Below are 230686 nucleotides of genomic sequence, written 5' to 3'. Positions count from 1 at the left end.
CTGCGGAGGGGTTTTTCTTGCTTTCCCCCTGGTAACGGCGGCTGTCGCTTATACGGATTCCGATTGAATCTGAAACGACCAGATTCAATCCGAGCGGATGCGAGTAGGAAAAAATACGGATTCTGCGATATGGATGCACAGGCGGCGCTTTCCCGACTGTGCAGGAATTAAGCGGAATCCGTATTATGCTCGGGCCATGCTGCAACCCGTGACGCCGGACCCCCTGCACAACGCCTTCAAGCACGCGCTGGCCGAGGGGCGGCCCCAGATCGGCCTGTGGCTGGGGCTGGCCGACCCCTACAGCGCCGAAATCTGCGCGGGCGCGGGCTTCGACTGGCTGCTGATCGACGGGGAGCACGCGCCCAACGACGTGCGCCGCACCCTGGCGCAGCTCCAGGCGCTGGCGGCCTACCCAGTCACGCCCGTCGTGCGGCCCCCAGTGGGCGACACGCACCTCATCAAGCAGTACCTCGACCTCGGCGTGCAGACGCTGCTGGTGCCGATGGTGGAGACGGCGGAACAGGCGCGGCAGCTGGTGCAGGCCACCCGCTACCCGCCGCAGGGGATTCGCGGGGTGGGCAGTGCGCTGGCCCGCGCCTCGCGCTGGAACGCGCTGCCCGACTACCTGACGCGGGCCAACGACGAGGTGTGCCTGCTGGTGCAGGTCGAGTCGCGCACCGGCCTCGAGAACCTGGACGACATCGCGGCGGTGGACGGTGTGGACGGCGTGTTCATCGGCCCCGCCGACCTCAGCGCCAGTCTGGGACATCTGGGCCAGCCCGGTCATCCGGACGTGGTGCAGGCCATCGAAGGCGCCCTGACCCGGATTGTCGGCGCGGGCAAAGCAGCGGGGATTCTGAGTGCCGACGAGCGGCTGGCGCGGCGTTCCCTGGCCCTCGGCGCGACCTTCGTGGCCGTGGGGGTGGACACCACCCTGCTCGCCCGCGCCGCCCGGTCCCTGGCCGCCGCATTCCGGGACGGAGCGCCGGAGCAGACGCCGGGGGGCGTGTACTGACGGGGCCGACCAGCAGCTCACCGTCCGGGGCGGGCAGCAGGAGCAGTCCTGCACCGATTGTTCAAACCTCTATCAGCCCTTCCCACCTTCCTCCGCCCAGGTCCAGACCCGGTTGCTCATCGCCGCAGCGGGGCCGCCGCAGGTGATGAGCTGCACTTCGCGCCGCCGTCGCAGCCAGTAGGCCACTGCTCCCGGCTGACAGCTCAGGCACACGCCGCTGCCGGGGTCCACGTTTCCGGCCTCGCCCCGGTGCAGTGCCCGCGCCGCCGTTTCAATCTGGGCAGCGTCCAGACCAGGCAGCGACGCAGCGAGCAGGTCAGCGAGTTCGCCTTCGGTGGGCAGTGGGCCGCACCTCTGCGGCGCAGAGCGCAGAGACGCGGTCAGGTGCAGCACCTGGTCCTGACCAGGACGCGGCAGCCCCCCATGCAGCGGCCAGAGGACGGCCCACAGCGCGGCGACGGCCAGCGGTTCAGGCCGGGTCAGTGCGGCGCCGTGCTCCCCCAGCAGCTCGGCCTGCAAGAGCGCGGCGGCGTGGGGGCGGTGACGCCCGCTCAGGCCCACACAGGCCGACAGCACGCCCCAGTGTCCCAGCAGGGCCTGGGCCGCCTGCGCTGCGCTGCGTTCGGCCAGCAGCTCGGCCCAGGTGGGAGCCTGCGCCATCTGCGGCACCTGCCCGGCGGCCCGGCGGCGCTGCGAGGCAGGCATCACCAGACGCGCCCCGGCCAGATGCGCCGCGAGCCAGGCACCCGCAGCAGGCGGCAGCGCGGGCGGGTCACTCAGCGCCAGCAGCGACCAGCCGGGGTGCTCTCCCTCGGTGAGCAGGGTCCAGGGCAGCGCCGGGCGCGGCGGCAGGTCGGCCCGCTGCTCCAGCAGGGTTCGCAGCGCCTCGCCCACGCCGTCCGAGAGCGCGGCGAGCTGCGAGGCGAGGGCGCCCCCCGGTCCGACCAGTTGCGCCTCGGCGTCGGGGGTCAGAAAGGCGGCGCGGCCCAGCGGCATGGCGAGGGCGTCGGCAAGCTTCATCGGGGACAGGGTAGGGCAACCCACAGAACAGGAATCTTTCAGGAGCCGCGGGAACGTCGCGCCAGCAGCGGCCCGCAGCATTTCTCTGCCTCCTCTCTGTGCCTCCTCACAGTTGACAAGAATCGTCGTTTTTCCTAGAGTCTGTCCCTGACTTCTGCTTCCTGCAGGGTCACCTTTATCCAGAGTCGGCGCAGGGACCTGGCCCCATGACCGCCGCAGCAACCGGCCCTCATCACGGCAGCGGTGCTTTCCAGACCCGAGCGAGCAGGCCCGACGATGGGCAGCGCGGCGGGAACGATAAAGGAAGGGTGTTCCCCCGCCGCCACAGGGCAGTGGGCAGGTTCCAACGGATGACTGCTTCAGGCGTCCCCTTCCAGACTTCTTTTCGTCCAGGAAGGGGACGCCCGTTTCGTGTGTTCCTGTCCGCCTGCCCCCGGAGGCCCGCCCCGTGACCCCACTTTCCCCCGCTGCCCTTCAATTCGAAAGCGTCGGCAAAACCTATCCCGGCCAGAGTGTTCCGGCCCTGAGTGACCTCACCCTGACCGTCGCGCGTGGCAGCCGCACCGGCATCATCGGGCGCAGCGGCGCGGGCAAAAGCACGCTCGTCCGGCTGATTTCCGGCCTGGAAACGCCCGATTCGGGGCGTCTGCTGGTGCAGGGCCAGGACGTGACGCGGCTGGACCGCGCCGGGCAGCGCCAGCGTCAGGCGCGCACCGGGCTGGTGTTTCAGCACTTCAACCTGCTCGCGCAGCGCACGGTGCTGGGCAACGTCACCCTGCCGCTCGAACTGGCCGGGCAGCCCCGGCAGCAGCGGGAACAGCGGGCGCTGGAACTGCTGGAGCAGGTCGGGCTGGCCGATTTCGCCCGCCGTTACCCCGCGCAGCTTTCCGGCGGGCAAAAGCAGCGGGTGGGCATTGCCCGCGCCCTGGTGACCGGCCCCGACCTGCTGCTGGCCGACGAAGCGACCAGTGCCCTCGACCCCGAGACGAGCGCCGGGATTCTGGACCTGCTCACCCGCTTGCAGAGCGAGCGCGACCTGACCCTCGTCATCGTCACGCACCAGATGGAAGTCGTGCGGGCGGCGACCACGCACGTCGCCGTGCTGGACCGGGGGCGACTGGTGGAGGAAGGCCCGACCCGCACGCTGCTCGCCCAGCCGCAGCACGACGTGACCCGCGCCCTGCTGGACGCGCACCGCCCCCAGGTGCAGCTCGGGGCCGGAGAGGTGCTGAGGCACGTCAACCTGCCCGACCTCGGCGCCCCGACCCTGGCGGCACTGGCGCGGCTGGGAGCGCGGCTGGTGCAGGCCGAGGCGCACCCGCAGGGCGTGGACGCCTGGCTGGTGGTCCGTGAGGACGCGGGCGACCTGTCCACGCTGCTGCGGCCTTCGGGCATCTGGACCCCCACGCAGGTGAGCGCATGAACGGCATGACCTGGGCCGAACTGGGGCCGCTGCTGTGGCAGGGCACGCTGGAAACCCTGTGGATGGTGCTGCCCGCTGCCCTGATCGCAGAGGTGCTGGGCGTGGCGCTGGGCGTGCTGCTCACGCTGACGCGGCCCGGCGGCCTGAAAGCGAACGGCGCAGTGTTCGGCGTGCTCGACGCCCTGGTCAATGTCGGGCGCAGCCTGCCGTTCATCATCCTGCTGGTGCTGCTGATTCCGCTGACCCGGCTGATCACCGGCACGTCCATCGGGTCCACCGCCGCCATCGTGCCGCTCACCATCGCCGCGATTCCCTTCGTCGCCCGGCTGGTGGACGGCGCCCTGCAAGGCGTGCCACACGGCGTGACCGAGGCGGCGCGGGCAATGGGCGCGACCACCGGGCAGGTGGTGAGCAAGGTGCTGCTGCCCGAAGCGCGGCCCGCCCTCATCCACTCGTTTACCGTCATGCTCGTGAGCCTGATCGGGTACTCGGCCATGGCCGGGGCCATCGGCGGCGGCGGGCTGGGCGACCTGGCGATTCGCTACGGCTACCAGCGCTTCGAGACCGGCGTGATGATCGCCACCGTCCTCGTCCTGCTGCTGCTGGTGCAGGGAGCGCAGTGGCTGGGCGACCGCGCCGCCGCCCGCGCCGACCACCGCTGAACTGCCAATAAATCCGGCCAAACCGCCACCTTCTTTCCGACACACGCCGGGAGAGGCCGACCTCCCCCACGCTTTCCAAGGAGCCGACCATGCGCCATATCCTTTCCCTGACCGCCCTCGCCCTGACTTCCCTCGCCAGTGCAGGCACCCTGCGCGTCGCCGCGACGCCGGTTCCGGCGGGTGAACTGCTGGAATTCGTCAAGCCCATCCTCGCCAGGCAGGGCGTCAAACTCGAAATCCGCGAATTTTCCGACTACGTGCAGCCCAACGTGGCGCTCGGGGAAGGCAGCGTGGACGCCAACCTCTTTCAGCATGCGCCGTACCTGAACGCCTTTCAGCAAAACCGGCCCCTGGGCATCGTGCCGGTCAAAAAGATCTACCTGCCGCCGCTGGGCCTGTACAGCAAGCGCGTGGGCAAGGTCACCGAGCTGAAAAAGGGCGCCACCATCGCCATTCCCAACGACCCGAGCAACGAGGCCCGCGCCCTGCTGCTGCTGGAAAAAGCGGGCCTGATTCGCCTGCGGGCCGGGGCGGGGGCGAACGCCACGCCGAAAGACATCGTGAGCAACGTCCGGGGCCTGAAGTTCCGCGAACTCGAAGCCGCGCAGCTTCCGCGCTCCTTGCAGGACGTGGACGCCGCCATCGTCAACGCCAACTACGCGCTCGACATCGGCCTGAACCCGACGAAGGACGCCCTGTTCCACGAGGGCAAAAGCAGCCCCTACGTCAACATTCTGGCGACCACCAAGGCCAACCTGAACAATCCCGACCTCAAGAAGCTCGCGGCGGCGCTCACCAGCCCGGAAGCCAAAGCCTGGCTGCTGAAAAAGTACGGCGGCAGCGTCATTCCGGCGTTTTAGAGCAGTTCTCCGAATTACGTGATGCGCGGAACGGCACCCCGCATCACTCCATTCTCTGCTTCGCAGCTTTGCAAGTCCGCCCTGCTCAGTGTTTTGCACTCGCTCTCTGCGAGCTGTCCCAGTCCGCTCGCCAAAAAGACGTTGCGTCTTTTTGTCAAATGCTCTAAGAATCCCATCCCTCTTTTCACAAAGGAATCCACCATGCGTCAATCCCTGATTCTGGCCGCCCTCCTCCTTTCCTCCACCTTCTCCACCGCTGCGGCGGGCACCCTGCGCGTCGGGGCCAGTCCGGTGCCGCACGCCGAGCTGCTGGAATTCGTCAAGCCCCTGCTTGCCAAGCAAGGCGTCAAGCTGGAAATCCGCGAATTCACCGACTACGTGCAGCCCAACGTGGCCCTTGCCGATGGCAGCATCGACGTGAACTTTTTTCAGCATGTGCCCTACCTCAGCAGCTTTCAGAAAAACCGCCCGCTGGGTATCGTGGCCGGAGCGAAGGTCCATGTGGAGCCGATGGGCGTCTACAGCCGCCGCGTGAAGAAACTGAGCGAGCTGAAAACCGGCGCCACCATCGCCCTGCCCAACGACCCCAGCAACAGTGGCCGCGCCCTGAAGCTGCTGGAGCGGGCCGGGCTGATTCGCCTGAGGCCCTCGGCGGGCATCAGCGCGACCGTGCGCGACATCACCACCAACCTCAAGCGCCTGAAGTTCCGCGAACTGGAAGCCGCGCAGCTTCCCCGCGCCCTGGGTGACGTGGACGCCGCCGTCATCAACACCAACTACGCGCTCGAAGCGGGCCTCAATCCCCTCAAAGACGCCCTGAAACTGGAAGACAAGAACAGCCCCTACGCCAACGTGCTCGCCGCCAAGCCCGCCACGCTGAAGAACCCCGATTACCTCAAGCTGGTGAAGGCCCTTCAGAGCAAGGAAACGAGGGCCTTCATCAACAAGAAGTACGGCGGGGCCATCGTTCCGGCGTTCTGACGCTGGGCCGAAGTCGCTCAGAAAGACCTCCCCGGGTGCACGCCGCGCCGGAGAGGTCTTTCCTTGTCAGGGGGACGGCTGGCGTCCTTCCCAATCTTTCAGACGCCCTGCTTCTCTCCCTTGAGCGTCACGGTCAGGCCGCTCACCAGCACAAATGCCTCGTCGCTCGCGGCGGCGCAGCGCTGGTTGACCCGTCCCAGCACGTCGCGGTAGCGCCGGGCCAGCGCATTGTCGGGCACGATGCCCAGGCCGACCTCGTTGGTGACGAGAATGGCAGTGGGCACGCGGGCGCAGGCCGCCAGAAGCTGCTCCGTGGCTGCCAGCATCTCATCCTCGGTCCAGTCGGCCAGGAGCATGTTGCTCACCCACAGGCTCAGGCAGTCGAGCAGCAGCACGTCGGTCTGCATCTGTGCCACCTGCCCGGGCACGTCCAGCGGTTCTTCCACGGTGCGCCACCCGGCGGGGCGGTCGGTGCGGTGCCGGGCGATGCGCTCGCGCATCTCGTCGTCGAAGGCCTGGGCAGTGGCGAGATAGGTGACTGCCCCTCCACTCGCGGCGGCGCGGCGCTCGGCATACGAGCTTTTGCCGCTGCGGGCGCCGCCGGTCACGAAAATCAGGCGACTCACCCCTGCCCCCCGAGCTGCCACTCCAGCGTCTGCGCCCAGGGCTGGAAGCCGAGCTGCACGTTGATGGCGAGCATGGCGGCGTTTTCCTCGGCGTTGTTGGTGCGGACCCAGAGGGCGCCCGGACATTCGGCCCGCACCGCGTCCAGCATGGCGGCCTTGAGCCACTTGCCGAGCTTCTGCCCCCGCGCCGCCGGGCGCACGGCGGTGGCCCCCTGATAGACGAGGGCGGCGCGTTCGGGACTCCAGAAGATTTCGGTATACGCGGCGAGTTCGCCCGTGCGGGTGTCCTCGGCGGCCAGCAGCAGCCGGCGCTCGCCCGCAGCGGCGACCTCGGCCTCCCAGCCGCGCACCATCTCGGGTGTCACAATCCAGTCCTCCTCCCCGGCGTCGGCACGCGGGGCGGTGTTCATCACCATCATCAGGTCGGCGGCGCGGGGCAGGTACTCGTCGGGCACGGTGTCCCACAGGTGCAGGCGGTACGGGTCTTCCGCAGGGCGGCGCTGCCAGTCGCGCAGCAGCTCCGGCGAGACGGCCCCCAGGTCGAGGCGGCTGGTCCGGTTTTCCAGCACCACCCGCGCCCCCAACGAGCGGGCGAACGGCTCTCCGGCAGGCGCGAAATTGATGGTGAAAAAGGTGACCGCCGTCTTTCCCTGGGTCCGGGCGTGTGCCCCCAGTACCCCGGCCAGCGCCCGCCCGAGGCCGCGCCGCCGCCAGTCGGGGTGAACGAGAAGTTGCGCCCGCGCCTTGTGCAGATTCTGCGACCGGCTGGAACGCAGCGAAGCGTAGGCCAGGGCCGTGTCCCCGTCCCAGACGACGAAATGGTCGGTTGCCTCGTCGGGGGCGGGTTGCAGCAGTCCCTCGGCTTCCCGCTCCGGCAGCAGCGGCGGGTCCTGCGGATAAGCGAGGGCGTAGCAGGCGGCGAGCAGTTGCCCCACGGCGAGGCGCTGGCCTGGAGACGCGGCGGCGGGGTCAAACGGAACAGGTGGGGAAAAAGCAGCCATGCCCGCAGTGTGAAGGCAGCCCCGGCGCGGGCGCATGGGCCAGATGGCGCATCTCCGACACCGGGGCCACTGACCGGCACCTGATAAGAAGCCTTAAACTTGACGCGATGAAAAAATCCTTTCTGCTTCTGACGGCCCTGCTCGGCTCCGCTGCCTTTGGGAACGCGGCCGCCGCGCCCCTGACGGTGACCCTGCTGCACACCGACGACCTGCACGGCCACCTCGAACCCAGCAAGGTGGGCGAGAACACCTACGGCGGCTACTCGCGTCAGACCACGCTGGTCCGGCAGTTCACCGCCAGCGACCCCAACCCGCTGGTGCTCTCGGGTGGCGACACCTTCCAGGGCACGCTGTTCTACACGCTCTACCAGGGCCTGGCCGACGTGCTGTTCATGAATTATCAGGGCTATCAGGCGATGGCGGTGGGCAACCACGAGTTCGACAACGGCCCGGCGGCCCTCGCCCGCTTCGCCCAGAAGGCCAAGTTCCCGGTGCTGGCCGCCAACATCGACGTGAGCGCCGAGCCGCTGCTGAAAGACCTCGTCAAGCCCTACGTGGTGCTGAGCATCGGCGGCGACAAGGTGGGCGTGATCGGCGCCGTGACCCCCGACCTGCCCGAACTCAGCAGCCCCGGCCCCAACGTCAAGATGCTCGAACTGATGACCGCGCTGAAAAACAGTGCCGAGCAGCTCCGTGACCAGGGGGTCAACAAGGTGGTGCTCGTCTCGCACCTCGGGTACACGGTGGAGCAGCAGGTGGCCGCCGCCGTTCCGGGCATCGACGTGATCGTGGGCGGTCACAGCCACACCCTGCTGGGCACCTTCGACAACAAGGACTTCCCCAAGTCCGAGGGACCTTACCCCACCATCGTCCAGAACCCCGACGGCAACAAGACGCTGCTGGTCGCCGCCTGGGAATGGGGCAAGGTGCTCGGTCGCCTCAAGGTGACCTTCGACGACGCCGGGGCCGTGACCGCCTGGGAAGGCAACCCGATTCCCGTCAGCCAGGACATCCCCGAGGACGACACGACCCGCCGCATGATTCAGACGCTCGCGGTGCCCATCGCCAACCTTCGCCAGCAGGTCGTGGCGACGGCGGCCAGCCCGCTGAACGGTGCGCGTGAAGTCGTGCGCCGCCGCGAAAGCACCATGGCGAACGTGCTGGCCGACGCCGCGCTGCTCGCCGGGCAAAACGCCGGGGCCGAGCTGGCCCTCGTCAACGGCGGTGGGGTTCGCGCCAGCATCGACCAGGGGCCGGTGACCTTCGAGGAAGCGATTACCGTGCAGCCCTTCGGCAACACCCTGACCATCATCAACCTGACCGGGGCGCAACTGAAAGCCGCACTCGAACACGGCGTGGCGACCTGGGACCAGAACAAGGGCCAGTTCCTGCACGTCTCGCGCGGCATGAGCTACACCTTCGACCTCGCCCGGCCCGCCGGCAGCCGCGTGACCGCCGTCACCCTCAACGGCCAGCCGCTTGACGACGCCCGCACCTACAAGGTCGCCACCAACAACTTCACGGCGGCGGGCGGCGACGGCTTCAGCATGTTCAAGGACGCGCCCAAGCTCGAAACCGGCACCCTCGACGTGGACGTGCTGGTGAGCTACCTCAAGGCCAACCCCACGCTGAATGCCCAGCCCGAAGGCCGCATCGTGATCGTGAACGAGCCGCAGAAGTAAGTACTTCGAAGTTAATCTTGAGATTAACCGAGCGGAGCGAGTACCGAAAAAACCGCTGAGCGCCCGAAAAAGGGGGCCTCAGCGGTTTTTTCGGTTCCGGGTCAGTGCCGGGGCGGACGCATGATCAGGCACGTCGTGGTCGCGTGGGCGTAGATGCGCCCCTGATCGTCCACGATGCGCCCCTCGGCCACGCCGGTCTGCCGCGTCACGTGGACGACCTGCCCGATGGCCTGCACCTCGGGTCCCCCGGCTATCAGCGGGCGGATGTAGTTCACCTTGAGTTCGAGTGTGGTGTAGGTCGCCCCGGCGGGCAGAGTCGTGTGAATGGCACAGGCCACCGCCGAGTCGAGCAGCGTGGCATACACGCCGCCATGCACGCTGCCGATGGGGTTGTACTGAAAGTTCTGCGGCTTCAAGCGAAACACCACGCGCCCTTCCTGCACGTCCTCGGGCCGGGGCCGCTCCATCCCCAGCGTGGCCCCGATGGGCGCCGCCGGAAGCTCACCCCGCGCGATGGCCTGCAGATATTCCAGACCGCTGAGGTGCCTAATCTTTTCGGGGTCGAACTCGGGGTCGGCCCAGCTGTAGGTGCGGGTGTGGGAAGTCATAGGTCTGAATCATGCGCCTCGCCCCACCCGAAAAAAAGGAGGCGTTCCCCGCCGGGTTGCGAACACGGACCCGCGTGCGAGTTCAGAGCCGGGCCGGTGGCGGCAGGTGGGCCAGGGCGACACCGGAGCAGCCATGTGGCCATGTCCCCTTGTGAGACTTCACACACAGTGACACAGTGACCCATTGAATCGGCGGTCAGCGCCTCTACTTCCTTGCATGACGAACTGGAACAGGGAGCAGCCTGCTGACCGTGCGGGCGCGACAGGTCCGAATTCCTCGCCGGGTGCGACCATGCAACCGCTGGAACGCTCCATCACCGGCGCGGTGGGCGCGGCCCTCGCCGCCGCCGGACTGCGCAGCCGTTCGGGACTGGAAAAACTGGTCCTGGGCGGGCTGGGGGCCGGGTTGATCGCGGTGGCCGCGCGGGGACAGAACCCGCTGGCGACGGCCCTCAAGATCGAGCAGAACGACGATGGTGAAACCGTGGTCCGCGACGCCGTCACCATCGGTCAACCTGCCGGGCAGCTCTACGCCATCTGGCGCGACCTGGCCGGACTCCCGCAGCTGATGACCCACCTGAGGAGTGTGGAAGTGCTGGACGACAAGCGCTCGCGCTGGACTGTTCAGGCCCCCGCGCCGCTGGGGACCGTGAGCTGGGAGGCCGAGCTGACGGCCGACGAGCCAGGCAAACGTATCGCGTGGCGCTCACTGCCGGGTGCCCAGATCGAGAACAGCGGCGAGGTGCTGTTCCGCCCGGCGCCCGGCGACCGGGGCACCGAGGTCGTGGTTCGCCTGACCTACCGGCCTCCGGGCGGCAGCGCCGGCGCCGTGATTGCCCGCATGTTCAATGAGGAGCCTTCACAGCAACTGCGCGACGACCTCATGCGCTTCAAGCGTGAGCAGGAACTCGGCCACGCCCCCACGGCCAAGGGCCAGAGCAGTGGCCGCGCCGCCCTCACCCCCCCCAACAAACGCGGAGACCTGGTATGAAAGCAATAGTCTGGCAAGGCGTCAACAAAGTCGGTGTCGAAACGGTTCCGGATCCCCAGCTGCTGCTGCCCACCGACGCCATCGTCAAAATCACTTCCACTGCCATCTGCGGCTCGGACCTGCACCTGCTCGACGGGTACATCCCCAGCATGGAGACCGGCGACATTCTCGGCCACGAGTTCATGGGCGAAGTGGTCGAGGTCGGCCGTGAGGTCAAGAAGCTCAAGGTGGGCGACCGGGTGGTCGTGCCCTTCAACATCGCCTGCGGGGTCTGTGACCCCTGCCAACGCGGCTTTTTCAGCGCCTGCGACAACTCCAACCCGAACCACCGCATGGCCGAGGCCCTCTACGGCGCCACCAGCGGCGGGGCGCTGTTCGGCTACTCGCACATGTACGGCGGCTACGCGGGCGGGCAGGCCCAGTACGTGCGCGTGCCGTTCGCCGACGTGGGGCCGTTCAAGATCGAGTCGGGGATGAAAGACGAGCAGGTGCTGTTCCTGACCGACATCTTCCCCACCGGCTATCAGGCCGCCGAGCAGTGCAACATCGTGCCGGGCCGCGACGTGGTGGCCGTATTCGGTGCCGGGCCGGTCGGTCAGTTCGCCGCCCGCAGCGCCCAGATGCTCGGGGCCGCGCACGTCATCGTGATCGACCGCGTGCCCGAGCGCCTGGCAATGGCCGAAGCCGCCGGCTGCCAGACCATCAACTATGAGCAGGAGGACGTGCTGCTCGCCCTGCGCGAAGCCACTGGCGGACGTGGGCCCGACCATGTGATCGACGCGGTCGGTATGGAAGCCCACGGCCATGGCCCCGGCTCCACCATGGACAAGGTGCAGCAAAACCTCAAACTGACCTTCGACCGGATCACGGCGCTGCGCTGGGCGATCATGAGTTGTGCCAAGGGCGGCACCGTCAGTATGCCGGGCGTGTACGGCGGTCTGGTGGACAAGATGCCCATCGGCGCGGCCTTTGCCAAGGGCCTGATTTTCCGCATGGGCCAGACCCACACTCACCGTTATATTCCCGGTCTGCTGGGCCGCATCGAAGCCGGTCAGATCGACCCCAGTTTCGTCATTACCCACCGTGCCTCGCTCGATCAGGCGCCCGAGCTGTACAAGACCTTCCGCGACAAGCAGGACTGCTGCATCAAGGTCGTCCTCAACCCCTGGGCCTGATTCCTCAGCCTGACAACCGGGTGCCTGCTGCGGTGGGCGCCCGGTTTTTTATGGCCGTACCTGCCACTCCCGGCCTCCTGCCCGAACAAGCACTGTGCCGCTTCCAGGCTTCGGGGATGTCGGCCCCAGTCCGGCGCCCTCCGGGTTCACCATGTCCGGGGGACAGAAAGCGCAGACTGACTTTTATCCCACCCCTCCCCGGTCTGTCTGCCGGGACAGAAAGCGAGGTTTCCATGACCAGTACTCCCACCCCCTCCAGCAAACCCACCCACGCCTCCGTGACCCGCAGCCAGGCCTATTTCGACGGTGAGTGGCGCCGCACACAGCGCACGTTCGAGGTGCGTCACCCCGGCAACGGTGAAGTGATCGGCGAGGTGGCCGACTGCGACCCCGACGATGCCCGCCGCGCCATAGACGCTGCCGAAGCGGCCCTGAAGGAATGGCGGCAGGTCAACCCCTACGAGCGGGGTCAGGTGCTGCGGCGCTGGCACGACCTGATGTTCAAGCACAAGGAAGAACTCGCCCACCTAATGACCCTGGAAATGGGCAAACCGATCAGCGAAACGCGGGGAGAAGTCCACTACGCCGCGAGCTTTATCGAGTGGTGCGCCGAGGAAGCCGGACGCATCGCGGGCAAGCGGATCAACCTGCGCTTTGCCCACAAACGTGGACTGACCGTCAGTGAACCGGTGGGCATCGTCTACGCCGTGACCCCCTGGAACTTCCCGGCAGGCATGATCACCCGCAAGGCCGCCCCTGCCCTCGCCGCTGGCTGCGTCATAATTCTCAAACCCGCCGAGCTTTCTCCCATGACCGCGCTGTATCTGGCTGAACTGTGGCTTCAGGCAGGGGGGCCGGCGAACACCTTCCAGGTCCTGCCCACCAACGATGCCCCCGCCCTGACCCAGCCCTTTATGGACGACAGCCGGGTTCGCAAGCTGACGTTTACCGGCAGCACCGAGGTGGGGCGCCTGCTTTACCGCCAGGCGGCGGGCACCATCAAGCGCGTCAGTCTGGAACTCGGTGGACACGCCCCTTTCCTGATTTTCGACGACGCGGACCTTGACCGGGCCGCAGCCGAGGTGGTTGCCAGCAAGTTCCGCAACTCGGGCCAGACCTGCGTATGTACCAACCGGATCTATGTGCAGCGCAGCGCCGCCGAAACCTTCACCCGCCTCCTGACCGAGAAGACGGCCGCCCTGCGCCTGGGAGACCCGTTCGACGATGCCACCCAGGTCGGTCCCGTGGTGGAGCAGGCGGGCCTCGACAAGGTGCAGCGGCAGGTCAAGGACGCCCTGGACAGAGGAGCGCGGGCCACCACGGGCGGGCAGAGCGAGGGTGGCCTCTATTTCCAGCCCACGGTACTGGTGAACGTGGCCCCCGATTCGCTGATTCTGCGCGAGGAGACGTTTGGACCCGTGGCTCCAGTCGTCGTGTTCGACACCGAGGAGGAAGGCCTGCGCCTTGCCAACGACAGCGAGTACGGTCTGGCGGCCTATGCCTATACCCGCGACCTGGGCCGCGCCTTCCGGGTGGCGGAAGGACTCGAATACGGCATTGTCGGCATCAACGATGGTCTGCCGAGTTCGGCAGCGCCTCACGTTCCATTCGGCGGCATGAAAAACAGCGGGGTCGGCCGCGAGGGCGGGCACTGGGGCCTGGAGGAATACCTCGAAACCAAGTTCATTTCGCTTGGCCTTGTGTAAACCCACGAACAAGCCGTCTAATCGGGGCGCTGCGGTGATGAGGATTCAGAGGACGCCCGACCACTTACCACAGTCCTCTGAAGAGCGGAGAAAAACATAATTCCAAAGGTTCAGGGCGGCGCAAATTGGTTGGTTGCGCCGCCCTTCGAATTGTTCTTACCGGTAAGAACAGCTCAGCTCTGCTCGTCGATCGCCTGTCGGAGTTGCTCCGGCATCCGTGCCAGCCAGCGGTCCAGAGTTTCTCTGGTCGGTGCGTCCAGGCTGGAAAGAAAACGCTTGCTTCCCAGAACTTTGGCAAGTTGCTCGGGGGCCAGCGGACTGATTTTCGGCTTGGACTGCAGGGCACGCATCAGGCGGGAACGGGAAGCGCCATTCTGCGCCAGTTCGAGCAACTCGGCCTGCCGGTCTTCCGGTGCCCCGGCCACCACCGAGCCGAGGGTCAGGGGCAAGCCCGCACGCAAAGCTTCTAGTACCGGCTGAGGCCAGTTGAGAATCCTCAGTTTGTTTTTGGCAAAGGTGCGCCAGGTTTCACCCATCGAACGGAACACCTGGTCCAGCCGCTCATGCTCGTCGCCGGGCACTGTCCGCAGCAGCTGCATCAGGCGCTTGCGGGCTTGTTCGCGTTCCAGACCCAGCGTCAGGGCCACCAGTTCAAGTTTGCCATCCACCTCGTCAATGACGTTCAGGTTGTCACGCTGCAGGTTCTCGATCAGGGCCGCGGCCCTGGCCTGCTCGTCGCTGAGTTGCCGAACCACCACCGGAATCTCACTCAGGCCCGCCAGCTGCGCCGCCCGCCAGCGACGTTCGCCAGCGACGATCTCGTAGTGCCCGTCCACCGAGCGCACCAGCAGGGGCTGCAACACGCCGTGTTCCCGGATGCTCTCTGCCAGTTCACTCAGACGTTCCAGGTCAAACGAACGCCGGGGCTGCGTGCTTCCGACCCGCAGTTCGCTTACAGGCAGCGCCCGAATATCGTTGGCCTGACTCAGGTCCACAGGCGCCTCCCCCAGCAGACCGATCAGGTCACGGCGGCGTTCAGGTCGGCGCCGGGTCATTCGCTTTCCTCCGGATAGGGCAAGCCGAGGGCAGCCGCCACATCGGCAGCCAGCCGACGCACGTCCGCATGCACCGGCGTTCCGGGGGCGTACTCGCTGACGGGTTCCCCCTGTGCCGTCGAATCGAGCCAGACCGCTTCCCGCTGCGGCACCGGACGAGCCAGTGGCGTCAGATGCGCCTTCAAATCGGCCAGAACCTCCTGATCGTGGCGGCGCCGGGCATCGTAAAAAGTCGGAACATAAAGGGCCACCGTCAGGTCAGGACGAACCTCACGGTATTCGGTCAGGGCACCCTGGAGACCGGGCAAAGCGTCAAGCCCCTTTTGCCGGGTCGGCACCGGCACGATCATCTGGTCAGCGGCCAGTGCAGCCAGAATGGCGAGCTGCCCCAGGCTGGGGGGACTATCAATGAGGGCCACGTCGTACCGTCCAGCCACTTCTGCCAGAGCGCGGCGCAACCGGCCCTGCGCCCCCACCCGGCCCATCATTTGCCCCTCGGCCACTGCGAGGCTGACATGCGAAGGCACCACGTCCAGGCCAAAAGCCTTGACCGGGTTCGGAAGGGACCGGCCATCCACTGCCACCGGATACACGGTCATGTCACGTGTCACCCCGGTGATCCCCAGCCAGCCGGTCAAATTGGCCTGTGGGTCGAGATCGAGCAGGAGCACCCGGAGGCCGCCGCGCGCCAGTTCATAGCCGACATTGAGGGTCAGGCTGGTCTTGCCTGCGCCCCCGGCATGGTTGAACACTGTGAGTGTTTTCACGGCTTTCACCATACCTGAAAGCGGCTGTTCTTACCGGTAAGAACAATTTGAAGTTTGGAACGAGGCGGGCAACTGGTCAACTCCAAAGCCTTGTCATATCTGCCAAAACTTGGCCTTCTTAATCATCAGTTATTTGTCTATACGAATACCTGTGGCACTTTGTGGAAAGAATGATCCCTCGCCTGTGGCACTTTGTGGAATTGCCTGTGGCACTTTGTGGAATTGATGCTGTTCGCCTGTGGCACTTTGTGGAGAAAATGATCCCTCGCCTGTGGCACTTTGTGGAATTTGACGTAAGCCACCCGTGGCACTTTGTGGAATTACCTGTGGCACTTTGTGGAATTTCCAGAGTTCACCTGTGGCACTTTGTGGAGAAAATGATCCCTCGCCTGTGGCACTTTGTGGAATTGAGGCCGTTTGCCTGTGGCACTTTGTGGAGAAAAATCCAAAAATGCCGTCCCAGACACAGCTCTGATCCGCTCTATGATGATGATCATCAATCTTTTTCTTTTCTTCTTTAAAAGATTTGATCATTCATCAGGCGGCAAAAAGGGAGGCCAAATGAGGAGTAGAGAGCCTCTGGCAGCTTGCAAAACAGCGTGTAGACTCTGGATATGGCGAGCAAAGAGCTGGCACTCAGGCACGACGAGCCGAATCTGGCGCGGCTGAACCTGGTGCTCGCTCCGAACCGTACTGAGCTGTACGAATGGGCCCGCCACATTGCCTTCGATGCCATCGGGGGAGTGAGCGTCCGGTGTACGGCGCCTCGAAACGCTCTGGTACCTCATGGTGTGGACAACGACATATTGCTCGGACTGGTCAATGCCGTGGTGCTGCAGGGGATGCCAGAAGACGACACCGTTCGCCTGACCACCCGGGAGCTGCTGCAACTCAGTGGAATTACACCCAGTGCCCGTGCGTACCGGAACCTGCAGGCGTCTCTCCGGCGCTTGCAGCACACGGCTTACGACGTGACCGACAGCTGGTATGACGGCAGCCGCCATCGGTGGCGCAGCGTCAGCTTCAGCCTGATCGTTCGGCTCGGTGCTGAGGACAACACGGCGGACGTGACCAATGCCGGACAGTGGCGTGCTCAGACTCTTCTCGCTATTCGTCTCGATGACAGCCTGATCAGCAACATCCGCGCCGGTCATATCTTGCCTCTGGATTTCGAGATGCTTGCGCGGCTGAGCCAGCCGCTGACTCGCAATCTTTTCCGTACGCTTTCGTTTCAGCGCGATCAGGTGGGACAAGAGCCTGTTCTGGCCTTTGCAGTTCCGCTGAACACCTGGGCAACCCATCTGGGAATGCATGAGATGCGCCTGGACACGGTGATGCGTTCTCTCAAACCAGCACACGAGGAACTGATTGCCATCGGGTTCCTGCGTGAAGTCGAGTACCGGGGACGGGGCCGCGCCCGCACGGTCCATTACACCTTCGCCAGTGCCAAAAGTGCGGCCGTCGATCCGGAAGCGATTGCTGTCCTGGCCCGTTACGGGGTCAGCGGGGGCCGTGCCCTCACTCTGGCCCAGGCTTATGGTTCGGAGGCCGTCCAGAGGGCTGTGAGCGTCTTGGAGGCCCTGTTGCAGACCGATTACCGCTCCAAGATTCGTAACCGTGCGGGCATGCTGAGCGACATTCTGGAATCGCCCGAGAAATACGACACCCTTCTGAGAGCCTCCGAGAAGACCACCGACGAAGCCCGGGTCGCCAAGTCCGCACCCGCAGCAGACAAAAGTGAGCAGGCCGACCCCGATACCGCGACCGTACCGCGCAAGGCCCGCTCGGCGCATGTGATTCTGCTCGGCCAGTACGACGATACGGCTGAGCGCCGGGACCTGCGTGACCGTGCCACTGCGCTGTATGTCGAGGGCCACGTCAGCAGCCTGGACCTGATCGGGTTACTTCATCAGGAAACGGCGGTGGCCCAGGCACAGATCGAAATGTGGGAGCAAAACGCCCGGAAGTAAGCCCACCTCGCCTGCGGCACTTTGTGGAATTCACGGTTAAGTAAGGAGGGCAGCGCAGCCGTACCCACTCTGCTCGTGTGGCTTCTGCCAGTGCTGTTTGTATTCGTCCCCCTGTCTGCTGTGGCTGTGCGGCAGAACGGAAGTCGCTTTTTGCCTGTGGCACTTTGTGGAAAATGGGTGGTTTTCAACACCGGCCTGGATGCTCAAGATGCATGAAAGCATTGTCATAACGGGCGAGGCAGGGAAGAGGAGAACGTTTTCGCTGCCTGTGGCACTTTGTGGAATTTCGGCAACAGGGACTTCCGTGTAAAGGACATCTGCCAGTGCCGCCTATCTTTCCCATTCTGCAAGCCAAGTGCTTCATTTTTGCTCGTGCTGCACGACATTTTTCAGTGGTCCCTGAAACCCCCAAAGTACAGCTAGGCGCTATTCGGGGGCATTCGTCCCCAAGTTTTTCCCCATAATCTTGACCAATCCACTCGGTTTAGTGAGGTTAGGTATGAAGAAAGCTTTTCTGTCTGTGTTGTTGCTCCTGTCCTCCGCTTCTGCTGCTCAGATCAAGGGTGCAGACGGCGTCACCGTCAACATTTCCAATCCCAAGCGTGTCGTCGCGCTCAACGCCACCACCGTGGAAATGATCTACCGCCTGGGCAAGCAGAAGACCATCGTCGGCACCGATGTCACTGGCGTCTATCCCCCCAACAAGATTCCCAGTGTGGGACACTGGGCACAGCTTCCCGTTGAGGGCATCATCAGTCTGAAACCTGATCTGGTGATCGGCACCGCCGACAACTTTGCTGCTGGAAAGAACGGCACGGTCGTACAGCAACTGCGCGCTGCGGGTGTCAAGGTACTGGTGCTGCCCGCGTCCGATACGGGCGGCCTGAGTGGCGTCAAGACGCGCCTGAACATGCTGGGTCATGTTTACAACGTCCCTAACGCTGCCGCCAGCTTGACCAAAAGCTTCGACACCACCATGAAAGTGGTGGCGGCCAACAAGCCCAAGAAGACTCCCAAAGTCATTTTCCTGTACGCTCACAGCGCCAGCGACGCCAGCATCTACGGCACGGAAGGCGGCGCGAACGAACTCATCACCCTGGCAGGCGGCAAGAACGCAGCCCCCTTCAAGGACACCAAAGCTCTGACCGCCGAGGCTCTGGTTGCCATCAATCCCGACGCCATTGTCATGCTGGAGCGCGGCCTGGAAGGTGTCGGGGGGATCGAAGGACTGCTGAAAATGCCCGGCATCGCCCAGACGAACGCGGGCAGAAACAAGCGTGTGTACACCGTGGACAACTCCATTCGCTGGATTGGCCCGCGTCTGCCCGAATTCGCGCTGAAGCTGGCACGGCAGTTCAAGGCAGATTTCCGGTGACGGCGGTTGCGCCCTCTGCCATTCCTGTAAGTCGGCAGCATGCGCGGGCGGCGCTCTCCCTGATGCTGTTGCCGCTGCTGTTGCTGCTGACGGTCATCGTGGCCGTGGGCACAGGAGCCGTCCACATTGCGCCGCTGCAAGTGGTGAGCATTCTCCTGGCACCGCTGGGTATTGCGCCGCTGCAAGGCTATGAGGAGCAGCAGGCCGCCGTGCTGTGGGCCATTCGGCTGCCGCGCGTGGTGCTGGGGATGCTGGTAGGCGCGGGGCTGGCGGTGGCCGGCACAGCGATGCAGGGCCTTTTCCGCAACCCACTGGCCGACCCGGGACTCCTGGGGATTTCGTCGGGAGCCAGCCTCGCCGCTGCGATGAGCGTGGTGCTGGGGTTCCACGCTTTCGGCAACTATTCGCTGCCTGTCGCCGCTTTTACAGGTTCGTTGCTGGCCACAGTGCTGATCTATACGCTGTCGCAGGAACGTGGCCGGGTCAACGTGACGACCATGCTGCTCTCGGGCATCGCCATCAATGCGCTGTGCGGCGCAGGCACGGGCCTGATGACGTTCCTGGCAACGGACGAGCAACTCCGAACCCTCACCTTCTGGAGTCTGGGATCACTCGGCGGCGCAACATGGCCCACCGTGCTGAGCGCCATGCCACTGATTCTGGCGGGCACCCTGATTTTGCCCTTTATGGCCCGCGCCCTCAACGCGCTGATGCTGGGCGAAAGCGGTGCCGCGCATCTGGGTGTGAACGTGCAGGCCGTCAAATGGATCGTGGTCGGTCTGGTGGCTCTGAGTGTCGGGGCAGGGGTGGCCGTGGCAGGAACCATCGGTTTCGTGGGGCTGGTGGTTCCGCACCTGCTGCGGCTGCTGACTGGCCCGAACCACCGGACACTCCTGCCTGCTTCGGCCCTCCTGGGCGCGGCGCTGCTCGTGCTGGCCGACCTCGTTTCGCGCACCATCGCCATGCCTGCCGAAGTCCCGATTGGCATTCTCACCGCGTTGCTGGGCGCACCGTTTTTCCTGTACCTGCTGCGGGCGGGTAAAAAGGAGGTGGGCGCATGACGGCGTCTGCTCCTTCTCTTCGCGTGACCGACTTGAACTACTCGGTGGCAGGGCGCGAACTGCTCTCCGGACTCAGATTTCACCTGCAAAGCGGCGAGATGCTGGCGGTGCTCGGCCGGAACGGAGCCGGGAAAAGCACGTTGCTCAAGCATCTGACAGGCGAACTCGGCAAGAACGGAGTGGAACTGTTCGGGCAGCCGCTCAGGGATATGAGGCCTGCCGAAGCCGCCAAGCGCCGCGCCGTGCTGCCGCAGCAGACGCCGCTTTCGTTCGCCTATGAGGTGCTGGACGTGGTGCTTCTGGGCCGCATTCCGCACGGGCAGCGCGAGACGGCGCAGGACCGGGCTATTGCCGCTGCATGTCTGGAACGAGTCGGCCTGAGCGGATACGAAACCCGCAATGTGTTGACCCTGTCGGGTGGCGAGCAGCAACGTGTTCACTTTGCCCGCACGCTGGCGCAGTTGCACGGCGTCGCTGGTGAACGGGTGCTGCTGCTCGACGAACCTACCGCCAGTCTGGATTTGGCCCATCAGCACGCGACGTTGCGCCTCGCCCGCGAACTGTGTCAGGAAGGCGTGGGGGTGCTGGCCGTTCTCCACGACCTCAACCTCGCTGCCCAGTACGCCGACAGGGTGCTGATGCTCTCGGAAGGCCACATCATCGCCTGTGACCATCCTGCCGCCGCTCTGACCTGCGACAGCATCCGGACCGCCTACGGTCATGAGGTTCTGGTCACCGAGCATCCTTGCCTGAACTGTCCCCTGATCGTGAGTGCCACCTAATATGGATTCCGATTGAATCCAGCAGATTTCTGGATTCAATCCGACTGAAAGGAGTAGGAAAAGATACGGATTTCGCGATATAGATGCACAGGCGGTGCAGTTCCGACTGTGCAGGAATTTAGCGGAATCCGTATAAGTACCTCGAAGTTAATCTAAAGATCAACCGAGCGAAGCGAGTATCGAAAAAAGTACGTCGAACCGGGAATGAAGCGTTTTCGGTTCTTTCCCGAAAATGCGAAATGTTAGGTTCGACGTACTTAGAGCCGTTCTCCGAATGACGTGATGCGCGGAACAGCACCCCGCATCACTCCATTCTCTCCTGCGGAGCTGTACCAGTCTGCTGCGGACTCGCAGAGCTGCCCCGCAGAGCTTTGCAAGTCCGCCCTGCTCCGTGTTTTGCACTCGCTCTCTGCGAGCTGTCCCAGTCCGCTCGCCAAAAAGACGTTGCGTCTTTTGGTCAAATGCTCTAGGAGACCCATGTCTGACCTCATCACCCGTGTTTCTCTGCCACTTAAGCGCCGCCAGCTGACAGTCAAAGCCGTGACTGACCTGACGCCGTCCCTGCGCCGCATCACCCTGACGGGCGACGACCTCACCGATTTCCACAGTCCTGGTGCGGACGATCACATCAAGGTCTTTTTCGCGTCTGCGGATGGCGACGACCTGACCGGACGCGATTACACGCCCCGCGCTTTTCGCCCTGACGTGCTCGAACTGGATCTGGACTTCGTCCTGCATGAACATGGAATGGCGACCACCTGGGCCAGAAACGCCGATATCGGCGACGAGCTGCTGATCGGCGGGCCACGTGGTTCCACACTGGTGAAGTACGAATTTGATGAGTACCTCCTGGTGGCTGACGACGCGGCATTGCCCGCGCTTGCACGCCGCCTGGAAGAACTGCCCGCTGGGGCAAAAGTGACCGCGTTGGTCGAAGTTCAGAGCGCGGCCCATCAACTGCTCCTGTCATCCGATGCCGCCGTGCAGCTGCGCTGGCTGCACAGAGGAGAAGCAGCGGCAGGCACGACCACGCTGCTGCGGGATGCGGTGCGCGAATGGCAAATACCCTCGGGGACGGTCTTCGTCTGGGTTGGCGCGGAGCGCAAGGCTGCGCTTGGCATCAAGAAGGAGCTGCTGGCACGTGGCTTGGACGCCGAGACCATGCGCGTGACGGCTTACTGGACGGATGACCGAGTGGTGCTGTCGCCCAGTTGAGGAGCAGCTCCTGCTCCGGTTCTGCTCCTACGCCATTTGACAGAAAAAGCGGAGCGTTTCTGTCCGACTTGCAAAGCTGCGAAGCAGACTGGGACAGCTCCGCAGGAGAGAATGGAGCGGGTGGCGGTGCCGTCAGGGCGCACGTGTCATTCGGAGCTCAGTAGGTGACAACTTCAGTTCGATGTCGTCCCAGACGGGAAAAATCAACAGTCGGCCCCATCAAGCTTGATGGGGCCGACTGTTCGCGGTCTCCTGGGAGTGTGAAATCGACAGAATCCACTGCTCAACAAGCTACCGTACTCACACAGCACTTCAAAGCGCACGCCAGTCATCTCCGCATCGACACGCTCCAGCGGCTCATTGACGTCCTCCTGGCGATGATTGCCGCGAGAAGCGTCAATCATCACGATCTGAGTGCCCATATGCCAGGGATGAGTACCCCGCAGGGCAAGAAGAGACGAGCAGACCGGACCTTCCGGGATGAGCAGCTGGACATGGGCTTTTTCATCGCCCTGCTCGTCGCCCACCTGCCACCAGGAAAGGTTTTGCTGAGTCTGGACCGCACCAACTGGGAACACGGGGAGACGCCCATCAACTTTCTGGTGCTTGGAGCCGTGGTCCACGGCTTCACCCTGCCCCTGATCTGGGTGCCCCTCGACGAGTCCGGGAACAGTCACACGTACGCCCGGATGTGGCTGGTGTTGAAGCTGCTTCGGGCCTTGCCAGCGAAACGCTGGCTGGGCCTAGTGGCTGATCGTGAGTTCATCGGTGCGGAATGGTTCCGTTTTCTCCGTCGTCAGGGCATCAAGCGGGCCATCCGCATTCGGCACAGCGACATGCTGGACGATATGAGCGGGAAAGAGTGGTTTGAGCATGTCCAGCACGGTCATTTTCACGAGATCAGCGAAAAGGTGTTTGTGTTCGGGGAGTTGATGCGGGTGGTGGCGACGAGGTCACCTGTGGGTGACCTCATCATCATCGCTACCGATTTCAATGCTCGGAAGACCTGGAAGCTTTACAAGCAGCGCTGGTCAATTGAGTGCACCTTCAGCAGCTTCAAAACGCGAGGCTTCGACCTGGAGCGAACGGGGATTACAGAAAAAAGCCGTCTACAACGGCTCTTTGGTCTGGTGACGCTGGCCTGGATGTTCTGTTTGCAGCTGGGGGTCTGGCTCGGCCAGACCCATCCCATTCCCGTCCTGAAACATGGTCGCAGAGCGGTCAGCCTGGTGCGTCACGGTGCTCAGCATCTCGTGGATGCCCTGCGTTGGAAACCCGAACGATGCAGGGCTTTCCTGGAACTGCTCACCCGTCCTTTCTGCCCGCCAGGCGCGGCTGGAGACGAAGTTGTCACCTACTGAGCATTCGGAGAACTGCTCTAATCAATGGTTCGTGCAGTTTTAGGCGGCTTTGAGGCCGAAATTTAGCGGACTGGACTGCAGATGTTCTAATTCTTCAAAGCGGGCCGAGAGATCCAACTTGGACAAAATCACTTGGGCCAGCAGGGCGTTATACGCCCTGCGTTTCATGTCTTCGAGACTGAACACCAGATTCTGTCCGCCCTCTGCTGCTCGCAGGGCCTCAAGGCGACAGAGGTTCAGGGTCAGCAAGACCACGTTCCAATGCGCCTCAATGCCTGGCTGTGACCGCAATTGCACATCCTGGCTTCCCAGGAACTGCTTGGCATCCCGGAAGATCAGTTCAATCTCGAAACGGCTCCGGTACAGCGCAATGACCTCATGAGCGGGCATCGTCACAGCGGTGCTGAACAGCACCGCGTAACCCGTCACTTGACCCTTTTTACCGACCTGCTGGATGACGACTGCACGCACTTCTCGCGCCCACTGCACGCTCCAGACCACCTGAGTCCACACCCGCTCGGTCGACGTTTCAGAAACGAGGTCAAAGCGCTGCAAGTCGCTGAAATCCACCTTGCCGTCGAACTTTTTTGGCCGTCCGCGTCGTCTGGGATGCTCGCCGGTATAGAGATACTTGAGGTTGGCGTTGCGAGGAAATCTGGAGATGAATGGGAGACCGTGACCGGTCACGGTCTCCACCATGGATTCTTTCGCATAGTTCCCATCCGCAACCACAGCGGCCAGATCAAGCCGTGGAACAGTCTGGAGATCAAGCAACACGTCATCCAGCTGGTCAGCGGCCTGTTCCAGACGACTCGGGGCCTCAGACCCGGTCCGGGTCTGACGGACATCGACCGTAAATGCCTGTCGGTGCTGGACGTCAATCAGGGCACAGCAGGATTGCTCGATCCCACGTTCGGTCCGTGCGGCACAGCCATTCCAGAACGAGCCGAGGTGTGCGGTGTGCTGACCAGATTTGCGGTGAAAAGAGGCGTCGATGGCCAGAACGCACAGTGGGCTGATCAGCCCACTCTCAATCGCCGTGCTCACAGTCGCCCGGTGTACTGCGCCCCAGGGAATGGCCCCGGGGTCACTTCGGTGCAGCCAACGACGGATCGTACTCTCTGAGCAGGCCGCATATCGGGAGAGGTTCAGGACGTTCAGCCGTCCAGGAACAGCGAGAAATACGCTAAGCAGCACGGTCAGAAAATTCCGCTGCGTCTTGCGCAGCGGGACCGCGCTGAGAACGTACTGTAGGATAGCCATTAGACCCATTGGAAGCGGTGTGTTCACAGCCCCATTTTCGGTGGGTCTTTCTTTGTGACCTCAAAACTGCACGAACCATTGTCTAATACGGATTCCGCTTAATTCCTGCACAGTCGGAAAAGCGCCGCCTGTGCATCCATATCGCGGAATCCGTATTTTTTCCTACTCGCATCCGCTCTGCTGCGCAGCCTTGCAAGTCGGATTGAATCTGAAACTACCAGATTCAATCGGAATCCGTATCAGTCGCCCCCAGCCCGCTGCCGGGTGGGGGCTTTTTCCGGCTACTTGCGGATCATGCGAAAGCGCCGTGAAAGCCGGTCTTCACGGGTGGCGAGTTCTTGCAGGTGGGCGGTGGTGACTTCTTCGATGGTGACGAAGGCCTTGGGGTAATGCTGCTCCAGCACACTGAGCGCGGCCCCGGTGCGGCGGCGTTTCATGACGCTGAACAGCACCCGCACCTCACCGTCGCGGCCCGAGGCGTTGACGGTGGTCACGAAGAACCCGGCCTCGCGCAGGGGGTGCTGAAGGTCGGGGGCGTTCGCCGGGGAGATGATCCGCATCACCACCTGTCCCACCGCCAGCCACTTCTCGATATATGAGCCGAGCATGGTGCCGCTGGCGTATCCCCCGGCATAGGCGACGAATTGCAGCGGGCTTTCGAGGTTGCCAAGCACCCGGGCCGCCGCGATCAGCCAGATCAGCGACTCGAAAAAGCTCAGCAGCCCCGCCCAGCCGCGCTTGCCGCGCACCAGCATTCCGATGCGTAGGGTGCCGAGCGACACGTCCACGATGCGCATGACAAAGATCATCAGGGCACCAAGCAGGGCTTCCGGGGTCAGGAGGTCGAGCATGCGGGGTCAGGGTAAAGGGGAAGACATGAGAATGAGAAGTCGGCTCGATACCGTTTCTTGTCTGCGTACTCGGGGAACATCATGGGCTTAAGTCCCTGGCGACGGCGTCGGCGCCTTCATGTGCCAGTTGTTCCAGGGTCGGCGTGATGTCCTCGCCCCAGAGCAGCACCAGTTCGGCCAGTGCGTCGTCACTGACCAGGCGCCGGGCATTGAGCTTGAGCACCCGCTTGCCCCAGCTGAAGTTGCTTTCCTGCATAAAGCCAGTCATGGGTTCGCCCCCGACGCAGGGCGTAGTGGAAAATCGCGAACACCTGTTTCTGGAGTTCCAGGCTGAAGTAATACGGATTCCGATTGAATCTGGTCGTTTCAGGTTCAATCCGACTTGCAAAGCTGCGCAGCAGAGCGGATGCGAGTAGGAAAAAATACGGATTCCGCGATATGGATGCACAGGCGGCGCCTTCCCAACTGTATAGGCCCGACTGTGCAGGAATGAAGCGGAATCCGTATGGGTGCGCCCGCAGGCCCGCCAACCTGTTTCTCTCGACTTCTTCTGGTTCTGGAGCAGTTCTCCGAATGACGTGATGCGGAGTGCTGTTCCGCGCAGCACTCCATTCTCTCCTGCGGACTCGCAGAGCTTTGCAACTCGGACAAACTCACTGTATTCTTTCGTGTTCTTTTGTCAAATGCTCTCTACGTCCTGCGTTGCGGTCCCAACGCTGCAGGGGCTGCAACCGATGCCTTACGACATCAAGGAGGCCCACCATGCCTGCAACGTCTCTCACTCCACCTCCCGCCCTGCTGGTTCTGTCACACCTGCGTTGGAATTTCGTGTTTCAGCGGCCTCAGCACCTGATGGTGCGGGCCGCCTGTGAGCGGGCGGTGTACTACATCGAAGAACCGCTGTTCGGCGAGTGGCCGGACCGCCTGGAGTGTCAGCGCGACCCCAGCGGCGTGATGGTCTGTACACCTCACATTGAAATCGGCCGCAGCCCCGCCGAGTCGCAGGCCCGCACCGCACGGCTGCTGGCCGACCTGGTGAAGCGTGAAGGGCTGACCGAATACGACCTGTGGGTCTACACCCCGATGGAACTGCCAGTCGCCGCGAGGCTCTCCCCACGCGTGACCATCTACGACTGCATGGACGAACTGGCGAACTTCAAGGGTGCGCCTCCTGAACTGCGCGAACGTGAGCGGCAACTGTTCGCGCAGGCGGATGTGGTCTTTACGGGCGGGCACCGGCTCTACGAAGCCAAGTGCCTGCAGCACCCCAACGTGCACCCGTTTCCCTCCAGCGTGGAAGTCTCGCACTTCGCGCAGGCCCGGCAGGGGTTGTCCGACCCGGCAGACCAGCGCGAGTTGCCGCGTCCCCGCCTCGGTTTTTATGGCGTGATCGACGAGCGCTTCGATACGGCCCTGATCGGTGAGCTTGCCCGCCGCCGCCCGGAGTGGCAGATCGTGCTGCTGGGGCCGGTGGTCAAGATCGACCCGCAGGAACTGCCCCAGGCCCCCAACCTGCATTACCTCGGGCAAAAGACCTATGCCGAGTTGCCGCAGTACCTCGCGCACTGGGACGTGGCGCTGCTGCCGTTCGCACTGAATCCGTCCACCGAATTCATCAGTCCGACCAAGACACCGGAATACCTCGCGGCTGGGGTGCCGGTCGTGTCCACCGGCATTCGGGACGTGATTCGGCCTTATGGGGAAGAGGAGATGGTGCGGATTGCCGATGGTGTAGACGCTTTTGAAGCGGCCTGCGCAGCGGCGCTCACCGAGGCGGGGACGGCGCAGGCGGCTGAGCGGCAAGCGCGGGCCGACAGGTATCTGGCTGGGCTGTCGTGGGACCGGACCTGGCAAGACATGCAGTTTCAAATAGAGGCCACCCAGAACGCCAACTTACCGGAGAGTGCCGATGACTGATTTCCAGGAGCAGCGCCCTTCCGACGCTTTCGATTACCTGATCGTGGGGGCGGGCTTTGCGGGCAGCGTGCTCGCCGAGCGCCTTGCCAGCACCGGCCAGCGTGTGCTGATCGTGGACCGCCGCCCCCACATCGGCGGCAACGCCTTCGACTGCTACGACGATGCGGGCGTGCTGATTCATCCCTACGGCCCGCATATCTTCCACACCAACTCCCGCGACGTGTTCGAGTACCTCTCCCGCTTCACCGGGTGGCGGCCCTACCAGCACCGCGTCCTGGCGAGCGTGGACGGACAACTGCTGCCCATTCCCATCAACCTCGACACGGTGAACCGGCTCTACGGCCTGAGCCTGACCTCGTTTCAGGTCGAGGAGTTCTTCGCGTCGGTGGCGGAGAAGGTGGAACAGGTGCGCACCAGTGAGGACGTGGTGGTCGGCAAAGTGGGCCGTGACCTGTACAACAAGTTTTTCCGGGGCTACACCCGCAAGCAGTGGGGCCTGGACCCCAGCGAACTCGACGCCAGCGTGACGGCCCGGGTGCCCACCCGAACCAACCGGGACGACCGCTATTTCGCCGACACCTATCAGGCGATGCCGCTGCACGGCTACACCCGTATGTTCCAGAACATGCTGGCCCACCCGAACATCAAGGTCATGCTGAACACCGATTACCGGGAGATCCGGCACCTGATTCCGCACGGCCACCTGATCTACACCGGGCCGGTGGACGCCTTTTTCGACCACCGCTACGGCAAGCTGCCCTACCGCAGCCTGGAATTCCGGCACGAGACGCACGACGCCGAGCAACTGTTCCCGGTCGGCACGGTGAACTACCCCAACGATTACGCCTACACCCGCGTGAGCGAGTTCAAGCACATCACGGGGCAGCGTCACCACCAGACCTCGGTGGTGTACGAGTACCCACGCGCCGAGGGGGACCCCTACTACCCGGTGCCGCGCCCCGAAAACGCGGAGCTGTACAAGAAATACGAGGCGCTGGCCGACGCCGAGCCGAACGTGACCTTCGTGGGCCGCCTCGCCACCTACCGCTACTACAACATGGACCAGGTCGTCGCCCAGGCCCTGACGACTTTTCGCAAGCTGCGGGGCGAGGTGGCGCCGGGAAACGTGGAGTAGGGCCGGTGGAGGACATCCGGGTCACGAGCTGGCTGGAACTGCTGGAGGTGCTGCACCAGAACTCCTGGAATGCGGAGCTGCGGCGCTTCCGCTCTCCCTACGTCTTCCGGGGACAGGGCCGCGCCGCGCGGCTGACCACCTCGCTTCAGCGGCTGTCCGGAGAAACGCGGGACCTGGAACGCTATCTCGTGCGGGCCTTTCGCAAGTACGCGCAGGCGAACGTGCAGACCGAGAACGTGCTGTGGTACTGGCTGGCGCTCGGGCAGCACCACGGCGTGCCCACCCGCCTGCTCGACTGGAGCTATTCGCCGCTGGTCGCGCTGCACTTCGCCACCGCCGAGGAGCGCGACTACGACAAGGACGGCGTGATCTGGATGCTCGACATGGCGACCACCAACGCCGCGCTGCCGGGGCCGCTCTCTCATCTGCTTCAGCACGAGGGCAGCAGCGTCTTTACCACCGACATGCTGGCGACCTTCAGCCCCCGGGAGAGGTCGCAGGGCCTGAGTTTCGATGCCGATATCCAGTGGCTCGAACGCATGGAGCGCGAGAGTGGCCACCCTTTTCTGATGTTCCTGGAACCGCCGTCGCTCGATCAGCGGATCGTGCAGCAGTCGGCGCTGTTTTCGCTGCTGTCTAACCCGGTCGACGACCTCGAAACCTGGCTCGGTCAGTACGATGGGGCCGCCCGCCGCGTTCACCTGCCCGCCGAACTGAAGTGGGAAGTGCGTGACCGGCTCGACCAGGCCAATGTGACCGAGCGAACGCTGTTTCCCGACCTCGGCGGGCTGGGGCAGTGGCTGCGGCGCTATTACCGCCGGCGCGGTGACGAGATGCCCGAGCAGGAGCAAGACCGCACGCCGGAAGACGAGCGCAACCGGCACCGCTGAAGGCCAGCAGCAAGAAGGTCAAGGTCATACGGATTCCGCTTAATTCCTGCACAGTCGGGAAAGCGCCGCCTGTGCATCCATATCGCGGAATCCGTATTTTTTCCTACTCGCATCCGCTCGGATTGAATCTGAAACGACCAGATTCAATCGGAATCCGTATCAGCAATGGTGCGGACAGTTTTAGGCGGCTTTGACGCCGAGATCAAGCGGTCTGGACGGATGTTTCTCTAATTCGTGGAATCGCGCCTCAAGACCGAGATTGCGAAGAATTCGGCGGGCGAAGAGTTGGTTATAGGCCCGTCGTTTGATGTCTTCGTAGGAGAACGCCATCCGGGCGGCAGGACGCTGGGAGCGTCCTGCCGCTTCAAGTAACGCTTCTGCTCGTCCCATGCTCAGGGCAAAGAAAGCCGCATTCCAGTGGTTTTCCAACGCGACGGTGCTGCGAAGCTGGCAGGTGTTCAACCCCGCGAACTGCTTGGCATCCCGGAAAACGAATTCCAGTCTGAACCGGGCGCTGTAGAGCGCCCGGATCTGCGTTGCCGGTAGGGTTGGGTCAGTGCTGCACAGCACCACGTGCCCCTTCACCTTACCGCGCCCTCCCAGATTCTGGATGACCACGACCCGGAGAAAACGCCCGTAGTGGGGTGCCCACACGACACGTGTCCACACCCGTTCCCGGTCCTCACCAGGCACACTGGCCCACCCATCAAAGTTGATGAAATCGACCTTCCCAGCCCACCTTTGCCGTCCTCCTCGCCGCTTGTGGTGCGGGCCAGTAAAGGGATAAAGCAGGTTGGCGTTGCACTGCATTTTGGTCACGAAGGCATAGCCTTCGCGACTGACGGCGTCCATAAACATCGTCTTGGCATACTGACCATCCGCGACCACCACACGGAGATGTCGGGTTAACCAGGTCCGGCGCTGCTCCAGGAAGGAGACCAGTTGATCCAAGTACTGTTCGAGGCGATCGGCCTTCTGTCCACGCGGCTGAGTTTGCTGCACGTGGACAGGAAACGCGTGATGGCCTGACCAGCTCAGCAGGGCCAGACACGACAGTTCCAACCCAGTTTCGGAACGGTGCGTCGCACCGTTCCAGAATGCCCCCACCCCCGCAGTGTTCTTGCCCGACTTGGGAATGAAGCTGGCATCCAGGGCCAGGATGAAGCGCCCCTCCAACACCCCCAAACACAGGAGGAATTGCAGCAGGCCCCAATGCAGCTCCGCCCAGGGGAGGGCCTTCTGAAACCAGCGACGGAGCGTTCGTTCGTTCCAGCCGCTGTAGCGGCTGAAATTCATGGCATTGACCCGACCGGGAATGGCTTGCCAGAGCGGGATGAGTTTGGCGAAGAAACGGTGTTGGTGGGCGGGCAGGGCGAGAAGGGTCAGCAGAATCGGTAACATTGAAGTAGGTCTCCTGTGCGTGAAGTCGTTTCAACCTCACCGTACCGGAGATCTCTTCTTTACCCCCTCGAAACTGTCCGCACCATTGATCAGTAGGATTTTTCCTCCTGGCTTTTTCTTCTGCCGTCATCCGGGGGGAAGTGGAGCGGCCTGCCCAGCCGCGCGGCCCGGCCCGGCGGCAAATCTGGTAGGATTTCGCCCGAACGGCTGCCACGCTGGCAGCGCCCGCAGGAACAGAGGGAAGTCCGGTCATGCCCCCAGGGGTTCAGTCCGGCACGGTCGCGCCACGGTTTCAGTCCGAACGCTCGCCTTGCGGGAGATACGCCTTCTTGTGCATGCCTCCGCGTCAGGGGCGTCAGGTGGAATCCTTGTGAAACGCTAAGTTCTGCGGTGGGTCGTCGGGTCGCCAGTGGCCCGGATGCGGCCCCTTCATGCCTGCTCCTTCATATTCGTGCCCTCAGGGCGCCCGCGACAGGCCGGTGCCCGGGTTTCTGGCGAACGCTGCGGCCTGTGCGCCGGGGCGTTGGCCGCTGCCCCCATTGCTGGAGAACCCATGCCCCAGACCCAGGACCTTGCCCCGCTTTCTGCGCGGTCCTTGCCTCAGTCTTCCGAAACCCGCGTCACCCACGTCGTTTTTCCCGGCGACACCAACCACCACGGCACCCTGTTCGGCGGCGAAGCCCTGAGCATGATGGACTCGGCGGCGTTTATCTGCGCCACCCGCCACTGCCGCCGCAAGGTGGTGACCCGGCACCTGGACGCGATGGAATTTAGCCGCCCCATTCCGCAGGGCACGCTGGTCGAACTCGTCGCCCGCGTGGTCAGGACGGGCCGCTCCTCCATGACCGTGCTGGTGGAACTGTTTGTCGAGGACATGTACAGCGAGCGGCGCGAACTGGGCTGCACCGGCACTTTTACGCTGGTGGCGCTGGGAGACGACGGGCAGCCCACCCCCGTTCCGCCTGTGAAGGTCGTCGGCGATGTCCGCTGAGTTGCCTGCGCTGCTGCTGACCGGCATCGCCAGGGGGCAGGGAAGTGCCGGGATGTTGCTGGAACTGCTCTCGGTCCTCACCGAGAAGGGGATTTTGACCGACGCCGACATCGCCCGAATCGTTGCGGCCCTGGCCGACCACATGCGCGATTTCGATGCCCAGGTGCGGGGAAGCGTCGCTCCCGGCGAGCACCTGAGGAGCTAGGAATGCTCTGCCTCGTGTACGACTCGCTGACCGGCAACGTGCGCCGCTTTGCCGAAGGGGTGGGGGCCGAGCTGGGGCTGCCGCTCGGGCGCGTGCAGGGCAGCCCCCCCGCCGCCCCGTACCTGCTGCTGACCTACACCTTCGGCACGGGGGAGGTGCCGGAAAGCACCCGCCGTTTTCTGCGGGCACACTCCGCCGGGCTGCGGGGCGTGGTCGCCAGCGGGTCTTACCACTGGGGGCCGAACTTTGCCCGCGCCGCCGACCTGATTGCCGCCGAATACGGCGTGCCTGTCGTCGCCAAGCTCAACAAGGGTGGCACCGCCGCCGACCGCCAGGAGGTGCTGCGCTGGCTGCGCGAAGACGCCGTGGCCCGCCTCACCGCCCGCACTGGAGAACCCCGATGGAACGCTGGATCGAACTGAACAACAAAGTCCTCGCCGGAACCGTGGTGGACACCCGCCATGACAAAGGCGCCCTGCAAGCCTACTTTCAGGAAAAGGTCAACCCCAACACCGTCTTTTTCCACGACCTCGACGAGAAGATTCGTTATCTGACCGAGCAGGGCGTCTGGGACAGGAGCGTGTTCGAGCGGTATACGCCAGACGAAGTCCGCGCCGTGTTCGAGCGGGCCTACAGCGCCAAGTTCCGGTTCAAGGCGTTCATGGGCGCGTACAAGTTCTATTCCGAGTACGCGACCATGACCCCGGACCGCTCGCGCTGGCTGGAGCGCTACGAGGACCGCCTCAGCATCACGGCGCTCGCCCGCGCGGACAGCGCCGAGGAAGCCCTCGAACTCGTGCATCACCTCGTCCACCAGACCTTTACGCCCGCCACGCCCACGCTGATGAATTCCGGCAAGGCGAACACGGGGCGGCTGGTGTCGTGCTTTTTGCTGCAGGACTGCACCGACAACCTCGACTCGATTACCAAAACGCTGTCGTTTGTGGCCGAACTCAGTAAGGGCGGCGGCGGCATCGGCGTGGAGGTCAGCAACCTGCGGGCGCGGGGCGAGTCGCTGCGCGGCATCCAGAACGTGACCAAGGGCGTGATGGGCGTCGCCAAGATGCTCGACAACATGCTTCGCTACGCCGACCAGGCGGGGCAAAGGCCGGGGGCGGGCGCCGCGTACCTCAGCGTGATGCACGCCGACTTTTCCGACCTGCTGAACGCCAAGAAAATCGCCACCGACGAGGACGCCCGGCTCAAGACCCTCAGCATCGGCGCGACCATCCCCGACATCTTCATGGAAAAGGTGCGCTCTGGCGAGGACATCTACCAGTTCTATCCGCACTCGCTGTTTCAGGAAACGGGGCGCGAATTCACCTCTATCGACTGGACGCGGGAGTACCAGGCGCTGGCGGACAACCCCAACATCCGCAAAAAGCGCGTCTCGGCGCGGCGGGTGCTCGAAGACATCGCCGTGACGCAGGGCGAGAGCGGCTACCCGTACCTGCTGTTCGAGGGCGCCGCCAACCGCGCCAACCCGATTCCGAACGTGGGCACCATCAAGATGAGCAACCTGTGCAGTGAGATTTTGCAGCCCACCACGCCGAGTTACTTCCACGCCTACGGGCAGGAACACAGGGACCGCATCGGCCTGGACGTGTCGTGCAACCTCGCCAGCCTTGTCATCGAACAGACCATGCACAGCGGCGACCTCGGGCGGGTGGTCGGCGCGGCGATTCGGATGCTGGACAACGTGGCCCGCTCCACCAGCGTGCATGAGGTTCCGGCGGTCAAGCGGGCCAACGACGAAATGCGTTCTATCGGCCTCGGCGCGATGGGCCTGCATTCCTTCCTGGCAGGCAAGGAGCTGATTTACGGTTCGCCCGAGGCGCTGGAGTTCGTGGACGTGTTTTTCGCCGCCGTGCACTACCACGCCCGCAAAGCGAGTATGGAAATCGCGCGGGACACCGGCTTCGTGTTCGGGGGTTTTCAGGGCAGCCGCTACCAGTCGGGCGAGTACTTCGCGCAGTATCTGGAGCGCGACTTTGTGCCCCAGACGCCGGAAGTCACCGCACTCTTTGAAGGCCACCAGCTTCCCACCCGCGCCGACTGGGAAAAGCTGGTGCAGGACATTCGGGAGCACGGCCTCGCCCACTCGTTCGTGATGGCGATTGCGCCCACCGGCTCGATTTCCTACGTGTCGCACGCCTCGGCGAGCATCATGCCGATTACGGAAAAGGTGGAAACGCGCACCAGCAACAAGGCCCGGACCATCTACCCCATGCCGCACCTCTCGGAAGACACCGAGTGGTACTACGAGGAAGCCTACGACATGGATATGCGCCGGGTCATCGACACCGTGGCCGCCGCGCAAAAGCATGTGGACCAGGGCATTTCCTGCACGCTGTTTCTGCCCGCGTCGGCCACCACGCGCACCCTGCAGAGCTACTACCTCTACGCCTACCGCGCAGGCCTGAAAACGCTGTACTACACGCGCCTGCGCAAAACGAACGTGGAGGACTGCCTGAGCTGCGTGGTGTAAGGCGGTGATGGTCGATTGTTGATGGTTGATGGAAAGACCGTCTCCGTCGCTGCCCGCTTGCCCCTCTCCATCATCCATCAGGCCGACAGGCCGAACCCATCATCCATCAACGAGGTCCCCATGTCCCCCTTTTCCGCCACCAACTGGTCCGAACCCGAAGACGGCTTTTCCGCCACCTTCTACGCCAAATACACCTCGCAACTGTGGTTTCCCGAGGAAATCCCGCTCACCAACGACGCGCTGGTCTGGAAGACGCTGGGCGACGAGGAGCGCTGGACCTACATCCACGCTTCGGCGGGGCTGAACGCGCTCGACACGCTGCAAGGCGAAGTCGGCATGCCGAAGCTGCGTGACCTCGTGGACGGCCACATCCGCAAGGCGACGCTTCAGTTTCAGGGCATGATGGAAGACATTCACGCCCGCAGCTACTCGCTGATGAACAAGACCTTCCTGACGGCGAGCGAGGAGCGCGAGGTGTTCGAGTGGGTCCGCACCCAGCCGCAGCTTCAGCACAAGATTGCCGTGATTCAGGGCGTCTACCGCGACCCGGACGTGTCCAGCCTCGGCCTGTGGAAAAAGCTGGTGGTGTCGTGCATGCTGGAAACGGCGCTGTTCTACTCGGGGTTTTTCTACCCGCTCTACCTCGCCGGGCAGGGCCGCATGGTGTCGGCAGGCGAGATTTTCAACCTGATCATCCTGGACGAGGCGCTGCACGGCGTGTACGTCGCGCTGCTGGCCCAGGAGAAATTCGCGGCGCTGACCGACGCCGAGCAGACTTATGCGCGGGCCTGGTTCGACGAAACGTTGCAGGCCCTCTACAGAAACGAACTCGCCTACACCGACCTGCTGTACGCGGGCGTGGGGCTGACCGCTGAGGTCAAGAAGTTCATCCGCTTCAATTTCAACGTGCTGGCCGACAATCTGGCGCTGCCCCGGCCTTTTGCCGACGAGGACATCAACCCCATCGTGCAAAACGGCATCCGGGCGCGGGGCACCACCCACGACTTCTTCTCGGCCAAGGGCAGCAGCTACAGCAAATTGGCCGTCGAGCCGCTCACCGACGCCGATGTCGAGGCGCTGTGGCCGGGCGGGGCGCGGGCGGTGGCCCATGACTGAACGTTCCTCTACGGCCCGTCCCTTCCTGCTGCTGACCCAGGACGCCTGCCCCGGCTGCGAGCGCCTGAAGAAGATGCTGGCCGGGCCGCTCAAGGGAGATTTCGACGCGCAGATCGAGGTCGTTCACCGCCAGAGTGCGCCCGAGCACTTCGGGGCGCTGACCGAGCAGTTCGGCGTGCGGAGCGTGCCCGCGCTGATTCGCCGCGCGGATGGCGAGCAGGTCCGGGACGCCGGGAGCCTCGGGGACGTGCGGGCTTTTCTGCGAAGCTGACTCCGGGCTGACGCGCAGCGCATGGCGGGCTGACGGACGGCCTCCAGAGTGCGTAACCGTGAAACGCACCCTTTTCGGTTGGTCGGTGGCCCTCACCCTCTCGCTGGGCCTGTCTTCGCTCGGTGCTTCGGCGCTGGGCGGCGGCGCGGCGCCGGTGACGCCTGCCCCCGTGCCCAGTGCTCCCATCTCCACGGCGCCCATCTCCACGGCGCCCGTGTCCACCGCTCCCATTTCCACTGGTCCCGTGACCCGGCCCACCCTGGTCGGCTACGCGGAGATGAAGGCCGACACCTTCGCCCAGGGTCCGGCGAGCGGCGCGTGGAACGGCGGCCTGCGCGGGGAAGCGCGGTTTTCGGGCCAGCCGGTGCAGGGCTTTTCCGGCGTGCAGCGCGACCCGCAGGGCCAGGGCTTCGTGTTCCTGAGCGACAACGGCTTCGGGGCGAAGAACAACTCCGCCGACTACCTGCTGCGGCTCTACCGCGTGGCCCTGACCCCCGGCACCCCGGCGGCGCAGGCGGGCCGCGTGCAGGTCGGCAGCTTCATTGGGCTGCGTGACCCCGACCGCAAGGTGCCCTGGCAGATCGTGAACGAGGCCAGCCCCGAGCGCCTGCTCACCGGGGCCGACTTCGACGTGGAGGGCTTCGCCTTCGCCCCCGACGGCACCCTGTGGGTGGGCGACGAGTTCGGGCCGTTCCTGCTGCATTTCTCGGCGGACGGGCGACTGCTCGAAGCGCCTATCAGCACGCCCAACCTCGCCGGGCTGCCCACCCTGCGCGGTCAGGCGCCCATCGTCATCGGACACCGGGGCAGCTCGGGCACCCGCCCCGAACACACCCTGGAAGCCTACCGGGTCGCCATCGAAGCGGGCGCCGACTTTATCGAACCCGACCTGGTGGTGACCAAGGACGGCGTGCTCGTCGCCCGGCACGAGCCGGTGATCGCGGTGGTGGACAAGGACGGCAAGGTGCTGGAAGCCACCGCCGATGTCGCTGCCCGCCCCGAATTTGGGGACCGCCTGACCACCAAGACCCTCGACGGCGTGACCGTGCGCGGCTACTTCGTGGAAGACTTCACGCTCGCCGAACTCAAGACCCTCCGGGCCGTCGAGCGTCTCCCCGCGCTGCGCGGCAAGGCCTACGACGGCCAGTTCGAGATTCCCACCCTGTCCGAAGTGATTGCGCTGGTCCGGGACATGGAAGCGAAAACCGGGCGCAAGGTCGGCATCTACCCCGAGACCAAGCACCCCGTCTACATGAACGAGGTGGCGAAGTTCAACACCTCGCAGCTGCTGATCGACACGCTGGTGAAGGAGAAGTTCACCGACCCCGCCCGCGTGTTTATCCAGTCGTTCGAGGTGGGCAACCTCAAGGACCTCAAGCAGAACATCATGCCGGGGGCGGGCGTGAACCTGCCGCTGGTGCAGCTGGTGTCCAGCCCCGACGAAGCCCCCTACGACTGGACGGCAGCCGGAGACAAACGCAAATACGACGCCCTGACCACCGACGCCGCCCTGCGCGAAATCGCCACCTACGCCAGCGGGGTCGGCCCCTATAAGCGCTGGATTATTGACGCCGAGGGCCGGACCACCGATTTCGTCGCGCGGGCGCACGCCGCCGGGCTGCTCGTCCACCCCTGGACCTTCCGCAACGAGGCGACCTACCTGCTGCCCGGTTACAGGAACGACCCCGAGGCCGAGATGCGTCAGGCGTTCCAGGCGGGGGTGGACGGCCTGTTCACCGATTTCCCCGCGACCGGCGCGAAGGTGGCCGGGCAGTACGCGGCCCCCGAGGTCCGCAGCCCGCAGCACCCGGCCTTCGCCCAGGGCGTGAGCAGCGCGGTGGCCAACCTGCCCGGAAGCGGCGGCTTCGAGGGCTTTACTATCGCCCCCGGCGGCAAGGTCGCTTACGGCCTGCTGGAAAAGGCGGTGGCGGGCGACCCGGCGGGGCAACTGCGGCTGATGCGCTACGACCTCGGCACGCGGCAGTGGACCCTGGCAGGCCGCTACGCGCTGGAGCAGGGCGGCGAGGCCATCGGCGACCTGACCCCGGTGAGCGACTCGCAACTGCTGGTGATCGAGCGCGATGGCGGCCAGGGCCAGACGGCCAGGCTCAAGCGGCTGTACCTGATCGACCTCGGGGCCAAGAATGCCGACGGCACCTTCAAAAAGACCCTGGTGGCCGACCTGATGGCGCTGGCCGACCCACGTGGCCTGGCGCCCAGCACCCGGAACGGCGTCTTTTCCTTCCCCTACGTCACCATCGAAAACGTGCTGGTGCTCAGCCCCGACACGCTGCTCGTCGTCAACGACAACAACTACCCGGCCACCGGCGGGCGCGGCGCGGACGTGAAAGACCAGACCGAATTCCTGTGGATCAAGCTGCCGACGGCGCTCAAGCTGGCGCCCGGCGTGGCCCGCAACTGATACGGATTCCGATTGAATCTGGTAGTTTCAGATTCAATCCGAGCGGATGCGAGTAGGAAAAAATACGGGTTGCGCGATATGGATGCACAGGCGGTGCTTTCCCGACTGTGCAGGAATTAAGCGGAATCCGTATGAGGCGAAGCAGGCTGGGGGAGAGGCCCCCTCCCAGTTTCTTGACCCCCTTCCGCCCACCAGCCGAGGAGAACACCGAAGATGCGAACACTGCTGCTCACCGCCGCCCTGACCCTGCTGACCACCGCCGCCGCCGCGCCGTTCAAGTTCGTGGCGCTGGGGGACATGCCCTACAAACTGCCCGACGACTACGCCCGCTTCGAGGCGCTGATCGGCGAGGTCAACCGCTTGCAGCCCGCCTTTACCCTCCATGTGGGCGACATCAAAAGCGGTTCCACGCCGTGCAGCGACGAGAACTTCCAGAAGGTGAAGGCCGAGTTCGGGATGTTTCAGGCCCCGCTGGTCTACACCCCCGGCGACAACGAATGGACCGACTGCCACCGCGAGAAGGCGGGCAAGTACGACCCGCTGGAGCGGCTGGCGAAGGTCCGTGAACTGTTTTTCACGGGAATGGGTAACCGCTCCTTCGGTCAGACGCCCCTGACGCTTACGCGCCAACCGGAACTGCCGGAAAACAGCCGCTGGACGTATCAGAACGTCGTGTTCGGCACGGTTCACGTCGTGGGCAGCAACAACGGCATGGAGCGCACGAACGCCAGCGTCGCCGAGTACTTCACCCGCAACGCCGCCAACGTGGCGTGGATCAAGGCGACCTTTGCCGAAGCGAAGGCGAACAATGCGCCCGCCGTCGTGCTGGGGTTCCAGGCCGACCTGTTCTACGGCGCTCCCTTCCTGCTCACCGACCCCGGTCTGCGCGACACGCTGACTACGCTGGCCGCCGAAGCCAAGGCCTACGGCAAGCCGGTGCTGCTCATTCAGGGTGACTCGCACGTGCTCGTCATCGACCGCCCGCTGACCGAGGCCGGGGCCAACACCTCGGCGGGGCAGACCCTCGCCAGCCCGGTTCTGCGCCACGTGACCCGATTGCAGGTCATGGGCGAGGCCGAGGTGGGCGCAGTGGAGGTTACGGTGGACACCGACACGCCCGGCGTCTTCGGCTTCCGCCCGGTGTACAGCCGCTGAACCCCTCTTGATGCGGATTCCGATTGAATCTGGTCGTTTCAGATTCAATCCGAGCGGATGCGAGTAGGAAAAAATACGGATTCACCTCGGGTGCGGCGGCAAATGAGTGTTCAACCGAGGCGCAAACCATGTTGTGGGGGACCTTTTGCTCGGCGCTGTGGAAAGCGATCGGAAGTGAAATCCATCCGGCGAGGGGGGAAATCCACGCGATGACGAGGGCAGGACTGGAAGGCGGAGACCGCTCCCGCGCTCTGCACGGCATTTTTACCTTCCCACTACCGCGAATCTCGCCGCACCCGAGGTGATTCCGCGATATGGATGCACAGGCGGCGCTTTCCCGACTGTGCAGGAATGAAGCGGAATCCGTATGAGCAGCGGGCGGTGAATCGGAGCGGGAGGTGCAGGGGAAACGCCCCCTGACCTTCCGCTTTCCGTTTGCCTGGGAGCAGCTGACACCTCGCTGATAAGCCCCGCTGAAAGTGAACAGGATGAAAAAAGCTTTTGTCCTGAGCCTCGGCCTGCTCGCGCTGACCGCCTGCCAGCAGCCCGCTACCCCTGACACGCCCGACACGCCGCTGGTGCGCACGGTGGATTTTACCGGCCTGGACGGCAAATTGTCGCTGCGCCCCGGCAAGAGCGGCAAGCTGTCGCTGGACGCCGAACCCGAGTACATCGCCGTGTCGGGGGACAGCCGCACTGCCTACGTGACCCTTCAGGAAAGCAACGCCCTGGCGACGGTGGAGATTGCCAGCGGCAAGGTCAAGCAGGTGGCGGGCCTGGGCCTCAAGGACCACAGCAAGCCCGGAAACGGTCTGGACGCCAGCGACAAGGACGGCAAGAATATCCGCACCTGGCCGGTGTTCGGCACCTACATGCCCGACGCGGTGGCCGCTTTCGAGGTGGGCGGGCAGACCTACCTCATCACCGCCAACGAGGGCGACACCCGCGACTATGACGGCTTCAGCGACGAAGTGCGCGTGAACAAGCTCAAGCTGGACGCGGCGGCCTTTCCGAACGCCGCCGAACTGCAAAAGGACGCCGCCCTGGGCCGCCTGACGGTGAGCCGCGTGGACGCCGACACCGACGGCGACGGCGACGCCGACCGGCTGGTGGCCTTCGGCGCCCGCAGCGCGAGCATCTGGCGGGCGTCGGACCTGTCGCTGCTGAGCGACACGGGCGACCTGTTCGAGCGCAAGGTGGCCGAACTCGCCCCCGCGAGCTTCAATTCCGACGGCACCGCCGCGAGCTTCGACACCCGCAGCGACAACAAAGGCCCCGAACCCGAGGGCGTCACGGTGGGCATGGTCGGCGGCAAGACCTTCGCCTTCGTGGGTCTGGAACGCGCGGGCGGCCTGATGGTGCTGGACGTGAGCAACCCCGCCGCGCCCGCCTACGCCGATTACGTCAACTTCCTGGGAAGCAGCACCGACCCCAAGAGCGGCGAAGCCGGGGACCTCGCGCCCGAAGGGGTGCTGTTTATTCCCGCCGCCGACAGCCCCAATGGTGAGCCGCTGCTGGTCGCCAGCCACGAAGTCAGCGGCAGCGTGACCGTCTATGCCGTCGGCGCCGGGGGCAAGCTGACGCGCACCGGGCGCTATCAGGCCGCGCCCTTCCTCTTCGACGAGGGCGTGGCCGAAATCAGCGCCTACGACAAGGCGAGCAAGCAGCTCTTCGTGGTCAACGGGCACACCGGCGGCGTGGACCTGCTCAGCCTCGCGGACCCGGCCCGGCCCGCGCTTGTGAAGTCGGTGGACCTGAGCGTCTACGGAGCGGGGGCCAACAGCGTGGCGGTCAGCGGCGGCGTCATCGCCGTGGCGGTGGAAGCGAAAACCAAGACCGACGCCGGGCGGGTCGTGTTCCTGAACGCCGACGGCACCGTACGCGGCCAGCCCGTCCCAGTGGGGGCGCTGCCCGACATGCTGACCTTTACCCCCGACGGCCAGCACCTGCTCGTCGCGGGTGAGGGCGAACCGAGCGACGACTACAGCGTGGACCCCGCAGGTACGGTCAGCATCATCAACGTGAGCAAGGCCCTCGCGCCGCGCTGATCCAGGGCGAGATTCTTCTTCGGAGATGGCGGCACTTTTCCGTCATCTCCTTCGCTCTAGAGCATTTGACAAAAAGACGCAACGTCTTTTTGGCGAGCGGAGCGAGTGCAAAACACTGAGCAGGGCGGAGAATGGAGTGATGCGGGGCGCTGTTCCGCGCATCACGTAATTCGGAGAACTGCTCTATTGCGGGGAAGGGAAACCCCCCCGCCTATTGTCAGGCGGCTCTCGGCATGGCGGTCCTGATACGGATTCCGATTGAATCTGGTCGTTTCAGATTCAATCCGACTTGCAAAGCTGCGCAGCAGAGCGGATACGAGTAGGAAAAATACGGATTCTGCGATATGGATGCACAGGCGGCGCTTTCCCGACTGTATAGGCCCGACTGTGCAGGAATTAAGCGGAATCCGTATGAGGCAATTCAGGCGGCGGCGCGGCAGATGTACTCCTGGGGCGACCTCGCGGAACTCCTGCTGGGTGTCCTGCTGTTCTGGGGCTGGCTGCGGGAACGTGACCGGGCCAGGGCGAGGGAACGGGCCAGAGGGGGAGCCGGGGCTGGTGTGGGGGAAGGGGCCGGAGTGGGGACCGGGGCGCCCGCCCACGCTCGGGCGCTCACTGCCGAAGGACGGACCGCCTGATGCCGCGCCCTGTGCTTTTGCTGCTGGCGGCGGCCCTGCTGGGGGGCTGCGCGGCCCATCCCGGCAGCACGTCGCGCGAGGCGGCGCGGGTGCTGGAACAGGCGGGACTGGCGCAGCACCCGCGCCCCTTCACCTTTACCGAATACGGCTCCGCGCCCCGCGTGGGCGACGGCGTGCAGTTCACTGTGCCGGGGGTGGGGGCTGCCGGGCACGTCATCCACGTCACCAACGTGCATGAACGCCGCGCCCTGAACGACCACTACGCCCGCTCGCCCGGCAGCCGCAGCGCCATGCTCGGGCCGCTGGTGCTGCATGTAAGCGGCGACCCGTCCGGCGAGGTGTACAGGTGGGCGCGGGACACCCTGCGCGACTGGCAGGCCGGGCAGAAGGAGTGATACGGATTCCGCTAAATTCCTGCACAGTCGGAACTACACCGCCTGTGCATCCATATCGCGAAATCCGTATCTTTTCCTACTCCTTTCAGTCGGATTGAATCCAGAAATCTGCTGGATTCAATCGGAATCCGTATGAGGGACGATCAGCGCAGGGCGAACTCGTCCGCCAGGGCCGTCCGGGCCGCGTTGACCCCGCACATCCCGTGAATGCCGCCGCCGGGGGGCGTGGAACTGGAGCACAGATACACCCCGCGCACCGGCGTGCGGTAGGGCGTGACCGACAGCACCGGGCGGGCCACGAGCTGCGGCAGGGTAGCCGCGCCCCCGGCCACGTCGCCCCCCACGAACACCGGGCTGAAGCGTTCGAGCTGCGTCGCCGTCGTGACGTGACAGGCCAGCACCCGCTCGCGGAAGCCGGGGGCGAAGCATTCGAGCTGGGCCTCGACAAGGGGCCGGATGTCGGTGTCCGAGCCGTTCGGGACGTGGGCATAGACCCACAAGGTATGCTGCCCCGCCGGAGCGCGGGAGGGGTCGAACAGGGTGTGCTGCGCGGCGAGCAGGTAAGGCCGCCGGGAACTCAGCGAGGCTTCGGACGCCGTGATTTCGGCGGCGCTGCCCGCGACGTGGACGGTGGCGGCCCGGCGCAGCCGCGTGTCCTGCCAGGGCACCGGGCCGCTGAGCGCGTAGTCGAACTTCTGCATCCCCGCGCCGTAGCGGTAGCGCGAGAGTGCGGCGCGGTAGCCCGCCGGGGCGCGGTCCCCCAGCAGGCCGAGCAGCACCCGGGGGCTGGAATCCACCAGCGTCACGCGGGCGTCTGGCAGGTCGCGGGGATGGGTGACCGCTGCACCCGTGACCACTTCGCCCCCGAGGTGTTCCAGATACCCCCGCAGCGCGTCGGCCAGCGCCTGAGCGCCGCCTGCTGGAAAGGGCCAGCCCACCGCGTGCGCGGTCAGCCCCAGCACCAGCGTCATGGCCGAGGTGCCGGGTGTGGACAGCGGCAGGCCGGTGTGCGCGGCGATGCCGTTCCACAGGGCGCGGGCCTCCGGTGTGCGAAACAGTGCCCGGCCCAGCACTTCGGCGGGGGGCAGCGCCCGCAGCCCGAAGCGGGCGAGCGTCAGGGGGTGGCGCGGCAGGCGGGGCAGGGGCCGCAGAATGTCGTCCAGCAGTCCTTCCCAGCCCTGCAGCAGCGGGGCGAACAGCCGGGTCCAGGCCGGGCCGTCGGCACCCAGACCGGCGGCGGTGTGCTCCAGGTCGCGCTCCAGCATGACGCTGCCGCCTGTCAGCGTTTGTCCCAGCGGCGCGGGCGGGTGAATCCAGCGCAGCCCGAACGCGTGCAGCGGCCACTGCCGGAAGGCGGGCGAGGCGGCGGCGAGCGGGTGAATGGCCGACCCCACGTCGTGCGTAAAGCCGGGCAAGGTCAGTGCGGCGCTGCTCAGGCCGCCGCCCACGCGCTCATGGGCTTCGAGCACCTGCACCCGCAGCCCGGCCCGCGCCAGGGTGACCGCCGCCGCGAGGCCGTTGGGACCGGCGCCGACCACCACGGCGTCGAGCATGGAGGAAGTGGACATGCCCCGCAGCATAGGGAGTCTGACGCGGCGCTGCCGTGCGCTCCCGCGATAGAGGCCCTGCCCGCTGAGCTTGTCGTCAGTCGAGCTTGTCGGCGAGGTACGCCTTGAGCGCCGCCACGTCGTTGGGAAGCACGTCGCAGAAGCGTTCACGAGTTTCGATTCCGGCAAAGCGCCCCGGACGCTCGGGCGCGCGGCCCACCGCCTCGCGCACCGTTTCCTCGAATTTGACCGGCAGCGCGGTTTCCAGACACACCATCGGCACGCCGGGGCGCTGGAACCCCTGACCGACCAGCACGCCGTCGGCGGTGTGGGGGTCGATCAGGCGGCCAAACTGCTCGTCCACGCGCCGGATGGTTGCCAGGCGGTCGGCGTGCGTGCTGCGGCCCGCGCGAAAGCCGCTGTCCTCGATTGCCGCCCAGTGCGGGGTGCCTTGCAGGTCCACCGGGCGCCCGGCGCCGACCTCCTCCCACCAGCCTGCCGTCTGCACCGCGTCCGAACCGGCGACCAGATACAGGTAACGCTCAAAGTTGCTCGCCTTGCCGATGTCCATGCTGGGGCTGGACGTGACCGCCACCCGCGCCGCTGGGCGCACGTGGTAAGTGCCGGTGGTGAAAAATTCGTGCAGCACGTCGTTTTCGTTGCTGGCGACGACCAGCTGGCCGACCGGCAGGCCCATCTGTTTGGCGAGGTATCCGGCGAACACGTTGCCGAAGTTGCCGCTGGGCACGCAGAAATCGGCCTCGCTCCCGTCCGGCAGTCCCAGCGCGAAATAGGCCCGGAAGTAGTACACCGCCTGCGCGAGCACCCGCCCCCAGTTGATGGAGTTGACGGCGCCGATGTGGTACCGCGCCTTGAACCCGGCGTCGGCGTTGACCTCCTTGACGAGGTCCTGGCAGTCGTCGAATACGCCCTCGACGGCGATATTGAAGATGTTCGGCTCGTTCAGGCTGTACATCTGCGCCTGCTGAAAGGCACTCATGCGCCCGTGCGGGGAAAGCATGAACACGTTGACCCGCGCCTTGCCGAGCATGGCGTACTCGGCGGCGCTGCCGGTGTCCCCCGAAGTCGCCCCCAGGATGTTGACGTGCTGGTCACGCTTTTCCAGCACGTACTCGAAGGCGTGCCCCAGAAACTGCATCGCCATGTCCTTGAACGCGAGGCTGGGGCCGTTGGAGAGTTCGAGCAGGTAGAGGCCCGACTCTTTCAGGGGCGTGAGCGGCGTGATGTCCTCGCTGCCGAACACCTCGGCGCGGTAGGTCGCGTGCAGCAGCGCCCGCAGGTCGGCTTCGGGAATATCGGAAATGAAGGGCCGCATCACCGCGTAGGCGAGGTCGGGATAACTCAGGCCGCGCAGGGCCGCGAGCTGCGCCGAGCTGAAGACCGGGATGGAAGTGGGCATCGCCAGCCCCCCGTCGGGCGCGAGGCCGGAAAGCAGCACGTCACAGAAGGTGCCGAGGTCGGTCTGGCTGCGGGTGGAGACGTACTTCATGCGGTCAATCTAGCGGTGCGGGGGGCGGGAGAGTGGAAAGGGACTAGAGCGGAAGGGACCGCTATCTTGCCACGCGTGATCCGCCGAGTCGCCTGTACGCCGACCCTCACCGCCCTCGCGCTGCTCTCTGCGCCTGCCAGTGCCGCGCAGCTCACGGTGCTGGAGCACCCGCAGCCGGGCCGGGTGGAGGTGCGCGTGGCGGAAGACGACCCCTGGACCGCGCGTCCGGCCCACCCCCAGGACAGCGCGGCAGTGAACGTGCTGCGCACCCTCTCGTCCCTGCTGCCCAACCCGCTGGCCGGGGTGCCGGTGCGCTGCACGCCGGACAGGGGAGAGGCGGTCGGCACCTGGACCGACGACCGGGGCCGCGCCACCTGCACCGTGCCGCCGGGGGCCGGGGCGGTGCGGGTGGAGGTGCCGGGGGCCACCGCGCAGACGGCGCCCGACTGGCATCTGGACACGGCCCGGCACCTGACCGTGACCGACCTCGACGACACGGTCATCGTGACCGGCGTCCGGCAGGGCGGCGCGGCGCGGGTCCTGCGGCAAAACGCGTTGACCCGCCCGGTGTTTCCCGGCGCCCCCGAGTTGCTCCGGGCGCAGGCGGCGCGGGGGCCGGTGGTGTACCTCAGCAACAGTCCAGAGGGGCTGGCCGCGCCCCTGCGTGAGCTGCTCGGCAAGCACGGGCTTCCCGCCGGGCCGCTGCTGCTGCGCGACTTTCCCGGCGTGCCCGGCCCCCGGCACAAGCGGCAGGCGCTCGATGCCCTCGCCCGGCAGACCGGCGCGGCCTTCACCCTCATCGGGGACAGCGGCGAGCACGACCCGGAACTCTATGCGGCGTTCGTTCAGGCGTGGCCGGGCCGGGTCGAGCGGGTGCTCATCCGCGACGTGGTGGGCGGCGAGCGCCGCGCCGAGGTCGAGCGGCTTTCGGGCCTGCTCGGGAAGCAGGGCGTGGCGTGGGGCTGGTTGCCGGGCGAGGGACGCTGACCGCCGCGCAGGTTCACGCCTGAAGCCCGGGCCTCGCCTCACCCATCAGGACCACCACGAAATGTTCGGGCAGGTTGTGAATCACCATCTCGTGCCCGCCGTAGCGGATGGTCACGTCCTGAATGTCCTCACCGAGCATCTGCTGACCGAGCACGCCCGCCGTGTTGGTGAAAAAACGGGCGAACATCTGAATGTTCTCGGGCAGCACGTTGCCGGTCTGACGCAGCGGCTGGCCCTGGCGGTCGAGCATCACCACGTCGCGCACGCGGGGGTGGTCCTCGTAGGTCTGGAGCAGGTCCGAAAGTGCGGTGAGGGCTTCTTTGCCCAGTTTGCCTTCTTCTTCGGGGGGCGCCGCGCGCTGTCGGCCTGCCCGGGCGCCTGTCAGCGTGGCCTGCACCAGCGGAATCAGTTCCTCGGAGCGGAAGGGCTTTTTGAGCAGGCCCTCGGCGCCGACCTGCTGGGCCTGCGCCTTGACCTCGTCGTCCACGTTGCCGGTCATCAGAATCACCGGCAGCGCGGCGTAACGCGGGTCGGCCCTGAGCTGCTCGCACAGTTCCACGCCGCTTTTGTCCGGCATGATCACGTCGATCATCAGCAGGTCGTAGGCGCCGGGGTCCTGCGCGAGCTGTTCCAGGGCGTGTTCGGCGCTCACGGCGCTGGCGCTGGAAATACTGTGGTTGCGAAGGGTGATTTCCAGCGCTTTGCGCACGCTGATGCTGTCGTCGACGATAAGGATATCAGGCATGAAAAAGGCTCCAGTGGGCAGAAGAATGCAGGAAGAGAAGCGGGTCGCGGCTCAGTGAAGTCAGTGAGGGCTGTGTCCGGCGGCCTGATGATCGAGTTCCACCGCGAGTTCGATCAGCAGCCGGGACGTGGTGCTGTGCAGGTCCGCCGAGCGCACGTCGCCGGGCGCGTCGGTGCGGTAGAAGTGAAAAATCGCGTCGTGGTATTCCTCGATGGCGCTCAGCAGGGCAAAGACCGCCGCCTTGCCGGTGTGCCCGCCGCACTCGGCGTAGACGAGGTCGCCCTCACGCATCACCAGGTGCCCGGTCAGCGGGTGGGACGCGCCCTGACGACTGCTGACCGTGACCAGCCAGTGCCCGGAAAAGCGCATCTCGGCCACCCAGTTCAGGAATTCGGGGAGGCTGAACTGCGACAGGTCGCCGTGCAGGTGTGGCTGCGCCCCCGCCCGCAGCGGCACCGGCAGTCGGCCAGGGGGCAGGCCCAGTTCGGTCAGCACCTCGCTGAGCAGTTGCGGCCCGGTGGGCAAGGCCGCCGCACTCCGGGCCGGGGTGCCGGACCCGGGCACCGGCGAGAGCACGTACACCGGCACGCCGCGCGAGTGTTCCTCGGCGCTCACCACTTCGCGGAAGTCCTCACCACTCATGTCTTCCATCTCGGCGTCACAGATGATGGCGGCCACCGGCGTGCGCTCGAGCTGCGTCAGGGCGTGCAGGGCGCCCTCGGCCTCGACAGTGGGCACCCCCGCTTCGGCGGCGAGGTGACGGTACATCGCCGCCCGGCCCGGGTCGTTCAGGATGGTCAGAATCGGCAGCGCCGACACCAGTTCGGGACGTGGAGTGGCGGTCACGCGCTCACCTCTGGCTGGGAACGTCGCAGGGTACTCAGGCGGCGCAGCAGCAGCGCCTCGTTGACCGGCTTGGTGAAGTAGTCGTCGGCACCGAGCTGAAACGCCAGCCGCTGGTGCTTTTCCCCGGCGCGGGTGGTCATGACCAGCAGGGGCAGGCCGGCGGTTTCCGGGCGGGCGCGGACCGCGGCGAGCAGTTCGTAGCCGTTGACGCGGGGCATTTCCAGGTCGGTGACCACCGCGCCGAAGTCGGCGTCCTGTTGCAGCAGGTCGAGCGCTTCCTGGCCGTCGCTCGCCGTGACCACCTGGTAGCCGCCGCGTTCGAGCATCCGCCCCACCAGTCGGCGCACACTCAGCGAGTCGTCGACCAGCAGCAGGCGCCGCTTGGCACTCGCCTGGGCCGGGGCGTGGGTCTGGCCCAGCCAGGCTTCGGGGCGGCGGCTCAGGCGCAGCACGCCGGCGGGGTCGAGAATCGCCAGCACCTGCCCACTGCCCGACACCGCCATGCCCGCGAGGTGGTCGAGCGGCGCCAGCAGGCCGCCGGGCGCGGTCACGGCGACTTCCTCGATCTCGCCGAAGTCGTGGACCCGCACCGCGATCAGGGTGGAAATGCTCGATGCCACCACCAGCCGCGCTTCGGGGTCGGCGGGGTCCGGCGTTTGCCCCCACAGGGGCCGGGCGTCCACCACCGGCACCGACTCGCCGCCGAAATCGAGCCATGACCCACCGGCGTCGCGGCGCAGTTCACTGACCGGCACGTCGCGCAGAGAGCGGATGCTGCCCACCGGCAGCGCGGCGCGGTGGCCTCCCCCCAGGTCGATGTGCAGCACGTCCATGATGCGCTGCGTGGTGGGCAGGCGCAGGGTAAAGGCCGTGCCCACGCCGCGCTCCGAGCTGATGAGCAGTTCGCCGCCGAGCTGACGGACCGCCGTGGCGACCACGTCCAGCCCCACCCCGCGCCCGGCCACGTGGCCGACCTCGCGGGCGGTGGAAAAGCCGGGCAGCAGCACCAGGCGGCCCAGTTGCTCCTGACTCAGGGCGTCGAGTTCCTGTGCCGAGCGCAGCCCGCGCTCCAGCGCCCGCTCACGAATCCGGGCGTAGTCCAGGCCCTGTCCGTCGTCGGCCACCGTGACTTCCAGAAAGTTGCCCTGTTCGGCGGCGCGAATCCAGACGGTGCCTTGCGGGGGCTTCCCGGCGGCGCGGCGGCCATCTTCACTTTCGCCCGACAGACCGTGGTGGGCGGCGTTGGTCAACAGGTGCAGCAGCGGGTCGCTGATGCGCTGCAGAATGCCGCTCTCGATCTGCACGTCTTCGCCCTCCACCTGCAGGGTCAGCTCGGCCTGCTGCTCCCGCACCCAGCGCCGCAGTCGGGCGGTGGCCTGCGAAAAGGCCACGCGGCTGGTCTGGTTCACGTCGAGGCGCAGGCGGCGCACCAGTTTGCCGAGCTGCTCGTTTTCCTCGGACAGCTCGGTCGCAGTGTCGCTCAGGCGGCGGCGAACCTCGGCGAAGTCGGCCGACAGCTCGGTGATGGAGCGCGAGAGGATGTTCAGGTCGTTGTAGGTGTCGAATTCCAGTTCGGCGAACTGCTGCGAGAAGTCCAGGCCCCCCATCGGAGAACTGCTGAGAGCAGCACCCTCGGTGCGCACCATGTCGGGGTTGAGGTAACGCTCCTCGAAGTCGCGCACGGTGCGCTGAAACCGCTCCTGGCTGGCGGTCATGCTGCCCTGCAACTCGTCGAGGCGGGTCAGAAGCCGCGTCATGCGGGCGCGGGCGGTCACGAGTTCGCCGAGCTGCTCCATCAGCCCTTCGAGGCGTGCGGCGGGCACACGGATGCTGGTCGCGGCGGCCTGGGGCTGGTTTCCTGACGCCTGATTTCCTGACGCCTGGCCCACCATGTCCTGAGCCGTCGCGCTCCGGTTCGGGGCAGCAAGCGGTGCGGGCGCCGGCTCGCCGCTGTGGGCCAAGCGCAGCCGCGCCGCAACGCTGGCAAGCTGTGCGGGCAGGGCCGCGCCCGGTGCGCCGCCGCCCACGGTCAGCAGGTCGCCGATGGTGTCGGTGGCCTCGGCGAGCAGGTGGCGCACGTCGCTGCTCAGGCCCACCGCTCCCTCGCGGGCGGCGCCGAGCAGGTCTTCGAGGCTGTGGGCAAAGTCGCCCAGTGGCGGCAGGCCCACCATGTACGCGCTGCCCTTGATGGTGTGGGCGGCGCGGAACATCACCTGCAGGTCGGCATCTTCACCGCGCCCGAGCTGCTCGCGCAGGCTGGCGAGGTGCTCGTGCACTTCGGGCGCGAAGTACTCCCAGACCTCGGCGTTCTCGCGCGCGAACACCTGAACCTGCCGGTCCACCGCGGGTTCGGCCCCGGAAAGCCCTGCGGCCTGTTCGGGGTCGTCCTCGCCCGGCGGCGTGGCGTGGTGCAGGCGCGAGGCCCGCATCTGAAAGGCGTCGGGACGCTGCTGCAGGAGGCGTTGCAGCGTGGTGGCCCCACCCGAGCGGGCAAAGAGCAGGCCCAGGTCGTGGTCGTTGCCCCCGGCCTGCAGGCGGCTCAGGCCCTGGCGCAGCGTCACGTTGACCTGTTCGAGCAGGCTCAGGAACTCCTGGTGCTGCTCGCCGCTGAGCTGCGGGCGGGTGCCGAGCAGCCGCTCCTGCAACGAAGCCAGGGTGGAAAGCTGCACGTAGCCGTACAGGGCGGCGCTGCCGCGCAGACGGTGGGCCAGGATGCTCAGGTCGTTCAGGCGCTCGGCTGTTGTGGATATGTGGGTGTTCGGTGCGTGGGTGCTCGGTGTGGGGGAAGCCTCCAGGGACGGCCCGCTCAGCAGCCGCAGTCCGGCGACCCCGTGTTCCAGGCCGCTCAGGACCTCGGCGGCCTCCTCTATGAAGCTCTCAAGCAGTTCCCTGTGGGGCATGTTCATTACGTTACCTTGTCGTTCGTTTCATGCTTCTTACGGCCGGGACTCAGGGACGCTGCACTGGAGGTGGCGAGATTCCGGAAAAGGACCGGAACCTCTTTCCTCAGCCCGGCAGACGGAAGCGGGCGAGGGAAGCGTTGAGCTGCTGGGCGAGGTCCTCGAGGCGCTGCGCGGCACTCCGGCCCTGTTCCACTGCACTCTCCGAACGCTGCGCGACTTCGGCAATCTGCTGCACCGCCGCGTTCACCTGTTCCACGCTGCTCACCTGCGCCTGGGTGGAGGCGGCGATCTGCTCGGCGAGCTGCGCCGAGCGCTCGGTGAGCTGGCCGATGTCCTGAAGGCGCTGCCCGGCGCTGCCCGCGATGCGGTAGCCCTGCTCCACTTCGCGCGTGCCTTCCTCGGCCCCCACGATCACGTCCTGCACCTCCGCCTGCACGCTCCGGATCAGCCCCGCAATGCGCGTCGTCGCCTGCGCGGACGTGGCGGCGAGCTGACGGATTTCATCGGCCACCGCCCCGAAGCGTCCGCCCACGTCGCCGGCCCCCGCCGCTTCTACCGAGGCGTTGAGCGCCAGCAGGTTGGTGCGCCGGGCGATCTGGGAGATGGTATCGACGATTTCCTGAATTTCGAGGGAGCGGTCCCCCAGGGTCTTGATGCGCCGCGACACCTGCTGCACTTCCCGCCGGATGTTCTGCATTCCCCCCAGCGTCTCCTGCAGCGCTTCCTGGCCCTGCTGCGACGCCAGCAGCGCTTCACGCGCCGTCTGCGCCGAGGTCTGCGCGTTGTGCGCCATCTCCCGAATCGTCGCCGTGATCAGCCTCACCTGCTCGGCCACCCGCTGCGCCTCGCTCGCCGTCAGCTGCGCGCCCTGCTGAATCGCTTCGGTGGTGCCCAGCATCTGCCGGGAGCCTCCGGACACGGAGGCGGAGGCGTCCTGAACCTGGCGCAGGGTGGCGGCGAGTTCCTCGGTCATGAGGTTGATGGAGTCGACGACGTTGCCGAGGACGTCCTCGGTGACCTTGCCGCGCTTGGTGAGGTCACCTTCGGCGATGTCCATGGTGACGTCGAGAAACTGGCCGATGTTGTTCTGGAGCTGCTGGGCTTCGTGGCGTTCCTGCTCCACCCGCGCCGCGTTCGCCCGCAATTCCGACGCCGCCGCGTTGAAGCTCGTCGCCAGGGTGCCGAACTCGTCGTTGCTGTTCACGGGGAGGTGGACGGCGAGGTTGCCACGCGCCAGCTGCTCGGACGCCGAGGTGAGCTGCCGCAGCGGGTGCAGGATGGAGCGCCGCAGGGAGCGGTTGACGAGTGCGACCAGAACGAGCAGCGCCGCCAGGCCCCCGAGCAGCAGGTTCAGGCGCCGGGTGGCGGCCCGCTGACTTTCACCGAAGTGCTCGGCCATGTGTTCGGTCATGGCCTGAAAAGCGCCGTACTGCGGCCTGAGCGCCGTTTCCTCGGCGCCGCGCAGGGAGGCCACATCGGTCAGGCGGGGTCTTTCCAGCTGCTGCGCGTAGGTGGTGAACAGGGCCTGGGTCTGCGACAGCGCCCGCTCAAGGAGGGGAGCGAGTTCGGCCTGGGCCTCGGGCAGGTCGGCCAGCCGCTCCTCGACATCGTGCCCCAGCTCTTCCAGGGCGCTGCGCCCCTGGGTCAGGTACTGCTCGGCCTCTTCACGCTGGGCGCTGCTCAGCACGCCGCCCTGCGTCGCCTGTACCCGCGAAAACAGTTGCGACAGGTTGTGGGCGTTGCCCTGCAGAGCGGCGTACCTGCCCGGCAGCACGTCCGAGGTCAGCGTCGCGAGGCTGTGCGCCTCGTAGGAGGACGTGGTGAGCAGGCCGCCGTCACGGGCAGGCTTGTGAAACAGCTCGGCGAGGTCGCCGTCCAGCAGCTCGGTGGTGCGGCGGCTGAGCTGGTTGCGGGTCAGGCTGCCGCTTTTGAGCGCAGCGCTCAGGGCGCGCACCTGGGTTTGCACGGCCTCCGCGAGTGTTCTGCTCTCGTCGCCGAAGTGTTCGTCGGTGTCCAGGCCCCGCGCGGCCTGCTCCAGGGCCTCCAGGCGCGACGCGCTCAGGGTCGTGGCCCCCGAGGCCCGCAGCGCCGCCAGCTCACTCTGCATCTTTTGCAACCGGGTGTAGTACTCGGTCATCTCGGCGGCGCGCACGGCCCGCTGCTGGTCCTGCCGGGCGCCCTGCGTCAGCAAAAGCCCCGTGCCGAGCAGCGGAAGCCCCAGCACCAGACTGCTGAGCAGCACTTTCTGTCCCACGCCCAGACGCCGCAGCAGTCCGGTGGGAGAGGGGCCGGTGGGAGCGGGGCCAGTGGAAGAGGGTTCGGTGGGGGAAGGAGAAGTGGGCTGTCCTCGCGGCGCGGAGGCCGCCGGGCGAACGGGGGTCACGGAATCGGGAGCGTAGGTCATGGGCAGACTCCTGGCAAGGTCGGCAAGAGGGAAGGTGACGGGAGGAACGGAGGGGGGAGGCTCATACGGCCTCCTCAGCCCGGCAGACGGAAGCGGGCGAGGGAAGCGTTGAGCTGCTGGGCGAGGTCCTCGAGGCGCTGCGCGGCACTCCGGCCCTGTTCCACTGCACTCTCCGAGCGCTGCGCGACCTCGGCGATCTGCTGCACTGCTGCGTTCACCTGTTCCACGCTGCTCACCTGCGCCTGGGTGGAGGCGGCGATCTGCTCGGCGAGCTGCGCCGAGCGCTCGGTGAGCTGGCCGATGTCCTGAAGGCGCTGTCCGGCGCTGCCCGCGATGCGGTAGCCCTGCTCCACTTCGCGCGTGCCTTCTTCGGCGCCCACGATGACGTCCTGCACCTCCGCCTGCACGCTCCGGATCAGTCCCGCAATGCGCGTCGTCGCCTGCGCCGAGGTGTTTGCCAGTTTGCGCACCGAGTCCGCGACGATGCTGAACCGGCTCCCGGCTTCCCCAGCGCCCGCCGCCTCGATAGAAGCGTTCACGGCGAGCAGGTGGGTCTGTTCGGCGATCTGGGAGATGGTGTCGACGATTTCCTGAATTTCGAGGGAGCGGTCCCCCAGGGTCTTGATGCGCCGCGACACCTGCTGCACTTCCCGCCGGATGTTCTGCATTCCCCCCAGCGTCTCCTGCAGCGCTTCCTGGCCCTGCTGCGACGCCAGCAGCGCTTCACGCGCCGTCTGCGCCGAGGTCTGCGCGTTGTGCGCCATCTCCCGAATCGTCGCCGTGATCAGCCTCACCTGCTCGGCCACCCGCTGCGCCTCGCTCGCCGTCAGCTGCGCGCCCTGCTGAATCGCTTCGGTGGTGCCCAGCATCTGCCGGGAGCCTCCGGACACGGAGGCGGAGGCGGCCTGAACCTGGCGCAGGGTGGCGGCGAGTTCCTCGGTCATGAGGTTGATGGAGTCGACGACGTTGCCGAGGACGTCTTCGGTCACGGTGCCGCGCTTGGTGAGGTCACCTTCGGCGATGTCCATGGTGACGTCGAGAAACTGGCCGATGTGGTCTTGCAGGCGCTGGGATTCGAGACGTTCCTGCTCCACGCGCTCGGCGTTGGTCCGCAGCTGCGCCGCCGCCGCGTTGAACGAGTGGGTCAGCACCCCGAGTTCGTCCGAGGTGGTCACGGGCAGGTGCACATTCAGGTTCCCGTCGGTGAGCGCCTGCGCGTTGTCGGTCAGCTGCCGCAGCTGGCGCACGATGCGGCGCAGGATGTAGACCAGCAACCAGGTCGCCAGAGCAGTGATGAGCAAAGTGATCAGGCCGTTGACGATCCCGTTGCGGACGTATTCGTCCTGGAAGTTTTTCCCTTCTTGCGACAGGGCCGCGCTCGTCTGGGCGTAGAGCCGGTCGATCTGCTGCAGGTTGCGGTCGATCAGGGCCTGTGAGGTGCTGCCCCCGGCGCCGGACGCCGCGGCGCGCAGGCTGCCCAGGACCAGCGACATCATGTTGCTCAGCTGCTGCATCTCGCTGCTCAGTGCCCGGGCCTGTTCGGGGCGCTCCCGCACGGCGTCGTTCAGCGCCTCCTGGGTCTGCCCCACCTCCGTGCTCATCTGGGTCACGAGCGCCGAAAGCCGGGTGCGGTCGGCGCTGGCGTTGGGAGCGCCGCGGCGCAGGCGGTCGTTGAGCAGCTCGGCCTGCACGAGGTTGCTGCGCAGCCCCATCAGGCCGTCACCCAGCGCGGCGCGCTGCAACAGGTACATGGTGTGCTGGCCCCCGCCGAGGTCGAGCGAACTCGCCTGCGTGATGTTTTTGAGCACATTTTGCACGGCGCTGTTCACAGTGCCGTAGCTGCTCACCCGGTCCCCGCTGGGGGGCAGGGCGAGGTAACGCTCCACCTGCGCCCTGAAGTTGGCGAACTGCAGCGTTTGGCGCAGTTCCCGCCGGATCTCGGGCAGGGGACTGATGGGGTTGGTCGAGGCCTCGGAGTCGAGCAGAGCGCCGAGCTGCGTCAGGGCCTGCTCGGCCCGTTGCCGGGCCGCGGCGGGGCTCGTCTGGGCGCTCGCTGCGAGCGTCAGGTCGTCGAGGGCGCGCTGCAAGTCGGTGGTCGCGTTGACGAACGGCATGATCTGCTCGGCCCCGGCGACCGGCTGCACGATGCGCATCAGGGTGGAGGCGGCGGCGGTCACGTTGACCACCAACGGCACGAAAAACAGAGCGCCGGCCAGCCCCAGTTTCTGGGCCACACTCAGGCGGTCGATCCAGCGGGGCGCGCGGGGAAGAGTAAAAGACGGGTTGGGCGCGTCCTGCTCGGCGGCTGACCGCACGGCACGTTCGGGAGTGGGGACATTCTGTAGCATTTCGGCTCCTGCAAAAGTCGGAGAAGGAGAAGGGGGCGGGAGGACCAGGGCAGCGCGTCAGCCCAGGCGGAAGCGGCTGAGGCTCTGCTCGAGCTGCGTCGCCAGGGAGCGCAGTTGCTCGGCGGCGCCGCGTCCCTGCTGCACCGACTGCTGGGCGTTCTGGGCGAGCGCGGCGATGTCCTGCACGCCCTGCCCGAGCTGCGCGATGTCCCGCGCCTGGGTGCCCGACACGTCCGACATCTGCCCGGCAAGTCGGGCCGAGCGCTGCGCGATGTGCCCGAGTTCCTGCAACCTCGCCCCGGCTTCCTCGGCCACGCGGTAGCCCCGCTCGACCTGCGCGGCGCTGCTGTGCACCCCTGCCTGCGCCCGCGCGATTTCGCTTTGCAGCCCGGTAATCAGGGCGGCCACGCGCCCGGCGGCCTCGTTGGTCTGCTCGGCGAGCTGGCGCACCTCGTCGGCCACGACCGCAAAGCGGCTGCCCGCTTCACCCGCGCCCGCCGCCTCGATGGAGGCGTGCAGCGACAGCAGGTTGGTCTGGCTGGCAATCTGGGTGATGGTGTCCACGATGCCCTGAATCTGCTCGGAGCGTTCGCTCAGCGCCTGCATCGTCTGCGCCACGTCCTGGGTGCCGCTGCGAATGGCGCTCATCCCTTGCAGGGTGCCCTGCACCGCCTGCTGCCCCTGTTCGGAGGTCTCGAGGGCCTGCCGGGCGGCCTCGGCGCTGGCCTGGGCGCTGCGGGTCAGGTCCTGAATCTGGCGGTCGATCTGCCGCGCACGCTCGGCCAGGTGCCCAGCCTGTTGCGCGGTGGTCAGCGACCCCTGCTCGATCTGGGCGGTGGTCGTCAGCAGTTGCTGCGAGCCTTGCCCCACCGCCTGCGAGGTCTGCTGCACCTGTTTCAGCGTGCCGGCGAGTTCCTCGGTCATCAGGTTGACGGAGTCCACCACGTTGCCCAGCACGTCCTGCGTCACCACGCCGCGCCGCGTGAGGTCGCCCCCGGCGATGTCCACGGTGACGTTCAGGAACGCCCCGATGTTGCTCTGGAGTTGCTGGGCTTCCAGGCGCTCTTTCTCGCTGCGCCGCTGCTGCTCGCGCAGTTCGGCGGTGGCGGCGTTGAACGAGTGTCCCAGCAGTGCGAACTCGTCGGCGGTGGTGACGGGCACACTCGCGCTCAGGTCGCCTTCGGACAGCTGGCGTGAGGCGCGGGTCAGGTCGCCCAGCGGCTGGGTGATGGCCCGCGACACGGCCCGCAGCAGCAGCGCGAGCAGCGCCGCCACCAGCGCGAGCAGCAGCAGCAGCGCCAGCAGCCGTCGCTGCGCCTGTGCCCGCTGCTGCTCGAAGATGCCGCGCAGGGCCGCCGTCGTGAGGTCGAAGGCCCGGTACTGCGCGGGCAGCGTGGGGTTGGCGACATTCAGCAGTTGCTGGAAGGTCGTGGTGACCTTGCGCGGTTCCAGGGTCCGCTGCTCGACGAAATCGAACAGTTTGCGGGTCTGCTCGTTGGCCTCGGCATACGGCTGGGCGAGCTGCGCCCGGAGGTCCGGGCGGGCGGCCAGCACCTCGTTGCCCCCGCGCTCGACAGCGTCCGTCAGTTCCCGCGCCCGCTGCACGGCGTTTTTGATGTCTGAGCGCTGCTCGCCGGTCAGCACGCCGCCCTGCCGGGTCAGGGCCTGGTCCAGAATCGGCAGGATGGTCGTGAACTGCCGCCCGACTTCCGGCAGGTGCTCGGCCATCGTTTCGGAAGTCAGCCGCACCAGCGCGGCTCCGCCGGGCACACGCACCGAGCCGAGCTGCCCCTCGGTGGCGAGCGTGGTAAAGAGCTGCGCGAGTTCGCCGCCGAGTACCCCGTTGATGAGCTGCGCGAGTTCGGCGGCGCTCACGCTCTCCGTGCGGATGGCCTGCACGATGGCGCCCAGCTTGGCGCTCAGGGCCTGGCTGAGCTGCTGACTGCGCGCCGCCTCGCTGGAGCGCAGAATGTCCTGAAGCTGCCGGTCGACCTGCTGAAGTTGCTGGAGCTGCTGCGCCGAGACCTGTTGCGGCGCCGACCCGCGAATCTCGCGCAGTTGCAACTGCAGACGCTCGAGCGTGCCGTAGTGGCCCGCAATCTGAAGCTGCTGGCTGGCCGCGCGGTACTGCTGAACGTCCTGCGCCCCGACCAGGACGCTCAGCCCGGCCAGCGGCAACCCGAGCAGCAGGCCCAGCGTCGTCAGTTTCTGGGCGATGGTCAGGCGCCTGAGCAGCGGCAGGTGCGGCGCGTCGCCGTCGCCGGGGGTCTGGGAAGCGTGCGGCCGGGTGGGCAGGGGAGCAGTCTTGAGATGGGTCATGGCAGGGGGTCCTCGAAAGGGGTGAAGCGGCCCGGCAGCGTCCACTGCGGGCCGCTCAGGTGTGCAGTGGCGCCGTCAGGGCGGAAGCCGGAGGAGAGCGGAGCGCGAACGAAAGCCGGTGCCGGGCGGCGTTCGCGTCAGACGGTTTCCGTGTCATACGGATTCCGATTGAATCTGGTAGTTTCAGATTCAATCCGACTTGCAAAGCTGCGCAGCAGAGCGGATGCGAGTAGGAAAAAATACGGATTCCGCGATATGGATGCACAGGCGGCGCTTTCCCGACTGTGCAGGAATTAAGCGGAATCCGTATCATACGGTTTCCAGGCGGCGCCTGAGGGTGCCGAGCAGCACCTCGGGATTGACGATGTGACCGCGCTGGCCTTCCTGAAAGCTGCCCAGCAAGGTTTCGGGCGACAGCAGGTCCTCTCCCGGGGTCTGGGGGTCTTCGATAAACCCGATCACCTCCTCTACCGGCAGTCCCAGGGCCTGACCCTGGCCGTGAAGCAGCAGCAGCAGCGGCGCGCGCCGGTCGTCGGCAGGGGGGGTGGGCAGGTCCAGCAGGGCGTGCAGGTCGGCCACCGGCACCACGCGGCCCGCAGCGGCGCTCAGGCCCAGCAGGGCGCCGCCGCTGCCGGGCAGCGGGGTCAGGGTGTCCAGCGGGCGCACCTGCCGGGCGACTTCGGCAGGCAGCGCCAGCACGCGCCCGGCGGCCCGGAACAGCAGCAGCGAGTCGCTCACGGCCCTCAGACGTGGCGCGAGAGCAGGGCGGCGACCTGCTCGGGGGTGTAGGGCTTGGTCAGGTAGTCGGCGGCGCCCTGACGCAGGCCCCACTTCACGTCGGTTTCGGCGCTTTTGCTCGACACGATGACGATTTTCAGGCCCGCCGCCGCAGGCAGCTTCTTGAGTGCCCGCAACGTCTCGTACCCGTTGCGCTGCGGCATCACCACGTCGAGCAGCGCCAGATCAGGACGCTCGCGCTCGACCACCGCTTCGGCTTCCAGCGCATCACTGATGCTCACCACCGTATGTCCGGTCGGCCTGAGCGCTTCGGTCATGAAACGGATGTCGGCGGGGGAGTCGTCGATGATCAGAATCTTTGCCATACTTCGGGTTCTCCTTGCAGCGCGGAAGCGTGACCCCAGGTGGTCCAGACCTACATGCCATGTCCGCTGTCTCAAGGAAAGCTAATGAGGACGCTCAGACAAAAGTCTTACACCTTCCGGCGCTGTTCTCAGGAAAATTTGCCGTCCTGCAAGGAATTTTTCCGTACGGGATTTCACATCTTCGGCCAGACGAGATGTGTGGTTCATGGGATTTGCTGAGAAGAGGGCGGGGCCAGAGAACCGCGTCCCTGGCCCCGCTCCTTGGCTTCTGATACGGATTCCGCTTAATTCCTGCACAGTCGGGAAAGCGCCGCCTGTGCATCCATATCGCGGAATCCGTATTTTTTCCTACTCGCATCCGCTCGGATTGAATCTGAAACGACCAGATTCAATCGGAATCCGTATGAGTGTGTTCAGCCCACGTCGCTCAGAAAAAGCCCATCTTGTTGGGGCTGTAGCTCACCAGCAGGTTCTTCGTCTGCTGGTAGTGGTCGAGCATCATGCGGTGGTTTTCGCGCCCGATGCCGCTCTGCTTGTAGCCGCCGAAGGCCGCGTGCGCGGGGTAGACGTGGTAGCAGTTGGTCCAGACTCGCCCCGCCTGAATGCCCCGGCCCATGCGGTAGGCGCGGCTGATGTCGCGGGTCCACAGGCCGGCGCCGAGGCCGTAGAGCGTGTCGTTCGCCAGTTCCAGGGCCTCGGCCTCGTCCTTGAAGGTGGCGGCGGCAAGCACCGGCCCGAAGATTTCTTCCTGGAAAATCCGCATCTTGTTGTGGCCCTTGAAGATGGTCGGCTTGACGTAGAAGCCTTCTTCCAGGCCGCCGCGCACCCCGCGCTCGCCGCCGGTCAGCACCTCGGCGCCCTCGGCGCGGCCTATGTCGAGGTACGACAGAATCTTGTCGAGTTGCTCGGTGCTCGCCTGCGCCCCGATCATGGTCGCCGGGTCGAGCGGGTGGCCCATCGTGATGGCCTCCACGCGTTTCACTGCCCGCTCCATGAAGCGGTCGTAGATGCTTTCCTGAATCAGCGCGCGGCTGGGGCAGGTGCAGACCTCACCCTGGTTGAGCGCGAACATCACCATGCCCTCGATCGCCTTGTCGAGAAAGGCGTCGTCTTCCATCATCACGTCGTCGAAGAAGATGTTGGGCGACTTGCCGCCGAGTTCCAGCGTGACCGGAATCAGGTTGTCCGCGGCGTAGCCCATAATCAGCCGCCCGGTGTTCGTCTCGCCGGTAAAGGCGATCTTGGCGATGCGCGGACTGCTCGCCAGCGGCTTGCCCGCCTCCAGTCCGAAGCCGTTCACCACGTTCACCACGCCGTCGGGCAGCAGGTCGGCGATGAGTTCCATCAGCACCAGGATGCTCGTGGGCGTCTGCTCGGCAGGCTTGAGCACCACCGCGTTGCCCGCCGCCAGGGCCGGGGCGAGCTTCCACACGCCCATCAGAATCGGGAAGTTCCAGGGGATAATCTGCCCCACCACGCCGAGCGGCTCATGAAAGTGGTAGGCGACGGTGCTGTCGTCGATCTGGCTGAGGCCGCCCTCCTGCGCCCGGATGCACCCGGCGAAATAGCGGAAGTGGTCGATGGCGAGCGGCAGGTCGGCGGCCAGCGTTTCGCGCACCGGCTTGCCGTTGTCCCACGTCTCGGCCACGGCCAGCATTTCGAGGTTCTGCTCCATGCGGTCGGCAATCCTGAGCAGGAGGTTGCTGCGCTCGGTCACGCTGGTCCGGCCCCAAGCGGGCGCGGCCCGGTGCGCGGCGTCCAGGGCGAGTTCGATGTCCTCGGCGGTCGAGCGGGCGGCCTGGGTAAACACCTTGCCGTCCACCGGCGAGGCGTTGTCGAAGTACTGCCCCTTCACAGGCGGCACCCACTGCCCGCCGATGAAATTGTCGTAGCGCTTCTTGAACGTGATGACGCTGCCCGGCGTGCCGGGGGTGGCGTACCCCTGGTGCTGCTGGGGCTTTTGTTCGGCGATGGTCATGGGAAAACCTCCTGCGGGGCGAGAAGACGGGAGCGGTAGGTCCTCACGGAAGCAGGCCAGGAACGCGCCGCCGCGTGAGGAGAGCCATCAGGTTGTTTGAACGGTGGCAGTTTAACAGGATTCGGGGCGCAGCAACCGAAAAAGACCCGGCGTGTGACCGGGTCCGGAAGGAGAGGGAGAGAAGGGCAAGGGAGGCGGGACTGGACTGCGTGTAAGGGTTACGTCCGCGCCACGCGTTTTGCGCGTTGGCGCAGGAGGGGCGGCACGGTGATGGCGAGCAGCACCGCCAGCAGAAGGAAGGCCGTGAGCGGCTGCCGGTAGAAGATGCCGAAGTCTCCGTTGCTCTGTTGCAGGGCGGTCCGGAAAAACGACTCTGCCGTCGGCCCCAGGACCACGCCGATGATGGAGGGGGTCACGGGAAAGTCGAAGCGGCGCATGCCGTAGCCGATGACGCCGAAAACGGCGAGCAGGAACAGGTCGAACACCGAGTTGTTCAGGCTGTACACGCCCACCGTACTGAACACCAGAATGGCGGCGTAGAGGTAAGGCCGGGGAATCAGAAGCAGCCGCGCCCACACCGGCGCGAGCGGCAGGTTGAGCAGCAGCAGCATCACGTTGCCGATGTACAGCGAGGCAACCAGGCCCCACACCAGTTCGGGACTGGTCACGAAGAGCAGCGGACCGGGTTGCAGCCCGTACTGCTGAAATGCCGCGAGCAAAATCGCTGCCGTGGCGCTGGTCGGCAGCCCCAGCGTCAGCAGCGGCACCAGCACGCCCGCCGCCGCCGAGTTGTTGGCGGCTTCCGGCCCGGCGACGCCCTCGATGGCGCCTTTGCCGAATTCTTCGGGGTGGTGGCTGAGCTTTTTTTCCAGCGAGTAGCTCAGGAACGTGGGAATCTCGGCCCCGCCCGCCGGCAGCGCCCCGAAAGGAAAGCCCAGGGCCGTGCCGCGCAGCCAGGGCTTCCAGCTGCGGCGCCAGTCCTCGGCCTTGAGGCTGGCGCCGCCTTCGAGCCGGATCACGTCCTGCGTCTTGCGGTAGCGCGAGGCGACATACAGCGTCTCCCCGACCGCGAACAGCCCGATGACGACAGTGACGAACTCGATGCCGTCGAGCAACTCGGGAAAACCCATCGTGTAGCGTGCCTGTCCACTCTGCAAATCGGTGCCGATCAGCCCGATGGCGAGACCGAACATCAGGCTCAGCAGCCCGCGCAGCGGCGAACCGCTGAAGGTCGCGCTGATGGTGACGAAGGCCAGCAGAATCATGGCGAACTTGGCGCCCGGCGGAATCTGCACCGCGACCTCGGCAATGGCCGGGGCGAAAAAGGTCAGCAGAACCGTGCCCAGGGTCCCGGCGATGAAGCTGCCGATGGCGGCTGTGGCGAGTGCCGCCGCTGCCCGCCCGCGCCGCGCCATCTTGTTGCCTTCCAGCGCCGTGATGATGCTGCTCGATTCACCGGGCGTATTGAGCAGGATGGACGTGGTGGAGCCGCCGAACATGCCGCCGTAATAGATGCCCGCAAACATGATGAAGGCGCTGACCGGCTCCAGCGAGGCAGTGACCGGAAGCAGCAGGGCCACCGTCAGCGCCGGGCCGATTCCCGGCAACACCCCGACCAGCGTGCCGAGGGTCACTCCGGCCAGCGCGTACAGGAGGTTGAGGGGACTCAGCGCCGTGCCGAACCCCCCGAGCAAGGCTTGCCACGCGTCCATCTACAGCACCCCTTTCAGCAGGCCAGCGGGCAGGCTCAGTCCCAGCCCACGTGTGAAGAGCACATAGGCGAGCAGCGCCACCAGCAGCGAGACGGCCAGCATGCGCCCGTAACGCCGCTCTCCGAAGGCGTAGGTCACGCTGAAATACATCAGCGCCGTGCCGAAGACGAAGCCCAGCGGCTCAAGCAGCAGCGTGCCCAGCAGCAGCCCGGCCAGGACCACCGCCGGAGCGCCGAGATTGACCGCAGCCTCGGGGTCGGTGTCTTCCTCGGCGCCGGGTTCGGCCCGCTCGCCGCGCAGGGCGCCCACGGTCAGCCAGCCGCCGAGCAGCAGCGTGACGACACTGACCAGCAAAGGAAAAAGACGTGGCCCGACCACGGCATTGATGCCGAAGGGAATACGGAAGGCGCCGAGCAGCAGCGCCAGACCCGTCAGTACGGTGCCCAGGGCCACCAGCAGGTCCGGCACACTGACGCCGCGCACCGGGGGCGCAGGTGAAGTCGAGGAAGGGGGGGGATTCGTCATTGGAAAGTCTCCGGCAGCGCCTGGGGGCGTGAACACAGGGGGAGCGTGGTTTGCGGTAAAAGCTGTGGATTGACTGTGCTGCGGTGGGTCAATTGCGCTGACAAAGCGCTGCGGGACCGGTATGGCGCCAGCGAAAGCCGCGTCCAGTCCACAAGAAGGCAAGGCGTGGGCGAGTGGCCGCACACCTTGTCCTGAGCACTCGGCCTTACTTCACCAGGCCGATATCTTTGAGGACGCCTTTGACACGGGCCGCCTCGGTCTTGAGGAACACGTCGTAGCGGCTGCCGCTCATGTACAGGTCCGTCCAGCCGCGTGACTTGAGCAGGTCCTTCCAGGCTTTGCTGGCGTGCATCTTGTCCATCGCACTGACCAGCGCGGCTTTTTCGGCAGCGCTCAGGCCGGGAGGTGCCACCACGCCGCGCCAGTTGGCCAGCTCCACGTTCAGGCCCTGCTCCTTGAAGGTCGGAGCGCTGATACCCGCCTGACGCTTGCCGGAACTGATGCCCAGCACACGCAGCTTGCCCGCCTTGACCTGGGCCTCGAACTCGCCGTAGCCCGCGACGCCCCCCGCCACCTGGTTGCCCAGCACCGCCGCGAGGGTTTCCCCGCCGCCACTGAAGGGAACATAGTTGATCTTGCGGGGGTTGATGCCGGCGGCCTTGGCGAGCAGGCCGACCAGCATGTGGTCGGTGCCGCCCGCGCTTCCGCCGGCGATGGCGAGGCCGTTGTTGGCTTTCCAGGCCGCCGCGAAGTCGTTCATGGACTTGTAGGGGCTGCTGGCGGGAACGACCAGCACCTCGTATTCCCCGGTGAGGCGGGCAATCGGGGTGACGCGGCTGAGGTCCACTTTGGACCCGTTGGTCAGCACCGCGCCGACCATGACCAGCCCCATCGTCATCAACTGGTTGCCGTCGCCCTTGGCGTTGTAAAGCTGCGCCAGGCCGATGGTGCCGCCCGCGCCGGGAACGTTGAACACCTGCACGGGCCGCGCGATGCGCTCACCCTGCAACACCGTCTGCATGGCGCGGCTGGTCTGGTCCCAGCCTCCCCCCGGGCTGGCGGGCGCCATGATGCGCAGGTTCATGGACTGCGCCCCGGCGACGGGAAGAAGGGCGATGAGCGAAAGGGCGAGAGCCTTGGAGCTGTGCTTCATAGGATTCTCCTGGGGCGCAACGAGGGCGCAGACGGAATTGTGGGTGTCAGCTTTATACAGCAGGGCCTGACCCCAGGGTGCGTCGCCTGTGGTCTAGAGCAGTTGAGGGGCCTGTGAAGCTGCGCTCTACTGGCCGGAAGGAACGCTGGACACTCGCCGGTACGTCCACCGCTCGCCGTCCTGGGTTTCATGCAGCTCGCCGCGCTCCGTCAGGTACTCCACGAGCGCCGCCGTCTGGTCGAGCAGCAGCAGCGCCTGGGCCGGGCGCAGCCGGGGATGGAGGGCGCAGGTCAGCTCGTAGATGGTCTGCGGCTCGCTGACGGCGCCGAGCACCCCACGCAGCTTGTCATCGTAGCGGCGGCGCAGAAAGTCCACGCGTCCGCGCCAGTCGGGCATCGGCTCGTCGTGGCTGCCGAGCGCGAGGTCGACGCCCTCCAGCGTTTCGATGCGGTCCAGCGACGCGAGGTATGGCCCCAGCCCGCTGCCCGGCAGCATCCACCCCGGCATCAGCGGCGGCGAGTTGCGCGGCAGCAGGTGGTCGGCGCTCAGCAGCACCTCGCCGAGCCGCAGGCAAATCTGTGCGCCGTCGTGCCCCGGCGTGTGCAGCACCGTAAAAAGCCCGTCGAGCGTGTCGCCGTCTTGCAGCGCCGTCTCCACCTTCACCCCGGACGGACTCATCAGGCTGCCCGCCCGCCGCCGCAGCCGCGCCGCGTACTCGCCCTCGGGCACACCGAGCCGCGCGAGCATGGCGTCCGCCCCCAGCTTGAACGCCTCGGCGCGGCGCCCCGGCTCCTCGATGACCGCCGCTGCCAGCGCATGTGCTGCCACCGGAGCCGCCGTCAGCCCGCGTACGAAGGGCAGCCCGCCCACATGGTCCGGGTGCGGGTGGGTGATGACGATGCGCGAAAGGGTGGCCCACTGCCACGCCTCCCCGAAGTTTTCGCGCACCTGCCTCAGCCCGTCCAGCAAGCCCTGCTGGCTGACCCCGGAGCTGCTGCCGGTGTCGATCAGCGCCGTGTAGGTCGGCTGCTCCGGCGCTCCGACCAGCACCAGAAAGACATTGACCCGGAGGTGCTCGAACGCCTGAATCCCGACGGTGTAGAGTCTGGCGCCGCTGGCGGTGACGTGGCGGGTGACGGTGGGAACGGCGGAAACGGCGGGCACGGCCCCACTCTAGTCCCGGCGCCGGGACGCGGGCACGGGCGCGGCAGACAGGCGAACGCGCCCGCGATGTGGCACCCTGAGACACGGCGTTTTTCACACCCATTCCTGCCCCATCCCCCGGTTTGGGGGACGAAATCCGTATCATGCGGATTCCGATTGAATCCAGCAGATTTCTGGATTCAATCCGACTGAAAGGAGTAGGAAAAGATACGGATTTCGCGATATGGATGCACAGGCGGTGTAGTTCCGACTGTGCAGGAATTTAGCGGAATCCGTATCAGGCGCTACGCGAGCACCTTACCCCTGGCCTTTTCAATCTGTTCAGGGCATAATGTGGGGAAGATGGCAAGGGCTAAAGCGAAAGACCAGACGGGCGGGAACTACGCCGCCTTCGACACCTTGATGAGCACGGCGGGCGTGGACAGCCAGATTGCCGCGCTCGCCGCGAGCGAGGCCGACGCGAGTACGCTCGACGCGGCGCTGACGCAGTCCCTGCAAGAAGCGCAGGGGCGGTGGGGCCTGGGGCTGCACCACCTGCGTCACGAGGCGCGGCTGACCGACGACGGCGACATCGAAATCCTGACCGATGGCCGCCCCAGTGCCCGCGTGAGCGAGGGCTTCGGCACGCTGGCGCAGGCCTACGCGCCCATGCAGGCGCTCGACGAACGCGGCCTGAGCCAGTGGGCGGCGCTCGGCGAAGGCTACCGCGCCCCCGGCGACCTGCCGCTGAACCAGCTCAAGGTCCTCATCGAGCACGCCCGCGACTTCGAAACCGACTGGTCGGCGGGGCGCGGCGAAACCTTCCACCGCGTCTGGCGCAAGGGCGACACCCTGTTTGTCGAGGTGGCCCGGCCCGCTTCCGCCGAGGCCGCGCTCTCCGACGCCGCCTGGGACGTGATCGCCAGCATCAAGGACCGGGCCTTTCAGCGTGAGTTGATGCGCCGCAGCGAGAAGGACGGGATGCTCGGCGCCCTGCTCGGTGCCCGGCACGCCGGAGCCAAAGCCAACCTCGCGCAGCTTCCCGAGGCGCACTTCACGGTGCAGGCGTTCGTGCAGACCCTGAGCGGGGCCGCCGCCCGCAACGCCGAGGAATACCGCTCGGCCCTGAAAACCGCCGCCGCCGCGCTGGAGGAATACCAGGGCGCGACCACCCGCCAGCTGTCCGAGGTGCTGCGGCACGGCCTGCGCGAAAGCTGAAGCGGAACGGTGGGGGGCGGGGTCCGGAAGCGTCTTCCGGGCGCCGCCTGCCTGTCTCTTGACCCGTGACAAGAAGTGCGGCAGACTACACCGACCATGCCGCCTGAACTCACGCCCACCCGCCGCTCCATTCTGCAAGTCACCCTGCGTCTGGGCGCGGGCGCCACGGCGGGACAGGTGGCGCACGAGGTGGGCATCACCAAGCAGGCGATCAGCCAGCAGGTGAACATCCTGCGCAAGCTGGGCTACCTGCACCCCGCCGAAACCCGGTACGGTCCCCTTCAGGCCACCGACAAGGCGCGGGCGGCGCTGGGCGAGGGGCTGCCCATCTACGGCCAGATTGCCGCCGGGGTGCCGGCCCTGGCCGAGCAGTCGCCGGAAGATTTTACCCCCAGCATCGAGGCGCTGCTGGGCCTGAAAGCGGGCGACTTCCTGCTCAAGGTGCGCGGCGAGAGCATGACCGGCATCGGCGTGATGGACGGCGATTACGTGGTCGTGCGCCCCACCCCCGAGGTCCATGACGGCGAGGTGGCGGTGGTGCTCGTGCCCGGTGAGAACGCCGCGACCCTCAAGCGGCTGTACCACTTCGGGCAGGACATCATCCTGATGAGCGAGAACCCCGCCATGCCGCGCATGTCCTTTCCCGCCGAACAGGTGCAGGTGCAGGGCCGGATGGTGGGCCGCGTCGGGGTGGGGGCGCCGCGTGTCAGCCACCGCGTGACCGAGTAGGGGCGGGCCACACGTAGAGAAGGGGGAGAGGGGAGGCTTCGGCTCCTGCTGCGCCGGGGTTCCAGGTCGGGGCCGCTTGCCGGAACGGGCAGGGGTCAGGTCAACACTCCTGATACAGATTCCGCTTAATTCCTGCACAGTCGGGAAAGCGCCGCCTGTGCATCCATATCGCAGAATCCGTATTTTTTCCTACTCGCATCCGCTCTGCTGCGCAGCTTTGCAAGTCGGATTGAATCTGAAACTACCAGATTCAATCGGAATCCGTATGATCCCTCTAGCGGTCGAATTGCCCAGTCTGAGCGATGAACCCCGAGTGGAGCGTCTTGCAAAGCTGCGAAGCAGAGACGGACTAAAAATCAGTGCCTTTCTGAAGTTCCCCCGACACCTATACTTGCCCACAGATTTGCCCCCAAGGAGCGCTGAAGATGCTAGAGGCCAAACTGAAACCCCACCGTGAATACCTGCTCGCCCAGTCGGCGGGGCAAAAACTCTTTCTGACGCTGACCGTCAAGCCCACCGCCGAGGCGCGGCAGGCCCGCCCCGACCTGAGCGTGGTGTTCGTGGTGGACACGTCCGGTTCCATGCGCGAGGTCGTGACCGAACCCACCGAGCGCACCGGGCGCACCACCCAGGTGGACGGCCAGATGTACGAGGTCGTCCGGGGCGGCAAGAACAAGATGCAGATCGTGATCGAGGCGCTGCGCGGCATCGTGACCTCCAACCTCGTGAGGCCGGGCGACCGCCTCGCGCTGGTGAAGTTCGACGACACCGCCGAGGTGCTGGTGCCGTTCATCGCCGCCAGCAACCAGGCGCAGCTCGCCGCCGCCGTGGAAAAGCTCGACTGGTACTCGGGCGGCACCCACATGGGCGCGGGAATGCGGGCCGGGGCCTCGCTGCTCACGAGCGAGAGCGGCAGCCGCCGCATGGTGCTGCTCAGCGACGGGCAGACCTTCGACGCGCCGCTGGTCGAGGAGCAGGTGGGCGCCCTGGCCGGGATGCAGGTGCCGGTGACGGTGGTCGGCGTGGGCGACGAGGTCAACGCCGACCTGCTGACCTCCATCGCCGACCGCACGCAGGGCCAGCCGCTCGACATCGTCCCCGACACGCAAAACCCGCAGCCCCCCGCCATTCGCGCTTCCGAGCTGCCCGCCGCGCTGCTGGGCGACCTGCAAAAAGCCGCCGCCGAGGTGGTTACGGGCGTTTCTCTCTCGGTGCGCACCGTCAAGGACGTGGTGCTGGAGCGCGTCACCCGCGTGCAGCCCACCCAGACCGAGGTGGCGCTGCGGACCGACGGGCCACTGCCGCTGGGCAACGTGGACGCGAGCAGCGGGGCGACCTTCGTGCTGGAATTCACCCTGCCGGGGCGCCCGGCGACGAAAATGCGTCTCGCGCAGCTGGGCCTGACCTACGAGGTGCCCGGCGCGAACTACCGGGGCGAGATTCCCCCGCTGGACGTGGTGGTGGAATTCACCGGCGAGGAAGCCCTGGCCGCCCGCATCGACCCCGAGGTGATGGGCTGGGTGCAGCAGCGCAACATCGAAGGGCTGGTCGCGCAGGCCACCCGCGAGGCCGGCCAGAACCCCGAACAGGCCGCCAAGACGCTGGAACAGGCCCGCGCCATGACCCAGCGCCTCGGCAACGGCGCCATGACCCAGGCCCTGGACCGCGCCATCGGCGAACTCGGCAGCTCCAAGACCATCAGCCTCGGGACCGCCAAGACCCTCAAGATCGGCGCCAAGACCCAGACCCTGAGCAGCGACGCCGCCCTGCCGTCCGACGAGGACATTCGGCGCATGACCGGAGCCTGAGGGCCGGGTGACCGCGCCTGCCAGCTGCCCCTTTTGTGGCTCGCCCGCCGCGCCCGGCGACAGCGTGTGCCGGGTCTGCGGAGCGGCCCTGGGCCAGGGCGGGGCCACCGCGCTGCTGACCCTGCCGCCCGGCACCAGTTTGCAGGGCGGGCAGTACGTGCTCGACCGGGTGCTCGGGCAGGGCGGCTTCGGCATCACCTACGATGCCCGCGACACCCGGCTGGGCATGCGGGTGGCCGTCAAGGAGCTGTTCGTGGACGGCTCGACCCGGCGCGGCCTGAACGTCGTGCCCCCGCTCAGCCAGGGGGCCGAGGTGTTCGCGGCCACCCGGCGCGGCTTTCTGGAAGAGGCGCAGGTGCTCGCCCGCTTTGGCGACCCCAGCATCGTGCGGGTGCTGAACTATTTCGAGGAACACGGCACCGCCTACCTCGTCATGGAGTTTCTGGAAGGCGAGACGCTGGGCGAGGCGATTGTCAAGCGGGGGCCGCTGCCGCCGCTCGTCGCCGCGCAGGTGGCCGACTCGGTGGCGCACGCGCTGGAAGTCGTTCACGCCGCCGGGCTGCTGCACCGCGACATCAAGCCCGACAACATTTTTCTGCACCGCACGGGCCGCATCGTCCTGATCGATTTCGGCTCGGTGCGGGCCTTCGACAGTGGCAAGACGGTGTCGCACACCCGGCTGGTCACGCCCGGGTACGCGCCGCTGGAGCAGTACAGCAGCGCGGCCAAGTTCGGGCCGTACACCGACCTGTACGCGCTGGGGGCCACGCTGTTTCACGCGCTGACCGGGCAGATGCCGCCCGCCGCCACCGACCTCTCGCTCGGCACGCCGCTGCCGCCGCTGCCTGCCGCGACCCCGTCCAACCTGCGCGAAGCCGTGCTGAGCTGCATGGCCCCGCGCATCGAGCAGCGCCCCCAGAGTGCCCAGGCCCTGCGGCGCATCCTGCGCGGCGAGGGCGGCGCGAAGGTGGCCCCCGCGCCTGCGCCGCCGCCCAGGGTTCAGCCTCAGCCCGTGCGCCCGGTTCCCGTGCCGCCTGCTCCCGTACCGTCCCCCCAGTCGGGCGGCAAAGCGTCGGGCGGCAAGGCGGACCGCGAGATGCAAAAGCGGCTGCGTGAACTGGCGAAGCAGGCCCAGCGCGAAGCGAAGCGGCAGACCCGGCGCCCGCCGCCCCCGGCTCCGGTGCCCCTGCCCCCTCCCTTGCCGCTGCCCCCTTCGCCTGTTCCCCAGCGGGACGGCACGCTGGGGCGGCGGATGGTCGTGCTCGCTGCCACGCTGCTCGGCGCTCTGGCGGGCGGGGCGCTGGTGTTCCAGACCCCGGAGTGGCAGGTGCTTCCCTCGCCCGAAGTCAGTGTGCTGGCAGGCGCCGGGGCCGGAGCGGTGGCCGGGCTGGTGCTCGGGCTGCTGCTGTGGTGGGCGCTGCCGGTGGTGCTGCCGGTCTTCGCGGCGGGGGTCGTCTACGGCGTATCTCAAAACCTTGGCTATAGGCCACCCACTGTGATTGCCGCGAGCGTCGCCGCTATCGTGGCTTCGCTCATCCTGATGCGGCTGATTCGGCGCATCTGAACGCACGTTTCGTCTTTTCCTCGCTCCCCCCCCACTCAGCCCCAGGAGGCCCCCCATGAGCATCACCTGCGAAGTTTGCGGCACCGTCAACCCCACCGGCACCCAGTTCTGTGAAGGCTGCGGCGTGGAACTCAAAGCGAGCACCGCCGCCGAAACCGCGACCCCGGCCGCCGCGACCCCGGCCGCCATGAGCACGGACGCCATGAGCACGGACGCCATGAGTACGGGCACCGTCAGCCAGCCCGACCTCGGGTCGCCCACCCTGCCCCCGGCGCCCAGCATCCCCGACGCCCCGGTGATGCCCACGCCCACGCTGGACTCGCAGGCGAGCGTGCCGAGCGGCCTGGAAGCGCCCCTGACCGACAGCGGGATGGGCACTCAGGACGGCATGACGACAGGAACGGGCACGACCGACGAAACCGTTCCGGCAGCGCCCACCGCGACCCCGGTGATGGACGAGTCGGTGCCCGCCGACACTGGCGCCAACGAGGTGGAGTCCGCGCCCAGCGGCACCGAAACTGAAGCCGCCCCCACCGTCAACCCCGACCTGACGAGCACCGCCGACGCCCCGCTGACCGACGCCGCCGTGAGCGCCAACGCGCCCGCGATGGCCAACCCCGAGGGGGCGGCGATGGAAACGGCGAGCACCGAGACTCCCGCTGCGGCCGCCGCTCCTGCCGAGTCGGGCACCCTGCGCACGGGTGAGGCCAAACTGGGCATCAAGAAGTTCGGCAACGCGACGGGCGACTTTATTCCGCTTCAGGGCGAGCGGCTGATGGTGGGCCGTTTCGACGCTTCCAGCGGCCCGGTGGACATCGACCTGTCGTCCCTACCGGGGGCCGAGCACATCTCGCGCCACCACGCCGAGCTGTACCGCGAGGGCGGGCAGTGGTTCGTGCGTGACCTCGGCTCCACCAACGGCGTGTTCGTGCGTAAGGGCAGCCAGAGCGCCTTCTCGCCCCGCCTGCAGGAACCGACCGCCCTGACGGACGGCGACGAACTCGCCTTCGGCAACCTGATGCTGACCTTCCACCAGGACTGATGTGAACGAAAACAACCCGCGCATTGACATCCATTTCGGCGAGGGCGCGAGCGAGACGGCCCCCGAGTCTGCCCCGGCCCCGGAAAGCGCCCCGCCCGCCGAGCTGCCGCAAACGCTGGTGGTGAGCGCTGACCCGGACGCCGTGACCGACAGCCCGGTGTCGGGGGCCGCCACGACAGAGCCGGACGCGGCCTTCACCCCCGAGGACAAGGCCATCAACCGCTTCGAGAGCGAGAGTCCGGCGCCCGACCCCGAGGAGTGGGAGGCGCAGGTGCCGGCCACGGACGCCGCCGAAGCCCCCGCAGAGGAAGCGGCAGACGTGGCCCTGCCGACTGAACCTGTCGCCGCTGCGCCTGTGGAAGACGCGGTGCCGAGTGGGGCGCCCGCTCCGCAGGCCGGCGTCACCGACGACCTGGAAGAACAGGTCTACGAACCCAGCGTGCCGGTGCAGGGGCCGCAGCCGGGGGACGTGCTGGGCGACTGGACGCTGCAGAGCGACCTCGGGCGCGGCTGGTTCACGGCGCAGGCGGCGGGCGAGACGCAGGCCCACACGGTCTACGTTCGCCCCGACCCGCAGTGGGCGGCCCTGCGCCCCCACGTGCTGCTGCCCCACACCCGGCCCAGCGGCGCCGTGCAGGTGGTGGACCCGGTGGCCGGTGAAGCGCTGCCCGCCACGTTGCCGCCCGCGCAGGCGCTGGGGTACGTCGCCGACCTCGCCCGCCTGCTGTTCGCAGTGGAAAAGCAGGGCTACGCGCTCACCGACCTCGACCCGCAGCACCTTTTGGACGGGGAGGATGGCCTGAAACTGCGTCTGCCCCCCCGCGTGGTGCGGCTGGGAGAAGCGGACCCCGGCGCCCTGCGCGACGGGCTGACGGCACCCGAGGTGCTCGCCGGGCAACCGGCCGACGGGTCGGCGGGCGTCTACCTGCTCGGCGCGGTGCTCTACCGCTGGCTGACCGGACAGACGCCGCCCCCCGGTGGCCCCTCGCTGCTCGAACTCGGCAGCCTGAAGGAACCGGGCGTGCCGCAACTGCTCGCGGGCATGCTGGCGCCCGCGCCGGTGCGGACCCGCCCCCAGGAACTGCTCACGGCCCTCGCTCGCCTCAACGCCGCGCCGCTGCCCGCCTACCGGGTGGCCGCCCGCACCACGGTGGGCCTCAACCCCGACCGCCCCGCCAACGAGGACGCCTACGGCTTCCGGCAGTACCAGCTCGAATCCGACGCCGAGGAAACGCTCGTGTTGCGGGCCTGTGTCTCCGACGGCATGGGCGGCATGGCGGCGGGCGAGGTGGCGAGCCGGGCGGCGGTGCAGGCCTTCCTGAACTCGACCCAGCCCGACCTGCCCGGACAGGTCTGGGACGCGAACGCGGCGGTGCTGGCGGCCATGGACGGCAGAGACGGCGGCTGCACCATCAGCGGCGTCGAGATTCGCGGCCATGAGCTGCAGCTCGGGCACGTGGGCGACACCCGCGCTTACCTGAGAGACGGTGGCGAGGTGCGGCAGCTCAGCCAGGACCACTCCTTTGTCGCGGCGATGGTCGCCAGCGGCCAGATGACCCCCGAGGAAGCCCAGGTCAGCCCCGAACGCAACAAGGTGCTGCGCTCGCTGGGCAGCCTGCGCCAGCCGCAGCCCGACTACGTGCAGACGCTCGCCGCGCCGCTGGCGTTGCCGGTGGGCAGCCGCGTGCTGCTCGTCAGCGACGGGGTGTGGGGCGAAGTGCAGCCCGCCACCCTGACCGAACTGCTGCTCAGCGAAGCCGACCCGCAGGCGCTGGTGGACCGCCTGATTCAACTTTCGCTGGACGCGGGGGCGCCCGACAACGCCACCGCGCTGGTCATCGAGAGAACGGCGTGAGGGAGCGCCCCTTATGACCTGTCCCACCTGCGGCTCGGCGGTTCCGGCGGGCGCCGTCACCTGTCCCATCTGCGGCTCGCCGCTGGGCGGCCACAGCCAGACGCTGCCGCCCGGCACCACCCTCGCGGGCGGCAAGTACCGGCTGGACAAGGTGCTGGGGCAGGGCGGCTTCGGCATCACTTATCTCGCGTCCCAGACGCAGCTCGGCGCCCGAATCGCCATCAAGGAGCTGTTTCCGAGCGGGTCCACCCGGCAGAGCGGCAAGTACGTGCTGCCGCCTGCGGGCACCGACCCGGCGGGCTGGGCGCAGACCAAGCAGGACTTCACGGCGGAGGGCCGCACGGTCGCCCGCTTCAACCACCCCGACATCGTGCGGGTCATGGACCTGTTCGAGGAAAACGGCACGGCCTACCTCGTCATGGAGTTTCTGGAGGGGCAGACCCTCGGCAGCGCCATCGAAAAGCGCGGGCCGCTGCCTCCCGACGAGGTGGTCAACATCGCCCGGCGCATCCTCGGCGCCCTGAGCGTGGTGCACGGCGCGGGGATGCTGCACCGAGACATCAAGCCCGACAACGTCTATCTGGACAAGGCGGGGCGCACGGTCCTGATCGACTTCGGCTCGGCCCGCGACTTCGCGGCGGGGCAGACGATGAGCCACACCCGGCTGGTCACGCCCGGCTACGCGCCGCTGGAGCAGTACAGCAGCTCGGCCAAGTTCGGGCCGTACACCGACATCTACGCGCTGGGCGCCACCCTTTACCACGCCCTGACCGGCCACGCGCCGACCCCGGCCACCGACCGGACGATGGGCACGCCGCTCGCGCCGCTGCCGCCCGGCACGCCCCCGGCGCTGCGCGAAGCCATCGAACGCAGTCTGGCCGTCAAGATCGACGAGCGCCCGCAAAGCACCCAGGAGGTCATGGCGCTGCTCAGTCAGGTGTCGGTGGCGCCGCAGGCCGCGCCCGCGCCTCCGGTTTCCCGGCCCACGCCGCAGACCCCCACACCTCCCAGGGCGCCGCAGCCGGTCCCGCAGCGGCAACCTCAGCCACCTTCTCCCTTTCCGCAGCGCCAGCCACAGCCGCAGGCCCAGCGGCGCCGGGGGCCGGGGTGCGGGTGCCTGTTTCCGCTGCTGCTGCTCGGCGGCCTCGCGCTCTACGGCATGAACGCCCTGGGGCCGATTCTGTCGGAGATCACCCCGGAACAGACCCGGACAGAAACGACCACCACGACCGAGCAGACCCGCACCGAGACGCCGACCCCCGCGCCCAGCGAGGACTCCGGCAACGACTCCTCTTCGGAAGGCTGGGAAGGCGGCGCCCCGATTGACCTGGGCCTGCCGGGAACCAGCGGCGAATCGGAGACTGGTGAATCGGAGGCTGGCCAATCGGAGGCTGGCGCAACCGAGACCGAATCTGGGGACGGGAGTGGAGAAGCGGCGCAGGGTACGGCCACCCCCGAAACTGTCCCGACTCCGACCCCGGCCCCGACTCCAACTCCGGCCCCCGACACCGTCAGCACCCCCCCGGCCAGCGGCGAAGTCGTCGTCACGGCGCCGAATGTCGACCTGCGCTCGGCGGCGGACGCAGCTTCGGCCAGCCTGGGCACGCTGGCGGCAGGCAGTACGGTGCAGCTCCTCCAGACCCAGGACGGCTGGTACGAGGTCCAGACGGCGAGCGGGCAGCGCGGCTGGGTCAGTGCTCAGGTGGCCCTGCCCGTCGTGGGCGCCGAGGCCCTGCAAGCGTTGCAGGCGGCGGCCACCCAGGGCGGCGACGTGCAGCTCGCCCCCGGTGTCTACCGCCTTGAGGGGCCGCTGGTGCTGGCGCAAACTGTCCGCCTGACCGGAGCCGGGCGTGACCGCACCTGGATCACCTCGGCGGCGGGCGGCGCGGTGCTGACCACCCGGGGCGACGTGACCCTGAGGGGCGTCACGGTGCAGTGGGCCGGGCAGACCCCGGGGCAGGTGCTGCTCGCCGAGGGCGGCGCCGTCACCCTGCGGGAATCCCGACTGACCGGCGGCGTCCGTGACGAGGCGGGCGTGGGGCTGGGCAGCGGCCTGTCGCTGACCCAGGGCGCGCAGGGCGACGTGCAGGACAGCGAACTGTCCGGCAACGCCTACGGCGCCTCGGTCAGCGATACGGCGCGGCTCAAGGTGGCCGGAAGCAACCTGAGCGACAATGCCCTCGGCGGGGCCGTCTTTCAGGACAGTTCGGGCGGCGAGGTGCGCGGCAGTTCGCTGGACCGCAACGGCGAACACGGCCTGACGGTGCGCCACACGGCGGCCCCGGTGGTCGTGGACTCGCTGCTGCGGGACAACGGCGGGCGCGGCCTGAGCGTGGAAGGACAGGCCCGCCCCACCGTCAAGCGCACGACCGCCAGCGGCAACAAGGGGCAGGGCGTCGGCGTGCAGGACGAGGCGCAGCCACAACTGAGCGGCAACAAATTCAGCGACAACGGCCAGGGCGTCGCTTACTTCGGCAGCGCCGGGGGCCGCGCCAGCGAGAACGAGCTGAGCGGCAACGGGGTGGGCATAGCGGTGGAAGGCCGCGCCGCACCCGACCTGCGCACCAACGTGATTCGGGGCAGCCGCGACGCGGGCCTGACCTACTCCGGGCAGGCGGGCGGCACGGCGAGCGGCAACACGGTCACCGGCAGCGCCAAACCCGGCATCTCGCTGTGGGGAGAAGCGCGCCCCACCCTGACGGGCAACGTCGTGCAGGGCGGCGCCCAGAGCGGCCTCGTCTTTGCCGAGCAGTCGGGCGGCACCGTAACCGACAACGAGGTGCTCGGCAACGCCCTGAACGGTCTGGTCGTCAGTGACCGGGCGGCGCCCGAAGTTCGCGACAACACCTTTCAGGACAACGGCGAGGCGGCCCTCGTCTACAAAGGTGAAGCGGGAGGCCGGGTCAGCGGCAACACCTGCCAGGGCAACGGCAGCGACGCCATCGAGTTGCAGCTGACCAACGTGCTGGCCGGGCCGGACCTGACGGCGGCGACCTGCTCGGTCAAGACGCAGGTCAACTGGTAATACCGCTTTGAAAAATAGTTTGGGTATCCAAACTGTTTTTCCGAGCGGAGCGAGTAAAAGACAGTACGGAAATGAACGGCGCGGAAGAGATGGCGGCGCTTTTCCGACATCTCTGAAGAAGAGTTCATTTCCGTATAAGTCCTGTTCGTCCGGTCAACAGCGTTACAGGGCAGGCCCTCATCCTCAGCGGTGGGGGCCTGCCTGCTGCCTGTGATTCGAGCCTCCTGGGGCGCCCCGTCTCGGCCCGGCGAAGCACCGAACGTATCGCAGCCTATAAAAGCGGTTGGACATCCGGCAGCCGCTCTCCTACAGTGGGGGCCGTTTCACGCCCAGTTCGCTCGCTGTCTGTCCTGGCCCCCGCCCACGCGGTCGCCGTCGCCTTTTCCCAGGAGAATGCCCCGATGTTCGATTACTTCAGGATGCTCGACCTCGTCACCCCCGACGAGCGCGATATTCACGCCGCCACCCGCAAATTCGTGGACGCCGAAATCACGCCGCACATCGGGGAGTGGTGGGAACACGAATCGGCCCCCACCCGCGAGCTGATGCGCAAGATGGGGTCGCTGGGGCTGCTCGGCCCGACCACGCCCGAGCAGTACGGCGGCGCGGGCACGTCCCACACGGCCTACGGCCTGATCTGTTACGAACTCGAACGCGCCGACAGCGGCCTGCGCAGCGCGGCGAGCGTGCAGGGCAGTCTGGTCATGCATCCCATCAACGCCTACGGCAGCGAGGAACAGAAAAAGCAGTGGCTTCCGGGGCTGGCCTCGGGCGAACTGATCGGCTGCTTCGGCCTGACCGAACCCGACGGCGGCTCCGACCCCGGTGCCATGCGCACCCGCGCCCGCAAAGACGGCGGCGACTACGTGCTGAGCGGCAGCAAGATGTGGATTACCAACAGCCCGCTGGCCGACGTGGCGGTGGTGTGGGCCAAGGACGATGAGGACGTGATTCGCGGCTTTATCGTTCCGCGTGACGCCAAGGGGTTTTCCACCCCCAAGATCGGCCACAAGATGAGCCTGCGGGCGTCCACCACCGGGGAAATCGTGCTGGACGACTGCCGCATTCCGGCGCAGAACCTGCTGCCGGGCAGCCGGGGCCTCAAGTCGCCGCTCGGCTGCCTCACCTCGGCCCGTTCGGGCATCGCCTGGGGCGCGATGGGGGCGCTCGAAAGCGTGCTGAGCGCCAGCCTGGACTACGCGGGCAGCCGCACCACCTTCGGTCGGCCCATCGCCGCCCGGCAACTCGTGCAGGAAAAACTGACCTGGATGGCGACGCAGCACTCGCTCGGCAGCCTGCTCGCCTGGCGCCTGGGGAACCTCAAGGACGCCGGCCAGATGAACTACGCGCAGGTCAGCGTCGCCAAACGCAACAACGTGCGCGTGGCCCTCGAAGGTGCCCGCATGGCCCGCGAAATTCACGGCGGCAACGGCATCACCACCGAGTACCCGGTGATTCGCCACATGCTCAACCTCGAAACGGTGGACACCTACGAGGGCACCCACGACATCCACACCCTCATCGTGGGACGCGACCTGACCGGGCAAAACGCGCTGGAGTGACCGGGCAGGCCGGACACAGGCGGATATATTCACGGCATGTCTACGTGCGCGTTCGCTCCCGCTCGCCGGGCGGCCAACGCCATCGTGCGGGCGGTCCGGTCATGGTGGTGCAGCGCTCTGGGACAGGTGTGGCGAGGGGCGGCGCTCCCGCCTGTCCCCCCCCGTTTCCCTCTTTTTCTCAGGAGCCTGCCATGACCCGACTGCCTCCCCTCAGCGACCTTTCCCTTTCCGGCCCGTCTCTGGCCGCGCTCGACGCCCGTGACCCACTCGCGCACAAGCGGGCCGAGTTCGACCTGCCCGCCGACGTGGTCTATCTCGACGGCAACAGCCTCGGCGCCTTGCCCCGGCATGTTCCGGCGCGGCTGGCGCAGGTGGCGACCCAGGAGTGGGGCCAGCACCTGATCGGCTCGTGGACCCGGGGCGCGCAGGCCGCCCAGGACTGGATGGCCCTGCCCGACCGGGTGGCCGCCAAACTCGCGCCACTGATCGGCGCCCAGCCTCAGGAGGTGGCGGTGGGCGACTCCACCAGCGTCAACACCTTCAAGGCGCTCGCGGCGGCGCTGCGGCTTTCCGGGCGCCGGGTGATTCTCAGCGACGCCGACAACTTTCCCACCGACCTGTACGTGGCGCAGGGCCTTGCCCGGCTGCTGGGCGACGTGGAGGTGCGGACCGCGCCCGCCCACGCCATCACCGACCACCTCACGGACGACGTGGGCGCCCTCCTGCTGACCGAGGTGGACTACCGCACCGGACGCAGGCTCGACATGCGTGCGGTCACCGCCGCCGCCCACGCCCACGGCATCGTGACGGTGTGGGACCTCGCGCACTCGGCGGGGGCCTTTGCGGTGGACCTCGGCGGGGCGGGCGCGGACTTCGCCATCGGCTGCGGGTACAAGTTTCTCAACGGGGGACCCGGCGCCCCGGCTTTTCTGTACGTGGCCGGGCGGCACCTGGACCGGGCCGAGGTGGTGCTGAGCGGCTGGATGGGCCACGCCGACCCCTTCGAGATGGCCCGGCAGTACGCCCCGGCCCCCGGCGCCCGGCGCTTCGTCGTGGGCACGCCGCAGGTGCTGAGCCTGAGCGCCCTCGACGCCGCGCTCGACGTGTTCGGGGACGTGGACCTCGCCGCCCTGCGCGAGAAGTCGCTGTCGCTGACCGACACCTTTATCCGGCTGATGGAGCCGCTGACGCGCCAGCACCCGCTGGAACTCGTCACCCCCCTTGCCCATGCCGAGCGCGGCAGTCAGGTCAGCTACCGCCACCCCGACGCCCGGCGGGTCATGGCGCGGCTGACCGGGCGCGGCGTCATCGGAGATTTCCGCACGCCGGACATCCTGCGCTTCGGGTTCACGCCGCTGTACCTCTCGCACGAGGATGTGGGCCGGGCGGTGGCCGGCATAGAGGCCGTTTTGAACGAGCAGACTGGGGAGCGGGCGTGAGCGGCGGGTCCGGTTGCCCCTTCGGGCCGGGTGAGGGTGTCCCGGCCGAACACTCGGCGGAGCAGGCGCACCGCGACTTCAGCCGCTCGCTGAGTTACGGCGATTACCTGCACCTCGACGAGCTGCGTTCGGCGCACCAGCCGGTCACGGAGGCCCACGACGAACATCTGTTCATCGCCATTCACCACGTCTCCGAGGTCTGGCTGTCGCTCATCGTGCGCGAGTTGCAGGCGGCGATGGCCCTGCTGGAAGGCGGCATCACCGACGCGCCGCTGAAGATGCTCACCCGCGTCGTCCGCGCCCAGGAGCAGCTCACCGCCGCCTGGGACGTGCTGAGGACGATGACGCCCGCCGATTACCTCCAGTTTCGCAGCGCCTTCGGGCAGGCGTCGGGGTTTCAGTCGCAGAACTACCGGATGGTCGAGTTTCTGCTCGGCAACCGTAACCCCACGCTGCTCGGGCCGCACGCCCACCGTCCCGACCTGCACGGGCCACTTCTGGCGGCCCTGCACGCCCCCAGCGTCTACGACCTCGCCCTGCGCCTGCTCGCCGCGCGGGGGCTGAACGTGCCCGCAGAGGTGCTGGGGCGCGACGTGTCCCGTCCTTACGTGGCCGACCCCGCCGTGCTGGACGCCTGGCTGACGGTCTACCGCGACCCCGAGCGGCACTGGGACCTGTACGAGCTGGCCGAGAAACTGGTGGATGTGGAGGACAATTTCCGGCGCTGGCGCTTCAACCACCTGACCACCGTGGAGCGCACCATCGGCTTCCGGCGCGGTTCGGGCGGCACCAGCGGCGTGGGCTACCTGCGCGAGGCACTGGACACCGTGCTGTTTCCCGAACTGTGGGACGTGAGAACCCACCTATGAGCGGCCCGCACCTGTTCGGCCCAGACCCGTTTGACCCAGACCCGTTTGACCCAGCCCTGTTCGACCCTGCCGTCAACGCCGAGTACATGCCCAGCCAGCGGGTGCCTGACGCCCGGGCCTATTTCACGGCCTGGGCGGAGCGGAGCGCTCAGGTCCGGCGTGAGCACCCGCCCCGGCTGCTGCGCTACGGCCCCGGCGAGCACGAGACGATGGACCTGTTCGGGCCTTCCGGGGCTGCGGCGGGCACCCTGCTGTTCATTCACGGCGGGTACTGGCTGGCGTTTTACAAGGACGACTTTTCGTATGTCGCGCCTGCGCTGCTCGCGCGGGGGTGGCGGGTGGCCGTCATGAGCTACGACCTCGCCCCGGCGGTTGCGCTGCGCCACATCGTGCGGCAGGCGCGGGTGGCGGCGTCGGCGCTGGCGCAGGCCTGTCCGGGACCGCTGGTGGTGGCGGGGCACTCGGCGGGCGGGCACCTGACGGCCATGATTCACAGCACCGACTGGGCCGCCGAGGGCCTCCGCGCGCCCCGGCTGACCGCCAGCATCGGCATCAGCGGCCTGTACGACCTCGCGCCGCTGCGCCGCACCGAGTTGCAGCCCGACCTGCGCCTGACCGAGCAGGAGGCCTTCGCCCTCAGCCCGCTGCACGCTTCTCCCACCACCCACGCGCCGTTTCTGGCGGCGGTGGGCGACCTGGAAAGCGCGTCGTTTCTGGCACAGTCGCGCCGCCTGGCCGAACACTGGCCCCGCACCCGGCTCTGGCAACAACCCGGACGCCACCATTTCGACGCGCCGGACGACCTCCCGGCCCTTCTGGAGGACGTGCTGGCGGGGGAGGGGGAGTAATACGGATTCCGATTGAATCTGGTCGTTTCAGATTCAATCCGACTTGCAAAGCTGCGCAGCAGAGCGGATGCGAGTAGGAAAAAATACGGATTCCGCGATATGGATGCACAGGCGGCGCCTTCCCAACTGTATAGGCCCGACTGTGCAGGAATTAAGCGGAATCCGTATAAGAACGGGGCGCTGCCGGGGCCGGGCGCAGGCGTAGACTGCCCGGCATCCGAACCGAGCTGTCACCGAGCTGTCTCTGAGGGGTCCCCATATGACTGAGCCTTCTTCCGCGCCTTGTTCCGCTGGCCTTCCGCTCTCCGGCGTCCGGGTGGCCGACTTTACCCGGGTGCTGACCGGACCGTACTGCACCATGCTGCTGGGCGACCTCGGCGCCGACGTCATCAAGGTGGAGCCGCCCCAGGGCGACGACACCCGCGCCTGGGGGCCGCCGTACCAGGGGCGGGGCGAGGCCCGCGAAAGCACCTACTTCCTGAGTGTCAACCGCAACAAGCGCAGCGTGCTGCTCGACCTGCGCCGCGAGGCGGACCTGGAAGCGGCGTGGGCTTTGCTCGGCACGGCGGACATCGTGGTGGAAAATTTCCGGCCCGGCGCCTTCGACCGCCTGGGCTTCGGATGGGAGGCACTCCGCGCCCGCTTTCCCCGGCTGATTCTGGCGAGCATCTCGGGCTTCGGGCTGGACGGCCCTTACCGGGACCGTGCCGGATACGACGTGATTGCCCAGGGCCTGGGCGGCCTCATGAGTTACAACGGCGAGCCGGGCCGCCCCCCGCAGCGGGTCGGGGTCGCGGTGGCCGACGTGTTCGCCGGGGCGCTCGTGACCCAGGCGATTCTGGCGGCGCTCTATCAGCGCGAGCGCACCGGGCAGGGTGCCCGGGTGGACGTGAACCTGCTCGAAGGGGTCATTTCCCTCGGCACCAGCCAGGTCAGCCGCTACCTGACGGGCGGGCAGATTCCGGGGCCGCAGGGCAACGACCACCCCAGCATCGTTCCCTACGGCACCTTCGATTGCGCGGATGGCCGAATCAACCTCGCGGTGGGCAACGACAGCCTGTGGGCGCGGTTTTGCGCCGCGCTGGGCTTTACGGCGCTGGCCGCCAATCCGCTCTACGCCACCAACGAGGGCCGCGTCCGCTGCCGCGAGGCCCTGAATGCCGAGCTGTTTCCTGCCCTGCTGGGGCTGACCCGCGCCGAACTGAGCGAGCGGCTGAACGCGGCGGGCGTGCCCTGCGGCCCGGTCAACGACATGCACGAGGTCTTTGAAGACCCCCACGTCCAGGCGCGGGGGGTGGCGGTCCGGGTACCTCACGCCTCCCTCGGGGAAACCACCGTCACCTCACCCCCCTGGCGGTTCGGCGGCGAGAGTCTCCCGGTGCGGCGAGGCCCGCCCACGCCCGGGCAGCACACGGCGGAGGTGCTGGCGGAGCTGGGCATCGAGCCGGGGAACTGATACGAACGCCGCTGGCAAGGCCCACTTGTCACCCCGACCATCCGGGCCGACTTGCAAAGCTCCGAAGCCGCCCTCTTAAGCTGGGCTTTACAAACGATAGGAGGCTGCCTTACACTTGCCAGGAATTCACAACGCTTCTCCCTGCGAGTCAGGCCGGGATCGCCCCCTTCGCTGCCCCGGCCCGGAGGTTTCCTATGCCCGATGCCCGCCCGCTTCACCCCCAGTCCACCGTCCGCGCCCAGCAGATGCTGCCGCGTGGTCACCGCGCCGAGAAATGGAAGGACGTACCCGACGAGCAGTGGTACGACTGGAAATGGCAACTCAAAAACCGCATCAACTCTGTGGCGGAGTTGCAGGAAGTCCTGAACCTCACCGAGTCCGAGTTCCGGGGCGCGTCCGCCGAGGGCATCTTCCGGCTGGACATCACGCCCTACTTCGCCAGCCTGATGGACAGGGACGACCCCACCTGCCCCGTGCGGCGTCAGGTCATCCCGACAGAAGAGGAGTTGCAGCCCTTCACCTCCATGATGGAGGACTCCCTGGCGGAGGATAAGCACTCGCCGGTGCCGGGGCTGGTTCACCGCTACCCCGACCGCGTGCTGATGCTGGTGACCACCCAGTGCGCGAGCTACTGCCGCTACTGCACCCGCTCGCGCATCGTGGGCGACCCTGCCGAGACCTTCAACCCCGCCGAGTACGAGGCGCAACTCAATTACCTGCGAAACACCCCGCAGGTGCGCGACGTGCTGCTCTCCGGCGGCGACCCGCTCACGCTCGCGCCCAAGGTGCTGGGCCGCCTGCTGAGCGAACTGCGCAAGATTGAGCACATCGAAATCATCCGCATCGGCACGCGCGTGCCCGTGTTCATGCCCATGCGTGTGACCCAGGAACTGTGCGACACCCTCGCCGAGCATCATCCCCTCTGGATGAACATCCACGTCAACCACCCCAAGGAAATCACCCCCGAAGTGGCCGACGCCTGCGACCGCCTGACCCGCGCGGGTGTGCCGCTGGGCAACCAGAGCGTGCTGCTCCGGGGCGTGAACGACCACCCCGTCATCATGCAAAAGCTGGTGCGCGAACTCGTCAAAATCCGCGTGCGGCCCTACTACATCTACCAGTGCGATCTCGTGCACGGGGCGGGCCACCTGCGCACCACCGTCTCCAAGGGCCTGGAAATCATGGAAAGCCTGCGCGGGCACACCTCCGGCTATTCCGTGCCGACCTACGTCGTGGACGCCCCCGGCGGCGGCGGCAAGATTCCCGTCGCGCCCAACTACGTGCTCTCGCACAGCCCCGAAAAACTGATTCTGCGCAACTTCGAGGGCTATATCGCCGCCTACTCCGAACCCGCCGATTACACCGGCCCCGACATGGCGATTCCCGAGGACTGGATTCGCAAGGAACCCGGTCAGAGCGGCATCTACGGCCTGATGGAAGGCGAACGCATCTCCATCGAGCCGAAGGAATTCAGCGAGAGCCGCCAGCGCGAAGGCGCGATTCAGCACCGCCTGAACAGCCGCGAGGACAAGTGGGCCGCGCACGGCATCGGCGCGGGGAACAGGGGCGACATAACCAGCGGCGTCAGCGACACCGCGCCCGACGGGATGGTGCAGGTGGCGCAGCCTGTGAGCGGGGACTGAGGAGAAACGGCGGAGATGCGTTCCAGGGACGTGAAGCTTGACCGCACCCGCGTGCGCGTGTGGGAGATGGGCCGGACCGGAAACCCGCCTGTCGTCCTGCTGCACGGTGGGGGCGTAGACCACGCGCGGCTTTCCTGGGAACCGACCCTGCACCAGCTGGCCGCGCTGGGTTTTCACGTCATCGCCCCCGATTTCCCCGGTTACGGTGAGAGTCCCTTCCCGCAGGAGTCGGTCACGCTGGATGTTCTGGCGGCCACCGTCACCGAACTGCTGGAGGCTCTCCGCCTTGAAAAAGTCATCCTGGGCGGGATTTCACTGGGGGGTGGCGCAGCGCTCGCCGTGGCCCTGAGCCACCCGGAGAAAGTGGAGCGGCTGGCGCTGGTGGGGGCTTACGGCCTGTCCTCCTTCATCCCCGGCGGGCGTCTGGCGACAGCCTGGGTGCACTTGCCGCAACCGCAGTGGCTGAATCTGGCCCTCAGCTCTTCGCCGCTCCTGCTCGACCTGACGCTCCGGGGCATCCTCAAAAATCCTGCCGCCCGCACGCCCGAACTGCGGGGCATGGTGGCCCAGGCCATGCGCCGCAGCACCCCGGCCTGGAACGATTTTCAACGCTCCGAGATGGTTCCCGGCTCAAAGGGGCTGAAAACGGTGTTCGCTCCACACCTGCGCCGCCTGACCATGCCGATTGTCGTCGTGCATGGCCTCGAAGACTTCACCATTCCGTACCGCGACGTTGCGCAGGCTTTCGCCGACATGCCCAACGCGGAACTGCACCCCATTCCCCACGCCGGACACTGGACGCAGCGGGACGCCGCTGCCGAATTTCATTCCATCCTCGCTCGTTTCCTGTTCAAGGAGGTTTTCCTATGACCACCGCCACCAAACCCCGTCAACCCGTCCTCAAGACTCCCCTCCCCGGCCCCAAATCCGCCGACATCATCGCCCGCGACAAGCAGCACCTCTCCACGTCCTACATGCGCCCCTACCCCTTCGTGCCCGACCATGGCGAAGGCGTGTGGCTGACCGATGTGGATGGCAACACCATGCTGGACTTCTTCGCGGGCATCGCTGTGAGCACCACCGGGCACGCCCACCCGCATGTCGTTCAGGCGGTGCAAAAGCAAATCGAGAAGTTTACCCACGTCTGCCTGACCGACTACCCGCAGGAAATCACCACCAGTCTGGCCGAGCGTCTGGTCAAGCATGTGGAGAAGCCCGGCGAGAAATGGCGCGTGTTCTTCTCCAACTCCGGCGCGGAAGCGGTGGAAGCCGCCGTCAAGCTCGCCCGCAACCACACGGGCCGCCAGCACATCATCTCCACGATGGGCAGCTTTCACGGGCGCACGTATGGCGCGATTACGCTGACGGGCAGCAAAACCAAGTACAAGCGCGGCTTCGGCCCGCTGCTGCCCGCCGTGAGCCACGTTCCCTATCCCAACCCCTTCCGCCCGCCGCTGGGCAGCACCCCCGAAACCTGCGGTCAGGCGGTGCTGGAGCACATCGAAAGCCTGTTCGTGGGCATTCTGCCCGCCGACGAGGTGGCGGCAATTATCGTGGAACCCATGCAGGGTGAGGGCGGGTACATCGTGCCGCCCGCCGACTTTCTGCCCGGCCTGCGCAAGCTGTGCGACAAGCACGGCATCCTGCTCATTTTCGACGAGGTGCAAGCCGGAATGGGCCGCACGGGGAAAATGTTCTCCTTCCAGCACTTTGACGTGCAGCCCGACATCATCACCAGTGCCAAAGGCATCGCGTCGGGGATGCCGCTGGGTGCGCTGCTGGCGAAAGAAAGCGTGATGACGTGGCCCGTCGGCTCGCACGGCAGTACCTACGGCGGCAACCCGGTGGCGGCGGCGGCCTCGCACGCCACGCTGGATTTGCTGGAAGGCAAAGTCAAGCACGACGGCTGCGGCGAAAGCCTGATGCACAACGCCGCCGAGGTGGGCGAGTACATCATGGCCGAACTGAAAAAGATGGGGCAGGACTTCCCCTTCATCGGGGACGTGCGCGGCAAGGGGCTGTTTATCGGCATTGAATTCGTGAAACCCGACGGCAGCCCTGACGGTGCGCTGCGTGACCGCGCCAGCATGGACATGTTCGAAAAGGGTCTGCTGAACCTCGACTGCGGCGAGGCCGTCATCCGCATCAGCCCGCCCCTGATTCTGACGAAAGAGGAAGCGGCGACAGGGCTGGAGATGATGCGCCGGACGTTCGAAGCCATGAAGTGAGGGAAATGGATGATGGGTGATAGATGATGGAGAAAAACACCGTCCCTGTCACCCATTGTTCGATTTCCTGCCTTCCATCATCCATCAGGCCGTCAGGCCGAACCCATCACCCATCAACACCGAGCAAAGCGAGGCACCCATGACCCCATCCACCCTCCTCCACGGCCTGCTCCCCTTCGAGCACGAACCCTATTTCAACTTCGCTGACCCCGCCGTCGCTGCCGCGCAGAAGGCCGCCTACGCCAAAGCCCGCGCCGACTATGCGGGCAAGACGTTTCCGCTCCTGATGGACGGCAAGAAAGTGCAGGGCGACGGGACGTTTACCGTCACCAACCCCGCGACGGGCGAAAAGCTGTGGTCGTTTCAGAACGCCACCGCTGCCCAGCTGAACGAAGCTGTGGCCGCCGCGAACAAGGCGTTCGAGGGCTGGCGTTTTTCCGACCCACTGCAACGCGCCGCCATTTTCCTGCGGGCCGCGCAACTCGTCCGCGCGCGCCGCATGGAACTCAACGCCGTGATGAGCCTGGAAAACGGCAAGAACTGGGCCGAAGCCGACGGCGAAATTGCCGAGTGCGTGGACCATTTCGAGGTCTTTGCCCGCGAGACGCTGAAGTGGGCGGAGGGCAAACCCGTCTATCCCATGTCCGACGAGCACGTCACCACCGTGTACGAACCGCTGGGCGTGGTGGCGGTCATCAGCCCCTGGAACTATCCGTCGGCCATTCCGCTGGGCATGAGCCTGGGCGCACTGGCGGCGGGCAACACGGTGGTCTGGAAGCCCGCCAGCGAAACGCCGCTGTCGTCCTGGCTGCTGATTCGGCTGCTGTTCGAGGCCGGACTGCCGCGAGACACCATCCAGTTCCTGACCGGCGCGGACGACGTGCTGGGCGACCCGCTGGTAGACCATAAGGACGTTCGCATGGTGGCCTTCACGGGCAGCCGCGAAATCGGGTGCCGCATCTACGAACGGGCGGCGAAGGTGCAGCCGGGCCAGAAGTTCCTCAAGCGCGTGATTGCCGAAATGGGCGGCAAAGACCCCACGGTGGTGTGCGCCGACGCCGACCTGGACGCCGCCGCTGCGGGCATCGTCGCCGCCACCTACGGCTACAGCGGTCAGAAATGCAGCGCGTGCAGCCGCGTCGTGGCCGAGGAAAGCATCTATGACGCGCTGCTCGAAAAGGTCAAGACCTTGACCGAGGCGCTGAAGCTGGGCCTCCCCGAAGACAACGCCGCCGTCGGCCCCGTGATTCACGCGGGCAGCGCGGATCGCATTCGCCAGTACATCGAAAACGGCAAAAAGACCGCCCGGCTGGTCACGGGTGGCACCGAAGCGCAGGTGCAAGGCAGCGGCGAGGCGCAAGCCAACTACATTCCGCCGACCATCTTTGCCGATGTGGACGCGAAAGACCCGCTCTTTCAGGAAGAAATCTTCGGCCCCGTGCTGGCGTTCGCCAAGGCCAAAGACTGGCGGCACGCGATTGACCTCGCCAACGACTCGGACTACGGCCTGACCGCCGCTTTCTACTCCCGCGACCCGCACAAACTGGCCGAAGCCCGCCGCCTGATGCATGTGGGCAACCTCTACCTCAACCGCAAATGCACCGGGGCGCTGTCCGGCACCCACGCCTTCGGCGGCTACGGCATGAGCGGCACGAATGCCAAAGTCGGCGGCCCCGACTACCTGTTCTGGTTCCTTCAGACCAAGACCGTGGCGCAGAAGTACTGATATGGGTTCGGGTGTGTAGGGAGCAGATGGACTCCGTATGATACGGATTCCGATTGAATCTGGTCGTTTCAGATTCAATCCGACTTGCAAAGCTGCGCAGCAGAGCGGATGCGAGTAGGAAAAAATACGGATTCCGCGATATGGATGCACAGGCGGCGCTTTCCCGACTGTGCAGGAATTAAGCGGAATCCGTATGACTCATGAGTTGCATTGAGTGAATAGTCCCAATAAGCACGTCTGGGACGTGCTTTTCTGTCTTGCGTGACCAAAAAGAAAAACTCGCTCCCAGACGTACAGGAATTCTACCGCGCCCTGGAGGCCGAATTGACCCCGACGAAATGGCGCACGTTCGAGGGCACCTTGAGCATGTTTCTCGAAGGGGGAAGTCGCAAGCAACTCCGTCAGGTCAAGACCTGCTCACCCAGCACTGTCAGCCGACTGCTCAATACAATGAACACCCAACCACTGGAAAAAGCGCGTCTGCGCTTCCAAGTGAAGGCTCTCCGTGCTGCTTATGACCGTCTGCGTGGTCAAAAACCCTGGTTGGTGATTCGGGTGGACCTGACCAGCATCGAGAAAACGGGAAAGAGCCTCCCGTACACGCGAACCTACAACGGTGTGTTCGGTCTCCATCTCGTCGTCATCCACGTCAGCATCGGAAAGCTCAGCTTTCCGATGGGCCACGCCATCTATGACCCAGCACAGGAAGAAACACCGATCCAGTTGGCCCTGAAGCTCATCCGGCGCTTTCACCCCTATCTCTGGGGAGATCTCCCTCAGTTCCTGGTGATGGATTCGGGCTTCTACAGCGCAGATGCACTGGATTTGCTGCGTTGGTGGGGGTTTGAGCACATCAGTATCGGTGGCCGGTCTAACCTCCTCTTGGCTGATGGTCGTCAACTCAAGGAGGCAGGGCGCGGCGAATGTGTTGAACTGGCCGGTTTACCGGGGGTGCCCCTCTATGTGTCCTGGGTGGACTTGCCGCGCAACGACAAGATGAAGCGTTTCTACGTGCTTGACACGCAACCGGGAACGGCGCGAACACTGACCAGACGCCACAAAAGACGGTGGCTCATCGAGTCTTTCTTCAAATCGGCCAAGCATGACTTTGGACTAAAGGAAACCCGTCTCCGAACGGAGACGGGCATCGACAATTGGATCTTTCTCGTGTGGCTTAGCATTTCTCTGGCCCTCTACCAGCAATTCAGGGCAGGGATGACAGGGGGGCAGCGCCCAGCCTGGTGCCTGACCCTGAGGGAAGCAGGGGAGGAAGTCCGCCTCGTCCTCATGCCGCACGTCGTCCGCCGCACGCTCCTTGCGGCCCTTTACCGCCTGGATGCTGCTGAAATGGCGTTGCTGTCAGCAAAAACTGGGCAGGCTGCATAAATGCAACTCATGAGTATGAGGTCCTGCAGGAACAGACTGAGCGCCCGGACCTCTGCCAGTGAACGTGCTCAAGCTCTCATTGAGATGTTCTAAACATAACTTGCCGACTTGAGGTCAGGCTCTAAAATTAGCGTTGATGAAAGCTCTTATTCCGGCGGCTGGCCTGGGCACCCGTCTGCGCCCACTGACTTTTACCCGCCCCAAGCCAGTCCTCAGGGTGGCGGGGCAACCCATCATCCGGCACGCGATTCGGACTCTGGCGGCTGCTGGAATCACCGAGATCGGCATCGTGGTCTCCGACATCACCCGTGATGAAATCCAGCACGCCGTGCGTGAAATGCAGGACGTGCAGCTGACACTGATCAACCAGCACGAGCAGCTGGGTCTGGGGCACGCGGTCCTCACCGCCCGGGAGTGGGTGGGGCAGGACGATTTCTGCGTTTACCTGGGAGACAACCTGTTCGAATTCGGCGCCCGGCCCTTTGTCGAAAGCTTCCGGCACAAGCGTCCGGCGGCGCTGATCGCCCTGGTCGAGGTGCCTGATCCGACGGCCTTTGGGGTGGCTGAGCTGGAAGGCGAGGTCATTACCCGTCTGGTGGAAAAGCCCAAGGACCCGCCCAGCAACCTCGCCGTCGCGGGCCTGTACTGCTTTACGCCCCAGATCTTCGAGGTGCTCGACGGCATGCCCCCCTCGGCGCGGGGCGAGTACGAGATCACCGACGGGATTCAGGGCCTGATCGACCGTGGGGGAACGGTCCTGGGGCAACGGGTGAAGGGCTGGTGGAAAGACACGGGGCGCCCGGCGGACCTGCTGGATGCCAACCGGTTGCTGCTCGAGCAGATCGAGACGGACATTCAGGGCGATACGGAGGGTTCCCGAATCACGGGGCGCGTGATCGTCCCCGCCTCGTCGAGGGTGGTGCGCAGCAAAATCGTAGGCCCCGTGATTCTCGGTGAGGACGTGCTGATCGAGGACGCTTACATCGGTCCGTTTACCAGCATCGGCCGCGGCACCGTCATCCGCAACGCCGAAATCGAACACAGTTCGGTGGATTCGGGGGTCGTCATCGAAAACGTCCAGACCCGCATGCAGGACTGCCTGATCGGAGTCAAAGCCCAGGTGCGCGGGGGCCGCACGCTCCCCAAGACCCATAAACTCACTATCAGTGACGCCAGCCTGGTGGAACTCGCGTGATTAATCAGTCGCACGAACGAAACTGACTCATCTATGAGAGCTTGTTGTTGATAGCTCAAGTGTTTCATGGATTAGACTTAGCTGATGCAATGTAGCCGTCCTGCCCAGGGGAGCCGTTTAGGTGAGTAACTTCATTCCAGTCATTCTGGCAGGGGGGAGCGGTGAACGCTTCTGGCCACTGTCACGTCGGCACCGGCCTAAACAGTTTCTGACCCTGGATGAGTCGGGGCGTAGTCTGTTACAGGCCACCAGTGACCGCCTCGCAAGGCTCAGTGGAGGCGGAGACCGGGTGGTCGTTGTGACTGGCAACGATTACCGCTCTCAGGTGCTGGAGCAGTTGCCCGAGATGCCGATCGAGAACCTGCTGGTCGAGCCCATGGCGCGGGATACTGCCGCCGCTATCCTGTATGCCGCGCTCTGGGTTGCCCGCGACAATCCCCAGGCTGTAATGGGGGTTTTTCCGGCAGACCACCGGATCACAGACGCTGTGGCCTTCGAGCGTGTGATCGGGCGGGCGATCGAGGTGGCGCAGGCATCTGAACGACTGGTGACGGTGGGCATCACTCCCACTTTTCCATCTACCGGCTACGGCTATATTCAGCAGGGTGAAGTCTTGCACCCGGGTGAGTTGCCCGCGTTCTCTGTCACGCGCTTTACTGAAAAGCCGGATGCAGCGACTGCGCAGGCATTTTTGAACACTGGGCGCTACACCTGGAACGGCGGCATGTTCATCTGGTGCGTGCGGAGCATCCTGGACGCGTTCGAGCAGCACCAGCCGCAGCTTTATGCACAGTTGCGTCAGGCCATGTCGGTCGAGGCCAGCTCTGCGCGGCGTGCGTGCATTGGTGAGATTTTTCCCCAGCTGGAAAAAATCAGTATCGACTATGCCATTCTGGAAAAGTCCGACCGGGTGGTCGTCATTCCTGCCGAGTTCGGCTGGGACGATCTGGGTGACTGGAACGCCCTGGAAAGGTTGCTCAAGGGGGAGGTAGACAATGTGGCTGTGGGCCGCCATGTCGGACTCGATACCGGCGGTGCCATCCTGTACACCACCAACGGCGATGACCTGATCGCCACCAGCGGCCTCGACGATGTGGTGGTGGTGCGGGCCGAGGATGTGACGCTGGTGGTGCGCAAGGACCGCACCCAGGACATCAAGAAAGTCGTTCAGCAACTCAAAGCCCACCCCGAACTGGAGCGTTTCGCGTGACCGCCTCTCAAAAAGTCAACCCTTCACCTTCGAACAGTGACCTGCCCATTGAGAATGCTGAGCAGGAAATCGAACTCAGCGCCCTATGGGAGGGTATTCGGCGTCGCCTGCCCTGGATTCTGCTGACAACGGCCCTTGTGACCCCAGCGGTCTATTTCTGGTCCAAGTCGCAGCCAGACGTGTACGAGAGCTCGTCGAGTCTGGTCACGGCCGGGACCAGTGGCATTCCGGGTGCCGGCGAGTCGTTGGTCCGGGCGTCTACGCTGCCAGAAGGCACCCTGCAAGAAGCCCTACAAGGCCCCGTGGTTATGCGAGACATCATCCGCCGCGTGGCAAAGACCACGGCGCTGCCTCAGGCGGTCCGCCAGGAAATCAGCGCGGATCTGCAAAAGGAACTGCAGGAACGTGAGCTGCGGACCATCGAACTCTCGTCGCGACTGGACCTGTCGGCCAATGGGATCTATACGGTGACGGCCAAGGGTCCCAGTGCCGCTGCGGCAACTGTCCTGGCCGACGCTGCGGCGCAGTCGCTGCTCAACTGGGACCGTGGCCGTGCCCTGAGCAGTCTGAAGCGTGCCGAACGCAGCCTGCGTGCCCAGCTGGCCGAGGTGGACCGCCAGCTCGCTACCGAGGATCTCGACGAGGTGGACCGCCAGACCCTGATTGCGGCGCGGGCAAATACCCAGCGCAACCTGGCACAGACTTCGATTCAGACCGAGGGCGTGGCAGGCTCCTTGGAACTGGTCGCTCCTGCCGTCGAGCCACTGCGGCCTGTTGCGCCGCGTCCGACCCGCAACGCCGTTCTGGCGGGCTTGTTGACTCTCTTGCTGGGCACCGGACTGGCGGCTTTGCGGACCGTCACTGACCGTACCGTGCGGGGTGAGGATGACCTCTTGCAACTGGGCTTCCCAGTGCTGGGCAATATCCCGCGTCTACGTCAGCGCGACATCGTCATGAGTGGTATCGTGCGGGCTGCGCGGGCTGCCGGACTGTACGAGGCTGTGGGTTTTCTGCGGGTCAATCTGCTTTCGCAACTTTCGGAGCGGCAGGGACAGCGCGTCATGGTCACTTCGACGGCGCCCGGCGAGGGCAAGAGCAGCCTGACGGCCACCCTGGCCGACGGCCTGGCCAGCAGCGGTCAGCGGGTGCTGATCATTGACGCTGACCTCCGGCGCGGCGCCCAGCAGGAAGTCTGGGACAAGTACGAGCGTGAACATCGCTGGGTACAGCTCTGCGGTGAGGGTGGTGTTCGGACCTTTCAGGAAGCCTTGCGGCAGCCTGAACACGTGCAGGTGATGGAAGCGGAAGCCAACGTTCACGTCCTGCCTGCCGGTCCGGGTCTGCACGACAGCCTCGCCCTGCTCAACCGCGCCGACCTGGGCACCCTGCTCTCGCGCTGGAGCGCGGGCTACGACCTGGTGCTGATCGACAGCCCCCCGCTGCTGGCGATTGCCGATGGCCTGGTGCTCGGCAAGCATGTCGATGGCGTCCTCCTGATCGCCGAAGAAGGGCGGACCAGTGTGCAGATGGTGCGTCAGGCCATCCGCCGCGCTCAGGGCTCAGGCTTGCCCATGCTGGGCTTTATTCTCAATAAGGTGTCGGCGTCCAGTAGAGACTCTTACAGCTACGGCTACGGCTACAGCCCGCGCAAACAGGGCGCTCAGTAACGGCATGGGCCTGCGCTCGTCCTCTTCGCCCGGTCTGGGAGTCTCCGTTGACCGCAGTACCCGTGCCCTGCGCCTGTCCGAACTGCCACAGTCGCTGTCGCTGGTGCTGGGTGACTTGCTGAGTGCCGCCCTGGCGTTGCAGCTCACTTCGCTCTTTCTGGGGGCCACCGGCAGACCGGCCCTGAACTGGAGCGACAGCCTGATCTGGGTGGGTTTCTGGATTCTGTGGCGGGCCTACCAGGGACTCTACCCCGGCTACGGCCGTTCGCCCCAGACCGAGCTGCGACTGCATACGGTCGGAACCGTGCAGCTGCTGGGCGCTCAGTTGGCGGCGGCTTTTGCGGTGCACCAGCTGGCGCCCAGTGCGCTTGGTCTGGTGCTCCAGTGGGGTTTGATTCTGGTCCTCGCGCTGCTGATCCGCTATGGCCTGCGCTCCCTGCTGATCCGGGGTGGGCAGTACGGGCGCTCTATCAGTGTCATCGGGGCTGGGCAAACTGCCGCCTTGACCATCGCCCACCTCAGGAGCAAGCCGGCGTATAGGCTTAATCCGGTGGTCGCCTACGACGATAACCCCGCGCTGCATGGAACCCTGCTCGAAGGTGTGCCTATCGTCGGCACTCTGGACGACGCCCTGAACGCGCCGCGCACTGCCTAGGCCCTGATCTCCATTCCCGGCGCCCGTGCCGAGGTGCTACAGCGGGTGATCAATAGCATTTACGCTGTTTACCCCTTCACTTGGGTAGTGCCTGACCTGAACTGCTGGCGGAAACACTCGGTCTGGAACTGCTGGAAACGCCCGTCGGCTTCAAATACATCACCGACGCCTTTCTGGAAGGGCAGCAAGACGAGAGTAAGGCCGTACTGATGGGAGGCGAGGAATCCGGCGGGCTGTCCTCACGGGGGCACATTCCCGAACGCGACGGCCTGCTCAACAGCCTGCTGATGATCGAGGCGGTTGTGGCGAGTGGGCAGAGTCTCGATGAGCTGTTTGCTGACATTGAGCGGGAAGTGGGTTTTCGACATGTCTATGACCGCGCCGATTTGCACCTAAGTCCTGCGTTTGATAAGGCGGCCCTGATGACAGCCGCGCAGACATATGGCGAGATGGCCGGTTACGTGGTGTCTGGAGTCAAGGCCACTGACGGAGTCAAGCTGGCCCTCGAAGGCGACGCCTCGGTGATGTTCCGGGCGTCGGGAACCGAACCGGTCGTGCGCGTCTACGTGGAGGCGCAGTCTCCCGAAGCGGTGGCGGCCATCCTTGGTGAGGCCGTGCGGCGCGTACGCAGTTTCGACTCCGTCTCCTGAGATTGTAGGGCTTCCTGAAGCTGCGGGGCGCTTAAGGCAGGCGGCTGCTGAGCGCCTCAAAGTCGCCGTTCAGGGTGTAGCAGCCCAGTCCGGCAGGCAGCAGGACCGATTCGTAAGGTTTCAGTGTCCAGGAAGCGCCATGCACGTGGAGCGTGGCCTTGCCACGAATGACGGTCAGGGCATGGAAGCTTTGGGCGGCGGTGTCACGCTCCAGCGGCGTGTGGTCCGAGGCCAAGCGTTCCAGCACGAAGTAGGCGCAGCGCAGCAGTTCCTGCACACCGGGTGCAGGCGAGAGGGGCTGCGGCTCGGCGGTCACGGGCCGTGACACCTCGGCGCTCTGCGACGGGTGCAAGGCGCGGCCCGCAGAGGCCGGGCGGTCCCAGTCGTAGATACGGTAGGTGAGGCCGCTGCTCTGCTGCACCTCATAGAGCAAGATGCCCGGCCCCAGGGCGTGCACGGTACCTGCCGGAATCATCAGCGAGTCGCCGGCGCTGACCTCCCGGTACACAGCGCGGTTGATCACCTGCCCTGCCAGGATGTCGCGGCGCAGGTCCTCGGCTGGGGTGCCTGGCACAATGCCGGCAATCAGGCGGGCGCCGGGCGCGGCGTCAAGGATGTGCCACGCCTCGGTTTTGCCGAGCATACCTGGACCTTCCAGTCGCGCAGCCTGCTCGTCGTCGGGGTGCACTTACAAGCTCAGCCAGTCGGCACAGTCAAGCAGCTTGATCAGCAGCGGAAAACGGTCGTCCCTGGCCGCCCTGCCCAGCACATCGGCCGGGAAATCGGCGGCGAGCTGCGCGACCGTGCGGCCCTGAAATGGCCCGGCCATGATCATGTTGTCTTCGCCGATGGCCCACAGCTCACCAACTGGCTCCGACGTTTCGGCCAGGCGCTGTCCGCCCCAGACGCGCTCGACTGGCTTGACCTGAAGGTGTAAGGGTTCCCAGTTCATGCCCTGAGTCTAGAGAGCGGCTTGCCTTTCCGTGTTCCGCCGTCTGCTGGCAGCATCGGTTCGGTCCAGGCGGCTGCTCCGTTCGCCGCTCTGCGGGGCCTATCCTACAATGCCCCCCATGTCCACAATTTCAGACCGTGACGTGGTGATCGTCGCTGCCGTCCGCACGCCCATCGGCGCCATTCGGGGGTCGCTGTCCAGCGTCCGCCCCGACGACCTCGCCGCCCTGGTGATCCGGGAAGCGGTGGCCCGCAGTGGGGTGCCTGCCGGGGAAATCGAGGAAGTGATCTTCGGCTGCGCCAACCAGGCCGGGGAGGACAACCGCAACGTCGCCCGCATGGCCGCGCTGCTCGCCGGGCTGCCCGATACGGCAGCGGGCGTGACCGTCAACCGGCTGTGCGCCTCGGGGCTGGCGGCGGTGAACATGGCCGCCCGTGCCATCCGGAACGGCGACGGCGACGTGTACGTGGTGGGGGGCGCCGAGAGCATGACCCGCGCCCCGCTGGTGATGCCCAAGGGGGCGCAGGCCTTCGCCAACGGCAACGTGACCGCCTACGACACCACGCTCGGCTGGCGCTTTCCCAATCCGGCCATGCAGGAAATGTTCCCGCTGGAAGCGATGGGGGAGACGGCGGAAAACATCGTGGAGCGCAGCCGCGAAGGGGCCTACAAGGGCGGCGAAATCACCCGTGAAGACCAGGACGCCTTCGCGCTCGAATCTCAGAAGCGGGCGCTGGCGGCCATCAACACCGGGAAATTCAGGGACGAAATCGTGCCGGTGGAAATCAAGGGGCGCAAAGGAGTGACGGTGTTCGACACCGACGAGCATCCCCGCATCCGGAAAAATGGCGAGGGGTACGAACTCGCCACCGACGAGGCGACGCTGGCCGGACTCAGGCCCGCCTTCCGTAAGGGCGGCACGGTCACGGCGGGCAACGCCTCGGGCCTCAACGACGGCGCGGCGGCGCTGGTGCTGATGAGCGCGGGACGGGCGCAGGCCCTCGGCATCAGGCCACTGGCCCGCTGGGTGGGCGGCGCGGCGGCGGGGGTCGAGCCGCGTGTGATGGGTCTGGGTCCCATTCCCGCCACCCGCAAGCTGTTAGAGCGCACTGGCATCAATAAGGACGAGATTGACCTGATCGAACTCAACGAGGCATTCGCGGCGCAGGCGCTCGCGTGCATCCGCGAACTCGAACTCGACCAGAGCAAGGTGAACGTGAACGGCGGCGCGATTGCGCTCGGCCACCCTCTCGGCATGAGCGGCGCCCGGCTGATCGTCGCCCTGACCCACGAACTCGGGCGGCGGCAGGGACGCTACGGGCTGGCGACCCTGTGTGTGGGTGTCGGGCAGGGCGAGGCGGCGCTGATCGAGCGGGTGGAAGCGTGAAGGCCGTTCCCGTCATCACCGTGCAGGAAGCCGCGCAGAAGGTTCACAGCGGCCAGACCCTCTTGGTCGGCGGCTTCGGCATGACCGGGAACCCGGTTCACCTCGTTCACGCCCTCGCTGAAACGGACGTGCGGGACCTCACCTACGTCGCCAACAACGTGGGCGAAGCGGGGCTGAGCGGCGGGCGGCTGCTCAGAAACGGACAGCTCAAAAAGGCCATCGGCTCCTATTTCACCTCCAACCGCGAAGCGGTACAGGCTTACCAGGAGGGCAAGCTCGACGTGCAGCTCATTCCCCAGGGCACGCTGGCCGAGGCGCTGCGGGCCGGGGGCGCGGGACTGGGCGGCTTTTACACGCCCACCGCTGCGGGCACCGTGATCGCCGGAGACGCCGAAGCCCGCGTGCTGGGCGGCCAGCTCATGGTGTTCGTGCCTGCGCTGCGCGGCGACGTGGCGTTCGTCCGGGCGTGGCGGGCGGACCGGGCAGGCAACCTTCAGTACCGCCTGACCGAGCAGAACTTCAACCGGGCGATGGCGACGGCGGCCGACCTCGTGATTGCCGAAGTCGAAGAAATCGTGGAAGTGGGCGACATCGCGCCCGAACACGTTCACACCCCGGGGCTGTTCGTGGATTATCTGGTGCAGGCGACCCTGACCCCCGAGGACCTGGGCAGCAGCGCCGACGTGAAGGCCAGCGCCAAAAAGGTGGACGACGCCCGCCTGAACATCGCTCGCCGCGCCTTGCAGGAACTGCGCCCCGGCGACGTGGTCAATCTCGGCATCGGCATTCCCACGCTGGTGGCCGACCTGATCACGCCCGAGATGAACATCAACCTGCACACCGAAAACGGCATGCTCGGCGTCGGCCCGGCCCCCGAAGGTGGCGGCGCGATGGAGTACCCGGTCAACGCAGGCAAGATTCCGGTGACCGCCCTGCCGGGGGCGAGTTATTTCGACTCCGCCGATTCTTTCGGGATGATTCGCGGGCGGCATGTGGACGTGGCCGTGATGGGCGGCTTGCAGGTGGACGAGGCGGGCAACCTGGCGAACTGGGCGGTGCCGGGCAAACCGCTGCTGGGGGTGGGCGGCGCGATGGACCTGGCGAGCGGGGCGGGGCGCCTGATCGTGACGATGAACCACACCGACCCCGACGGCACGCCGAAAATCGTCCGGGAATGCACGTTGCCGCTGACGGCGCGGGGCGTGGTGGATATGGTCATGACCGAGCAGGCGGTGTTCGAGTTCGTGGACGGGCGGCTGACCCTCACCGAACTGATGCCCGGCAGCACCCTGGAAGACGTGCGGGCAAGTACGGGAGCCAGCTTTGCCGAGCGCCTCTGACCTCTCGCGGCCCCGTGTGGTGGTGGTCGGCAGCGCCAACCTCGATTTCGTGACGCGGCTGCCGCATCTGCCTGCGCCCGGCGAAACCGTGCTGGGCGAGGCCTACAGCACCGCGCCCGGCGGCAAGGGGGCCAATCAGGCGGTGGCCTGCGCCCGCGCCGGGGGTCAGGTCGCCTTTTTCGGTGCCCTGGGCACGGACCCCTTTGCCGAGCCGCTGCTCGCCTCGCTGCGTGAAAGTGGGGTGCAGGACTGGACCCTGCGCGTGCCTGCTCCTACGGGCGCGGCGTTTATCAGCGTGTCGGAAACGGGCGAAAACTGCATCGTGGTGGCGTCCGGCGCCAATGCCACGCTGAGGCCCGAACGGGTGCCCCCACTGGCTGGAGTGGGCTGGCTGGTCCTGCAACTGGAGATTCCGCTGGATACTGTGCTGGCCGCTGCTCAGGCGGCGAAGTCGGCGGGCGCCCGGGTGGTGCTCAATGCGGCGCCCGCCCGCCCCCTGCCCGCCGAACTGCTGCGGCAGGTGGACGTGCTGGTCGTCAACGAGGGCGAGTTGCGAACCCTGGCGGGCGGGGGAGAGCTGCGCGGGTGCCTGCGCCATGTTCAGGCCCTGGGACCGCAGACGGTGGTGGTGACCCTGGGGGAACGCGGCTGCCTGGCGTTGAGTGGCGAGACGTGGACCGAGCTGCCCGCCCATCCCGTTCAGGTGCGCGACACGACCGGCGCGGGGGACACCTTTGTCGGTGTGCTGGTCGCCGCGCTGAGCCGGGGTGAAGCTCTGGCCTCGGCGCTGCGCTGGGCGGTGGTGGGCAGTGCCCTCGCCTGTGGCCGTGAGGGCGCCCAGCCCGCAATGCCGTGGCGCGCGGAACTGGAAGAAGCTCTGAGCCGCTGGACGGGGGCTTGATCTGGGGGCGAGGGGGTGGTAGATTTTTCGCCGCACCCTTGAGGGGCGAGCCACCTTCGGCGACGTAGCTCAGCTGGTTAGAGCGCACGACTCATAATCGTGAGGTCGAGAGTTCAAGTCTCTCTGTCGCCACCATCCCACACAGCAAAAACCCCCGGTCCAGTGGCCGGGGGTCGTGTTTTGTAGCGGGGTTGTGTAGCTTTTGCCTACCTTATACGGATTCCGCTTAATTCCTGCACAGTCGGGAAAGCGCCGCCTGTGCATCCATATCGCGTAACCCGTATTTTTTCCTACTCGCATCCGCTCTGCTGCGCAGCTTTGCAAGTCGGATTGAATCTGAAACTACCAGATTCAATCGGAATCCGTATTATGCAGCCTGGGCGCCGCCGCTTCGGGCCAGGTGCAGAACATCGGCCTTGCACCACCGGGCTACTGATGAAAAAGAGCGAAAGGTCGGGGCGGAATAAACTTGTCGTGGCCTGATTTTTGCTTCAGGAGCAACAATCAAGCCCCAAGGAGATGATTTCATGCAACGCCGAATGCAACCCTCCCGCACCCAACGAACGGGCCGTGTCCTTCTCAGGGGTCTGGCCCTGGCAGGGCTGGTCACCGCTCTGGCCGCCTGCGCTCCTGCCCTTCAATCGTCCGCCCAGCCGGGCAGCTCCGCCGTTTCGACCCTGCGCCCCGCCGTCAGTGGCGAGCAGCGCTTCCTGACGCTTCCCGGTTTCGGGCGCGTGGGGTACTACGCCGATCCGCGCGGCAGCGGGCGTCCGCTGATTCTGACCCACGCCGTCAACGCTGCGGCCAGCGCCTACGAGGTCCGGCCCCTGTGGAACGCCTACGCCGGTCAGCGTCCGGTCTATGCTCTGGAATGGCCCGGTTTCGGCCAGAGCGACCGTCCCGACGTCACCTATGCCCCCGAGCTGATGACGCAGGCTCTGCTGGCCCTGGTGGCCGAACTGAACACCGAGGTGGACGTGGTGGCCCTGTCGCTCGGCAGCGAGTTTGCCGCCCGCGCCGCCCTGCAGGAGCCGCGCATTCGCAGTCTCGCCCTCATCAGCCCCAGCGGTCTGGGTCAGCCGAGGGGCGGGTCGCAGCAGGCCACCGCCGACGACGGCGGACTGAGCCGCTACCAGCGCCTGCGCCGGGTAGACGACCTGCTCTACGGCACCCTGCGCACGCGCCCCAGCGTCCACTATTTCCTCAGCCGCAGTTTCCGGGGGCCGGTCCCCGGCGAAGTCATCGACTACAGCGTGGACACCAGCCGTCAGCCGGGAGCCAAGTACGCGCCGCTCTATTTCGTGAGTGGGCGCCTCTTTGACAGCGACGGCTACCAGAACCTCTACCGCCCGCTCAAGACCCCGACGCTGGTGCTTTACGACCAGGACGGGTTCGTTTCATTCGACCGCCTGCCGCTGTTCACCCAGCAGCCCGGCATGCAGGCGGTGCGAATCGCCGGAACCGACGGACTGCCGCACTGGGAAAAGCTCCCTGAAGTCAAGGCTGCCCTCGACACCTTCTGGCAAAAGCCTTAAGGCGGATTCCGATTGAATCTGGTAGTTTCAGATTCAATCTGACTTGCAAAGCTGCGCAGCAGAGCGGATGCGAGTAGGAAAAAATACGGGTTACGCGATATGGATGCACAGGCGGTGCCTTCCCAACTGTATAGGCCCGACTGTGCAGGAATGAAGCGGAATCCGTATTACTTCAGGGCCGCCTCCACCGCTGCCTTAGCGTCGAGCATCTTCAGGGTGCCGACCTGCCGGGTACTTGCCAGCAGGCGGGCGCGGACTTCGGCGGCGCTGAGGTCCGGGTTCGCCCCCCACATCAGTGACGCGACGCCGCTGACCAGGGGCGCCGCCTCGCTGGTTCCGGCGCGCAGCACGTAGCTGCCCTGGTCGGTGGCACTCAGGGTCAGCAGGTCGTCGGGACCGGACACCAGGCAGCCCGGCCCGCTGGTGCTCACGCCGTCGCGGGTGCCCGCGTTGCCCCCCGGCGCGACGATGTCGAGCTGGCGTGACCCGCTCGCCGCGCCGGGGCGGGCGCTGTAGCAGGCGAGGTGGTCCTCGCGGCCCAGGGCGCCCACCGCGATCACGGCGGGGTGGCTGGCAGGAAAATAGATGCCGTCGCCACTGGTGTTGCCCGCCGCCGCGACCAGCACCGCCCGCTGCGCCGCCTGCGTGATGGCGCGGTCGAGCACCGGGTCGCTCAGCTTGCCTGGGGCGCCCAGACTCATGTTGATGACCCGCGCCCCCTGCGCCGCCGCGTAGTTCAGGCCGCCCACCAGCGAAACGGTGGAGGCGCCGTCATCCCCCAGCACCTTGACGGGCAACAGGTTGCCGCGCCACAGCACGCCGCTCAGTCCCTCCTGGTTGTCGGTGTTCGCCCCGATCAGGCCCGCGCTGCCGGTGCCGTGCCCGCGCCCCTGCGAACTGCTGGCCGACACTTCCGGCGCCCCCACCGTGAAGCCCCCCCGGTTGTCGAAGGTGCAGCCGGTCAGCAGCCGCCCGGCCAGCTCGGGGTGCTGCCGGTCCGCCCCGGTGTCGAGCACCGCTGTCAGCACCCCGTTTCTGGAGCGCCCCGCCGCGTCCAGCGTCTGCCACGCCTGCGCCGCGCCGATGCGGGTCAGGTAGGTCTGGTGGTAGGCCCGGTCGCCTACCCGCACGCCCCGGTTGCCGGGAAAGCCGGGGTCGCTCGGCGCCAGCGAGAAGTAGCGGTAGTTGGGCTGGGTCTGCAAGCCCGCCTGCGTCAGGCGACGGGCAAAGGCGGCGTCGGCCTCTCCCACCGGGGTCCGGGCCAGCAGCAATCCGTCCGCCACCGCCAGCGTGGACACGCCGCCCAGCGCCGAGGTCGCCTGGGCGCTCAGGCGACGGCCCGTGAGCACCAGCACCTCGCCGGGCACGTGGGGCGTCGCCCAGTTGCCGGGGGGTGCCGCCTCGCCCGTCACAGCCACCGCCGAGAAGCTCAGCGCACCCGCCGGGCGACACTCGCTCGCCTGGGGTAAAGGTCCCGATGTGCCCGGCGTAGAGGCCGGAGCAGACGAGGACGGGTTCGCGCCGCACCCAGTCAGCAGCAGGCCAGTCAGCAGCGAGAGGGGCAACAGACACGCGTTCTTCATTTTTCCCTCATACACTGCCGCGCTGAGGGGGACATGAGTCCCTCCGCTGCCGACAACATGCCGAACTGCCGTAAAAGGCGTCCTGGCACTGAAATTTCGGTATCCGCGTTTGGGGAAATCCGGAGAAAGCCCGCTTTGGCGGCAACTTTTGCCCAGCTGGCCTTAATGTATGCGTCCTAGAGGGCATCTATCCCCCGTTCCCCCCTTCACAGCCGCCATGAGATATGTCATGCTGCTCACCATGACGAAAAAGTCTGCTAAGGCCCCTGCCAAAAAGGCTGCTCCCGCTGCCAAAGCCGCTCCTGCCGCCAAGCGTGGCGCCGCCGACAGCGGCAAGGTCGCCAAGACCCAGCTGGTCGAAATGGTCGCCGACCAGACCGGCCTGACCAAGAAGCAGAGCGAAGAAGCCATCAGCTCCATGCTGGAGTCCGTGGTCAGCGCCCTGCAGAGCGGCAAGAGCGTCGGTCTGCCCGGCCTGGGCACCCTCTCGGTCAAGGAAACCGCCGCCCGCACCGGCGTGCGCCCCGGCACCAGCGAGAAGATCCAGATTCCCGCCGGCAAGAAGGTCGCCTTCAAGGTCGCCAGCACCCTCAAGGGCAACCTCTAAGCGTTTTCCGCTTTCTGCTCCCCCCGTTTGCTCGGGGGGAGTTTTTTTTGCCTGCGGCTATAAAGCGACGGAGCGTCCACCCACGTAGACCTGTCGCACCTTCAGTTCCTCGTCCAGCACCACCACGTCGGCCCGCAGGCCCACGCGCAGCTCGCCCCGGTCGCTCAGGCCCAGCGAACGGGCAGGCGCGAGGCTGAGCATCCGGCTCGCCTCCGCCAGCGGGATGCCCGCCGCCACCGCATTTTTCAGGGCCATGTCCATCGTCAGGACGCTTCCGGCGAGGCTGCCGCTGGCGAGGGTGGCGCGGCCCCCACTCACGGTGACGGGCTGCCCGCCGAGTTCGCTTTCCCCGTCGCCCTGTCCGGCGGCCCGCATCGCGTCGGTAATCAGCATGACGCGTTCCGGCGCGGCGGCGCGGGCGAGCAGGAAGCTCAGGCGGTGCAGGTGGAAGCCGTCGAGAATGACCTCGGCAAAGGCGTGGGGGTCGGTCAGCAGCGCCCCGACGACGCCCGGTTCGCGCCCCTGAATCCCGCCCATCGCGTTGAACAGGTGCGTGCCCGCCGTGCGCCCGCCCGCCACGTGAACGGTCCGCAGGAGCGCCGCCGTGGTTTCGGCGTCCGCCGCCGTGTGCCCGATGCCCACCCGCACGCCCGCACCGGCAAAGGCCAGGGCCGCGTCTGTGGCCCCCTCGATTTCCGGGGCCAGCGTCACCGCCCGAATCACGTTCAGCGCCAGCAGTTCCTGCACCCGCTCCGGCGTCGGCGTGAGCGTGCAGGGCGGCTGTGCCCCCAACCTCTGCGGGCTGATGAACGGCCCTTCCAGATGCGCTCCGGGGATGTCTGCCCCCCCCGGCACGCCGCCCGCGTCCATCACCTCGCGCACGCCGCGCAGCGCCGCGAGCACCCGCTCCCAGGGGTTGGTCATGGTGGTCGGCAGCAGCGTGGTCGTGCCGTGCCGGGCGTGCAGCCGCGCCAGGGTTCGCACCCCTTCCGCCCCGTCCATCGTGTCGCCGCCGCCTCCGCCGTGAACGTGTGTGTCCACGAAACCCGGCACAATCAGCGGGCCGCCCGTCTCCGGCCCTTCCTCCAGCGCGGTGATGTCAGCGCCGAAGTGCAGCGTGCCGGAAACGAGCGAGCCGCCCGGCAACAGCAGGCGGCCACGCAGGGAGGCGGGGGAGACGGGGGAAGTCATGCCCCCAGTGTAGTTACTCCCGAATCTCGGCCCCCGTCTTGCTCCGCAGCTCCTCCAGGGTCACGCCCGGCGCGAGTTCGACCAGTTGCAAGCCGCCCGGCGTCACGTCCAGCACGCCCAGGTCGGTGATGATGCGGTTCACCACCCCTTTGCCCGTCAGCGGCAGGGTGCAGTCCTGCAAAATTTTGTGGCTGTCGCCCTTCGCCACATGCTCCATCAGCACCACCACGCGCTGCACCCCGGCCACCAGGTCCATCGCCCCGCCCATCCCCTTGACCATCTTGCCGGGAATCATCCAGTTGGCGAGGTCGCCCTTCTCGCTTACCTGCATCGCTCCCAGAATGGCGAGATTGACATGCCCGCCACGAATCATGGCGAAGGAGTCAGCACTCGAAAAAAAGCTCGCCCCCGGCAGCGCCGTGACCGTCTGCTTGCCCGCGTTGATGAGGTCGGGGTCTACCTCGTCCTCACGCGGAAAGGGGCCGATGCCCAGCAGTCCGTTTTCGGACTGCAGCCACACACTCATACCTTCCGGGATGTGGTTGGCGACCAGGGTGGGTAGCCCGATGCCGAGGTTGACGTAATAGCCGTCCCGAAGTTCCTGTGCGGCGCGCTGCGCCATTTCATCGCGTGTCCAGGGCATCAGTGCCTCACCGTCCTTTGCTCGATGCGTTTTTCAGGCGTGGCATTGACCACCACACGCTGCACGAAAATACCGGGGGTATCAATTTCGTCGGGGTCGAGTTCACCGATTTCGACCAGTTCTTCGACCTCGGCCACCGTCACCTTGCCGCAGGTCGCCGCCATCGGGTTGAAGTTGCGGGCGGTCTTGCGGTAGATGAGGTTGCCCGCTCTGTCCGCTTTCCACGCTTTGACGAGCGCGACATCGGCCACGATGCCGCGCTCGAGGATGTAGGTTTCGCCGTCGAAGTCCTTGTGTTCCTTGCCTTCAGCCACCAGCGTGCCGACGCCCGTTTTGGTGTAGAAGCCAGGAATGCCCGCGCCGCCCGCCCGCATGCGCTCAGCCAGCGTGCCCTGCGGGGTGAATTCGAGTTCGAGTTCACCGCTGAGGTACTGACGCTCGAATTCCTTGTTTTCGCCGACGTAACTCGAAATCATCTTGCGAATCTGGCGGGTTTCGAGCAGCAGGCCCAATCCCCAGCCGTCTACCCCGGCGTTGTTGGAGACAGCGGTGAGCCCCTTAACGCCGCTGTCTCGCAGCGCCAGGATGAGCTGCTCGGGAATGCCGCACAGCCCGAAGCCCCCCACCGCGACGGTTTGCCCGTCGGCCACGATGTCTTTCAGTGCCTCGGCAGCACTCGCGTATTCCTTGTTCATGGTGAAGGCAGTGTAACGCAAGAGACTAACGGGCGTTTGTTCGCTAAGTGGGCGAGCGAGGGCAGATGGCAGAGAGCGGATGAATGAAAAGAAGGCCACAGGGAACTTTCCAAGTGGCCTCCCCCATGAGCTGCAATGCTCAGAATTGGAGCGACTTGACCTCCATGAACTCTTCCAGGCCCAGCCGCCCGAACTCGCGCCCGTTGCCTGACTGCTTATAGCCGCCGAAAGGGGCCACCGGGTTGAAGGCTCCGCCGTTGATGGACACCTGTCCGGTGCGGATGCGCTTGGCGACACGCACGGCCCGCTCGGGGTCGCTGGCCCACACGCCGCCCGCCAGCCCGTACTCGGTGTCGTTGGCAATGCGGATGGCGTCTTCCTCGTCGTCGTAGGGCTGAATGACCAGCACTGGCCCGAAGATTTCCTCGCGGGCGATGGTCATGTCCGGCGTGACCTCGGAAAAGACGGTGGGGCGCACGAAAAAGCCCTGTTCCAGTCCTTCGGGCGCGTCGGGGCCACCGGCAATCAGCTTGGCTCCCTCTTCCATGCCCTTCTTGATGTATCCGCGCACCCGCTCGCGTTGCACGTCGGACACCAGCGGCCCCAGCGTGGTGCCTGCTTCCAGCGGGTGACCGACTTTGACCTGCGACACCACGCCCTGCACCACCGCTTCGACCTCGGGGAGGCGCGAGCGCGGCACCAGCATCCGCGTGAGGGCCGAGCAGGTCTGGCCCGAGTTGAGATAACAGCCCTGCACGCCGTTCACGATGGCCTGCACCAGCGCGTCCCTGGTGAGGTCGGCATCGTCCAGGATGATGTAGGGGCTTTTGCCGCCCAGTTCCAGCGCCACACGCTTGACGGTGCGGGCCGCCAGCTCGCTGACCCGCCGCCCCGCCGCCGTGGACCCCGTGAACGACACCATATCCACCAGCGGATGCGAGGCCAGCACCTCGCCCACCACTGGCCCGGTCCCCGTGACCAGATTGAAGACGCCCGCCGGAACGCCCGCCTCCTCCATGATTTCCGCCAGCACGTAGGCATTGAGCGGCGCGACCTCGCTGGGCTTGAGCACCACCGTGCAGCCCGCCGCCAGCGCCGGGGCGACCTTGGCGGCAATCTGGTGCAGCGGATAATTCCAGGGGGTAATGGCCGCCACCACGCCCACGGGTTCGCGCAGCAGCACCGAACTGGCGAGGCGTTCCTCGAAGGGGTAGCGGCGAATTTCCTCGGCCATGGAGGCAAACGTGGCGGCGGGCAGGCCCACCTGAATCAGGTTGGCGTGCAGGTAAGGCATCCCGACTTCCTGCGTAATCAGGGTGGCAATCTCGGCCTGCCGCTGGCTCAGGCCCCGGCTGATGCGCTCCAGCAGCGCGGCCCGCTCCTCTGGCGAAGTTTGCGACCAGCCCTCGAAGGCGGCGTGCGCGGCCTGAATGGCTTTTTCGGCGTCGGCGGGCGTTCCGGCAGGCACCTGCCCGATGACCTGCCCGGTGCTGGAATCCACCACGTCCAGCATGTCGTGGTCAGAGGCGTCTACCCACTGACCGCCGATATAGAACCTGTCGTGGCGCAGGGTGGGCTGGGGAGTGGGCTGCTCGGGGGTGGGCTGGGGTGTTGCGGTCATAGGGTGGCTCCTTGGGGGCGCACCAATCGCCAGGAAAGGCGCGGCGGTCGGTGGTCAAAGGGTCGATGAGAGTTGGTCTAGAGCGTTTGACGAAAGAATGATTGCCTTTTCTGACCCTCGCCCCTTGTGGGAGAGGGCCTCGCGGAGCGAGGGGTGAGGGGGCGTCCAGGCCAACTTTATTTATGTCAAATGCTCAAGCCGTTACTGCGCGGCCTGACCAGCCTGAAGCGACTGGCCCGCCGAGGGCACTGCGCCGCCGTCCATGTGGCGAAGAATGCGTTCGGCGGTGCGCGAGGCGAGGGCCATGCACGACACCATCGGGTTCACGCCCGAGCAGGTCGGGAAGGCGCTGGTGTCGCCTATCCACACGCCGGGGGTGTCGTGCAGTTGCCCGTCGGGGTCGGCCACGCTGGTCTGGGGGTCGCGGCCCATGCGTGCCGAACCCATCTGGTGGGCGCTGAAAACGGTCTGTCCGCCCGCGCCCAGCGGGGCCTGTCGGGTGGCCGCGATGAAGGCTTCTAGGTCATCCCCACGTTTCCAGGGAGCCAGCCCCGGCACCAGCGCGATGATTTCCTCGGCCCCCGCCGCCTCGTGCAGCCGGATGGCGGTGGCGACGCCCTGGTGAAAGTTCTCCACGTCCAGCGGGTCGGTCACGGCGTAGGTGTGGACCGCCTGCCCCTGCTCGTCTACCGTCACCTGCCCGTGGCCTCTGTCCTGCACGATGCTCACGAACACGGCCATGCGGTGAAACTTGTCCATCAGCTCGCGGTGTGCGGCCCCGCTGTGCCAGGGCAGCCCGGAAGCAATCAGGCCGGGGCCGTACTGCACGCCTTCGACGATGTAGCCGTGTCCGCCCTCGCGGCTGGCAAACTCCTTGAGAATCCCCGCCTGGGCTGGCCCCCACCACGCCTTCTGGTCTTCGGCATAGATTCCGGCGGCCAGTCCCGCCGGGTGCAGCCGCAGATACTTCCCCGCCGCTGGCCCGCCGAGGCCCGAACGCAGCAGGAGCGCGGGCGTTTCCAGCGCCCCACACGCCACCACCACCTGCGGGGCACGAACGGTGATGGGCCGCGCCTCGCCGTCCACCGTGCAAACGGCGCTGACCCCGGCAGCCCGCCCGCCCTCGACCAGAACGCGCTGCGCCTCGGTGCCCACCAGAATCCTGGCCCCGGCGTCGTGGGCGTCTTGCAGGAAGGTCCGCATGGTGCCCTGCTTGGCCCCGGTCTGGTCACCGAAGCCCGAGTGCCCGGCTTTCTCGGCGTCGTAGCGCTCGGGGTCGAGGTTCAGGGCCGCGCGGACATAGTGGTAGCCCAGCTTCTCTGCGCCTTCTTCCAGCCGCTGGTGGGGGCCGTTGTGGTCGCTGCACGCTTCGCCCACCTTCATGCGTTCCAGCACCGAGTCGATGTGGGCGTCGTAGCTGGGGTCGGCCACGTCGCTCAGGCCGTGTTCGCCTGCCCAGGCGCGGCGAATGTCGTCGCGGGGCCGCACCGAGTTCGACCAGTTGACGGTGGTGCCCCCGCCCAGGTTGCGCCCCGCCACCAGCGTCACGTTGCCGTCGGCGGTGGGGTGGTAGCCGCCCCGGTAGTACAGCGTCTGGTAGGCGGCGAGTTCCTGCCCTTTGAAGTGTGCCTCGTGCGAGTAGCCGCCCGCTTCCAGCACCACCACGCGCTTGCCCGTCTGCGCCAGCCGCGCCGCGATGACGCCGCCGCCTGCGCCAGAGCCGACCACCACGGCGTCGGCTTCCAGCGTTTCGCCCGCCTGGGGGACGTAGGGCGTGATGCCGCCCGGTGTGGTGGGCGCGGGGCTGCCGAACCCAGCGTACTTCAGCCCTTCCCACAGCGGGTTTTTTCCCTGGGCATCAGTCAGCGAGTAGCCGAACATCAGCGTCAGTTGGCGCAGCGCCCCGATGCCCGCCGCCGCTTCGGGCGAGAGGCCGGAAATGGTTCGCAGCAGGCTTTCACGCACCGCCTGCCCCTGCGGCGCGAAACTGAGCAGCGCGAGGGCGTCCAGCAGCGACAGCAGCCCGGCGCGGGTCTGGGGCGGAAGCTGGGTGGCGAGGTACTGTTCCAGCGCGAGGTGAACGCTCAGGTCGGAGGCGGCGAGCTGCCAGAAGGCGTCCTTGCCACGTTCCGGCAATGCGGGCAGAACGGTATCGGCCACGGCTTTGAGGGTGGCCCGCTGGGTGGGGGTCATGTCGGACGGAGAGGCGGCCTGCGTCATGCGGACTCCTTGTGGCGGCGGCAGACCGCCTATAGGGGCGCGTCCGGCGCAACCGAAGAAAAATTGTGGAATGGCGATAATTTAGGAGCCGCTGCTGAACGGGGGCAAGGTAACTGGTTACCACCTTCACCGGAGCAGACTTCGCATAAATTCCTCGGCCACCGCGTCACGGGGCAAAAAAGCGACCATCCAGAGTTCGGGCAGGCCGACCACCTGAAAGCGCAGCACCTCGACCAGACAGGGGCGGGTGCCCAGCAGTTTCAGCGGCAGGCGCATGGTGGGCACCGTATCGGCAGACGGCTCCACGCTGTGCCACAGGCGCGCAAAATCGGGCAGCAGGCGCAGGCGCCCCAGCAACGCCAGGTGCGCCGGGGTCTGCCCCAGGTGCAGGCTGTCGCGCTTGAACTGCGCCAGCATGGCCCGCGCCCAGGCTTCCCAGTCGCTCAGGTGAGCGCGAATCACCGGGTGAAACACGCTTTCCAGCAGCGACACGGCTTCGCCCTGCGGTGCAAGTGGAGCCTGAAGCGCCTCAAAAAAAGCGTGCCCGCCCCGGTTGACGTAGCCCACCAACCAGCGGCTGTCGTGCAGCACCGCCGGAAAGGGGCAGGCGTCCAGCAGTTGCCGGGCCAGCGCGTAAGTATCGTCCGTCTGTCCCAGCCCGCTTGAAGGGTCGTGCAGCGGGACTTCCAGTTCAGGCCAGCCCGCCGCGTCCAGAAAGGCCCGCCGCTGCGGTGCGTCCAGTTGCAGGGCGTTGGCAAGGCTCAGGGCGACCTTGCGCGAGGGGCTGCTCCGGCTCCCCTTTTCCAGTTGACTGATGTAAGGCCGGGTCAGCCGCGCCTGCCGTGCCAGTTCGCCCTGGCTCAGCCCTGCCGCCCGCCGCATCGTCTGAAGCAGGGCGGGAAAGGCGCTCTGTGCCGACTCTCCATCATTCATGGCTGTTCTCCTGATTGTTCCGGGGTCTGTGATCGTTCTGGAGTCTGGCCGAACCCCAGCATACGGGCGACCCGGCAACGTCGTCGGCATCCTCGGCAGACCTCCCCGGCGTCCGTGAAGCCTGCCTCAACTTTCATTTCGTGATGTTCTGCACACTCTTTCCTCTACACTCCCCCCATGCAAATGCAGAGTTTCGGCGCGGCGGGGACCGTCACGGGCAGCATGCACCTGCTCACGCTCGGTGGGCGGCAACTGCTGGTGGACTGCGGGCTATTTCAGGGGGGCGACGAGCTGGAGCGGCGCAACCATGAGGACTTTCCCTTCGACCCGGCGGGGCTCGACGCGGTCCTCCTGACCCACGCGCACCTCGACCACGTGGGGCGGCTGCCGCTGCTGGTGCGGCTGGGCTACCGGGGGCCGGTGTACTGCACGCCGCCCACCGCCGCTCTCGCCGAGACGGTGCTGCTCGACTCGGCCCGCCTGCAGGTGGAGGGCCACCGCCAGGACCTGCGCCGCGCCCGCCGTCAGGGCCGCGAGGACGAGGTGCCGCCGCCCCTGTACGACGAGGAGGACGTGCACCGCACCCTCGCGCTGCTGCGCCCGCACCTGAACTTCGGGGAAACGCTCAAGGTGGCGGGCGTTCGCGTCACCCCCGAGCGGGCCGGGCACATCCTGGGCAGCGCCTACCTGATTCTGGAAGCGCCCGGGGGCCGGTTGCTGATGTCGGGCGACCTCGGCAACCGGGAAAGCGGGCTGCAACTCGACTTCACGCCGCCGCCTGCCGTGGACGCCGTCGTGCTGGAAACGACCTACGCCAACCGCACCCACCGCGACTGGGCGGGCACCCGCGCCGAGTTCGCCCAGGCCCTGCGCGACAGCGTGCGGCAAAACGGCAAGATTCTGATTCCCAGTTTCGCCATCGAGCGGGCGCAGACCATTCTGTACACCCTCAAGGAACTGATGGATTCGGGCGAGGTGCCGCGCATTCCCGTGTTTCTCGATTCACCGATGGCGGCGCGGGCCACCCACGAGTATTTCGAGTACGGCGACGAACTCATTCCCCCGGTGCGTGACGCCCTGCGCGACGGCGAAGACCCTTTTCGCCCCAGCACGCTGCACACCGTGCCCACCAGCGCCGAGTCGCAGCGCCTCAACCGCTACGACGGCCCCGCGATCATCATGGCGGGCAACGGGATGATGACCGGCGGGCGCATCCAGCACCACCTCAAGCACCACCTCTGGAAGCCCTCGACCAACCTCATCATCGTGTCTTACCAGTCTCCGAGCAGCCTCGGCGGACGCATCGTGGCGGGTGCGGATACCGTGCGCCTGATGGGCGAGGACGTGGCGGTCCGTGCCCAGGTCCACACCATCGGCGGCTTTTCCGCCCACGCCGACCAGGACGACCTGCTGGCCTTCCTGAGCACGGCGGGCACCCCCCACGTCTGGCTGGTGCACGGCGAAGTCGGCGTGATGGACGCCTTCCTGCCGGTGCTGGCCGGGCGCGGACTGAAAGGCGACATCGTGCCCGACCGCTCCCCGGTGGACCTGCTCGGCGCGGGCTTCAAAGACGGGCGCCCGCCGGGACTGGTGGTGCCGCCGACGGGCGCAGCGGGGCAGGGCGAGGGCGGCGAGTAGGCCCTCCTTTACTCGCGGGCATGTTCCAGGGCGCTGCGAAGCAGGGTGGTGACGTGCTCGTCGGCCAGGCGGTAATAGACCACCCGGCCCGCCTTGCGAAAGGCGACCAGTCGCCCAGTGCGCAGCAGACGCAACTGGTGACTCACGGCGCTTTCGCTCAGGCCCACGACCGCCGCGAGGTCGCACACGCACAGCTCGGTGGCGCTCAGGGCGCTCAGCAACTTGAGCCGGGTGGGGTCGCCCAGCAGCTTGAGAAAGCTGGTCGCCGCCGCCACGTGCGCCTCGTCCGGCAGGGCCGCCCGCGCCTGGGCCACCGCTTCCGGGTGAACACAGCTGACCTCGCAGAGGTCGCCCGGCACGGCTGCATCCTGACCCACTGCCTTACTCACTGCGGGGCCTCCAGCGCAGCAGGCGCAGGGCGTTGGCGGTCACGAGGGCTGTGGCGCCGGTGTCGGCCAGCACCGCCATCCACAGGTTGGTGTACCCCAGCAGCGTGGTGACGAGAAACAGCGCCTTGAGGCCCAGCGCGAAGGCGACGTTCTGCCGGACATTTGCCAGCGTGTCGCGCGAGAGCTGCACCAGCTCGGCCACCCCCTGCACCTGCCCGCGCAGCAGCGCGGCGTCGGCGGTTTCGAGCGCCACGTCGGTGCCGCTGCCCATGGCGATGCCCACGTCGGCACGGGCGAGGGCCGGGGCGTCGTTGATGCCGTCTCCGACCATCGCCACGCCGCCCTGCACACGCAGTTCTTCGATGACGTGCAGCTTGTCCTCCGGAAGCAGTTCGGCCTGCACGTCCAGGCCCAGGTCGGCGGCGACAGCCTGCCCCGTGCGGGCGTTGTCGCCCGTCAGCATCAGCGGGCGAACACCCAGGCGGCGCAGACCCGCCAGCGCGTCCCGGGCGTCCTCGCGGGGTTCGTCGCGCAGGGCGATCAGCCCCCGGGGGTGTCCGCCGTCGAGCACCACGACCACGGTGCGCCCCTCCGCCTCCAGCGTGGAGATGAGCCGCTGCTGCTCGGTGCTCAGCGGTCCCTGGGCAGCGGCGAACACGGGAGAAGTCACCTGCACGGCGCGGCCTCCAACCTGAGCCGCGACCCCCTGACCCGGCAGGGCGCGGACCTCGCTGGCCACCGGAACGCTCAGCCCGCGCGTCTGCGCCTCAGCCGTGATCGCCTGGGCGAGCGGGTGGCTGCTGCCTGTTTCTACGGCGGCGGCCAGGCGCAGCAGCTCCTGCGGGTCGTCGTGCGGGTCGGCTGGCACAAGGTCGGTGACCTGGGGCCGCCCCTGCGTGAGGGTGCCGGTCTTGTCGAACGCGATGGTCCGCACGCTGCCGATGGCTTCCAGCGCCGCGCCGCCCTTGATGAGCAGGCCCCGGCGCGTGCCCGCGCTGATGCCGGAGGTGATGGCGGCAGGCACACTCAGCACCAGCGCACAGGGGCAGCCGATGAGCAGCAGGGCGATGCCCTTGTACAGCCAGGGAAACCAGGGCTGCCCCAGCAGCAGGGGCGGCAGCGCGGCGGTCAGGGCCGCAGCCGCGACCACGCCGGGCGTGTAGGCGCGTGAAAACCGGTCTATAAAGCGGGCGGTGGGCGCCTTACTGCCCTCGGCCTCCTCGACCAGGTGGATGATGCGGGCGATGGTGTTGTCGGCGGCGGCCCGGTCCACGCGCACGGTCAGCAGGCCGTCGGTGTTGATGCTGCCCGCGTAGACGTGGTCGCCGGGGCCTTTGCCCACCGGCACGCTCTCGCCGGTCACCGGGCTGTCGTCCAGACTCGAATGCCCCGCCGTGATGGTGCCGTCGGCAGGCACGCGGGCGCCGGGGCCGACCTGCACCGTCTGCCCGACCTGCAAGTCGGCGGCAGGCACCTCGCGCACGGCGTCCGGCTCGACCAGCAGCGCGGTTTTGGGGGTCAGGGCGGCCAGCGACTCGATTCCGGCCCGCGCCCGGCCCGCCGCCACGCCTTCGAGCAGCTCGCCCACCGCGAACAGAAAGACGACCACCGCGCCCTCGGCGGCTTCCCCGATGGCGACGGCCCCCACTGCCGCCAGGGTCACGAGCAGGTTGATGCTGAAAGGGTCCCCCAGACGCAGGCTCGCCCACGCCTTTTTCGCCAGCGGCCACACGCCAATCAATGCCGCCGCCGTAAACCCCCACGGCGCCCACTGGGGCACGGTCAACCCCAGGACCCACGCCAGCGCCAGCAGAACGCCGGTGCCGACCACCAGTTGGCCCTGCCCGGTGCGGTACCAGGGCTTCCCCCGGTCGGCGGGGCCGTGAACATGGTCCGCGTGCTGGCGTGTCTGGTGGGAGTGTTCGGTGTGGGAGCTGTCTGACGCGGCGACCGGGGCGCCCGGCTGGGGCAGCAGGGTCGGGCCGTAGCCCAGGCTGCGCAGGTTCTTTTCCAGCGCGGCGCGGGAAGTCTGCGCCTCGTCGAGGGCCAGGGACAGGGTTTGCCGGGCGAAACTGGTCCTGACCTCGCCTGTCCCGGGCAGGGTGCCCACCATCTTTTCGACCCGCGCCACGCAACTGGCGCAGTCCATGCCCTCCACGAAATAACTGAGTCGGGTGCCAGGAGCTTGCATACCTCAGTATATCTGAACAGTTCTTCAGATATCGAGGAATAAGAGTGGGCCGTCGGGTCGGTCCCGGAGGTGCCCAGAGTGGCTGTAGTTCTCTGTGCTCTATCCTCATCCCTGCCTCAAATTCAATCCTCCTGAAACAACCGGAACCGGACGCAACTGGACGAGACAGAAAAGGACCATGCCCGTGCTGGAACATGGTTTTCTCTTTTGGCCTTCCGGCCGTTCCAGCTGGTGGTGAAATCTGGGGAACGATTTCATCGGGAGCAATGAGGGCACGGGGGACATTGAAGTCTGGGTTGGTGCTGTCGAAGATGTTCCTGGGGCGCAGCCGCTTGACCACATAACCATCACCGGCGAGGCGGGAAGATGCGGATGCGGGTCGCCACTGGGCGCGCAATACGGATTCCGATTGAATCCAGCAGATTTCTGGATTCAATCCGACTGAAAGGAGTAGGAAAAGATACGGATTTCGCGATATGGATGCACAGGCGGTGTAGTTCCGACTGTGCAGGAATTTAGCGGAATCCGTATAACAGCCGCGCCCATGCCCACTTCTGCCCAATCGCTTACCTGGGTCAGAATCTCAGTGAATGTCGGCGGGTTCCGGTGCGTGACTGGCGACTTCGGCGGTACTGGAAGGGTGGGTTCTGCTCGTCCCGATGATGTTGAACAGGATGTTCAGGGCAATGGCGCTGAGGCTGGCCGCCGTGATGCCGCTGCTTCGCCACCGGCGTGGCGGCGAATATCATGGACAGCATGATGGCCAACGGTGACGGCGAGCTGGACCACAGCGGCATGGCGAAGTTCTACGCCGAACTGGCGGGACTGGAGTAAAGGACGTGGACTTGCGGACGCTGCTGGAAGGAACCTACCGCGCGGCCCTGGCAGCCGTCAGCCCCGAGGTGCTGCTGAAGGGGCACTGGAAAGGTGACAGGCCGGATTTCATCCTGGCCTTCGGAAAGGCGGCGCTGCCGATGGCCCGCGCGGCCCTGAAAGCGTACCCCGGCGTGCCGACCCTGATCGTCCCGCCCGCCGGAACCGCCGACCTGAGTGCCCCGCCGGACGCCAGCGTGATGCCCGGTTCGCACCCCGTTCCGGACGAACGCAGCGTGGCGGCGGCAGCGGCGGCCCTGAGGCGCCTCGCTGCGCTGAAGGAAGGTCAGCAAGCCCTGGTGCTGGTCTCCGGCGGCGGCAGCGCTCTGCTGGCCGCGCCGCACGGCGTGACGTTGGCGCAGAAACAGGAACTCACCAGGGAGCTGCTGCGGGCCGGGGCGGACATCTCGGAAATCAACACGGTCAGGCGCCACCTTTCCCGCACCAAGGGCGGCCAGTTGGCGCAGGCCACGCGGGCCAGGGTGCGGGCGCTGCTGCTCTCGGACGTGGTGGGGGACGACATGAGCGTGATTGCCAGCGGCCCCACCGTGCCGGACGTCACGACCTTCGCGGACGCGCTGGCGGTGCTGGAACGCTATGGCCTCGCCGCGCCCGAAGCCCGCGCCCACTTCGCCTCCGGGACGCTGGACACGCCGGACGCATTGCCGAACGTCACCAATACCGTCGTGGGCAGCAACCGCCTGCTGCTGGAGGCCGCACAGAAGCACCTGGCGAATCAGGGCGTGGGATCGCTGATTCTGGGCGACACCTTCGAAGGCGAGGCGCGGGAACTGGCGCGGTTTAACGCCTCGGTGGTGCGGAGTGTGCAGGCGTACGGTTCGCCCGCCCGCGCGCCCGTGGTGCTGCTGTCCGGCGGCGAGGCGACTGTCACGCTGCGCGGGGAAGGGGTGGGTGGACGCAACCAGGAGTTCGCGCTGGCCCTGGCCCTGTCTCTGGGAAGGCACGGCATTTACGCCCTGTCCGCCGGGTCGGACGGGGTGGACGGCAGCAGCGAGGCGGCGGGGGCTTTTGTGACCCCGGACACCCTGGAACGGGCGCGGGGGCTGGGCCTGGACGCGCGGGCCTTGCTGAACCGCAACGACTCCGGCCGTTTTTTTGCGCGGCTGGGCGACGCGCTGGTGACGGGGCCGAGCGGGCACAACCTGAACGATTTCCGGGCGCTGGCGATTGGCTGGTGAATGTCCCCGAAGAAGCGACGGACCACCCCGATAGGCTTCTATAGAGCATTTGACAAAAAGACGCAACGTCTTTTTGGCGAGCGGACTGGGACAGCTCGAAGAGAGCGAGTGCAAAACACGGAGCAGGGCGGAGAATGGAGTGATGCGGGGTGCCGTTCCGCGCATCACGTAATTCGGAGAACTGCTCTAGAATGAATTCAATTGTCGTACGATAAAAAACAAGACTGGAAGTTGATCGCCCGGCCCTCCCCGAACTTCCCCGCTCAAGGAGTACCCCTATGACTGAACTGAAGTTGCCCGCCGGAATGACCATTACTACGCCCGTTAGGTCCGAGTACGCCGAGATTCTGACGCCTGAAGCCCTCGCGTTCGTGGCCGAGCTGCACCGCCGTTTCGAAGCCCGCCGCCGCGAACTGATGGAAAGCGGCATGGGGTCGAGTTGAAGGACGGGCGCGTGCTCGACCAGAAGCTGTTCGACGCACTGTTCGAGGACGAGTCCGCCAAACTCGGCCCCGATTACGCCGACGCCGCCAGACTGTTCAAGCGCACCGCCACCGAAAGCCCCCTGATGGATTTCCTGACCCTGCCCGGTTACGAGCAGCTAGGCTGAGCATGGAAAAAACCCATGACGACTGACCCACCCAGACAGAAGACCGGCCGCGCCCGCAGCGGCGACACGGGCAGTGTGCGAACGCTGGAACGCGGCCTGAGCGTCCTGACGGCCCTCGCCGAGTTCGGTGAGGCCACCCTGACCCAGGTCGCCAAGAAGGTGGGCTTATCGGCCAGCACCACCTACCGCCTGCTGGAAACGTTGCGTCAGCAGGGCTACGTGGAGTGGGAGGAACGCAGCGGCCTCTTCAGCGTGGGCCTGCGGGCTTACCAGGTGGGCGCGGCCTTCAGCGTGCGCAACACCCTGCTCGGCGCCGCACAAAGCGAGATGCAGGCCCTGGTGGACGACCTGAACGAGACCGCCAACCTCGCGGTGCGCCGCGCCGGGGAAGCCGTGTACGTGCATCAGGTAGAAGCTCGCCAGATGATGCGGATGTTCACTCACATCGGCGCGGTCGCCCCGCTGCACTGCTCGGGCGTGGGCAAGGTCCTGACCGCCTGGCTGCCGGGCATCGAAGTGCGCCACCTGGTCGGGCCGGGGCCGTATCCCGCCTACACGCCGAATTCCATCACCACCCTCCCGGCCCTGACGCGCGAACTGGACGCCGTGCGCGCCCAGGGGTACGCGCTGGACGACGAGGAACGCGAACTGGGCGTGCGCTGCCTCGCCACACCCATCCGGGACGCCCGGGGGGACATCGTGGCGTCCTTGAGCATCTCGGCTCCTACCTCACGCTTTCCCAAGAAGAACATTCCAGAGACCCTGGAACGTGTCCGGGCCGCCTCGAACCAGATTTCCGCCCGGCTGGGCTGGCGGCCCTGACTCCCTCGCCTTTTCAACATGACCCGAATGCGGCGGCCGTGAACGCTGCCGCCCTGGGGGAACTTTTTCATGACACCCTCCCCCCTGAACCCGCCCCCGGCCACGCTTTCCCTGCTGCGTGAACTGCACGGCGCGCTGCGCCCGGCCTGGGCGGCCCTGCCCGGCCAGACCAGCGCTGGCCCCGTGCCGGAGTACCGGGCCGCCCCCGTACCGGAAAACCTGCGCGGGGACGCGGACGCGGTCGTCATCGACTTCGACGACACCTTCGCGCCCACGCACCGCAATCTGCAGGCCGCCTACGACGCTCTCACGGAGATTAGAGCATTTGACAAAAAGACGCAACGTCTTTTTGGCGAGCGGAGCGAGTGCAAAACACGGAGCAGGGCGGAGAATGGAGTGATGCGGGGTGCCGTTCCGCGCATCACGTAATTCGGAGAACTGCTCTAGGACATCCGAAAACCAAAAGGCGCTGCTGATCCGCCCACGTGCTCTGTACGCGCTGGAGCCGCACCTGGACTTCGGTGGACCCGCCGTCGCCTCGCTGTGCGACCTGGGGGTGGCCCTGTCCGCACTGAAAGACAATCCGCCGCATATCTATGTTCCCAAGCTGGAAACCGTGCGGGAGGCGCAGTTCTGGGAGGAGGCGCTGACCCTCGCCGAGCGTCACCTGGGCCTGACGCACGGCAGCGTCCGGGTGTGCCTCCAGATCGAGACCTTCAGCGGGCTGATGAACGCCGACGCGCTGCTGCACGCCCTGCACGCCCGGGCGTACGGGCTGAATGCCGGGCGCTGGGATTACGTGTTCAGCCTGATCAAACACCTGGGAAGCACGAGGAGTGTTCCTGTTCCCCCCCGGCGTGAACTCGGCATGGATGTGGACGCCATGCTGGCCCCCCCGGCATCTACTGGGGCAATGAGCGCGAAAACCCCGGGTACGAATTCGAGGGAGACGATCACCTGATCGCCCGCAAGCTGCTGCCGGACGAGGCCCCTTTCGATTTCATGGTCAGCACCATGAGTTTTGCGCCGGGGGCGACCCTGCCCAACACCGAGATCCACTCCATGGAGCACGGCCTGCTGATGCTGGAAGGCGAGGGCCTGTACAAGCTTCAGGACGCCTATTACCCCGTGACCGCCGGAGACGTGATCTGGATGGGCGCCCACTGCCCGCAGTGCTGCGGCGCTCTCGGCAGAACGTGGAGCAAATACCTGCTGTACAAGGACATGAACCGTCACCCGCTGGGTGGCTGACCGTCTGTGCCCCTCAGAATGGACTTCCGGCTGAGTTGGCGGAAGTCCATTTTCCTGTTCTGGATTTCCAGCCCCTGAAAACTGATTGCGTCTGTTGACGACGAGTTGACTTATACGGATTCCGATTGAATCTGGTAGTTTCAGATTCAATCCGACTTGCAAAGCTGCGCAGCAGAGCGGATGCGAGTAGGAAAAAATACGGATTCCGCGATATGGATGCACAGGCGGCGCTTTCCCGACTGTGCAGGAATGAAGCGGAATCCGTATTATGTGTACGCTCTGAAGTGCAGCACAACCTCAACCCAGTGGCCCCGTATACTGCACCAAACACAACCAGGCTGTCGTTCTGCATGGATAACCGGCGGCCCGCCCAGCTCCTCAGTTCCCGGCGTGAACCATGCATTTCTTCCCGAAAGGGCAGAAGTGTGTGAACGCCGGAAAACTGTTTTGGCAACACTGGGAGGGAACGATGGACAGGCTGAAGGTGAACATCAACGGCGTGCGACGCGAGGTGACCGGGACAAAGCCGCACACCACCCTGCTGAACTGGCTGCGCGAACAGGGGCTTACGGGGTGCAAGGAAGGGTGCGCCGAGGGCGAATGCGGGTACTCCACGCCGGGGTTCGTGGTGAGCATGGACGCCGCCCACGCCCTGGGCACCCCGGCGGAGAGTGACCCGTTCGCCCGGCGGCGCGGGGGGAAGTCTGCCCCGGCCCAGCCCCTTTCCCTCCTGGAAGAAGCGACTTCAAAATGATCCAGAACCTCATCACCCGAACGCTGTACCGCGCCACCTTCATGCACACACCTGCCAGTCCCTTTGACGATCCGGCTGGCCTTCAGGTGCAGGAGGACGGTGGAATCCTTGTCGAGAACGGCGTCATCGCCGCCACTGGAACGTATGCCGAACTGCGGGGCGCTTTCCCCACCGCCGAGGTGAGCGACCTGCGCGGCGGGCTGCTGCTGCCCGGCTTTATCGACACGCACGTTCATTACCCGCAGGGCCGCGTGATCGGCGGGCTGGGCATGCCGCTGCTGGAGTGGCTGGAGAAAAACGCCCTGCCGGAAGAAGCGCGGCTGGCCGACACGACTTACGCGCGGGCAGTGGCGCAGGAGTTCACGCGTTCACTCTTGCACAACGGCACCACCACCGCGCTGGTGTTCGGCAGCCATTTCGCGTCTGCCGTGGACCTCCTCTTCGGCGAGGCCGAACGCTCGGGTCTGCGGGCGGTGGCCGGGCTGGTCGTGAGTGACCGCTTGCTGCGTCCCGAACTGCACACCACGCCGGAACGTGCCTACGCCGAAAGCAAAGCCCTGATCGAGAAGTGGCACGGCACCGGGCGGCAACTCTACGCCGTGACGCCGCGCTTTTCTCTCTCCGCCTCGGAAGGAATCCTGGACGCCTGCGCCGCCCTGATGCGCGAGTTTCAGGGACTGCGCTTCACCAGTCACATCAACGAGAACGTCGCGGAGATCGGGGCGGTGCGCGATCTGTTTCCGGAGGCCCGCGATTACCTGGACACCTATGAACGCGCCGGACTGGTCACGCGCCGCAGCGTCCTGGCGCACAACGTCCACCCGAATGACCGGGAGCTGAGCGTCATGGCCGCGCACCACTGCACGGCGGCGCACTGCCCTTGCAGCAACTCGGCACTGGGGAGCGGCCTCTTTCCCCTGAAACGCCACCTTCAGGCGGGCGTTCATGTGTCTCTCGGCACGGACGTGGGCGGCGGCACCGGCTTCTCGATGCTGAAAGAGGGGTTGCAGGCGTACTTCATGCAGCAGCTTCAGGGCGAGAACGGCGTGCCGCTTACGCCCGCACATCTGCTGTACCTCGCCACTCGCGCTGGGGCCAAGGCGCTGGACTTGCAGCACATCACCGGGGACTTCGCGTCCGGCAAGGTGTTCGACGCCGTGCTGGTTTCTCCCTCCCCGCGCACCCCCCTGCGTGCCGTATTTGACGCCGCCGACTCGCCTGACCGTCTGCTGGCCGCCACGTTCGCCACCGGAGTGCAGGGTGACCTGGCCTGTGTCTGGGCGGGTGGGAAAACCGTGTACCGACGCGAACTGGGGTTGGCGGCCCTTTCCTCGTAAACTCAAGAGATTTATTCACGGCGCGGTCACCTGAACCGGCTGGCCTCCCGCAGTTTCCAAAACAGACATCCGGCCGGGCTTTTTCCCTCGATCTGAGGGTGTAATACGGATTCCGATTGAATCCAGCAGATTTCTGGATTCAATCCGACTGAAAGGAGTAGGAAAAGATACGGATTTCGCGATATGGATGCACAGGCGGTGTAGTTCCGACTGTGCAGGAATTTAGCGGAATCCGTATAAGAAAGAAAGCCCTTACTGGACGTCTATGCTGCCTGCATGCCAAAGGAAGCAGCGTTGGGACACTTTGGAGGCCATCTCCTGTTGTTTCCTCTCTGTCTTGGGGGTGGCTGGCTTTCAGTCTGCTCAGGTCGAATCCCTTTCAATTATCATATGGCTTTGAAAAATAGTTTGGTTATCTAAACCATTTTTTCCGAACGGGCTTGCAAAGCTGCGCAGCAGAGTGGGTCAAAGACAGGGCGGAACTGAACGGCGCCGAAGAGCTGGCAGCGCTTTTCCGACATCTCTGAAGAAGAGTTCGGTTCCATATCAGCCATTTCCTGAATCACCGCTAAGCCCCTGAGCGTGAACGGCTTCCGGGGCGACGACGGACTGTCTGTTTCTCACGCCGTTCTGGGCGCCACGCAGCTCCGGGCCAACAGCAATAACGGCGCCGTGCAAGAATTCCGTGCTAGCACCAGTGACAAATAATTTGTCTGAACTTTGACAGATGGTCTTTCCGGTGACATGAAAGCAGCCCGCCTCACTTCCAATGTCTGTTTGGAGGCGCACACTCAGGGCATGGCTCCCCTTCTTTCCGTCCTCGACCTGACCCCTGTCAGCTCCGGGCAGCAGCCCGGCGAAGCCCTGCGGCACACGCTGGACCTCGCCGAAGCGACTGACCGGGCGGGCTACGAACGTTTCTGGATTGCCGAGCACCACAACAGCGGCGCCTTCGCGAGCGCGGCCACCGAGATTCTGATTGCGCTCGCGGCAGCCCGCACCCGGCGGATTCGCGTCGGCTCGGGCGGGGTGATGCTGCCCAACCACTCGCCTCTGAAGGTGGCCGAGAACTTCATGAGTCTTGAAGCCCTGTTTCCGGGCCGCATCGACCTGGGGCTGGGCCGCGCGCCCGGCACCGACGGCGTGACGGCGCTGGCCCTGCGGCGCTCGCGCGAGGCGCTGGCCGCCGACGATTTCCCGGCGCAGATCGCCCTGCTGCGGGCCTTTGCCGGGGAAACGCCCTGGCCTGCCGGGTCCGTGTTCAGCGGCGTGCTGGCCGAGCCGCGCGGCGTGAAGCTGCCACCGCTGTGGATTCTGGGGTCGAGCCTCTACGGGGCGCAGCTCGCCGGGGAACTGGGGGTGGGCTACGCCTTCGCCTACCACTTCAGCCAGGAGGACCCCGCCGAGGCCGTGCAGACCTACCGCCGCCACTTCCGTCCCGGCCCGCTCGCTGAGCCTCACGCCATTCTGGGGGTCAATGCGCTGGCGGCCCCCACCGCTGAAGAAGCGCAGGAACTGTCGCTGACGGCGGCGGCGCTGTCGCTGGGCATCCTCAGCGGGCAACGCGGGCTGCTGCGTTCGCCGGAAGACGCCCGGGCCTGGCTGCGCGAGATGGACACCGACCCCGCCCGACTGCTGAAAAAGGCCCGCATCGGCACGCCCGCGCAGGTCTGGGCCGACTTGCAGGCCCTCGCCGAGCAGACCGGCGCTCAGGAACTGATGGTGACCACCTACACCCATGATCCCCTCAAGCGGGAGCAGTCCTACCGCCTGCTCGCCGGAGCGGCGGGCCTGGAGGAAGCCGGAGCAGGGGAGACCGCGCCCGGCGCCTTGAAGGAGGCGGCATTGAAGTAGTCTGGGAAGCAACCTTTCAATTGAGAGCCGCCCGATGAGGGTCGGCCTTCAGGAGTTCCCATGTCCAACGTCTTTTACCGCTCCAGCAAGCCCTACCCCGTCGCCGTGCGTGGGGAGGGCGTTTTTCTGTACGACGCGGAGGGCCGCCGCTTTCTCGACGGCTCCTCGGGGGCGCTGGTCGCCAATGTCGGGCATGGCCGCCGCGAAGTGGCCGGGCGCATGGCGGAGCAGGCGGCGCGGCTGCCGTTCGTTCACGGCTCGCAGTTTTCCAGTGACGTGCTGGAAGACTACGCCGGGCGGCTCGCGCACTTCGCCGGGCTGCCGGACTTCCGCTTCTGGGCGGTGTCGGGCGGGTCGGAAGCCACCGAGAGCGCGCTCAAGCTCGCGCGGCAGTACCACGTCGAGCGCGGCGAGCCGGGACGATTCAAGGTGGTCACCCGCGTCCCGAGCTATCACGGCGCCTCGCTGGGCAGTCTGGCGGCGAGCGGCATGGGAGCGCGGCGCGAACTGTACACGCCCCTGATGCGCCCCGAAGCCTGGCCCAAGTTGCCCAGACCCGACCCCGCGCGGAACGGAGCCGAGGACGCCGGGGCACTGCGCGACCTGCTCGAACGCAAGGGGCCGGAGACCGTCGCCGCCTTCATGGCCGAGCCGGTGGTGGGCGCCTCCGACGCGGCGCTCGCTCCTGCGCCGGGCTACTACGAGCGGGTGCGCGAGATTTGCGACGAGTACAGCGTGCTGTTTATCGCCGACGAGGTGATGAGCGGCATGGGCCGCTGCGGGGCGCCGCTGGCCGTGTCGCTGTGGAGTGACGTGCAGCCCGACATCGCCGTGCTGGGCAAGGGGCTGGCCGCCGGGTACGCGCCGCTGGCCGGACTGCTCGCCGCGCCCCGGGTCCACGACGCGGTGATGAACGGGTCGGGCGCCTTCATGCACGGCTTTACCTACGCCGGGCACCCGGTCAGCGTGGCGGCGGGCCTGAGCGTGCTCGACATCGTGGAGCGCGAGCACCTGCCAGACCTGGCCCGTGAGCGCGGTTCCCAACTGCTGGCCGGGCTGGAGGCGTTGCAGGCGCGGTTTCCCCAGCTGCTGCGGGTGCGCGGGACCGGGCTGCTGCTCGGCGCAGTGCTGGGCGACCCGGCGACCGGGCAGGCCTTCGGGACACCGGGCGTCGCAGCCCGCATCGGCGCGGCGGCGATGCGGCGCGGCCTGATCGTCTACCCCGGCAGCGGCGCCGAAGGGGAGGGCCGGGGCGACCACCTGCTGCTCGGTCCCCCCCTGAGCATCACCGGCAGCGAGGTGGACGAACTGCTGACCCTGCTGGCCGGGGCACTGGAGGACGTGCTGGGGTAGACCCGTGGCCGTGTAGGGGCACGCTCAGCGCCCGAAGCGCACGCTCACGCCGCCCAGCGGCCCGTAGTCGGCATGAAACACGTCGCCGGGGCCAGCCTCCACCGGGCGGGTGAACGACCCCGCCAGAATGACCTGCCCCGCTTCCAGACGGCGTCCGTGCGCGGCGTATTTGTTCGCCAGCCACGCCACGCCGTTCGCCGGGTGGTTCAGGACGCCCGCCGCCAGCCCCGTTTCCTCGATGACGCCGTTTTTGTACAGCAGCGCCCCCAGCCAGCGCAGGTCGAAGTCGAAAGGGCGCACCGGGCGCCCCCCCGTCACGATGCCCGCGTTGGCGGCATTGTCGGAAATGGTGTCGAACACCTTGCGGGTGCCCCCCGTCCCGGGGTCGATCTGCTGAATCCGCGCGTCGATGATTTCGATGGCCGGAAAGACGTAGGCGGCGGCGCTCAGCACGTCGAACACTGTGCAATTCGGGCCTTCCAGGTCTTTGTCGAGCAGGAAGGCGAGTTCCACTTCCACCCGGGGCACGATGAAGCGCCCGGCGGGAATCTCGGAGCCTTCAGGAAAGACCATGTCGTCGAGCAGCACGCCGTAGTCGGGTTCGTCGATGTTGCTCGACTTCTGCATGGCGCGGGAGGTCAGCCCGATCTTGTGCCCGTACACCTGCCGCCCCTGCGCCCGCTTGTGCCCCACCCAGGCGTCCTGCACGCGGTAGGCGTCCTCGATGGTGATGTCGGGGTACTGGCGCGAGAGTTGGCCTATCTGTGTGCGGGTCTCTTCCGCCTGCTGCAGCCGCCCGGCGGCGTCCCTGATCTGTTCTTCGGTCAGCATGGTTCCTCTGTGTTCGGCACGGTGTCTTCCCGCCTGCCCGTGCAAACCGCTGTTCGCGCAGAGAGGTCGCCCGGCGCGGCGGCCGGGGCGGGGTGCCCGGTGTTGAAGTGGCCTCATCCTAGAGCATTTGACAAAAAGACGTTACGTCTTTTTGGCGAGCGGACTGGGACAGCTCGCAGAGAGCGAGTGCAAAACACTGAGCAGGGCGGACTTGCAAAGCTCTGCGGGGCAGCTCTGCGAGTCCGCAGGAGAGAATGGAGTGATGCGGGGTGCCGTTCCGCGCATCACGTCATTCGGAGAACTGCTCTAGACCATTTCGCCGTGGAGCGTCCTGCTGACAGCCCTGCTGACCGGCGTGCCTGGGACGGGCCGAGCTTCTACACTGAAGCTGTTTCCGGGTGCCCCCGCCCAGACGTTCCGTTTCAAACGTTCCCCCGACTGCCCACAGGAGACCCCATGAAAATCGCTGTTTTTGGAGACGTTCACGGCAACCGCTTCGCTCTGGAAGCCGTGCTCAGGGACATGGAAGCGCACCGGCCCGACGAATGGGTCAACCTGGGCGACGGGCTGTTCGGCGGCGCCGACCCGGCGGGGGCATGGGCACTTCAGCGCCACATCAGGGAAAAGTACGGCGCCCAGGAAATTCGCGGCAACACCGACGAGCGCCTGGGTGAGCCGCTGACCCCGGAGACGAAGAAACGCGAGATGCTGGCGTGGCTGCATTCCGTCTTGCCCGCTGGGGCCGCCGAATACGTGGCGAAGCTGCCCACCAGCGCGGCGCTGGCCGGGGGCAAAGTGCTGGCGGCGCACGGCAGTCCCTCCAGCGCCTGGGAATACCTGCTGCGCGAGGGCGAGGGCTGGGCCAGCGACGAACGGGTGCTGGAGCGACTGGGTGACCGGCTGGGCGACGGGCTGGGCGACGGGGGCGAGGCCCGCGTGGTCGTCGTCGGGCACTCGCACCTCGAACACGTGCGGCAACTTGGCCCCCTGACCGTGGTGAACTGCGGCGCGGTCAGCCGCCAGAAGGACGGCTCCCCCCTGGCCCGCTGGGTGCTGCTGGAGGGTGAAGGGGACGTGTGGAACGTGACCTTCCGCCGCGTGCCCTACGACGTGGAGGCGGCGGCGCGCTGGGCGCTGGCCTCCGCCCACGACGGCGAGAAGGAAGCGGCGCAGCTGCGCACCGGGCAGGAGAGCCGCCAGCGTGGGGGCTGAGACTTCGGCGGTCCTGACCGAAGCCGCCGCCCGCCGCTGGGTGGACGCCCGCGAATGGCAAAAAGGTCAGCCGTACCTGCGCCGTCTGAGCGACTTTCGGCAGCGCCCGGCGGCCCGGGGGCAGGCAGGCACCGAGTACCTCGCCGCTGCCCAGGGCCAGGAACGCTACCGGGTCAGGGTCACGGTGGCAGGCGGACAGGTGGTGGACGCCAGTTGCAGCTGTCCGGTGGGCAGCGGGGCGTGCAAGCATGTGGCGGCGCTGCTGGCGCGGCTCACGCAGGGCACGGCGCCTTTCGTGCAGCAAGCGTCCCTGGGCAGCGTGCTGGACGCCCTTGACCGGCCCACGCTGGAACGGCTGGTGCAGCTCATGCTGGCGCGGGCGCCGGAACTGGAAAGCCTGGTCTACACCCAGGCGAGTCTGCCCGGCACCGACGACCTGACCCCGCTCATTCAGGCCGCTTTTGCCGACCTGGACCACGATGACCTGGAAGAGGAACTGCTGTACCGGGAAGAAGACCTTGGCAGCGACCGCCTCGACCTGCTGCTGGACGAACTCGGGCGCCGTCTGGAAGAAGGAGAGGGGCTGGAGGGGCCTGGGGCGGAGGCGACCGCCCGCAGTTATCTCGCCGTGCTGGAGGGTGTGCAGGACTTTTATGACCGCCACGACATCGACTTCGGCCTGGACTCGCTGGCGCAGGAGGCCGTCGCCGGACTGTACGCCCTGTTCACCCAGGGGGAATTGGAAGGCGACGTGCGGCAGGAGGCCCTGGAAGCCCTGATGCTCGAACTGACCGAGGGCCGCGCAGCCTTCGACGACGAGTTTCACGGCTGGGTTCTGGTGCTGCGCCCCGGCGAGCAGGCGGAGGTGCGTCGTCTCCTCGAAGGGCTGTCGCGTGGCAGCGGTCCCCGGCGGGCCACGGCACTCGGGGCGCTGCTCGACCTGCGCGGCGGCCCCCGCACCGACGCCGACGAGGAAGCGCTGCTGCGGGCCGGACACGACCAGAACCGGCTGGCCCTGTTTCTGGTGGGGCGCGGGCGGGTGGCCGAAGCCGTCGAGATTTTGCAGGGGAGGCGTGGACGCCTGCCGCTGGACGAGCTGCGAGGCCCGTTCGAGCAGGCGGGCGCCCTGGCCGAACTCGAGCGCCTCGCCCTGTCGCGAACCGGCTGGGAAGGCGACGAAGCGCGGCTGTGGCTGCACGGCGTCTACCTCGGCACCGGGCGGCGTGAGCAGGCGCACGCGCTGGCCTGGCAGGAAGTGACCGGCAGTGCCCGCGACGAGTGGCTGGCGTGCCTCAGACGGAGCAGCGCGGACTGGCCCGCCGACCGGGGGGAGCTGATCGTCCGTCTGGGAAAACGGCGCGGCATGTGGCGGCGCCTGCTCGAACTGCTGCTGGTCGAGGGGGTGAACGACTCGGGGCTGGCCGATCAGGCGTTCGCCCTGGTCAGCGACGTAGGCACCGACCTGACGCCCGAACTCGCGCTGCGGGTGGCGGCCTTGCCCAGCCTGAGTCCCGACCGCGCCGCCCTGCTGAGAGTTCAGGCCGCACAGCGCTGGGCCGCTCAGCGCCACCGCCGCGCCTACGCCGAGGCCGCCGCCTCGCTGCGTCCCCTCCTGGAGCGCCTGGGCGAGCGTGAAACCCGGCGACTGGTCGCTGCGGCTTTCCCCGAACTCAACCGCCTGCCTGCCCTGAGGGACGAACTGCAACAGGCGGGGCTGCTTTGAACCCTGCTTTCCACCCTCGCCGCGCCACACGACAGTGTGCTGGCGAGCGACTTGCACCTGCACTGCGGCGGTGCTCCGGCGGCTGACTTTGAAAAAAAATACGGCTTCGGACGTGTTTTGCTTCGTCCCAAGCCGTATGATACGGATTCCGATTGAATCTGGTAGTTTCAGATTCAATCGGAATCCGTATGAGTCTCAACTGTGCGGCGTTTACTTCTTTTTCGTGCCCCGCTGCTTGCGCGAGCTGCCGAGTTGCTGCCCCCGGTTGTATTTGGATTCCATGTTGCGGCGGGTTTCTTCCACCAGCGCCTTGAAATCGACTTCGCCCGACTCTACGGTTTCCAGGCTGGGCACCACTTTGGAACGGCCACCGCGCGTGCTGATCTTGCTGAGGTCGTCTTTGGCCTGCCCGATCCATTTCTCGCTTTTGGGCGTTGCTTCAAAAACCATGTCGCGGGCCTGACGTTCGTAGCTGCCTTCACCGCCACGGCGCTTGTACTGCTTGGGCAGGGTAAAGCGTTCCTTGAGTTCGATCGCGTCAATATTACCCTCACGCACGGCGTTGCGGAACATCTTCACGAAGCGGTCGCTCTGCTGAGGATGTTCGAGTTCCATGACAATCTCACTGAGTTTCCTGTAAGCCATACAGCCAATCTAACATGATGACCCGACGTATTTGCAAGGCGCCGGCAGTTTTGACATGTGCCTGTAAAAATTGTCGGCATGTCATTAGGGTTCACCACTGAATATGCAGGGGGGAGTTCTGGGGCTGCTTGCGGTCTTCTGCAAGGGCAGTCTTGTGTGCAACAAATATTAGAAGTTGTGAGCTTTCCTTCATCGGGGCCGAAAGCCAATCTTCTGCTCAGATTCCTATGCTTCTGCGTTTCTCTTTGCACCTGTTTCCTGAAAAGGAGCCTCTGCCCCCTGGCGGCCTGACAAACTTTATGAGAGAGGGCGTAAAACCAGCGTCCAGCCGACTTCCAGGAGCGTGATGGGGTCAGGGCATTTCAGTAGGTGACAACTTCAGTTCGATGTCGTCCCAGACGTGCTTATTGGGAATATTTACCCAAGGCAACTCATGAGGATACCAAACTATTTTCCTGAAAGGGCTAGCAAAGCTGCGCAGCAGAGTGAGTAAAAGACAGGGCGGAACTGAACGGCGCGTAAGAGATGGCGGCACTTTTCCAAAATCTCTGAAGAATAGTTCAGTTCTGTATAACACTCGAGAAGCGTCTGGTGAACTCCGGTTGATCTTCACGCGCGCTTTGTCGGCTGACTGTCTCCAGCGACTGGGTCTGAACGTACTGTCCAGCTCTGTCACCCTGACCTTGGACACTCCTGACCGTGAATGTCACGCCGTGGTTCGTCTCCGCTCTGCTCCCTCTCTTATGCTGGTACGCACTGATGTCCCATTATACCGCCCTGACCAATGTGCAATTTCTCCTGACTGAAACGACTCTAACCGCTCAGGAAAGGGAGGCCGGGCAAAGCTGGGAACAGCTGCGTCAGGCGGCGCGTGAAGCCCGGTTGTACGGGCCAGGAAAGGCCAACAGCCAGCTGACCATCTTCTCTGCGGTCAAGCGCCGCCTGAGTGCCGCACGTCCCGAACACGTCACCCTGCTGGCGACGGGGAGCCTCGAACAGCGTCAACTGGTCAACCTAGCTCTAGTCACCACACAAAAACGCCTGTTGCTGGAGTTCATCGGTGAAGTGCTGGTCGCCAAGTGGAACCGACTGGAGCGCGAAGTCACGGACGCAGACGCCCGGAATTTTCTGGGTCACAAGGCCGAGCAGGTACCCGAGGTGAACGCCTGGACGCCGGAGACCGTACAAAAGACCCGGGGCAACCTGACCCGCTTTCTGCAGGACGCCGGACTGCTGCGTGAGCGCACACGCGGCACCTACGACATCCTGCCCCAGTACCTCACGCCTGCCACGGCGGCGGCGGTGGGGGAGATTCATCCTTACCTGCTGCCCCTCCTGGAGAACCTGAAATGAGTCTGGAATCCCGCCTGTCGGCCCTGCCTGATGTCCTGAGTCATCCCAAGCTGCTCACCGGACGCGGCTACGGAAACGAAGTCAATTTCCACATCTTCGATTACCCGCCTGAACGCGAGCCGGACGTGGCCGTGGCGCTGCCGAAGGTGGTCGCCAGCGTGGAAGCGCAGGGGGTCAGGGTGGTCGTGCTTGACCTCTACCAGATTCTGCTGGGCATGCTGGAAAAACGCGGCTACCTGGAAAAGACCCTGGAACTCGAAGCCAAACGGGGCGCAGAAGCCCTGCGCAGTGCCTTGAGGCCGCTGCTCGCCCCGGACAAGGTGGCAGAGGCGGTCGTCGCGGCGGCTCAGGAGGGGGGGGCCGGGTTGCTGCTGCTGACCGGGGTCGGCGCGGCGTACCCGCTGCTGAGATCCCACAGCCTGCTCAACAATCTGCAGGAACGCCTCGACAATACCCCGCTGGTGATGTTTTTTCCCGGTCAGTACAACGGGCAGGAACTGCGTCTGTTCGGTCTGCTCAAGGATGACAACTACTACCGCGCTTTTCGCCTTCTGCCTGAAACTGGAGCCGCCCTGTGAACATCAACGACCTCTTTGTCCGTGACATCAACCGCCCCGTGCCGCCCGTCATCATGGCGGGGCAGCAGGATGAAAGAAATGTCCTGCGCGAACTCGACGAGTACGTGGTCACGCGGGAACTCGACCGGGAATTCCGCCGGGTCTTCGAGCACTACGCCTCCTCGCTGGAGCAGCCCACAGAGCGCATCGGCATCTGGATCAGCGGCTTTTTCGGTTCCGGGAAGTCGCACTTCCTGAAAATCCTGTCTTACCTGTTTTCCAACCGGGAAGTTGCGGGGCCAGGGGGCCAGAAGAAAGCCATCACGTTCTTCGACGACAAGATTCCGGACGCCATGCTGCGGGCCACGCTGGACAGGGCGGGCCGCGCCGCGCCGCAGACGGACGTGATTCTGTTCAACATCGACGCCAAGGCGGATTCCGGCAGCAAGACCAACAAGGAAGCCGTCGCGCGGGTGATGCTCAAGGCGTTCGACGACCACTTGGGCTACCTCGGCAGCAGTCCCGAACTCGCGGCCTTCGAGCGGCTGCTCGACAAGCGCGGCAAGTACGGGGCGTTCAAGGCGGCCTTCGAGCAGGAAGCCGGACAGCCCTGGGAAGCGCTGCGCGACGCCTGGGAATTCGAGCAGATGGCGATGATGACGGCGCTGCACACGGCGGTGGGCCTGGAAGGCACCGAGGCCGAGCGGCTGCTCGACAGCATTCGCAACAAGGCGGACGTGAGTGCCGAGGAGTTCGCCCGCGAGGTGCGGGACTACCTGGAGCGCAAAGGCCCCGGCCACCGCATCCTTTTCCTGGTGGACGAGGTGGGGCAATACGTCGGGGACAACAGCAGCCTGATGCTGAATTTGCAGTCCGTGACTGAGGAACTGGGGTCGCAGGCTCCGGGCCGCGCCTGGATTCTGGTCACGTCACAGGAAGACATCGACAGCGTGCTGAGCGGCAAGGGCCGCAGCAACGACTTTTCCAAGATTCAGGGCCGCTTTTCCACACAGGTCAAGCTTTCCTCGGCCAACACCGACGAAGTGATTCGCCTGCGCCTCTTGCAGAAGACGGCAGACGGCGAGCGGGCACTCAGGGCGCTGTACGACCGCGTGCAGGCTCACCTGAGTAACCAGCTTGCTTTTCAGGAGGGCCCTCACCTGCCCGGTTACCGTGACGCGGACGATTTCGTCGCCACCTACCCGTTCATTCCGTATCAGTTCCTGCTGCTGCAAAAGGTCTTCGAGGCCATCCGCACCACCGGGTACTCGGGCAAATCGCTGTCCGAAGGCGAGCGCAGCATGCTCAACGCCTTCCAGGAAGCGGCGCGGGTCGCCAGCAGTCAGGAACTCGGCACGCTGGTGCCCTTCCACGCCTTTTACAACTCGGTCGAGGGTTTCCTGGATTCCAACGTGCGGCGCGTCATCGACCAGGCCCGTGACAACGCGGAACTCCGGCCCGGCGACATCGACCTGCTCAAGACGCTGTTCATGCTCAAGCACGTCAGGGAAATCCAGACCAGCCTGGAGAACCTTGTCACCCTGTCGCTGAGCCATGTGGACGACAACAAGATGACCCTCAAGGGCGAACTGGAAGCGGCGCTGAATCGGCTGGAAAAACAGACCCTGATTCAGCAGACCGCGCAGGGCTGGATTTTCCTGACCAACGAGGAGCAGGACGTCGGCAAGGAAATCAAGAATGTCGAGGTCAGCGAAGGCGAACTCAACAGCGAGTTGCAAAAGCGCGTCTGGAACTCCATTTTCATTCCGACGAGCTTCAAGTACGACCAGTACCGCAACTACTCCTTCACCAAACGCCTGGACGACCGCGCTTTCGGGACGGCGTCGGGGGACATCGGGCTGCACGTCGTCACGCCGTACTCCGAGAAGTTTGCCGAACTGTCTGAAGACCACATCGCCGCGCTGCGCTCCAACGAGCGAACGGGGGAGACGGTCGAAGCCCTGCTGGTGCTGCCCGACGAGCAGAGCCTCTTCGACGAACTGACGGAAATGGTCAGAACCGACAAGTATGTGGCCCGCAAATCCGGTCAGACCAACACGCCGTCCATGAGCCGCATTCTGAACGAGCGCCAGCAGGAGAACGCCCAGCGCAAGGCCCGCATCGAAACCAAGCTGGAGCAGGCCCTCGCGGACGCCCGCGTGTACGCCCTGGGGTCACGTCAGCAACCGGGCGGCGCAAAAGCAGCCGAAGTCATGCAAAGCACCCTGCGCCTGCTGGTCGAAAACGGCTTTCCCAAGCGGGCTTACATCACCAGGCCGCACCTGACCGAGGGCGACGTGGCCCGCGCCTTCACCACCCTGGACGAGAGCCAGAATCTCGACGGCCAAGACCCCAACCACCTGGCCCTGACCGACATGGAACGCTGGTTGCAAGAACAGCAGATGCGCTCGGTGCGCGTGACGGTGAGTGACCTGCTGGCCCGCTTCACCAAGTTGCCGTATGGCTGGATGCCCGCCGAAGCCCTGGGCATCCTCGCCACGCTGGTCGCCAAGGGACAGGCCGAACTGCAAGTCGCGCAGCGCCCCGTCGACCCCGGCGAACACGGGCTGGCGAACAAGCTGCTCAAGAAAGCGGGGCAAGACCAGACGGTGGTCAAAATCAGTGACGCCATCGACCTCGGCGCACTCAATGCCGCCCGCCAACTCGCCAAGGAGTACCTGCCCGAGTTGCCCCAGGGCCACCTCGCGGAAGCGCCCAAGCTCGCCAGCGCCTACCGCGCCCAGTTTGCCGACGACCTGCGCGAACTCGAAATGCTGACCAGCAAGGCCGAGCAGGGCTACCCCTTCGGGCCGCAGCTTCAGGCGCAGCTGGGCCTGCTGCAAGGGCTGGCGGGGCTGCAAGGCACAGCGGCGGTGCTGAGCGCCGTCAAGACCCGGCGCGACGACCTGGAAGACTACCTGGACGTGCGCGAAAAGGTTCGCAACTTCTACAAGGGCCAGCAGGTCAAGATTTTCGACGAACTGCGCTCTGGCCTGCGCGACCTGGACGCCGACCTGCCGCGAGTCAGTGACCCCGAACTCAGGAGCCGCATCGAAAAAGCGCGGCAGCTGCTGGCCTCCCCCGACCCGACCAGGGAAATCGCGGGCATGGCCGGACAGCTGAGGCCAGTCGCCGCCCACATCGAAGACCTGCTGACCCAGACCAGAGCCAGGGTGCGGCAGTACCTCGACAGCGAAGTCAGCCGCCTGCAAGCCATCGCCAACGAACTGGGGGCCGAAGAAACCCGCAAGCTGACCCAGCCCATTCTGGACGTGCGTCGCCGTCTGGACAGCGTAAAAACGATTGACGCCGCCGAATCCGCGCAACTCGCCGTACAGGAAGCCGCCCACAAGGTCGAGCAGGCCATCATCGAAGCCATCAACAGGGAGCCTGACCCAGTGGTGAAACCCATCAGGACACTGAAAGCGAGGGAACTGACGGGCAAGGACTACCTCGAAACCCCCGAGGACATCAACGAGTTCCTAGAAACCCTGCGCAACCAACTGACCGAGGCCGTGCAGAACGGCGAACGAGTGAGGCTCCAATGAACAGAACCGCCGTCAAGAACTTCGCCCAGTGGGCACGCCGCCACCTGCACGAACAAGCCCGCGCCCGCCTCGCGCTGTTCGGCATCACCGAGAAGGGCATGGACGCCCCCAGGCGCGTGGAAGGCGGCCTGATTTCGGGCAACCAGACCCTCAGCCTGTCCCCCACCGACCTGGGCCAGTACGACGCGCTGGTGGGGCATTACCACGACCTCCCCGGCACGCCCAAAGACAAGTTCAACCATCTGACCGACGAAATCGCCTACACCTGGTTCAACCGCCTCGCCGCGCTGCGTTTCATGGAGGTGCAGGGCTACGCCGAACGCGCCCTGAGCAGCGACCAGCCCGGCGTCACCGACCCCAACCTGCTGCGCGACGCCATGACCCTGGCCGCTGGCGGCGAACTCCCTGGCGTCACCCCTGACGTGCTGGACGACTGGCAGCGCCTCTACCAACCCGGCGAACTCTACCGCCGCCTGCTGAGCGCCTACGCTGCCGCTTTGGCCCCCACGCTGCCCTTCCTGTTTGAGGGCAAGGCGTGGCTGAACCTCTTCTTGCCCGACACCCTGCTGAATCAGGACTCCATCGTGCGGCGCATGGTCGCGGACATCCCCGAAGCCGACTGGCAGGACATCGAAATCGTGGGCTGGCTGTACCAGTTCTACATCTCCGAGCGCAAGGACGAAGTGTTCGCGCAGAAGGGCAAGTACACCCCCCGCGACATTCCCGCCGCCACCCAACTGTTTACCCCGCACTGGATCGTGCGCTACATGGTCGAAAACAGCCTGGGCCGCGTGTGGCTCGAAGCCCACCCCGAAAGCGGCCTGAAGGCGCACATGCCTTACTACCTGGAGAGCGAGAACCCCGCGCCCCAGGACTCGGCAACACAGCCGAACCCCGACCTGAAGCCCGAAGACCTGACCGTCATGGACCCCGCGTGCGGCAGCGGTCACATCCTGGTGTACGCCTTTGACCTGCTGGCGCACATCTACCGCGAGCAGGGCTACAGCGAACGCGAGATTCCCGCGCTGATTCTGACCCACAACCTGCACGGGCTGGACATAGACGAACGCGCCGCGCAACTCGCCAGTTTTGCCGTCGTCATGAAGGCCCGCGAACTGAACTCCCGCCTGTTCCGGCGTGACATGCCCACCCTGAACATCCTGCAAGTGAGGCCTACGCGGGGGCTGAAGCTGCCGAACGCGGGCAGCCGGGACATGCTGGGCCAGTACAGCACCCTCAGCGGTGGCCTGACCGATGCGGACGCCTTCAATCCGAACGACTGGCAACCGCTGGTCAGTGCCTTCGAGGATGCCGACCACCTGGGCAGCCTGATTACGCCCCCCGCCTTCAGCGCCGAGCGGCTGCGGGCGCAACTGCACTGGCTGGAGGGACGGGGAGGGCTAGACGCCGCCGCGCTGGACGACCTGCGGCACCTGCTGAAGCAAGCCGAGTTGCTGGCGAAGAAATACGACGCAGTGGTGGCGAATCCGCCGTATATGGCAAACAACAAGTTTGAGCCGCCGCTCAAGTCGTTCGTTGAAAAGAAATATCCAGAAGTCAAAAGCGACCTATTTTCCGTGTTTATCGCTAGAGATTTGGAACTCACCAAAGAGTCGGGGCAACTGGGTTTCATGACTCCGTTCGTCTGGATGTTCATTTCCAGTTACGAAGGACTGCGGAAAATGATTATTCGCAAGCACACGATAAGCAGTCTGGTGCAACTTGAATATTCTGGATTTGATGGCGCAACTGTTCCGATTTGTACTTTCACGCTTAAAAAAGCGCATGACAACGAGTATCCAGCACAATTTATCCGCTTGAGCGATTTCAGAGGCGCAGAAAATCAAGGGCCAAAAGTGTTGGAAGCTGTACAGAATCCAGAAGTCAACTACCGTTACACCCGCCGAAGCCAGAGCGAATTTGAGAACATACCTGAAGCAATCTTAGCTTACTGGGCAAGCGAGAAAATATTTGAGGCATTCAGGAATCTTCCCCCTCTATCATCCGTTGGTAAATTCACTAAAGGCTCTGATACAGGAGATGGGGACAGATTTATTAGGTTTTGGCATGAAGTCGGTATGTACAAAACCAGTATTAAGTCAAACAGCGCGGGCGCAAAATGGTATCCCTTGAACAAAGGCGGGTCATATAGAAAGTGGTTTGGAAATAATGAATCTATAATCAACTGGGGAAAAGACGGTCAGGAAATAAGGAAATTTGAGAAATCAAACATTCGTTCTTATGTTCATTACTTTGAAGAGTGTTTGACTTGGACTAAAATTAGCTCAAGCTTTCTTGGAGTTAGATTTTCTCCAGCGGGATTTATTGCTAATGACGCCGGACCTTCCGTTTTTGGCAGTTATTCAAAGCCTTTAATTCTGTCTTTACTTTGCTCAAAGTTAGCATCTGAGTTTACAAGTCTAATAAGCGCAACAATGAACTACACTTCTGGTGTTTTGGAGAAAATACCTTACTCAAGTAGTGTTGATAGAGATGCTGTCATAACCATATCTGAGCGAGCTATTTCTCTCTCAAAAACCGACTGGGACAACTTTGAAACCTCTTGGGACTTCCAAACCCACCCACTCCTGCGTCACTCCACCCCATCCCTCCCCGAGGCGTTCGCCCGCTGGGAGGCCCAGTCGGAGGCGGCCTTCCGCGAACTGCAACGGCTGGAAGAGGAAAACAACCGCTACTGGATAGAGGCGTATGGCCTGGGCGATGAGCTGACGCCCGAAGTGCCCGACGACCAGATTACGATTCGCCGCGCCGACCTGGGCCGCGACGTGCGCTCGCTGCTGTCGTATGCGGTGGGCTGCATGATGGGCCGCTACTCGCTGGACGAACCGGGCCTGATTCATGCGGGGCAACCGTTCGACGCGGGACGGCACACGACGTTTGCGGCGGACAGGGACGGGATTTTGCCCGTGACCACGGACGCTTACTTCGACGACGACGTGACGGCCCGCTTCCGCGAGTTCCTGCGCGTGGCGTTCGGGCCAGAGACGCTGGACGCGAACATGGACTGGGTGGCGGCATCGCTGGGCGGGCAAAAGGCAGGGGAGACGGCAGAGGAACGCATCCGGCGGTATTTCGCTGCCGAGTTCATGTCCGACCACATCCAGACCTACAAGAAGCGCCCGATTTACTGGCTGTTCACGTCGGGCAAAAAGCGGGGGTTCGGGGCGCTGGTGTACCTGCACAGGTACGACGCCGACACGCTGGCGCGGCTGCGAACCGATTACCTCTTGCCGCTGCAAGGGCGACTGGAAGCGCGGCGCGGGCGACTGGTGGCCGACCGGGACGCGGCGGGCAGCACGGCGGCCAGGCGGCAGGCGGAGAAGGCTTTGGCGGCGCTGGATGAGCAGGTGGCCGAAGTCCACAAGTACGACACGACCCTGCAACACGCGGCGAACCTGCGCCCAGTCCTCGATTTGGATGACGGCGTGGCCTACAACTACTGGCTGATGAGCGCGGCGGGCCTGAGTTACCTGACAGGGCGGGCAGGCGGGGCCGGGGTGACTGGCCTGCAAGACCTCGTCTATGCTGGAACCGACCTTAAACTCGCGGATCTGGAGAAAAAGAGCCAGTGGAAACGCGATCTGCTGGCACAGGAGGGGGGCGTATGAGCAGGGTTTATTTCTCGGATGACAAGGTGATGGCCCTGGCGAAAGCGGTGGGCCGCGCCGAGAATGAGATGCTGTTTCTGAGTGCGGCGGACTTTTGGAAGCGTTTTGGCGTCACCGATACGGCACAGGCGACCAAGGCGCAACTGGTGGAGCGGCTGGGGGCCATCGGGGTAGAGGCGGCGTTTGAGGCGATGCTGAGCCGGGTGCCTGACCTCGAAGTGCCTGCGGTGTCTAGAGACAGTGGAGACGAAGCGGAGGGCGCGGGGGATTTCAGCCAGGAGGTGATGGAAGCCGTCGTCAACTCGGTGGCCGAGGCCGAAGACGAGATGCTTTTCCTGGACGCCGCAGACTTCTGGGCGCATTTCGGCCTTTCCAATCCCATGCGGGCGCTGGAGGCCGAGGCGCGGCGCAAACTGGCCGAGCGGGGCGTTGACTTGAGTTTCGAAGTGGTGCTGACCTTCGCGGAGGCGGAGCTGCCCCTGCTGGGAGATTTCGCTGCCCCAGCCCAGCCCGCGCCGCTCGACCTGAATGGGGAAACCGTGCGCTCACTCAGCATCCGCCAGCCCTGGGCCGAACTGATTCTGCGCGGCGAAAAGAATCTGGAATACCGCTCCCGCCGCATGAAGGAGATGGGGCCGCTGCTCGTTCACGCTTCGCGCACCCTCGACCCAGACCTGTTTGAAGGCCGCGACCTCGACCCCGAAACGCTGACCTTTGGCGCTCTGGTCGGCCTTGTGGATGTGGTGGGCTGCACCGAGGTGGAAGGGCAAGACGGCTTGTACGCTTACCAACTTGCCCACCCGCGCCGCTTCAAGACGCCCGTTCCCTATTCGGGGGCGGCGGGCATCTTCCGCGTGCCCGTCGCTGAGGTGCGTGCGGCCCTGGCGGGTGGCATCGAACTCGCTCCCCGGCGCTCTGACACGCTGGAGCAGTAATACGGATTCCGATTGAATCCAGCAGATTTCTGGATTCAATCCGACTGAAAGGAGTAGGAAAAGATACGGATTTCGCGATATGGATGCACAGGCGGTGTAGTTCCGACTGTGCAGGAATTTAGCGGAATCCGTATAAGCCGTGCTGGCTGCGGCACAGGGCGGCGATGGGCAGGCAGCCAGCCAGGTCACCGTTCCTGAACGGGGCCGCGCCAGGGTGCAGCTCACCCAGGCAGACCGGATTGCGCTTTACGAACTGAACGCTCGCCCTAGAGCAGTTCTCCGAATTACGTGATGCGCGGAACAGCGCCCCGCATCACTCCATTCTCTCCTGCGGAGCTTTGCAAGTCCGCCCTGCTCAGTGTTTTGCACTCGCTCTCTTCGAGCTGTCCCAGTCCGCTCGCCAAAAAGACGTTGCGTCTTTTTGTCAAATGCTCTAAAACAGACCTTCGCCCCTATGATGGTGCATCGCCATGTCCGTTCCCGACCGCCTGAACTTCACGAGCCGCCATGAAGCTTGACCGCATTCGCCTGTCCTTGCAGGGCCTGTTCGAGGATGGTCGCCGCTGGGCACACCGGGGACGCAAACTGGTGTTCTGGTACGACGGCGCGGGAGAATTTTCCGCCGATGTCGAGGAACTGCACCTCATTGGCGTCAAGGTCGCCCGGATGGGGGAGACTCCGTTTGCCCTGAAGCGTCTGCTGCTGGCCGAAGACCCGCATTCCGACTACCTGCTGTACGCCCCCCACGAGGAACCGGAAGCCGCGCAGAACTGGCTGCTCGACCTGCAACTCACGGGGAACCTGTTCACGGCAGACCGGGCGGCGATGATGTTCGCTGACCTGGGCTTTTCCCACCGTCCCCTCGAACAGACCATCCGAGACCACGCTCGATTTTTCCGCAGCGAAAAACGCCTGGCGGAACTGCGGGGCCTCGGGTTGCCGAAGGGGGCCAGCGAACGCGAACTGCTCGCCGGACTGCTGGCGGTGGCGGCCCGGAGCAAGGAATTTGAACCCCGCGCCGTCATCCGTCAGGTGCTGCTCGGCGGCCTGAGCGACCAGAATCCGGCCTGGGAAGAGATGGGCAAGCTGGGGCTGGAGGCGGCCTTCTGGGAACTGGTGGGGGCAAGTGTGGGGTTCCGGGCGGAAGTGCCGACCCTGCGGCGGCTTTTCATCTCGCTGCTGCTGGCCCATTTCGCCCACCAGTTGCAGGGCGACCTGCCCGCTCACCTGCGGGCCGAAATTCCGCCGACCACCACGCCGGGTTACTCCCTCATCGCCGCATGGCTGCGCGATTCGCGCGACCAGGAGCGCCTGCGGGAACTGACGCAGGAAGTCGAGGCAGACCTCGGCATCGAGGAGTGGGCCGCCGCCAGGGAACTCAGCGTCTGGAAAGGCGTGGAGACGTTCCCCGTTCTTGAAATCGTCGCCCTGCGCGGCCTGGTCAGGGCGCTGCTGAGCGGCACGAAGCCGCCAGAAATCGTCACGCTGGCCCGCGAACGCTCGGAACTGCATTACGCGGCGCGGTATCCACACGAGTACCGGGCCGTCATCGCCGCCGCAGAATTCTTCAGGCTCCGGGAACAGTTCGCTGGCGTCTTCCCGGACGACGCGAAACTTCTGCTGGCTCAGTACGTCAGCGACTGGCACCTGCTCGACCGACTTTACCGCGAGTACGTCACGGCGGCCGATGAGGCGGACGCCACGTTGCTGGGTGAGCTGACGCCGCAGCTCGAAAGGCATTACGACGAGTTTCAGGTCAAGCTCAACGGTGCCTGGAACGACGCCTTCGACGAGAAGCTGCCCGAACGCCTCAACGCCCTGCAAAAGCAGTGGACGTTCTTCCAGTGGCACGTCAGGCCGCTGCTGGAGCGCACCGAGCGTGACCGGGTCGTGGTGATTGTCAGCGACGCGCTGCGCTATGAGGTCGCCACCGAGTTGCGCGGGGCGCTGGTCACCGAGTTGCGCGGTGAAGCGGCGCTCGGCCACATGCTCAGCGTGCTCCCCAGCCAGACCCGCTGGGGCATGGCCGCGCTGCTGCCCGGTGAGGAACTCGCCTGGGACGCCGACACCGACCGGGTGCTGCGCAGCGGCCTGCCTACCCAGCAGGGCGACCGGGAAACGCACCTGCGCCGCACGGGGTTTCCGAGTCTGGTGATGAAGCTGGACGAACTCGCGGTGATGAGCACCGAGGCGGCCCGCGCGGCGCTGGAAGGTCGGCGGCTGGTGTACCTCTACCACGACGCGATTGACGCCCTGGGCGACAAGCCAGCCAGCGAATTCGACGTCTTCCGGGGCTGCGCGGCGGCTGTGGCTGAACTCTCCAGGGCGGTCAAACGGCTGGTCAACAGCCTGAACACCAGCACCGTCCTCGTGACCGCCGACCACGGTTTCCTCTACCAGCGCCAGAAGATTGAAGACCCGGACAAGGTCGCGGTGCCCGTGAAAGGCGCGGGGACAAAGGTGGACAGGCGAGCGATGATCGCTACGGAGCCAGTGGAGGTTCCCAGCAGCCTGCACGTCTCGTTACACAAGTATCAGAACGTGTCCGGCCCGCTTCACGGCTTCTTCCCGTGGGGCACGCTGCGCTACCGCATTCAGGGGGGCAGCGCCCAGTACGCCCACGGCGGCGCGAGCCTGCAGGAGATGGTCGTGCCGGTGCTCACCTACCGCCACAAACGCTCGGCACCCGGCGTGGCCCAGGCGAGCCGCAAGGTGCGCGTGGAAGTGGTGTCGCGCTCCCGCCGCGTGACCAACAACGTCTTCAACGTCACGCTCGTTCAGGCGGAAGCGGTCGCTGAGCGCCTGCGTGCCCGGACGGTCACCGTGCAGCTGGTAGATGCCGAGGGAAGGGCAGTCACCGACCAGAAGGCCCTGACGCTCGCCAGCACCAGCCCGCACCCCACCGAGCGCCAGCAGGTGGCCCGTCTCTCCGTGACGATCCCTGATCCGGACGACCACGCCACCTACTTCCTGACGGTCACCGACACCGAAGACCGCCTGGAACTCGTTCGGGAACCGTGGGAAATTCGCATCGCCTTCAAGGACGACTTCGGGTTCTGACCATGACTGACCACTCCGATCTGAACACCAAACTCAACGCCACCTACCCCGGCAAGGTCGTCCGTAAAGACCTGACCGCCCGCATCAAAGAGGGCGCGAACGTGCCCATCTACGTGCTGGAGTATCTGCTCGGGATGTACTGCGCCACCGACGACGAGCAGACCATCGAAGAGGGCGTAGGGCGCGTCAAGAAGATTCTCGCGGAGAATTATGTTCGCCCCGATGAAGCGGAAAAGATCAAGAGCAAGGTGCGCGAGCTGGGCCGTCCTTACACCATCATCGACCGGGTCACCGCCCACCTGAACGAGAAGGCCGACCGCTACGAGGTCGAACTGATGAACCTCGGCGTGAGCGGCGTCGAGATCGACAGCGTGGTCGTGCAGATGTACGAAAAGCTCCTGGCTGGCGGCATCTGGTGCATGATCAGCCTGGAGTACGACGCCAGCCATAAGCCGAGTCCTTTTGTGCTGAGCAGCCTCAAACCCATCCAGATGCCCGCCACCGACCTCGAAGAACTGCGTGAGGGCCGCGCCGCCTTCACCCGTGAGGAGTGGCTGGACGCCCTGCTGCGCTCGGTGGGCATGGAGCCGACCGTCTTCGAGGAGAGGGTCAAATGGCACCTGCTCGCCCGCATGGTGCCGCTCATCGAAAACAACTACAACAGCGTGGAACTCGGCCCGCGCTCGACAGGCAAAAGCCACGTCTACAAGGAGATCAGCCCGAATTCCATCCTGATCAGCGGGGGCCAGACGACCGTCGCCAATCTCTTCTACAACCTGGCCCGGCGGCAGGTGGGGCTGGTCGGCCTGTGGGACGTGGTGGCCTTCGACGAGGTCGCTGGCATCAACTTCAAGGACAACGACGGCGTCCAGATCATGAAGGACTACATGAACAGCGGTTCTTTCGCCCGCGGCAAAGCGGAGATCACCGCGCCCGCCAGCATGGTGTTCGTAGGCAACATCAACCAGAGTGTCGAGTCGCTGGTGAAGACCTCGCACCTGCTCGCGCCCTTTCCGCCAGCCATGATCGATACGGCGTTTTTCGACCGGGTTCACGCTTATGTCCCCGGCTGGGAGATTCCGAAGTTTCGCCCCGAGAGCTTTACCACCCAGTACGGCTTCATCGTGGACTACCTCGCGGAGTGGGTGCGTGAACTGCGCAAGGTGTCGTTTGCCGACGCCATCGACCGTTACTTCCGGCTGGGCAACAACCTCAACCAGCGCGACGTGCGGGCCGTACGCAAAACCACGTCGGGATTGCTGAAGCTCCTTCATCCGGACGGAAAGTACGGCAAAGAAGACGTGCGAGACGCGCTCGTGTATGCCCTCGGCGTGCGCCGCCGGGTCAAGGAACAGCTCAAGAAGATCGGCGGCATGGAGTTCTACGACGTGCATTTCAGCTACCTCGACCTCGAGACGAACGAGGAGCACTTCGTGACCCTGCCCGAGCAGTCCAGCGGAGCGCTCATTCCTGAAAGTCCGCTTGCCGCTGGGCACGCTTACGCGGTCAGTCCAGGCGACGGCGGCATGCTGGGCCTCTACCGCGTGGAATTGCAGACCACACCTGGGAGTGGCCGTCTGGTCAAGACCGGAACGGCGGGCGCGAGTGGGGCGCGGGACGCGGTCAACATCGCCTTCAATTACTTCAAGGCGAACAGTGGCCGGGTGTCCGGCTCGATTCATGCCGACGGTGTGGACTACCTGCTGCACCTGGTCGACGTGCAGGGGGTCGGCGCGCCAGAGCACATTAGCCTGGCTCTGCTGATCGCCATGTGCTCAGCGGCTTTGCATAAGCCCTTGCAGCCTCAACTGGTGCTGCTCGGTCACATGACGCTCGGCGGCAGCATCAGTCCGGTCGAGAACCTCGCGGCCAGCCTGCAATTGGCCCTCGATGCTGGGGGCAAGCGCGTACTGCTCCCGATGAGTTCAGCGGCTGATCTGGCGACGGTGCCACCTGAACTCTTCAGCAAATTTCAGGTCGCCTTCTATGCGGATCCAGTCGATGCAGTTTTCAAGGCGCTGAACGTCGGTTGATCGCTCTGCTGATTTCCGCTCCATGGCGTGACAGAAGGCATGCCATCAGTGTGGCCTGGATGTTGGTCTCTTGTTATCCCACGTCCCTTACCCTGCTGCGTGTCATCTGCATTTCCATGACCTACAGAGGCCGTGCTTTCCCGCTCTCCTGGCGAATCATACGGATTCCGATTGAATCTGGTAGTTTCAGATTCAATCCGAGCGGATGCGAGTAGGAAAAAATACGGATTCTGCGATATGGATGCACAGGCGGCGCTTTCCCGACTGTGCAGGAATTAAGCGGAATCCGTATCATACGGGTTTGAACTATGCTACGCGCATCCAGAAAAAGCACCTGAATGCGCTTCGCTTCGTTCAAACCCGTTTCTTCTTCTACTCGCTCCGCTCGGAAAAATAGATTTTATGGGAAATCTATTTTTCAAAGTAATATCATTGAACATGGAAGCTCAGTGGTGAGTGTCAAGGAAATTTACCCGGTTCTGGTGAGTTGCTTGACACATCTGACCTCCCCCCCAGGCTCCGCCGCCACATCTTCAAATAAGCCTCGAACAGTTCGGGCGGCGCTCCAAGGTGCAAATCCTGAGCCATGCCACGCATGAGCCACTGGCTCAGGAACATTACCCGCTCTGGTGGCAGGTCAGGGTGAACGTCTCCCAGGTAGCGGGCCGCACTGCGCCTGGCCGTGATGTAGATGCGTGTCCAGAGTCGCTGCACAATCGCGTGGATTTCCGGTTCGCGGCGGCTGGCGTAAGTGAGTTCGCCCAGCAAAATGCCTTCCTGGGCACTAAAAACCGTTTTCCAGAGTTCCAGCCCAAAAGCTTCGAGTGGGTCGGGCGCGTCCTTGCTGTGTTCGTAGGCGAGCACCAGCTTGGCCGAAACGCGGCGCACCACTTCCCGGGCCGCCGCTTCCATCAGCCCGCTCTTGCTGGAAAAGTGGTGCAGCGGCGCGCCGCGTGAAACGCCTGCCCGCTCGGTCACCTTGCCGATGGTCAGGCCCACGTAGCCGTCGGTCACGAGGCAGTCCAGGGTCGCCTCTATCAATTTCTGGCGCATGCTTTCGCTGCGCTCGGCCTGGGTGCGGCGCTCGGTGGGTCGGGGTGGGGCTACGGTCATGGTTCTCCACAAAAAAAATATGGGAAAGGTGGGTCAGGAAGCCGGGTCAATGCGGCTTCCCCACCCACCTCCAGCGCTTTTCAGTTTACAGGCTGCGTGAAATGAGTTCTTTCATGATTTCGTTGGTGCCGCCATAGATGCGGTGGGCGCGGTTGTCGACGAAGGCGCGGGCCACCGGGTATTCCCACATGTAGCCGTAGCCGCCGTGGAGTTGCACGCACTGGTCGAGCACACGGCTGCACATGTCCGACACCCAGTACTTCGCTGCCGAGGCCGCCTGCGGGGTCAGCTTGTGCGCCACTTCCTGACGCAGGCACTCGTCCACGAAGGTGCGGCCTACGTTGATTTCGGTGTGCAGTTCGGCCAGCTTGTGGCGCACGGTCTGAAACTCGACGACGCTCTGGCCGAACGCTTGGCGCTCTTTGACGTATTCGCGGGTCAGGTTGAATACCGCTTCGGTGGCCGCCTGGGCCTGGATGGCGATAATCAGGCGTTCCCAGGGCAACTCCTGCATCAGCATCTTGAAGCCTTCGCCTTCCTGACCGAGCAGGTTTTCTTTGGGCACCTTCACGTCGTTGAAGAACAGTTCGGCAGTGTCGTTGCCCTTCATGCCCATCTTCTTGAGCGGTTTGCCTTTTGTGAATCCCTCACTGTGAGAATCGACCAGGAGCAGGCTGATGTCACGGCTGCCCTTGCCGGTGTTCCCGGTCTTGGCGACCACGATGGTGAGGTCGGCCAGGTAGCCGTTGGTGATGAAGATTTTGGAGCCGTTGAGCAGGTAATGGTCGCCCCGGTCCTCGGCGCGGGTTTTGACCCCCTGAAGGTCGGAGCCTGCACCGGGTTCGGACATGGCGATGCAGCCGACAATTTCGCCGGTCGCCATCCTGGGCAGGTACTTCCGCTTCTGCTCCTCGCTGCCGTAGTTCAGGATGTAAGGCGCGACGATGTCCGAATGCAGCATGAACCCCAGGGCGCTGCTGAGGATGCGGGCCTGTTCCTCCATCAGAATGGTGCTGAAGAGCCGGTCGCCGCCCAGCCCGCCGTATTCCTCGGGAATGGCGGCGCACAGCATTCCGGCCTCGCCTGCCTTATTCCACAGTTCGCGGGGCACGTGGCCCTGGTGCTCGAACTGCTCACCGTAAGGCGCCACTTCCTTTTCCATGAAGGCACGAACCGTGCGGCGGTACGCCTCGTGTTCGGCCCCGTACAGCGAGCGCGGGAGCAGCGGCGGCGTGGTGGGCACAGCGGTAAAGACCTGCGCCTGGTCGCTGGGCGCCTCTCCGAGTCCGGCGGCCTCGGCCAGACCCTCCACGGGCTTGCCCGGCTGGGCACCCTGCGCGGCGGTGAGTTCAGTTTCCGTGGGGATGGCGACGTCTTGTCCGGTCATAGCAAGCCTCCTGGCTGAATCAGCGAGAGAGAAAAGGGGCTGGTCAAATCAACTTAAATGTTGTACGTTCAATATGTTCATTGAAAACCGATGTGGTGTCAAGTGGCCGTGAGGCTTTAGATGCCGTCCTGGCCGTTGTTTTCCCCTTTTCCTTCAAGGAGGTCTTTTGTCCACTCCATCCTCTGCTCTGGCTGGTCTGAACGCCGTGACCCTCGCGGGCAACATTCCCGGCCCCCTGGCCGCTGCCGCTCTTGTCCGGGACGGCATGCACATGACGAAGGTGGAAGGTCCGGGCGGCGACCTGCTGCGCCAGGCCCACCCTGACCTGTACGCCGAACTGTCTGCCGAGCAAACCGTTCAGACCCTCGACCTGCGCTCGGCAGACGGGCAGACGGCGTTCCAGGCCCTGCTGAAAGACGCCGACCTGCTGCTGACCAGTCAGCGGCCTGCCGCGCTCTCCCGCCTGGGCATCACGCCGGAGGGCCTCGCGGCGCTCAACCCCCGGCTGTGCTGGGTCGCCATCGTGGGGGACACCGAGGAGCCGGAGGTGCCGGGCCACGACCTGACCTATCAGCTTGGGGCCGGGCTCCTGAGTCCGCCGCAGATGCCGCGCACCCTGCTCGCCGACATCGCCGGAGGCCAGGAAGCCGCCCGCGCCGCCGTGACCCTGCTGCTGGGGCGTAAGCGGGGGAGCCCGGAACGCTACCGGCAGGTCGGCCTGCGCCAGAGCGCCGAACACTTCGCGCTGCCGCTGCATTTCGGGCTGACCTCTGAGGGCGGCTGGCTCTCGGGCAAGCTGCCGAACTACCGCCTCTATCCCCTTAAAGACGGCTGGGTGGGCGTCGCGGCGCTGGAACCGCATTTCGCCCAGCGGCTGATGACGGTGCTGGCCGGGCGCGACCCGGAGGGCGTGCTGAGCGAGCTGACGGTCGAGGAATGCAACCGACTGGCGCACGAACACGACCTGCCCCTGCACGCCATTTCTACCCCTGACTCTAGTTCTGGCCCTGTCTCTACTCCCGGAGGTCAAGCATGACGGCTCAACACAAGGACACCGCTCAAAAAGATACGGTTCAAGAGGTTTACATCTACGACGCCGTGCGGACGCCGCGTGGCCGGGGCCGGGCCAGCGGCTCGCTGCACGAGGTCAAACCCGTGCAACTGGTCGTCGGGCTGCTGGAGGGCCTCAAGGAGCGCAACAGTCTGGATACCGCGCAGGTGGACGACGTGATTCTGGGCTGCGTCACGCCGCTGCTGGAACAGGGCTTCGACATCGCCCGCGTGGCCGTGCTGCTCTCGTCGTGGGACGAGGGGGTGCCGGGCGTGCAGCTCAACCGCTTCTGCTCGTCGGGGCTCGAAGCCGTGCAGCAGGCCGCCGGACGCATCCGGGGCGGCTGGGACAACCTGATTGTGGCGGGCGGCGTGGAAAGCATGAGCCGCGTGCCGATGGGGTCGGACATGGGCGCGTACATGGACCCCATCAGCGCGATGGACATGCACTTCGTGCCGCAGGGCATCAGTGCCGACCTGATTGCCACCCTGGAAGATTTTTCCCGTGAAGACGTGGACGCCTATGCCCTCGAAAGCCAGCAGCGGGCCGCCGCCGCGCAGAAAGCCGGGCACTTCGAAAAGAGCATCCTGCCGGTCAAGGACATCAACGGCCTGACCATTCTGGACAAAGACGAGTACCTGCGCCCGGAGACGACGAAAGAGAGTCTCGCCAGCCTTAAGCCCGCCTTCGCCGAGACGGGGGCCGTGGGTTTTGACGCCGTGGCGCAGCTCAAGTACCCGGAAGTCGAGAGCATCAACCATGTTCACACCGCCGGAAACTCCAGCGGCATCGTGGACGGCGCGGCGCTGATTCTGCTGGGTTCGGAGGAAGCCGGTCGCATGCAGAACCTGAAACCGCGTGGGCGCATCGTGAGCATCGGGCGGGTGGGCACCGAGCCGACCATCATGCTCACCGGGCCGGTGCCCGCCAGCCAAAAGGCACTGGACGCCGCCGGGCTGAGCGTGGAGGACATCGACCTGTTCGAGGTGAACGAGGCCTTCGCGGTGGTGCCGATGCAGTTCATGAAGGAGTTGAACGTGCCGCACGACAAGGTGAACGTCAATGGCGGCTCGATTGCGCTGGGGCATCCGCTGGGGGCCACCGGGGCCATCATCATCAACACCGTGCTGGACGAACTGGAGCGGCAGGATAAGCGCTACGGTCTGTGCACCCTCTGCGTGGGCGGCGGCATGGGCAACACGGTCATCGTGGAGCGGGTCACGGATTTTGTGGAGTCTGACAAGCAAGGAGCGGACGCATGAGCAACCACGTCGAATACGTAAGAGACGGCGATGTCGCCACCCTGACCATGAACTGGCCCGGCGCGGTGAACCTGATGGACGCCGACTTCATCCCCAGTTTCAAGGCGGCGCTGGACAAACTGGAAGCCGACAGGGACAGCATCAAGGGTGCGCTGCTGCGCTCGGCCAAGACCACGTTCTTCGCGGGCGGCGACCTGAAGATGTTCATGGCCGCCAGAAAGGAGCAGACGCAGGAACTCTTTGAGATGATTGAGGGCATCAAGGCGCAGCTGCGGCGCATCGAGAAGCTGGGCAAACCCGTGGTGGCCGTCATCGAGGGAGCGGCGCTGGGCGGCGGCTTCGAGGTGGCGCTGGCGTGCCATCACCGCGTGGTGCTCGACCACCCGAAAATCCAGCTCGGTCTGCCCGAAGTCACGCTGGGCCTGCTGCCCGGTGGCGGCGGCGTGACCCGCATGGTGCGTCACCTGGGCGTGCAGGCCGCTGGCCCCTACCTGCTGGAAGGCAAGCTGATGCGGCCCGCCGAACTGGCGAAGCTGGGCCTCGCCGAACTCGCCCCTGACAGCGAGGCCGCGACCCGGCAGGCGCTGGCCTGGATAGACGCCCACCCGGCCCCGGTGCAGCCCTGGGACGTGAAAGGGCACCGGATTCCCGGTGGCAAGGCGTACAGCCCGCAGCTGGCGCAGGTGCAGACCGTCGCCCCGGCGATGCTGCTCGCCAAGACCAAGGGCACCATGCCCGCCCCCGCCGCCGTGCTGGGCTGCGCGGTGGAGGGCGCGGCGGTGGATTTCGACACCGCGCTGCGCATCGAGTCGCGTTACCTGACCTACCTCGCGCTGCATCAGGTGAGCCGCAACATGATTGGCACGCTGTTCACGGGCCTGAACGAAATCAAGGGCGGCGCGGCGCGTCCCAAGGGCGTTCCGCCGTTCAAGGTGCAGAAACTGGGCATCCTGGGCGCGGGGATGATGGGCGCGGGCATCGCCTACAGCGCGGCGACCAAGGGCATCGAGGTGGTGCTGCTCGATACTGCCCAGGAGAGGGCCGAGAAGGGCAAAGCGTACAGCGAAGGGCTGCTGGACAAGGGCATGAAGCGCGGCAAGGTTACCGAAGAACGCAAGGCCGAGACGCTGGGCCGCATCAAGCCGACCACCAGTTACGACGACCTGGAGGGCTGCGACCTCATCATCGAGGCGGTGTTCGAAGACCCCGACATCAAGGCCGACGTGACGAAAAAGGCCGAGCCCAGGCTGCGTCCGGGCGGGCTGTTCTCGTCGAACACCAGCACCATTCCGATTACCGACCTGGCCCGTTCCAGCGCCCACCCCGAGCGCTTCATCGGCCTGCACTTTTTCAGCCCGGTGGACAAGATGCCCCTCCTCGAAATCATCAAGGGCAAGGAAACCGGCCCCGAGGCCGTGGCGCAGGCGCTGGACTTCGCCGCGCAGATTGGCAAGACGCCGATTGTGGTCAGTGACGCCCGTGGGTTTTACACCTCTCGCGTGTTCGGGCAGTACGTCAACGAGGGCGCGGCCATGCTGGCCGAGGGAATTCCCGCCGCCGTCATCGAGAACGCCGCGCTGCAAGCCGGGATGCCTGTCGGCCCGCTGGCGGTGCTGGACGAAGTGACGCTGACCCTGCCGCTGCACGTCGAGGCGTCGGCCAAAAAAGCGGGAGCCGCCCCCGCCGAGCGCCACCCCGGCATGGCGGTGCTGGAAAGAATGGTGGAGCTGGGCCGTTCCGGACGTGCCGGCGGCCAGGGCTTCTACGACTACCCCGAGGGCCAGCCCAAGCGCCTGTGGAGCGGCCTGAAAGACCTTTACCCGCAGCAGCGGCGCGGTGAATATGACGTGCAGGAGCTGCGTGACCGCTTCCTGTACGCGCAGGCCGTGGACGCCGCGCACGTCGCCGACCAGGGCGTGCTCACCGAAGCCCGCGAACTGAACATCGGCAGCATCATGGGCCTGGGCTTCCCGGTGTGGACGGGCGGAGCGTACCAGTTCATCGAGCAGACCGGACGCGAGCAGTTCGTGGCCCGCGCCCGTGAACTGGCCGCCAAACACGGCCCGCGCTTCGAGCCGCCCGCCCGCCTGAGCGCCGCGCCGGGGGCCGACCTCTCGGGCGGCATGTACAGCGGCCTGCCCAGGTAAAGCCAGCAGCAAGGAGGCCGCGAAGGATGCGGCCCGCTTTTTCTCCCTTCCCCGGAGGTTCCCCTATGATGGACGTTCAACTGACCACCCAGGCGCTGCTTCCCCGCTGCCTGAAGCTTTTTCCCCAGCAAACCGTCACCTCGCTGCTCGTGGGCGGCCAGGACGAGGCGGGAAAACCCGTGCCCGTCAAGCACCACACCACCTACGGTGAGGTGGCCCGGCGTGCGGCGCAACTCGCGGGAGCCCTCACCGGGGTCGGCGTGCAGCCGGGCGACCGCGTGGCGACGCTGGCTGTCAACTCCTTTTACCACCTCGAAGCGTACCTGAGCCTGCCCAGCATGGGCGCGGTGATTCACACGCTCAACATCCGTCTGCCTACCGAGCAACTGGTCTGGATTCTGAACGACTCGGGCGCCAAAGTGCTGCTGCTCGACCCGATGTTCCTGCCGATGGTGCCTGCCTTCCGGGCGAACTGCCCCGCGCTGGAGACGGTGGTGGTCTTCGGGGCGCAAGCTCCCGCCGGGCTGCTCGCCTACGAGGAGTTCATCGCGCCGCATCCCACGACTTTCGAGTGGCCCGAACTGGACGAAAAGTCCGGGGCCATGCTGTGCTACACCTCCGGCACGACCGGCAACCCCAAGGGCGTGCTGTACACCCACCGCTCGCTAATGCTGCACGCGCTGGCAGGCGGAAGCCGCGACGCCTTCAACGTGGGCGAGGGAGACGTGGTGTACCCCATCGTGCCCATGTTCCACGCCAACGCCTGGGGCGCGCCGCATATCGCGCTGATGTTCGGGGCGTCGCTGGTCTTTACCGGCATCTTCAACGACGGCAAGACGGTGGCCCACACGCTGGAAACGGAAAAAGTGACCTTCTGCCTGGGCGTGGTCACGGTGATGCTCAGCCTACTCGACGAACTCGACCGGGCGCAGCAGGAGGGTCAAGGCTACGACCTGTCCCACCTGCGGAAAATCGGCTGCGGCGGCACGGCGGTGCCCGAAGCGCTGATGCGGGCCTTGCACTGGCGGCACGGCGTCCACATGATGCAGGCGTGGGGCATGACCGAAACCAGTCCGCTGGCGACGTGCAGCAACGTGCCTGCGGGCCTCGACCCGGTCAGCGACGAGGGCTTTGCCCACCGCAGCAAGCAGGGCCGTGTGGTGCCCTTTATCGAAGTCGACCTTATTGGCGACGACGGCAATGATGTGGCGCACGACGGCGAGACGATGGGGCGCCTGCTGGTGCGTGGCCCCTGGGTGGTGGGCGAGTACTACAACCGGGGCCGCACGAGTGATTTCGTCGAGCGTGGCGGCAAGCTGTGGCTGGATACCGGCGACATCGCCACCATTTCGCCGGGCGGCGAGGTGTGGGTGCAAGACCGCGCCAAGGACCTCGTGAAGTCGGGCGGCGAGTGGATTTCCTCGGCAGAAGTCGAAAACGCCCTGATGGCCCACCCACAGGTCGCGGCGGCGGTGGTCGTGGCCGTACCGCACGAAAAATGGACCGAGCGCCCGCTGGCCCTGGTCATTCCCAGGGGCGAAGCGCCCACGCCGGACGCGCTGCGTGAACACCTCATCAGCCACGTCGCCAAGTGGTGGATTCCCGACGACTTCGTGATGGTGCAGGAGTTGCCCATCGGCGCGACGGGCAAGTACCTCAAACGCGAAATCCGTGAGCAGTACAAAGGCCACCAGTGGACCGGAGGACAGGCATGAACATTCACGGCAAAGCCATTCTAGTGACCGGGGGCGCTTCGGGCCTCGGCGCAGCCACCGCTCGCATGATTGCCGGGCGCGGCGGGCACCCGGTCATTCTTGACCGTCAGGACGCCGGGGACATGGCCGGAGAACTCGGCGGACTGGCCTTCGTTGCCGACGTCAGCAGCGAAGCCGACGTGCAGGCGGGCATCGACGCGGCCAGAGCGAAGTTCGGGGCCATTCACGGCGCGGTCAACTGCGCGGGCATCGGCAACGCCGCTGTCACGGCGGGCAAAAAAGGCCCCTTTCCGCTGGAGCTGTTCGAGCGGGTCATCCGGGTGAACCTCATCGGAACCTTCAACGTGATTCGGCTGGCAGCTCAGGCCATGCTGGACAACGACCCCGGCGAGAGCGGCGAGCGCGGCGTCATCGTGAACACGGCGTCGGTGGCGGCGTTTGACGGGCAAATCGGGCAGGCGGCGTACTCGGCCAGCAAGGGTGGCGTGGTGGGCATGACCCTGCCGATTGCCCGCGACCTCGCCCGCAGCGGCATCCGGGTCGTGACGGTCGCGCCGGGGCTGTTCCTGACGCCCATGCTCCAGGGGCTGCCGCAGGAAGCGCAGGACTCGCTGGGCGGACAGGTGCCGTTTCCCAGCCGCCTGGGTGACCCCGCCGAATACGCCGCGCTGGTGGGGCACATCTTCGACAACCAGATGCTGAACGGCGAAACCATCCGCCTGGACGGCGCGATTCGCATGGCCCCGCGATGAATGGGCAGACAGCGGTGGTGCTGACCCGCGATTTGAACAGCGTCCGCACCATCGTCATCCACCAGCCCGCGAAGCTCAATGCCCTGAGCGGGGAGACGGCCCTGGCCCTGCGTGAAGCCCTGGAGCAGGCCGGGGCAGACCCGGCGGTGCGCGTGGTGGTGCTGACCGGTGAGGGCCGCGCCTTTTGCAGCGGTGCCGACCTCTCTGGGCTGACCGGCGCGGTCTCGGCTCCGGGTCTGGTTCAGGAGCATGTCGAAAGGTTCTTCAATCCGCTGGTTCTGACGTTGCGCCACCTGAATAAGCCGGTGATCGCCGCCGTCCATGGCGTAGCGGCGGGCGCTGGGGCGAGTTTGGCCCTGGCCTGTGACCTGCGGTTGTGCAGCGAGTCCGCGTCATTTGTGCAGATTTTTTCCAGCGTCGCCCTGGTGCCTGATTGCGGAAGTGCCTACTTTCTGCCCCGGCTGGTCGGCCTGGGCCGCGCCTTCGAGTTGATGGCTTTTGCCGACAGGCTCGGTGCCGCCGAGAGCCTGCGCCTGGGCTTGTGTCAGGCCGTTTTTACTGACGACACCTTTGCTGCCGAGGTTCGGACCTATGCCGAACGCCTGGCGGCCTGCCCCGCCCACGCCCTGAGTCTCACCAAACAGTTGCTGAACGCCGCGAGCGAGCAGACGCTGGAAGGCACGCTGGGCCTTGAAGCCAGGTGGCAGCAGGTGGCCTCCGAACACTGGGAACACGCCGAAGGCTTGCGGGCTTTCGGTCAGAAGCGCCCCCCCGACTACAGGCAACGCCCCCTCTGAATGGCGCGGGCAAAGGAGAGCATGAACCATGACCCTCATTGACGATTTTGACCGCAGTGTTCGCAACTTTCCGCAGCGGCCCGCGCTGGTGTACGGCGAGCGGCGGCTGAACTGGCAGCAACTCGGCGAGGAGGTCAGCCGCGCCGCGCACGTGCTGATGGCGGCGGGGGTAGAGCCGGGCGACCGCGTGGCGGTGTACTCGGGCAACAGCGACCTGTTCGTCGTGGCCGTCCACGCCATTTTCAAGGTGGGCGGCGTCCTGGTGACCGTCAATCCGCGTTCGGCGGGGCCGGAAGTGGAGTACCTGCTGCGCGATTCGGGCGCGAAAGTCCTGCTGGTGGGCCTGGGACTGACCGAAGCCGCGCAGCGAGTGACGGCTGACCTGCCTGGGCTGCGGGTGTTCTCGCTGGGGGGAGGGGGAGACGACGATTTCGCAGTGCGGATGGCGGCGGCGCCCACCGACCCCATCGAAAACCGCGCCGCAGAGGACGACCTGGCCGAAATCCTGTACACCAGCGGCACCACGGGTAAGCCCAAGGGGGTCATGCTGTCCCACGCGGCCCTGCACCGGGTGGCGACCATGTGCGCTGTCGTGACCCGAATGCCGATGCGCCCGCGCACGCTGCATGTGGCCCCGCTGTACCACTCGGCCCAGCTCAATCTGTTTCTCAACAGCACCACGCTGCTGGCGGGCTGCCACGTCGTCCTGCCTGCCTTCGACCCCGTGCAGGTCATCGAGACCATTGAGCGCGAGCGGATTCAGGTCTTTTTCGGGCCGCCCACCATGTACCAGTTCCTGCTGCGGGTGCCCGGCGTGGAAAGGCGGGATGTCGGTTCGCTGGCGGTCGGGGCCTACGGCGCTGCCCCGATGCCGCTGGCGCTGCTGGAGCAGATTCAGGCGACGTTCCCGAACCTCCAGCTGTGCGGCATGTACGGCCTGACCGAGATGGGGCCGGGCGGCGTGATGCTGACCGCCGAGGAGCACGCGGCCAAGGCGGGGGCGGGTGGCCTGCCCCCCGTGGGGGTTGAGGTGCGCATCGTGGACGAGCAGGGCCGGGACGTGCCCCCCGGCGTGGTGGGCGAAAAGCTGCTGCGCGGCACCACCATGATGCAGGGCTACTGGGGCAAACCCGAGCAGACCGCCGAAACCATCCGGAACGGCTGGCTGCACACCGGCGACCTCGCTATGTTCGACGAGGACGGGTATGTGTACGCCGTCGACCGCAAGAAGGACATGATTATCAGCGGGGGCATGAACATTTATCCCGCCGAGGTGGAAGCGGCCATCATCGCCCATCCGGCGGTGAAAGACGTGGCCGTGCTGGGCCGCCCACATCCGGACTATGGCGAGACGGTGGTGGCCGTGGTAACCCTCAACGACGGGCACACCCTCACCCTGGACGACCTGAGGGTCCACTGCCGCGACCACATTGCCGACTACAAATTGCCGCGTGACCTGGTTCATGGCGAGGTGCCGCGCAATCCCAGCGGCAAGATTCTCAAGCAGGAACTCCGCAAATCTCTGGGTGGAACCGGCCTTTGAGCGCCTCAGCCCGCACCAATCCCGTTGCCCTCGCGCCGCAGCGGCATCAGACCTCCTCCGGCGTGCGAATCTATGCCCTTACCCTGCCCGTGATTCAGGGGCTGACCGTTCACAGTTATGTGGTGGTGGACGGCGATTACACCGCCCTGATTGACACGGGCACCTCCCTTCCCGAAAGCTGCGCCGCGCTGGAGGCTGGATTTGCGGAGGTGGCGCGGCAGGAGAGAGGGCTGGCCTGGGCGGGGCTGAGCCGGATTGTCATCACCCATGCCCACTTCGACCACTTCGGCGGCCTGGGCTGGGTGCGCCGTCTGACCTCTGCTCCGGTCGCCGTCCATGCCCTTGACCGCCCGGTGCTGGAGAACCCGGCGGGGTCGCTGGAGGACGAGAACCGCCGCATCGCCGCGCTGATGCGGGAAGCGGGTGTCCTAGACGACTGGACGCGCCGCCAGATTTACGTCCCACAAAGCAGTGCGCCCGGACTGGCTCCGGTCGAGGTGGACACGGTTCTCCAGGGTGGCGAACGTCTGGACGGACGTTTTGAGGTCATCCACGCACCCGGGCATGGTCAGGGACAGGTCTGCCTGCATCTGGACGACGTGCTCCTGAGCGCCGACCAGGTGCTGGCGAGAACCAATCCGCGCCTGGTGCCCCGCTCTTTTGAAGCCGCCTGCGGACTGGACGCTTACCTGGCCTCACTGACCGAGCTGGAGACGCAGGAGGGCATCCGTCTGGCGCTGGCGGGACACGACGAGCCGCTGAGCGAAGACGCCTTCCGACAGCGCATCGTCAGTCTGCGGGCCGGGCACCTCTCACGCCTGGAGCAGGTTCTGGCGGCTGCCGGAAAGCCCCGTAGCGGCTTTGAACTGGCCGAGGAAATTTACGGCGAGTCGCTGCATCCGGCGCTGCTGACTTTGCAGATTCAATCCGTGGCGACCTGGACGGAACACCTCTGCGCGGCGGGGCGTCTGATGCGACTGGAAGGGGACGTGACGAGGTTCCTGAGGCTCCATTGACAGAACCGTCTTCGCGCCGCTACCAGTACGTGAGTTCGGGTTAAGCCTTCCTGCGTAAAATAAATCAATTATATGTTTTTAAACTAAAGGTGTGGCAAAAAATTGGCTCACTGAGATAATTGGTTTGCACACCACCTCAGGAGCCACTCAGTACCTGACAGGTTGAGAAAAACGCTGTCTAGAGCATTTGACAGAAAGATATGCTGCGATATACGTGGGTGAACCAGCCAAAAATGTCTTTGAGAGACACCTGAGACAAGGCGAGACCCATCGCCTCAATCAGAAGGTGAACTTCCCGCCACTGACCAGCACGAATCAGGGCTTTGAGCTTGGAGAACATCATCTCAATGGGATTGAAATCTGGGCTGTAAGGCGGCAGGAAGAGGAGCGTGCACCCACGCTCCTCAATCAGTTGCTTCACACTGGCCCGATGATGCGCGGAGAGATTGTCGAGCACGACCACTTGCCCTGGGGTCAGGGCTGGACACAACACTTCGCGGATGTACCACTCGAAAATAGTGCCGTTTACGGCACCCTCAATAACGAGCGGCGCAAAAGGACCGCTCGCCTGGAGTGCACAAATCAGCGTCTGATTTTTGCCCCAGTTGCGTGGAGTCTGCCCTGTTGCCCGTTGATGACTTGGCGCTCGGCCATACAGACGAGTGAGCGCGGTGTTAAAGCCGCATTCGTCCAAAAAAACCAATTTTGCTGGTGTCGGAAGCACAGCGGAAATATCGCCCTGGAACTGCGTTCGCAGTTCCTCATTCCGCTCGCTGGCGACCAGCGTTTTTTTTATGGGTGATCCCATGCCGTCGGAAGACGCGATCAACGGTGCGATACGACGTTTTGAAACCAGTGCATTCAAAGAGCTTGTCGGCATGCTCCTGTAAAGTGTCGTCTGGACGCTCCTCAACTTGCTTGAGGAGCTGTTCTTCGTGTTCTGGTTGCATCTTCCTGGGGCGGCCCGGTGGACGGATACGTTCAGTGAGTGTCCCAGCCTTCTCTTTACGGAGATACTTCTGAACCGTGATCACACCAACTTGAAAGCGCGCTGCCACTTCACGGGTACTCATCCCGGCATGCCTGGCCTCAACAATGCGCTCCCGCAGATCGTTCCCGTACCCTGCTCCCCCGACCCTTCGCATGTCTTGATTATGTCAAATGCTCTAGGTATCAGTGCCGCGAAGTCGTGTCCAGGTCGTTCTCTCCCCGGTCGGCCAGCTTGGCCGGAGTCACCGTCCCCAATGGCACCGCCTGAGCCACCCGCAGCAGCCCACCAGACGCGATTTCCTCCCGCAGGCGCAGCACCTCCGGCCGGAAGTAACGGTCCTGCTCCAGGTGCGGCACGAATGAACGGATGTACTCGTAGGCGGCCTGCACGCCCTTCCCGGCCCGCAGCTTCTGGAAGTCCAACCCCTGCGCCGCGCACATCAGCTCGATGGCCAGCACGTTTTGCACGTTCTGCACGATGGCCCGCAGCTGCCGCGCCGCGTGTGCGCCCATGCTCACATGGTCTTCCTGGTTGGCGCTGGTGGGAATGGAGTCCACGCTGGCGGGGTGGGCCAGCACCTTGTTCTCGCTCACCAGCGCCGCCGAGGTGTACTGCGCGATCATGAAGCCGCTGTTCAGGCCTCCCTGCGGTGTCAGGAACGCGGGCAGGCCGCTCAGCGCCGGGTTGAGCAGTTGCTCGGTGCGGCGCTCGGAAATGCTGCCCAGTTCGGCCACCGCGACCTTGAGCGCGTCGATGGTCACGGCCAGCGGCTGCCCGTGGAAGTTGCCGCCCGAAACGACCTCGCCAGTCTCCGGGAAAATCAGGGGATTGTCGGTGACGGACGCGAATTCCACCGCCAGCACGCGCTCGGCCTGGGCGATGGCGTCCCAGGTGGCCCCGTGTACCTGGGGCACGGCCCGCAGGCTGTAGGCGTCCTGCACCTTGCCGTCGCCGGTCAGGTGGCTGGGGGCAATCTCCGACCCGGCCAGGAACTCGCGCAGCTCGCGGGCGACTTCCACCGCGCCGGGGTGCGGGCGCAGGCCCACCACGTCGCTCTGAAAGGGCCGGTGCGAGCCGTACTTGGCTTCCACCGTCATCGCGGCGGCCAGGTTTGCCGTGCCCAGCAGCGTTTTTGCGTCGTGCAGCGCCAGCGCCAGCAGGCTGCCCATCAGCTGCGTGCCGTTGATGAGGGCCAGCCCTTCCTTCGCCTGCAAGGTGACGGGCCGCAGCCCCAGTTCGCCCAGCACGTCGGCGGCGGGCCGCACCTGACCCTGATATTCGATTTCGCCCAGCCCGATCAGCCCCAGAGCGAGGTGCGCCAGCGGCGCGAGGTCGCCCGACGCCCCCACGCTGCCCTGCGCGGGAATGACCGGATGCGCTCCGGCGTTCAGGAGTGAGAGCAGCAATTCGACCACTTCCACGCGCACGCCGGAATGCCCCAGCGAGAGCGACTGCGCCCGCAAGAGGAGCATGCCGCGCACCACCTCGGCAGGCAGCGGTTCGCCCACCCCGATGGCGTGCGACACGATCAGGTTGTACTGAAGCTGCGCGAGCTGGCTGGGGTCGATCTGCACGTTCTCGAACTTGCCGAAGCCGGTGTTCACGCCGTAGATGGCCGCGTCGCCCTCCACGATGTTTTTAATCACGGCGCGGGCGGTTTGAATGCGCTGGCGGGCGGCGTCTGAAAGTTCGACTTTTTCGCCGTGCCGGACGACCTGAATGAACTGCGGCAGGCTGAGATGGTTGTCCAGAATCATAGCTTTACTCCTGCAAGAAACACGTCCTGCACGGGACTTGCGCCCAGGGTGTAGGGAAGGTCGCGCCAGTCGGGGCTGTGCAGCACCAGAAAATCGGCCCGCTGGCCTGCGCTCAGGCTGCCCCGGTCAGGCAGGCCGAGCGCGTGCGCCGCGTTGACGGTGCAGGCGGTGAGCGCTTCGGCGGGCGTCAGTTTGCACAGGCGAATGGCGAGGGCAAGCGCCAGTTGCGTGCTGAACACGGGCGAGGAACCGGGGTTGAGGTCGGTGCCGACGGCGACAATCGCGCCTGCATCAATGAGTTTCCGGCCCGGAGCGGCGGGCAGGCCCAGGTGTAGCGTCACCCCCGGCAGAATCGTCGCCACCGTGTCCGACGCGGCCAGGGCGCGGATTTGTGCTTCGGTGCTCGCTTCGAGGTGATCCACGCTGAGTGCCCCCACCTCGCACGCCAGCTCAGTGCCGCCGATGGCGTGGAACTGGTCGGCGTGCAGCTTGACCCGCAGGCCGTGCGTCCGCGCCGCCGCGAAGATCTGCCGCGTTTCCTCCACGCTGAACGCTTCCTTCTCGGTGAACACGTCCACCGCTTCCGCCAGCCCCTCACGGGCCACCTGCGGAATCAGGTCGGCGCAGACGCCCTGCACGTATGCGGTGCGGCCCTCGGTGGGCGGCACGTGAATGAGCAAGGTGGGCCGCAGCTCGAACTCGGCCTGCAACTCGCGCACGGCCCGCAGCATCCGTAGCTCGGCGTCGAAGTCGAGGCCGTAGCCGCTCTTGACTTCGGTGGTGGTCGCGCCGGACGCCCGCAGCGCGGCGAGGCGTGGGCGGGCCAGCGCGACGAGTTCTTCCACGCCAGCGGCAGCCGTGGCCCGCATGGTCGAGCGGATGCCGCCGCCCCGCGCCAGAATCTCCTCGTAGGTCGCGCCGCTCAGCTTGGCTTCCCAGTCGGCCAGCCGGTCACCCGCCCAGACCGCGTGGGTGTGGGGGTCAACCAGGCCCGGCACCACGGCCCGCCCGCCGAGGTCAACGGTTTCGGCGGCGGTAGGAGCCTGAGCAGCGGGGCCGACCCAGTGAGTCACGCCGTCTTTCACCAGCAGAGCAGCGTCCTCGGTCATGTTCAGCTCACGCATCGCCGCGCCGCGCTGCGGGCCGGGGCGGGGGGTGACGAGCTGGGAAATCCCGGTAAACAGCGTCTCAGACATGGTCGAACACCTCGCACAACGTCTCCATCATCAGTCGCGCCATCAGGAGTTCGCTGCGGCCCGTCGGGTCGAGGCCCGGCGCGAGTTCGACCACGTCCATGCCGACAATGTTATTTTTTGCCGCTGCCGCCGCCAGAATTTTCATGCCCTGCGCGTAGGTCAGGCCGTCGGGTTCGGGGCTGGACGTGCCGGGAATGACGGCGGGGTCGAAGCCGTCCACATCGACGGAAAAGTAGACGTTCTTGCCCTGGGGCAGCCGCTCCAGCACGGCGTTCAGGTCGGCGGTCACGTCCTCCATCGGAATGAGGGTGTGCCCGCGTGCCCGCGCCGCCGCCACCGCTTCGGGGTCGAAGCGCAGCCCGCGCAGACCCACGGTGGTGATGTGCTTCAGGTTGGGCAGGGCCTCGCACGCCCGGCGGAAGGGGCTGGAATTGCTCCAGCGCGTGTCGTTGCGAACGTCGGTGAAATCCAGGTGGGCGTCCAGTTGCACGATGTGGAGGTCGGGCACGTCGGCAAAGGCCCGCAGCAGCGGATAACTCACCGAGTGGTCGCCGCCCAGGAACACGGGGACTTTGCAGCGCTGGCGCACGGCTCGGGCCGCCTCGGTGGTGCGCTCGTGCGCCAGTTCGGGTTCCAGGCTGGGCAGAATCACGTCGCTGGCATCGGCAAAGGTCACGCCCGCGAGGCGGGTTCTGCCGTCAAGCCCAGTGAATGGGGGCACGCTCCGCAGGGACGCTTCCCGCAGGGCACGCGGCGCGAAACGGGCACCGGGCCGGAAGCCCAGGGCGATGTCGAAGGGCACGCCCAGCACGGCCACGTCACTGCGCCAGTCGCCGAAAGGGTCGACCAGTGGGGCGCGGGCGAAGGTGGGAATGCCGGAGTAGGTCAGGTGGGTGGGGTGGGTCATGGGGAGTTCCTCTCAGGCCGCTACCATAAGGGCATGACGGAGCCTGCCTTCAATGCGATGAGCATGGACGAATATCTGCGGACGGAAGAACTCAGCCCGTTCAAGCGGGAGTTCGTGGCGGGCTTCGTGTACGCGTTGCACGCGCCGGCCGGGGTGAGCCAGGGGCATTCGCAGATTGGAATGAACATCGCCGGTTCGCTGTTCCGCGAGGCCAGACGCCAGGGCTGCCGCCTTCACATGGGTGAGATGCGGCTTCAGGTCGGCAACGCCATGTTCTACCCCGACGTGATGCTGGCCTGCGGCGACACGTTCCAGACCTATTTCGAGACGGCCCCCTGCCTGCTCGTCGAAGTCCTGTCGCCCAGCAGCGCCAGCACTGACCGGGTGGGCAAATACGCGATGTACACAGGCATTCCGACGTTGCAGACCTACCTGATCGTCGAGCAGAACGAGCGCCGCATCTACGCCTACCAGCGCGAGGGGAACGAATGGACGCTGCATGAGGTCGCTGGAGAAGGGGCCATCGACATTCCCTGCCTCGGCACCCGGCTGAGCCTGAGTGACGTGTACGACGGGGTTCTTGGCGACTGACGCCCTTGCTCCAGCGGTCACGGTTCAGTCCTTGTCCTCAATCCCCAGACTCGGCAGGTCGATCCCGCGTTCCCGCGCCACGTTCAGCGCGTGGTCGTAGCCCGCGTCGGCGTGGCGAATGACGCCCATGCCGGGGTCGTTGGTCAGCGCCCGCGAGAGCTTCTGCGCGGCTTCGTCGGTGCCGTCGGCCACGATGACCAGCCCCGAGTGCTGCGAGAAGCCCAGGCCCACGCCGCCGCCGTGGTGGAAACTCATCCATGAGGCACCCGAGGCGATGCCCACGCCGAAATTCAGCAGCGGCCAGTCGCTGACGGCATCCGAGCCGTCCTTCATCGCTTCCGTCTCGCGGTAGGGGCTGGCGACACTGCCCGCGTCGAGGTGGTCGCGTCCGATGACGATGGGGGCCTTGACCCGGCCATCTTTCACCATGTCGTTGAACAGCCGCGCGGCCTGGTCGCGCTCCCTGTAGCCCAGCCAGCAGATGCGGGCGGGGAGGCCCTGGAAGGCGATCTGGTCGGCGGCGTAGGTCAGCCAGTTTTGCAGCCGCTCGTCGTTGGGGAACAGTTCCAGCAGCGCCCGGTCGGTGGCGCGGATGTCCTCCGGGTCGCCGGAAAGGGCCACCCAGCGGAAGGGGCCGCGTCCCTCGCAAAACGAGTCGCGGATAAAGGCGGGCACGAAGCCGGGGTAGTCGAAAGCGTCCTGCACGCCCGCCTCGAAGGCCCGCTGGCGCAGGTTGTTGCCGTAGTCGAAGGTGACGGCCCCGCGCTTTTGCAGTTCCAGCATGGCGCGGACGTGCGCGGCCATCGCGTCGTAGGCGCGGCGGCGGTACTCCTCGGCGTGCTCGGAACGCAGCTTGTTCGCGTCCTCGTCGGCAGTCACGGGGGGGATGTAGCCCCACATCGGGTCATGGGCGCTGGTCTGGTCGGTGAGCAGGTCGGGCGTCCAGTTCATTTCGACGAGCCTCGGCACCAGTTCCGCCGCGTTCCCCTGCACGCCGATGGAGCGGGCCACGCCCTGCGCCTTGTACCCCTCGGCGCGGGCAATCGCGTCCTCCAGGCTGCCCGCCACTTCATCCAGATAGCGGGTTTCCAGGCGCTTCTGAATGCGGGTCGGGTCGAGCTCGATGTTGATGCTCACGCCGCCCGCCAGCTTGACCGCCAGCGGCTGCGCGCCGCCCATGCCGCCCAGCCCGGCGGTGACGGTAATCGTGTGCTTCAGCGTCCCGCCGAAGTGCTTCTTGGCCGCGCCCGCGAACGTCTCGTAGGTGCCCTGCAAGATGCCCTGCGTGCCGATGTAAATCCAGCTTCCGGCGGTCATCTGGCCGTACATCATCAGGCCCGCCTGATCGAGCTTGTCGAAGGTCTCCCAGTTCGCCCAGTGCGGCACGAGGTTGGAGTTGGCGATGAGCACGCGCGGTGCCCATTCGTTCGTCCTGAGCACCGCCACGGGTTTGCCGCTCTGAACCAGCAACGTCTCGTCGTTTTCCAGGCGGTCGAGCGTTTCCACGATTTTGTCGAAGGCTTCCCAGGTGCGGGCCGCCTTGCCGCGTCCGCCGTACACGACCAACGCTTCGGGGTGCTCGGCCACCTCGGGGTCGAGGTTGTTCATCAGCATGCGCTTGGCGGCTTCCTGAATCCAGCCTTTGGCGGTCTTGACGGGGCCACGGGGGGCGCGGACGGTACGGGGTTCACTTGGGGTCATGACAATCCTCCAGGGCCAGCGGGAGCTGACGGGTCGGTGCTGGCCGGGTGTTTTTGGTGGCCCTATCGTCACCGCAGCGGCCCGGCCCCACAAGCCGACTTTCCGCGATAGCCGGAAAACACTTATGCTGCTTCCATGCCGCGCACCCTCGCCACCGTCGAACAGGCCGTGCGGGTGCTGGAATGCTTCGACGCCGACCACACCCAGTGGAGCCTGTCGGACCTCGCGCGGCACCTCGACCTGCCGACCTCCACGCTGCACGAGCAACTCGGCACGCTGGCGCAGAGCGGCCTCCTGATTCGCTCCGGGCGGGGCCGCTACCGGCTGGGCTGGCGGCTGCTCAAACTCAGTTCGGCGCTCTACGGCTCGCTGCCGTGGTACTCGCTGGCCCACGCAGAAATGGAGCGGCTGGCGCGGGGCACACATCTGCTGGCGTTCGTCTCGGTGCTTCAGGGGGAACAGGTCATCTGCATCGCCCGCAGCGTGCAGGGCCGGGGCGGGTCAGGACCCGGTGGGGCAGTGGTGGAAGGGGAGACCCGCTTCGAGCTGCCGCCCCACGCGACGGCGAGCGGCAAGCTGCTCTACGCCCTGGCCGGGCTGCCTTTGCCGGGAGCGCCCCTGTTTACCGCGCACACCTGCGCCGAAGCCTGGGCAGAGCAGGCCCCGCGCATCCGCGCTGAGCGACTGGCCGTGACCCGCGACGAGTGGGCCGAGGGAACGAGCAGTCTCGCCGTGCCGCTGCGGGGTGGCGACGGGGAAGTGCTGGCCGCGCTGGGCGTCAGTCTGCCCACCTCGCGGCTGCGCGAACGTGACGCGCTGGTGCGGCGGCTGCGCGACGCGGCGGACGAGGTGGCGTGGGCGCTGGGCGCACGCTCCTTTCCGTAGGGGCAACGGTAAGCGTTTCGTCAGCAAACCGCATTGACCGCGCCCCCGCGCTGCCGGACACTGACAGCCAGGAATGACTGAACCGTTCGACCTTCGCCTGTGGCTTTCGAGCCTCGACCCCACGCTGCTGCATTTCGTCACCTTTTTCCTGATGCTGCTGGAGGGCGCGGGGGTGCCGGGGGTGCCGGGCGCCCTGCCCATGATCGCGCAGGTGGCCGAGATCGACGCCGGACACACCACCCTGGCGGCGGCGATTTTCTGGGGCACGCTGGGCAACTGGCTGGGCAGCCTGCTCGGGTACGCGGCGGGGCGCTGGGGCCAGCGCTGGTTGCCCCCGCGCTGGCTGGGACGCTTGCAGGGCGAGCGCGTCACCGGGCTGCTGCGGCGCTGGGGCGGGCCGCTGATCGTGGTCAGCCGCACGGTGGGCAGCCTGCGCACGCCGGTCACGCTGGTGTCGGGCATCGTCCAGTATCCGCTGCTACCGTACGTCGCCTACAGTCTGGTCGGCGCCCTGATTCACGTCGGCGTGTGGCAGTACCTGCTGTGGAAATTCGGCCCGGTCATCCTGCCGCAGCTCGAACGCTGGGGCCGCGAAATCCTGCTCTACGCCGTACCGCTGCTGCTGCTCGCCACCCTGGGCCGCTGGTGGTGGCAGCGCCAAAAAGCCCCCCGGACTCCGGCAGAGGAGCTGTTCGCGGGTCCCACCGAACTCACCAGAACAGCCGAAGCCGAGACGCCCGGTAACACTCGCTAGAGCAGTTCTCCGAATTACGTGATGCGCGGAACGGCACCCCGCATCACTCCATTCTCTGCTGCGCAGCTTTGCAAGTCCGCCCTGCTCCGTGTTTTGCACTCGCTCTCTGCGAGCTGTCCCAGTCCGCTCGCCAAAACGACATTGCGTCTTTTTGTCAAATGCTCTAAAGCTTCCTTCTCCGGGGAAGGCTCCCTATGTTTACCGGGTCTTCGTCACCTTGCTCAGCAGCGGCGGCTGGTCGGGGTCCAGGCCGCGTCCGAGCGCGAGGTGGGCCGCGAAGAGGTAAAAGGCCAGCGTGCTCGTCACCGGGTCGGTCAGGGGGTGGCCCCCGGTCGGCGTGGGGAGGTCGGCGCCCGCTTGCGGCCCGAGCAGTCGCAGGTCGGCGCCTGCCGCCCGCAGGTCGTCGTAGGCCTGCCGGGTCGCGTCCCAGGCGGCGTCGGCAGACGCGAAGCCCAGCAGCGGCAGCCCCTCGGCCAGCAGGCGTTTGGGGCCGTGGCTGAACTCGGCGGCGCTGTAGGCCTCGGCGTGGATGCCGCAGGTTTCCTTGAGCTTGAGCGCGGCTTCCTGCGCGGCGCCGTAGTGGTACCCCCGCGCCAGAACCAGCAGGTTGTCGGCAAAGCGGTAGCGCTCCGCCAGTTCGCGGGCCTGTCCTTCCAGCTCCAGCGTGCGGGTCAGCCGCTCGGGAAGCGCGTTCAGGGCGTCTCCCAGCGCCTCGTCCCCGGTCAGCTCGGCCACCACCGGCAACAGGGCGCACAGGCTCGCCAGGTAGCTTTTCGTCGCCGCCACCGCCTGTTCGGGGCCGCAGCGCAGCGGCAGGACGAACTCGGCGGCCTCCGCCAGCGGGCTGCCTTCGACGTTGACCAGCGCGACGGTCAGCGCCCCAGTTTCCCGCGCTGCCCGCACGTTTTCCACCACGTCGGGACTCGCGCCGCTTTGCGACACGGCAATCACCAGCGCCCCGGCGAGGTCCAGCCGCGCTCCGTAAAGGGTATGCACGCTCGGCCCCAGCGAGGCGACCGGGAGCGAGAGCTGCGTCTCCAGCACGTACTTGAGCACCGTGCAGGCATGGTCGCTGCTGCCCCGCGCGATGGTCACGGCGTAGGCCGGGCGCCGCCCACGAATCGCGGCGGCGAGCCGGGCCACCGCCTCCCGGTTCTCGGTGAGCAGCCGCCGGACGACGTGAGGCGCCTCGCGGGTCTCGCGCAGCATCAGGGGTTCGTTGTGGCCTTCGGAGGTCATGACCGTACTTTATGGGACCGTACTTTATGGGGTCGGCACTGCAAGGGGGCAGCACTCTGGGGAGTCACCGGGCCGCCCTCATGCTCGCCCGCTATCTTGCTGGGCACGTCATGACACTTGTCCAGTACCAAGGCAGCCTGCTTTCGCAAACCCGCGAGTGGACCAACCTGCACGATGAGGAACTGCGCCGCCGGGCGGTCCGGGCCGCGGGTGAAAAGGACGTGGCCGCCCTCGTGTCGCTCTCGGTCGCCTACCTCGGCCACCAGGGAGGGAGCGGTGTCCTGAGCAGCCCGCGCACGGTGGAGGCGTATGCACTCGGCGTGCGGCAGTTCGTGGCCTACGCGACCGAGCAGGCGGTCAACCTGCTGCGGCCCGGACGCCACGACGCGCAGGGGTACGTCAACGCCATGCTCGCGGCGGGCCGCGCCCCGGCGGGGGTGCAGCTCAAGGTGGCGGCGGCGGGCTGCCTGTACCGCGCCCTGCGCTGGGCGGGGGCCACCGAGGCCGACCCTTTCCGCGACGTGAAGGTGCCCAAAGACCGCACCCCCGGCATCGTCAAGCGCCCGCCCTACAGCGAGGACGACATCGCCGACGTGGTGGAGCAGGCCGACGTGCAGGCCAAGTTCCTGCTGTTCCTGACCGCCCACGCCGGGCTGCGCATCAGCGAGGCGCTCGCGCTGGAGTGGCAGGACCTCGACGAAAGCGCCCGTCGCATCCACGTCCGCAGCGGCAAGGGGCGCAAGTCGCGCATCGTCGCCATGAGCAGCAGCCTGGGCCGCGCCGCCCGCGCCTACCGCGCCCAGTTTGCGCCCGGCGGCCCCGAGCACGACACCGGACACCGCACCACCCCGCCCGAGCGCGTCTTCCGCTACGCCAGCGTGATGACCGCCCGTTACCACATCGAAAAGGCGTTCAAGGCGGCGGGCGTGCAGTTTCGCGGCTTTCATCCGGGTCGCAAGTACGCCGGAACCAAGCTGCTGCGCCAGATCAAGGATTTCGGCCGGGTCGCCGCCCACCTCGGCCACGAGAGCGTGGACACCACCCGCCGGGGCTACGCGCAGCTCGCCGCCGACGACCTCAAAGAAGACCTGAGCGGCTGGTAGGCCGCTGGGAGCCTGTTCGGAAGCTCAGCGCCGCAGCAGCTTGACCGCCCGCACCACGTCCGACGGCGTCACCGCTTCGCCGGGACGGGCGCGGCAGCCCAGGGCGTACTGCTCCAGCAGCCCTTCGCCCGCCGTGTCCAGGGCGCTGCGCACAGCCGCGAACTGCGTCAGGATGTCGTGGCATTCGCGGCCCTCTTCGACCATCTTCTGAATGCCGCGCACCTGGCCTTCGATGCGGCGCAGCCTCTTGAGCAGTTTTTCTTCCTCGGGGCCGAGGGGCAGGGCGGGCAGGGGAACAGCTTCGGTCGTCATCGGGGGGTCTCCAGCGCACGGGAACGTCGTTTGAGGGAGGCCGGGGCGCCCGTGCCTGCCCCCCGTTCCCTTTTGCTGATTCTATGGTCGTCGCAAACGCCCCTGTCTGCAACTGCGCAGGTCACGAAGGGGGAGAGCGTGCGCTGTTCTTATGCCGCTCTGAAAAATAGTTTGCGCATGCTAACTATTTTTCCGAACGGAGTGAGCAAGAGAAAATACGGGCCTGGGCGACGCGGAGCGCATTCGGGTGCTTTTCCCGGATGTGCGGAGTAGAGTCCAGGCCCGTATGACCGGAAAGAACAGGCCGCGCTGAGGGTGGCGGCGGGCCTGTCAGCTGGCCGTCAGGGAGGCTGACTCACTGCTGACAAAGCCCCGGCACACTCGGCGGCGTATGAAAAAGACCCTGCTGGGCCTGAGCGCCCTTTTGACGATCAGCACTGCCGCCGCCCAGGGCGCCATCACCGGCGCGGGCGCGAGCTTCCCCTACCCCCTGTACTCCAAGATGTTCAGCCAGTACAAGGCCAACAACGTGAACTACCAGTCGGTGGGTTCGGGCAGCGGCCAGAAGCAGATTCTGGAGCGCACCGTGGACTTTGCCGGCAGCGACAACCCCATGACCAACGAGCAGATGAAGGACGCCCCCGGCACCCTGCTGCACGTGCCCACCGCCATCGGCGCCGTGGTGCCCGCCTACAACCTGCCCGGCGTGAGCAAGCCCCTGAACTTCGACGGCCCCACCCTGGCGAACATCTACCTCGGCAAGATCAAGACCTGGGGTGACCCCGCCATCAAGAAGCTCAACCCCGGCGTGACCATTCCCCCGCTGCCCATCACCGTGGCCCGCCGCAGCGACGGCTCGGGCACCACCTACGTCTTCTCCGACTACCTGAGCAAGGTCAGCAGTGAGTGGAAGAGCAAGGTCGGCACCGGCAACTCCCTGCAGTGGCCCGTCGGCACCGGCGCCAAGGGCAACGACGGCGTTGCGGGCGTCGTGAAGGGCACCCCCGGCGCCATCGGCTACGTGGAACTGGTGTACGCCAAGCAGAACAAACTCGCCTTCGGCGCCGTGAAAAACCGTGCGGGCAAGTTCATCCTGGCCGACAACGGCCCCGCCAGCAACGCGGCCCTGGGCGTCGTGATTCCCGCCGACACCCGCGTGAGCCTCACCAACAGCGCCAACGCGAACGCCTACCCCATCGCCAGCTTCACCTACCTGATCTTCTACAAAGAGCAGAAGTACGGCAACCGCACCGAAGCCCAGGCCAAGGCGCTCAAGAACCTGCTCACCTGGATGGTGACCACCGGGCAGCAGTACAACGAGCCTCTGGACTACGCCAAGCTCCCCGCCAACGTGGCGGCCAAGGCCAAGACCGTCATCAACTCGATGACCTACGGCGGCAAGAAGTTCTGAATGTGACCACTGTGGAGCAGACGCCGACGCCGCGCTGCTCCCAGTTTCCTAGTACGTTTCCCAGTACGACCCAGTGGCCCCAGGGCCGGGAGGTGGTTTCCGAAGAGAAGCCGCCTCCTTTCTTCTTGCCCCGCATGACACCGGGCTGACCGGGTGGTCCTTCCAGGCGCGCCCTGACCCTGGCCCGAAGTAAGGCCCTGACGCCGGGCTGACTTTTGCCTTGTTGACTGTCGTACACCTCTGGAGGTGCTTTCCCACCATGACCCAACCTGTCAAGTCTCCGCCCAGCATTCCCAGTCGGCTGTCGAGCCGCAGCGACCGGGTTTTCGAGATCGTGATTCTGCTGCTCGCGTCGATCATCGCGCTGATCTTCGTGCTCAGCATCTACCAGCTCGCCAAGGAGTCGTGGCCCGCGCTCCAGAAGTTCGGCCTGAGCTTCTTTACCCAGCGCACCTGGAACCCGGTGGAAGGCACCTACGGCGCCGCGTCCATGATTCTGGGCACGCTGCTGACCAGTCTCGCCGCGCTGGTCATCAGCGTGCCGCTCGCCATCGCCAGCGCGCTGTTCGTGGCCGAGTACGCCCCCAAGTGGCTCGCCAACCCGGTGGGCTACCTCATCGAACTGCTGGCCGCCGTGCCGAGCGTGGTGTACGGGCTGTGGGCGCTGTTCGTCATCGCGCCGCTGCTCGCCAAGTGGCAGACCACCTTCTTCAACCCCGAACTGTACCCCGAGCGCTTTGCCACCTACACCCGGTGCGCCGAACTGTGGGCCAACAACCAGACCAACCTCCAGTGCTTTTTCACGCCCAGCAGCGGCGCGGGGCGCGGGCTGGCGCTCGCCATCATCATCCTGACCGTCATGATTTTGCCCTACACCGCGTCGGTGGCGCGTGACGTGATCCGGCTGGTGCCTGCCGACCAGCGCGAAGCGATGTACGCGCTCGGCGCGACCAAGTGGGAAGTGATTTCCCGCGCCATCTTGCCCTACGCCCGCGCCGGCATCATGGGCGGCGTGATTCTGGCGCTGGGCCGGGCGCTTGGGGAAACGCTGGCGGTGGCGATGGTGATCGGCGACAGCCAGGAAATCGTCAAGAGCTTCTGGGGCAACGCGAGCACCATGGCTTCGGTCATCGCCAACCAGTTCGGTGACGCGCAGGAGACCCTGCACCGCTCCAGCGTGGTGACGCTCGGCCTGACGCTGTTTTTCCTCAGCGTGCTGGTCAACTACGTGGCCCGCCTCATCATCACCCGCCTGACGCCGAAGGGGATTCAGCAGTGAGCAGCATGACCAAAGCCGCGACCAACACCGTGACCCCGGCGGGCCTCAGCCCGGCCCGCAAAACCACCAACCTGCTCATGGGCGGGCTGATCGTGCTCGCCACCGCCGTCGTGGTGGCGCCTCTGATCCTGATTTTCGCCTACCTGCTCAAAGAGGGCGTCAGTGCGCTCAACGCCGACTTCTTTACCAAGGTGCCCGCGCCGGAAGGCGAGAAGGGCGGCGGCCTGCTCAACGCCATCCTCGGCAGCCTGGAAATGCTGGCGATGGCCTCGGTCATCGGCGTGACGGTAGGCGTGGCAGGCGGCATTTTCCTCTCGGAGTACCCGCGCCACCCGCTGATGCCCACCATCCGCATGCTCAGTGACGTGCTGGCCGGGATTCCCGCCATCGTGATGGGTCTGGTCGCCTACGGCCTGATGGTGCTGACGATGGGCCGCTTCAGCGGTCTGGCGGGGGCGCTCGCGCTCGGCTTCCTGATGATTCCCATCGTGGTGCGCACCACCGAGGAAGTGCTCAAGCTGGTGCCCATGACGGTGCGTGAGGCGGGGGTCGGTCTGGGCCTGCCCAAGTGGCTGGTGACCATGAAAATCGTGCTGCCCGCCGCCGCCGGGGGCATCATCACCGGCGTGATGCTGGCGCTCGCCCGCGTCGCCGGGGAAGCCGCGCCGCTGCTGTTCACGGCCTTCGGCAATAACCTCGTCAACCTGGACCCCACCAAACCCATGAGCGCCCTGCCGCTGGAAATCTACCGGGGCGCGACCTCGGCCTACGACGAAAACCAGCGCATGGCGAAAGCGGGGGCGCTGCTGCTGATCCTGATGATTTTCCTCACCAGCATGCTCGCCCGCCGGTTCGGTCGCCAGAAATAAATCTGTTCGGGAACGCGGCGCCTGCCTTTTCCGGTCCCCAGCCTTCCGTATTCAAGGAGTGTTTTCATGACCAGTCCCTTTTTGCTGAGTGCCAAAGACGTGAGCATCTACTACGGCGACAAACAGGCCGTCAAGAACGTGAATCTGGACGTGCGCCCCGGAACCGTCAACGCCTTCATCGGGCCGTCGGGCTGCGGCAAGACCACCTTCCTGCGAGCGATCAACCGCATGCACGACCTGACCCCCGGCGCCCGCGTGACCGGCAGCATCCTGCTCGACGGGCAGGACATCTACAGCCCCGGCGTGGACCCGGTCGCCATGCGCCGCCGCGTGGGAATGGTGTTTCAGAAGCCCAACCCCTTCCCGACCATGAGCGTGTTCGACAACGTGGTGTCGGGCCTCAAGCTCGCGGGCGTGCGCAACCGCGACCATCTGATGCAGGTGGCCGAGCGCTCTCTGCGCGGCGCGGCGCTGTGGGACGAAGTGAAAGACCGCCTGAATACCCCGGCCACCGGCCTCTCCGGCGGGCAGCAGCAGCGTCTGTGCATCGCCCGGGCGCTCGCCGTGGAACCCGAAATCCTGCTGATGGACGAGCCGACCTCGGCCCTCGACCCCGCCAGCACCGCCAAGATCGAGGACCTGATGGGCGAACTGAAAAAGGTCACCACCATCATCATCGTGACCCACAACATGCACCAGGCGGCCCGTGTGAGCGATACCACCAGCTTCTTCCTGGTGGGCGACCTCGTGGAGCACGGCGCCACCGATCAGGTGTTCACCAACCCGCGTGACGAGCGCACCGAGGCCTACGTGTCGGGGCGGTTCGGATGACCGCCGGTGCCCCCACGGGCCGCGCCCGGCTCGACGCGCAACTGGAGCGCATGACCGCCGACTTCCTCCTGATGCAGGACACCCTGGCCGGGCAACTGCGGGCGCTGCAAGCGGCGCTGGAGAAGGGCGATGGCGCGGTGCGCGAGGAAGTGGAGCGGCTCGACCGTGAAGTCGACGCCGCCAACGCCCGCATCGAGGACGAAGCGCTGCACCTGCTCGCCCGGCAGTCGCCGGTGGCCCATGACCTCAAGCTCACGCTGCTGATTTTGCAAAGCACGCCTGACCTCGAACGCGCCGGGGACTACGCCAAGCATATGGCCCGCCGCCTGCCCGCGCTGCTCGCCAGAAGCGAAGGGCGGCCCAGCGAGTTCGCGCAGGCCCTGGCGCTGCTGCTGCAAATGACGACCACCCTCCGCGCGGCTTCCGCCCCCATGAACGTGGACCTGGCCCGCGACGTGCTGCGTCTCGACGACGAGGTGGACGCCCTGTACGACCGCGCCGTGCAACAGGTGCTGACCGACCGCAACGCTGCTACAAAGGACGACCGGGACGCGCTGGCCGAGGTCCTGGAAGCCAGCCACGCCTGGCGGGCCGCCGAGCGCCTGGGCGACCACCTCGTCAACGTGGCGCAGCGCACCCAGCGCCTGTGCGTCCGCCCCGCGCCGAGTGACCTGCCTGCCTGAACCCCGCGTCCCCCACGCCGCCCCTTTCCCGCACTTTGAAGCCGGGAAAGGGGTTTGCCTTTGTTCCCCCTTTGATACGGATTCCGATTGAATCCAGCAGATTTCTGGATTCAATCCGAGCGGATGCGAGTAGGAAGAAATACGGATTCCGCGATATGGATGCACAGGCGGCGCTTTCCCGACTGTGCAGGAATTAAGCGGAATCCGTATGAGAGAGAGGACACGCCTTCTCTGGCCCTTGACTCTATACCCTGGGGGGGTATAGGATTCCTGCGAGTGAAGGAGGTCGTCATGGTTCCGAACAGGTCGAACCGAGAGAAACGAGGATCGAAGAAAAAAGTACGTGACACGGGAAGGAGAGAGCTTTCCGTGCTTTCCCAGAATCTCGTGATGTCAAATGCAGCGTCCCCCGAGTGGTGTGCGCCCCCGTGCTGCGGCGAGGCCCGGCGATGATCCTGGCGTGGCTGGGCGCCGCACTGATCGGCCTGAGCCTGGGTCTGCTGGGGTCGGGTGGGTCCATCCTGACGGTGCCGGTGCTGGTGTATCTGGTGGGCGAGCCGGAAAAAATTGCAATTGCCGAGAGCCTCGCTGTCGTGGGGGGGATCAGTCTGGTGGGGGCGCTGCCCTACGCGCTGCGGCGGCAGGTGGACTGGACTTCGGTGGTCTGGTTCGGGATTCCCGGCGTGGTGGGCACCTTTCTGGGCGCGGCGCTGAGCGTCTACCTCTCGGGCGCCGTGCAACTGCTGCTGTTTGCCGCCGTGATGCTGCTCGCCGCCGTGATGATGTTCCGCTCTTCCCCCATAGCAGGCGAGCAGAGCGGGGAACAGATGGCCGGGCTGCGCTCGCCCCTCAAGGTCGGGCTGGAAGGTCTGGTCGTGGGCGTCGTCACCGGGCTGGTCGGGGTGGGCGGGGGCTTTCTGATCATTCCCGCGCTGGTGCTGCTCGGCGGTCTGCCGATGGGTCTGGCGGTGGGAACCAGCCTCCTGATTATCGCCGCCAAGAGCTTCGTCGGGTTTTTCAAGTACCTGGGCGTACTGGGCGAACAGGGCCTGAGCGTCGACTGGTCGCTGATCCTGATCTTCACCGCCATCGGTATTGTGGGCAGCTTTCTCGGGGCGCGGCTGGGCCAGCGCATCGCGGGCGAACGGCTCAAAAAGGGCTTCGCCGTGTTCCTCGTCCTGATGGGGGCCTACGTGCTGGCGACGAACGTGCCGAAAGTGCTTTGAAGTGCCCACGCTGGCCGCAGGCCGGTTGCTGCCCCGTTCTTTTCCTCCTTCCTCCGTTCATTTTTCACCGTGTTTTCAATGCGGCTGCATCAGACTCCGCATGAGGTATCTGCTATGACTGAGTTTCTTGACGTGTTGCGCTCGCCCTGGCCCTGGTGGGTCGGTGGCCCCCTGATCGGCCTGACGGTCCCGCTGATGCTGTGGCTGGGCAACAAATCTTTCGGGATTTCCAGCAACCTGCGCCACCTGTGCGCCGCCGCGCTGCCCGAGTCCGCCAAGCCTCCCTTTTTCCGCTACAACTGGCGGGCCGAGAGGTGGAACCTGGCTTTCGCCCTGGGGCTGGTTCTGGCCGGGGCCGTGTTCGGGAGCCTGCTGGCCGACCCGCAACCCGTGCGCCTGAGCGCCGCCGGGGTCCAGAGCGTGAACGACCTGGGCGTGACGGTGCGGCCCGGCCTCGCGCCCGCCGAACTGACCGACCTGAGTCGCCCTGGCGTCTGGGCGCTGCTCGCGCTGAGCGGGCTGCTGGTCGGCTTCGGCACCCGCTACGGGGGCGGCTGCACCAGTGGGCACGCGATTACGGGCCTGAGCACCCTGCAAGTCCCGAGCCTGATCGCCACCGCGTCCTTTTTCGTCGGTGGGATTCTCAGCGCCAACTTGCTCCTGCCGCTGCTGCTGGGCGTTCTGGGCCTCGGGGGTCTGAAATGACCGGCATTCCCGGCGTCCACCCCCCGGCCCAGCCTCCCGTGTCGGCGGCGCGGCAGGCGACCGGCCTGCTCGTCTACCTGCTGGTGGGGCTGTATTTCGGCACGGTCCTCGTCAAGTCGGAAGCGGCGAGCTGGTACCGCATTCAGGAAATGTTCCGCTTCGAGTCGTTTCATATGTTCGGTCTGCTCGGCTCGGCGGTGCTGACCGGGATAGTGTCCACCACGCTGCTGCGGCGGTTCGGGCACACCCGCAGCGGCGAGGAAATCCGGGTCAGTCCCAAGGACCGGGGCTGGGTGCGGTACGTCCTGGGCGGGCTGACCTTCGGCCTCGGCTGGGGGCTGGCGGGCGTGTGCCCCGGACCCATCTTCGTGCTGATCGGGGCGGGGGTGTGGCCGATGCTGCTCACACTGCTGTTCGCGCTGCTCGGCACCTACCTGTACGGCGTCCTGCAAAAGCGGCTGCCCCATTGAGCTGTTCGTAGCTGTCCGTCATCCCGGGGGCTGCGCCTGTGCCCCCCCTTTTCTCCCTGGAGGGACCCCATGAGCGACATCCTGACCTGTTCGCAGTGCCAAGCCAGAAACCGCGTGGGCGCCGTGCCCGCTGACCGGGTGCCGAGCTGCGCCCGTTGCGGGGCCGCGCTGCCCTGGCTGCACGACGGCACCGACGCTTCTTTCGAGCAGGACATCCAGGCGAGTGTGCCGGTCATCGTGGACTTCTGGGCGCCGTGGTGCGGTCCCTGCCGGGTGATGGCCCCGGTGCTGGAAGACCTCGTCCGGGACCTGCCGGGCAAGGTGCGCGTGGTCAAGGTCAACGTGGACGAAAACCCGCACACCGCCGCCCGCTTCGAGATTCGCAGTATTCCCACGCTGCTGATGTTCAGGAACGGGGAAGAGGTGGACCAGATCATCGGTGTGCCCCAGAAAGCGGCGCTGCGGGCGCGGGTGGAGCATCTGAGTCGGCTCTGATACGGATTCCGATTGAATCTGGTCGTTTCAGATTCAATCCGACTTGCAAAGCTGCGCAGCAGCGCGGATGCGAGTAGGAAAAAAGTAACTACTCAGCACGAGAAGTCGAGTTTGTGTAAGACGCCACGAAAGACGTCAACCAAGCCCGTCCAAACTGATACGCCCTGCTTCTGAAGGGTAGAGATGAAGCTGCGAATTCGGCAGAATGCCTGCCCCCCGGCCTCCGAGCGAAACCCACCCGAAACCTTGCGTTTTACGCAGGCCATCCTGATGTCACGTTCCGCCTGATTGTTGTCAAACGGCACGTCAGCACGCTCCAGGAAAAGCAGCATCGCTGCGCGGTGCTGCTGACACCGCAATGCCAGGTTGCGTCCCGGAAGCTGTTTGGGTTTACCACGCCGCTTTGGAACAGGTTCCTGCACCGGATTTGCTTCCAGACCCGCCAGCACCAGTTCGTCAAATCGCGTATAGAACGCAGCTCTTTGCTCATTCGTCAATATCCCCGTCTTCTGGGCATGGTAGACCTGCTGCAATTCCCGCCGCAGTTCACCGGCCCAGGGCTGCTGGTCATGCTCATCCAGTTTGCGCAGTTCGCGCAGCAGGTGAGCATTGCACAGCGCGTGTTCTCCAGGGAGACGGAAATAGGTGTTCCAAGCGTCGTGAACCACGACGCCCGTAAAGTCGGTCAACACGCCAGCCGCCTCAAGAGCCGCGTAGCCGCGCTTCTCGTGCAAGGTATAGAGCGTTCCCCTGGCAAAACAGGCCACATGAAACCAGTTCAGCTTCCCATTCACCTTGGTGCCCGTTTCATCCGCATGGAGTACGGCTTGTTGCCTCAGGCCAGCTTTCAGCTCGTCCTCGAAAGGCTCAAGGCGTTCTGAAGCCAGGTTGATGTTGAGAACCACCGTACCATCGCTGATGGACGCGCCAAAAAGCGCGTCCGTAATCTGGGTGACCCGCTCCAATGGAATGAAATGCCCCACATTCAGCAAGGTCGTGAAGGCATGGAGTTGCGGACCGTATTGCACCTGACCAGGGACATGCTCGGGGAAATTGGCCTGTCCACGACAGCCACAGTTCGGGCAGAGTTTCACTTCGGCCTGGTACTCGGTGATATGGAGACGCAGTTCTGGCAAATCGTGAACCTGTCGAGCAAGATGATCGGTGACATCCACCTCGTCCCAGACAGTCCCACAAGAGCAGGCTCCGGTGAGCGATAGCGTTTGGATTTCGTCGGGCTGGTCACTGAATTTCAGCGTTTTCCCTGGGTGTCCCTTTTGTCCACCAGAAGAGCGTTCGCTCTTCTGACGCTCGCTCTTGGGTTTCCAGGGGGGGTCTTTGCTCGGTGGTTGATTGGAGTTGCTGCTATTCAGACCGAGCAGGGTTTTGATAGCCCGCAACTCGGCTTGCAATGCGGCGACTTCAGCCTGGAGGCGAGTCACCTCGGCAGCAAGTCGTTCGCAGTTGGGACAGGTCTCTTGCGTGATGCCCCTACTCTACCCGTTTCCGCTTCGCAAGTCCCCCTGCTGAGCAGTTACAAAATACGGTTTTAATACGGATTCCGATTGAATCTGGTCGTTTCAGATTCAATCCGACTTGCAAAGCTGCGCAGCAGAGCGGATGCGAGTAGGAAAAAATACGGATTCTGCGATATGGATGCACAGGCGGCGCCTTCCCAACTGTATAGGCCCGACTGTCCAGGAATTAAGCGGAATCCGTATCAGTCCCAATTCAGCGGTCCGTTCGGTCACGCATTCGCCAGGGGCCGCCAGGAGCAAGAGGGGAGAGGAGAGCGCGTCACGCCGCTGCTCACCAGCTCCCCCGCCTGACAGAAACATACAGAAACATACAGAAACGTGCGGTCACGGCGCTGCTGGAGTGTCCTCGTCGGACAACCGGCTCGCCAGCTCCCGCGCCAGGGCGTAGGCCTCGTCTCCGATAAAACCCGCCTGATCGGGTGTGAGGGGAAAATCCCGCAGTCCCGCCTTGCGCAGCTTGGCCGGGTTGACGAAGGTGAGGTTGGCTTCCCGGCACACCTGAAAAATCCGGGTGCGCAGCGCGTCGTTGTTCTCAAACGGAAAGATGCGCCCCGCCGGACTGGACAGCGGCCCACCGGCCTGCGCGAGCAAGCGGTCGAGGGCGGCGTAACTGTCGTCGTCGAGCTGGCACAGCGTCCGCCGCCGCAGCACCGTGCCGTCCTCGGGTCGGAACGCCGACCACCGCAGCGCCAGCATCTCGGCCACCTGAAAAGTATGGCGGTACATCAGCGTCAGCGCGGCGAACAGGGCCGGGTCGCTCCGGGCATGAACGAGCAGCCGCTCGATGTCCTCACGCGGGGGCACCTTTTCTACTTTGCGTTCCCCCGGTGGCCGCACCACCCCCCGCAGCGGATGCCGGAGGACCACACCTTCATCCATCAGCAGCTCGTACAGCCGCGAAATGGTCGAGAGCCGCGCCACCACCGTGTTCGCCTTGGCAGTGCCGGGTCCTTTCACCGTTTCATGCAGCGGGCCTTGCAACCAGGTCACGAAATCGGCGGGGGGATGAAGCAGGCTGACATGGTCACGCTCCGCCGCCGCGAACACCAGCCGCAGGTTGCTGCGCAGTTGCTTGAGCGGCCAGCGCATCTCCGGCCCCAGCACCGCCAGCACCGTGTCGAGGTCCGCCTCCTGAAGCGCCCGCGTGAGCTTGAGCTGCCGTTCATCCTGTGGATGCATATGCAATTTTATATGTTTAGAGGCCTAAAAAGACAAGCCTTTGCTTTCCGCTTCTGTGTCGTGGCCGCTATGTCGTGGCCGCCAGGAAGAAACGAGCAGACAGCTTCAAGCCTTATCTCTTGCTTCGGCTCCAACAGCAACAGAGTTCCAGCCACAAGCTTGGGCAGCAGCGAGGAAGCGGTATCCCCCATCCAGTCACGAAAAGGAGTTTTTCTTACCTAAGCGGTCTTAGATAAGAATCCCCCCAAACCCTACCGGCCTTGAACTTCCCCTGACATTCGGCCCTCACTCTCTGTTCATGACTTCTCAACCTGAGCAGAGCCTCTGGCACCGCCTTCTCGAAACCCGCCTGACTCGCCGCAGCGCCCTGGGCAGCGCCGCCGTGACGGCCGCCGCCGTGACCCTGCCGGTGACCCTGAGCGACGCGCAGGCCGCCGCCAACAACGGGGCGCCCGTAGTTGCCGACCCCAAGGAGCGCATCAGCCCCCACAGCGTGCCCACTTTCCGCCCCATCGAGCCGACCACCGCCGACGCGGTGACGGTCCCGGCGGGCTACCGCACCCAGATTCTGGCGCCCTGGGGCGAACCGTTTACCGACGACGGGCGCACCATCGGCTTCAACCACGACTTCGTGGGCTACTTCCCCATCGACATGCTCGAAGGCGGCCAGAGCAGCACCGAAGCCCTGCTGACCATCAACCACGAGTACGTCAACCCGCTGTTCGTGGGCGGCAACACCCAGGAGCGCACCCCCGAGCAGATTCAGGCCGAGATGCGCGAGGTGGGCGTGAGCGTGGTGCGGGTGAAGCGTGAGCGCGGCGAGTGGAAGATCGTGGCCGACCCCCGCAACCGCCGCATCGACGCCTTTACAGACATCGAGCTGACCGGCCCGGTGCGCGGCGCGGCGGTCGTCAAGGGCGCGACCACCGTCAAGGGCAGCGTGGGCAACTGCTCCGGCGGGCAGACCCCCTGGGGCACGCTGCTGACCTGCGAAGAAAATGTGGACGGCTACCAGAAGGCCTGGGCGGGCAGCGGCTACGAGATGATGCACCAGGGCTGGGTCACCGAAATCGACCCCTTCGACCCCGAGTGGATGCCCAAAAAGCGCACCGGCATGGGCCGCTTCCGTCACGAGAACGCCGCCGTGACCCTCGCCGCCGACGGGCGCGTGGTGGCCTACATGGGCGACGACATGCAGGACTCGTGCATCTACAAGTTCATCAGCCGGGGCAAGTACGACCCGCAAAACCGCGCTGCCAACCGTGACCTGCTCGCGGAGGGCGACCTGTACGTCGCCAACTTCGGCAACGGCAGCTGGGTGCTGCTCGACTACGACAAGAACAAGAAGCTGCAGGACGCCAAGAACGGCGACAAGCCGCTGTTCACCTCGCAGGCCGAAGTCCTGGCCGATGCCCGCGCGGCGGCTCTGGCGGTGGGCGGCACCCCGGTGGACCGTCCCGAGGACATCGAAGTCCACCCCCGCAGCAAGGACGTGTACGCCGCGCTGACCAACAACTCCAAGCACGGCAACTTCTTCGGGCAAATCATCAAGTGGACCGAGAAGGACGGTGACGCGGCGGCCCTGAACTTCGTGTGGGGCATCTTCGCCTACGGTGGCCCCCAGAGCGGCTTCGCCAGCCCCGACAACCTGGTGTTCGACGCCTACGGCAACCTGTGGATGGTGACCGACAACTCGGACCTGGGCACCAACCCCATCAAGGCCTACCACGGCAACAACGCCATGTTCTTCTTCCCCACCGAAGGCCCCAACATGGGTAAGGCCTACCGCTTCGCCGTCGGTCCGGTAGACGCCGAAATGACCGGCCCGGTGTTCAGCCCCGACGGCAAGACGCTGTTCGTGGCGATCCAGCACCCCGGCGAGGACACCGAGGACATCAACAACCCCACCAGCACCTTCGCCGCCAAGCCCGGCACCAAGATTCCGCGTCCCACCCTGGTCGCCATCGAGGGCTTCCCCGGCTGGAAGGCCTGAGATGACCGCGCTGCCCTACCGCGCCCCCTGGATCGTGGGCCGCACCACCCTGCTTGAGCACGCCGCCGAGGACTTTCTCAACGAGCTGACCCGGCAGCAGCCCTGGCGCAAGGCCCGCGCCGAGGAACTCATCGAAGACCTCGACACCTTCCTGGGCGGCGCCGCCCCCCTGTCGGCGCTGACCGAGGACCGCACGGCAGCCTGGCAAGCGGGTCTGCCGCCGGAGCAGCAGGCCGAGGCCCGCGCTCTGCTCGCCGACCTGCACACCTACCTGCGCGACTGGAACTGGCAGGCTTAATACCCCTTACGCCTGACCCCGGCGGCCCGTCTCCTGAATTCAGGGAGGCGGGCCGTATGCCGCGAGACTCTCTAGAATGCCGGACGTGAGCACCCGCGACATCGTCTATATCGCCCTGTTTGCCGCCCTCGTCGCCGCGCTGGGGGCGCTGCCGCCCCTGACCCTGGTGACCGGCGTGCCCATCACTGCGCAGTCGATGGGGGCGATGCTGGCGGGGGCCGTTCTGGGCGCGCGGCGCGGCGCGCTGTCGCAGCTCCTGTTCCTGCTGCTCGTCGCCGCCGGGCTGACGCTGCTGGCCGGGGGGCGCGGGGGCCTGGGGGTCTTCGCCGGGCCGACCGGGGGTTTTCTGCTGTCCTGGCCGGTGGCGGCCTACGTCATCGGCTGGCTGCACGAAAGGTTCTGGGACCGCCTGAACTTCGCCTTGTCGCTCGGCATCATCCTGCTGGGTGGTGTGGTCGTCGTCTACGCCATCGGCAACGCGTGGCTGAGTTACGCGGCCCCGATGCCGTACCTGAAAGCGACCCTCGCGGCAGGCCCCTTTTTGCCCGGCGACCTGCTCAAGGCGGTGCTCAGTGCGAGCGTCGCCCTGACCGTGCGGCGCACCTATCCGCTGATTGTTCCGCCCAGCCGTGATTGAGCTGCGCGGCGTTTCGCAGACCTTCGAGGTGCCGGGGCTGGCGCCGCGAACGGTCCTTTATCCCCTCGACCTCAGCCTGACCGAGCGGCGTATCGGCATCGTCGGCAGCAACGGCAGCGGCAAAAGCACCCTCGCGCGCCTGATCGGTGGTCTGCTGCTGCCCACGACAGGGACGGTGACGGTGGGCGGCTTCGACACCCGGCGCTCGCCCCGCGAGGTGCGGCGGCGCCTGGGCTTCGTGTTTCAGAACCCCGAGCACCAGATTGTCTTTCCGGTGGTGGAAGAAGATCTCGCCTTCGGGCTGCGTCCCCTGGGACTGAGCGCGGCGGAAACGGAGGGCAGAATCACGGAGATGCTCGGGCGTTACGACCTCGCGCACCTGCGCCAGCACGCCACGCACCGGCTTAGCGGGGGGCAAAAGCAGCTTCTGGCGCTGGCGGGGGTGCTGGTCATGCGCCCCGAGGTGATCGTGTTCGACGAGCCGACCACGCTGCTCGACCTGCGCAACCGCAACCGGGTGGCCCGCGCCATCGCGCAGTTGCCGCAGCAGGCCGTGGTGGTGACGCACGACCTGGAACTGCTGCGCGACTTCGAGCGGGTGCTGGTCTTCGAGGACGGCGCCCTGCTGGCCGACGCCGCTCCCGCCGAGGCGCTGGCCCTCTACCGCGAGCGGATGTCACTGGAGTCGGCTTGAGTCTCAGCCTGTACGTGCCGGGCCGCTCATGGCTGCACCGCCTCGCGCCGGGGGTCAAGCTCACGGCGCTGCTGCTCGCCGGGGTCGGCGTCTTTCTGGTGCGGGACCTGCGGCTGCTCCTGGGCCTGCTCACGGCGTCGCTCGCGCTGTATGCCCTGAGCGGTCTCGGCGCCCGCCTGGCCTGGCACAGCCTGCGGCCCGCGCTGGGGCTGCTGCTGTTTTTCTTTGCGGTTCAGGGCGTGACCGCCGGGTGGGAAGCCGCCGCCGTCACCGCGCTGCGCTTCGGGGTGATGATTCTGCTCGGTGCCCTGCTCACCCTGACCACCCGCGTTTCGGACGTGCTCGCGGCGCTGGAACGCGGCCTGCGGCCCCTGGCCCGCTTCGGGGTGGACCCGGACAAGGTCAGTCTCGCCTGCTCCCTGACCCTGCGGTTTATTCCGGTCACGTTGCAGGTCGTGGCCGACGTGCGTGAGGCGCAGCGGGCGCGGGGCCAGGAACGCCACCTCATCGCGCTCGCTGTGCCGGTCATCGTCCGGACGCTGAAGATGGCCGACGACGTGGCGGACGCGCTGGAGGCTAGGGGCGGGGGCCGGTAGGGGGGGTTGGAACGTGGAGGGTGAGGGGTGGAGAGAGTGCGGATTTCATATAAAATTTTATGAACTGAGGAGATTTGTTCGACTTGACCCGTGACCAGGGCGGTGGCAAACTCTGGGCATCGTCAACAGGGGTGCCTCCGCAATCGGGCCGGAGGCTGAGAGGGCAACAGCGCCTAACCCTAGGAACCTGAACTGGTTAGCACCAGCGGAGGGAGTGTGACGGGTGCGGACACTGTTTGACCAGCCTGGGCTGGGGCCGCCCTCCTCCGACTTTCGTTTGGGGGAGGGATTTTTTGGATTGAGTCGAATGAGCTGCCGGGCAGCCTGCCCCCCTTCTTCATCTCTTCTGCCCTTCTCTCCCCTACTGCCGAGGCCCCATGACACCGTTTTCGCTCGACCATTCCCGGCTGTCCACCCAACCCTTTCCCAACTCCGAAAAGCGCTACCTGACGGGCGAGCGTTTTCCCGAAGTCCGCGTGCCAGTGCGCGCCATTCGGCTCTCGCCCACCGTAGAAGCCTTCAGCGGCGTGACGCGCACGCTGCCCAACCCCGACCTGCTCGTACCGGACACCAGCGGGCCATACACCGACCCCGCCGTACAGATTGACCTGGAGCGCGGGCTACCGCACGCCCGGCCCTGGCTGGTGCGGGACGAACGGACAGAGACGACACCGCGTTTTTCCGCACTGGCCGACCTCGACGGGCCGGTGCCCTATCCGAACGTGCAGGCCCCGCGCCGCGCCAGGGCGGGACAGGGCATCACGCAGATGCAGGCCGCGCGGCGCGGCGAAATCACGCCCGAAATGGAATTTGTCGCCCTGCGCGAGAACTTGCGGCAGGAGATGTCGGCAGACCTCTTGGAGCAGCACCCCGGCGAAAGCTTCGGCGCGGCGCTTCCCCGCGTCTACACCCCCGAATTCGTGCGCGACGAGGTGGCGCGGGGGCGGGCCGTCATCCCCGCCAACATCAACCACCCCGAACTGGAACCGACCATCATCGGGCGCAATTTCCGCGTCAAAATCAATGCCAACCTCGGTACGTCCATCGTGACCAGTTCCATCGAGGAAGAGGTGGAAAAGATGGTCTGGGCGGCGCGTTGGGGAGCCGACACAGTGATGGACCTCTCCACCGGCAAGCACATTCACCAGACCCGCGAGTGGATCGTGCGAAACAGTCCCGTGCCCATCGGCACCGTGCCGATTTATCAGGCGCTGGAAAAGGTCGGGGGCAAGGCCGAAGAACTGACCTGGGAGGTGTACCGCGACACCCTCATCGAGCAGGCCGAACAGGGCGTGGACTACTTCACCATTCACGCGGGCGTGCGGCTCTCACATGTGCCGCTGACCGCTCGCCGCCGCACCGGCATCGTCTCGCGTGGGGGCAGCATCCTCGCCAAGTGGTGCCTCGCGCACCATCAGGAAAACTTCCTCTACACCCATTTCCGCGACATCTGCGAGATCATGGCCGCCTACGACATCACCTTCAGCCTCGGGGACGGCCTGCGCCCCGGCTCCATTCAGGACGCCAACGACGCGGCGCAATTTGCCGAACTCGATACGCTGGGCGAACTGACGCGGGTGGCGTGGGAATGCGGCGTACAGACCATGATCGAGGGGCCGGGACACGTTCCCATGCAACTGATTCGGGAAAACATGACGCGGCAACTGGATGCCTGCGCCGAAGCGCCCTTCTACACCCTCGGGCCGCTGACCACTGACATCGCGCCCGGCTACGACCACATCACTTCCGCCATCGGAGCCGCGCAAATCGCGTGGTACGGCACGGCGATGCTGTGCTACGTGACGCCCAAGGAGCACCTCGGCCTGCCCGACAAACAGGACGTGCGCGACGGCGTGATGACCTACCGCATCGCCGCGCACGCCGCCGACCTCGCCAAAGGCTACGCGGGGGCGCAACTGCGCGACAACGCCCTGAGCAAAGCCCGCTTCGAATTCAGGTGGCAAGACCAGTTCAACCTCTCGCTCGACCCCGAACGGGCGCGTGCCATGCACGACGAGACGCTGCCCGCCGACGCCGCCAAGACCGCGCATTTCTGCTCCATGTGCGGCCCGCATTTCTGCTCCATGAAACTCAGCCACGACATCCGCGCCGCCGACGTGCTCGCGGGGATGGAAGAAAAGGCGCGGGAATTTCGGGAGAAGGGCGGGGAGATTTATGTCGATGGTTGATGGGTCCGCTGCGCTGATGGATGATGGAAAAAAGCCCTCAATCAACCATCAACCGTCAACCATTAACCGCCCCTTGGGGCATCTTTACCTCGTTGCCACTCCCCGTCCGCAGCAACCCGAAGCCGAATTTCTGCTGCGGGTGCAAGACGCGCTCGACGGCGGCGTGGACACGCTGCAACTGCGCTGCAAGGCCGACCATCCCGTGTACGGCGAGGCGCGGCCTTACATCGCGCTGGCGGAAAAGGTGCGCGACCTCGCCCATGCCAAGAACGTGCCGTTTTTTGTCAATGACCGCGTGGACGTGGCCCTCGCAGCGGGTGCGGACGGCGTGCATCTGGGCCAGAACGACCTGCCCGTGGAGTGGGCACGGCAGCTGACGCCTGGGCTGCGGCTGGGCCGCTCTACCCACCGCCCCGAAGACGCCGAGCGTGCCTTTGCCGAAGCCCCCGCCTACTTTGCCACCGGCCCCGTCTACCCCACCCCCACCAAACCAGGCCGCCCCGCCGCCGGGCTGGAGTATGTGCGCCACGTCGCCCAGCTCGCGCCCGCGCTGCCGTGGTACGCGATTGGCGGCATTGACCTGAGCAACGTGCAGGACGTGCTGAACGCCGGAGCCACCCGCATCGCCGTGGTGCGGGCGGTGCTGGACGCGGGGGACGTGGCGGGGGCGGCTTATGCACTGAAGCGCATGGTGATGGTTGATAGATGATGGATGATGGAAAATGCCGTCCTAGACGTTCTTTTTCCATCATCCATCAGGCCGAAGGCCGAACCCATCACCCATCAACGCGACTGAAAGGAGCGAAATGCACGTCAACGGACAACCCCACCCCTACACCCCCGACCTCACCCTGCACCAGCTTCTGCGCGAGCTGAACATCAACCCCGAGCGCGTCGCCATCGCCGTGAACGACGACTTCTATGCGGGCGGACAGGCCCCGGACCGTCAGCTCGACGAGCGCGACGTGGTGGAGATCGTGAAGGTGATTGGGGGAGGGTAATACGGATTCCGCTTAATTCCTGCACAGTCGGGAAAGCACCGCCTGTGCATCCATATCGCAGAATCCGTATTTTTTCCTACTCGCATCCGCTCTGCTGCGCAGCTTTGCAAGTCGGATTGAATCTGAAACTACCAGATTCAATCGGAATCCGTATAAGGGTGATGGAGGATAGATGCTGGATGATGGAAAATGCCGTCCTAGAGCAGTTCTCCGAATTACGTGATGCGCGGAACGGCACCCCGCATCACTCCATTCTCTCCTGCGCAGCTTTGCAAGTCCGCCCTGCTCCGTGTTTTGCACTCGCTCTCTGCGAGCTGTCCCAGTCCGCTCGCCAAAAAGACGTTGCGTCTTTTTGTCAAATGCTCTAATCGTCTTTTCTCCATCATCCATCAGGCCGAAGGCCGAACCCATCACCCATCAACGCGACTGAAAGGAGCACCATGAACGACCCCCTCACCATCGCCCACAAAACCTTTTCCTCGCGCCTGATGCTCGGCACGGGCAAATACCACGACTTCGAGGTGATGAACGACGCGCTGGAGGCCAGCGGCACGCAAATCGTGACCGTCGCCATTCGCCGCGTGGAACTCAAATCTCCCGGTCATGACGGGCTGCTGGACGCGCTGGATTTGGACAAGTTCCAACTGCTGCCCAACACCGCCGGATGCCGCACCGCCGAGGAAGCCGTGCGCGTCGCCAAACTCGCCCGCGCCGCGACGGGGGTGGACTGGCTCAAGCTGGAAGTGATTCCCGACCCCAAATACCTGCTCCCCGACCCCATCGGTACGCTCAGGGCCGCCGAAATGCTGGTGGGCGAGGGCTTTACGGTGTTGCCCTACGTGCAGCCCGACGGCGTGCTGGCGCGGCTGCTGGAGGCGGCGGGCTGCGCCACCGTGATGCCGCTCGCCAGCCCGATTGGCACCGGCAAGGGCCTACGCACCCCCGAACTGATTCGGACGGTGCTCGACGGCGCGGGCGTGCCCATCGTGGTGGACGCGGGTCTGGGCGTGCCCAGCGACGCGGCGCAGGCGATGGAACTGGGCGCCGACGCCGTGCTGGTCAACACCGCCATTGCCGAGGCGCGGGACCCCGTAGCGATGGCCCGTGCCTTTGCGCTGGGGGTAGAGGCGGGGCGGCTGGGCTTTCTGGCGGGCCGCATGGACATGCGCGAAAGTGCCAGCCCGAGCAGCCCGGTGGCGGGCGTGGTGCGCCTCCCCGACCCGGAGACGGTGGAGGGCTGACGGAACATGGAGAAGCGGCGAGTGCAGCACACGCAGCCGCCCGAGGTGAACACATGACCCCAGGACCTTTCGTTGCCCTCACCATCGCCGGCTCCGACTCCGGCGGCGGCGCGGGAATTCAGGCCGACCTCAAGACCTTCGAGGCGCACGGCGTGTTCGGCACGTCCGCCATCACCCTCGTGACCGCGCAGAACACGCGGGGGGTGCGGGGCGTGGAGGCCGTCTCGCCGGACATGGTTCGTTCTCAGATTCGCGCCGTGCTGGACGACTTTCCGGTGGCAGCGGTCAAGACGGGGGCGCTGGGCCACCCCGAACTGGTGCGCGTGGTGGCCGGGGAGTTACGCGGGCGCGGGCTACCGCTGGTCGTGGACCCCGTGATGCTCGCCAAAAGTGGAGACGCCCTGCTGGACGCCGAAGCCGTGAGGACGCTGCTGGACGAACTTTTTCCGCTCGCCACGCTGATTACACCCAACCTGCCGGAGTGGGAGGCGCTGCGGGCGGCGGGCGCACCCGACACCCTGCCGCTGCTGCTCAAGGGCGGACACGGCGATGGCGACACCGTCACCGACGAACTGCGCACGCCCGTGCACCGGCTGACCCTCTCGGCCCCCCGACTGCACACCCGGCACACGCACGGCACCGGCTGCACGCTGTCTGCCGCCATCACCGCGAATCTGGCGCGGGGGCGGCCTCTCCCCGAAGCCGTCACCCAGGCGCACGCCTACTTGCAGGGCGCACTCCGGCGGGCGCCGGGGCTGGGCGGGGGGCACGGGCCGCTGGGGTTCCGGCCCGACCCCCGCTGATACGGTTTTCATCCGGTTCCCGGACATCCGGAAATGCACCGGATGCCCGTCCATCTCCTTAAAACCGTATTTTTTCCATGCGCTCCGCGCAACATTGCGCCCGGACATGTCCGGGACTACATTTGAAACCGTATGAGAAGCAGCTTCAGGGCTGCAAGCCCACCGTGAGGTTCGCCGTATAGCCCGCCGCCGCGCTCCCCGTGATGCGCGGGGTCTGGGCGGCCACCCCGTCGCGGAACACGTTGTCGGTGGCCAGGGTAATGGCGCCGAAGTTACGCAGGCTGCCGCTGTAGCGCGGGTCAGCGTAGACGGCGCGGCAGACGGTCTCGGGCAGGGCGATTTGCGACACCAGCGCGGCGTTGTGGTCCACGTTGCCTTTGACCGCTGCCGCCAGGTTCGGATAGACCTCGAAGTGCAGGTGCGGCCAGCGCCCCGCGTAGCAGCCGGGAAAGACGGTCTGGAAGGTGACCCGGCCCTGCGCGTCGGTGACCTGGGCGCCGCGCAGGTAGTCTTCCCCGACGATGCTGCGGCTGTAGAGCGAGTATTCCCCGGCGGGCGTGCAGCTCCAGAGGTAGAAGACATGCCCGGCGAGCGGCGCGCAGTTGCTCTTTACGTTCACCAGTTGCAGCTTCAGCGTAAGCGGCACGCCCACTACGGCGTGGCCCGTCTTGAGGCTGCGGGTCAGGTCGCGGCGCACGATGCCCGACTGTTCGAGCAGGTTGAGGGTCTGCCCCGACGCACTGCTGCCGTCGGCCGGGTACGGCCCCTGGGTTTCGCTCGGCAGGGTGCGGCACTGACCGTCGGCGCTGCTGACCGTGTCGGCGTCGCCTTGACCCGCAGGTCCAGCAGGGCCGCCCGGACCCCCAGGAGGCAGCGGGGGTCGGCCCGCCAGCGCCGTAGGGCCAGCGAGGGCCACCGCTCCCAGCAGCGTGCCGACGCCCAGCGCGCCCAGCCCCAGCAGGCGGCGGCGGTCGAGCACCGAGCAGCCCAGCATCTGCGTGTCGGCGGCCAGGCCGAGGTGGGTAAAGTCGTCGTCGGCGTGGTCATGGTCGTGGTCTGCGCCGGGTGTGAGGATCAGGCGAGGGTCTCTGGGGTCGGTCATAGCAACACTCCTTTTGAGGGGGCGGGAGGGCTTGAGGAAAAGCCGAACTGCCGCGCTGCGGTCAGTGCACAGAAGGTAACGGCCGCGCAGCAACGGACGGTTAAAGGCGGCAGCCCAGGCTCCGGGGGGTATCCTGACCACCGTTTTACCGCCGCAAGGTCCCGAGAGTGAATTCAGAAGAAGCAGTACAGAGGAGTCCACCCATGCGCCTGATTGTCCTGACCATCCTGCTGCTGGGCAGCGCCGCCCACGCCGCTCAGCTCACCGTGTTCGCCGCCGCCTCGCTGACCGACGCGCTGACCGAGGTGGGCCAGAAGTTCGACGCCCGCAGCGGCCACCGGACCACCTTTCAATTTGCCGGGTCACAGACCCTGCGGGCACAACTGGAGCGCGGCGCACGGGCCGACGTGTATGCCAGCGCCAACGCCGCCCAGTTCAATCCCCTGGTCCGGACCGGGCTGGTCGCCCCGGGGCAAACCTTCGCGAAAAACAGCCTCGCCGTGATCGCCCCGCGCAGCAGCCGCAAGGTGAACACCCTGCGCGATCTGGCAAAGCCGGGGGTCAAGCTGGTCATCGCTGACCGGGCGGTGCCCGCAGGCGACCACACCCGGCAGATGCTCCGGGCCACCGAGCAGTCGGGGGTGTACGGCCCGGGCTTCTCGGCGCGGGTGCTGAAGAACGTGGTGAGCGAGGAACCCAGTGTCCGGCAGGTGGCCCTCAAGGTCGGGCTGGGCGAGGCCGACGCCGCCGTGGTCTACCGCAGCGACGTGACGCCCGCGCTCAGGGCGAAGGTGCGCGTCATCGAGCTGCCGACCCGGTTCGACCAGAAGGTGAGTTACCCCATCGGCGTGCTCAGGGCTTCGCGCAGCGCCGCCGCTGCACAGGCCTTTGTCCGCTACGTGCGCTCGGACGAGGGGCAAGCGATTTTGCGCAAGTGGGGCTTTCAGGCTCCCCGCTGAGACGGCCCTTGCCCCGCTCCGCCGCGTCTCCCCGGTTGCCCCCCCTGGCCCTGCTGCTGGGGGGCGTGCTGACCCTGTTTCTGATCTTGCCGGTGCTGGTGCTGCTCACGCGGGGCCTGACGGCGGAGTTCTGGCCTGCGCTGGCAAGCCCCGCTGTGCAAGGCGCCCTGCGCGTGAGCCTGCTGACCACCGGGGCCACGCTGCTGCTGCTGGTGCTGCTGGTCACGCCGGTGGCGTGGCTGCTGGCGCGGTTCGATTTTCGCGGCAAAGCGGTGCTCGAAACCCTGCTCGACCTGCCCATCGTGCTGCCTCCGGTGGTGGCGGGGGCCGGGCTGCTGCTCACCTTCGGGCGGGGCGGACTGCTGGGGGCGCCGCTGGAACTGGCGGGCGTGCAACTGGCGTTTTCCCCGGCGGCGGTGGTGCTGGCGCAACTGTTCGTGTCGGCGCCCTTTTACCTGCGCACCGCCCGCGCCGGGTTTCAGGCGGTGGACCGCGACGCCGAAGCCGCTGCCCGCACCGACGGCGCAAGCGACGGCCAGGTCTTCCGGCTGATCACCTGGCCGCTGGCGTTTCCTTTTCTGGTGGAAGGGCTGGTGCTGGCCTGGGCCAGAGCGCTGGGCGAATTCGGCGCCACCATCCTGTTTGCCGGGTCGCTTCAGGGGCAGACCCGCACCGTCACGCTGGCGATCTACGCCGCCCTGGAATCGGACCTCGCGCCCGCGCTGGTGCTGAGCGCGGTGATGGTGCTGGTGGCCTTCGGTCTGCTGCTGCTGGTCCGCAGCGTCGCCCGGCGGCGCGAACAGGGGTGAAACTCTGAAGTCCGGGCGGAACGGACCGAACGCTCACGGGACGGAATGGAAAGAGGGAGATGTCGGAAAAACGCCGTCATCTCCCTCTTTCCATTCCGTCCGTATCATCAATGGTTCGGACAGTTTCAAGCGGCTTTGACGCCCAGGTCAAGCGGCCTGGACGGATGATTTTGCAATTCATCAAAACGCTGCTCCAGACCTAGATTCGCCAGTATTCGCTTGGCGAAAAGGAGGTTAAACGCCCGGCGTTTGGCATCCTCCATTGAGAAGGTGATCTCCTTCGCAGGCCGCCCCGTCCAAGCCGTGAAGCGGAGCAGTTGCTCCGCCCTTGCCAAACTCACGCTCAGAAAGGCGGCATTCCAGTGATTTTGCAAGCCTTTTTTGGAGCGCAGTTGGCAGGTGGTCAGCGCGGCGTGCTGTTTGGCATCACGAAAGACGAACTCAAGTTGGAACCGGGCGCTGTAGAGCGCCCGGATTTGCTCGGCTGGCATGCTGGTATCGGTGCTTGCCAGGACGACGCGCCCCAGAACTTTGCCAGCCTTATCGAGGTTTTGGATGACCACGACCCGAAAAAAGCATTGAAAATGGGGTGCCCACACCACATGAGTCCAAACCTGCTCCTTTGCCGCACCTGGAACGCTGATCCAACCGGCGAAATCCACAAAGTCCACTTTTTTCTCCTCATGAGTTGCATTGAGTGAATAGTCCCAATAAGCACGTCTGGGACGTGCTTTTCTGTCTTGCGTGACCAAAAAGAAAAACTCGCTCCCAGACGTACAGGAATTCTACCGCGCCCTGGAGGCCGAATTGACCCCGACGAAATGGCGCACGTTCGAGGGCACCTTGAGCATGTTTCTCGAAGGGGGAAGTCGCAAGCAACTCCGTCAGGTCAAGACCTGCTCACCCAGCACTGTCAGCCGACTGCTCAATACGGTGAACACCCAACCACTGGAAAAAGAGCGTCTGCGATTCCAAGTGAAGGCTCTCCGTGCTGCTTATGACCGTCTGCGTGGTCAAAAACCCTGGTTGGTGATTCGGGTGGACCTGACCAGCATTGAGAAAACGGGAACGCGCCTCCCGTACACGCGAACCTACAACGGTGTGTTCGGTCTCCATCTCGTCGTCATCCACGTCAGCATCGGAAAGCTCAGCTTTCCGATGGGCCACGCCATCTATGACCCAGCACAGGAAGAAACACCGATCCAGTTGGCCCTGAAGCTCATCCGGCGCTTTCACCCCTATCTCTGGGGAGATCTCCCTCAGTTCCTGGTGATGGATTCGGGCTTCTACAGCGCAGATGCACTGGATTTGCTGCGTTGGTGGGGGTTTGAGCACATCAGTATCGGTGGCCGGTCTAACCTCCTCTTGGCTGATGGTCGTCAACTCAAGGAGGCAGGGCGCGGCGAATGTGTTGAACTGGCCGGTTTACCGGGGGTGCCCCTCTATGTGTCCTGGGTGGACTTGCCGCGCAACGATGGGATGAAGCGTTTCTATGTGCTGGATACGCAACCGGGAACGGCGCGAACACTGACCAGACGCCACAAAAGACGGTGGCTCATCGAGTCTTTCTTCAAATCGGCCAAGCATGACTTTGGACTAAAGGAAACCCGTCTCCGAACGGAGACGGGCATCGACAATTGGATCTTTCTCGTGTGGCTTAGCATTTCTCTGGCCCTCTACCAGCAATTCAGGGCAGGGATGACAGGGGGGCAGCGCCCAGCCTGGTGCCTGACCCTGAGGGAAGCAGGGGAGGAAGTCCGCCTCGTCCTCATGCCGCACGTCGTCCGTCGTACGCTTCTTGCGGCCCTTCACCGCCTGGATGCTGCTGAAATGGCGTTGCTGTCAGCAAAAACTGGGCAGGCTGCATAAATGCAACTCATGAGTTCTCCCACTTTTGTTTTCTTCCACGCTTCTTTGGGTGTTCTCCCGTGAAGGGCATCAACACATTGGCATTCACGGCAAGTTTGGTGACGAAGGCGATCCCTTCGGCTCGACACAGGTCAAAGAACGGCTTCTTGGCATACTGACCATCGGCCACCAGGATGGGTGCAAATTCCTTGAGCCAAGCCCGGTGGGGTCTGAACAGCGCCCGAAGTTGATCAAGGTACTGTGTCAGACGGTCAGCTTTTTCCTTTTTGGGACGCGTTTGACGAATGCTGATCGGAAAACAGTGATGACCGAACCACGTCATCAAGGCAATGCAGGAGAGTTCCAGCCCGGTTTCTGAACGTCCAGCACAACTATTCCAAAAGGCACCAAGACCCGAGGTCTTGGTGCCTGATTTGGGGATGAAACTGGCGTCCATCACGAGAATGAAGCGTGGAACAATGGCTTTACAGCGCACCAGCAGTTTGACCAGTGTCAAGTGCAATGCATGCCAGGGCAAGGCCGCTTGAAAGTATCGGCGCAAGGTGCGCTCGTTCCAGCCGCTGTAGCGGCTGAAACTTCTGGCATTGATCCGCCCGGGAATGGCAAGCCAGAGCGGGAGGAGGAGATTCAGAAAGTTGTACTGATGGGCGGGTACAGCAGCAAGGCTCAGCAGGACAGGTAGGATATTCATTGGGTCTCCTTGTTGTGGTCGTTGACAACCTCAACTTATCGGAGACCCAACCCTTTTGCCCATCGAAACTGTCCGCACCATTGATCATACGGATTCCGCTTAATTCCTGCACAGTCGGGCCTATACAGTTGGGAGGGCGCCGCCTGTGCATCCATATCGCAGAATCCGTATTTTTTCCTACTCGCATCCGCTCTGCTGCGCAGCTTTGCAAGTCGGATTGAATCTGAAACGACCAGATTCAATCGGAATCCGTATGAAACGTGCAGGGCGCCCTCTTTTTCATATATTTTTTTCTAAACAAGATGGACAGAGAAAACCGGGCCTGTTCGCCCGGTCATCTGAACATCCGGTACGCGCTCCTCAGTGGGACAGCCAGAGGTAGCGAGCGAGCAGCAGCGCCCCCAGGCCATAGAGCAGCGGGCTGATTTCCCGGCCCCGGCCCCCGAGAAGTTTGATCAGGCAGTAGGCAATGACGCCGAGGCTCACGCCGTTGGCGATGGAAAAGGTCAGCGGCATCATGATGATGGTCAGGAAGGCCGGGAGACTCTCGGTGAGGTCTTCCCAGTCGATCTGTTTCATGCCTTCCATCATCAGGGCGCCGACCAGAATCAGGGCAGGTGCGGTGGCGGCGCCGGGAATGGCCGCGGCCAGGGGCCAGAGCAGCATGGAAAACAGAAACAGCACGCCCACCGTGACGGCGGTCAGGCCGGTGCGCCCCCCTTCCCCGATGCCGCTGGCGGACTCGATATAGGCGGTGGTGGTGCTCGTTCCCATCAGGGCGCCGAACATGGCGGCCAGACCGTCCATCGCAAAGAGGCGGCGGGCACGCGGCATGTTGCCCTGCTCGTCCAGAAAGCCCGCCTTTTGCGAGAGGCCGGTCAGGGTGCCGGTGGCGTCAAAAAAATCCACGAAGAAGAAGGTAAAGACCACGCTCAGCAGCCCCAGGCCCAGTGCCCCGGCGATGTCGAGCTGCCCGACGAGGTCTGCGGGCCACACCGGCGCCCCGAAGATGCCGAGCAGCGACCCCTGAAAGCCGGGAAACGCCTGAAGCGCACCTTCCGCGCCCCCCGCGAACACCGGCAGCCTCAGCAGGATGGCGACGGCGGAAGTCAGCAGGATGCCCCACAGAATGGCGCCCGTGACGCGCCGCACCATCAGGCCCGCCGTAACGACCAGGCCGAGCAGCGCCAGCCAGGCCCCCGGCGCCGTGAGGTTGCCCAGACCGACGAAGGTGGCGGGGTTGGTCACCACGACGCCCGCGCTCTTGAGGCCCAGGAAGGCCAGAAACGCGCCGATTCCGGCGGTAATAGCGAACTTGAGGCTGCGCGGAATCGCCTGCACGATGGCCTGCCGCGCCCCGAACAGGCTGAGCAGCACGAACAGCACGCCGCTGATAAACACCGCCCCCAGCGCCGTTTGCCAGGGCACCTTCATGCCGAGCACGACGGTGAAGGCGAAAAAGGCGTTCAGGCCCATGCCCGGCGCCTGCGCGTAGGGGTATTTGGCAACCAGACCCATCACCAGCGACCCGAAGGCCGCCGCGATGGCGGTGGTGGTCAGGAGCTGCGCGAACGCGTTAGGAACCGGAATGGCCGCCGAGAGCACCTGCGGGTTCACGAAAAGGATGTAACTCATCGTGAGGAAGGTGGTCAGTCCGGCACGCAGCTCGCGGGGCACGGTGGAGCCGAGCGCGGACAGCCCGAAAAAGCGGTCCAGACCCGACAGTGCCGGATTCTGTGGCGCCGGATTCTGTGGCGCTGAATTCTGGGGAGGCAAACTTTGAGGAGAAGGCGAAGTCACACCATGAGCATACGCTTAGGGGAAGATCAAGGGAATGCGGGCGGCGCGGGGCGCGGAAGCAGGATGCTCTGGCCGACTCTGCCGCCCCCGGGCCCCGGTTATACGGATTCCGCTTAATTCCTGCACAGTCGGGCCTGTACAGTTGGGAAGGCGCCGCCTGTGCATCCATATCGCAGAAGTCCGTATTTTTTCCTACTCGCATCCGCTCTGCTGCGCAGCTTTGCAAGTCGGATTGAATCTGAAACGACCAGATTCAATCGGAATCCGTATTACTCGACCCGCTCGGCGGCGAAGCGTCGGCGGGGCTGCTCGAACTCGGCCTGCGCCGCCACGATCTGAATCTCACGGGTGCCGAGGCGGTGGGTCAGTTCCAGAACGGCGTACAGCGCACTCATGGCGAGCGACAGGGCCTGCTCCGCGCTGCCGGTGCGCAGGAACTGTCCGTAGAACAGAGCGGCGATGGTGTCGCCGGTGCCGTTGCGCGGAGGATTGAGCGGCAGCAGCGGCGTGCGGCACAGCCAGGACCCTTCGCCGGACACCACCAGCGTTTCGATGCTGCCCGCCGGAGCGTCCGAGCGGACGAGGCTGGTCAGCAGCACCAGGCGCGGACCGCCGGGGCACAGGCGTTCACGCAGGGCGTGCGCGGCGGCCAGCGCGTCTGCGAGCGTTTCGACCTTCTGCCCGGTGAGCAGCTCCAGCTCGAACTGGTTGGGGGTAACGATGTCGGCGGCGGGAATGGCCTGGGCCGCGATCAGCTCGGGCAGTTCGGGGCGCACGAACACGCCGCGTCCCACGTCGCCCATCACCGGGTCGCAGCAGTACAGCGCCTGTGGGTTGGCCTGGCGCACCCGCGTGACCGCCCCGACCACCGCCGCCACCGTGCCGCCCGACCCCATGTAACCGCTGAGTACGCCGCCGCACTGCGGGAGGACACCCCGCGCCTCGATCCCGTCGAGCAGTTCGGCAATGACGCCCGGCTCGAACACCTGCCCGGTCCACTCGCCGTAGCCGGTGTGGTTGGAAAACTGCACGGTGTGCACGCCCCAGACCTCGAAGCCCAGGCGTTGCAGGGGAAAGAGGGCCGCCGCGTTGCCGACATGCCCGTAACTCACCCACGACTGAATGCTCAGGAGGTTGCGGGGCAGGGCCGGAAGGGGAAGCAGGGCCGACAGAGAAGGGGCTTCGGAAGTCACGCGGCACAGGATAGGGGAAGGGGACGCCGGAAAGACGGCCCAGCCACATGGCCTGCCGATACCGCGTTCCGGTTCTCTGAAGTCTGCCCGGTGGCCCCCGATGCCGAACCGGACGCTTGGCAGGCTCCGAAGTTCAGAAGGGTTCAGGACCGCAGAGTTCAGGGCCGCGCTGGTTCATTCTCCTTCAGGGGCCTCGTGCCGCACTGCCAGCGGTCCGAATTCGCGGGTCCAGAGGTCGCCCTTCTCCCTCACCCCGGCGAGGTCGAGCGGCGTGACCCCGCTGACCTGAAGCTGCCAGCCGTCCGCGTCCCGGTGCAGTCCGACCACCCGCGCCAGGCCGGTGTGCGAGCGGTCCAGGCCGTCGGCCACCCGCAGAATGCCCGCGAGCCGGGCGACCAGGGCGCGGTCTGCCGGGGGCAGCGCCACGTACTCGGGGTGCGAGGGTCGGGGCAGGCTCTTGCGGTGGTAGCGGGCGATTTGCGCGATCAGTTCGATGTCCTGGGGGCCGAAGCCGCGCAGCCCGGCGTGGCGAATCAGGTAGGCGCTGTGCTTGTGGTGGCTGCTCTGGCTGACGATCAGACCCGACTCGTGCAGCACGGCGGCGGCGGTGAGGAGGCTGCGGGCGTGCTCGGGAAAAGGCTCCCCCGCCGCGAGCAGGCGGCCCAACAGATCGCGCGACAGTTCGGCCACCTGTCCGGCGTGCGAGAGGTTGACCCCGAAGCGCTCGGCGGTGGCGAGGACGCTGCGCTGCCGGGTGCTCAGCGCCGAGCTGAAGGTCTGGACCTGGGCGAGTTCCTTGAGCAACATGCCTTCGCGCAGGGCGCCCTCGCTGACCGTCACCTCGCGGGCGCCGAGCAGGTCGAGTGCGGCGTGCAGCACGCTCAGCGCGGCGAGGACGGTGTCGCCCCGGCGCTCCAGCCCCGGCACCTTCGAGCGCTGGGCCGGGCGCAGGCGGGCGACGTGGGCCAGCAGTTCGGCGAGTTCACCGAGGGTAAAGCGCTCCCCGTTGACGCTGCCCGGGGCGCCCCCGGACCGCTCGCCCCGGCGCTGGGCGATGGCCTCGGCGGCGGCTTCAGCGGTGCCGCTCGACAGGAAAAAGTGGGTGCCGGGGCGAGCAGCGAAGCGCCTGACTTGGGGCCGCAGCAGCTCGCGGACGTGCCGCCCCACCGCGTCCACCACGTCGCGCCCGGCGTTTTTGCCCTCACCCTCGGGAAAGGCGCGGGTCATGCGAATGGCGCCGAGCGGCAGGCTGAGCACGTCCTTCGCCTGCTCCTCGCCGCCGCGCACGAATTCCAGGCTGCCACCGCCGAGGTCGAGCAGCACGTTGTCGGCTCCGAGTTCGACCGACTCGCGCACGCCCAGATAGGTCAGTTCGCCTTCCCTTTGCCCGCTGATGACCGCCGGGTACAGCCCGGTGCGCTGCCGCACCCGTTCGGCCACCTCCGCGCCGTTGGGGGCCTCGCGCAGCGCGGAGGTGGCGTAGACGCGCACGTCGCCCACCCCCGCCGAGGCCGCGAGTTCGCGAAAGCGGGTCAGGGCGGAGGCGAGGCGGTCTTCGCCCTCGGGGGTCATGACGCCCTGCGCGTCGAGGCATTCCCCCAGTCGGGTGCGGTCCTTGAGCACGTCGAGCACCCGGAACCCCCCGGCACCCCCCGGCAACGCCTCGGCAATCAGGAGATGACTCGAATTGGTTCCCACATCGGCAACAGCGACCCGCATGCTGCGCAGAGTAACGCGGCCTGAACGCCGGGGACCCCTGCCCCGGCCTCCGAACAGGTGGTTGCAAGTTGCAATCATCTGGAGGCGGGCGTGGCAAACTGCCGGACGTGACCTCGACCCCTTCGCCGCTCCACTCGCCCGAAATGCAGTTTCTGGTGGGCTGCTGGGAGGTCTGGCATGCGCTCGCCGGACCAGGGGACCAGGAGCTGCGCCGGGCACATGGCCTGGGCCTGCGTGAATTCATTGCGCTCAGTCACCTTCAGGCGCAGCCGACCACCCCCGCGCGGCTCGCCCGGCAACTCGGGCTACCGCGCTACGAGGTCAGCCGCTTGCTCGCGCAGCTCGAAACCCTCGGGGCCGTGACCCGCCGCCGGGCCAGCGGCGACGCCCGGCAGGTGCAGGTGAGCGTGACCCCGGCAGGCCACGCGCTGTGGAACGCCGCGCTGGAGCATGTGCAGGCGCTGGTGCGCCCGGCCCTGGCGGGTCTGGGTCCCGCGCTGCCCGGCCTGGGCGCCGCCCTGCTCGCTGCGGCGGAAGCGGCCCGCCGCACCCCCCCTTCCCCGTGCGTTTCTTCCCCCCGCCGCGCCGACCCCCGCCCCCCCGTTTCCAGGAGCCTCTGACATGACCGCATCCGAACCCGCCCGCTGCCCCATGACCGGCCTGACCGGTCCCGCCCCCGTGCTGACCCGCCGCGACGCGCCTCCGGTGGGCGACCTCGCGCAGCCCGTGGAAAGCTATGCCCGCGCCCGTGACCTGCTGCGCTCGGCCCAGGCGCAGCAGGCGGGCTTTCTGGCCGACACGGTGAGTAGCGTGCCCGGCTCGCAGCACCCGCCCGTGCTGTACCTCGAAGGCGAGGAGCACACCGAGATGCGCCGCGCCACCGCCCGCTACTTCACCCCGACACAGGTGGAGACGTACCAGCCCGCGATTGCCCGCCTCGCCGACGACCTCATCGGCAAGCTCGCGCAGCGGGGCGAGGTCGATCTCGACGACCTGAGCCTCGAACTCGCGGTGCGGGTGGCCGCCGAAGTGGTGGGGCTGACGAACAGCCGCCTGCCGGGGATGGACCGCCGCATCGAGCGCTTCATTCCGGCCAGCCTGAATGCCGAGCCGGGGCTGCCGACGAACGCGCCGCTGCTCGAAAACATGCAGCAGGCCGCCGCCCTGAGCCTGTTCTACACGCTGGACGTGCAACCGGCCATCGTCGCGCGGCGCCGGGCACCGGGTGACGACCTCATCAGTTACCTGCTCTCACGCGGCTACAACGACCAGGACATCGTGACCGAGTGCGTCACCTACGGCACGGCGGGCATGATCACCACCCGCGAGTTCATCAGCGCGGCGGCGTGGCACCTGCTGAAAAGCCCCGAACTGCGGGCGGCCTATGTTCACGGCACCGAAAAGGAGCGGCACGCCATCCTGCACGAAATCCTGCGGCTCGAACCCGTGGTGGGCACCCTGTACCGCCGCGCCGCCGCCGACCTCGACCTCGGCGGGGAGGTCGTGCCGCAGGGCAGCGTATACGCCATCGACGTGGGGCAGGCCAACCTCGACCCGGCGGTGATGGGCGAGAACGCCGCCAGCCTCTGCCCCATGCGCGAGCTGCCGCGCGGTGTGCAGGCACAGGGGCTGTCGTTCGGCGACGGGCACCACCGCTGCCCGGGGGCGTTTCTCGCCATCAAGGAAACCGACGTGTTTCTGCGGCGGCTGCTCATCTGGAACGACCTCGAAGTGGTGCGCGAGCCGTCGGTCAGCTACAACGAGGTCATCAAGGGCTACGAACTCCGGGGCTTCCGGGTGCGGCTGGGCAAAGCGAGGGCCTGAGCGGAACTTCCAGCGGAGAGGGGCGCCTTCGAGTGGGGCGCCCCCTTGCTATCGTCCCAGCGCCGCCCGCAGATAGGGCGCCGTGCGGCTCTCCTTCACCCGGGCCACCTGCGCGGGCGTGCCCTGCGCGACCACCTGCCCGCCGTTCTCGCCTGCGCCAGGGCCGATGTCGATGACCCAGTCGGAGGCGGCGACCACCTGCATCTTGTGCTCGACCGCAATGACGGTGTGACCGGCGTCCACCAGCTTGGAGAGCTGCTTTTGCAGGCGCTCGATGTCGGCGGGGTGCAGGCCGGTGGTCGGTTCGTCGAGGATATAGACGGTGCCGCCGCGCCCACTGCGGCCCAACTCGGTCGCCAGCTTGATGCGCTGCGCCTCGCCGCCCGACAGTTCGGTGGCGGGCTGACCCAGCCGCAGGTAGCCCAGCCCAACTTCGCGCAGGGTGTCCAGCGCCCGGAAAATGGCGGGTTCGTCCGCGAAAAACTCGTGGGCGGTGTCCACCGTCATGTCCAGCACGTCGGCGATGTTCTTGCCCCGGGACTCGACTTCCAGCGTCTGCTCGTTGTAGCGCTTTCCCTGGCAGACCGGGCAGGGCGCGTACACGCTCGGCAGGAACAGCAACTCGACCATCACCCAGCCTTCACCCTGGCAGTGTTCGCAGCGGCCTCCCTTGACGTTGAAGGAGAACCGGCCCGCGCTGTAGCGGCGCTTTTTGGCGAGCGGGGTCGCCGCAAAGAGCTTGCGAACGTGGTCGAACAGGCCCGTGTAGGTCGCCATATTGCTGCGTGGCGTGCGGCCAATCGGCTTCTGGTCCACCCGCACCAGCCGCGAAATCTGCCCCAGGTCGCCGCCGAGCTGCGCGGTGCCGCTCACGGCGGGGGCGTCGTCCTGGTCGTCGGGTTCCTCGGCCACGGGCTGCCCGAAATGCGCCGCCAGCGCGTCCACCAAAGCCCCGCTCACCAGCGAGGATTTGCCCGAGCCGGAAATGCCGGCCACGCTGGTCAGCACGCCCAGCGGAAAGCGCACGCTGAGGTCTTGCAGGTTGTTCCGGGTCACGCCGCTCAGGTCCAGCCAGCCGGACGGCTCGCGGGGGGCGTGGGGTTCGGAGTGGGCAGTGGTAAACAGATATTTGCCTGTCTGGGACGCCTTCACGTCCTTCAACCCCTCGGGCGGGCCACTGTAGAGAATCTGCCCGCCCTTCTCCCCCGCTTCGGGCCCCACGTCCACCAGCCAGTCGGCGCGGCGAATCACGTCCAGGTCGTGTTCCACCACGAACAGCGAGTTGCCGCCCCGCTTGAGGCCGTCCAGCGCAGCGAGCAGCGCCTCGGTGTCGGCGGGGTGCAGCCCGGCGGACGGCTCGTCCAGCACGTACACCACGCCGAACAGGTTGGAATACAGCTGCGTGGCGAGGCGCAGGCGTTGCAGTTCGCCGGGCGAGAGCGTGGGCGTGGAGCGCTCCAGTTGCAGGTAGCCCAGGCCGAGGTTCAGCAGCACGTCCAGGCGACGGGTCAGGTCCCCGGCCATGCGTTGCCGGGCGATGGCCTGGGCCGCGCCTTCCTCGTCCGGCGCGGCTCCGGCATAGGGGCGCAGCAGCTCGGCGGCCCGCGCCAGAGGCAGCCGCGAGAACTCGGTGATGTCCAGCCCGGCGAAGGTCACGTTCAGGGCTTCCCGGCGCAGCCGTTTGCCGTGGCACAGCGGGCACTCCTCGGAAATCATGTAGGCCTGCACGCGCCTTTTCATGGCGGCGCTCTCGCTGTGGGCGAAGGTGTGCAACACGTGGCGGCGGGCGCTGGAAAAGGTGCCCATGTAGCTCGGCTCCATTTTCTTCTTTACGGCGCGGCGGGTTTCTTCGGGCGTGAATCCGGCATACACGGGCACCACCGGCTGCTCGTCGGTAAACAGAATCCAGTCGCGGGTTTCCTGCGGCAGCTCGCGCCAGGGCACGTCCACGTCAATGCCCAGCGTCACCAGAATGTCGCGCTGGTTCTGCCCACCCCACGCCGTCGGCCACGCCGCCACCGCCCGCTCGCGGATGGTCAGCGACGGGTCGGGCACCATCGAAGCTTCGGTGACGGTGTAGACCCGCCCTTGCCCGTGACACTCCGGGCAGGCGCCTTCGGGCGTGTTGGGCGAGAAGCCCTCGGCGTACACGATGCCCTGGCCTTCGGGGTACTCGCCAGCGCGGGAATACAGCATCCGCAGCAGGTTGGAGAGGGTGGTGACGCTGCCCACCGAGGACCGCGCCGTGGGCGTGCCGCGCTGCTGTTGCAGGGCGACGGCGGGCGGCAGGCCATCAATCGCGTCCACGTCGGGTGCGCCGACCTGGTTGAACAGCCGCCGGGCATACGGCGAGACCGATTCGAGGTAACGGCGCTGGGCCTCGGCGTACAGCGTCCCGAAGGCCAGCGACGACTTGCCAGAGCCGGAAACGCCGGTAAACACGACCAGCGCGTCACGCGGAAGCTGAACGGAAATGTCCTTGAGGTTGTGTTCGCGGGCGCCGCGCACCTGCACGAAGCCGCCAGCGGGAAAGTCGTCAGCAAGGAAGTCGGGGGAAGAAGGACTCATTGCCCGGCAGTATCGGCGCGGCGGAGAACGGGGCGCGGGGAGTCGTAAGGTTGGCTGAAAAGGGAAGGCGGCGCTCTCCCCTGCCGCACGTGATGCGCTACACTGCCGGGCTGACTGCCGCCCTGAAACACGTGGCGAGATGAATCACCCGCAAAGACACGCGAAGGCGCCCCGGCAACGGCGCATGGAGGACGATGTGACCACAACCGAACGCCTGCCCACCCTTTCCCCTTCCCCGGAGGCCGCGCCCAAGCGCGTGGGCTTCATCTCGCTCGGCTGTCCCAAGGCGCTGGTGGACAGCGAGCGTATCCTGACCCAGCTGCGGGCCGAAGGGTACGAGGTCGCCCCCAGCTACGAGGGCGCCGACGCCGTGATCGTCAACACCTGCGGTTTCATCACGCCCGCTGTCGAGGAGTCGCTCTCGGCCATCGGTGAGGCGCTGGACGCCACGGGCAAGGTCATCGTGACCGGCTGCCTGGGCGAGCGGCCCGAAAAGATCATGGAGCGCCACCCCAAAGTCGCCGCCATTACGGGGTCGGAAGCGGTGGACGAGGTGATGGGCCATGTCCGTGAACTGCTGCCGCTCGACCTCGACGCCTTTACCGGGCTGCTGCCGGTGGCTGCGCCGGGGATGCGGGCGGGCATCGAAGCGCCGCAGCGCGAGAACACCAAACACGGCGACGTGTTCGCGCCCAGTGTCAAGCTCACGCCCCGGCACTACGCCTACGTCAAGATCGCCGAGGGGTGCAACCACACCTGCGCGTTTTGCATCATTCCCAAGCTGCGCGGCCTGCAGGTCTCGCGTGACGCGGGCGCGGTGCTGTACGAGGCGTTCCGGCTGGTGGCGGGCGGTACGAAGGAACTGATGGTGATTTCGCAGGACACCTCGGCCTACGGGGTGGACATCCGCTACCGCGAGAGCGAGTTTCAGGGCGAACAGGTGCGCGCGCACCTCACCGACCTCGCCGTCAAACTGGGAGAAATGGGCGCGTGGGTGCGGATGCACTACGTCTACCCCTACCCGCATGTGGACCGGGTGGTCGAGCTGATGGCCCAGGGCAAGGTGCTGCCCTACCTCGATATTCCGCTGCAACACGCCTCGCCCAAGATTCTGAAGCTGATGCGGCGACCCGGCGCGGGCAAGCAACTCGACACCATCCGGCGCTGGCGCGAGATTTGCCCGGAACTCGTCATCCGCAGCACGTTCATCGTGGGCTTTCCCGGCGAAACCGAAGAAGATTTCCAGGAACTCCTGCAATTTCTCGAAGACGCCCGCCTCGACCGCGTGGGGGCTTTCCCGTACTCCGACGTGGAAGAAGCCGACGCCAACAAGTTGCCGGGCGCCGTGCCGGAAGAGGTCAAGCAAGAACGCCTCGCCCGTTTCATGGAAGTCGCCCAGCGCATCAGCACCGAGAAACTGGCCGAAAAGGTGGGCCGCGTGATGGACGTCATCATTGACGAATTCAACGACGACGAGGACGAGGGCGACGCCCCCGGCACCCGCCTGATCGGGCGCACCAAGGGCGACGCGCCGGGCATCGACGGACAGGTGTACCTCTACGCCGGGGACTTCGCCGGGCAGGTCAAAATCGGTGACATCGTCCGCGCCCGCATCGAGGACAGCGACGAATACGACCTCTTCGGCGAGGTGGTTGAGCGCCCCGAATGGAAACCGAACGTGCCGCAGCTGGGGCACTTCGGCAAGCACTGATACCGCTCTGAACAGTTTGTCTCGGCGCAAGAACATAGGGAACGGCGCGATTTTTCCACCAGGATCTCCAACCGCCACCTCGCCTCATGCCCCCGGCGGGAACTGCTCTAGAGCATTTGACAAAAAGACGCAACGTCTTTTTGGCGAGCGGAGCGAGTGCAAAACACTGAGCAGGACGGAGAATGGAGTGATGCGGGGTGCCGTTCCGCGCATCACGTAATTCGGAGAACTGCTCTAAACTGCCCCCGATGACCACACAACCCAGCCTCGAAGCCGTCGAACGCAAACTCGCGGTGCCTGCCGCCGACGCGCAGTGGGACAGCTACGCCCCCGAATTCGCCGCTCTGCAAGCGAGCGACCTGACCGCCCAGGACGTGCCCGCCTGGTTGGAACGCTGGAGCACGCTGAGCGCCCGCCTGCAGGGCAGCGCCAGCAAGCTCTCCACCCACGCCGACCTGCACACCGACGACGACGCGATTCAGCAGCGGTACCAGACCTTCATGGCCGAGGTGATTCCCCAGGCGGAGCGGGCGAACCAGGCCCTGACCGAGAAGCTGCTCGCCGTGCCGGGGTACGTGCCCGGCCCCGATTTCGCGCTGAATTACCGCCGGTTTCGCGACGCCGCCGCGCTGTTTCGCGAGGCGAACGTGGACCTCGGCGTGACCCACAACCAGCAGATCAACCGGCACTCGGTCATCACCGGCAACCAGAAGGTGCGGCTCGGAGACGAGGAATTGACGGTGCCGCAGGCCAAGCAGCTGACCGACTCGCCTGACCGCCAGCAGCGCGAGGAGGCGTGGCGGGCACTTCAGGCGAGCAATCAGGCGATGGCCCCCGAACTCGACGCGGTGATGCTCGACCTCATCGGCACCCGGCGCCAGCTGGCCCGCAACGCCGACGAAGCCGACTTCCGCGCCTACCGCTGGAAGGAACTCGACCGGGTGGACTACGCGCCCGCGCAGTGCCTCGACTTTCACGCGGCGGTGCAGGGCGAGGTGGTGCCGCTGCTCTCCGACCTCGTGGGCGACATCGCGCGGCAGCTCGGTCTGGGCAGCCTGCGGCCCTGGGACTACAACCGCAACAACCTGCTCGACCCCGAAGGCCGCGAGAGCCTGCGGCCCTTCAACACCGGCGCCGAACTGGAGGCGCTGGCCCAGCAGACCTTTGAGCGCCTCGACGCCGACCTCGCCGCCCGGTTCCGGCAGATGCGCGAGACCGGGCTGCTCGACCTCGAATCGCGTCCCGGCAAGATGACGCACGCCTACTGCAACTATTTCCCGACCACCAACGAGCCGTTCGTGCTGATGAACGTGGTGGGCACCGCCGAGGACGTGCGGGTGCTGTTCCACGAGGTCGGGCACGCCTTTCACGGCTTTTACAGCGGCGACGCGCAGCCGCTGGTGTGGAACCGCTGGAGTCCCATCGAGTTCGTCGAGATTCCCAGCATGGCGATGGAATTCCTGACCCTCGACCACCTCTCGCACGCCCTGAGCGCCGACGAACTTGCCCGTTACCGCCGCAAGCAGCTTGAGGGCGTCATCGCCTTCCTGCCCTGGGCCGCGCAGATGGACGCCTTCCAGCACTGGCTCTACGCCGAGGCGCCGCAGGACGTGACCGTCGCCGACCTCGACGCCAAGTGGCTCGAACTCGACCGCACCTTCCACCCCTTCGTGGATTGGAGTGGGCTGGACGAGGGCATCCGGGCCAAAGGCTGGCACTATTACCACATCTTTCAGGTGCCCTTCTACTACATCGAGTACGCCATGTGTTATCTCGCCGCCGTCGCCCTGTGGCGCTCGGCCCGCCAGGACCCCGCCGCCGCGCTGGAGCGCTACAAGGCGGCGCTGCGGCTCGGCAACACCGTCAGCGTGCCCGAGCTGTACCGCGCGGCGGGCGCCGAATTCCGCTTCGACCGCGAGTACATCCGGGGGCTGATGGGCTTCCTGAAAGAGCAACTCGGCTAATACGGATTCCGCTTAATTCCTGCACAGTCGGGAAAGCGCCGCCTGTGCATCCATATCGCGGAATCCGTATTTTTTCCTACTCGCATCCGCTCTGCTGCGCAGCTTTGCAAGTCGGATTGAATCTGAAACTACCAGATTCAATCGGAATCCGTACAAGCCAGCCCGCAATCTATGTCTGCCGGGGAGGAGGCAGCGGGCGCGACTTGCGTGTTCGTGCCCTCCCACTCGGCGACAGGAGACACTCGGCGGCGGGGTACACTCGGCGGAGATGAAATTGCCCCTGCCTTCCGGGAACACCGGTCTGGAACCCTGGAGGGCCGGGCGCCGACCACGCCCCCTGACCTCGCTGATCGTGCGCCCGCTGGTGCTGCCAGTGCTGCTGCTGCTGCTCATGGGCGGGCTGGTGGTCTGGAGCCTGAACCTCAGCGTTCGGAACGCCCACTTCGCCCAGGCCTCGCAGGGTCGGCTGCTGCTGCTGCGGCAACTGCTCACCGACATTTCCAACATGGAAAACGGCGAGCGCAGGTACGTCATCACCGGGCAGCCTTCCTTTCTGGAACCCTACCGGCGCGGTCAGCAGAACTTTGCCGAGCACCTCAGGCGCTACGAGCCGCTGATCGTCACCGACCGTCAACGTGAGAACATCGGGCGCGTCGAAACCCTGATAGCGCAGTGGGAACTTGTCGCCGCGCAGCCCGAAATCGCCGCCCGACGCGTCTCGCTGGAAAGTGCTGTCGCGCGGGTGAGTGCCGGCACCGGACGTCACCTGACCGACGAGGCGCGGGAAACCCTCAACGCCATGATCGGCTTCGAAAACGAGCGCCTGTCGAACGCGCTCAAGGCGAGCAACACGGCGCTGCGCCGACTGCTGATTCTGACCCCGCTGCTGCTGCTGCTCGGGGCGCTGCTGCTCGTGCTGGCGGTGCGGCGCATCATTTCCACCCTGTCGCTGAGCGTCTCGCAGCTGACCGAGGGCACCCAGCGCATCGCCGCCGGGCACTACGAGCAGCGGGTGAGTCCCCTGGGCATCACCGAACTCGACCGCCTCAGCGCGCAGTTTCACCGGATGGCCGAGGCGGTGCAGCAGCGTGAAGCCGAGCTGGCCGAGAGTGCGCGCTCGCTCGAACGCACGAACGCCAGCCTGCAGCGCAGCAACCGCGAACTCGAGCGCTTTGCCTACGTCGCCAGCCACGACCTACAGGAGCCGCTGCGCACCATCGGCAGCTACACCGAGCTGATCGCCCGGCGCTACAGCGGCCAGCTCGACGCACGGGGCGAGCAGTACATCAAGTTCACCATTTCGGCCACCCACCGCCTCAAGACGCTGATTCAGGACCTGCTGGTGTTTTCACGGGTCCACCGCACGGGCCGGGTGTTCGGGCCGGTGGACACCGCCGAACTCGCCGGGCAGGTCCGCGCCGACCTGGAAGTCAGGCTGCGCGAGGTCGGCGGGGAGCTGCACGTGGGCGAGCTGCCCACCGTGCAGGGCAACCGCGAACTGCTGCACCACATCTTCCTGAACCTGATCGGCAACGCCCTGAAGTTCCGGCATCCCGACCGGGCGCCACAGGTCCGGGTGTGGGCCGAGAGAAGTGCCGGCTCTCAGGCTACGGGTCCTCAGGCCACAGGCCCCGGCTGGCAGTTTGCGGTGCAGGACAACGGCATCGGCATCGAGCCGCAATATCATGAGAAAATCTTTGAAGTCTTTCAGCGCCTGCACGGTGTAGGCGATTATGAGGGCAGTGGCATCGGCCTGGCCGTGACCCGCAACGCCGCCGAGCAGCATGGCGGCCGCGTCTGGCTCCAGAGCGAGCCGGGCCAGGGCACCACCTTCTTCTTTTTTCTTCCCGATACCCCACCTGCTGCGGAGCAACCATGAGAGCCATCGAAATTTTGCTGACCGAGGACAACCCCGCCGATATCCTGCTGACCGAAGAAGCCTTCGAGGAAGCCGAGTTTCCCTGCCGCCTGCACGTGGCCCGCGACGGGGTGGAGGGCCTGGCCTTCTTGCGCCGTGAGGGGCGACACGCCGGCGCCCCCACCCCCGACGTGATTCTGATGGACCTCAACATGCCGCGCCTGAGCGGACTCGAACTGCTCGACATCCTCAAGGAAGACCCGCAGCTTCAGCACATCCCGGTGATCGTGCTGACCACCTCCCGCGCCGAGGAGGACGTGTGGCGCAGTTACAAGCTGCACGCCAACGCCTACATTCCCAAGCCGGTGTCCATCGGTGAATTCGTGGAAGTCATCCGTTCGCTGGGCAACTTCTGGTTTACGGTGGCGGCCCTGCCTTCCGGCCCCCGCTGAGGCGGCAGGCGCGGGCACTCCCCCTTTCTTGAGAAGGTGTCCATCTCCGGCTCATAAAGTAACGCCGGACGGTACGCCGGACCGTACAGGCCTCATGCTTTGCGTTGGAGGACTCATGAGAAAAACCCTGTTGACCGCCCTGACGGCGGCCCTGTTCGCCTCTGCCCACGCCCAGACCCCCCCGGCGCCCCTGGACCGCCCGCTGCCCGCGCCCCAGCCGCCTGCCACGGCCACGGTGACCCGCAACGAGCCCACGCCCCAGCAGTTCACGCCTGACAAGCTCGCCCGCCTCAAGGTGCCTGCCGGGTACAAGATCAGCGTGATGGCGACCGAACTCGGCAACGCCCGCATGTTGCACGTGATGCCTGACGGCGGCATCTATATGTCGCGCCGCCAGCAGGGCGACATCTGGTACCTGAAGGACGCCAACGGTGACGGCACCATCGACGCGACCGAACGCCGCCGGGTGGCCGATCAGCTCAAGCTGGTCCACGGCCTCGATACCCGCCAGGGCAAGCTCTACGCGGTGGGCGAAAAGACCATCTGGGTGATGGACATGAGTAAGGACGGTGGCCTGAGCGTGCCGCGCGTCTTCGCCGACAAGTTCCCCGACGCCGGGCAGCACCCCGCCCGTCAGCTCGCCTGGGGACCGGACGGTTACCTCTACGCTTCTTTCGGCTCCACCAACAACGACGCCCCCACCCAGAACCCCGAGGAAGCGACCATCCTGCGCATTCGCCCGGACGGCCAGTGGCGCGAGGTGTACGCGCGCGGCCTGCGCCACACCATCGGCTTCGGGTGGCATCCGGTCACCAGGACCTTCTACGGCATGGACCAGGGCAGCGACTGGCACGGCGACAACATCCCGCCCGAGGAACTCAACGTCATCAAGCGCGGCAAGGACTACGGCTGGCCCTTTTGCTACGGCGCCAAAACCCCCGACCCCTTCGTGAACCTCGCCAACATGCCCGGCAAGATCACCAAAGAGGAATACTGCGCCCGCACCGAGCCGAGTACCCTCAACTACACGGCGCACGCCGCCGCCATCGCGCTGAAGTTCTACACCGGTAAGCAGTTTCCCGCCGAGTACCGCAACGACGCCTTCGTGACCTTCCGGGGTTCGTGGAACCGCAACGAACCGAGCGGCTATGAAGTCGCTCGCGTGGTCTTCAACGCGCAGAACAAGCCTGAGAAGATCGAGCCCTTCATCACCGGCTTCGTGTATCAGGAAGGCGGCGAGTGGAAGCAGTTCGGGCGCGTGGCGGGGCTGGCGACCTACATCGACGGCAGCCTGCTGTTTACCGACGACCAGAGCGGTGTGATCTACCGCGTGCGCTATGTGGGGGACCAGAAATGATGCGCAACACGGTATTGCTCGGGCTGCTGACCCTGGGCCTGGCGAGCGCGGGCAGCGCCCAGCCGGCGGCTCCCCTCAGTGCGACCGCCGCTCTTCGTGACACCGCTGGGCAAGTCGTGGGCAGCGCCCGCTTCGTGCAGCAGGGCGCGGGCGTGCAGGTGACGGTGGACGTGCGCGGCCTGACGCCTGGGATGCACGGGATGCACGTCCACGAGTTCGGGCGCTGCACTCCCGGCGTGGACCCGGCGGTCAACCGGGTGGTGCCCTTCGGCGCGGCGGGCGGTCACTTCGACCCTGGCATGAGCCGCAACCACGACGACCCGCAGACCGACAACAAGCTCGGTCACGGCGGCGACACCCCGATGCTCAGCGTCGGCGCCGACGGCGTGGGCAAGGCGAGCTTTACCAGCGCCAAGATCAGCCTGACCGGCGAAAACGGCATTCTGAACCGCAGCCTGGTGATCCACGCCAACCCCGACGACTACAAGACCGACCCGGCGGGCATGAGCGGCGCCCGCGAGCGCTGCGGCGTGATCCTGCGCGAGGGCCTGAGCGTGCGCGACTACCCGCTTCCCGGCCCGGTCGACCACCCCGAAGGAGTCGCCTACGACGCGAAAAAAGGCGTGATCTACACCGGCAGCGCCCAGAACGGCACCATCTACGCGGTCAACGCCCAGAGCGGCGCGGTCACCAAGTTCCAGGAAGGCGGCGCCTACGGCCGTCAGGTGGCGCTCGGTCTCAAGGTCGACCCGCAGGGCCGCCTGTGGATCGCGGGCGGCGCCCAGGGGACCGTCAGCATCCTCACGCCCGACGGCATGACCCTGAAGGTGCTGGAAACGCCCAAGTCGCCGCGCCCCTACGTCAACGACCTGGTCATGGCCCCCGACGGCAACGTGTACGTGACCGACTCCTCGCGCCCGGTGATTTTCCGCGTGGACAGGGCGCTGAACCTGACCGCGTGGCTCGACCTGGGGGGGACGCCCATCAAGTACGGCCCCGGCGTGAACCTCAACGGCATCGCCGCCACCCCCGACGGCCGGTACCTGCTCGCCATGCAGCTCAACACCGGAGAGCTGTGGCGCATCGACCTGAAGACCAAAGCGGTGAAGAAGGTCATGGGCGGCCTCGTCAACGGCGACGGCCTGCTGCTGGACGGGCGCACCCTCTACGTGGCCCGCAACAAGGACCAGGTCGTCGCCAAGGTCAGCCTCAGCGCCGACTACGGCAGCGGCCAACTGGTCGCGCAGGAGCCTCTGAACGGCCTGCGCTTTCCCGCCACGCTGGCGAAGGTCGGGAACGACCTCGTGGTGACGCAGGCACAACTCGACCGCCTCGGCGGCACGCCCGAAACGCCGTTCAAGCTCACCCGTTTCGCCAAGTTCTGAGCACTCTCTCTTTTCGGCCTCTCCCCACCGGGAGAGGTTTTTTCGTGCCCCGGCGCCGGGCATACTGCGCCCATGACCCCTTCATCCCTGTCGCCCCTCCGCCGTCACATCATCCGCGAGCTGCACGTGGAGCCCGAGATCGACCCGGGCGCCGAAGTCGAGCGGCGGGTCGCTTTTCTGTGCGCCTACCTGCTCAGCACCCCGGCCAAGGGCTTCGTGCTCGGCATCAGCGGCGGGCAGGACTCCACCCTCGCCGGGCGGCTGTGCCAGCTCGCGGCGGAGCGGCTGCGCGGGCAGGGGCACGAGGCGACTTTTCTCGCCGTGCGCCTGCCCTACGGCGTGCAGGCCGACGAGGCCGACGCCGTGCGGGCACTCGACTTTATCCGGGCCGACCGCGAAGTGACCGTCAACATCAAGGCGGCGGCGGACGCCTCGGTCGCGGCGGCGCAGGCGGCCCTGGGCGGCGAAGTGCGCGATTTTGTGCGCGGCAACGTCAAGGCCCGCGAGCGGATGGTCGCGCAGTACGCGCTCGCCGGGCAGGAAGGGCTGCTGGTGGTGGGCACCGACCACGCGGCGGAGGCGCTGACCGGCTTTTACACCAAGTACGGCGACGGCGGCGTAGACCTGACCCCCTTGACCGGCCTGACCAAGCGGCAGGGCGCGCAACTGCTCGCGCACCTTGGCGCCCCCGATAGTACCTGGCGCAAGGTGCCCACCGCCGACCTCGAGGACGACCGCCCCGGCCTGCCCGACGAGGTGGCCCTCGGCGTGACCTACGCGCAGATCGACGCCTACCTCGAAGGCCGCGAGGTCAGCGCGGAGGCCGCCGCCCGCCTCGAACACCTGTTTCTCACTTCCCGCCACAAGCGGGCGCTGCCGGTCACGCCCTTTGACCGCTGGTGGCAGGAAGCCCCCGCAGAGGGAGAAATATCCCTCCACGTCCAGAATTGACGTTGACGTAAATTTCCCCGTATGCTGAACGGGTTCCGCAACCCAGTCGATGCAACCCAGTTGCCGCAACGGAGGAAGAAGTATGGCCCTGAAAGAACTGTTCGACCTGTCCGGCAAAGTCGCCCTCATTACCGGAGGCTCACGTGGCCTCGGCCTGCAGATGGCCGAAGCGCTCGGCGAGTACGGCGCCACCGTGGTGCTCACCGCCCGCAAGCAAAACGAACTCGACGAGGCGAAGGCGCATCTGGAGAGCCTGGGGGTCAAGGCCCACGTGTACGCCAACGACCTCGGCAACTTCGAGAGCCTCGACCCGCTCGTCGCGCAGATCCACCGGGAAGTCGGCCCCATCGACATCCTCATCAACAACGCCGGGGCCACCTGGGGCGCGCCCACCGCCGAACACCCCTTCGACGCCTGGATGAAGGTGATGAACGTCAACGTCAACGGCACGTTTTTGCTCACCCAGAGCGTGCTCAGGCACTGCATGCTGCCTGCGGGCAAGGGCCGCATCATCAACGTGGCGAGCGTGGCGGGGCTGAAAGGCAACTCGCCGCAGATGATGCCGACGATGGCCTACAACACCTCCAAGGGCGCGGTGGTCAACTTCACCCGTGCCCTGGCGTCCGAACTGGCGCCCAGGGGCATCACCGTCAACTCGATTTGCCCCGGCTACTTTCCCACCAAGATGACGCGCGGCACGCTGGCCGCCGCCGAGCAGCAGATCATGAGCCACACCCCGATGGGGCGGCTGGGCGGCGAACAGGACCTCAAGGGCCTCGCGCTGCTGCTCGCCAGCGACGCCAGCGCCTACATGACCGGGCAGAACATCGCCGTGGACGGCGGCATCACGGCGGTATGAAGGCCCTGACGCCCCAGCAGTTGCCAGAGAAGGTGGGTCAGGAACTCGCCGTGTCGGACTGGGTGGAGGTCACGCAGGCGCGCATCGACCTCTTTGCCGAGGCCACCGGCGACCACCAGTTCATCCACGTGGACCCGGAAAAGGCCGCGCGGGGACCTTTCGGCACCACCGTCGCCCACGGCTTCATGAGCCTGTCGATGCTGGCCGGAGACTTTCTCAGCGGCGGCGGCATGCCCGAAATCTCGGGCGCGAAGATGCTGCTGAACTACGGCCTGAACCGGGTGCGCTTTCCTGCCCCGGTGCGCGTGGGCAGCCGCCTGCGCAGCCGCGCCACCCTGCAAAGCGTGGAGCAGGGCCAGGGCTTCTTGCAGCTGACGGTGCTCAACACCATCGAGATCGAAGGCGAAAGCAAGCCCGCCTGCACCGCAGAAAGTCTCTTCCGCGTGTACCTCTAAAGGACGGTGCCATGACCTCTTTTTCCCAGCCCCACCCCGCTCAGTCTCCTGCCGAACTGCTCGCCTTCGCCAACCGGGTGATTGCCGCGCAGTCCTTTTCCACCCTGATCGGCGCGCAGTTCACCGACATTACCCCCGGCGGGGCCACCCTGCGTGTGCCGCTGCGCGAGGACCTGCGCCAGCACCACGGCTTCGCGCACGGCGGCCTGCTCTCGGCGATGGCCGACATCTCGCTGACCTTTATCGGGGCGCTGGCCCTCGGGCCGAACGTGCTGACCAGCGAGTTCAAAATCAACTTCGTGCGGCCCGGCGTGGGCGAGCAGCTCGTTTCCCGCGCCAGCGTGGTCAGCAGCACCCGGCGACAGGCGGTCACGCGCTGCGACATCTTCGCCGTGACAGGCGACGACGAAAAGCTGGTGGCGACCGCGCTCGGGACCATCGTGCTGGCCGACGTGCCGGAGTCGGCGGCAAGTGGCGGGGAGGACCGTGGACGCTGAGACGCCCTGCCTGCCGTGGCAGACCGGCGAGCGCCTGTTGCTGCTCAGCGGCGCGGGCCTGCCGCTGGGCCACCTGACACTGCGCGAACTGCGGCCCTTCGCCTTTCGCTGCGCCTTCGAGCCGCTGCCCGCGTACGAAAGCTGCCGGGCGCTGTTCGAGGAAGACAACCGCCTCGCCGACGCCCTGGCCTGTGACCACTCGCCCGAAGCCTTCGCGCACGCCGAGCGCGTGCAGGCCGAAGTGCAGGCCCTGGGGCTGATTCTGCGCCGTGAGGGCGGGGGGCTGTGCCGCGACTTTCTGCTGGGCATCGACGGCGAGCACGCCGACCTGCGCCCGCTGACCCCCGCTCCGGCGGCGCTTCTGGAGGAACCCGCATGACGATGTTCGACACCACGCCCCGTGCCGGAGAGCTGCGGGAGCGGCTGCTGAAGTTCATGGACGAGCACATTTACCCCAACGAGGCCGAGTTTCACCGGCAGGTGAACACCGGGGACCGCTGGGCGCATGTGCCGCTGCTCGACGACCTCAAGCCCAGGGCCAGGGCACAGGGTCTGTGGAACCTGTTTTTGCCGCCTGCCAGCGACCCGCAGGGCCGGTTCGGTGCGGGGCTGAGCAACCTCGAATACGCGGGGCTGTGCGAAATCATGGGCCGGGTGTGGTGGGCGCCGGAGGTGTTCAACTGCTCGGCGCCCGACACCGGCAACATGGAAGTCATTGCCCGCTACGGCACGCCCGAGCAGCAGGAGCAGTGGCTCCTTCCCCTCCTGAACGGCGACATCCGCTCGGCCTTCTCCATGACCGAGCCGCAGGTGGCGAGCAGCGACGCGACCAACATCGAGGCGCAGATTGTGCGCGACGGCGACGATTACGTCATCAACGGGCGCAAGTGGTGGACCTCGGGGGCAGGCGACTCACGCTGCCGCGTCAGCATCTTCATGGGCAAGACCGACCCGCACGCCGAGCGGCACCTGCAGCAGTCCATGATTCTGGTGCCCCTTGACGCGCCGGGCGTGAAGGTGGAGCGGGCGCTGCAAGTGTTCGGCTTCGACGACGCCCCGCACGGCCACATGGAAATGAGCTTCGAGAACGTGCGTGTGCCCGCCAGCAACATGCTGCTCGGAGAAGGACGCGGCTTCGAAATCGCGCAGGGACGCCTGGGACCGGGCCGCATTCACCACTGCATGCGGCTGGTCGGGCAGGCCGAGCGGGCGCTGGAGCTGATGATTCGGCGCAGCACCCGGCGTGTCGCCTTCGGCAAGCCGCTCGCTGCGCACCAGCACACCCGCGAACTGATCGCGCAAAGCCGCATGGAAATCGACCAGGCCCGGCTGCTGACCCTGAAAGCCGCGCACATGATGGATACGGTGGGCAACAAGGCGGCCAGGGGCGAAATCGCCGCCATCAAGGTGGTCGCGCCGAACATGGCCCTGCGCGTCATCGACCGCGCCATTCAGGTCTACGGCGGCGAGGGCGTGTGCCAGGACACGCCGCTGCCCATGATGTACGCCCAGGCCCGCACCCTGCGTCTGGCCGACGGTCCCGACATCGTGCATGCCGAAACGGTGGCGAAAGAAGAACTGCGCCGCCAGGGTGTGGACCTGCGGGCGCTTTCCCGGCGCTAGCGACCCGCCACACTCACCCACAAGCACAAGGAGACGCTCATGGAGTTCCAGAACAAAGTCGTCGTCGTGACCGGCGGCGCGTCGGGCATCGGCCTCGCGCTCGCCACCCGTTTCGTGCAGGAGGGAGCGAGGGTCGTGACCTCCGACCGCAACGCCGAACTCGGGGCGAGGCAGGCCCAAAGCATCGGGGCGCGGTTTTTCGCTGCCGACATGAGTCAGGAAGAAGGCGTCCGGGCGCTGATCGAGAACGTTCTGGCGCAGGAAGGCCGCATCGATCTGTTCTGCTCCAACGCCGGGGTCGCGCAGGGCGAGGGGCCGGAAACGCCGGACCGGGTGTGGGACCTCGTCCACCGCATCAACGTGATGAGCCACGTCTGGGCCGCCCGGCACCTGCTGCCACACTTTCTGGAACGCGGCGAGGGCTATTTCCTCAACACCGCGTCGGCGGCGGGCCTGCTGACCGAACTGCACTCGGCCCCCTACGCCGTGACCAAGCACGCCGCGCTCGCGTTTGCCGAGTGGCTGGCCATCAGTTACGGTGACCGGGGCGTAAGGGTCGCCTGCCTGTGCCCCGAAGGGGTCTGGACCCCGATGATCGAGAACGCGCCGATTCTTCAGCGCACCGCCATCACCACCGACGTGCTGGCAGACAGGACGCTGGAGGTGCTGCGCCGTGACGGTTTCCTGATTACCACCCACGACACCACCCTCAAGGGGTTTCAGTACAAGGCCGCCGACTACGACGGCTGGGTGGGCCACATGCGCGGCCTGCGGGTCAAGGCGATGGCGCTTTACAACGCGCATCAGGCCAATGCCGCAGCGACTGGCGCCGCATCCACCAGCGCCGCAGCGACTGGCAACAACGCCCCCCGCACCGAGGGCCACGAATGACCGGCCCTGGCCCGGAACGCGACACGGCCCCGGTGCGTCCCGGTGAAGAACTGCCGCTGGAGCGCCTGAAAGAGGCGATGCGTGGCCGCGTTCCCGGCGACCTTTCCCCCCAAGACCTGGACGCGCTGGAAGTCGAGCAGTTTCCCGGCGGCTTTTCCAACCTGACCTACCTGCTGCGGGCCGGGGAACACGAGTACGTGCTGCGCCGTGCTCCCCTGGGGCCGGTGGCGAAAGGGGCGCACGACATGGCCCGCGAGTACCACCTGCTCGAAAAAATCCATCCGGTGCTGCCGGTGGCCCCCGCGCCCGCACTGCTGGTCGAGGACCCGGACGTGCTCGGCTCGCCCTTTTACCTGATGGAGCGGCGCCGGGGCACGGTGGTGCGGACCGGGCTGCCCCCCGAGTACGCCGCGCTGCCGGACGCCCCCCGCCGGATGTCGCAGGCGCTGGCCGACACGCTGGCCGACCTGCACGCGGTGGACATCGACGCGGCGGGGCTGCGCGACATCGGCAAGCCGGAGGGCTTCAACCGCCGTCAGGTCGAGGGCTGGGCGGGCCGCTGGCGCCGGGCGCGGGACCTTCTCAAGGACTCGGGCGACCTGCCCCCGCCTGCCGAGTTGCGTGACGAACTCGTCATCGCGTGGCTGGAAGCGAACGTGCCGGAAGAGTCGGCGCACACCCTGGTCCACAACGATTTCAAGCTCGACAACCTGATGCTCGACCCCGCCGACCCGTCGCGGGTCACGGCGCTGCTCGACTGGGAAATGACCACGGTGGGCGACCCGCTGGTGGACCTGGGCCTGACGCTGACCTACTGGACCATGCCCGCGCAGCCCGGCGGCGTGCAAGGGCGCATCGGCGCGGCGGCGAGCGACCAGGGCTTTTTCACCCGCGAGGAGTTTCTGGCCCGTTACGCCGGGCGCAGTGGCCGCGACGTGAGCAACGTGACGTGGTACGAGGTGCTGGGGCACTTCAAGCTGGCGGTCATCGTCCTTCAGATTTTCGCGCGCTATCGCCTGGGGCAGACGCAGGACCCCCGTTTCGCCCCGCTGGGCGGGCAGGCCCAGTGGCTCATCGGGGAGGCGTGGCGCCGCGTCTCGCAGGCACCGGGCATCCAGGGGGAACTTCAGGTTCATCAGGCCACCGATGAGTGACCTGATTCTGGTGCGCCACGGACAGGCCACGCCTTTCGAGGCCGACACCGACCGTCTTTCGCCGCTGGGAGAACGTCAGGCCCGCGCGGTGGGCGAGGCGCTGACGGCCCAGGGGGTGCGGCCCACCCATGTCCTGCACGGCGCTCTGGTCCGGCAGCGGCGCACGGCAGAACTGGCCGCCGAGGGCCGGGACTGGCCCACGCCGACCCTCGACCCCCGGCTCTCGGAGTTCGACGGCGACGGGCTGGTGGGCACGCTCGCCCCCCTGCTTGCCCGCCAGGACGCCGAATTCGCGGCGCTGGCCGGGGCTTTTCGTGAGCACCGCGACTCGCCCGAGCGCAACCGCCACTTTCAGCGGATGCTCGAAGCGCTGGCGGCGGCGTGGCAAGCGGGCCGCGTCACCCACCCGGAGGTCGAGGGCTGGGCCGACTTCCGCGCCCGCGTCCGCGACGCGCTCGGCGACGTGCTGCGCCTGCCCTCCGGCACCGTCGCCGTCGTCTTTACCAGCGGCGGCGTCATCGGTCTGGCGGTGGCCCTCGCGCTGGACGCCCCGGACGCCTCGGCGCTCAGGCTCAACTGGCGGGTCAAGAACGGCAGCCTCACGCGCCTGACCTTCGGCGGCGGGCGCCTGAGTCTCGACACCTTCAACGAGGAAGGCCACCTGCCGCCCGACCTGCGAAGCTGGCGCTAGGACATTCGACGTAATAAAGACCCCTCATCAATGGTTCGTGCAGTTTTAGGCGGCTTTGAGGCCGAAATTTAGCGGACTGGACGGCAGATGTTCTAATTCTTCAAAGCGGGCCGAGAGATCCAACTTGGACAAAATCACTTGGGCCAGCAGGGCGTTATACGCCCTGCGTTTCATGTCTTCGAGACTGAACACCAGATTCTGTCCGCCCTCTGCTGCTCGCAGGGCCTCAAGGCGACAGAGGTTCAGGGTCAGCAAGACCACGTTCCAATGCGCCTCAATGCCTGGCTGTGACCGCAATTGCACATCCTGGCTTCCCAGGAACTGCTTGGCATCCCGGAAGATCAGTTCAATCTCGAAACGGCTCCGGTACAGCGCAATGACCTCATGAGCGGGCATCGTCACAGCGGTGCTGAACAGCACCGCGTAACCCGTCACTTGACCCTTTTTACCGACCTGCTGGATGACGACTGCACGCACTTCTCGCGCCCACTGCACGCTCCAGACCACCTGAGTCCACACCCGCTCGGTCGACGTTTCAGAAACGAGGTCAAAGCGCTGCAAGTCGCTGAAATCCACCTTGCCGTCGAACTTTTTTGGCCGTCCGCGTCGTCTGGGATGCTCGCCGGTATAGAGATACTTGAGGTTGGCGTTGCGAGGAAATCTGGAGATGAATGGGAGACCGTGACCGGTCACGGTCTCCACCATGGATTCTTTCGCATAGTTCCCATCCGCAACCACAGCGGCCAGATCAAGCCGTGGAACAGTCTGGAGATCAAGCAACACGTCATCCAGCTGGTCAGCGGCCTGTTCCAGACGACTCGGGGCCTCAGACCCGGTCCGGGTCTGACGGACATCGACCGTAAATGCCTGTCGGTGCTGGACGTCAATCAGGGCACAGCAGGATTGCTCGATCCCACGTTCGGTCCGTGCGGCACAGCCATTCCAGAACGAGCCGAGGTGTGCGGTGTGCTGACCAGATTTGCGGTGAAAAGAGGCGTCGATGGCCAGAACGCACAGTGGGCTGATCAGCCCACTCTCAATCGCCGTGCTCACAGTCGCCCGGTGTACTGCGCCCCAGGGAATGGCCCCGGGGTCACTTCGGTGCAGCCAACGACGGATCGTACTCTCTGAGCAGGCCGCATATCGGGAGAGGTTCAGGACGTTCAGCCGTCCAGGAACAGCGAGAAATACGCTAAGCAGCACGGTCAGAAAATTCCGCTGCGTCTTGCGCAGCGGGACCGCGCTGAGAACGTACTGTAGGATAGCCATTAGACCCATTGGAAGCGGTGTGTTCACAGCCCCATTTTCGGTGGGTCTTTCTTTGTGACCTCAAAACTGCACGAACCATTGCCTCATACGGATTCCGCTTAATTCCTGCACAGTCGGGAAAGCGCCGCCTGTGCATCCATATCGCAGAATCCGTATTTTTTCCTACTCGCATCCGCTCTGCTGCGCAGCTTTGCAAGTCGGATTGAATCTGAAACTACCAGATTCAATCGGAATCCGTATCACCCCTGGCTTTGGCAGGCCCTCTCCCCTTGATAGAGGGTCAAAGAGTGCAGGGCAGTCTTTTGTCATGAGCGCTAGGCAGACGACCGCAAGCCGCAACGTATTCACGAGTCTGCCTGCCCCGGGCGACGTGCCATGCTGTCTTTCATGCCCTGCCACACGCCGCCTGCGCCGTCGCCTACTCGCCTGCCGCCCCTCGCCCTCGGTCTGGACGCGGGCGGCAGTGGAACGCAGTGGGCGCTGCTGCGCGGCGCTGAGCGGGTGGCTTCGGGCACGGTGGCTCCCCTGACCGCCGCGCTGCTGGGGACGCCAGCGGGCGAGGCCGCCCTGCACAGTCTGCGCGGCGTGCTTCCGGCGCTGCCCCAGCGGCTCCACGCCGGACTCCCCGGCCTGAGCGCGGGGTCGGCCCAGGCAGAGGCGGCGCGGGCGCACCTCGCCGCCGCGCTGGGCCTGTCTGCGCGGCAGGTCAGTGTGGAAGGCGACCTCGACCTCGCCTACCGCGCCCATTTCGCGCCGGGTGAGGGCGTCCTGATCTACGCGGGCACCGGGAGCATCGCCTACCACGTCACCACCAGCGGTCAGACGCTGCGGGCGGGGGGCCGGGGCTACCGCATCGGGGACGACGGGGCCGGAGCCAGCCTGGGGCGGGGGGCGCTGCGCCACGTCACCGACGCGCTCGATTTCGGGCAGGGGGCAACCGGGCCGCTGGCCGAGGAAGTCGCCGCCGTGACCGGGGGCCTCGACTGGGACACCCTGCGCTCCTTCGTGTACGCCGCGCCGGGGGCTTCGGCCCTCGCCCGGCTCGCTCCGGCGGTGGGCCGGGCGGCGGACCGGGGAGACGCGGCGGCGCTGGAGTTGTTGCGCGGGGCCGCCACTTCCCTGGCCGAACTCGGGCGCCGGGTGCAGGTGCGGGCCGGTCCCCTGCCCCTGCGGGCGACGGGCGGCGCCCTGCGCGTCAGTCCACTCTTTCCCGAACTCCTGCGCGGTCTTCTGCCCGGCGTGGACATCGAGTGGCGCGACCACGCCGAGGCGGCGGCGCGGGCCGCGCAGACCGCTCAGCGCACCGCCACCACCGGCTGATAGACCGCCGCCCGCTCGGTCCAGGCGTTGAGTTCCTCGAGTTGCTGGGTGTGGTACACGGCGAAGTGCCCGGCCTGACTCGACCCCAGCGTCAGAAAGTGCTGGGCGTCCCTGCTGCTGCCCGGGCACGACACCCTTGCCGACTACGACATCCTGCTGGCCGAACTCTCCGGGCAACCGGCGCAGCGCCTGACCGCCGAAGAAATGGTCGCGGCTTCCTGACGCCGCAGAGAGGAGCGCAGGGGGCATGGAGCAGCTATTGAGAACGCGGTATGTCCGTATCATACGGATTCCGATTGAATCTGGTCGTTTCAGATTCAATCCGACTTGCAAAGCTGCGCAGCAGAGCGGATGCGAGTAGGAAAAAATACGGATTCTGCGATATGGATGCACAGGCGGCGCTTTCCCGACTGTGCAGGAATTAAGCGGAATCCGTATCAGAGCCAATCGGCGGAGGGTTGATACCAACTTTGTACGTTATCAATAGGCCGCCTGCCTGCTCGAAGTATAATTCGCCCATGAAGGCCCTGGTTCCTCTCCCGCATCTGACTGCCGACGAGCTGTTGCAGCGTCAACGTCGCGCCAGCACCGCCGACGAGCGTGACCGCTGGTTCGCTCTGCGGACACTGACCCAGCAGCCTCAGACCTCGCGCACGGCCCTTCTGGAGCAGTTGGGCCGTTCCAGACGGTGGCTCTCCGCGCTCATCAACCGGTACAACGAACACGGCCCCGAAGCGGTGACCGACCACCGAAAGGGTCGAGCAGGCCAGCCGCCCGTCCTGAACGCCGAACAGCGGGCAGCGCTGGGGGCCACGTTGCAGTCTCCCCCCGACGGCGGCGGTGAATGGACGGCCCGTAAAGTCGCCGAGTGGATTACCGACCAGACGGGCCGAAGCATAAATCCGTCTACCGCCTGGCTTTATCTCAAGCGCCTCGGGCATTCGGGGCAAAAAAGCCGTTCGGCACACCCGAAAGCCGCCAACCAGGAGGAGCAGACCGGGCAGCAGAACGGCTCCAGGCGCCGGGCGAAAAGCGGCCAAGGCACTTCCCGAACAAGCGAAAGTTCGGGTGCCGGGACGAAGCGCGGCCCGGTCCGCGAAACAGCCTCCGAGTAGTGCAGGTTCCGAACGACAGATGCACGTAAAACCAGATGTGCATCTGTCGTCCGGAATCCGTGTTGGATGAAACAACGCGCTTTCAAGTGCCTGTTCCGGCTGCGTGAAGGAGAGTCCAGAACCCGTATCAGTTCAGTGTGAGCGGCTCCAACAGGGTCACGCGGCCCGGGATCACTTGCAGCGTGGGGAGCATCGTCTTGCCGTCCACGCGCAGCGACAGGGCGCCCTGCGGCACGTTCAGGAATCCGTAGCGGCCCTGACCGTCGCTGAAGGTGGTGGCGACGACCTCACCGCCCGCACCGAGCAGTTCGACCTTGTGGTTGCCGGGTTGCGCTGCCCGCAGTTCGCCGCTCAGGCCGCGCACCCGGCTGGGTTGCAGGGGGGCGTGAGGCACGAAGGTCGGGAAAGGACCGTCTTTCTCGGTCAGGCGCACCCTCAGGTCGGCGAGCACCTCCGCCGCCGTGCGCTTGCCCTCGTTCACGTCCCTGTCGGGGGTGCGGTAGGAGTAGCCCGCCCAGCCCAGGCCCGCCGCCTGCGTCTTGCGAATCTGGTTGAGGGTGCTGGGAATGTCGTTGAGGTAGATGGCCGCGCCGCTGACCTGCTCGGTGTGGGGGTACCGGGCCTGCAAGCCCGCCGCGAAGGTGTTCCACTGGTAGAACCACTGCGACTGCACCGGGTTGAAGTCGCGCTTGTAGTTCATCATCACGTTCTGGTCGAGGTATCCGGCCTTGACCCAGGTCAACCAGTCCTGCCCAACCTCGGCGTAGGGACGCGACGCGGCGAAGGCGGCTTCGTCGGCAGGCCCTGCGCCGTAGGTGATGGTGGCGGCGGCAATCGCCACGCCGGGCTTGACGGCCTTGACCGCCAGCGCGGTTTCGCGCACCAGGTTCGTCACCTGCTGGCGGCGCCACGCGCTCCACTGCGGGTCGGCGGGGTCGGGCGTTCCGGTCGCGCCCGTTTCGGCACGGTAACGCTCCAGCGCCGTTTCGTTGTAGCCCCACTGCACCGGGCCGCCCACCGGGTTGTAGTCGGGGTAGCGCACACGGTCGAACTGAATGCCGTCCACGTCGTAGTTTTTCGCCACGCTGACGTACATGTTCCTGATGTACGCGGCGGCGTCGGGGTGGCCGGGGTCCATTACCCAGTCGTTGCCCGCTTTCAGGGTGCCGTCGGCCTTGACGGTCAGCCAGTTGTCGCGGCCCTTGGCGTCCGGCCCGTGCGTGTTGAAGGCGTGGTCCGGACTCTGGGGCGGCGTCGCACTGTTCCACAGCGCCGTGGTGATGATCCAGGCGTTGACCCGGATGTCTTTCGCGTGCGCCTTGGCAATCACGTCGGCCAGGGGGTCGAAGCCCGCCGGCACTTCGGGGTCGTCGGTGCGCGGCATGGCGGCGTTGTTGCAGTAGCAGTCCCCCCGGCGCCCCACCTGCACGTACAGGGTGTTGACGTTCATGGCGCGGGCGGTGTCCACCAGTTGCGTGACTTCCTCGGGCGTCTTGATGCCGGCGCCGAAGGCGTCCACCCACAGGCCGCGCACCGGGCCGCTCGCGTCGGGGTTCGGCTGGGGTTCGGGCTGGGGTTCGGGCTGGGGTTGGGGCTGCGGCTCGGGCTGAGGGCCGGACAGGTTCTGGCCGCAGGCGGACAGCAGCAGGGCGCCGAGCAACAGGGCGGACAGGGAACGGGACTTCGACATACTTCCTCCTTGAGGGGTGCGCCGGGGGCGCGTGAGGGGACAGCAGGAGCAATAAACAGAGAAGTCAGCGGCTCTGGGTGTCCGCCGCGTCACGCAGCGCGTCACCCATGAAGTTGAAGGCAAGAACACTGATGAACACGAACAGCCCCGGCCACAGCAGCCAGGGATAGCTGCTCACGACTTCGAGTTTGCTGGCGTCGCGCAGCAGCAGGCCCCAGCTGGTCATGGGTTCCTTGATGCCCAGGCCCAGAAAACTGAGGGTGCTTTCGCCCAGGATGTAGCCCGGCAGCGCCAGAGTCGCCGTGACCAGCAGAAAAGAACTGAGGTTGGGCGTGATGTGGCGCAAAATCACGCGCAGGTTGGACGCGCCCAGGGCCTGCGCCGCCGATACGTAATCCAGGCCCCGCGCCGAGAGCACCTGACCGCGCACCACACGGGCGAGGCTCGCCCAGCCGATCAGCGCCAGCACCGCCACGATGCCGGTGTAGACCCAGGTCGAGGGCCAGCGGGCCGGAATCAGGGTGGCGAGGGCGAGCAGAATCGGCAGGCGTGGGAAGGAGAGCAGCACCTCGACCACGCGCTGAATCAGGGTGTCCACCCAGCCGCCAAAGTAGCCGCTGACCCCGCCGAGCACGATGCCGATGGCGAAGGAAATCAGCACGCCGATGACGCCCACCGTCATGCTCACCTGGGCGCCCACCAGCGTGCGCGAAAACAGGTCGCGGCCCAATTGGTCGGTGCCGAAGGGAAAGAAGTAGCGCGGAGCTGTCTCGCCGTACTCGTTTTTGCCGTCGGGCACGCCGAAGAGGTGGCGGTCGGCCTTTACCCCCAGAAAGGAATAGGGTTCGCCCTTCACGAAGAACTGAATGGGAATGGGCGTGGTCGTGTCGGGCACGGTCTTTTTGGCGAACGTGACCGGGTCGCGCTCGGTCTTGGAGCCGTAGACGAAGGGGCGCTGCAAACGGCCCTGGTGAAGGAGATGCACCGTCTGCGGGCGCTGGTACTCGTAGCCCTCGTGCTGGGCAGTGATGTTGTAGGGCGCCAGAAACGGCGAGAGCAGCGCAATGACGTACAGCGCGATGAGCACCCACCCGGCAATCACACCGGGCCGCGACTTGCGGTAACGCCGCCACGCCATCTGGAGCGGGGTCCGGGTTTCGGGGCCGCCGCTCACGAGTACCTCACGCGCGGGTCGGCCCACGCCAGCGCGAGGTCGGACAGCAGGTTGCCGATGAGCAGCAAGAAGGCCGAGAGCATCAGCAGGGTCATGGCGGTGTACTGGTCCTTGTTGAGCAGCGAGTCGTACAGCAGCGGCCCGATGGTGGGCAGGCTCATGACGATGGAGATGATGATGGTGCCGCTGATGAGCGTGGGTAGGCTCAGCCCGGCGAGGCTGATGAGGGGGTTGACGGCGTTGCGCACGGCGTGTTTCCAGACCACGCGGTTCTGGGGCAGCCCCTTGGCCTTGGCGGTGCGCACGTAGTCCTGCCCCAGCACGTCGAGCGTACTCGCCCGCATCTGGCGCATCAGGCCCGCCACGCCTTCCAGGCCCACCGCCAGCACCGGAATCCAGAGGTGTGCGAGCAGGTCCATCACCTTGGCGAAGGACCAGGGCGCGTCGATCATGTCGGGGCTGAACAGCCCGCCCACGTTGGTTCCGCCGAGCTGCCGCACCAGCACCACCAGCAGCAGCGCCGCCAGAAAGTCGGGAATGGCGAGACCCACGTATCCCAGAAAGTTGGCGATCTGCGCCGGAATCCCGTGGCGGTTGAACGCCGTGTAGATGCCCAGCGGCACCGCGATGACCCAGGTCAGCAGCAGGGTCAGCCCGGCGATAAAGACCGTCCAGCCCAGCCTTTCCCCGATAATGGACGTGACCGGCGCACCGGAGGCGAAGGAATACCCGAAGTCCAGCCGCGTGACCACGCCCGTGATCCAGGTCAGGTACTGCTTCCAGGCGGGTTCGTTCAGGCCGAGCTGCCGGGTGATGTTTTCGACCGTTTCCCTGGAAAAGCGGGGGTCTTCAAGGTACTGGTCCACGAAGGAACCGGGCTGCAATTTGATGACGGCGAAGCAAATCACCGAAATCACGAGCAGCGTGGGAATCATGCCGAGGATGCGGCGGAGAGTGTAGTTCAGCATGGGGCAACACAGCAACAGGGAGAAAGCACAGGGAGAAACTCCTCACGAAAAAAAGACCCCTCACCCCCTGGCTCTTGTCATTCCCCAAATTAGGTGCGAGCTAACTTATACCCCTCGACATAGACCTGAAGCATATTCATTCCCTCCCACAAGGCCTGCCACCCTGGCAGGCCATCGCTTTTTCGGTTCATATGTCCTCCCAACCTTCCCAATGCCAAAATGACGTCCTGCACAGTCTTCAGTTGCCGTTTCAAAACCTTGCTCAGCACCTGAAGTTCGACGGCACTCAACCCAGCGCTCTGAGCTGGATCATTTGGGCGTTCTCGTGAATCCTCGCGTAGCGCGAGTAACCTTGTGGCCACCACACTCATCATCGAAATCATGGCTTTGAGACGCTGACCCGCTTCCAACTGGAGCCGCTCTGCTCCCAGGCCCGTCTTCAACCCTTTATGAAACTCTTCCACCAGCCAACGGGCCTGGTACTGAAGCGCCACTTCGTGCGCTTCCTCAAAGGTCTCAATGTCGGCATCCGTGAGCAGCATCCATTCCAACGGTTCTTTCACGTCATCCGAAGGCTTTTCTGCCACACGAACAATGCTGACCCGTATCCCTTCCTGACGAGGTTTACCTTGACCACCCGCCATTGGTGTCGGCCAAAGGTACGCACGAACAACACTCACTTCAACGTGTGCAGCACGTGCTTTCTGACCTTTTCTCCCTCGAAGGTCTATGGTGTAACTTCCAAGCGGCGAGGCAGCCCTGGCTGCCTCAAAGACATGCCCAATGCACTCCCGTGTGCGGGCATTCGGATCAAGAAGCCGCCGGTTTTGGGCTGCCCTGACAACGAAACCCTGTCCTTGAGCGATGACGCCACGCATAAAGACCTCAATATCTGCCCCTCTGTCACAGACTCTGACCCATCGAACGTCTTGGTCGTCCGGCCCTTTTCCGATGCGTTCAGTTGCTCTTGTCCACAACGCACTTTCCTTGTTTTCCCGCTGGCGTCGCTCAGCGTCGCTCTCTGACGCTGTGGGTGCGGGTTGCCGGAGGTAATACTCCTGATCGAGTATGCCCAGAACCTGAACGGGAAGCCGTTGCCCACTTTGCTGATGGGGTTTTTGCCATTTCACAGCAAGTGTCGTGTGGAGGGTAAACCCCTGCCGAACCGGGGATCTGAGATCCCCGGTCCGCCCAAGGCCGGGAGTCTCCTGATGTCGTGACCAGATGAATTCGCTGCTGTCTTCAAGCAGCAAGAAGGTTCCTGCCTGCCCCAGTGCTGCGCGTACATGGTTGCGGTGAGGTGTTTGAAGGCGCTCAGGGGTTGCCTCCTTGCGTGACATGAAGGTATACGCCGCTTTGACATCTGCTCTACGGTCAAAAAGCTTGGGGATGGACTTCCCGGATCGGGAAGCCATCCCCTGCGCAATGCGTACTGCTCGTTGATTTCTACGCCGATCTCCAAGATCCACAGCACCAAAGTGCTTCAGTGCCCATTGCTCTGCCTGTAGCGGGTGAAAGGTCGTCACCTACATAGACTGCCTCAATTTGGGGAATGACAAGCCCCCTGGCTCCGCAGGGGCCCTCTCCCCGGGGAGAGGGAGGCAGGGAAGGGCGAGGGGTCCTTGCCTCACTTCTGGAAAATCAGCGGCACCGGGTTGTAACCGGGAATCACGCCGAGGTTGTACACGTAGTTGCCGTACCTGTCGCTGATGGCCCCGATGTTTTCGGGCTTGGCGATGGGCGTGACCGGCAGGTTCTGGGCAAAGTTGAGCTGCCAGCGGGTGTAGAGCGCCTTGCGCTTGCCCGCATCAGTGGTGGTCGAGGCGTCGTCGAAGATGTTGTAGATTTCCTTTTCCCAGGGAAACATCTTGGCGACGTTGGGCTTGTTGCCTTCCTGCGCGGGCATGAGAGAACGGTGCCAGTAGTACAGCGCCCCGCCGGGCTGCCAGATGGGACGGCGCAGTTCGGGGTCGGGCTGGTCGCCGAAGGCGTGCAGAATCATTTCCCAGTTGCCGCTCTGCCCCGTCGAGAGCAGCTTGCTGCTGAGGATGCCCCTCAGGTTCACCTTGACGCCCACCTTGGCGAAGTCGCTCTGGATGATGGCGGCCATCGGCGGGTACACGGGCGAGTCGGTGCCGTAGGTGAGGTCGAACTCCAGCGGCTTGCCGTTACTCATCAGGCGGATGCCCGCGCTGTTCTTCTTGCTCAGGCCCAGGGCGTCGAGCGCCTTGTTCGCGGCGGCGAGGTCGAAGCTGCCGAGCTGCCGGGTGGTGTTGGCGTAGAACGCCTTGTTCGCAGGAGCGACGCCGTGACCGGGCAGGCTGGCGAGGCCGTTGTATACGGTGTCGATGATGCGCTCGCGGTTCAGGGCGCTCTGCATGGCGCGGCGGAAACGCACGTCGCTGAACAGTTTGGCGAGGGCGGGGTCCTTGGCATCGAAGTTGTAGGCCACGAAGGGCGGGCTGCCGAACAGTGCCGTCGAGCGGATGACCTTGAACTTGGCGCCCGCGACTTCCTTCTGCTTGAGGTCGGGGAACTGGGCACCGGAAATGTTGAGCTGGTCGAGGTTTCCGGCGAGGAACTGCGACACCTGCGCCTGCGGGTCACGCAGAATCAGGAATTCGAGGGTGTTGAGGTAAGGCAGTTTGGTGCCCTTGGCGTCCACCTTCCAGGAGTTGGGGTTCCTGGTGAGCGTGACTTTTTGCCCCGCCGTGTACCGGCTGAGCTTGAAGGGGCCGGTGCCGACCACTTCGGATTCGCTGACGTTGGTGGGCCACGCCTTGTTCACGTCCGCGCCGGTGAATTTGCCCAGCTTGTGCTGCGGCATGATGAAGTACCGCTGCTGGAGGAGGAAGGCGGGCGCGGGGCGCGGCAGGTCGAACTGCACCACGTAGTCGCTGACCTTCTTGATGGTCACGGGCTGCCCGTCGAGCTTGAAGTTTCCGGCGTCCCCGGCGCGGGCCTCGGGGTTCATGATGAAGTTCTTGTAGGTGAACACCACGTCGTCGGCGTTGAAGGTCTGGCCGTCGGACCACTTGACGCCCTGGCGCAGCTTGAAGGTGTAGGTCTTGCCGCCGTTGCTGACCGTCCAGCTTTCGGCCAGCGCGGGTTCGAGCTTGTAGGTGGCGAGGTTGAACTCGACCAGCCCGTCGAACAGCTGCTGCGAAATCAGGCCGAGGTTGTTGTCGATGGCGCCGTAGTAAAAGAGGCTCTGCGGGCTGTCACCCAGGGCCAGCGTGAAGGTGCCGCCGGGCTTGCCGGTGGTGACGCCGAGGGAGCCGTAGCCGCTGACTTTCTTGGGTGCGGCGAGGGCGCTGCCGCCCAGGAGGGCCAGGCTGAGAAGGACGAACGTGGTGCGCTTGGGCATAGGGGTTGACCTCCGAATGACAGGTGGAGTGTAGGCGGGTTGTCAAGTCTGACCTTCACTCTAAGACCAATTGCATTCCAATGACAAGACCTTTTCAGGATTGGTCCGCAAGTGGTACG

General features: G+C 66.0%; 191 protein-coding genes, 1 tRNA gene, 3 pseudogenes and 2 riboswitches. Of the genes and pseudogenes, 131 read left to right on the top strand and 64 right to left on the bottom strand.

The window, feature by feature from the left end; all coding sequences use genetic code 11:
- Positions 1–196 precede the first annotated feature (196 nt).
- Positions 197–1015 (top strand): 4-hydroxy-2-oxoheptanedioate aldolase, encoded by an 819-nt coding sequence (gene hpaI, locus G6R31_RS15100; RefSeq protein ID WP_017869452.1) that lies wholly within the window; start codon positions 197–199, stop codon positions 1013–1015.
- Positions 1016–1087: 72 nt separating this feature from the next.
- Here the strand turns inward: hpaI and G6R31_RS15095 are convergent, their stop codons facing one another.
- Positions 1088–2035 carry a hypothetical protein gene (locus G6R31_RS15095; RefSeq protein WP_017869451.1) on the bottom strand — a complete coding sequence of 316 codons (948 nt, stop codon included), beginning with the start codon at positions 2033–2035 and terminating at the stop codon, positions 1088–1090.
- A 172-nt stretch (positions 2036–2207) separates the two neighbouring features.
- Positions 2208–2339, top strand: a riboswitch (SAM riboswitch).
- Between the two features lie 144 nt (positions 2340–2483).
- Here G6R31_RS15095 and G6R31_RS15090 point away from each other — a divergent pair.
- From G6R31_RS15090 to G6R31_RS15075, 4 genes are all read left to right on the top strand, one after another.
- A complete protein-coding gene (locus G6R31_RS15090; RefSeq protein WP_017869450.1) occupies positions 2484–3458 on the top strand; it encodes a methionine ABC transporter ATP-binding protein in 975 nt (324 codons plus the stop codon).
- Positions 3459–3463: 5 nt separating this feature from the next.
- Positions 3464–4120 (top strand): methionine ABC transporter permease, encoded by a 657-nt coding sequence (locus tag G6R31_RS15085; protein ID WP_025566808.1) that lies wholly within the window; start codon positions 3464–3466, stop codon positions 4118–4120.
- Positions 4121–4209: 89 nt separating this feature from the next.
- Entirely contained in the window at positions 4210–4980 is a 771-nt protein-coding gene (locus G6R31_RS15080; protein ID WP_017869448.1) for a MetQ/NlpA family ABC transporter substrate-binding protein, read from the top strand.
- Between the two features lie 201 nt (positions 4981–5181).
- Complete coding sequence (locus G6R31_RS15075) at positions 5182–5961, top strand: MetQ/NlpA family ABC transporter substrate-binding protein (protein WP_017869447.1); 780 nt, start codon at positions 5182–5184, stop codon at positions 5959–5961.
- 98 nt (positions 5962–6059) lie between these two features.
- On the opposite strand, the gene cobU is transcribed toward G6R31_RS15075, so the two are convergent.
- Positions 6060–6587 carry a bifunctional adenosylcobinamide kinase/adenosylcobinamide-phosphate guanylyltransferase gene (cobU, locus tag G6R31_RS15070; RefSeq protein WP_017869446.1) on the bottom strand — a complete coding sequence of 176 codons (528 nt, stop codon included), beginning with the start codon at positions 6585–6587 and terminating at the stop codon, positions 6060–6062.
- Complete coding sequence (locus G6R31_RS15065; protein WP_025566811.1) at positions 6584–7588, bottom strand: GNAT family N-acetyltransferase; 1005 nt, start codon at positions 7586–7588, stop codon at positions 6584–6586. The genes cobU and G6R31_RS15065 overlap by 4 nt, the downstream gene beginning before the upstream one ends.
- A gap of 107 nt (positions 7589–7695) precedes the next feature.
- Here G6R31_RS15065 and G6R31_RS15060 point away from each other — a divergent pair, with 107 nt between their 5' ends.
- On the top strand, positions 7696–9270 hold the full coding sequence (locus G6R31_RS15060) for a bifunctional metallophosphatase/5'-nucleotidase (protein WP_017869444.1): 1575 nt from the start codon (positions 7696–7698) through the stop codon (positions 9268–9270).
- 101 nt (positions 9271–9371) lie between these two features.
- Here G6R31_RS15060 and G6R31_RS15055 read toward each other — a convergent pair whose 3' ends face one another.
- Positions 9372–9878: a hotdog fold thioesterase gene (locus G6R31_RS15055; RefSeq protein WP_017869443.1), complete on the bottom strand. Its 507-nt coding sequence runs from the start codon at positions 9876–9878 to the stop codon at positions 9372–9374.
- A gap of 217 nt (positions 9879–10095) precedes the next feature.
- Between G6R31_RS15055 and G6R31_RS15050 the strand changes: the two are divergent.
- The 3 genes and pseudogenes from G6R31_RS15050 to G6R31_RS15040 all read left to right on the top strand — a co-directional run.
- A pseudogene (locus G6R31_RS15050) lies at positions 10096–10716 on the top strand (SRPBCC family protein); the annotation flags it as partial.
- Between the two features lie 149 nt (positions 10717–10865).
- Positions 10866–12044: a zinc-dependent alcohol dehydrogenase gene (locus tag G6R31_RS15045; RefSeq protein ID WP_017869441.1), complete on the top strand. Its 1179-nt coding sequence runs from the start codon at positions 10866–10868 to the stop codon at positions 12042–12044.
- 233 nt (positions 12045–12277) lie between these two features.
- A complete protein-coding gene (locus G6R31_RS15040) occupies positions 12278–13750 on the top strand; it encodes an NAD-dependent succinate-semialdehyde dehydrogenase (protein WP_017869440.1) in 1473 nt (490 codons plus the stop codon).
- A gap of 173 nt (positions 13751–13923) precedes the next feature.
- On the opposite strand, the gene G6R31_RS15035 is transcribed toward G6R31_RS15040, so the two are convergent.
- The 3 genes from G6R31_RS15035 to G6R31_RS15025 all read right to left on the bottom strand — a co-directional run bounded on the left by G6R31_RS15035 (position 13924) and on the right by G6R31_RS15025 (position 16106).
- On the bottom strand, positions 13924–14805 hold the full coding sequence (locus G6R31_RS15035) for a ParB/RepB/Spo0J family partition protein (protein WP_017869439.1): 882 nt from the start codon (positions 14803–14805) through the stop codon (positions 13924–13926).
- A complete protein-coding gene (locus tag G6R31_RS15030) occupies positions 14802–15584 on the bottom strand; it encodes a ParA family protein (RefSeq protein ID WP_017869438.1) in 783 nt (260 codons plus the stop codon). The genes G6R31_RS15035 and G6R31_RS15030 overlap by 4 nt, the downstream gene beginning before the upstream one ends.
- A gap of 117 nt (positions 15585–15701) precedes the next feature.
- Positions 15702–16106: a hypothetical protein gene (locus tag G6R31_RS15025; protein WP_152423478.1), complete on the bottom strand. Its 405-nt coding sequence runs from the start codon at positions 16104–16106 to the stop codon at positions 15702–15704.
- A gap of 80 nt (positions 16107–16186) precedes the next feature.
- Here G6R31_RS15025 and G6R31_RS15020 point away from each other — a divergent pair, with 80 nt between their 5' ends.
- The 6 genes from G6R31_RS15020 to G6R31_RS14995 all read left to right on the top strand — a co-directional run bounded on the left by G6R31_RS15020 (position 16187) and on the right by G6R31_RS14995 (position 23336).
- Positions 16187–17542 (top strand): replication initiator protein A, encoded by a 1356-nt coding sequence (locus G6R31_RS15020; RefSeq protein ID WP_225983203.1) that lies wholly within the window; start codon positions 16187–16189, stop codon positions 17540–17542.
- A 499-nt stretch (positions 17543–18041) separates the two neighbouring features.
- Positions 18042–18917 carry a hemin ABC transporter substrate-binding protein gene (locus tag G6R31_RS15015; protein ID WP_017869436.1) on the top strand — a complete coding sequence of 292 codons (876 nt, stop codon included), beginning with the start codon at positions 18042–18044 and terminating at the stop codon, positions 18915–18917.
- 62 nt (positions 18918–18979) lie between these two features.
- Positions 18980–19978, top strand: a complete 999-nt coding sequence (locus G6R31_RS15010; RefSeq protein WP_017869435.1) for a FecCD family ABC transporter permease — start codon at positions 18980–18982, stop codon at positions 19976–19978.
- A complete protein-coding gene (locus tag G6R31_RS15005) occupies positions 19975–20760 on the top strand; it encodes a heme ABC transporter ATP-binding protein (RefSeq protein ID WP_025566819.1) in 786 nt (261 codons plus the stop codon). The genes G6R31_RS15010 and G6R31_RS15005 overlap by 4 nt, the downstream gene beginning before the upstream one ends.
- A 477-nt stretch (positions 20761–21237) precedes the next feature.
- Positions 21238–21975, top strand: coding sequence for a siderophore-interacting protein (locus G6R31_RS15000; RefSeq protein WP_017869433.1), 738 nt, complete (start codon positions 21238–21240; stop codon positions 21973–21975).
- 377 nt (positions 21976–22352) lie between these two features.
- Complete coding sequence (locus G6R31_RS14995) at positions 22353–23336, top strand: IS4 family transposase (RefSeq protein ID WP_164994000.1); 984 nt, start codon at positions 22353–22355, stop codon at positions 23334–23336.
- A gap of 39 nt (positions 23337–23375) precedes the next feature.
- Here the strand turns inward: G6R31_RS14995 and G6R31_RS14990 are convergent, their stop codons facing one another.
- From G6R31_RS14990 to G6R31_RS14980, 3 genes are all read right to left on the bottom strand, one after another.
- On the bottom strand, positions 23376–24608 hold the full coding sequence (locus tag G6R31_RS14990; RefSeq protein ID WP_164994025.1) for a transposase: 1233 nt from the start codon (positions 24606–24608) through the stop codon (positions 23376–23378).
- 272 nt (positions 24609–24880) lie between these two features.
- Positions 24881–25450 carry a DUF2179 domain-containing protein gene (locus G6R31_RS14985; protein ID WP_017872002.1) on the bottom strand — a complete coding sequence of 190 codons (570 nt, stop codon included), beginning with the start codon at positions 25448–25450 and terminating at the stop codon, positions 24881–24883.
- Between the two features lie 79 nt (positions 25451–25529).
- On the bottom strand, positions 25530–25718 hold the full coding sequence (locus G6R31_RS14980; protein ID WP_152423848.1) for a hypothetical protein: 189 nt from the start codon (positions 25716–25718) through the stop codon (positions 25530–25532).
- Between the two features lie 494 nt (positions 25719–26212).
- Here G6R31_RS14980 and G6R31_RS14975 point away from each other — a divergent pair, with 494 nt between their 5' ends.
- Genes G6R31_RS14975 through G6R31_RS14965 form a run of 3 tightly spaced genes read left to right on the top strand, consistent with a single transcriptional unit; the run spans position 26213 to position 29392 of the window.
- Complete coding sequence (locus tag G6R31_RS14975; RefSeq protein WP_025568152.1) at positions 26213–27367, top strand: glycosyltransferase family 1 protein; 1155 nt, start codon at positions 26213–26215, stop codon at positions 27365–27367.
- Complete coding sequence (glf, locus tag G6R31_RS14970; protein ID WP_017872005.1) at positions 27360–28502, top strand: UDP-galactopyranose mutase; 1143 nt, start codon at positions 27360–27362, stop codon at positions 28500–28502. The genes G6R31_RS14975 and glf overlap by 8 nt, the downstream gene beginning before the upstream one ends.
- A gap of 5 nt (positions 28503–28507) precedes the next feature.
- Positions 28508–29392, top strand: a complete 885-nt coding sequence (locus tag G6R31_RS14965) for an FRG domain-containing protein (protein WP_017872006.1) — start codon at positions 28508–28510, stop codon at positions 29390–29392.
- Positions 29393–29572: 180 nt separating this feature from the next.
- Here the strand turns inward: G6R31_RS14965 and G6R31_RS14960 are convergent, their stop codons facing one another.
- Positions 29573–30793 carry a transposase gene (locus tag G6R31_RS14960; protein ID WP_164994024.1) on the bottom strand — a complete coding sequence of 407 codons (1221 nt, stop codon included), beginning with the start codon at positions 30791–30793 and terminating at the stop codon, positions 29573–29575.
- A gap of 553 nt (positions 30794–31346) precedes the next feature.
- Here G6R31_RS14960 and G6R31_RS14955 point away from each other — a divergent pair.
- From G6R31_RS14955 to G6R31_RS14910, 10 genes are all read left to right on the top strand, one after another.
- The gene (locus G6R31_RS14955) at positions 31347–31784 is read left to right on the top strand and encodes an acyl-CoA thioesterase (protein ID WP_017871909.1); all 438 of its coding nucleotides are present in this window, start codon (positions 31347–31349) and stop codon (positions 31782–31784) included.
- Positions 31774–31989 carry a hypothetical protein gene (locus G6R31_RS14950; RefSeq protein WP_017871908.1) on the top strand — a complete coding sequence of 72 codons (216 nt, stop codon included), beginning with the start codon at positions 31774–31776 and terminating at the stop codon, positions 31987–31989. The genes G6R31_RS14955 and G6R31_RS14950 overlap by 11 nt, the downstream gene beginning before the upstream one ends.
- 2 nt (positions 31990–31991) lie before the next feature.
- Complete coding sequence (gene nrdI / locus G6R31_RS14945; RefSeq protein WP_017871907.1) at positions 31992–32411, top strand: class Ib ribonucleoside-diphosphate reductase assembly flavoprotein NrdI; 420 nt, start codon at positions 31992–31994, stop codon at positions 32409–32411.
- Positions 32390–34477, top strand: coding sequence for a class 1b ribonucleoside-diphosphate reductase subunit alpha (gene nrdE / locus G6R31_RS14940; RefSeq protein WP_017871906.1), 2088 nt, complete (start codon positions 32390–32392; stop codon positions 34475–34477). Before nrdI ends, nrdE begins: the two co-directional genes overlap by 22 nt.
- 120 nt (positions 34478–34597) lie before the next feature.
- The gene (locus G6R31_RS14935) at positions 34598–35593 is read left to right on the top strand and encodes a ribonucleotide-diphosphate reductase subunit beta (protein WP_017871905.1); all 996 of its coding nucleotides are present in this window, start codon (positions 34598–34600) and stop codon (positions 35591–35593) included.
- The gene (locus G6R31_RS14930; protein WP_017871904.1) at positions 35586–35864 is read left to right on the top strand and encodes a thioredoxin domain-containing protein; all 279 of its coding nucleotides are present in this window, start codon (positions 35586–35588) and stop codon (positions 35862–35864) included. Before G6R31_RS14935 ends, G6R31_RS14930 begins: the two co-directional genes overlap by 8 nt.
- 58 nt (positions 35865–35922) lie before the next feature.
- Positions 35923–38286, top strand: coding sequence for a glycerophosphodiester phosphodiesterase family protein (locus tag G6R31_RS14925; RefSeq protein WP_017871903.1), 2364 nt, complete (start codon positions 35923–35925; stop codon positions 38284–38286).
- 213 nt (positions 38287–38499) lie between these two features.
- Positions 38500–39441: a hypothetical protein gene (locus tag G6R31_RS14920; RefSeq protein ID WP_017871902.1), complete on the top strand. Its 942-nt coding sequence runs from the start codon at positions 38500–38502 to the stop codon at positions 39439–39441.
- 488 nt (positions 39442–39929) lie between these two features.
- A complete protein-coding gene (locus G6R31_RS14915; protein WP_017871795.1) occupies positions 39930–41489 on the top strand; it encodes a choice-of-anchor I family protein in 1560 nt (519 codons plus the stop codon).
- A 637-nt stretch (positions 41490–42126) separates the two neighbouring features.
- Complete coding sequence (locus G6R31_RS14910; protein WP_017871797.1) at positions 42127–42522, top strand: hypothetical protein; 396 nt, start codon at positions 42127–42129, stop codon at positions 42520–42522.
- Between the two features lie 143 nt (positions 42523–42665).
- On the opposite strand, the gene G6R31_RS14905 is transcribed toward G6R31_RS14910, so the two are convergent.
- A complete protein-coding gene (locus G6R31_RS14905) occupies positions 42666–44090 on the bottom strand; it encodes a phytoene desaturase family protein (protein ID WP_200858961.1) in 1425 nt (474 codons plus the stop codon).
- A 76-nt stretch (positions 44091–44166) separates the two neighbouring features.
- Positions 44167–45579, bottom strand: coding sequence for a threonine synthase (thrC, locus tag G6R31_RS14900; protein ID WP_017871799.1), 1413 nt, complete (start codon positions 45577–45579; stop codon positions 44167–44169).
- A 75-nt stretch (positions 45580–45654) separates the two neighbouring features.
- Here thrC and G6R31_RS14895 point away from each other — a divergent pair, with 75 nt between their 5' ends.
- Entirely contained in the window at positions 45655–46566 is a 912-nt protein-coding gene (locus G6R31_RS14895; protein WP_017871800.1) for a phosphatidate phosphatase App1 family protein, read from the top strand.
- 13 nt (positions 46567–46579) lie between these two features.
- Here G6R31_RS14895 and G6R31_RS14890 read toward each other — a convergent pair whose 3' ends face one another.
- The 13 genes from G6R31_RS14890 to G6R31_RS14830 form a co-directional block, all read right to left on the bottom strand.
- Positions 46580–47311 carry a response regulator gene (locus tag G6R31_RS14890; protein ID WP_017871801.1) on the bottom strand — a complete coding sequence of 244 codons (732 nt, stop codon included), beginning with the start codon at positions 47309–47311 and terminating at the stop codon, positions 46580–46582.
- Between the two features lie 60 nt (positions 47312–47371).
- Positions 47372–48157, bottom strand: a complete 786-nt coding sequence (locus tag G6R31_RS14885) for a response regulator (protein WP_017871802.1) — start codon at positions 48155–48157, stop codon at positions 47372–47374.
- Entirely contained in the window at positions 48154–51057 is a 2904-nt protein-coding gene (locus G6R31_RS14880) for a hybrid sensor histidine kinase/response regulator (protein WP_225983469.1), read from the bottom strand. Before G6R31_RS14880 ends, G6R31_RS14885 begins: the two co-directional genes overlap by 4 nt.
- 106 nt (positions 51058–51163) lie before the next feature.
- A complete protein-coding gene (locus G6R31_RS14875; protein ID WP_164994023.1) occupies positions 51164–53464 on the bottom strand; it encodes a methyl-accepting chemotaxis protein in 2301 nt (766 codons plus the stop codon).
- Between the two features lie 74 nt (positions 53465–53538).
- A complete protein-coding gene (locus G6R31_RS16930) occupies positions 53539–55812 on the bottom strand; it encodes a methyl-accepting chemotaxis protein (protein WP_225983520.1) in 2274 nt (757 codons plus the stop codon).
- Between the two features lie 57 nt (positions 55813–55869).
- Complete coding sequence (locus tag G6R31_RS14865) at positions 55870–58131, bottom strand: methyl-accepting chemotaxis protein (protein WP_017870836.1); 2262 nt, start codon at positions 58129–58131, stop codon at positions 55870–55872.
- Between the two features lie 309 nt (positions 58132–58440).
- On the bottom strand, positions 58441–58869 hold the full coding sequence (locus tag G6R31_RS14860; RefSeq protein WP_017870835.1) for a chemotaxis protein CheW: 429 nt from the start codon (positions 58867–58869) through the stop codon (positions 58441–58443).
- A gap of 5 nt (positions 58870–58874) precedes the next feature.
- Complete coding sequence (locus tag G6R31_RS14855; protein ID WP_017870834.1) at positions 58875–59234, bottom strand: response regulator; 360 nt, start codon at positions 59232–59234, stop codon at positions 58875–58877.
- Between the two features lie 427 nt (positions 59235–59661).
- On the bottom strand, positions 59662–61212 hold the full coding sequence (gene adh / locus G6R31_RS14850; RefSeq protein WP_017870833.1) for an aldehyde dehydrogenase: 1551 nt from the start codon (positions 61210–61212) through the stop codon (positions 59662–59664).
- 218 nt (positions 61213–61430) lie between these two features.
- On the bottom strand, positions 61431–62924 hold the full coding sequence (locus tag G6R31_RS14845) for a tripartite tricarboxylate transporter permease (protein ID WP_017870832.1): 1494 nt from the start codon (positions 62922–62924) through the stop codon (positions 61431–61433).
- On the bottom strand, positions 62925–63449 hold the full coding sequence (locus tag G6R31_RS14840; protein ID WP_025567937.1) for a tripartite tricarboxylate transporter TctB family protein: 525 nt from the start codon (positions 63447–63449) through the stop codon (positions 62925–62927).
- 205 nt (positions 63450–63654) lie between these two features.
- Positions 63655–64602 (bottom strand): Bug family tripartite tricarboxylate transporter substrate binding protein, encoded by a 948-nt coding sequence (locus tag G6R31_RS14835; RefSeq protein WP_017870830.1) that lies wholly within the window; start codon positions 64600–64602, stop codon positions 63655–63657.
- Positions 64603–64728: 126 nt separating this feature from the next.
- Positions 64729–65766 (bottom strand): MBL fold metallo-hydrolase, encoded by a 1038-nt coding sequence (locus tag G6R31_RS14830; protein ID WP_017870829.1) that lies wholly within the window; start codon positions 65764–65766, stop codon positions 64729–64731.
- Between the two features lie 342 nt (positions 65767–66108).
- Between G6R31_RS14830 and pprA the strand changes: the two genes are divergently transcribed.
- From pprA to G6R31_RS14720, 22 genes are all read left to right on the top strand, one after another.
- Positions 66109–66963, top strand: coding sequence for a DNA repair protein PprA (gene pprA, locus G6R31_RS14825; protein ID WP_051056495.1), 855 nt, complete (start codon positions 66109–66111; stop codon positions 66961–66963).
- Positions 66964–67059: 96 nt separating this feature from the next.
- Complete coding sequence (gene lexA, locus G6R31_RS14820) at positions 67060–67692, top strand: transcriptional repressor LexA (RefSeq protein WP_017870827.1); 633 nt, start codon at positions 67060–67062, stop codon at positions 67690–67692.
- 425 nt (positions 67693–68117) lie between these two features.
- Positions 68118–69500, top strand: coding sequence for a vWA domain-containing protein (locus G6R31_RS14815; protein ID WP_017870826.1), 1383 nt, complete (start codon positions 68118–68120; stop codon positions 69498–69500).
- A gap of 7 nt (positions 69501–69507) precedes the next feature.
- Entirely contained in the window at positions 69508–71064 is a 1557-nt protein-coding gene (locus tag G6R31_RS14810; RefSeq protein WP_017870825.1) for a protein kinase domain-containing protein, read from the top strand.
- A 55-nt stretch (positions 71065–71119) separates the two neighbouring features.
- Complete coding sequence (locus G6R31_RS14805) at positions 71120–72106, top strand: FHA domain-containing protein (RefSeq protein ID WP_017870824.1); 987 nt, start codon at positions 71120–71122, stop codon at positions 72104–72106.
- Between the two features lies 1 nt (position 72107).
- The gene (locus tag G6R31_RS14800; RefSeq protein WP_017870823.1) at positions 72108–73961 is read left to right on the top strand and encodes a protein phosphatase 2C domain-containing protein; all 1854 of its coding nucleotides are present in this window, start codon (positions 72108–72110) and stop codon (positions 73959–73961) included.
- 13 nt (positions 73962–73974) lie between these two features.
- Positions 73975–76986, top strand: coding sequence for a right-handed parallel beta-helix repeat-containing protein (locus G6R31_RS14795; protein WP_017870822.1), 3012 nt, complete (start codon positions 73975–73977; stop codon positions 76984–76986).
- Positions 76987–77387: 401 nt separating this feature from the next.
- Positions 77388–78548: an acyl-CoA dehydrogenase family protein gene (locus G6R31_RS14790; RefSeq protein WP_017870821.1), complete on the top strand. Its 1161-nt coding sequence runs from the start codon at positions 77388–77390 to the stop codon at positions 78546–78548.
- Positions 78549–78739: 191 nt separating this feature from the next.
- Positions 78740–79987: a kynureninase gene (gene kynU, locus G6R31_RS14785; RefSeq protein WP_017870820.1), complete on the top strand. Its 1248-nt coding sequence runs from the start codon at positions 78740–78742 to the stop codon at positions 79985–79987.
- A complete protein-coding gene (gene kynA, locus G6R31_RS14780) occupies positions 79984–80856 on the top strand; it encodes a tryptophan 2,3-dioxygenase (protein ID WP_017870819.1) in 873 nt (290 codons plus the stop codon). The genes kynU and kynA overlap by 4 nt, the downstream gene beginning before the upstream one ends.
- Positions 80853–81704 carry an alpha/beta hydrolase gene (locus G6R31_RS14775; RefSeq protein WP_017870818.1) on the top strand — a complete coding sequence of 284 codons (852 nt, stop codon included), beginning with the start codon at positions 80853–80855 and terminating at the stop codon, positions 81702–81704. Before kynA ends, G6R31_RS14775 begins: the two co-directional genes overlap by 4 nt.
- 259 nt (positions 81705–81963) lie before the next feature.
- Positions 81964–83160, top strand: coding sequence for a CaiB/BaiF CoA transferase family protein (locus G6R31_RS14770; RefSeq protein ID WP_051056494.1), 1197 nt, complete (start codon positions 81964–81966; stop codon positions 83158–83160).
- A gap of 194 nt (positions 83161–83354) precedes the next feature.
- A complete protein-coding gene (locus tag G6R31_RS14765; protein ID WP_017870816.1) occupies positions 83355–84803 on the top strand; it encodes a KamA family radical SAM protein in 1449 nt (482 codons plus the stop codon).
- 30 nt (positions 84804–84833) lie between these two features.
- Positions 84834–85673, top strand: a complete 840-nt coding sequence (locus G6R31_RS14760; protein WP_161617978.1) for an alpha/beta fold hydrolase — start codon at positions 84834–84836, stop codon at positions 85671–85673.
- A complete protein-coding gene (locus G6R31_RS14755; protein ID WP_017870814.1) occupies positions 85670–87031 on the top strand; it encodes an acetyl ornithine aminotransferase family protein in 1362 nt (453 codons plus the stop codon). Before G6R31_RS14760 ends, G6R31_RS14755 begins: the two co-directional genes overlap by 4 nt.
- A gap of 139 nt (positions 87032–87170) precedes the next feature.
- Positions 87171–88757 carry an L-glutamate gamma-semialdehyde dehydrogenase gene (locus G6R31_RS14750; protein WP_017870813.1) on the top strand — a complete coding sequence of 529 codons (1587 nt, stop codon included), beginning with the start codon at positions 87171–87173 and terminating at the stop codon, positions 88755–88757.
- Between the two features lie 261 nt (positions 88758–89018).
- Positions 89019–90143: a transposase gene (locus G6R31_RS14745; RefSeq protein WP_164994022.1), complete on the top strand. Its 1125-nt coding sequence runs from the start codon at positions 89019–89021 to the stop codon at positions 90141–90143.
- Between the two features lie 136 nt (positions 90144–90279).
- Positions 90280–91338 (top strand): glucose-1-phosphate thymidylyltransferase, encoded by a 1059-nt coding sequence (locus G6R31_RS14740; RefSeq protein ID WP_017869785.1) that lies wholly within the window; start codon positions 90280–90282, stop codon positions 91336–91338.
- A gap of 121 nt (positions 91339–91459) precedes the next feature.
- Complete coding sequence (locus G6R31_RS14735; protein ID WP_025567702.1) at positions 91460–92548, top strand: mannose-1-phosphate guanylyltransferase; 1089 nt, start codon at positions 91460–91462, stop codon at positions 92546–92548.
- A gap of 329 nt (positions 92549–92877) precedes the next feature.
- Complete coding sequence (locus tag G6R31_RS14730; RefSeq protein ID WP_235044832.1) at positions 92878–94215, top strand: polysaccharide biosynthesis tyrosine autokinase; 1338 nt, start codon at positions 92878–92880, stop codon at positions 94213–94215.
- Positions 94216–94219: 4 nt separating this feature from the next.
- Entirely contained in the window at positions 94220–94870 is a 651-nt protein-coding gene (locus G6R31_RS14725; RefSeq protein WP_017869782.1) for a nucleoside-diphosphate sugar epimerase/dehydratase, read from the top strand.
- Positions 94871–94971: 101 nt separating this feature from the next.
- Complete coding sequence (locus tag G6R31_RS14720; RefSeq protein ID WP_308422338.1) at positions 94972–95520, top strand: phosphohexomutase domain-containing protein; 549 nt, start codon at positions 94972–94974, stop codon at positions 95518–95520.
- A gap of 31 nt (positions 95521–95551) precedes the next feature.
- Here G6R31_RS14720 and G6R31_RS14715 read toward each other — a convergent pair whose 3' ends face one another.
- Both G6R31_RS14715 and G6R31_RS16925 read right to left on the bottom strand, forming a co-directional pair.
- The gene (locus tag G6R31_RS14715; protein ID WP_225983360.1) at positions 95552–96163 is read right to left on the bottom strand and encodes a class I mannose-6-phosphate isomerase; all 612 of its coding nucleotides are present in this window, start codon (positions 96161–96163) and stop codon (positions 95552–95554) included.
- A 45-nt stretch (positions 96164–96208) separates the two neighbouring features.
- Positions 96209–96472 (bottom strand): hypothetical protein, encoded by a 264-nt coding sequence (locus tag G6R31_RS16925; protein ID WP_017869779.1) that lies wholly within the window; start codon positions 96470–96472, stop codon positions 96209–96211.
- A gap of 118 nt (positions 96473–96590) precedes the next feature.
- Between G6R31_RS16925 and G6R31_RS14710 the strand changes: the two genes are divergently transcribed.
- From G6R31_RS14710 to G6R31_RS14690, 5 genes are all read left to right on the top strand, one after another.
- Positions 96591–97859, top strand: a complete 1269-nt coding sequence (locus tag G6R31_RS14710) for a thiolase family protein (protein ID WP_017869778.1) — start codon at positions 96591–96593, stop codon at positions 97857–97859.
- Positions 97856–99199, top strand: coding sequence for a 3-oxoacid CoA-transferase (locus G6R31_RS14705; protein ID WP_017869777.1), 1344 nt, complete (start codon positions 97856–97858; stop codon positions 99197–99199). Before G6R31_RS14710 ends, G6R31_RS14705 begins: the two co-directional genes overlap by 4 nt.
- Positions 99183–100100 (top strand): ribokinase, encoded by a 918-nt coding sequence (locus tag G6R31_RS14700; protein WP_029732830.1) that lies wholly within the window; start codon positions 99183–99185, stop codon positions 100098–100100. Before G6R31_RS14705 ends, G6R31_RS14700 begins: the two co-directional genes overlap by 17 nt.
- A gap of 58 nt (positions 100101–100158) precedes the next feature.
- Positions 100159–100235, top strand: a tRNA-Met gene (locus tag G6R31_RS14695).
- Positions 100236–100627: 392 nt separating this feature from the next.
- Positions 100628–101635, top strand: a complete 1008-nt coding sequence (locus G6R31_RS14690; protein WP_152423525.1) for an alpha/beta fold hydrolase — start codon at positions 100628–100630, stop codon at positions 101633–101635.
- 167 nt (positions 101636–101802) lie between these two features.
- Here the strand turns inward: G6R31_RS14690 and G6R31_RS14685 are convergent, their stop codons facing one another.
- A complete protein-coding gene (locus tag G6R31_RS14685) occupies positions 101803–103218 on the bottom strand; it encodes a S8 family peptidase (protein WP_081608212.1) in 1416 nt (471 codons plus the stop codon).
- A 229-nt stretch (positions 103219–103447) separates the two neighbouring features.
- Here G6R31_RS14685 and G6R31_RS14680 point away from each other — a divergent pair, with 229 nt between their 5' ends.
- Positions 103448–103825, top strand: coding sequence for an HU family DNA-binding protein (locus G6R31_RS14680; protein ID WP_017869773.1), 378 nt, complete (start codon positions 103448–103450; stop codon positions 103823–103825).
- Between the two features lie 57 nt (positions 103826–103882).
- Here G6R31_RS14680 and nagA read toward each other — a convergent pair whose 3' ends face one another.
- From nagA to G6R31_RS14650, 6 genes are all read right to left on the bottom strand, one after another.
- Positions 103883–105016, bottom strand: coding sequence for an N-acetylglucosamine-6-phosphate deacetylase (gene nagA / locus G6R31_RS14675; protein WP_017869772.1), 1134 nt, complete (start codon positions 105014–105016; stop codon positions 103883–103885).
- A gap of 13 nt (positions 105017–105029) precedes the next feature.
- On the bottom strand, positions 105030–105659 hold the full coding sequence (locus G6R31_RS14670; protein ID WP_025566703.1) for a CoA transferase subunit B: 630 nt from the start codon (positions 105657–105659) through the stop codon (positions 105030–105032).
- Positions 105659–106354 carry a CoA transferase subunit A gene (locus G6R31_RS14665; protein WP_017869770.1) on the bottom strand — a complete coding sequence of 232 codons (696 nt, stop codon included), beginning with the start codon at positions 106352–106354 and terminating at the stop codon, positions 105659–105661. The genes G6R31_RS14670 and G6R31_RS14665 overlap by 1 nt, the downstream gene beginning before the upstream one ends.
- Before the next feature lie 139 nt (positions 106355–106493).
- On the bottom strand, positions 106494–107975 hold the full coding sequence (locus G6R31_RS14660; RefSeq protein ID WP_017869769.1) for an aldehyde dehydrogenase family protein: 1482 nt from the start codon (positions 107973–107975) through the stop codon (positions 106494–106496).
- 201 nt (positions 107976–108176) lie between these two features.
- On the bottom strand, positions 108177–110195 hold the full coding sequence (locus tag G6R31_RS14655; protein WP_017869768.1) for an FAD-dependent oxidoreductase: 2019 nt from the start codon (positions 110193–110195) through the stop codon (positions 108177–108179).
- 126 nt (positions 110196–110321) lie between these two features.
- Positions 110322–111128, bottom strand: coding sequence for a helix-turn-helix domain-containing protein (locus tag G6R31_RS14650; protein ID WP_017869767.1), 807 nt, complete (start codon positions 111126–111128; stop codon positions 110322–110324).
- A gap of 177 nt (positions 111129–111305) precedes the next feature.
- Between G6R31_RS14650 and G6R31_RS14645 the strand changes: the two genes are divergently transcribed.
- A complete protein-coding gene (locus G6R31_RS14645) occupies positions 111306–112766 on the top strand; it encodes an MBL fold metallo-hydrolase RNA specificity domain-containing protein (protein WP_025566699.1) in 1461 nt (486 codons plus the stop codon).
- Between the two features lie 8 nt (positions 112767–112774).
- Here the strand turns inward: G6R31_RS14645 and G6R31_RS14640 are convergent, their stop codons facing one another.
- Positions 112775–113155 carry an ArsR/SmtB family transcription factor gene (locus tag G6R31_RS14640; RefSeq protein WP_229659270.1) on the bottom strand — a complete coding sequence of 127 codons (381 nt, stop codon included), beginning with the start codon at positions 113153–113155 and terminating at the stop codon, positions 112775–112777.
- Positions 113148–115346, bottom strand: coding sequence for a heavy metal translocating P-type ATPase (locus tag G6R31_RS14635; RefSeq protein ID WP_025566697.1), 2199 nt, complete (start codon positions 115344–115346; stop codon positions 113148–113150). The genes G6R31_RS14640 and G6R31_RS14635 overlap by 8 nt, the downstream gene beginning before the upstream one ends.
- An 845-nt stretch (positions 115347–116191) precedes the next feature.
- On the opposite strand from G6R31_RS14635, the gene G6R31_RS14630 reads away from it, so the two are divergent.
- The 11 genes and pseudogenes from G6R31_RS14630 to G6R31_RS14580 all read left to right on the top strand — a co-directional run bounded on the left by G6R31_RS14630 (position 116192) and on the right by G6R31_RS14580 (position 125399).
- On the top strand, positions 116192–117418 hold the full coding sequence (locus G6R31_RS14630; RefSeq protein ID WP_017869763.1) for a glycerate kinase type-2 family protein: 1227 nt from the start codon (positions 116192–116194) through the stop codon (positions 117416–117418).
- Positions 117419–117696: 278 nt separating this feature from the next.
- Positions 117697–117837 (top strand): annotated as a pseudogene (locus G6R31_RS14625) (hypothetical protein); the annotation flags it as partial.
- A gap of 35 nt (positions 117838–117872) precedes the next feature.
- Positions 117873–118028, top strand: a complete 156-nt coding sequence (locus G6R31_RS14620) for a hypothetical protein (RefSeq protein ID WP_241846627.1) — start codon at positions 117873–117875, stop codon at positions 118026–118028.
- Positions 118029–118043: 15 nt separating this feature from the next.
- Positions 118044–118850, top strand: coding sequence for an IclR family transcriptional regulator (locus G6R31_RS14615; protein ID WP_017869760.1), 807 nt, complete (start codon positions 118044–118046; stop codon positions 118848–118850).
- Positions 118851–118919: 69 nt separating this feature from the next.
- Positions 118920–119279, top strand: coding sequence for a hypothetical protein (locus tag G6R31_RS16795; protein ID WP_017869759.1), 360 nt, complete (start codon positions 118920–118922; stop codon positions 119277–119279).
- Positions 119257–119811, top strand: coding sequence for an aldolase/citrate lyase family protein (locus tag G6R31_RS14605; protein WP_017869758.1), 555 nt, complete (start codon positions 119257–119259; stop codon positions 119809–119811). The genes G6R31_RS16795 and G6R31_RS14605 overlap by 23 nt, the downstream gene beginning before the upstream one ends.
- 41 nt (positions 119812–119852) lie before the next feature.
- The gene (locus G6R31_RS14600) at positions 119853–120101 is read left to right on the top strand and encodes a cupin domain-containing protein (RefSeq protein WP_017869757.1); all 249 of its coding nucleotides are present in this window, start codon (positions 119853–119855) and stop codon (positions 120099–120101) included.
- A gap of 469 nt (positions 120102–120570) precedes the next feature.
- A pseudogene (locus tag G6R31_RS14595) lies at positions 120571–120708 on the top strand (2Fe-2S iron-sulfur cluster-binding protein); the annotation flags it as partial.
- A gap of 143 nt (positions 120709–120851) precedes the next feature.
- Positions 120852–122192: a guanine deaminase gene (gene guaD / locus G6R31_RS14590; protein ID WP_017869755.1), complete on the top strand. Its 1341-nt coding sequence runs from the start codon at positions 120852–120854 to the stop codon at positions 122190–122192.
- 798 nt (positions 122193–122990) lie between these two features.
- Entirely contained in the window at positions 122991–124046 is a 1056-nt protein-coding gene (locus G6R31_RS14585) for an LLM class flavin-dependent oxidoreductase (protein ID WP_017869754.1), read from the top strand.
- A 60-nt stretch (positions 124047–124106) separates the two neighbouring features.
- Positions 124107–125399, top strand: coding sequence for an aminotransferase family protein (locus G6R31_RS14580; protein WP_017869753.1), 1293 nt, complete (start codon positions 124107–124109; stop codon positions 125397–125399).
- A gap of 24 nt (positions 125400–125423) precedes the next feature.
- Here G6R31_RS14580 and hpaH read toward each other — a convergent pair whose 3' ends face one another.
- Positions 125424–126230: a 2-oxo-hept-4-ene-1,7-dioate hydratase gene (gene hpaH, locus G6R31_RS14575; protein ID WP_017869752.1), complete on the bottom strand. Its 807-nt coding sequence runs from the start codon at positions 126228–126230 to the stop codon at positions 125424–125426.
- 456 nt (positions 126231–126686) lie between these two features.
- Here hpaH and G6R31_RS14570 point away from each other — a divergent pair, with 456 nt between their 5' ends.
- Together G6R31_RS14570 and G6R31_RS14565 are read left to right on the top strand one after the other, a co-directional pair.
- Positions 126687–127442, top strand: a complete 756-nt coding sequence (locus G6R31_RS14570; RefSeq protein WP_017869751.1) for a metallophosphoesterase family protein — start codon at positions 126687–126689, stop codon at positions 127440–127442.
- A complete protein-coding gene (locus G6R31_RS14565) occupies positions 127432–129165 on the top strand; it encodes an SWIM zinc finger family protein (RefSeq protein WP_017869750.1) in 1734 nt (577 codons plus the stop codon). The genes G6R31_RS14570 and G6R31_RS14565 overlap by 11 nt, the downstream gene beginning before the upstream one ends.
- 210 nt (positions 129166–129375) lie before the next feature.
- On the opposite strand, the gene G6R31_RS14560 is transcribed toward G6R31_RS14565, so the two are convergent.
- Positions 129376–129810 carry a hypothetical protein gene (locus G6R31_RS14560; protein ID WP_025566690.1) on the bottom strand — a complete coding sequence of 145 codons (435 nt, stop codon included), beginning with the start codon at positions 129808–129810 and terminating at the stop codon, positions 129376–129378.
- Between the two features lie 759 nt (positions 129811–130569).
- Here G6R31_RS14560 and G6R31_RS14555 point away from each other — a divergent pair.
- The 7 genes from G6R31_RS14555 to brxL all read left to right on the top strand — a co-directional run bounded on the left by G6R31_RS14555 (position 130570) and on the right by brxL (position 144925).
- Positions 130570–131163: a BrxA family protein gene (locus G6R31_RS14555; protein WP_017869748.1), complete on the top strand. Its 594-nt coding sequence runs from the start codon at positions 130570–130572 to the stop codon at positions 131161–131163.
- Positions 131160–131741 (top strand): DUF1788 domain-containing protein, encoded by a 582-nt coding sequence (locus tag G6R31_RS14550; RefSeq protein WP_017869747.1) that lies wholly within the window; start codon positions 131160–131162, stop codon positions 131739–131741. The genes G6R31_RS14555 and G6R31_RS14550 overlap by 4 nt, the downstream gene beginning before the upstream one ends.
- Positions 131738–135268, top strand: a complete 3531-nt coding sequence (brxC, locus tag G6R31_RS14545) for a BREX system P-loop protein BrxC (protein ID WP_017869746.1) — start codon at positions 131738–131740, stop codon at positions 135266–135268. Before G6R31_RS14550 ends, brxC begins: the two co-directional genes overlap by 4 nt.
- Entirely contained in the window at positions 135265–138897 is a 3633-nt protein-coding gene (gene pglX, locus G6R31_RS14540) for a BREX-1 system adenine-specific DNA-methyltransferase PglX (RefSeq protein WP_017869745.1), read from the top strand. The genes brxC and pglX overlap by 4 nt, the downstream gene beginning before the upstream one ends.
- On the top strand, positions 138894–139832 hold the full coding sequence (locus G6R31_RS14535; RefSeq protein WP_017869744.1) for an ASCH domain-containing protein: 939 nt from the start codon (positions 138894–138896) through the stop codon (positions 139830–139832). The genes pglX and G6R31_RS14535 overlap by 4 nt, the downstream gene beginning before the upstream one ends.
- A 507-nt stretch (positions 139833–140339) precedes the next feature.
- A complete protein-coding gene (gene pglZ, locus G6R31_RS14530) occupies positions 140340–142892 on the top strand; it encodes a BREX-1 system phosphatase PglZ type A (protein ID WP_017869743.1) in 2553 nt (850 codons plus the stop codon).
- Positions 142893–142894: 2 nt separating this feature from the next.
- Complete coding sequence (gene brxL, locus G6R31_RS14525; RefSeq protein ID WP_017869742.1) at positions 142895–144925, top strand: protease Lon-related BREX system protein BrxL; 2031 nt, start codon at positions 142895–142897, stop codon at positions 144923–144925.
- Positions 144926–145384: 459 nt separating this feature from the next.
- Here the strand turns inward: brxL and G6R31_RS14520 are convergent, their stop codons facing one another.
- Positions 145385–146038 carry a TetR/AcrR family transcriptional regulator gene (locus tag G6R31_RS14520; protein WP_017869741.1) on the bottom strand — a complete coding sequence of 218 codons (654 nt, stop codon included), beginning with the start codon at positions 146036–146038 and terminating at the stop codon, positions 145385–145387.
- Between the two features lie 85 nt (positions 146039–146123).
- Positions 146124–147425 carry an acyl-CoA dehydrogenase family protein gene (locus G6R31_RS14515; RefSeq protein ID WP_017869740.1) on the bottom strand — a complete coding sequence of 434 codons (1302 nt, stop codon included), beginning with the start codon at positions 147423–147425 and terminating at the stop codon, positions 146124–146126.
- Between the two features lie 166 nt (positions 147426–147591).
- Here G6R31_RS14515 and G6R31_RS14510 point away from each other — a divergent pair, with 166 nt between their 5' ends.
- From G6R31_RS14510 to G6R31_RS14475, 8 genes are all read left to right on the top strand, one after another.
- Positions 147592–148461: a CoA transferase gene (locus G6R31_RS14510; RefSeq protein ID WP_152423522.1), complete on the top strand. Its 870-nt coding sequence runs from the start codon at positions 147592–147594 to the stop codon at positions 148459–148461.
- Entirely contained in the window at positions 148458–149738 is a 1281-nt protein-coding gene (locus G6R31_RS14505) for an acetyl-CoA C-acetyltransferase (protein ID WP_017869738.1), read from the top strand. Before G6R31_RS14510 ends, G6R31_RS14505 begins: the two co-directional genes overlap by 4 nt.
- A complete protein-coding gene (locus tag G6R31_RS14500) occupies positions 149735–151885 on the top strand; it encodes a 3-hydroxyacyl-CoA dehydrogenase NAD-binding domain-containing protein (RefSeq protein WP_017869737.1) in 2151 nt (716 codons plus the stop codon). Before G6R31_RS14505 ends, G6R31_RS14500 begins: the two co-directional genes overlap by 4 nt.
- A 65-nt stretch (positions 151886–151950) precedes the next feature.
- On the top strand, positions 151951–153600 hold the full coding sequence (locus G6R31_RS14495; RefSeq protein WP_017869736.1) for a long-chain-fatty-acid--CoA ligase: 1650 nt from the start codon (positions 151951–151953) through the stop codon (positions 153598–153600).
- A complete protein-coding gene (locus G6R31_RS14490) occupies positions 153597–154352 on the top strand; it encodes a 3-hydroxyacyl-CoA dehydrogenase (RefSeq protein WP_017869735.1) in 756 nt (251 codons plus the stop codon). The genes G6R31_RS14495 and G6R31_RS14490 overlap by 4 nt, the downstream gene beginning before the upstream one ends.
- Positions 154349–155149, top strand: a complete 801-nt coding sequence (locus G6R31_RS14485; RefSeq protein WP_017869734.1) for an enoyl-CoA hydratase/isomerase family protein — start codon at positions 154349–154351, stop codon at positions 155147–155149. Before G6R31_RS14490 ends, G6R31_RS14485 begins: the two co-directional genes overlap by 4 nt.
- A 28-nt stretch (positions 155150–155177) precedes the next feature.
- Entirely contained in the window at positions 155178–156692 is a 1515-nt protein-coding gene (locus G6R31_RS14480; RefSeq protein ID WP_017869733.1) for an acyl-CoA synthetase, read from the top strand.
- The gene (locus G6R31_RS14475; RefSeq protein WP_017869732.1) at positions 156689–157708 is read left to right on the top strand and encodes an MBL fold metallo-hydrolase; all 1020 of its coding nucleotides are present in this window, start codon (positions 156689–156691) and stop codon (positions 157706–157708) included. Before G6R31_RS14480 ends, G6R31_RS14475 begins: the two co-directional genes overlap by 4 nt.
- Positions 157709–157886: 178 nt before the next feature.
- On the opposite strand, the gene G6R31_RS14470 is transcribed toward G6R31_RS14475, so the two are convergent.
- The 4 genes from G6R31_RS14470 to G6R31_RS14450 form a co-directional block, all read right to left on the bottom strand.
- Positions 157887–158853, bottom strand: a protein-coding gene (locus G6R31_RS14470) for an IS630 family transposase (protein ID WP_380026110.1) whose coding sequence is annotated in 2 segments (ribosomal slippage) — positions 157887–158501 and positions 158503–158853 — 966 coding nt in all. Because the reading frame shifts where the segments join, the coding sequence is not laid out codon by codon here.
- 28 nt (positions 158854–158881) lie between these two features.
- Positions 158882–160456 carry a histidine ammonia-lyase gene (hutH, locus tag G6R31_RS14460; RefSeq protein WP_017871478.1) on the bottom strand — a complete coding sequence of 525 codons (1575 nt, stop codon included), beginning with the start codon at positions 160454–160456 and terminating at the stop codon, positions 158882–158884.
- A complete protein-coding gene (gene hutI / locus G6R31_RS14455) occupies positions 160453–161652 on the bottom strand; it encodes an imidazolonepropionase (protein WP_017871477.1) in 1200 nt (399 codons plus the stop codon). The genes hutH and hutI overlap by 4 nt, the downstream gene beginning before the upstream one ends.
- Positions 161645–162559: an agmatinase gene (locus G6R31_RS14450; RefSeq protein WP_017871476.1), complete on the bottom strand. Its 915-nt coding sequence runs from the start codon at positions 162557–162559 to the stop codon at positions 161645–161647. Before G6R31_RS14450 ends, hutI begins: the two co-directional genes overlap by 8 nt.
- Positions 162560–162592: 33 nt before the next feature.
- Here G6R31_RS14450 and G6R31_RS14445 point away from each other — a divergent pair, with 33 nt between their 5' ends.
- Positions 162593–163150, top strand: a complete 558-nt coding sequence (locus G6R31_RS14445; RefSeq protein WP_025567061.1) for a Uma2 family endonuclease — start codon at positions 162593–162595, stop codon at positions 163148–163150.
- Positions 163151–163174: 24 nt separating this feature from the next.
- Here the strand turns inward: G6R31_RS14445 and hutU are convergent, their stop codons facing one another.
- Positions 163175–164851: a urocanate hydratase gene (gene hutU, locus G6R31_RS14440; protein WP_017871474.1), complete on the bottom strand. Its 1677-nt coding sequence runs from the start codon at positions 164849–164851 to the stop codon at positions 163175–163177.
- A 135-nt stretch (positions 164852–164986) separates the two neighbouring features.
- Here hutU and G6R31_RS14435 point away from each other — a divergent pair, with 135 nt between their 5' ends.
- Both G6R31_RS14435 and G6R31_RS14430 read left to right on the top strand, forming a co-directional pair.
- The gene (locus G6R31_RS14435; RefSeq protein WP_017871473.1) at positions 164987–165736 is read left to right on the top strand and encodes an IclR family transcriptional regulator; all 750 of its coding nucleotides are present in this window, start codon (positions 164987–164989) and stop codon (positions 165734–165736) included.
- A gap of 73 nt (positions 165737–165809) precedes the next feature.
- Positions 165810–166490 carry a DedA family protein gene (locus tag G6R31_RS14430; RefSeq protein WP_017871472.1) on the top strand — a complete coding sequence of 227 codons (681 nt, stop codon included), beginning with the start codon at positions 165810–165812 and terminating at the stop codon, positions 166488–166490.
- Positions 166491–166688: 198 nt separating this feature from the next.
- Here the strand turns inward: G6R31_RS14430 and G6R31_RS14425 are convergent, their stop codons facing one another.
- A complete protein-coding gene (locus G6R31_RS14425) occupies positions 166689–167729 on the bottom strand; it encodes an SIS domain-containing protein (RefSeq protein WP_017871471.1) in 1041 nt (346 codons plus the stop codon).
- A gap of 110 nt (positions 167730–167839) precedes the next feature.
- On the opposite strand from G6R31_RS14425, the gene G6R31_RS14420 reads away from it, so the two are divergent.
- Positions 167840–168832: a tyrosine-type recombinase/integrase gene (locus G6R31_RS14420; protein ID WP_025567064.1), complete on the top strand. Its 993-nt coding sequence runs from the start codon at positions 167840–167842 to the stop codon at positions 168830–168832.
- Between the two features lie 24 nt (positions 168833–168856).
- Here the strand turns inward: G6R31_RS14420 and G6R31_RS14415 are convergent, their stop codons facing one another.
- Positions 168857–169144 carry a metal-sensitive transcriptional regulator gene (locus G6R31_RS14415; RefSeq protein ID WP_017871469.1) on the bottom strand — a complete coding sequence of 96 codons (288 nt, stop codon included), beginning with the start codon at positions 169142–169144 and terminating at the stop codon, positions 168857–168859.
- A 391-nt stretch (positions 169145–169535) separates the two neighbouring features.
- On the opposite strand from G6R31_RS14415, the gene pstS reads away from it, so the two are divergent.
- From pstS to trxC, 9 genes are all read left to right on the top strand, one after another.
- Complete coding sequence (gene pstS, locus G6R31_RS14410; protein ID WP_017871468.1) at positions 169536–170555, top strand: phosphate ABC transporter substrate-binding protein PstS; 1020 nt, start codon at positions 169536–169538, stop codon at positions 170553–170555.
- A 259-nt stretch (positions 170556–170814) separates the two neighbouring features.
- Positions 170815–171834 (top strand): phosphate ABC transporter permease subunit PstC, encoded by a 1020-nt coding sequence (gene pstC / locus G6R31_RS14405; RefSeq protein WP_017871467.1) that lies wholly within the window; start codon positions 170815–170817, stop codon positions 171832–171834.
- 5 nt (positions 171835–171839) lie between these two features.
- Entirely contained in the window at positions 171840–172703 is an 864-nt protein-coding gene (gene pstA / locus G6R31_RS14400) for a phosphate ABC transporter permease PstA (protein WP_029732711.1), read from the top strand.
- Between the two features lie 66 nt (positions 172704–172769).
- Positions 172770–173534, top strand: coding sequence for a phosphate ABC transporter ATP-binding protein PstB (pstB, locus tag G6R31_RS14395; RefSeq protein WP_017871465.1), 765 nt, complete (start codon positions 172770–172772; stop codon positions 173532–173534).
- Positions 173531–174217 (top strand): phosphate signaling complex protein PhoU, encoded by a 687-nt coding sequence (gene phoU / locus G6R31_RS14390; protein WP_017871464.1) that lies wholly within the window; start codon positions 173531–173533, stop codon positions 174215–174217. The genes pstB and phoU overlap by 4 nt, the downstream gene beginning before the upstream one ends.
- Before the next feature lie 449 nt (positions 174218–174666).
- The gene (locus G6R31_RS14385) at positions 174667–175443 is read left to right on the top strand and encodes a sulfite exporter TauE/SafE family protein (protein ID WP_017871463.1); all 777 of its coding nucleotides are present in this window, start codon (positions 174667–174669) and stop codon (positions 175441–175443) included.
- A 114-nt stretch (positions 175444–175557) separates the two neighbouring features.
- The gene (locus G6R31_RS14380; protein ID WP_017871462.1) at positions 175558–176148 is read left to right on the top strand and encodes a YeeE/YedE family protein; all 591 of its coding nucleotides are present in this window, start codon (positions 175558–175560) and stop codon (positions 176146–176148) included.
- Positions 176145–176618 carry a YeeE/YedE family protein gene (locus tag G6R31_RS14375; protein ID WP_017871461.1) on the top strand — a complete coding sequence of 158 codons (474 nt, stop codon included), beginning with the start codon at positions 176145–176147 and terminating at the stop codon, positions 176616–176618. Before G6R31_RS14380 ends, G6R31_RS14375 begins: the two co-directional genes overlap by 4 nt.
- Positions 176619–176687: 69 nt before the next feature.
- The gene (gene trxC, locus G6R31_RS14370) at positions 176688–177113 is read left to right on the top strand and encodes a thioredoxin TrxC (RefSeq protein WP_017871460.1); all 426 of its coding nucleotides are present in this window, start codon (positions 176688–176690) and stop codon (positions 177111–177113) included.
- A 92-nt stretch (positions 177114–177205) separates the two neighbouring features.
- On the opposite strand, the gene tnpC is transcribed toward trxC, so the two are convergent.
- Positions 177206–178555: an IS66 family transposase gene (gene tnpC / locus G6R31_RS14365; protein ID WP_081703135.1), complete on the bottom strand. Its 1350-nt coding sequence runs from the start codon at positions 178553–178555 to the stop codon at positions 177206–177208.
- 420 nt (positions 178556–178975) lie between these two features.
- Positions 178976–179830 carry a site-specific integrase gene (locus tag G6R31_RS14360; protein WP_017871749.1) on the bottom strand — a complete coding sequence of 285 codons (855 nt, stop codon included), beginning with the start codon at positions 179828–179830 and terminating at the stop codon, positions 178976–178978.
- A 298-nt stretch (positions 179831–180128) separates the two neighbouring features.
- Between G6R31_RS14360 and G6R31_RS14355 the strand changes: the two genes are divergently transcribed.
- From G6R31_RS14355 to thiD, 10 genes are all read left to right on the top strand, one after another.
- Complete coding sequence (locus tag G6R31_RS14355; RefSeq protein WP_017871750.1) at positions 180129–181823, top strand: PhoX family protein; 1695 nt, start codon at positions 180129–180131, stop codon at positions 181821–181823.
- Between the two features lies 1 nt (position 181824).
- Positions 181825–182121, top strand: a complete 297-nt coding sequence (locus G6R31_RS14350) for a hypothetical protein (RefSeq protein ID WP_017871751.1) — start codon at positions 181825–181827, stop codon at positions 182119–182121.
- A 76-nt stretch (positions 182122–182197) separates the two neighbouring features.
- Complete coding sequence (locus tag G6R31_RS14345) at positions 182198–182758, top strand: biotin transporter BioY (protein WP_017871752.1); 561 nt, start codon at positions 182198–182200, stop codon at positions 182756–182758.
- The gene (locus G6R31_RS14340; protein ID WP_017871753.1) at positions 182751–183452 is read left to right on the top strand and encodes an energy-coupling factor ABC transporter ATP-binding protein; all 702 of its coding nucleotides are present in this window, start codon (positions 182751–182753) and stop codon (positions 183450–183452) included. Before G6R31_RS14345 ends, G6R31_RS14340 begins: the two co-directional genes overlap by 8 nt.
- Positions 183449–184048 (top strand): energy-coupling factor transporter transmembrane component T family protein, encoded by a 600-nt coding sequence (locus tag G6R31_RS14335; RefSeq protein WP_017871754.1) that lies wholly within the window; start codon positions 183449–183451, stop codon positions 184046–184048. Before G6R31_RS14340 ends, G6R31_RS14335 begins: the two co-directional genes overlap by 4 nt.
- 117 nt (positions 184049–184165) lie before the next feature.
- A riboswitch (TPP riboswitch) is annotated at positions 184166–184280 on the top strand.
- Positions 184281–184425: 145 nt separating this feature from the next.
- The gene (gene thiC / locus G6R31_RS14330; protein WP_017871755.1) at positions 184426–186237 is read left to right on the top strand and encodes a phosphomethylpyrimidine synthase ThiC; all 1812 of its coding nucleotides are present in this window, start codon (positions 184426–184428) and stop codon (positions 186235–186237) included.
- 16 nt (positions 186238–186253) lie between these two features.
- Positions 186254–186946: a thiamine phosphate synthase gene (gene thiE, locus G6R31_RS14325; protein ID WP_051056520.1), complete on the top strand. Its 693-nt coding sequence runs from the start codon at positions 186254–186256 to the stop codon at positions 186944–186946.
- Positions 186947–187043: 97 nt separating this feature from the next.
- The gene (thiS, locus tag G6R31_RS14320) at positions 187044–187238 is read left to right on the top strand and encodes a sulfur carrier protein ThiS (RefSeq protein WP_017871757.1); all 195 of its coding nucleotides are present in this window, start codon (positions 187044–187046) and stop codon (positions 187236–187238) included.
- A gap of 440 nt (positions 187239–187678) precedes the next feature.
- Positions 187679–188479: a thiazole synthase gene (locus G6R31_RS14315; protein ID WP_017871758.1), complete on the top strand. Its 801-nt coding sequence runs from the start codon at positions 187679–187681 to the stop codon at positions 188477–188479.
- Positions 188480–188532: 53 nt separating this feature from the next.
- On the top strand, positions 188533–189282 hold the full coding sequence (thiD, locus tag G6R31_RS14310; RefSeq protein ID WP_017871759.1) for a bifunctional hydroxymethylpyrimidine kinase/phosphomethylpyrimidine kinase: 750 nt from the start codon (positions 188533–188535) through the stop codon (positions 189280–189282).
- Between the two features lie 145 nt (positions 189283–189427).
- On the opposite strand, the gene G6R31_RS14305 is transcribed toward thiD, so the two are convergent.
- On the bottom strand, positions 189428–190384 hold the full coding sequence (locus G6R31_RS14305) for a dioxygenase family protein (protein WP_017871760.1): 957 nt from the start codon (positions 190382–190384) through the stop codon (positions 189428–189430).
- 203 nt (positions 190385–190587) lie between these two features.
- On the opposite strand from G6R31_RS14305, the gene modA reads away from it, so the two are divergent.
- Both modA and G6R31_RS14295 read left to right on the top strand, forming a co-directional pair.
- On the top strand, positions 190588–191343 hold the full coding sequence (gene modA / locus G6R31_RS14300; protein WP_017871761.1) for a molybdate ABC transporter substrate-binding protein: 756 nt from the start codon (positions 190588–190590) through the stop codon (positions 191341–191343).
- An 8-nt stretch (positions 191344–191351) separates the two neighbouring features.
- Complete coding sequence (locus G6R31_RS14295) at positions 191352–192152, top strand: ABC transporter permease (RefSeq protein ID WP_225983155.1); 801 nt, start codon at positions 191352–191354, stop codon at positions 192150–192152.
- Positions 192153–192277: 125 nt separating this feature from the next.
- On the opposite strand, the gene G6R31_RS14290 is transcribed toward G6R31_RS14295, so the two are convergent.
- Entirely contained in the window at positions 192278–192904 is a 627-nt protein-coding gene (locus G6R31_RS14290; RefSeq protein ID WP_164994020.1) for a transposase, read from the bottom strand.
- Here G6R31_RS14290 and G6R31_RS14285 point away from each other — a divergent pair.
- Positions 192897–194021 carry a transposase gene (locus G6R31_RS14285; protein WP_164994019.1) on the top strand — a complete coding sequence of 375 codons (1125 nt, stop codon included), beginning with the start codon at positions 192897–192899 and terminating at the stop codon, positions 194019–194021. The two genes, G6R31_RS14290 and G6R31_RS14285, sit on opposite strands and share 8 nt — an antisense overlap.
- Positions 194022–194028: 7 nt before the next feature.
- Here the strand turns inward: G6R31_RS14285 and G6R31_RS14280 are convergent, their stop codons facing one another.
- The 4 genes from G6R31_RS14280 to G6R31_RS14265 all read right to left on the bottom strand — a co-directional run bounded on the left by G6R31_RS14280 (position 194029) and on the right by G6R31_RS14265 (position 199424).
- On the bottom strand, positions 194029–194712 hold the full coding sequence (locus G6R31_RS14280) for a transposase (protein WP_164994018.1): 684 nt from the start codon (positions 194710–194712) through the stop codon (positions 194029–194031).
- 360 nt (positions 194713–195072) lie between these two features.
- A complete protein-coding gene (locus tag G6R31_RS14275) occupies positions 195073–196389 on the bottom strand; it encodes an NCS2 family permease (RefSeq protein WP_017871989.1) in 1317 nt (438 codons plus the stop codon).
- 392 nt (positions 196390–196781) lie between these two features.
- Positions 196782–197705, bottom strand: coding sequence for a pyridoxal kinase (gene pdxY, locus G6R31_RS14270; protein ID WP_017871990.1), 924 nt, complete (start codon positions 197703–197705; stop codon positions 196782–196784).
- A 174-nt stretch (positions 197706–197879) separates the two neighbouring features.
- The gene (locus G6R31_RS14265; protein WP_017871991.1) at positions 197880–199424 is read right to left on the bottom strand and encodes a Ppx/GppA phosphatase family protein; all 1545 of its coding nucleotides are present in this window, start codon (positions 199422–199424) and stop codon (positions 197880–197882) included.
- Between the two features lie 107 nt (positions 199425–199531).
- Between G6R31_RS14265 and G6R31_RS14260 the strand changes: the two genes are divergently transcribed.
- Both G6R31_RS14260 and G6R31_RS14255 read left to right on the top strand, forming a co-directional pair.
- The gene (locus tag G6R31_RS14260) at positions 199532–200044 is read left to right on the top strand and encodes a MarR family winged helix-turn-helix transcriptional regulator (protein ID WP_164994017.1); all 513 of its coding nucleotides are present in this window, start codon (positions 199532–199534) and stop codon (positions 200042–200044) included.
- Between the two features lies 1 nt (position 200045).
- Entirely contained in the window at positions 200046–201248 is a 1203-nt protein-coding gene (locus G6R31_RS14255; RefSeq protein ID WP_025567966.1) for a cytochrome P450, read from the top strand.
- A 48-nt stretch (positions 201249–201296) separates the two neighbouring features.
- Here the strand turns inward: G6R31_RS14255 and uvrA are convergent, their stop codons facing one another.
- The gene (gene uvrA / locus G6R31_RS14250; protein ID WP_017871401.1) at positions 201297–203816 is read right to left on the bottom strand and encodes an excinuclease ABC subunit UvrA; all 2520 of its coding nucleotides are present in this window, start codon (positions 203814–203816) and stop codon (positions 201297–201299) included.
- A 184-nt stretch (positions 203817–204000) separates the two neighbouring features.
- On the opposite strand from uvrA, the gene rimO reads away from it, so the two are divergent.
- The 15 genes from rimO (at position 204001) to G6R31_RS14175 (ending at position 219664) form a co-directional block, all read left to right on the top strand.
- The gene (rimO, locus tag G6R31_RS14245) at positions 204001–205527 is read left to right on the top strand and encodes a 30S ribosomal protein S12 methylthiotransferase RimO (RefSeq protein ID WP_017871402.1); all 1527 of its coding nucleotides are present in this window, start codon (positions 204001–204003) and stop codon (positions 205525–205527) included.
- A 248-nt stretch (positions 205528–205775) separates the two neighbouring features.
- Complete coding sequence (locus G6R31_RS14240) at positions 205776–207491, top strand: M3 family oligoendopeptidase (protein WP_017871403.1); 1716 nt, start codon at positions 205776–205778, stop codon at positions 207489–207491.
- A gap of 268 nt (positions 207492–207759) precedes the next feature.
- The gene (locus G6R31_RS14235) at positions 207760–209370 is read left to right on the top strand and encodes a sensor histidine kinase (RefSeq protein WP_017871404.1); all 1611 of its coding nucleotides are present in this window, start codon (positions 207760–207762) and stop codon (positions 209368–209370) included.
- Positions 209367–209801 (top strand): response regulator, encoded by a 435-nt coding sequence (locus tag G6R31_RS14230; RefSeq protein ID WP_017871405.1) that lies wholly within the window; start codon positions 209367–209369, stop codon positions 209799–209801. The genes G6R31_RS14235 and G6R31_RS14230 overlap by 4 nt, the downstream gene beginning before the upstream one ends.
- Before the next feature lie 115 nt (positions 209802–209916).
- Entirely contained in the window at positions 209917–211158 is a 1242-nt protein-coding gene (locus tag G6R31_RS14225; protein ID WP_017871406.1) for a PQQ-dependent sugar dehydrogenase, read from the top strand.
- Positions 211158–212543, top strand: a complete 1386-nt coding sequence (locus G6R31_RS14220; RefSeq protein WP_017871407.1) for a superoxide dismutase family protein — start codon at positions 211158–211160, stop codon at positions 212541–212543. The genes G6R31_RS14225 and G6R31_RS14220 overlap by 1 nt, the downstream gene beginning before the upstream one ends.
- A 72-nt stretch (positions 212544–212615) precedes the next feature.
- Positions 212616–213494: an ammonia-dependent NAD(+) synthetase gene (gene nadE, locus G6R31_RS14215; protein WP_017871408.1), complete on the top strand. Its 879-nt coding sequence runs from the start codon at positions 212616–212618 to the stop codon at positions 213492–213494.
- 82 nt (positions 213495–213576) lie between these two features.
- On the top strand, positions 213577–214353 hold the full coding sequence (locus G6R31_RS14210) for an SDR family oxidoreductase (protein WP_017871409.1): 777 nt from the start codon (positions 213577–213579) through the stop codon (positions 214351–214353).
- Entirely contained in the window at positions 214350–214808 is a 459-nt protein-coding gene (locus G6R31_RS14205; RefSeq protein ID WP_017871410.1) for a MaoC family dehydratase, read from the top strand. The genes G6R31_RS14210 and G6R31_RS14205 overlap by 4 nt, the downstream gene beginning before the upstream one ends.
- Positions 214809–214819: 11 nt before the next feature.
- A complete protein-coding gene (locus G6R31_RS14200) occupies positions 214820–215305 on the top strand; it encodes a PaaI family thioesterase (RefSeq protein WP_017871411.1) in 486 nt (161 codons plus the stop codon).
- Positions 215295–215684, top strand: a complete 390-nt coding sequence (locus G6R31_RS14195; protein ID WP_017871412.1) for a hypothetical protein — start codon at positions 215295–215297, stop codon at positions 215682–215684. Before G6R31_RS14200 ends, G6R31_RS14195 begins: the two co-directional genes overlap by 11 nt.
- Complete coding sequence (locus G6R31_RS14190) at positions 215681–216928, top strand: acyl-CoA dehydrogenase family protein (RefSeq protein ID WP_017871413.1); 1248 nt, start codon at positions 215681–215683, stop codon at positions 216926–216928. The genes G6R31_RS14195 and G6R31_RS14190 overlap by 4 nt, the downstream gene beginning before the upstream one ends.
- Positions 216929–216967: 39 nt before the next feature.
- Positions 216968–217819 (top strand): SDR family NAD(P)-dependent oxidoreductase, encoded by an 852-nt coding sequence (locus G6R31_RS14185; RefSeq protein ID WP_017871414.1) that lies wholly within the window; start codon positions 216968–216970, stop codon positions 217817–217819.
- Positions 217816–218973, top strand: coding sequence for a phosphotransferase family protein (locus G6R31_RS14180; protein WP_017871415.1), 1158 nt, complete (start codon positions 217816–217818; stop codon positions 218971–218973). Before G6R31_RS14185 ends, G6R31_RS14180 begins: the two co-directional genes overlap by 4 nt.
- Positions 218966–219664, top strand: coding sequence for a histidine phosphatase family protein (locus G6R31_RS14175; protein WP_017871416.1), 699 nt, complete (start codon positions 218966–218968; stop codon positions 219662–219664). Before G6R31_RS14180 ends, G6R31_RS14175 begins: the two co-directional genes overlap by 8 nt.
- Positions 219665–219709: 45 nt before the next feature.
- Here the strand turns inward: G6R31_RS14175 and G6R31_RS14170 are convergent, their stop codons facing one another.
- Complete coding sequence (locus G6R31_RS14170) at positions 219710–220942, bottom strand: transposase (RefSeq protein ID WP_162865373.1); 1233 nt, start codon at positions 220940–220942, stop codon at positions 219710–219712.
- A gap of 378 nt (positions 220943–221320) precedes the next feature.
- On the opposite strand from G6R31_RS14170, the gene G6R31_RS14165 reads away from it, so the two are divergent.
- Positions 221321–222253, top strand: coding sequence for an N-acetylglucosamine kinase (locus G6R31_RS14165; RefSeq protein ID WP_152423799.1), 933 nt, complete (start codon positions 221321–221323; stop codon positions 222251–222253).
- On the opposite strand, the gene G6R31_RS14160 is transcribed toward G6R31_RS14165, so the two are convergent.
- Complete coding sequence (locus G6R31_RS14160; protein WP_017871735.1) at positions 222229–222387, bottom strand: hypothetical protein; 159 nt, start codon at positions 222385–222387, stop codon at positions 222229–222231. The two genes, G6R31_RS14165 and G6R31_RS14160, sit on opposite strands and share 25 nt — an antisense overlap.
- Positions 222388–222771: 384 nt before the next feature.
- On the opposite strand from G6R31_RS14160, the gene G6R31_RS14155 reads away from it, so the two are divergent.
- Positions 222772–223368 (top strand): helix-turn-helix domain-containing protein, encoded by a 597-nt coding sequence (locus G6R31_RS14155; RefSeq protein ID WP_017871734.1) that lies wholly within the window; start codon positions 222772–222774, stop codon positions 223366–223368.
- A gap of 127 nt (positions 223369–223495) precedes the next feature.
- Here the strand turns inward: G6R31_RS14155 and G6R31_RS14150 are convergent, their stop codons facing one another.
- The 5 genes from G6R31_RS14150 to G6R31_RS14130 all read right to left on the bottom strand — a co-directional run bounded on the left by G6R31_RS14150 (position 223496) and on the right by G6R31_RS14130 (position 230567).
- Positions 223496–225058 (bottom strand): glycoside hydrolase family 10-like protein, encoded by a 1563-nt coding sequence (locus G6R31_RS14150; protein ID WP_017871733.1) that lies wholly within the window; start codon positions 225056–225058, stop codon positions 223496–223498.
- A 64-nt stretch (positions 225059–225122) separates the two neighbouring features.
- A complete protein-coding gene (locus tag G6R31_RS14145) occupies positions 225123–226232 on the bottom strand; it encodes an ABC transporter permease (protein ID WP_017871732.1) in 1110 nt (369 codons plus the stop codon).
- Complete coding sequence (locus G6R31_RS14140) at positions 226229–227200, bottom strand: ABC transporter permease (protein WP_017871731.1); 972 nt, start codon at positions 227198–227200, stop codon at positions 226229–226231. Before G6R31_RS14140 ends, G6R31_RS14145 begins: the two co-directional genes overlap by 4 nt.
- A gap of 89 nt (positions 227201–227289) precedes the next feature.
- Complete coding sequence (locus tag G6R31_RS14135; protein WP_081608361.1) at positions 227290–228726, bottom strand: IS4 family transposase; 1437 nt, start codon at positions 228724–228726, stop codon at positions 227290–227292.
- Between the two features lie 101 nt (positions 228727–228827).
- A complete protein-coding gene (locus G6R31_RS14130; RefSeq protein WP_017871730.1) occupies positions 228828–230567 on the bottom strand; it encodes an ABC transporter substrate-binding protein in 1740 nt (579 codons plus the stop codon).
- Positions 230568–230686 lie beyond the last annotated feature (119 nt).

Source organism: Deinococcus wulumuqiensis R12, from assembly GCF_011067105.1.
Classification (GTDB): domain Bacteria; phylum Deinococcota; class Deinococci; order Deinococcales; family Deinococcaceae; genus Deinococcus; species Deinococcus wulumuqiensis.
The sequence above is the reverse complement of the archived record's forward strand: the minus strand, read 5'-3'. Positions and strand labels throughout refer to the sequence as shown.

Bases quoted from the DNA above. Each gene is read 5' to 3' on its own strand.
- G6R31_RS14880 (WP_225983469.1), bottom strand. From the start codon at position 51,057: ATGCCCCACAGGGAACTGCTTGAGAGCTTCATAGAGGAGGCCGCCGAG.
- brxL (WP_017869742.1), top strand. From the start codon at position 142,895: ATGACTGACCACTCCGATCTGAACACCAAACTCAACGCCACCTACCCC.
- G6R31_RS14680 (WP_017869773.1), top strand. From the start codon at position 103,448: ATGCTGCTCACCATGACGAAAAAGTCTGCTAAGGCCCCTGCCAAAAAG.
- G6R31_RS14550 (WP_017869747.1), top strand. From the start codon at position 131,160: ATGAGTCTGGAATCCCGCCTGTCGGCCCTGCCTGATGTCCTGAGTCAT.
- G6R31_RS15035 (WP_017869439.1), bottom strand. From the start codon at position 14,805: ATGACCCGGCGCCGACCTGAACGCCGCCGTGACCTGATCGGTCTGCTG.
- G6R31_RS14930 (WP_017871904.1), top strand. From the start codon at position 35,586: ATGACTGAACGTTCCTCTACGGCCCGTCCCTTCCTGCTGCTGACCCAG.
- G6R31_RS15040 (WP_017869440.1), top strand. From the start codon at position 12,278: ATGACCAGTACTCCCACCCCCTCCAGCAAACCCACCCACGCCTCCGTG.
- rimO (WP_017871402.1), top strand. From the start codon at position 204,001: ATGGAGGACGATGTGACCACAACCGAACGCCTGCCCACCCTTTCCCCT.
- uvrA (WP_017871401.1), bottom strand. From the start codon at position 203,816: ATGAGTCCTTCTTCCCCCGACTTCCTTGCTGACGACTTTCCCGCTGGC.
- G6R31_RS14570 (WP_017869751.1), top strand. From the start codon at position 126,687: ATGAAAATCGCTGTTTTTGGAGACGTTCACGGCAACCGCTTCGCTCTG.
- hpaI (WP_017869452.1), top strand. From the start codon at position 197: ATGCTGCAACCCGTGACGCCGGACCCCCTGCACAACGCCTTCAAGCAC.
- G6R31_RS14715 (WP_225983360.1), bottom strand. From the start codon at position 96,163: ATGCTCGGCAAAACCGAGGCGTGGCACATCCTTGACGCCGCGCCCGGC.
- G6R31_RS14835 (WP_017870830.1), bottom strand. From the start codon at position 64,602: ATGAAGCACAGCTCCAAGGCTCTCGCCCTTTCGCTCATCGCCCTTCTT.
- G6R31_RS15025 (WP_152423478.1), bottom strand. From the start codon at position 16,106: ATGATCAAATCTTTTAAAGAAGAAAAGAAAAAGATTGATGATCATCAT.
- G6R31_RS14235 (WP_017871404.1), top strand. From the start codon at position 207,760: ATGAAATTGCCCCTGCCTTCCGGGAACACCGGTCTGGAACCCTGGAGG.
- G6R31_RS14725 (WP_017869782.1), top strand. From the start codon at position 94,220: ATGGGCCTGCGCTCGTCCTCTTCGCCCGGTCTGGGAGTCTCCGTTGAC.
- adh (WP_017870833.1), bottom strand. From the start codon at position 61,212: ATGACCATCGCCGAACAAAAGCCCCAGCAGCACCAGGGGTACGCCACC.
- G6R31_RS15045 (WP_017869441.1), top strand. From the start codon at position 10,866: ATGAAAGCAATAGTCTGGCAAGGCGTCAACAAAGTCGGTGTCGAAACG.
- G6R31_RS14230 (WP_017871405.1), top strand. From the start codon at position 209,367: ATGAGAGCCATCGAAATTTTGCTGACCGAGGACAACCCCGCCGATATC.
- G6R31_RS15000 (WP_017869433.1), top strand. From the start codon at position 21,238: ATGTCTGACCTCATCACCCGTGTTTCTCTGCCACTTAAGCGCCGCCAG.
- G6R31_RS14670 (WP_025566703.1), bottom strand. From the start codon at position 105,659: ATGCCCTGGACACGCGATGAAATGGCGCAGCGCGCCGCACAGGAACTT.
- G6R31_RS14385 (WP_017871463.1), top strand. From the start codon at position 174,667: ATGATCCTGGCGTGGCTGGGCGCCGCACTGATCGGCCTGAGCCTGGGT.
- G6R31_RS14420 (WP_025567064.1), top strand. From the start codon at position 167,840: ATGACACTTGTCCAGTACCAAGGCAGCCTGCTTTCGCAAACCCGCGAG.
- G6R31_RS14655 (WP_017869768.1), bottom strand. From the start codon at position 110,195: ATGACGCAGGCCGCCTCTCCGTCCGACATGACCCCCACCCAGCGGGCC.
- G6R31_RS14685 (WP_081608212.1), bottom strand. From the start codon at position 103,218: ATGAAGAACGCGTGTCTGTTGCCCCTCTCGCTGCTGACTGGCCTGCTG.
- pglZ (WP_017869743.1), top strand. From the start codon at position 140,340: ATGAAGCTTGACCGCATTCGCCTGTCCTTGCAGGGCCTGTTCGAGGAT.
- pprA (WP_051056495.1), top strand. From the start codon at position 66,109: ATGGCAAGGGCTAAAGCGAAAGACCAGACGGGCGGGAACTACGCCGCC.
- G6R31_RS14355 (WP_017871750.1), top strand. From the start codon at position 180,129: ATGACTTCTCAACCTGAGCAGAGCCTCTGGCACCGCCTTCTCGAAACC.
- G6R31_RS15085 (WP_025566808.1), top strand. From the start codon at position 3,464: ATGACCTGGGCCGAACTGGGGCCGCTGCTGTGGCAGGGCACGCTGGAA.
- G6R31_RS14190 (WP_017871413.1), top strand. From the start codon at position 215,681: ATGACGATGTTCGACACCACGCCCCGTGCCGGAGAGCTGCGGGAGCGG.
- G6R31_RS14255 (WP_025567966.1), top strand. From the start codon at position 200,046: ATGACCGCATCCGAACCCGCCCGCTGCCCCATGACCGGCCTGACCGGT.
- G6R31_RS15055 (WP_017869443.1), bottom strand. From the start codon at position 9,878: ATGACTTCCCACACCCGCACCTACAGCTGGGCCGACCCCGAGTTCGAC.
- kynU (WP_017870820.1), top strand. From the start codon at position 78,740: ATGACCCGACTGCCTCCCCTCAGCGACCTTTCCCTTTCCGGCCCGTCT.
- G6R31_RS15030 (WP_017869438.1), bottom strand. From the start codon at position 15,584: ATGGTGAAAGCCGTGAAAACACTCACAGTGTTCAACCATGCCGGGGGC.
- nrdI (WP_017871907.1), top strand. From the start codon at position 31,992: ATGCTCTGCCTCGTGTACGACTCGCTGACCGGCAACGTGCGCCGCTTT.
- nrdE (WP_017871906.1), top strand. From the start codon at position 32,390: ATGGAACGCTGGATCGAACTGAACAACAAAGTCCTCGCCGGAACCGTG.
- G6R31_RS14995 (WP_164994000.1), top strand. From the start codon at position 22,353: ATGATTGCCGCGAGAAGCGTCAATCATCACGATCTGAGTGCCCATATG.
- G6R31_RS14170 (WP_162865373.1), bottom strand. From the start codon at position 220,942: ATGGGTCTAATGGCTATCCTACAGTACGTTCTCAGCGCGGTCCCGCTG.
- G6R31_RS16925 (WP_017869779.1), bottom strand. From the start codon at position 96,472: ATGAACTGGGAACCCTTACACCTTCAGGTCAAGCCAGTCGAGCGCGTC.
- hpaH (WP_017869752.1), bottom strand. From the start codon at position 126,230: ATGCTGACCGAAGAACAGATCAGGGACGCCGCCGGGCGGCTGCAGCAG.
- G6R31_RS14185 (WP_017871414.1), top strand. From the start codon at position 216,968: ATGGAGTTCCAGAACAAAGTCGTCGTCGTGACCGGCGGCGCGTCGGGC.
- G6R31_RS14265 (WP_017871991.1), bottom strand. From the start codon at position 199,424: ATGCGGGTCGCTGTTGCCGATGTGGGAACCAATTCGAGTCATCTCCTG.
- G6R31_RS14200 (WP_017871411.1), top strand. From the start codon at position 214,820: ATGACCTCTTTTTCCCAGCCCCACCCCGCTCAGTCTCCTGCCGAACTG.
- G6R31_RS14345 (WP_017871752.1), top strand. From the start codon at position 182,198: ATGCCGGACGTGAGCACCCGCGACATCGTCTATATCGCCCTGTTTGCC.
- G6R31_RS14175 (WP_017871416.1), top strand. From the start codon at position 218,966: ATGAGTGACCTGATTCTGGTGCGCCACGGACAGGCCACGCCTTTCGAG.
- G6R31_RS14975 (WP_025568152.1), top strand. From the start codon at position 26,213: ATGCCTGCAACGTCTCTCACTCCACCTCCCGCCCTGCTGGTTCTGTCA.
- G6R31_RS14220 (WP_017871407.1), top strand. From the start codon at position 211,158: ATGCGCAACACGGTATTGCTCGGGCTGCTGACCCTGGGCCTGGCGAGC.
- G6R31_RS14380 (WP_017871462.1), top strand. From the start codon at position 175,558: ATGACTGAGTTTCTTGACGTGTTGCGCTCGCCCTGGCCCTGGTGGGTC.
- G6R31_RS14660 (WP_017869769.1), bottom strand. From the start codon at position 107,975: ATGACCGCAACACCCCAGCCCACCCCCGAGCAGCCCACTCCCCAGCCC.
- guaD (WP_017869755.1), top strand. From the start codon at position 120,852: ATGATCCAGAACCTCATCACCCGAACGCTGTACCGCGCCACCTTCATG.
- G6R31_RS14280 (WP_164994018.1), bottom strand. From the start codon at position 194,712: ATGAATATCCTACCTGTCCTGCTGAGCCTTGCTGCTGTACCCGCCCAT.
- hutI (WP_017871477.1), bottom strand. From the start codon at position 161,652: ATGTCTGAGACGCTGTTTACCGGGATTTCCCAGCTCGTCACCCCCCGC.
- G6R31_RS14240 (WP_017871403.1), top strand. From the start codon at position 205,776: ATGACCACACAACCCAGCCTCGAAGCCGTCGAACGCAAACTCGCGGTG.
- G6R31_RS14600 (WP_017869757.1), top strand. From the start codon at position 119,853: ATGGTCAGCACCATGAGTTTTGCGCCGGGGGCGACCCTGCCCAACACC.
- G6R31_RS14775 (WP_017870818.1), top strand. From the start codon at position 80,853: ATGAGCGGCCCGCACCTGTTCGGCCCAGACCCGTTTGACCCAGACCCG.
- G6R31_RS14855 (WP_017870834.1), bottom strand. From the start codon at position 59,234: ATGGCAAAGATTCTGATCATCGACGACTCCCCCGCCGACATCCGTTTC.
- G6R31_RS14750 (WP_017870813.1), top strand. From the start codon at position 87,171: ATGACCCCATCCACCCTCCTCCACGGCCTGCTCCCCTTCGAGCACGAA.
- G6R31_RS14415 (WP_017871469.1), bottom strand. From the start codon at position 169,144: ATGACGACCGAAGCTGTTCCCCTGCCCGCCCTGCCCCTCGGCCCCGAG.
- pstB (WP_017871465.1), top strand. From the start codon at position 172,770: ATGACCAGTCCCTTTTTGCTGAGTGCCAAAGACGTGAGCATCTACTAC.
- G6R31_RS14840 (WP_025567937.1), bottom strand. From the start codon at position 63,449: ATGACGAATCCCCCCCCTTCCTCGACTTCACCTGCGCCCCCGGTGCGC.
- G6R31_RS14490 (WP_017869735.1), top strand. From the start codon at position 153,597: ATGAACATTCACGGCAAAGCCATTCTAGTGACCGGGGGCGCTTCGGGC.
- G6R31_RS14150 (WP_017871733.1), bottom strand. From the start codon at position 225,058: ATGTCGAAGTCCCGTTCCCTGTCCGCCCTGTTGCTCGGCGCCCTGCTG.
- pstC (WP_017871467.1), top strand. From the start codon at position 170,815: ATGACCCAACCTGTCAAGTCTCCGCCCAGCATTCCCAGTCGGCTGTCG.
- G6R31_RS14585 (WP_017869754.1), top strand. From the start codon at position 122,991: ATGGCTCCCCTTCTTTCCGTCCTCGACCTGACCCCTGTCAGCTCCGGG.
- thiE (WP_051056520.1), top strand. From the start codon at position 186,254: ATGGATGATGGAAAAAAGCCCTCAATCAACCATCAACCGTCAACCATT.
- phoU (WP_017871464.1), top strand. From the start codon at position 173,531: ATGACCGCCGGTGCCCCCACGGGCCGCGCCCGGCTCGACGCGCAACTG.
- G6R31_RS14790 (WP_017870821.1), top strand. From the start codon at position 77,388: ATGTTCGATTACTTCAGGATGCTCGACCTCGTCACCCCCGACGAGCGC.
- G6R31_RS14225 (WP_017871406.1), top strand. From the start codon at position 209,917: ATGAGAAAAACCCTGTTGACCGCCCTGACGGCGGCCCTGTTCGCCTCT.
- G6R31_RS14845 (WP_017870832.1), bottom strand. From the start codon at position 62,924: ATGGACGCGTGGCAAGCCTTGCTCGGGGGGTTCGGCACGGCGCTGAGT.
- trxC (WP_017871460.1), top strand. From the start codon at position 176,688: ATGAGCGACATCCTGACCTGTTCGCAGTGCCAAGCCAGAAACCGCGTG.
- G6R31_RS14865 (WP_017870836.1), bottom strand. From the start codon at position 58,131: ATGACCCATCTCAAGACTGCTCCCCTGCCCACCCGGCCGCACGCTTCC.
- G6R31_RS14425 (WP_017871471.1), bottom strand. From the start codon at position 167,729: ATGACCTCCGAAGGCCACAACGAACCCCTGATGCTGCGCGAGACCCGC.
- G6R31_RS14210 (WP_017871409.1), top strand. From the start codon at position 213,577: ATGGCCCTGAAAGAACTGTTCGACCTGTCCGGCAAAGTCGCCCTCATT.
- G6R31_RS14875 (WP_164994023.1), bottom strand. From the start codon at position 53,464: ATGACCTACGCTCCCGATTCCGTGACCCCCGTTCGCCCGGCGGCCTCC.
- G6R31_RS14920 (WP_017871902.1), top strand. From the start codon at position 38,500: ATGCGAACACTGCTGCTCACCGCCGCCCTGACCCTGCTGACCACCGCC.
- G6R31_RS14560 (WP_025566690.1), bottom strand. From the start codon at position 129,810: ATGGCTTACAGGAAACTCAGTGAGATTGTCATGGAACTCGAACATCCT.
- pstA (WP_029732711.1), top strand. From the start codon at position 171,840: ATGACCAAAGCCGCGACCAACACCGTGACCCCGGCGGGCCTCAGCCCG.
- G6R31_RS15060 (WP_017869444.1), top strand. From the start codon at position 7,696: ATGAAAAAATCCTTTCTGCTTCTGACGGCCCTGCTCGGCTCCGCTGCC.
- thiS (WP_017871757.1), top strand. From the start codon at position 187,044: ATGCACGTCAACGGACAACCCCACCCCTACACCCCCGACCTCACCCTG.
- G6R31_RS14815 (WP_017870826.1), top strand. From the start codon at position 68,118: ATGCTAGAGGCCAAACTGAAACCCCACCGTGAATACCTGCTCGCCCAG.
- G6R31_RS14520 (WP_017869741.1), bottom strand. From the start codon at position 146,038: ATGACCGTAGCCCCACCCCGACCCACCGAGCGCCGCACCCAGGCCGAG.
- G6R31_RS14505 (WP_017869738.1), top strand. From the start codon at position 148,458: ATGACGGCTCAACACAAGGACACCGCTCAAAAAGATACGGTTCAAGAG.
- lexA (WP_017870827.1), top strand. From the start codon at position 67,060: ATGCCGCCTGAACTCACGCCCACCCGCCGCTCCATTCTGCAAGTCACC.
- G6R31_RS15015 (WP_017869436.1), top strand. From the start codon at position 18,042: ATGAAGAAAGCTTTTCTGTCTGTGTTGTTGCTCCTGTCCTCCGCTTCT.
- G6R31_RS14635 (WP_025566697.1), bottom strand. From the start codon at position 115,346: ATGCAAGCTCCTGGCACCCGACTCAGTTATTTCGTGGAGGGCATGGAC.
- G6R31_RS14905 (WP_200858961.1), bottom strand. From the start codon at position 44,090: ATGTCCACTTCCTCCATGCTCGACGCCGTGGTGGTCGGCGCCGGTCCC.
- G6R31_RS14360 (WP_017871749.1), bottom strand. From the start codon at position 179,830: ATGCATCCACAGGATGAACGGCAGCTCAAGCTCACGCGGGCGCTTCAG.
- G6R31_RS14155 (WP_017871734.1), top strand. From the start codon at position 222,772: ATGAAGGCCCTGGTTCCTCTCCCGCATCTGACTGCCGACGAGCTGTTG.
- G6R31_RS14650 (WP_017869767.1), bottom strand. From the start codon at position 111,128: ATGAATGATGGAGAGTCGGCACAGAGCGCCTTTCCCGCCCTGCTTCAG.
- G6R31_RS14500 (WP_017869737.1), top strand. From the start codon at position 149,735: ATGAGCAACCACGTCGAATACGTAAGAGACGGCGATGTCGCCACCCTG.
- G6R31_RS16795 (WP_017869759.1), top strand. From the start codon at position 118,920: ATGACACCCTCCCCCCTGAACCCGCCCCCGGCCACGCTTTCCCTGCTG.
- G6R31_RS14580 (WP_017869753.1), top strand. From the start codon at position 124,107: ATGTCCAACGTCTTTTACCGCTCCAGCAAGCCCTACCCCGTCGCCGTG.
- G6R31_RS14535 (WP_017869744.1), top strand. From the start codon at position 138,894: ATGAGCAGGGTTTATTTCTCGGATGACAAGGTGATGGCCCTGGCGAAA.
- G6R31_RS15005 (WP_025566819.1), top strand. From the start codon at position 19,975: ATGACGGCGTCTGCTCCTTCTCTTCGCGTGACCGACTTGAACTACTCG.
- G6R31_RS14950 (WP_017871908.1), top strand. From the start codon at position 31,774: ATGTCCGCTGAGTTGCCTGCGCTGCTGCTGACCGGCATCGCCAGGGGG.
- modA (WP_017871761.1), top strand. From the start codon at position 190,588: ATGCGCCTGATTGTCCTGACCATCCTGCTGCTGGGCAGCGCCGCCCAC.
- G6R31_RS14645 (WP_025566699.1), top strand. From the start codon at position 111,306: ATGCAAATGCAGAGTTTCGGCGCGGCGGGGACCGTCACGGGCAGCATG.
- G6R31_RS14130 (WP_017871730.1), bottom strand. From the start codon at position 230,567: ATGCCCAAGCGCACCACGTTCGTCCTTCTCAGCCTGGCCCTCCTGGGC.
- thrC (WP_017871799.1), bottom strand. From the start codon at position 45,579: ATGAAGTACGTCTCCACCCGCAGCCAGACCGACCTCGGCACCTTCTGT.
- G6R31_RS14955 (WP_017871909.1), top strand. From the start codon at position 31,347: ATGCCCCAGACCCAGGACCTTGCCCCGCTTTCTGCGCGGTCCTTGCCT.
- G6R31_RS14350 (WP_017871751.1), top strand. From the start codon at position 181,825: ATGACCGCGCTGCCCTACCGCGCCCCCTGGATCGTGGGCCGCACCACC.
- G6R31_RS14305 (WP_017871760.1), bottom strand. From the start codon at position 190,384: ATGACCGACCCCAGAGACCCTCGCCTGATCCTCACACCCGGCGCAGAC.
- G6R31_RS14140 (WP_017871731.1), bottom strand. From the start codon at position 227,200: ATGCTGAACTACACTCTCCGCCGCATCCTCGGCATGATTCCCACGCTG.
- hutU (WP_017871474.1), bottom strand. From the start codon at position 164,851: ATGACCCCAAGTGAACCCCGTACCGTCCGCGCCCCCCGTGGCCCCGTC.
- G6R31_RS14985 (WP_017872002.1), bottom strand. From the start codon at position 25,450: ATGCTCGACCTCCTGACCCCGGAAGCCCTGCTTGGTGCCCTGATGATC.
- pglX (WP_017869745.1), top strand. From the start codon at position 135,265: ATGAACAGAACCGCCGTCAAGAACTTCGCCCAGTGGGCACGCCGCCAC.
- G6R31_RS14765 (WP_017870816.1), top strand. From the start codon at position 83,355: ATGCCCGATGCCCGCCCGCTTCACCCCCAGTCCACCGTCCGCGCCCAG.
- glf (WP_017872005.1), top strand. From the start codon at position 27,360: ATGACTGATTTCCAGGAGCAGCGCCCTTCCGACGCTTTCGATTACCTG.
- G6R31_RS14805 (WP_017870824.1), top strand. From the start codon at position 71,120: ATGAGCATCACCTGCGAAGTTTGCGGCACCGTCAACCCCACCGGCACC.
- G6R31_RS14555 (WP_017869748.1), top strand. From the start codon at position 130,570: ATGTCCCATTATACCGCCCTGACCAATGTGCAATTTCTCCTGACTGAA.
- G6R31_RS14770 (WP_051056494.1), top strand. From the start codon at position 81,964: ATGACTGAGCCTTCTTCCGCGCCTTGTTCCGCTGGCCTTCCGCTCTCC.
- G6R31_RS14980 (WP_152423848.1), bottom strand. From the start codon at position 25,718: ATGACTGGCTTTATGCAGGAAAGCAACTTCAGCTGGGGCAAGCGGGTG.
- G6R31_RS14890 (WP_017871801.1), bottom strand. From the start codon at position 47,311: ATGCCTGATATCCTTATCGTCGACGACAGCATCAGCGTGCGCAAAGCG.
- G6R31_RS14690 (WP_152423525.1), top strand. From the start codon at position 100,628: ATGCAACGCCGAATGCAACCCTCCCGCACCCAACGAACGGGCCGTGTC.
- G6R31_RS14165 (WP_152423799.1), top strand. From the start codon at position 221,321: ATGCCCTGCCACACGCCGCCTGCGCCGTCGCCTACTCGCCTGCCGCCC.
- G6R31_RS14915 (WP_017871795.1), top strand. From the start codon at position 39,930: ATGAAAAAAGCTTTTGTCCTGAGCCTCGGCCTGCTCGCGCTGACCGCC.
- G6R31_RS14910 (WP_017871797.1), top strand. From the start codon at position 42,127: ATGCCGCGCCCTGTGCTTTTGCTGCTGGCGGCGGCCCTGCTGGGGGGC.
- G6R31_RS15080 (WP_017869448.1), top strand. From the start codon at position 4,210: ATGCGCCATATCCTTTCCCTGACCGCCCTCGCCCTGACTTCCCTCGCC.
- G6R31_RS15020 (WP_225983203.1), top strand. From the start codon at position 16,187: ATGGCGAGCAAAGAGCTGGCACTCAGGCACGACGAGCCGAATCTGGCG.
- G6R31_RS15065 (WP_025566811.1), bottom strand. From the start codon at position 7,588: ATGGCTGCTTTTTCCCCACCTGTTCCGTTTGACCCCGCCGCCGCGTCT.
- G6R31_RS14990 (WP_164994025.1), bottom strand. From the start codon at position 24,608: ATGGGTCTAATGGCTATCCTACAGTACGTTCTCAGCGCGGTCCCGCTG.
- G6R31_RS14445 (WP_025567061.1), top strand. From the start codon at position 162,593: ATGACGGAGCCTGCCTTCAATGCGATGAGCATGGACGAATATCTGCGG.
- G6R31_RS14180 (WP_017871415.1), top strand. From the start codon at position 217,816: ATGACCGGCCCTGGCCCGGAACGCGACACGGCCCCGGTGCGTCCCGGT.
- G6R31_RS16930 (WP_225983520.1), bottom strand. From the start codon at position 55,812: ATGCTACAGAATGTCCCCACTCCCGAACGTGCCGTGCGGTCAGCCGCC.
- G6R31_RS14480 (WP_017869733.1), top strand. From the start codon at position 155,178: ATGACCCTCATTGACGATTTTGACCGCAGTGTTCGCAACTTTCCGCAG.
- nagA (WP_017869772.1), bottom strand. From the start codon at position 105,016: ATGACTTCCCCCGTCTCCCCCGCCTCCCTGCGTGGCCGCCTGCTGTTG.
- G6R31_RS14430 (WP_017871472.1), top strand. From the start codon at position 165,810: ATGACTGAACCGTTCGACCTTCGCCTGTGGCTTTCGAGCCTCGACCCC.
- G6R31_RS14960 (WP_164994024.1), bottom strand. From the start codon at position 30,793: ATGTTACCGATTCTGCTGACCCTTCTCGCCCTGCCCGCCCACCAACAC.
- G6R31_RS14755 (WP_017870814.1), top strand. From the start codon at position 85,670: ATGACCACCGCCACCAAACCCCGTCAACCCGTCCTCAAGACTCCCCTC.
- G6R31_RS14315 (WP_017871758.1), top strand. From the start codon at position 187,679: ATGAACGACCCCCTCACCATCGCCCACAAAACCTTTTCCTCGCGCCTG.
- nadE (WP_017871408.1), top strand. From the start codon at position 212,616: ATGACCCCTTCATCCCTGTCGCCCCTCCGCCGTCACATCATCCGCGAG.
- G6R31_RS14795 (WP_017870822.1), top strand. From the start codon at position 73,975: ATGACCTGTCCCACCTGCGGCTCGGCGGTTCCGGCGGGCGCCGTCACC.
- pstS (WP_017871468.1), top strand. From the start codon at position 169,536: ATGAAAAAGACCCTGCTGGGCCTGAGCGCCCTTTTGACGATCAGCACT.
- hutH (WP_017871478.1), bottom strand. From the start codon at position 160,456: ATGATTCTGGACAACCATCTCAGCCTGCCGCAGTTCATTCAGGTCGTC.
- G6R31_RS14515 (WP_017869740.1), bottom strand. From the start codon at position 147,425: ATGACCGGACAAGACGTCGCCATCCCCACGGAAACTGAACTCACCGCC.
- G6R31_RS15075 (WP_017869447.1), top strand. From the start codon at position 5,182: ATGCGTCAATCCCTGATTCTGGCCGCCCTCCTCCTTTCCTCCACCTTC.
- G6R31_RS14205 (WP_017871410.1), top strand. From the start codon at position 214,350: ATGAAGGCCCTGACGCCCCAGCAGTTGCCAGAGAAGGTGGGTCAGGAA.
- G6R31_RS14495 (WP_017869736.1), top strand. From the start codon at position 151,951: ATGATGGACGTTCAACTGACCACCCAGGCGCTGCTTCCCCGCTGCCTG.
- G6R31_RS14450 (WP_017871476.1), bottom strand. From the start codon at position 162,559: ATGACCCACCCCACCCACCTGACCTACTCCGGCATTCCCACCTTCGCC.
- G6R31_RS14615 (WP_017869760.1), top strand. From the start codon at position 118,044: ATGACGACTGACCCACCCAGACAGAAGACCGGCCGCGCCCGCAGCGGC.
- G6R31_RS14435 (WP_017871473.1), top strand. From the start codon at position 164,987: ATGCCGCGCACCCTCGCCACCGTCGAACAGGCCGTGCGGGTGCTGGAA.
- G6R31_RS14485 (WP_017869734.1), top strand. From the start codon at position 154,349: ATGAATGGGCAGACAGCGGTGGTGCTGACCCGCGATTTGAACAGCGTC.
- G6R31_RS14665 (WP_017869770.1), bottom strand. From the start codon at position 106,354: ATGAACAAGGAATACGCGAGTGCTGCCGAGGCACTGAAAGACATCGTG.
- thiD (WP_017871759.1), top strand. From the start codon at position 188,533: ATGACCCCAGGACCTTTCGTTGCCCTCACCATCGCCGGCTCCGACTCC.
- G6R31_RS15095 (WP_017869451.1), bottom strand. From the start codon at position 2,035: ATGAAGCTTGCCGACGCCCTCGCCATGCCGCTGGGCCGCGCCGCCTTT.
- G6R31_RS14935 (WP_017871905.1), top strand. From the start codon at position 34,598: ATGTCCCCCTTTTCCGCCACCAACTGGTCCGAACCCGAAGACGGCTTT.
- G6R31_RS14375 (WP_017871461.1), top strand. From the start codon at position 176,145: ATGACCGGCATTCCCGGCGTCCACCCCCCGGCCCAGCCTCCCGTGTCG.
- G6R31_RS15010 (WP_017869435.1), top strand. From the start codon at position 18,980: ATGCTGTTGCCGCTGCTGTTGCTGCTGACGGTCATCGTGGCCGTGGGC.
- G6R31_RS14740 (WP_017869785.1), top strand. From the start codon at position 90,280: ATGAAAGCTCTTATTCCGGCGGCTGGCCTGGGCACCCGTCTGCGCCCA.
- G6R31_RS14710 (WP_017869778.1), top strand. From the start codon at position 96,591: ATGTCCACAATTTCAGACCGTGACGTGGTGATCGTCGCTGCCGTCCGC.
- thiC (WP_017871755.1), top strand. From the start codon at position 184,426: ATGACACCGTTTTCGCTCGACCATTCCCGGCTGTCCACCCAACCCTTT.